Origin of the sequence: Citricoccus sp. SGAir0253 (genome assembly GCF_005877055.1) — a bacterium.
Lineage (GTDB): Bacteria > Actinomycetota > Actinomycetes > Actinomycetales > Micrococcaceae > Citricoccus.
Genome location: NZ_CP039424.1, coordinates 1,131,868 through 1,362,553 on the forward strand (window position 1 = coordinate 1,131,868; position 230,686 = coordinate 1,362,553).

186 protein-coding genes, 2 tRNA genes and 3 rRNA genes (2 of these 191 running past the window's edge) are annotated in these 230,686 nt (G+C 74.7%); 129 read left to right on the top strand and 62 right to left on the bottom strand.

All coding sequences use genetic code 11. From position 1 onward, the window contains the following. A protein-coding gene (locus E7744_RS05200; RefSeq protein ID WP_246858557.1) for a MarR family winged helix-turn-helix transcriptional regulator crosses the window boundary here: on the bottom strand, positions 1–55 show its start. 377 nt of this gene lie to the left of the window's left edge; 55 of the gene's 432 nt are visible here — the first part of the coding sequence; it begins with the start codon at positions 53–55; its stop codon lies beyond the left edge, outside the window. A gap of 71 nt (positions 56–126) precedes the next feature. Here E7744_RS05200 and E7744_RS05205 point away from each other — a divergent pair, with 71 nt between their 5' ends. From E7744_RS05205 to E7744_RS05235, 7 genes are all read left to right on the top strand, one after another. Beyond that, positions 127–780, top strand: coding sequence for a DsbA family protein (locus E7744_RS05205; RefSeq protein ID WP_246858619.1), 654 nt, complete (start codon positions 127–129; stop codon positions 778–780). A 135-nt stretch (positions 781–915) separates the two neighbouring features. Next, entirely contained in the window at positions 916–1,311 is a 396-nt protein-coding gene (locus E7744_RS05210; protein WP_246858558.1) for a helix-turn-helix transcriptional regulator, read from the top strand. Between the two features lie 44 nt (positions 1,312–1,355). Further along, positions 1,356–2,330 (top strand): SRPBCC family protein, encoded by a 975-nt coding sequence (locus E7744_RS05215; RefSeq protein WP_137773204.1) that lies wholly within the window; start codon positions 1,356–1,358, stop codon positions 2,328–2,330. 9 nt (positions 2,331–2,339) lie between these two features. Then, the gene (locus E7744_RS05220) at positions 2,340–3,143 is read left to right on the top strand and encodes an alpha/beta fold hydrolase (RefSeq protein WP_137773205.1); all 804 of its coding nucleotides are present in this window, start codon (positions 2,340–2,342) and stop codon (positions 3,141–3,143) included. Between the two features lie 106 nt (positions 3,144–3,249). Next, positions 3,250–3,594 carry a hypothetical protein gene (locus tag E7744_RS05225; protein ID WP_137773206.1) on the top strand — a complete coding sequence of 115 codons (345 nt, stop codon included), beginning with the start codon at positions 3,250–3,252 and terminating at the stop codon, positions 3,592–3,594. A gap of 130 nt (positions 3,595–3,724) precedes the next feature. Further along, the gene (locus tag E7744_RS05230; protein ID WP_168199767.1) at positions 3,725–4,654 is read left to right on the top strand and encodes an NADP-dependent oxidoreductase; all 930 of its coding nucleotides are present in this window, start codon (positions 3,725–3,727) and stop codon (positions 4,652–4,654) included. 64 nt (positions 4,655–4,718) lie between these two features. Then, positions 4,719–6,401 (top strand): SDR family oxidoreductase, encoded by a 1,683-nt coding sequence (locus E7744_RS05235; RefSeq protein WP_137773207.1) that lies wholly within the window; start codon positions 4,719–4,721, stop codon positions 6,399–6,401. Positions 6,402–6,455: 54 nt separating this feature from the next. On the opposite strand, the gene E7744_RS05240 is transcribed toward E7744_RS05235, so the two are convergent. After that, complete coding sequence (locus E7744_RS05240) at positions 6,456–7,361, bottom strand: patatin-like phospholipase family protein (protein ID WP_246858559.1); 906 nt, start codon at positions 7,359–7,361, stop codon at positions 6,456–6,458. Between the two features lie 196 nt (positions 7,362–7,557). On the opposite strand from E7744_RS05240, the gene E7744_RS05245 reads away from it, so the two are divergent. Continuing rightward, positions 7,558–7,980, top strand: coding sequence for a VOC family protein (locus E7744_RS05245; protein WP_137773208.1), 423 nt, complete (start codon positions 7,558–7,560; stop codon positions 7,978–7,980). A 57-nt stretch (positions 7,981–8,037) separates the two neighbouring features. Here E7744_RS05245 and E7744_RS05250 read toward each other — a convergent pair whose 3' ends face one another. Further along, a complete protein-coding gene (locus tag E7744_RS05250) occupies positions 8,038–9,153 on the bottom strand; it encodes a DUF808 domain-containing protein (protein WP_137773209.1) in 1,116 nt (371 codons plus the stop codon). A 269-nt stretch (positions 9,154–9,422) separates the two neighbouring features. Between E7744_RS05250 and E7744_RS05255 the strand changes: the two genes are divergently transcribed. Next, complete coding sequence (locus E7744_RS05255; protein WP_246858560.1) at positions 9,423–10,037, top strand: PACE efflux transporter; 615 nt, start codon at positions 9,423–9,425, stop codon at positions 10,035–10,037. Between the two features lie 17 nt (positions 10,038–10,054). On the opposite strand, the gene E7744_RS05260 is transcribed toward E7744_RS05255, so the two are convergent. Next, a complete protein-coding gene (locus E7744_RS05260; RefSeq protein ID WP_210417164.1) occupies positions 10,055–10,966 on the bottom strand; it encodes a patatin family protein in 912 nt (303 codons plus the stop codon). 59 nt (positions 10,967–11,025) lie between these two features. On the opposite strand from E7744_RS05260, the gene tpx reads away from it, so the two are divergent. Further along, positions 11,026–11,526 carry a thiol peroxidase gene (gene tpx / locus E7744_RS05265; protein ID WP_137773210.1) on the top strand — a complete coding sequence of 167 codons (501 nt, stop codon included), beginning with the start codon at positions 11,026–11,028 and terminating at the stop codon, positions 11,524–11,526. Between the two features lie 359 nt (positions 11,527–11,885). Continuing rightward, positions 11,886–13,004, top strand: a complete 1,119-nt coding sequence (locus tag E7744_RS05270; RefSeq protein ID WP_137774868.1) for a S1C family serine protease — start codon at positions 11,886–11,888, stop codon at positions 13,002–13,004. Positions 13,005–13,044: 40 nt separating this feature from the next. On the opposite strand, the gene E7744_RS05275 is transcribed toward E7744_RS05270, so the two are convergent. Further along, on the bottom strand, positions 13,045–14,454 hold the full coding sequence (locus E7744_RS05275) for an MFS transporter (RefSeq protein ID WP_246858561.1): 1,410 nt from the start codon (positions 14,452–14,454) through the stop codon (positions 13,045–13,047). A gap of 125 nt (positions 14,455–14,579) precedes the next feature. Continuing rightward, on the bottom strand, positions 14,580–15,389 hold the full coding sequence (gene zupT / locus E7744_RS05280) for a zinc transporter ZupT (protein WP_137773211.1): 810 nt from the start codon (positions 15,387–15,389) through the stop codon (positions 14,580–14,582). A 105-nt stretch (positions 15,390–15,494) separates the two neighbouring features. Between zupT and E7744_RS05285 the strand changes: the two genes are divergently transcribed. From E7744_RS05285 to E7744_RS05365, 17 genes are all read left to right on the top strand, one after another. After that, a complete protein-coding gene (locus E7744_RS05285; protein ID WP_137773212.1) occupies positions 15,495–16,595 on the top strand; it encodes a serine hydrolase domain-containing protein in 1,101 nt (366 codons plus the stop codon). 10 nt (positions 16,596–16,605) lie between these two features. Then, a complete protein-coding gene (locus E7744_RS05290) occupies positions 16,606–19,785 on the top strand; it encodes a DUF4040 family protein (protein WP_138424640.1) in 3,180 nt (1,059 codons plus the stop codon). Between the two features lies 1 nt (position 19,786). Beyond that, positions 19,787–20,119, top strand: a complete 333-nt coding sequence (locus tag E7744_RS05295; RefSeq protein WP_137773214.1) for a sodium:proton antiporter — start codon at positions 19,787–19,789, stop codon at positions 20,117–20,119. Then, positions 20,116–21,726, top strand: a complete 1,611-nt coding sequence (locus E7744_RS05300; RefSeq protein ID WP_137773215.1) for a proton-conducting transporter membrane subunit — start codon at positions 20,116–20,118, stop codon at positions 21,724–21,726. Before E7744_RS05295 ends, E7744_RS05300 begins: the two co-directional genes overlap by 4 nt. Continuing rightward, positions 21,723–22,109 (top strand): Na+/H+ antiporter subunit E, encoded by a 387-nt coding sequence (locus tag E7744_RS05305; RefSeq protein WP_246858562.1) that lies wholly within the window; start codon positions 21,723–21,725, stop codon positions 22,107–22,109. The genes E7744_RS05300 and E7744_RS05305 overlap by 4 nt, the downstream gene beginning before the upstream one ends. Next, positions 22,106–22,384 carry a monovalent cation/H+ antiporter complex subunit F gene (locus E7744_RS05310; RefSeq protein ID WP_137773216.1) on the top strand — a complete coding sequence of 93 codons (279 nt, stop codon included), beginning with the start codon at positions 22,106–22,108 and terminating at the stop codon, positions 22,382–22,384. The genes E7744_RS05305 and E7744_RS05310 overlap by 4 nt, the downstream gene beginning before the upstream one ends. Then, positions 22,384–22,749, top strand: a complete 366-nt coding sequence (locus E7744_RS05315) for a monovalent cation/H(+) antiporter subunit G (protein WP_137773217.1) — start codon at positions 22,384–22,386, stop codon at positions 22,747–22,749. The genes E7744_RS05310 and E7744_RS05315 overlap by 1 nt, the downstream gene beginning before the upstream one ends. An 86-nt stretch (positions 22,750–22,835) precedes the next feature. Beyond that, positions 22,836–24,353, top strand: coding sequence for an NAD(P)/FAD-dependent oxidoreductase (locus E7744_RS05320; protein WP_137773218.1), 1,518 nt, complete (start codon positions 22,836–22,838; stop codon positions 24,351–24,353). 356 nt (positions 24,354–24,709) lie between these two features. Further along, positions 24,710–26,551 carry an ABC transporter family substrate-binding protein gene (locus E7744_RS05325; protein WP_137773219.1) on the top strand — a complete coding sequence of 614 codons (1,842 nt, stop codon included), beginning with the start codon at positions 24,710–24,712 and terminating at the stop codon, positions 26,549–26,551. Between the two features lie 131 nt (positions 26,552–26,682). Further along, positions 26,683–28,200: an ABC transporter permease gene (locus E7744_RS05330; protein WP_137773220.1), complete on the top strand. Its 1,518-nt coding sequence runs from the start codon at positions 26,683–26,685 to the stop codon at positions 28,198–28,200. 32 nt (positions 28,201–28,232) lie between these two features. Then, positions 28,233–29,441 carry an ABC transporter permease gene (locus tag E7744_RS05335; protein ID WP_137773221.1) on the top strand — a complete coding sequence of 403 codons (1,209 nt, stop codon included), beginning with the start codon at positions 28,233–28,235 and terminating at the stop codon, positions 29,439–29,441. A 15-nt stretch (positions 29,442–29,456) separates the two neighbouring features. Then, positions 29,457–31,364: an ABC transporter ATP-binding protein gene (locus E7744_RS05340; RefSeq protein ID WP_137773222.1), complete on the top strand. Its 1,908-nt coding sequence runs from the start codon at positions 29,457–29,459 to the stop codon at positions 31,362–31,364. Positions 31,365–31,643: 279 nt separating this feature from the next. Beyond that, positions 31,644–33,551, top strand: coding sequence for a translational GTPase TypA (gene typA, locus E7744_RS05345; protein WP_137773223.1), 1,908 nt, complete (start codon positions 31,644–31,646; stop codon positions 33,549–33,551). Then, the gene (locus tag E7744_RS05350) at positions 33,538–34,023 is read left to right on the top strand and encodes a hypothetical protein (protein WP_137773224.1); all 486 of its coding nucleotides are present in this window, start codon (positions 33,538–33,540) and stop codon (positions 34,021–34,023) included. The genes typA and E7744_RS05350 overlap by 14 nt, the downstream gene beginning before the upstream one ends. Before the next feature lie 82 nt (positions 34,024–34,105). Next, positions 34,106–34,438, top strand: a complete 333-nt coding sequence (fdxA, locus tag E7744_RS05355; RefSeq protein ID WP_137773225.1) for a ferredoxin — start codon at positions 34,106–34,108, stop codon at positions 34,436–34,438. After that, positions 34,438–35,619 carry a succinyldiaminopimelate transaminase gene (gene dapC / locus E7744_RS05360; RefSeq protein ID WP_137773226.1) on the top strand — a complete coding sequence of 394 codons (1,182 nt, stop codon included), beginning with the start codon at positions 34,438–34,440 and terminating at the stop codon, positions 35,617–35,619. The genes fdxA and dapC overlap by 1 nt, the downstream gene beginning before the upstream one ends. Positions 35,620–35,766: 147 nt before the next feature. Next, positions 35,767–37,050, top strand: a complete 1,284-nt coding sequence (locus tag E7744_RS05365; protein WP_137773227.1) for a citrate synthase — start codon at positions 35,767–35,769, stop codon at positions 37,048–37,050. 146 nt (positions 37,051–37,196) lie between these two features. Here the strand turns inward: E7744_RS05365 and E7744_RS05370 are convergent, their stop codons facing one another. Both E7744_RS05370 and dapD read right to left on the bottom strand, forming a co-directional pair. Further along, positions 37,197–38,051, bottom strand: coding sequence for a hypothetical protein (locus tag E7744_RS05370; protein ID WP_137773228.1), 855 nt, complete (start codon positions 38,049–38,051; stop codon positions 37,197–37,199). 15 nt (positions 38,052–38,066) lie between these two features. Beyond that, positions 38,067–39,071, bottom strand: a complete 1,005-nt coding sequence (dapD, locus tag E7744_RS05375; protein ID WP_137773229.1) for a 2,3,4,5-tetrahydropyridine-2,6-dicarboxylate N-succinyltransferase — start codon at positions 39,069–39,071, stop codon at positions 38,067–38,069. Positions 39,072–39,089: 18 nt separating this feature from the next. Between dapD and dapE the strand changes: the two genes are divergently transcribed. Then, complete coding sequence (gene dapE / locus E7744_RS05380; protein ID WP_137773230.1) at positions 39,090–40,280, top strand: succinyl-diaminopimelate desuccinylase; 1,191 nt, start codon at positions 39,090–39,092, stop codon at positions 40,278–40,280. 15 nt (positions 40,281–40,295) lie between these two features. Here dapE and E7744_RS05385 read toward each other — a convergent pair whose 3' ends face one another. The 4 genes from E7744_RS05385 to E7744_RS05400 form a co-directional block, all read right to left on the bottom strand. Continuing rightward, positions 40,296–41,183 (bottom strand): amino acid ABC transporter permease, encoded by an 888-nt coding sequence (locus E7744_RS05385; RefSeq protein ID WP_137773231.1) that lies wholly within the window; start codon positions 41,181–41,183, stop codon positions 40,296–40,298. Next, a complete protein-coding gene (locus E7744_RS05390) occupies positions 41,180–41,854 on the bottom strand; it encodes an amino acid ABC transporter permease (RefSeq protein WP_137773232.1) in 675 nt (224 codons plus the stop codon). Before E7744_RS05390 ends, E7744_RS05385 begins: the two co-directional genes overlap by 4 nt. Positions 41,855–41,942: 88 nt before the next feature. Then, on the bottom strand, positions 41,943–42,821 hold the full coding sequence (locus tag E7744_RS05395; RefSeq protein WP_137773233.1) for a glutamate ABC transporter substrate-binding protein: 879 nt from the start codon (positions 42,819–42,821) through the stop codon (positions 41,943–41,945). Positions 42,822–42,912: 91 nt separating this feature from the next. Continuing rightward, a complete protein-coding gene (locus E7744_RS05400; RefSeq protein WP_137773234.1) occupies positions 42,913–43,707 on the bottom strand; it encodes an amino acid ABC transporter ATP-binding protein in 795 nt (264 codons plus the stop codon). A gap of 189 nt (positions 43,708–43,896) precedes the next feature. Here E7744_RS05400 and E7744_RS05405 point away from each other — a divergent pair, with 189 nt between their 5' ends. The 3 genes from E7744_RS05405 to E7744_RS05415 all read left to right on the top strand — a co-directional run bounded on the left by E7744_RS05405 (position 43,897) and on the right by E7744_RS05415 (position 45,507). Then, positions 43,897–44,871, top strand: coding sequence for a TIGR00730 family Rossman fold protein (locus E7744_RS05405; protein WP_137773235.1), 975 nt, complete (start codon positions 43,897–43,899; stop codon positions 44,869–44,871). Continuing rightward, positions 44,868–45,233, top strand: coding sequence for a DivIVA domain-containing protein (locus E7744_RS05410; RefSeq protein ID WP_137773236.1), 366 nt, complete (start codon positions 44,868–44,870; stop codon positions 45,231–45,233). The genes E7744_RS05405 and E7744_RS05410 overlap by 4 nt, the downstream gene beginning before the upstream one ends. A 103-nt stretch (positions 45,234–45,336) precedes the next feature. After that, positions 45,337–45,507, top strand: coding sequence for a DUF3117 domain-containing protein (locus E7744_RS05415; protein ID WP_083843390.1), 171 nt, complete (start codon positions 45,337–45,339; stop codon positions 45,505–45,507). 171 nt (positions 45,508–45,678) lie between these two features. Here the strand turns inward: E7744_RS05415 and E7744_RS05420 are convergent, their stop codons facing one another. Continuing rightward, on the bottom strand, positions 45,679–46,329 hold the full coding sequence (locus E7744_RS05420) for an O-methyltransferase (RefSeq protein ID WP_137773237.1): 651 nt from the start codon (positions 46,327–46,329) through the stop codon (positions 45,679–45,681). Positions 46,330–46,580: 251 nt separating this feature from the next. Between E7744_RS05420 and E7744_RS05425 the strand changes: the two genes are divergently transcribed. Next, positions 46,581–47,855, top strand: a complete 1,275-nt coding sequence (locus tag E7744_RS05425; RefSeq protein ID WP_137773238.1) for a zf-HC2 domain-containing protein — start codon at positions 46,581–46,583, stop codon at positions 47,853–47,855. A gap of 55 nt (positions 47,856–47,910) precedes the next feature. Next, the gene (locus E7744_RS15940; protein ID WP_137773239.1) at positions 47,911–48,651 is read left to right on the top strand and encodes a twin-arginine translocase TatA/TatE family subunit; all 741 of its coding nucleotides are present in this window, start codon (positions 47,911–47,913) and stop codon (positions 48,649–48,651) included. A gap of 115 nt (positions 48,652–48,766) precedes the next feature. On the opposite strand, the gene E7744_RS05435 is transcribed toward E7744_RS15940, so the two are convergent. Genes E7744_RS05435 through E7744_RS05445 form a run of 3 tightly spaced genes read right to left on the bottom strand, consistent with a single transcriptional unit; the run spans position 48,767 to position 52,103 of the window. Beyond that, a complete protein-coding gene (locus E7744_RS05435; RefSeq protein WP_137773240.1) occupies positions 48,767–50,002 on the bottom strand; it encodes an Mrp/NBP35 family ATP-binding protein in 1,236 nt (411 codons plus the stop codon). Next, positions 49,999–50,823 carry a DUF1003 domain-containing protein gene (locus E7744_RS05440; RefSeq protein ID WP_137774871.1) on the bottom strand — a complete coding sequence of 275 codons (825 nt, stop codon included), beginning with the start codon at positions 50,821–50,823 and terminating at the stop codon, positions 49,999–50,001. Before E7744_RS05440 ends, E7744_RS05435 begins: the two co-directional genes overlap by 4 nt. After that, a complete protein-coding gene (locus tag E7744_RS05445; RefSeq protein WP_137773241.1) occupies positions 50,823–52,103 on the bottom strand; it encodes a magnesium transporter MgtE N-terminal domain-containing protein in 1,281 nt (426 codons plus the stop codon). The genes E7744_RS05440 and E7744_RS05445 overlap by 1 nt, the downstream gene beginning before the upstream one ends. A gap of 102 nt (positions 52,104–52,205) precedes the next feature. Here E7744_RS05445 and E7744_RS16475 point away from each other — a divergent pair, with 102 nt between their 5' ends. Beyond that, on the top strand, positions 52,206–53,558 hold the full coding sequence (locus E7744_RS16475) for a general stress protein (RefSeq protein ID WP_137773242.1): 1,353 nt from the start codon (positions 52,206–52,208) through the stop codon (positions 53,556–53,558). Positions 53,559–53,612: 54 nt separating this feature from the next. Here the strand turns inward: E7744_RS16475 and E7744_RS05455 are convergent, their stop codons facing one another. Next, positions 53,613–55,172, bottom strand: a complete 1,560-nt coding sequence (locus E7744_RS05455) for an aminopeptidase P family protein (protein ID WP_137773243.1) — start codon at positions 55,170–55,172, stop codon at positions 53,613–53,615. Between the two features lie 95 nt (positions 55,173–55,267). Between E7744_RS05455 and E7744_RS05460 the strand changes: the two genes are divergently transcribed. After that, a complete protein-coding gene (locus E7744_RS05460; RefSeq protein ID WP_137773244.1) occupies positions 55,268–56,116 on the top strand; it encodes a PHP domain-containing protein in 849 nt (282 codons plus the stop codon). Here the strand turns inward: E7744_RS05460 and E7744_RS05465 are convergent. From E7744_RS05465 to E7744_RS05475, 3 genes are all read right to left on the bottom strand, one after another. Further along, a complete protein-coding gene (locus E7744_RS05465; RefSeq protein ID WP_246858564.1) occupies positions 56,103–57,059 on the bottom strand; it encodes a site-specific DNA-methyltransferase in 957 nt (318 codons plus the stop codon). The genes E7744_RS05460 and E7744_RS05465 overlap by 14 nt on opposite strands. A 23-nt stretch (positions 57,060–57,082) precedes the next feature. Next, positions 57,083–58,888 carry a DEAD/DEAH box helicase gene (locus E7744_RS05470; RefSeq protein ID WP_137773245.1) on the bottom strand — a complete coding sequence of 602 codons (1,806 nt, stop codon included), beginning with the start codon at positions 58,886–58,888 and terminating at the stop codon, positions 57,083–57,085. Between the two features lie 282 nt (positions 58,889–59,170). Beyond that, positions 59,171–60,772, bottom strand: a complete 1,602-nt coding sequence (locus E7744_RS05475) for an RNB domain-containing ribonuclease (RefSeq protein WP_137773246.1) — start codon at positions 60,770–60,772, stop codon at positions 59,171–59,173. Positions 60,773–60,917: 145 nt separating this feature from the next. On the opposite strand from E7744_RS05475, the gene E7744_RS05480 reads away from it, so the two are divergent. Next, positions 60,918–61,622, top strand: coding sequence for a 4a-hydroxytetrahydrobiopterin dehydratase (locus E7744_RS05480; protein WP_137773247.1), 705 nt, complete (start codon positions 60,918–60,920; stop codon positions 61,620–61,622). Positions 61,623–61,699: 77 nt separating this feature from the next. Here the strand turns inward: E7744_RS05480 and E7744_RS05485 are convergent, their stop codons facing one another. The 3 genes from E7744_RS05485 to E7744_RS05495 all read right to left on the bottom strand — a co-directional run bounded on the left by E7744_RS05485 (position 61,700) and on the right by E7744_RS05495 (position 64,280). Further along, the gene (locus E7744_RS05485) at positions 61,700–61,933 is read right to left on the bottom strand and encodes a DUF3107 domain-containing protein (RefSeq protein ID WP_137773248.1); all 234 of its coding nucleotides are present in this window, start codon (positions 61,931–61,933) and stop codon (positions 61,700–61,702) included. 141 nt (positions 61,934–62,074) lie between these two features. Then, positions 62,075–62,695: a TetR/AcrR family transcriptional regulator gene (locus E7744_RS05490; protein WP_246858565.1), complete on the bottom strand. Its 621-nt coding sequence runs from the start codon at positions 62,693–62,695 to the stop codon at positions 62,075–62,077. Positions 62,696–62,861: 166 nt separating this feature from the next. Beyond that, positions 62,862–64,280: a glutamyl-tRNA reductase gene (locus E7744_RS05495; protein WP_137773249.1), complete on the bottom strand. Its 1,419-nt coding sequence runs from the start codon at positions 64,278–64,280 to the stop codon at positions 62,862–62,864. A 216-nt stretch (positions 64,281–64,496) separates the two neighbouring features. Between E7744_RS05495 and hemE the strand changes: the two genes are divergently transcribed. The 6 genes from hemE to E7744_RS05525 all read left to right on the top strand — a co-directional run bounded on the left by hemE (position 64,497) and on the right by E7744_RS05525 (position 71,300). Further along, positions 64,497–65,630, top strand: a complete 1,134-nt coding sequence (hemE, locus tag E7744_RS05500; protein ID WP_137773250.1) for a uroporphyrinogen decarboxylase — start codon at positions 64,497–64,499, stop codon at positions 65,628–65,630. Next, positions 65,627–67,162: an NAD(P)/FAD-dependent oxidoreductase gene (locus tag E7744_RS05505; protein WP_246858566.1), complete on the top strand. Its 1,536-nt coding sequence runs from the start codon at positions 65,627–65,629 to the stop codon at positions 67,160–67,162. The genes hemE and E7744_RS05505 overlap by 4 nt, the downstream gene beginning before the upstream one ends. Positions 67,163–67,279: 117 nt before the next feature. Continuing rightward, positions 67,280–68,002: a hydrogen peroxide-dependent heme synthase gene (gene hemQ, locus E7744_RS05510; RefSeq protein ID WP_137773251.1), complete on the top strand. Its 723-nt coding sequence runs from the start codon at positions 67,280–67,282 to the stop codon at positions 68,000–68,002. Next, entirely contained in the window at positions 68,002–69,279 is a 1,278-nt protein-coding gene (locus E7744_RS05515) for a ferrochelatase (protein ID WP_137773252.1), read from the top strand. The genes hemQ and E7744_RS05515 overlap by 1 nt, the downstream gene beginning before the upstream one ends. After that, the gene (gene hemC / locus E7744_RS05520) at positions 69,276–70,367 is read left to right on the top strand and encodes a hydroxymethylbilane synthase (RefSeq protein ID WP_137773253.1); all 1,092 of its coding nucleotides are present in this window, start codon (positions 69,276–69,278) and stop codon (positions 70,365–70,367) included. Before E7744_RS05515 ends, hemC begins: the two co-directional genes overlap by 4 nt. A gap of 12 nt (positions 70,368–70,379) precedes the next feature. Then, complete coding sequence (locus E7744_RS05525) at positions 70,380–71,300, top strand: uroporphyrinogen-III synthase (RefSeq protein ID WP_246858567.1); 921 nt, start codon at positions 70,380–70,382, stop codon at positions 71,298–71,300. A gap of 33 nt (positions 71,301–71,333) precedes the next feature. On the opposite strand, the gene E7744_RS05530 is transcribed toward E7744_RS05525, so the two are convergent. Then, complete coding sequence (locus tag E7744_RS05530; protein ID WP_137773254.1) at positions 71,334–72,308, bottom strand: NYN domain-containing protein; 975 nt, start codon at positions 72,306–72,308, stop codon at positions 71,334–71,336. A gap of 53 nt (positions 72,309–72,361) precedes the next feature. Between E7744_RS05530 and hemB the strand changes: the two genes are divergently transcribed. Both hemB and hemL read left to right on the top strand, forming a co-directional pair. Further along, positions 72,362–73,348 (top strand): porphobilinogen synthase, encoded by a 987-nt coding sequence (hemB, locus tag E7744_RS05535; protein WP_137773255.1) that lies wholly within the window; start codon positions 72,362–72,364, stop codon positions 73,346–73,348. After that, on the top strand, positions 73,348–74,688 hold the full coding sequence (gene hemL, locus E7744_RS05540; RefSeq protein WP_137773256.1) for a glutamate-1-semialdehyde 2,1-aminomutase: 1,341 nt from the start codon (positions 73,348–73,350) through the stop codon (positions 74,686–74,688). Before hemB ends, hemL begins: the two co-directional genes overlap by 1 nt. A 124-nt stretch (positions 74,689–74,812) precedes the next feature. On the opposite strand, the gene E7744_RS05545 is transcribed toward hemL, so the two are convergent. The 4 genes from E7744_RS05545 to E7744_RS05560 all read right to left on the bottom strand — a co-directional run bounded on the left by E7744_RS05545 (position 74,813) and on the right by E7744_RS05560 (position 78,401). Beyond that, positions 74,813–75,682 carry a MetQ/NlpA family ABC transporter substrate-binding protein gene (locus E7744_RS05545; protein WP_137773257.1) on the bottom strand — a complete coding sequence of 290 codons (870 nt, stop codon included), beginning with the start codon at positions 75,680–75,682 and terminating at the stop codon, positions 74,813–74,815. A gap of 59 nt (positions 75,683–75,741) precedes the next feature. Next, positions 75,742–76,422, bottom strand: coding sequence for a methionine ABC transporter permease (locus tag E7744_RS05550; RefSeq protein ID WP_137773258.1), 681 nt, complete (start codon positions 76,420–76,422; stop codon positions 75,742–75,744). Beyond that, entirely contained in the window at positions 76,419–77,468 is a 1,050-nt protein-coding gene (locus tag E7744_RS05555) for a methionine ABC transporter ATP-binding protein (RefSeq protein WP_137773259.1), read from the bottom strand. Before E7744_RS05555 ends, E7744_RS05550 begins: the two co-directional genes overlap by 4 nt. 210 nt (positions 77,469–77,678) lie before the next feature. Continuing rightward, the gene (locus E7744_RS05560; RefSeq protein WP_246858568.1) at positions 77,679–78,401 is read right to left on the bottom strand and encodes a 3'-5' exonuclease; all 723 of its coding nucleotides are present in this window, start codon (positions 78,399–78,401) and stop codon (positions 77,679–77,681) included. A gap of 82 nt (positions 78,402–78,483) precedes the next feature. Here E7744_RS05560 and E7744_RS05565 point away from each other — a divergent pair, with 82 nt between their 5' ends. The 3 genes from E7744_RS05565 to E7744_RS05575 are packed head-to-tail and all read left to right on the top strand — an operon-like array spanning position 78,484 to position 86,126. Further along, entirely contained in the window at positions 78,484–78,975 is a 492-nt protein-coding gene (locus E7744_RS05565) for an MGMT family protein (protein ID WP_246858569.1), read from the top strand. A gap of 30 nt (positions 78,976–79,005) precedes the next feature. After that, positions 79,006–82,533: an ATP-dependent helicase gene (locus E7744_RS05570; protein WP_137773262.1), complete on the top strand. Its 3,528-nt coding sequence runs from the start codon at positions 79,006–79,008 to the stop codon at positions 82,531–82,533. Next, the gene (locus E7744_RS05575; protein ID WP_137773263.1) at positions 82,521–86,126 is read left to right on the top strand and encodes an ATP-dependent DNA helicase; all 3,606 of its coding nucleotides are present in this window, start codon (positions 82,521–82,523) and stop codon (positions 86,124–86,126) included. Before E7744_RS05570 ends, E7744_RS05575 begins: the two co-directional genes overlap by 13 nt. Before the next feature lie 34 nt (positions 86,127–86,160). On the opposite strand, the gene E7744_RS16565 is transcribed toward E7744_RS05575, so the two are convergent. Further along, positions 86,161–87,822 carry a phosphotransferase gene (locus E7744_RS16565; protein WP_371415380.1) on the bottom strand — a complete coding sequence of 554 codons (1,662 nt, stop codon included), beginning with the start codon at positions 87,820–87,822 and terminating at the stop codon, positions 86,161–86,163. A 161-nt stretch (positions 87,823–87,983) separates the two neighbouring features. On the opposite strand from E7744_RS16565, the gene nudC reads away from it, so the two are divergent. Both nudC and E7744_RS05590 read left to right on the top strand, forming a co-directional pair. Further along, positions 87,984–88,997 carry an NAD(+) diphosphatase gene (gene nudC / locus E7744_RS05585; protein WP_137773265.1) on the top strand — a complete coding sequence of 338 codons (1,014 nt, stop codon included), beginning with the start codon at positions 87,984–87,986 and terminating at the stop codon, positions 88,995–88,997. 114 nt (positions 88,998–89,111) lie between these two features. Next, complete coding sequence (locus tag E7744_RS05590; protein ID WP_137773266.1) at positions 89,112–91,310, top strand: ATP-dependent DNA helicase UvrD2; 2,199 nt, start codon at positions 89,112–89,114, stop codon at positions 91,308–91,310. A gap of 54 nt (positions 91,311–91,364) precedes the next feature. Here E7744_RS05590 and E7744_RS05595 read toward each other — a convergent pair whose 3' ends face one another. Continuing rightward, entirely contained in the window at positions 91,365–92,396 is a 1,032-nt protein-coding gene (locus tag E7744_RS05595; protein ID WP_168199768.1) for a ThiF family adenylyltransferase, read from the bottom strand. A 169-nt stretch (positions 92,397–92,565) separates the two neighbouring features. Between E7744_RS05595 and E7744_RS05600 the strand changes: the two genes are divergently transcribed. Further along, positions 92,566–93,195 (top strand): M48 family metallopeptidase, encoded by a 630-nt coding sequence (locus E7744_RS05600; RefSeq protein ID WP_137773268.1) that lies wholly within the window; start codon positions 92,566–92,568, stop codon positions 93,193–93,195. A 47-nt stretch (positions 93,196–93,242) separates the two neighbouring features. Here the strand turns inward: E7744_RS05600 and E7744_RS05605 are convergent, their stop codons facing one another. Next, on the bottom strand, positions 93,243–94,715 hold the full coding sequence (locus E7744_RS05605; RefSeq protein ID WP_137773269.1) for a zinc-dependent metalloprotease: 1,473 nt from the start codon (positions 94,713–94,715) through the stop codon (positions 93,243–93,245). 230 nt (positions 94,716–94,945) lie between these two features. Here E7744_RS05605 and E7744_RS05610 point away from each other — a divergent pair, with 230 nt between their 5' ends. The 3 genes from E7744_RS05610 to E7744_RS05620 all read left to right on the top strand — a co-directional run bounded on the left by E7744_RS05610 (position 94,946) and on the right by E7744_RS05620 (position 99,691). Further along, positions 94,946–96,082, top strand: coding sequence for a PDZ domain-containing protein (locus E7744_RS05610; protein WP_137773270.1), 1,137 nt, complete (start codon positions 94,946–94,948; stop codon positions 96,080–96,082). Positions 96,083–96,179: 97 nt separating this feature from the next. Next, positions 96,180–99,326 (top strand): UPF0182 family protein, encoded by a 3,147-nt coding sequence (locus E7744_RS05615; RefSeq protein ID WP_246858570.1) that lies wholly within the window; start codon positions 96,180–96,182, stop codon positions 99,324–99,326. 288 nt (positions 99,327–99,614) lie between these two features. Next, positions 99,615–99,691 (top strand) — tRNA-Met (locus E7744_RS05620). Positions 99,692–99,828: 137 nt separating this feature from the next. Here the strand turns inward: E7744_RS05620 and E7744_RS05625 are convergent. Both E7744_RS05625 and E7744_RS16480 read right to left on the bottom strand, forming a co-directional pair. After that, the gene (locus tag E7744_RS05625; protein WP_137773271.1) at positions 99,829–100,626 is read right to left on the bottom strand and encodes a PspA/IM30 family protein; all 798 of its coding nucleotides are present in this window, start codon (positions 100,624–100,626) and stop codon (positions 99,829–99,831) included. Positions 100,627–100,772: 146 nt separating this feature from the next. Beyond that, complete coding sequence (locus tag E7744_RS16480) at positions 100,773–102,884, bottom strand: TPM domain-containing protein (RefSeq protein ID WP_137773272.1); 2,112 nt, start codon at positions 102,882–102,884, stop codon at positions 100,773–100,775. Between the two features lie 309 nt (positions 102,885–103,193). On the opposite strand from E7744_RS16480, the gene E7744_RS05635 reads away from it, so the two are divergent. Continuing rightward, on the top strand, positions 103,194–104,780 hold the full coding sequence (locus E7744_RS05635) for a S1C family serine protease (RefSeq protein ID WP_137773273.1): 1,587 nt from the start codon (positions 103,194–103,196) through the stop codon (positions 104,778–104,780). Next, positions 104,777–105,577, top strand: a complete 801-nt coding sequence (locus tag E7744_RS05640; RefSeq protein WP_137773274.1) for a PIG-L deacetylase family protein — start codon at positions 104,777–104,779, stop codon at positions 105,575–105,577. The genes E7744_RS05635 and E7744_RS05640 overlap by 4 nt, the downstream gene beginning before the upstream one ends. A 44-nt stretch (positions 105,578–105,621) precedes the next feature. On the opposite strand, the gene E7744_RS05645 is transcribed toward E7744_RS05640, so the two are convergent. The 3 genes from E7744_RS05645 to E7744_RS05655 form a co-directional block, all read right to left on the bottom strand. After that, complete coding sequence (locus E7744_RS05645) at positions 105,622–107,166, bottom strand: anti-sigma factor domain-containing protein (protein WP_137773275.1); 1,545 nt, start codon at positions 107,164–107,166, stop codon at positions 105,622–105,624. Positions 107,167–107,276: 110 nt separating this feature from the next. Continuing rightward, positions 107,277–107,777: a tRNA (cytidine(34)-2'-O)-methyltransferase gene (locus E7744_RS05650; RefSeq protein ID WP_246858621.1), complete on the bottom strand. Its 501-nt coding sequence runs from the start codon at positions 107,775–107,777 to the stop codon at positions 107,277–107,279. Positions 107,778–107,935: 158 nt separating this feature from the next. Beyond that, a complete protein-coding gene (locus E7744_RS05655) occupies positions 107,936–108,904 on the bottom strand; it encodes a DnaJ domain-containing protein (RefSeq protein WP_137773277.1) in 969 nt (322 codons plus the stop codon). 87 nt (positions 108,905–108,991) lie between these two features. Here E7744_RS05655 and E7744_RS05660 point away from each other — a divergent pair, with 87 nt between their 5' ends. From E7744_RS05660 to E7744_RS05680, 5 genes are all read left to right on the top strand, one after another. Continuing rightward, positions 108,992–110,131 (top strand): diacylglycerol kinase family protein, encoded by a 1,140-nt coding sequence (locus tag E7744_RS05660; protein WP_137773278.1) that lies wholly within the window; start codon positions 108,992–108,994, stop codon positions 110,129–110,131. Beyond that, positions 110,128–111,408, top strand: a complete 1,281-nt coding sequence (locus tag E7744_RS05665; protein ID WP_137773279.1) for a cysteine desulfurase family protein — start codon at positions 110,128–110,130, stop codon at positions 111,406–111,408. Before E7744_RS05660 ends, E7744_RS05665 begins: the two co-directional genes overlap by 4 nt. 28 nt (positions 111,409–111,436) lie before the next feature. Then, entirely contained in the window at positions 111,437–112,585 is a 1,149-nt protein-coding gene (mnmA, locus tag E7744_RS05670; protein WP_137773280.1) for a tRNA 2-thiouridine(34) synthase MnmA, read from the top strand. Positions 112,586–112,677: 92 nt separating this feature from the next. After that, the gene (locus E7744_RS05675) at positions 112,678–113,049 is read left to right on the top strand and encodes a chorismate mutase (protein ID WP_137773281.1); all 372 of its coding nucleotides are present in this window, start codon (positions 112,678–112,680) and stop codon (positions 113,047–113,049) included. 10 nt (positions 113,050–113,059) lie between these two features. Beyond that, complete coding sequence (locus E7744_RS05680) at positions 113,060–114,232, top strand: hypothetical protein (RefSeq protein WP_137773282.1); 1,173 nt, start codon at positions 113,060–113,062, stop codon at positions 114,230–114,232. Between the two features lie 61 nt (positions 114,233–114,293). Here E7744_RS05680 and E7744_RS05685 read toward each other — a convergent pair whose 3' ends face one another. Then, positions 114,294–116,651 carry a glycoside hydrolase family 65 protein gene (locus tag E7744_RS05685; protein WP_137773283.1) on the bottom strand — a complete coding sequence of 786 codons (2,358 nt, stop codon included), beginning with the start codon at positions 116,649–116,651 and terminating at the stop codon, positions 114,294–114,296. 96 nt (positions 116,652–116,747) lie between these two features. Next, complete coding sequence (locus E7744_RS05690) at positions 116,748–118,151, bottom strand: glycerophosphoryl diester phosphodiesterase membrane domain-containing protein (RefSeq protein WP_137773284.1); 1,404 nt, start codon at positions 118,149–118,151, stop codon at positions 116,748–116,750. 246 nt (positions 118,152–118,397) lie between these two features. Here E7744_RS05690 and mtrA point away from each other — a divergent pair, with 246 nt between their 5' ends. From mtrA to secA, 7 genes are all read left to right on the top strand, one after another. Then, the gene (gene mtrA, locus E7744_RS05695) at positions 118,398–119,075 is read left to right on the top strand and encodes an MtrAB system response regulator MtrA (RefSeq protein ID WP_137773285.1); all 678 of its coding nucleotides are present in this window, start codon (positions 118,398–118,400) and stop codon (positions 119,073–119,075) included. Between the two features lie 16 nt (positions 119,076–119,091). Then, positions 119,092–120,843 (top strand): MtrAB system histidine kinase MtrB, encoded by a 1,752-nt coding sequence (gene mtrB, locus E7744_RS05700; protein ID WP_246858571.1) that lies wholly within the window; start codon positions 119,092–119,094, stop codon positions 120,841–120,843. Then, entirely contained in the window at positions 120,840–122,558 is a 1,719-nt protein-coding gene (locus tag E7744_RS05705) for an LpqB family beta-propeller domain-containing protein (RefSeq protein WP_137773286.1), read from the top strand. Before mtrB ends, E7744_RS05705 begins: the two co-directional genes overlap by 4 nt. 132 nt (positions 122,559–122,690) lie before the next feature. Next, positions 122,691–123,683, top strand: coding sequence for a ComF family protein (locus E7744_RS05710; RefSeq protein ID WP_137773287.1), 993 nt, complete (start codon positions 122,691–122,693; stop codon positions 123,681–123,683). Between the two features lie 161 nt (positions 123,684–123,844). Further along, the gene (hpf, locus tag E7744_RS05715) at positions 123,845–124,525 is read left to right on the top strand and encodes a ribosome hibernation-promoting factor, HPF/YfiA family (protein WP_137773288.1); all 681 of its coding nucleotides are present in this window, start codon (positions 123,845–123,847) and stop codon (positions 124,523–124,525) included. A gap of 150 nt (positions 124,526–124,675) precedes the next feature. After that, positions 124,676–125,983, top strand: a complete 1,308-nt coding sequence (locus E7744_RS05720) for a winged helix-turn-helix domain-containing protein (protein ID WP_137773289.1) — start codon at positions 124,676–124,678, stop codon at positions 125,981–125,983. 107 nt (positions 125,984–126,090) lie between these two features. After that, positions 126,091–128,856 (top strand): preprotein translocase subunit SecA, encoded by a 2,766-nt coding sequence (gene secA, locus E7744_RS05725; protein ID WP_137773290.1) that lies wholly within the window; start codon positions 126,091–126,093, stop codon positions 128,854–128,856. 20 nt (positions 128,857–128,876) lie between these two features. Here secA and E7744_RS05730 read toward each other — a convergent pair whose 3' ends face one another. Next, positions 128,877–129,443, bottom strand: a complete 567-nt coding sequence (locus E7744_RS05730; protein WP_246858572.1) for an Rv3235 family protein — start codon at positions 129,441–129,443, stop codon at positions 128,877–128,879. Between the two features lie 66 nt (positions 129,444–129,509). Beyond that, positions 129,510–130,310 carry a LysM peptidoglycan-binding domain-containing protein gene (locus E7744_RS05735; RefSeq protein ID WP_137773291.1) on the bottom strand — a complete coding sequence of 267 codons (801 nt, stop codon included), beginning with the start codon at positions 130,308–130,310 and terminating at the stop codon, positions 129,510–129,512. A 237-nt stretch (positions 130,311–130,547) separates the two neighbouring features. Here E7744_RS05735 and E7744_RS05740 point away from each other — a divergent pair, with 237 nt between their 5' ends. Continuing rightward, complete coding sequence (locus tag E7744_RS05740; RefSeq protein ID WP_137773292.1) at positions 130,548–131,111, top strand: hypothetical protein; 564 nt, start codon at positions 130,548–130,550, stop codon at positions 131,109–131,111. Here E7744_RS05740 and E7744_RS05745 read toward each other — a convergent pair. Further along, on the bottom strand, positions 131,093–131,323 hold the full coding sequence (locus tag E7744_RS05745; RefSeq protein WP_137773293.1) for a helix-turn-helix domain-containing protein: 231 nt from the start codon (positions 131,321–131,323) through the stop codon (positions 131,093–131,095). The genes E7744_RS05740 and E7744_RS05745 overlap by 19 nt on opposite strands. Before the next feature lie 188 nt (positions 131,324–131,511). On the opposite strand from E7744_RS05745, the gene E7744_RS05750 reads away from it, so the two are divergent. Genes E7744_RS05750 through E7744_RS05765 form a run of 4 tightly spaced genes read left to right on the top strand, consistent with a single transcriptional unit; the run spans position 131,512 to position 140,365 of the window. Next, positions 131,512–132,156: a flagellar biosynthesis protein FlgA gene (locus tag E7744_RS05750; protein ID WP_137773294.1), complete on the top strand. Its 645-nt coding sequence runs from the start codon at positions 131,512–131,514 to the stop codon at positions 132,154–132,156. Between the two features lie 8 nt (positions 132,157–132,164). Next, positions 132,165–133,805 carry an ATPase gene (locus E7744_RS05755; protein ID WP_137773295.1) on the top strand — a complete coding sequence of 547 codons (1,641 nt, stop codon included), beginning with the start codon at positions 132,165–132,167 and terminating at the stop codon, positions 133,803–133,805. A gap of 55 nt (positions 133,806–133,860) precedes the next feature. Next, a complete protein-coding gene (locus tag E7744_RS05760; protein ID WP_137773296.1) occupies positions 133,861–138,795 on the top strand; it encodes an NAD-glutamate dehydrogenase in 4,935 nt (1,644 codons plus the stop codon). Positions 138,796–138,802: 7 nt separating this feature from the next. Next, the gene (locus E7744_RS05765) at positions 138,803–140,365 is read left to right on the top strand and encodes a sensor histidine kinase (protein WP_137773297.1); all 1,563 of its coding nucleotides are present in this window, start codon (positions 138,803–138,805) and stop codon (positions 140,363–140,365) included. Between the two features lie 181 nt (positions 140,366–140,546). Here the strand turns inward: E7744_RS05765 and E7744_RS05770 are convergent, their stop codons facing one another. Further along, positions 140,547–140,795: a WhiB family transcriptional regulator gene (locus E7744_RS05770; protein WP_010144519.1), complete on the bottom strand. Its 249-nt coding sequence runs from the start codon at positions 140,793–140,795 to the stop codon at positions 140,547–140,549. Positions 140,796–141,161: 366 nt separating this feature from the next. On the opposite strand from E7744_RS05770, the gene E7744_RS05775 reads away from it, so the two are divergent. Beyond that, positions 141,162–141,578: a hypothetical protein gene (locus E7744_RS05775; protein WP_137773298.1), complete on the top strand. Its 417-nt coding sequence runs from the start codon at positions 141,162–141,164 to the stop codon at positions 141,576–141,578. Positions 141,579–141,689: 111 nt separating this feature from the next. On the opposite strand, the gene E7744_RS05780 is transcribed toward E7744_RS05775, so the two are convergent. Continuing rightward, a complete protein-coding gene (locus tag E7744_RS05780; RefSeq protein ID WP_137773299.1) occupies positions 141,690–142,061 on the bottom strand; it encodes a DUF1844 domain-containing protein in 372 nt (123 codons plus the stop codon). Between the two features lie 351 nt (positions 142,062–142,412). On the opposite strand from E7744_RS05780, the gene infC reads away from it, so the two are divergent. The 4 genes from infC to E7744_RS05800 all read left to right on the top strand — a co-directional run bounded on the left by infC (position 142,413) and on the right by E7744_RS05800 (position 145,232). Next, complete coding sequence (gene infC, locus E7744_RS05785; RefSeq protein WP_246858573.1) at positions 142,413–143,513, top strand: translation initiation factor IF-3; 1,101 nt, start codon at positions 142,413–142,415, stop codon at positions 143,511–143,513. Between the two features lie 118 nt (positions 143,514–143,631). Continuing rightward, a complete protein-coding gene (gene rpmI / locus E7744_RS05790; protein WP_010144525.1) occupies positions 143,632–143,826 on the top strand; it encodes a 50S ribosomal protein L35 in 195 nt (64 codons plus the stop codon). Between the two features lie 85 nt (positions 143,827–143,911). Further along, positions 143,912–144,298, top strand: coding sequence for a 50S ribosomal protein L20 (gene rplT / locus E7744_RS05795; RefSeq protein ID WP_137773301.1), 387 nt, complete (start codon positions 143,912–143,914; stop codon positions 144,296–144,298). A gap of 58 nt (positions 144,299–144,356) precedes the next feature. Further along, a complete protein-coding gene (locus E7744_RS05800; RefSeq protein ID WP_137773302.1) occupies positions 144,357–145,232 on the top strand; it encodes an RNA methyltransferase in 876 nt (291 codons plus the stop codon). Positions 145,233–145,356: 124 nt separating this feature from the next. On the opposite strand, the gene E7744_RS05805 is transcribed toward E7744_RS05800, so the two are convergent. Together E7744_RS05805 and E7744_RS05810 are read right to left on the bottom strand one after the other, a co-directional pair. Next, positions 145,357–145,629: a GlsB/YeaQ/YmgE family stress response membrane protein gene (locus E7744_RS05805; protein WP_137773303.1), complete on the bottom strand. Its 273-nt coding sequence runs from the start codon at positions 145,627–145,629 to the stop codon at positions 145,357–145,359. 156 nt (positions 145,630–145,785) lie between these two features. Next, the gene (locus E7744_RS05810; protein ID WP_246858574.1) at positions 145,786–147,030 is read right to left on the bottom strand and encodes an MFS transporter; all 1,245 of its coding nucleotides are present in this window, start codon (positions 147,028–147,030) and stop codon (positions 145,786–145,788) included. A 175-nt stretch (positions 147,031–147,205) separates the two neighbouring features. On the opposite strand from E7744_RS05810, the gene E7744_RS05815 reads away from it, so the two are divergent. Further along, positions 147,206–147,610 carry a (deoxy)nucleoside triphosphate pyrophosphohydrolase gene (locus tag E7744_RS05815; protein WP_246858623.1) on the top strand — a complete coding sequence of 135 codons (405 nt, stop codon included), beginning with the start codon at positions 147,206–147,208 and terminating at the stop codon, positions 147,608–147,610. A 29-nt stretch (positions 147,611–147,639) separates the two neighbouring features. Here E7744_RS05815 and E7744_RS05820 read toward each other — a convergent pair whose 3' ends face one another. Next, positions 147,640–148,812 (bottom strand): Rv2578c family radical SAM protein, encoded by a 1,173-nt coding sequence (locus tag E7744_RS05820; protein WP_137773305.1) that lies wholly within the window; start codon positions 148,810–148,812, stop codon positions 147,640–147,642. Positions 148,813–149,127: 315 nt separating this feature from the next. After that, on the bottom strand, positions 149,128–149,547 hold the full coding sequence (locus E7744_RS05825) for a DUF4157 domain-containing protein (protein WP_246858575.1): 420 nt from the start codon (positions 149,545–149,547) through the stop codon (positions 149,128–149,130). Between the two features lie 210 nt (positions 149,548–149,757). Here E7744_RS05825 and pheS point away from each other — a divergent pair, with 210 nt between their 5' ends. Genes pheS through E7744_RS05840 form a run of 3 tightly spaced genes read left to right on the top strand, consistent with a single transcriptional unit; the run spans position 149,758 to position 154,128 of the window. Beyond that, complete coding sequence (gene pheS, locus E7744_RS05830) at positions 149,758–150,855, top strand: phenylalanine--tRNA ligase subunit alpha (protein ID WP_246858576.1); 1,098 nt, start codon at positions 149,758–149,760, stop codon at positions 150,853–150,855. Between the two features lie 6 nt (positions 150,856–150,861). Then, entirely contained in the window at positions 150,862–153,453 is a 2,592-nt protein-coding gene (pheT, locus tag E7744_RS05835; RefSeq protein WP_137773307.1) for a phenylalanine--tRNA ligase subunit beta, read from the top strand. Positions 153,454–153,471: 18 nt separating this feature from the next. Further along, positions 153,472–154,128, top strand: coding sequence for a 4'-phosphopantetheinyl transferase superfamily protein (locus E7744_RS05840; protein WP_137773308.1), 657 nt, complete (start codon positions 153,472–153,474; stop codon positions 154,126–154,128). On the opposite strand, the gene E7744_RS05845 is transcribed toward E7744_RS05840, so the two are convergent. The 3 genes from E7744_RS05845 to E7744_RS05855 form a co-directional block, all read right to left on the bottom strand. Beyond that, positions 154,125–155,540 (bottom strand): M1 family metallopeptidase, encoded by a 1,416-nt coding sequence (locus tag E7744_RS05845; protein WP_137773309.1) that lies wholly within the window; start codon positions 155,538–155,540, stop codon positions 154,125–154,127. The genes E7744_RS05840 and E7744_RS05845 overlap by 4 nt on opposite strands. After that, positions 155,537–159,805: a Pls/PosA family non-ribosomal peptide synthetase gene (locus E7744_RS05850; RefSeq protein WP_246858577.1), complete on the bottom strand. Its 4,269-nt coding sequence runs from the start codon at positions 159,803–159,805 to the stop codon at positions 155,537–155,539. The genes E7744_RS05845 and E7744_RS05850 overlap by 4 nt, the downstream gene beginning before the upstream one ends. Positions 159,806–159,951: 146 nt before the next feature. Further along, entirely contained in the window at positions 159,952–160,983 is a 1,032-nt protein-coding gene (locus E7744_RS05855) for a quinone oxidoreductase (RefSeq protein ID WP_137773310.1), read from the bottom strand. A 100-nt stretch (positions 160,984–161,083) separates the two neighbouring features. Here E7744_RS05855 and argC point away from each other — a divergent pair, with 100 nt between their 5' ends. The 6 genes from argC to E7744_RS05885 are packed head-to-tail and all read left to right on the top strand — an operon-like array spanning position 161,084 to position 167,140. Then, positions 161,084–162,124, top strand: coding sequence for an N-acetyl-gamma-glutamyl-phosphate reductase (gene argC / locus E7744_RS05860; RefSeq protein ID WP_137773311.1), 1,041 nt, complete (start codon positions 161,084–161,086; stop codon positions 162,122–162,124). After that, positions 162,121–163,272 (top strand): bifunctional glutamate N-acetyltransferase/amino-acid acetyltransferase ArgJ, encoded by a 1,152-nt coding sequence (gene argJ / locus E7744_RS05865; protein WP_137773312.1) that lies wholly within the window; start codon positions 162,121–162,123, stop codon positions 163,270–163,272. Before argC ends, argJ begins: the two co-directional genes overlap by 4 nt. Before the next feature lie 10 nt (positions 163,273–163,282). After that, positions 163,283–164,314, top strand: a complete 1,032-nt coding sequence (argB, locus tag E7744_RS05870; protein WP_371415381.1) for an acetylglutamate kinase — start codon at positions 163,283–163,285, stop codon at positions 164,312–164,314. Beyond that, positions 164,311–165,684: an acetylornithine transaminase gene (locus tag E7744_RS05875; RefSeq protein WP_137773313.1), complete on the top strand. Its 1,374-nt coding sequence runs from the start codon at positions 164,311–164,313 to the stop codon at positions 165,682–165,684. Before argB ends, E7744_RS05875 begins: the two co-directional genes overlap by 4 nt. Then, entirely contained in the window at positions 165,681–166,646 is a 966-nt protein-coding gene (gene argF, locus E7744_RS05880; RefSeq protein ID WP_137773314.1) for an ornithine carbamoyltransferase, read from the top strand. Before E7744_RS05875 ends, argF begins: the two co-directional genes overlap by 4 nt. Beyond that, positions 166,643–167,140 (top strand): arginine repressor, encoded by a 498-nt coding sequence (locus E7744_RS05885; protein WP_137773315.1) that lies wholly within the window; start codon positions 166,643–166,645, stop codon positions 167,138–167,140. Before argF ends, E7744_RS05885 begins: the two co-directional genes overlap by 4 nt. Before the next feature lie 12 nt (positions 167,141–167,152). Here E7744_RS05885 and E7744_RS05890 read toward each other — a convergent pair whose 3' ends face one another. The 3 genes from E7744_RS05890 to E7744_RS05900 all read right to left on the bottom strand — a co-directional run bounded on the left by E7744_RS05890 (position 167,153) and on the right by E7744_RS05900 (position 169,904). After that, positions 167,153–167,983, bottom strand: a complete 831-nt coding sequence (locus E7744_RS05890; RefSeq protein ID WP_137773316.1) for a hypothetical protein — start codon at positions 167,981–167,983, stop codon at positions 167,153–167,155. Positions 167,984–168,212: 229 nt separating this feature from the next. Next, positions 168,213–169,064 (bottom strand): transglycosylase family protein, encoded by an 852-nt coding sequence (locus tag E7744_RS05895; RefSeq protein WP_137773317.1) that lies wholly within the window; start codon positions 169,062–169,064, stop codon positions 168,213–168,215. 333 nt (positions 169,065–169,397) lie between these two features. Further along, entirely contained in the window at positions 169,398–169,904 is a 507-nt protein-coding gene (locus E7744_RS05900; protein WP_137773318.1) for an ankyrin repeat domain-containing protein, read from the bottom strand. A gap of 183 nt (positions 169,905–170,087) precedes the next feature. Between E7744_RS05900 and E7744_RS05905 the strand changes: the two genes are divergently transcribed. The 20 genes from E7744_RS05905 to E7744_RS05990 all read left to right on the top strand — a co-directional run bounded on the left by E7744_RS05905 (position 170,088) and on the right by E7744_RS05990 (position 197,733). Next, the gene (locus tag E7744_RS05905) at positions 170,088–171,350 is read left to right on the top strand and encodes an argininosuccinate synthase (protein WP_137773319.1); all 1,263 of its coding nucleotides are present in this window, start codon (positions 170,088–170,090) and stop codon (positions 171,348–171,350) included. Between the two features lie 3 nt (positions 171,351–171,353). Further along, positions 171,354–172,820 carry an argininosuccinate lyase gene (gene argH, locus E7744_RS05910; protein ID WP_137773320.1) on the top strand — a complete coding sequence of 489 codons (1,467 nt, stop codon included), beginning with the start codon at positions 171,354–171,356 and terminating at the stop codon, positions 172,818–172,820. A gap of 7 nt (positions 172,821–172,827) precedes the next feature. Then, the gene (locus tag E7744_RS05915) at positions 172,828–173,487 is read left to right on the top strand and encodes a DNA-3-methyladenine glycosylase (RefSeq protein ID WP_137773321.1); all 660 of its coding nucleotides are present in this window, start codon (positions 172,828–172,830) and stop codon (positions 173,485–173,487) included. 150 nt (positions 173,488–173,637) lie between these two features. After that, complete coding sequence (locus tag E7744_RS05920; protein ID WP_137773322.1) at positions 173,638–175,896, top strand: AAA family ATPase; 2,259 nt, start codon at positions 173,638–173,640, stop codon at positions 175,894–175,896. A gap of 105 nt (positions 175,897–176,001) precedes the next feature. Beyond that, positions 176,002–177,327, top strand: coding sequence for a tyrosine--tRNA ligase (tyrS, locus tag E7744_RS05925; RefSeq protein ID WP_210417195.1), 1,326 nt, complete (start codon positions 176,002–176,004; stop codon positions 177,325–177,327). Positions 177,328–177,420: 93 nt separating this feature from the next. Next, the gene (locus tag E7744_RS05930) at positions 177,421–179,529 is read left to right on the top strand and encodes a pyruvate kinase (protein WP_137774882.1); all 2,109 of its coding nucleotides are present in this window, start codon (positions 177,421–177,423) and stop codon (positions 179,527–179,529) included. Positions 179,530–180,123: 594 nt separating this feature from the next. After that, positions 180,124–181,649 (top strand): 16S ribosomal RNA (locus tag E7744_RS05935). Between the two features lie 622 nt (positions 181,650–182,271). After that, positions 182,272–185,362: ribosomal RNA gene (locus tag E7744_RS05940) — 23S ribosomal RNA — on the top strand. 309 nt (positions 185,363–185,671) lie between these two features. Further along, positions 185,672–185,788: ribosomal RNA gene (gene rrf / locus E7744_RS05945) — 5S ribosomal RNA — on the top strand. The 16S, 23S and 5S rRNA genes sit together here, the layout of an rRNA operon. A gap of 372 nt (positions 185,789–186,160) precedes the next feature. After that, a complete protein-coding gene (locus tag E7744_RS15795; RefSeq protein ID WP_168199700.1) occupies positions 186,161–187,036 on the top strand; it encodes a hypothetical protein in 876 nt (291 codons plus the stop codon). Then, complete coding sequence (locus E7744_RS05950; protein WP_246858578.1) at positions 187,033–188,058, top strand: hypothetical protein; 1,026 nt, start codon at positions 187,033–187,035, stop codon at positions 188,056–188,058. The genes E7744_RS15795 and E7744_RS05950 overlap by 4 nt, the downstream gene beginning before the upstream one ends. A gap of 3 nt (positions 188,059–188,061) precedes the next feature. Continuing rightward, positions 188,062–188,892 (top strand): HAD-IIA family hydrolase, encoded by an 831-nt coding sequence (locus E7744_RS05955; RefSeq protein WP_137773323.1) that lies wholly within the window; start codon positions 188,062–188,064, stop codon positions 188,890–188,892. Further along, positions 188,889–189,062 (top strand): hypothetical protein, encoded by a 174-nt coding sequence (locus E7744_RS15800; protein WP_168199769.1) that lies wholly within the window; start codon positions 188,889–188,891, stop codon positions 189,060–189,062. Before E7744_RS05955 ends, E7744_RS15800 begins: the two co-directional genes overlap by 4 nt. Then, entirely contained in the window at positions 189,059–189,913 is an 855-nt protein-coding gene (locus E7744_RS05960; protein ID WP_137773324.1) for a TlyA family RNA methyltransferase, read from the top strand. The genes E7744_RS15800 and E7744_RS05960 overlap by 4 nt, the downstream gene beginning before the upstream one ends. Before the next feature lie 66 nt (positions 189,914–189,979). Beyond that, positions 189,980–191,161, top strand: a complete 1,182-nt coding sequence (locus tag E7744_RS05965; protein WP_137773325.1) for an NAD kinase — start codon at positions 189,980–189,982, stop codon at positions 191,159–191,161. Beyond that, positions 191,158–192,930, top strand: coding sequence for a DNA repair protein RecN (gene recN, locus E7744_RS05970; protein WP_137774884.1), 1,773 nt, complete (start codon positions 191,158–191,160; stop codon positions 192,928–192,930). The genes E7744_RS05965 and recN overlap by 4 nt, the downstream gene beginning before the upstream one ends. Beyond that, positions 192,927–194,666: a CTP synthase gene (locus E7744_RS05975; RefSeq protein ID WP_371415392.1), complete on the top strand. Its 1,740-nt coding sequence runs from the start codon at positions 192,927–192,929 to the stop codon at positions 194,664–194,666. The genes recN and E7744_RS05975 overlap by 4 nt, the downstream gene beginning before the upstream one ends. A 68-nt stretch (positions 194,667–194,734) precedes the next feature. Continuing rightward, complete coding sequence (locus E7744_RS05980) at positions 194,735–195,460, top strand: NUDIX hydrolase (RefSeq protein WP_137773327.1); 726 nt, start codon at positions 194,735–194,737, stop codon at positions 195,458–195,460. A 98-nt stretch (positions 195,461–195,558) separates the two neighbouring features. After that, entirely contained in the window at positions 195,559–196,536 is a 978-nt protein-coding gene (locus E7744_RS05985) for a site-specific tyrosine recombinase XerD (protein WP_246858624.1), read from the top strand. Positions 196,537–196,710: 174 nt separating this feature from the next. Further along, positions 196,711–197,733, top strand: coding sequence for a hypothetical protein (locus E7744_RS05990; RefSeq protein ID WP_137773328.1), 1,023 nt, complete (start codon positions 196,711–196,713; stop codon positions 197,731–197,733). Positions 197,734–197,807: 74 nt separating this feature from the next. Here E7744_RS05990 and E7744_RS05995 read toward each other — a convergent pair whose 3' ends face one another. Genes E7744_RS05995 through E7744_RS06010 form a run of 4 tightly spaced genes read right to left on the bottom strand, consistent with a single transcriptional unit; the run spans position 197,808 to position 202,139 of the window. Continuing rightward, positions 197,808–198,968, bottom strand: a complete 1,161-nt coding sequence (locus tag E7744_RS05995; protein WP_137773329.1) for a bifunctional 2-methylcitrate synthase/citrate synthase — start codon at positions 198,966–198,968, stop codon at positions 197,808–197,810. A gap of 23 nt (positions 198,969–198,991) precedes the next feature. Beyond that, positions 198,992–199,939: a methylisocitrate lyase gene (prpB, locus tag E7744_RS06000; RefSeq protein ID WP_137773330.1), complete on the bottom strand. Its 948-nt coding sequence runs from the start codon at positions 199,937–199,939 to the stop codon at positions 198,992–198,994. Then, positions 199,939–201,456 carry an MmgE/PrpD family protein gene (locus E7744_RS06005; RefSeq protein ID WP_137773331.1) on the bottom strand — a complete coding sequence of 506 codons (1,518 nt, stop codon included), beginning with the start codon at positions 201,454–201,456 and terminating at the stop codon, positions 199,939–199,941. Before E7744_RS06005 ends, prpB begins: the two co-directional genes overlap by 1 nt. Beyond that, positions 201,453–202,139, bottom strand: a complete 687-nt coding sequence (locus tag E7744_RS06010; RefSeq protein ID WP_137773332.1) for a GntR family transcriptional regulator — start codon at positions 202,137–202,139, stop codon at positions 201,453–201,455. The genes E7744_RS06005 and E7744_RS06010 overlap by 4 nt, the downstream gene beginning before the upstream one ends. Before the next feature lie 131 nt (positions 202,140–202,270). Here E7744_RS06010 and E7744_RS06015 point away from each other — a divergent pair, with 131 nt between their 5' ends. Together E7744_RS06015 and E7744_RS06020 are read left to right on the top strand one after the other, a co-directional pair. Next, positions 202,271–204,220, top strand: coding sequence for an AMP-binding protein (locus E7744_RS06015; protein WP_137773333.1), 1,950 nt, complete (start codon positions 202,271–202,273; stop codon positions 204,218–204,220). A gap of 87 nt (positions 204,221–204,307) precedes the next feature. Continuing rightward, on the top strand, positions 204,308–204,994 hold the full coding sequence (locus E7744_RS06020) for an alpha/beta fold hydrolase (RefSeq protein ID WP_137773334.1): 687 nt from the start codon (positions 204,308–204,310) through the stop codon (positions 204,992–204,994). A 58-nt stretch (positions 204,995–205,052) separates the two neighbouring features. On the opposite strand, the gene E7744_RS16140 is transcribed toward E7744_RS06020, so the two are convergent. Then, positions 205,053–207,548 carry a response regulator gene (locus E7744_RS16140; RefSeq protein ID WP_168199770.1) on the bottom strand — a complete coding sequence of 832 codons (2,496 nt, stop codon included), beginning with the start codon at positions 207,546–207,548 and terminating at the stop codon, positions 205,053–205,055. Between the two features lie 209 nt (positions 207,549–207,757). On the opposite strand from E7744_RS16140, the gene E7744_RS06030 reads away from it, so the two are divergent. The 10 genes from E7744_RS06030 (at position 207,758) to E7744_RS06075 (ending at position 217,471) form a co-directional block, all read left to right on the top strand. Then, entirely contained in the window at positions 207,758–209,230 is a 1,473-nt protein-coding gene (locus tag E7744_RS06030; RefSeq protein ID WP_137773336.1) for a cation:dicarboxylate symporter family transporter, read from the top strand. Between the two features lie 305 nt (positions 209,231–209,535). Further along, the gene (locus E7744_RS06035) at positions 209,536–210,393 is read left to right on the top strand and encodes a ParA family protein (RefSeq protein ID WP_137774886.1); all 858 of its coding nucleotides are present in this window, start codon (positions 209,536–209,538) and stop codon (positions 210,391–210,393) included. After that, positions 210,390–211,493, top strand: coding sequence for a ScpA family protein (locus tag E7744_RS06040; protein WP_371415383.1), 1,104 nt, complete (start codon positions 210,390–210,392; stop codon positions 211,491–211,493). The genes E7744_RS06035 and E7744_RS06040 overlap by 4 nt, the downstream gene beginning before the upstream one ends. Further along, positions 211,486–212,106 carry an SMC-Scp complex subunit ScpB gene (scpB, locus tag E7744_RS06045; protein WP_137773337.1) on the top strand — a complete coding sequence of 207 codons (621 nt, stop codon included), beginning with the start codon at positions 211,486–211,488 and terminating at the stop codon, positions 212,104–212,106. Before E7744_RS06040 ends, scpB begins: the two co-directional genes overlap by 8 nt. A 201-nt stretch (positions 212,107–212,307) precedes the next feature. Beyond that, the gene (locus tag E7744_RS06050; RefSeq protein WP_137773338.1) at positions 212,308–213,402 is read left to right on the top strand and encodes a pseudouridine synthase; all 1,095 of its coding nucleotides are present in this window, start codon (positions 212,308–212,310) and stop codon (positions 213,400–213,402) included. Further along, complete coding sequence (locus E7744_RS06055; RefSeq protein ID WP_137773339.1) at positions 213,402–214,511, top strand: prephenate dehydrogenase; 1,110 nt, start codon at positions 213,402–213,404, stop codon at positions 214,509–214,511. The genes E7744_RS06050 and E7744_RS06055 overlap by 1 nt, the downstream gene beginning before the upstream one ends. 3 nt (positions 214,512–214,514) lie before the next feature. After that, a complete protein-coding gene (gene cmk, locus E7744_RS06060; protein ID WP_137773340.1) occupies positions 214,515–215,297 on the top strand; it encodes a (d)CMP kinase in 783 nt (260 codons plus the stop codon). Next, the gene (gene der, locus E7744_RS06065; RefSeq protein WP_137773341.1) at positions 215,294–216,847 is read left to right on the top strand and encodes a ribosome biogenesis GTPase Der; all 1,554 of its coding nucleotides are present in this window, start codon (positions 215,294–215,296) and stop codon (positions 216,845–216,847) included. Before cmk ends, der begins: the two co-directional genes overlap by 4 nt. Next, the gene (locus tag E7744_RS06070) at positions 216,844–217,326 is read left to right on the top strand and encodes a hypothetical protein (protein WP_137773342.1); all 483 of its coding nucleotides are present in this window, start codon (positions 216,844–216,846) and stop codon (positions 217,324–217,326) included. The genes der and E7744_RS06070 overlap by 4 nt, the downstream gene beginning before the upstream one ends. 71 nt (positions 217,327–217,397) lie before the next feature. Beyond that, a tRNA-Pro gene (locus E7744_RS06075) sits at positions 217,398–217,471 on the top strand. Positions 217,472–217,546: 75 nt separating this feature from the next. Here E7744_RS06075 and E7744_RS06080 read toward each other — a convergent pair. Then, positions 217,547–218,434: an SAM-dependent methyltransferase gene (locus E7744_RS06080; RefSeq protein WP_210417165.1), complete on the bottom strand. Its 888-nt coding sequence runs from the start codon at positions 218,432–218,434 to the stop codon at positions 217,547–217,549. 144 nt (positions 218,435–218,578) lie between these two features. On the opposite strand from E7744_RS06080, the gene E7744_RS06085 reads away from it, so the two are divergent. Beyond that, positions 218,579–219,736: an acetyl-CoA C-acetyltransferase gene (locus E7744_RS06085; RefSeq protein WP_137773343.1), complete on the top strand. Its 1,158-nt coding sequence runs from the start codon at positions 218,579–218,581 to the stop codon at positions 219,734–219,736. A gap of 76 nt (positions 219,737–219,812) precedes the next feature. Here the strand turns inward: E7744_RS06085 and E7744_RS06090 are convergent, their stop codons facing one another. After that, the gene (locus tag E7744_RS06090; RefSeq protein ID WP_137773344.1) at positions 219,813–220,349 is read right to left on the bottom strand and encodes a DUF488 family protein; all 537 of its coding nucleotides are present in this window, start codon (positions 220,347–220,349) and stop codon (positions 219,813–219,815) included. 87 nt (positions 220,350–220,436) lie between these two features. Here E7744_RS06090 and E7744_RS06095 point away from each other — a divergent pair, with 87 nt between their 5' ends. After that, positions 220,437–221,912 (top strand): peptide MFS transporter, encoded by a 1,476-nt coding sequence (locus E7744_RS06095; RefSeq protein ID WP_137773345.1) that lies wholly within the window; start codon positions 220,437–220,439, stop codon positions 221,910–221,912. A gap of 105 nt (positions 221,913–222,017) precedes the next feature. On the opposite strand, the gene E7744_RS06100 is transcribed toward E7744_RS06095, so the two are convergent. Then, a complete protein-coding gene (locus E7744_RS06100) occupies positions 222,018–223,151 on the bottom strand; it encodes a hypothetical protein (protein WP_246858579.1) in 1,134 nt (377 codons plus the stop codon). A gap of 153 nt (positions 223,152–223,304) precedes the next feature. Between E7744_RS06100 and E7744_RS06105 the strand changes: the two genes are divergently transcribed. Next, complete coding sequence (locus E7744_RS06105) at positions 223,305–224,651, top strand: MFS transporter (protein WP_137773346.1); 1,347 nt, start codon at positions 223,305–223,307, stop codon at positions 224,649–224,651. Between the two features lie 50 nt (positions 224,652–224,701). After that, positions 224,702–225,211 carry a DinB family protein gene (locus E7744_RS06110; RefSeq protein ID WP_137773347.1) on the top strand — a complete coding sequence of 170 codons (510 nt, stop codon included), beginning with the start codon at positions 224,702–224,704 and terminating at the stop codon, positions 225,209–225,211. Positions 225,212–225,311: 100 nt separating this feature from the next. Here E7744_RS06110 and E7744_RS06115 read toward each other — a convergent pair whose 3' ends face one another. Continuing rightward, positions 225,312–227,273 carry an FAD-dependent monooxygenase gene (locus tag E7744_RS06115; protein ID WP_137773348.1) on the bottom strand — a complete coding sequence of 654 codons (1,962 nt, stop codon included), beginning with the start codon at positions 227,271–227,273 and terminating at the stop codon, positions 225,312–225,314. 279 nt (positions 227,274–227,552) lie between these two features. Here E7744_RS06115 and E7744_RS06120 point away from each other — a divergent pair, with 279 nt between their 5' ends. From E7744_RS06120 to E7744_RS06140, 5 genes are all read left to right on the top strand, one after another. Then, entirely contained in the window at positions 227,553–228,545 is a 993-nt protein-coding gene (locus E7744_RS06120; RefSeq protein WP_137773349.1) for a MarR family winged helix-turn-helix transcriptional regulator, read from the top strand. A gap of 65 nt (positions 228,546–228,610) precedes the next feature. Continuing rightward, positions 228,611–228,997, top strand: coding sequence for a glycine cleavage system protein GcvH (gene gcvH, locus E7744_RS06125; protein WP_137773350.1), 387 nt, complete (start codon positions 228,611–228,613; stop codon positions 228,995–228,997). A gap of 67 nt (positions 228,998–229,064) precedes the next feature. Next, complete coding sequence (locus E7744_RS06130; protein ID WP_137773351.1) at positions 229,065–229,526, top strand: FHA domain-containing protein; 462 nt, start codon at positions 229,065–229,067, stop codon at positions 229,524–229,526. Positions 229,527–229,656: 130 nt separating this feature from the next. Continuing rightward, positions 229,657–230,343 (top strand): MerR family transcriptional regulator, encoded by a 687-nt coding sequence (locus E7744_RS06135; protein WP_137774890.1) that lies wholly within the window; start codon positions 229,657–229,659, stop codon positions 230,341–230,343. 7 nt (positions 230,344–230,350) lie between these two features. Next, positions 230,351–230,686, top strand: the 5' portion of a protein-coding gene (locus tag E7744_RS06140; RefSeq protein ID WP_137773352.1) for a bifunctional nuclease family protein. It continues 228 nt past the right edge of the window; the window shows 336 of its 564 coding nt (coding positions 1–336); its start codon is at positions 230,351–230,353; the stop codon falls past the right edge of the window.

Consider the following 230,686-nt stretch of genomic DNA (forward strand, 5'->3'; position numbering starts at 1 on the left):
TCTCCGCCGACCGCCCGGCGATGAACATCAGCAGTGCCGTGGGCAGTTCCCTCATCGGTCCCCCGTGGATTTAGTCAGATGATCGAAGTAAAATGATGGCACGAGCGTAGCAGGCGGACGAGGGTGATGATCATGGACGGCGCGGTGCGGCGGGTGGACCTGTGGTTCGACCCGGTCTGCCCCTACTCCTGGACGGCCTCACGCTGGCTCGCGGAGGTCGCCTCCCGCGTGCCGCTGGACCTGGGGCTCCACGTCATGAGCCTGCTCATCGCGCACGAGGATCCGGAGGGGCCGGGTGGCGGGACCACGGAATCGGAGGAGTACCTCGAGGTCATCCGGCGCTCGGCCGGGCCCTCCCGGGTGGCCGCCGCGGTCGTCGCGGAGTGTGGCGAGGCGGCCCTGCCGGCGTTCTACGAGGCCTTCGGCCGCGCCATCTTCGACCGCCCCCGCTTCCCCCGCCCGGACGAGTACCGCTCCGCCGCGGTGACGGCCCTCGAACGGGCAGGCCTGCCGGCCGCCCTCGTGGCTGCCGGTGACGGCGGGGCATATGACGAGGCGCTCCGTGCCAGTCACGAGGCGGGCGTGCCGGCCGTCGGAGGTCGGACGGCCGGTACCCCGACGACCCATCTGGCGGGCACCGCGTTCTTCGGCCCGGTGCTGAACGCGATCCCGCGGGGTGAGTCGGCCGTCCGGCTCTTCGAGGGGCTCTGGGCGGTCGCGTCCGTCCCGGGGTTCCATGAGTTCAAGCGGGACCGCCTGGCCCCGCCGGTCTTCGACTGAGGCGGCCGGCCGGAGGGGGGCGGGCGCCGGACCGGTGCGGAGGGGTTCCCGGCGTGGAGCGGCGCCGGGGGATTGACGTGACGGGGGTCGCGACCTAACGTACAACCATCCGGTTGTATAAGAAGCGACCGGCGGATGCCAGGAGCACCGGTGGACGGCATGGCCCAGTCCCTCAGCGAGGACGACGTGGACCGGATCTTCCGGGCCCTCGCCGATGCCACGCGCCGGGACATCGTCCGCCGGACCCTCACGGAGGAGATCACCGTCTCCGCCCTCGCCGCCGCCTACGACATGTCGTTCGCGGCCGTCCAGAAACACGTCTCCGTCCTCGAAGCGGCGGGACTCGTGCACAAGAACCCCCACGGCCGCGAACGCCTCGTCCGCGGCGACCCCGACACCCTGCGCAAGGCCCAGGCGCTGCTGGACCAGTACGAGCAGATCTGGCGCGGGCGGATGGACCGCCTCGACGCCCTGCTGGCCGGGGACCCGGCCGGCGGACCGCCGCCCCCTCCGGCACCGGGCGCCCCCTGACGCCCCCCTCCGGGGACCTGCGCACCCACCCGAAAGGCCTCGCCATGCCCGTCACCACCGTCACCAAGGACCCCGACGCCCTCACCATGACCATCGTGGCCGACTTCCCCGTCCCGGTGCGCCGGCTCTGGGACGCCTACGCCGACCCGCGCCAGCTGGAGCGGTTCTGGGGTCCGGTCGAGTGGCCGGCCACGTTCACGCGTCACGACCTGTTCCCCGGCGGGGAGTCCCACTACTACATGACCGGACCGGCCGGGGAGCGGTCCGGCGGGTACTTCGAGTTCCTCTCCGTGGACCCCGGGCGGTCCTTCGAGGTGCTGGACGGCTTCCGGACGCCCGACGGCGCGCGGGACGCCGCGCAGCCGACCATGCGGATGGCCTTCACCTTCGAGGAGACCGCGTCCGGCTCCCGCGTGACCACCACGACGCACTTCGACTCCGCCGAGGAGCTCGAGACGCTGCTGGGGATGGGCATGGAGGAGGGCACCCTGTCCGCCATGGGCCAGATGGACGAGGTCCTGGCGGACCTGCGGTCCTTCGCCTCCGGGCACGGGGTCCAGACCCAGCTCATCGGGGAGGACCGAGCGCGGATAACTCGTGTCGTCCGCGGCAGCAAGGACCGGGTCTGGCGCGCCCACCACGACCCGGAGCTGCTGCGCCGCTGGCAGCTCGGGCCCGACGGCTGGACCATGCCGGTGTGCGAGGTCGGCACGGCCGTGGGGGACACCTACCGGTTCGAGTGGGAACGGGAGGGCGGCGGGGACCGCTTCGGCTTCACCGGCGAGGTCCTGGAACTCGAGCCCCCGCACCGCGCCGTCACCACCGAGACCATGATCGGGCAGGAGGGGGCGCCCGTGGTCAACGAGCTGACCCTCACCGAGGTCGAGGGCGGCACCCTGGTGACCGTGCTGATGACCTTCCCGGAGGGCCTGCGCGAGACGGTCCTGGGCACCGGCATGGCCGACGGCATGGAGGCCAGCTACGCGCGGCTCGAGACGGAGGTCCTCGCCACCGCCTAGGCTCGGGGGGTGGCCGAGATCCAGACCAGCACCCTGCACACCACCGAGATCGGGGACACCGGCGAGCCGGTCGTGTTCCTGCACGGCCTGTTCGGGCGGGGCAAGAACTTCACCCGCATCGCCAAGGACCTCGTCCCGGGGTACCGCAGCCTGCTGGTGGACCTGCCCAACCACGGGGAGTCCGACTGGACCGACACCGTGGACTACCGCCAGATGGCCGACTCCGTGGCCGAGACCCTGCGCGGCGGCTTCGCCGCGCAGGGCCCGGTGGCCGTCGTCGGGCACTCCCTCGGCGGGAAGGTGGCCATGGTGCTGGCCCTGCGCCACCCCGAGCTGGTCTCCCGGCTCGTCGTGGTGGACATCGCCCCCACGCGGGCCGGGGGCGCGGAGGGCGAGTTCGCGCACCTGCTGGACAGCCTGGCCGCCGTGGACCTCTCCACGGTCCGGCGCCGGCAGGACGCCGAGGACGCCCTGCGCGGGCCCATCCCGTGGGACACCACGCGGCTGTTCCTGCTGCAGAACCTGCGCGGCGGGGCGGACGGCTACTCCTGGGAGCCGAACCTCGAGCTGCTGCGGCGCAGCCTGGACGCCATCGGCGGGTTCCCGGACACCGGCGCCGCCGTCTACGAGGGCCCCGTGCTGTGGGTGGCCGGCGGGCGCTCGGACTACGTCCGGGACGAGTACGTGCCGATCATGCGCGAGCTGTTCCCGCGCACCCACCGCGTCACGATCCGGGAGGCCGGGCACTGGGTGCACTCCCAGGCGCCCGAGAAGTTCACCGCCGTGCTGCGCGGCTTCCTCGAGCACGGCTAGGACCGGGTGCCGGGACCGGGCGTCCGCGGACCCCGCCTATCGTGTCCGTGCCCCCGGCTACGGTGGAGGCGTCCCACAGGAAGAGCACCCATCCGCCGAGGTCGTCATGACCACCACCGTCCACACCCCGTCCGCCGGCCCCCGCGTGCCCGCCCCGCCGGCGGAGTTCACCAGCGGCGGGTCCACGTACGACACGCTCGCCGCCGTCGCCACCCGCCTCGCGATCCTGGCCGTCGAGGACACCCTCAACGACCCGAGCGAGGAGCGCACCACGGAGCGCATCACGCTCGTGGAGCACCTCATGTGGTTCGCCAACGCGCACGGCTCCACCCGGCCCGCCGCCGCCGTCCGGCGGGCCATGGCCGGCATGCTCTCCGCCAACGGCCGGCCGGGCACGCCGGTCCTGTCCGTCCTGGAGGAGCTGCAGATCGCCATGGCCCACACCCAGTGAGGCCCGCGCCCGGCGAGGCCCGCACCCGGTGGGTCCGCCTCCGGCGGGTCCGCCTCCGGTGGGACCCGGACGCGGCCCGGGGGACGGAGCCCGCGGAATAGTCCGCCGGCCGGCCGTCGTTACGCCCGGCATGCGAGCCATCACCTTCGCCGCCTACGGCGACCCCTCCGTCCTCGAGCTCACCGACCGGCCCCGGCCGAAGGTCGGCCCCAGCCAGGTGCTGGTGCGGGTCACCCGGACCTCCGTCAACCCGGTCGACTGGAAGATCGTCTCCGGCGGCCTCGACGCCCTGCTGGAGACCCACCTCCCGGCCGTCCCGGGATGGGACCTGGCCGGGGTGGTCGAGGAGGTCGGACCGGACACCCCCGAGTTCGCCCCCGGCGACCGGGTGGCCGCCTACGCGCGCAAGCCCGAGGTCGGCGGCGGCACGTACGCCGAGTACGCCATGGTGCCGGTCGAGTACCTCGCGCCCATCCCGGACGGCGTGGACGACGACGTCGCCGGGGCCCTGCCGCTGACCGGGCTGACCGCGCGGCGGTGCATCGACGCCCTGGCCCCGTCGGCGGGCGAGACCGTGCTGCTGCACGCCGCCTCCGGCGGCGTCGGGTACGTGGCCGCCCAGCTCGCCGCCGCCACGGGGGCGCGCGTGATCGGCACGACCTCGGAGGCGAACGCCGAGCGCCTGCGCGCGGCCGGCGTCGTCCCGGTCGCGTACGGGGAGGGCCTCGCCGAGCGGGTCGGGGACCTGGCGCCCGACGGCGTGGACGCGGTGGCGGACTTCTCCGGCGCCGAGGGGGTGCTCGGGACGACCCTCGCCGTGCTGCGCCCCGGCGGCCGGCACGTGTCCATCGCGGACCCCGCCGTGCTGGAGCACGGCGGGCGCTGGATCTGGGTCCGCCCGGACGGGCCCGGGCTGGCGCACCTGCTGCGGCTCGTGGACCGGGGCGAGCTGGCGGTGCACGTCGACCGGGTCCTGCCGCTGGCCGAGGCCGCCGAGGGCTTCCGGCTCAGCATGTCCGGGGAGGCCAACGGCAAGGTCGTGCTCGACGTCGAGCGCTGACGCCCGGCGGATCGCCGGGCCCGGGCCGGTATCCGGTCGGGGGCCGGGACGTTAGCGTGGGGGCATGAGCGAGCACCCTGCCGACCAGCCCCCCGCCCCCGACGGCCCGGCGGGCCGGGCCCGTCCCGCCTCGCCCCTGGGCCTGTCCCTGCCCGACGGCGCCGGCCGCCGCGTCCTCGTCACGGGGGCCACCGGCTACGTCGGCGGCCGGCTGGTGCCGGAACTGCTGGCCGCCGGCTTCACCGTGCGGGCCACGGCCCGGCACGTGGAGGACCTGTCCTCGCGCGACTGGTACGACGACGTCGAGCGCGCCGAGGCGGACCTGCAGGACCCCGACGAGGTCCGGGCCGCCATGCGGGACGTGCACACCGTCCTGTACCTCGTGCACTCCATGGGCTCGGGGGAGGACTTCGTGGAGCGGGAGCGATCGATCGCCGAGACGGTGGCCGCGGCGGCCGCCGAGGAGGGCGTGGAGCAGGTCGTGTTCCTCGGCGGCCTCCACCCGGACAAGCCCCTCGAGGAGCTCTCCGAGCACATGCGCTCGCGCGAGCAGGTCGCCCGCGTCCTGCTCGCCGGCCCCGTGCCGGCGCTCGTGTTCGAGGCGGGCATCATCATCGGCTCCGGCTCCGTGTCCTTCGAGATGATCCGTCACCTCGCGGAGCGGCTGCCCCTCATGCCGGGACCGAGGTGGCTCGACAACCGGGTCGAGCCCATCGCGATCCGGGACGTCCTGTACTACCTGGCCCACGCGAGCGCGCTGGCCGAGCCGGTCAACCGGGCCTTCGACATCGGCTGCGGCCGGGCCCAGCCGTTCAAGGAGATGCTCAGCGACTACGCCGAGGTGGCAGGGCTCTCCCAGCGCCGGATCATCACCACCCCGCTGCCCGCGCAGCGGCTCTCCGGCTTCTGGATCAGCATGGTCACGCCCATCCCGCGCGGCATCGCCATGCCGCTGGCCGCCTCAATGGCCGAGGACGCGGTGACCGAGGAGCACGACATCACCGCCCTCGTCCCGGACCCGCCGGGCGGGCTGACCTCGTACCGCGAGGCGTGCCGCCGGGCGATCGCCCGGCAGTTCTCCGGGACCCTCGAGTCCACGTGGGACGACGACGTCCTGGCCGCCCGGGACCCGGCGGACCCGCTGCCCTCGGACCCCGAGTGGGCCGGGCACACCGTCTTCACGGACGTCCGCCAGCGCGACGGCGACGCCTCCCCGGAGGCGGTGTGGCGTGCCATCGAGTCGATCGGCGGCACCACCGGCTGGTACTCGACGCCGGCGCTGTGGCGGATCCGCGGCGTCATGGACCAGGCCCTCGGCGGCTACGGCATGGCCCGCGGCCGGCGGGATCCCGGCCGGCTCCGCGTCAACGACCACGTGGACTGGTGGCGCGTGGAGTCGATCGACCCCGGCCGGCTGCTGACCCTGCGCGCGGAGATGCGCACCGGCGGCCGGGCGTGGCTTCAGCTGGGCGTCTCCCCCCGGGAGGGCGGCGGCTCGTGCTACCGCCAGCGGGCGGTGTTCATCCCCCAGGGCATCCTGGGCCGGATGTACTGGCGGGCGATCCTGCCGTTCCACGCGCTCGTGTTCCCCGAGATGGCCCGCAACATCCTGGCCGCCGCCGAGCGGCTCGAGTCCGGCGCCGCGGGCACCGGCGCCTCCCCGGATGCCTCCCCGGCCGGCACGACCGGGGAGGCGTCCCCGGCGGAGGGGGTGGCCCCCGCCGCGGGGGAGGGCGCCGGCCGCTGAGGACGGCCGGGCCGGTCGAGGGGCCGCCGGCCGGGCGGTCGGCCAGGCGGTCGGCTAGGCGGTCGGCTCGGGGCGCGGCGGCGGGGTGCCGGCCCCGGTGAGGCGGCCCGCGGCCGGCCCGGCGGCCGCCAGCCGGTCGAGCTCGGCGGCCGTGGCCTCGTAGGCGAGGTCCGCCCGCTCGACCGTGTGCTCGAGGGACATCAGCGACTTCAGGCCGCGCCGGGCCCGCAGGGGCCCTCCGGTGGGCAGCACGTGCACCGAGACCCCCGGCGGGACGTGCTCCAGGGCGTGCGTGAAGCTGTGCCGGCGGGAGATGTCCACGGAGACCCGCAGGTTGTCCACCATGGACCTCGGCGCGGCCAGCTCCCGGTTCAGCTGGCCGGCCTGGAGCACGTAGATCCGGGTGGCGCCCCGGCGCACCGCCTGGCCCAGCGGCACGGAGGCGACCAGGCCGCCGTCGAGGTAGTGCTCGCCGTCGATCTCCGCCGCGGGCAGCAGCCCGGGCAGGGTGGAGGAGGCGACGACGGCGGGCACGAGCGGGCCGGAGTCGAACGCCTTCTCCGCGGCGCGCTCGATCGAGGTGGCCACCGTCACGAACGGCAGGGCCAGGTCCTCGATGCGGGCGTCGTCCGGGAAGTGCATCGTAATGAGGTCCACGAGCGGACGGTCCGAGAGGGTGTGGGTCCGGCCGCGGACCACGCGGCCGAGCTGGCTGAGCCACGACTGCCCGAAGACCGCGCGGGCCTCGTCCGTCAGCCACATGCCGAGGATCTCCTCGGCCACGTCCCGGTGGGGGTTGCGGGCCACCACGGCCCCGTTGATGGCGCCCACGGAGGTGCCCACGATCAGGTCCGGCGTGATGCCGCGCTCGTACAGGGCCCGCAACTGTCCCACGTGCACGGCGCCGCGGACCCCGCCGCCGGCGAGGACGAACGCCGTCACCGGTGCTGTGCTCTCCACGCGCCCCATCGTAGTCGGGCCCCGGGAGCCCGCGGCAGTGTTGCGGGCGGCCCCGTGCAGGTCAGCCGTGGGCGAGCCGGGTGCGCAGGATCGGAGATGCGGCCGGACCCGGGGCGCGGCAGGGTGGAGGCATCCCATCGCATGATCCCGACACCACCCCGCGTGCGCAGTACGCGAGACCCCGAGGAGGACCACCATGGGCACGAGCCTGGCCACCTACATCACCCTGCCCGGCACCACCGCCGAGGCCTTCGAGCACTGGCGGGACGTGTTCGGCGGCGAGCTGGACATCACCCGCTACGGGGACATGCCGCCGATGGAGGGGATGCCGTTCACCCCGGATCCCCGGTCGGTGGCCCACGTGACGCTGCGCCTGCCCGGCGGCGAGCTCGCCGGCGGTGACGTCATGGACGGGAAGGACTACCCGGTCCGGGACACCGCCTACTCGCTGCTGTACACCCTGGAGTCGCCGGAGGAGGCCGAGGCGGTCGTCCGGCGCCTCGTGGACGCCGGCGGGACGGAGGCGATGCCCTTCGGGAGGGCACCGTGGGGCGGCTGGTACGGGCAGGTCTTCGACCGGTTCGGCGTGATGTGGGCGCTCAGCGTGGACGGGGACTGACCCCCGCCGGCCCCGTCCGTCCCGGTCGCGCCGGGTCGGACGGCGGGCGGCCCCGGCTCAGGCCGGGTCGCCGCCCGTCCGACCCGGCCCGCGGTCCGTCCGGCCCTCCTCGCGAGGGTCCGCCACGGGGCCGGGACCGGGCCCCGCGGCGCTGCCCGCCCCCCTCGGGGCGTCGTGGTGACCGGCCAGGGCGGCGCGGACGTCGCCCTCCTCGTGCGCACCGTCCCGCGAGGACCGCCCCAGCGGCAGGACCTTCAGCAGGGGATGCACGACCAGCATGACGACCAGGCCCCAGGCCAGGCCGAGGACGGCGGAGCAGGCGGTGTTCACGAGCCAGCCCAGGAGTCCGCCGACGCCCGGCACGGCCGCCGCGGGCTCCTCGAGCAGGTGGACCAGGTCGTAGGGGGCGTGCCAGCCCAGGTCGTAGGCGCCCTGGAGCATGATGTGACCGCCGACCCAGAGCATGGCCACAGTGCCGATGATGGTGATGGCACCGAGCACGGCGGGCATGCCCCTGACGAGCAGGGCGCCGAGCCGCTGGCTGCGGGCGGAGTCCTTCGTGGTGAGGTGCAGGCCGATGTCGTCCATCTTGACGATGAGCCCCACCGCGCCGTAGACGAGCACCGTGATGAGCACGGCCACGACCACGAGGATCAGGGCCCGGACCCACAGGGACTGGTCCGCCACCTCGTTCATGGAGATCACCATGATCTCGCAGGACAGGATGAAGTCGGTCGTGATGGCGCCCTTGATGACCTTGTCCTCGGCGCCCGGGCCCCGCTCGACGGCCGGCGCCTCCTCCTCCGGCTCGTGGTGCCCGCGCACCTTGTGCCAGATCTTCTCGGCGCCCTCGTAGCAGAGGTAGGTGCCGCCGAGCATGAGGATGTACGGGATGAGCCAGGGGACGAAGGCGCTGATGAGCAGCAGGGCCGGCAGGATGACCAGCAGCTTGTTGCGCAGCGAGCCCCAGAAGATCCTCTTGATCATCGGCAGCTCGCGGGAGGGGTCCGCGTCGGAGACGTACTGGGGCGTCACGGCGGCGTCGTCGATGACCACGCCGGCCGCCTTGGCGCCGGCCTTGGTGGCGCCGGCGGCGATGTCGTCCACCGAGGCGGCCGCGATCCGGGCCAGGGCGGCGACGTCGTCCAGCAGGGCGACCAGGCCCCCGCTCACCGGGGGCCCCCGTCCGCCGGGACGGTGCGGGCCGGGGTCAGGGGATGGTGGTGCTCTCGCGGCGTCGGCATGGTCCGAGCATACGACGACGCCGGCCCGGCCGCGGGGACCGGGGCGACGGCCTTGCTAGACTGGGCCCACGGCGCCGTCGAGGCCGTCCCCACCACGGAGGACCGGGAACCCACCCGGGGCCCCGCCGCGGATCGCAGGACGGGACCCCGGCGCCGAGCATCCGACTCCATGGACGCGAAACCGGCCGAGGACTTCCCATGGAACCGACCACGGAGGACCCCGCCATGCACCCCGACGCGCGCCCCGAGACCGGCGCCCCCACCGGCTCCGCCCTGCCCGCTGCCCCCGTGGCCCCGGGCGGCCGACCCGCCCCCGACGACGGCCCCGCCGCCGTGTCCCCGGACGTCCCGGTGGCCCCCGGCGGCCGGCCGGCGCTCGTGGGCCGGCGCGTCTTCCCCTCGCCGGTGCACCGCCGCGTGGTCTACGCCGTCGTCTTCGAGGCCCTGGCCATCGGCTTCACGACCGTGATCCTGGCGGCCCTGGGCAACCCGGCGGGGTCCAGCGCCGTCGTCGGGGTGGTCTCCTCGGTGGTGGCCCTGCTGTGGAACATGCTGTTCAACACCCTGTTCGAGTGGTGGGAGCGCCGCTCCGGGCACACCGGACGGCCGCTGTGGATGCGGCTGCTGCACACCGTGCTGTTCGAGGCCGGCCTCGTGGTGGTCCTGGTCCCCGCGGTGGCGCTGATCCTGCAGGTCACCCTGTGGGAGGCCTTCCTGTACGAGGCCGCCCTGATCGTCTTCTTCCTGCTCTACAACGCCGTCTACGCCTGGGTCTTCGACCGCGTGTTCGGCCTGCCCGACTCCGCGCGGTAGCCGGCGGGTCCGGCGCCTCAGGGGGTGGGGCGCGGCGCGGGCACCGGCAGCCCCAGGAAGTCCCGGATGGCGGGCAGCTCGCGGCGCGCCTGGTCCAGCCCCGCCTCGTGCGCGGCCCGGAGCCGGGCCACGTTGCGCTCGCCGTTGGAGACCGGCATGCGCTCCGGGACGAACAGGTACGCCCGGCCCTGCCGCTCCAGCTCGAACAGCCGCTCGCGCGTCTCGTTGTAGCGGCGCCACCGGGTCACGAGGGCCTCGGCGATCGCCGGGTGGCGCCGGAAGTAGCGCTGGTAGAACCCCGGGAAGCGCTGGGGTGCCTTCACGTAGCCGCGATCCCGGGTGAGCACGGCGAGGAAGCGGTCGTGGCCGGCGTCCTCGGCCACGGACAGCGGGATGCCGCCGTCCGGCCCGAGGGCCCCGTCCACGTAGGTGCGGCCGTCCAGGCGCACGGGGGGCATGAGCACCGGCATGGTGGACGAGGCGCGCACGCGCACCATGAGGTCGTGGATCTCCGGGGTGTCCTCCTTGCCCCACCACACCGCCTCGCCCGACTCGGCGTCGAAGGCCCCGATGCGGACGGTGGCCGGGTTGGCGCGGTAGGCGTCCCAGTCGTAGGGCAGGGCCTGGTCCGGCAGTCCCGTCTCCTCGTAGATGTACCTGGCGTTGAACAGGCCGTCCCCGCGCAGGAAGGTCCGCCAGTCGCCGAACCGCGGGTCCGCGGCGAAGTCCACGAAGGAGTGCCGGGCGCGCCAGGCGTCCCGGGCCAGGTAGTTGGCCGTGTTGGAGGAGCCGGCCGAGATGCCGGCCACGAAGTCCACGTGGATCCCGGCCTCCAGGAGGGCCACGACCATCGCCGAGGTGTACGAGGCCCGCATGCCCCCGCCCTCGAAGAGCAGGGCCGTCGAGGTCACGTTGCTGCGCAGGTCCACCCGGACAGCCTAGGCCCTCGCCGCCCCGCGTGCCGGGGCGATGGGATAGTTTGGAGCGCATGGCAACCACCGCATTCAAGTCCCATCCCGTCAGCACCGTGGGCGAGCTCCCCGCCGTCGGCTCCGCCGCCCCGGCCTTCGAGCTCACCGGCGCCGACCTGTCCCCGGTCACCCTGGACGCGCTCGCGGGCCGTACCGTGATCCTCAACGTCTTCCCCTCCCTGGACACCGGCGTCTGCGCCGCGTCCGTGCGCCGCTTCAACGAGCTGGCCGCCGGCCTGGAGGACACCACCGTGGTCGCCGTGTCCGCCGACCTGCCGTTCGCCGCCGGCCGGTTCTGCGCCGCCGAGGGGATCGACAACGTCGTCACCGGCTCCGTCTTCCGCTCGTCCTTCGGCCACGACTACGGGGTGACCCAGGCGGACGGCCCCATGGCCGGGCTGCTGGCGCGCGCCGTCGTCGTGATCGATCCCCGCGGCACCGTCGTCCACACCGAGGTGGTCCCGGAGATCACCACCGAGCCGGACTACGACGCCGCGCTCGCCGCGGCCCGCGCCTGACCGGCGGCACGGTGAACGGGTCCCGAGATCCCCGGGACCCCGGGCGCGAGGCGGCCGGGGTCCCGCCCTACCCGGTCCGGCCGCCCGCCGTCGGTCCCGACGGCGGCGCGCCCGGCCCCGGGCCGGCGGACTCCGGACCCCCCGGGGCGCCCGACCCGCACGCCCCATGGCCCCACGGCTCCCGCCCGCGGGGCCCCTGGCCCCCGGCTCCCGGTCCCCACGGTCCGGGTCCCCAGGGCCCGGGCCACCGGGGTTCCTGGCCCGCCGAGCCCTGGCCCCCCGCCCCGTGGGCGGGCGGCCCGGGCCGCATCCCGGACGGCTGGCCGCCCCGCCGGCGGCACCGTGGGGCGGTGCAGCGGATGATCGCGGTGGTGGGCGTCCTGGCCGGCGTGGTGCTCGCCACCGGCGTCGGGATGCTCACGTTCCAGGAGATCCGGGACATCGTCGCGGCCCAGGAGGAGGCGCCACCGCTGCCGTCCACGGACGGCGTCCCGCTGGACGAGTCGCTGCGGCGCGCCCACGGGGGCATCCGCGTGGACTGGGCCGCCGGGCCCGCCCCCGACGAGTCCGGCCTGGACCGCGGCCGCGAGGTGACGGACGCGCCCGGCGTGCTGATGGTCGAGACGCTGCTCATGGACGGCCGCGGCACGGGCACCGGGATCGTGCTCTCGGCGGACGGGCTGGCGATCACCAACTACCACGTGGTGGAGGACTCCTCCGAGGTCACGGTGACCATCGCGGACACGGGGGAGTCCCACACCGCCACCGTCCTCGGCCGCGACGCCCGGCACGACGTGGCCGTGCTGCGGATCGACGACGCCCGGGACCTGGAGACCGTCTCGATCGACACGTCCGTGCCCGCCCTGGGCGAGCCGTCCGCGGCGGTCGGCAACGGCCGGGGCCAGGGCTACCTCACGGCGGTGACCGGCGAGGTCACCGCCCTGGGAGAGTCCATCGTCGCCTCCTCCGGCGTCCCGGACGACTACGCGCGGCTGACCGGGCTCATCGAGACGAGCGCCGACGTGGTGCCCGGCTACTCCGGCGGCCCCCTCGTGGACGAGGACGGCCAGGTGGTGGGCATCACCACCGCGGCCTCCCAGGGCGAGGACACCGAGTCGGTGGACGGCTACGCGATCCCGGTGGCCACCGCCCTGGACGTCGTCGCCCAGGTGCTCTCCGGGGAGGAGACGGACACCGTGAGCATCGGGGTGGACGGGGCGCTGGGGGTCGTCGTCGCCACCGAGGAGGGCGCCGCCGTCGTGAAGGAGGTGTCCCCGGACTCCTCCGCCGAGCGCCTCGGCCTGCGCGCCGGGGACACCGTGCGCGCGATCGACGGCCGGGCGGTCTCCTCGGCCGCCGAGCTCTCCGACCTCGTCAACGACCGCAACGTGGGGGACGTGGTCTCCGTGGACTGGACCACCGAGGACGGCCGGGAGCGCTCCGGCGAGGTCGCGCTCCAGGAGGCCGTGGTCAACTGAGGCCGTGGTCACCTGGGGCCGTGGTCACCTGGGGCCGTGGTCACCTGGGGCCGTGGTCACCTGGGGCCGGGGCGGTCGGCGCGGCCCGCCCCGGGCCTCCGGCCGAGAGCTCGTCGTCCACGACGACGCGGCCGGACACCCGCAGTCCGGCGGCGGTCATCACCACGGCCGAGCACGCCAGCAGCACGAGGACGGGCGTCCAGTCGTCCAGCGCCGCGTACAGCAGCCCGACGGCCAGCGGGCCGAGGGCGGCCAGGACGTAGCCGAACGGCTGGACGAACCCGGACAGCCGCGCCGTGACGTGCGGGTCCCGGCTGCGGGCCGGGATGAGCGAGATGGCGGTGGGGAAGGCGAAGCCGCCCACGCCGAGCAGGACCGACCACAGCCACGCCCCGCCCACGGGGGCCAGCAGCAGGCCCGTGTAGCCGGCCGCGGTGAGCACGCCGAAGGCCACCATCCAGGGCGCCAGCGTCCGCGAGCGGTCGATCACCGTGGGCATCACGAGCCCGCCGAGCACGCCCATGGCCGCGATCACCGCCGTCAGCGTGCCGGCCAGGGCGGCGTCGAGCCCGGCATCCCGGTAGACCTGGGGCATCCAGCCGAACTGCACGTAGGCGTTCATGGCCTGCACCCCGAACAGCACCATCAGGGCCACGGCGGAGGGCGAGGACACCAGGCTGCGGTCCGGGTGCTCGCGCGCCGGCGCCGCGGGGAAGTCGTGGCCGGTGCGGGCGGCGATGACCAGCCACAGCACGAGGGGGACGACGGCCAGCACGCCCCAGGCCCCGAGGGAGTGGCGCCAGCCCTCGCCCGGCAGGCCGAGCACGTGCGCGGCCCCGGCCAGCGGAGCCGCCAGGCCGGCGCCGGCCGAGCCGCCCACGGTGAGGAACATGCCGTACAGCGTCATCAGGGCCACCGTGTGCCGGCCGCCGTGGCGCTTGACCCAGGCCGGGACCAGCACGTTGCCCACGGCCATCCCGGCCAGGGCCACCGCGGTCAGCGGCACGAACACCCAGACCGATCCGGACACCGGGCGCAGCAGCAGTCCGGCGACCACGAGCGCGAGGCCCAGCGCGATGCTCAGCGACAGGCCGGCGAACCGGCCCACCCGGACGGCGACCAGTCCCACGACGCCGAACAGCAGTCCCGGCAGCGCGGTGAGCACCCCGGCCGTGCCGCCGCCGATCCCGAGCGCGGCGGAGACCTCGGCCAGCACGGGCCCCAGGGACGTCGCCCCGGGCCGCAGGTTGCCCGCGACGAACAGCACCCCGAGGACCGCCAGGGCCACGCCCACCGTGCCGGGCCGGACCCGGGGGACCCGGGCGCCGGGGGCGGTGGGGACGGGCGCCGGCGGCGCGGCGGCCTCCGGGCCGGGGGTCGACGGGACCGGGGCCTCCGCGGCCGCCGAGGGGCCCGGGGCGCGCGCGCCGTCGTCGGGATCACGGGTCATGACCCAGTTCTACACCGTCGCGTGGACCACCCGCCCGGCCCTCACCGGCAGCCCGGCCTGCTGGCCCCGGCCCGCCGACCCTGGCCCGCCGCCGCCGCGGAAGGGACACGGGGAGCGGGGACCGCTCAGGCCGAGGCGAAGAGGAGCAGGGACACGGCCATGACGGCCATGCCCGCCACGAGGCCGTACATGGCCAGGTGGTGCCGACCGTACTCGCGGGCGGTGGGCAACAGCTCGTCGAGGGAGATGAACACCATGATCCCGGCCACGGCGGCGAAGGTGACTCCCAGCGTGAAGTCGTTCATGAACGGCATCAGCAGGGCGAAGCCGATGAGCGCCCCGGCCGGCTCCGACAGCCCCGAGACGAACGACCAGCGCACCGCCTTGCGCCGGGAGCCGGTCGCCTCCCGGATCGGCACGGCCACCGCGACGCCCTCGGGGATGTTGTGCAGGGCGATCGCCAGCGCGACCGGAAGGGCCACCTGCAGGTCGGTGAGCCCGGCCACGAAGGTCGCGAAGCCCTCGGGGAAGTTGTGGATGCCGATGGCCAGGGCCGTCACGGTCCCGGTCTTGAGCATCTTGCGCCGACGCATCTCCATCCCGGCGTCCGGGTGCAGCACGGCGCCGGGCTCGTGGGGGTTGATGGGCTCGGGGACGAGGCGGTCGATCAGGCCGATCACCAGAATCCCCGCGAAGAACGCCGCCCCCGCCGCCCAGGCCCCCGGGACCTCACCGGCGGCGCCCGTGAGCGCCGCGAGGGCCTTCGGCATGATCTCCATGAAGGAGACGTAGAGCATGACGCCGGCCGAGAACCCGAGGGAGACGGAGAGGAACGGCCCGCTCGCGCGGCGCGGGACCACGGAGGCCAGCCCGCCGATCCCCGTGCACAGGCCGGCGAGCGCCGTCAGTCCCAGCGCCAGCCAGAAGTTCTCCACGGCAGCCGCCCTTCGTGTCGTGGTCGTCGAGCCAGGTCCGGCTCCCGGAGCCGGTCGTTCCCCCGAGTGTAGGGACGCCGGGACGGGCGTCAGTACGCTGGTGCCATGATGACGCCGTCCGGGCCCCGTGGCGGGCCTGCGGGCGGGTCCCCGGACGGGAACCCCGGCGGCGGCTGGAGACGGGTCCTGGAGCTGGCCGGCTCGCGGGGGGCGAGCGTGCAGGTGGCCGTGCTGCACGGCGGGATCCCCGTGCTGGACGGGACGGTCCGGTGCCGGCCGGACGCCCTGGGCTGGCTGTTCTCCGCGTCCAAGCCCTTCACCGCACTGCTCGTCCACCGCCTCGCCCGCCGGGGGGTCCTGGGCCTCGACGACCGGGTGGCCGACCTCTGGCCGGCCTTCGGCACCGGCGGCGGTGGCTCCAAGGCGCGCACCACGGTCCGCGACGTGCTGACCCACCGCACCGCGGTCCCCACGGCCGGGCCCTATCCCGCGGCGGTGCTGGCGATGCACCGGCTCGAGGAGTCCGTCGAGCGGGTGGCCGCGGGGCGGCGCCGGGCGCGCCGGTACGGGCGCGCCTCGGCCTACCAGCCGCTGGACTTCGGCTTCATCCTGGCGGAGGTCGCGCGGCGGGCCACGGGCCGGCAGTGGACCGAGCTGCTGCGCGAACTCGTGCTGGCCCCGGCGGGGCTGGCGGACGTCCACCCGGGGGTGCCGGACGCCGAGCTGCGCCGCGCGCTGCCGATCGACGCCTCGGCGGCCGCGCTGCCGGGCGGGCCCATCGTGGCCGCCGTGCTCAACCGCCGCGCCGTGCGCCAGGCGGTGATCCCGGCGGCCGGGATCTCGACGACGGCCCGCCAGCTCGCCCTGTTCTACCACCACCTGCTCACCGCCCCCGAGCGCCCGGCGCTGTGCGCCCCCAGCTCGGACGGCGCCCGGGACGCGTGGACGCGGCTGCCCACCCGGTGGGGGACCGGGGTGCAGCTCGGGGGCACGGGGCGCTGGTGCCCCCTGGGGGAGTCGAGCACCGTCCGCTCCTTCGGCCACAACGGCTCGGACGTGTGCCTCGGCTGGGCGGACCCGGACCTGGACCTGGCCGTGGGGATCGTGACGGACCGCGCGAGCGGGCACCCGGCGGACAAGCGGCTGCTCGTGCGGGTCTCGGACGCCATCCGGACGTGTGCCGTGGACCACGTTCCCCGTTGCTAGGCTGGCGGCCATGTCCCTCGCCCTGGCGCTCGCGGTGCTCGCCGTCGGGCTCGTGGCCACGCCGCCGGCCTGCCGCCGGTGGGGTCGCGGCGCGGGGTGGCCGCTCGCCGCCGTCTACGTGGCGGCCGCCCTGGCCTACCTTCCGGCGCTCGCCGCGGGCACGGGCGGGGCGTCGCCCGACCCCGGCTCCCCGGCGGCGTGGTCCGTCCAGTGGGTGCCGGTGCCCGGACTGGACGGCGGCATCGACCTCGCCTTCGCCGCCGACCCGCTGGGCAGCCTGTTCACGCTCATCGCCCTGCTCATCGGCGCCGTCGTGCTCGCCTACTCCACCCGGTACCTGGAGCGGGACCAGCACCCGAGCCACTACCTGGGCTTCTACCTCGGCATGGCGATGTTCACCCTCTCCATGGTCGGGCTCGTCACGGCCGACGACCTGGCGGTGCTGTTCCTGTGCTGGGAACTCACCTCGCTCGCGTCCTTCCTGCTCATCGCCCGCTCCGGCCCGTCCGCGGCCGCCCCGTCCATGCGCACCCTGCTGGTGACCTTCCTCGGCGGCCTCGCCCTGCTCGTCGCGGTGGTCCTGGCGGCCGTGCGCGCCGGCACCACGGACCTCGGCGAGGTGCTGGCCTCACCGGTCTGGCGCGAGGACCCGGCGCTTACCACGACGGTGGGCGTGCTCGTCGCGCTGGCGGCGATGACGAAGTCCGCGCAGTTCCCCTTCCACTCCTGGCTGCCGGACGCCATGGCCGCGGCCACCCCGGTCTCGGCCTACCTGCACGCCGCCGCCGTGGTGAAGGCCGGCATCTTCCTGCTGCTGCGCTTCTCCCCGCTGTTCCACCAGGACCTGGCCTGGTCGGTCCTGCTCGTCACCGCCGGTCTCGTCACGAGCGTCATCGGCGGCTGGCGCGCCCTGCAGCAGCACGACCTCAAGCGGCTCATGGCCTACTCCACGGTCAGCCAGCTCGGGCTGGTCGTCGCGGCCATCGGCACGGGCTCGGCGGCCGGGCTGGCCGCGGCCGTGCTCCACACCATCGTCCACGCGCTGTTCAAGTCCGGCCTGTTCATGGTCGTCGGCGTCGTGGACCACGCCGCGGGGACCCGGGACCTGCACCGGCTGCCGGTGCTGTACCGCGCCCTGCCCGTGACGTTCGCCGTGACGGTGCTCGGCGCCGGCGCCATGGCCGGCATCCCCCCGCTGCTGGGGTTCGTCTCGAAGGAGTCCGTCCTCACCGCCCTCGCCGAGTGGGCCGTGCACTGGCCCGGGGACGACGGCGGCGCGGGCGTCCCGGCCACGGCCGGCAGCCTGCCCGGCTGGGCCGGGCCCGTGGCGCTGGCGGTCGCGGCCGTGGGCTCCGTGCTGACCTTCGCCTACTGCGCCAAGCTCGTGGTGGGCGGCTTCCTCGACCCCGGGCGCCACCGCGGGCGGGACGAGCCCGCGGACCGGGACGTCCACGGCCCCGGGGCGGTGCTCGTGACCTCGGCGGCCCTGCCGATCCTCGCCTCGGTCGCCGCCCTGGCCGTGCTGCCGCTGCTGGACGGCGCGGTCGGCGCGGTGGCCACCACGGCCCTGTCCGGCGGCGTTGCCCGGCCGCACTTCGTCCTGTGGCACGGGATCACGCCCGAACTGCTGACCACCCTGGCGGTGTTCGCGCTCGGGCTGGTGACCGTCGCGGTCCGCCACCGCCTGTGGCCCGCCCTCGAGCGGGCGCTGCTGCCCGTCGGCGGGTCCTCGCTGCTCGAGGCGGGCACCCGCGCCCTCGCCCTCGCCGGCGTGCTCACGGCCCGGCTCACCGCGCGGGACGCCGCGGCCTCCCACGCCGGGGCCATGATGGCCGCCCTGGCCGTCGTCGTGGTCCCCGGCGTGCTGCTGCTGCACGCCGGCGGGGCCCTCCCGCCGCTGCAGCCGGGACTGGACCGGCCCGTGGACGTGGTCCTGCTCGTGCTGGTCGTCGTCGCCGTGCTCGGCGTGGCCCTGTCCCGGTCCCGGCTGGGCGCCACCGTGGCGCTGTCCGCCGTCGGGATCCTGGTGACCGTCCAGATCGTCTCCCTGGGCGCCCCGGACGTGGCACTGACCCAGCTGCTCGTGGAGTCGCTGACGATCATCGTCATCATGCTCGTGCTGCAGCGGCTGCCGCGCGCCTTCGGCCGCGTGCGGGCCCGGCGCGCGCTCCCGGCGGCGGTCGTCGCCCTGTCCGCGGGGCTCGCCACCGGGCTGGCCACGTGGGGACTGACGAGCCGGCGGGAGAAGTCGGCGGTCGGCACCTACCTGCTCGAGAACGGCCAGGAGATCACCGGCGGCTTCAACATCGTGAACGTCATCCTCGTGGAGTTCCGCGCCCTGGACACCCTCGGCGAGCTGTCCGTGCTGGGCATGACCGGCGTGGCGATCGCGGCGGTCCTGTCCACCGTGCGCAACCGCTTCATGGACCCCGCGTCCGTCCCCGCGGTGGCGGCAGGGGACGAGGACGGCTCGGACGGGCCGGGCCCGGCCCTGGGCAGCGCGGCCGCGCGCCGGGCCGTGCTCGGCTCCTGGGGCAACACGAGCCAGCTGCAGCTGATGCTGCGGTTCCTGCTCCCGGTCCTGGCCGTGGTCTCCGCGGTGCTGTTCCTGCGCGGGCACAACGCCCCGGGCGGCGGCTTCATCGCCGCCCTCGTGGGCTCCGCCATCGTGGGGCTGCTGTACCTGTCCACCTCCCGCGACCGGCAGATCGGCCCGCCGCGCGCCCCGCTGTACCTCATCGGCGGAGGGGTGGTCGTGGCCGTGGGCACGGGGCTGTGGAACATGGCGTTCACCGGCACCTACATGGAGCCGCAGCACGGGTACCTGCTGGGCCAGAAGGTGACCACGTCCATGGTGTTCGACGCCGGGGTCTACCTGGCCGTGATCGGCCTGATCATGCTCGCGTTCAACGTGCTCGGGACCGCCCGCGCCGTCCAGGAGTCCCCCGGCGGGGAGGGCACGCGCGAGCGCGTGGACGAGGCGGTGCTCGGCGAGCTCTCCGGGCCCTGGGAGCCGTCCGCGGACCGACCCACGGACCGACCCACGGACCGACCCACGGACCGACCCACGGACAACCCCGTCGACGCCATGCTGGCCGCCGGCGGCCGCCCGCCCCGCGGGCAGCGTCCGGTGCGCCCCGGCAGCCGCCACATCGCCGACGGGTCCCGGCCCGGGGAATGGGGGCGCTGACGTGTTCGTCCTGGCCGTGACCGTCGGAGTGCTCACCGCCGCGGGGGTGTGGCTGTTGCTGCAGCGCTCCATGGTGCGCTCCATCTTCGGGCTCACCCTCGTCTCCCACGCCGCGAACCTGCTGCTGCTCGCCACCGGGGTCCCGGGCTGGCGCGCGGAGCCGCTCATGGACGTGTCCACCGCGGCCGAGGCGGCGGACCCGCTGCCCCAGGCCTTCGTGCTCACGGCCATCGTCATCTCCATGGCCACGGGCATCCTCATGCTGGCCCTGGCCGTGGTCGGCCGGGACGACGACCAGGAGCGCCCGCCGGACACGGGGGAGGAGCACGCATGACCGCCCTGGAGCCCGCGTCCTGGCTGCCGATGTTCGTGGCCGTCCCGCTGCTGCTGGCCGGGGTGTCCGTGGTCCTGCGGCGCCGCTCCGTGGACCGGGTCCTCATGGTGGCCGTCCCCGTCCTGGCCCTGGCCGGCGCGGTCGCACTGCTCGCCCACCACCGCCGGGTCCCGGTCCTCGCGGACGCGATCGGCGACTACGAGGGCGGCATCGCGATCCCCTTCGTCTCGGACACCCTGACGGCCCTCATGCTCGCCACCACGGCCCTCGCGACGGCGGCCGCCTGCTGGTTCCTCACCGCCACGGGCGAGGACCGGCTGCGCTTCGTGCCCGCCCTCGCGCTCATGCTGATGGCCGGGGTCAACGGCGCCCTGCTGACGGGGGACCTGTTCAATCTCTTCGTGTTCGTGGAGGTGATGCTGCTGCCGTCCTACGCCCTGCTCGCCGTCACCGGCACGTGGCGGCGCCTCGGGGTCGGCCGGATGTTCGTCATCGTCAGCCTCGTCACCAGCGCGATCCTGCTCATGGGCGTCGGGCTGGTCTACGGCGCGGCCGGGACCGTCAACCTGGCCGTGCTGGCCGGCCGGGCCGGCGAGGACCCGCAGGTGGCCCTGGCCGTCTCCGTGGTGCTGCTCGCCCTGGGCATCAAGGCCGGCGTCGTGCCCGTGCACGGGTGGATGCCGCGCGCCTACGCCGGGACCTCGGCGGGCGTGATGGCCCTGTTCTCCGGGCTGCACACCAAGGTCTCGCTGTACGCCCTGTTCCGGGTCTACTTCACCGTCTTCGCCCCGGGCGCGACGCCGGCCGGCGGCGGGTCCGGTCCGGCGTCCGGGTCCGCGGTGACCGGTCCCGGGACGGCGGCCACCGTGGCCGGGGTGATCGCCGTCGTCGTGCTCGCCACCATGGTGGTCGGCGCCCTCGGCTCCCTCGGGGAGCGCCGGCTGCGCGGGGTGCTCGCCTTCCAGATGGTCGCCGGCGTGGGGCACATCCTCATCGGCGCCGCCGTCGCCTCCCCGGCCGCCGTGGCGGCGGCCCTGTTCTACCTCGTCCACCACGTCGTCACCATGGCGTCCCTGCTGACCACGGCCGGCGCCGTGGAGCACACCTACGGCACCGGCGTGCTCGGGCGGATCTCCGGGCTGCTGCACCGGGACCGGCTGGCCGCCGTGCTCGTGGCGCTCGGGCTGTTGTCCCTCGCCGGCTTCCCGCCCACCTCCGGCCTGTGGGGCAAGCTCGGGCTCGGCCTGGCGGTGGCCGGGGCGGACGGCGCGGTGCCCGGCGGCGGCCGGCTGGTGCCCCTGTTCCTGGCCGGCATCGTGGTGTCCTCGGTCATCACCCTGGTCGCGCTGCAGCGGCTGTGGGGGTCCAGCTTCGCCGGGCCGCCGCTCGCCGTCCACCGCCCCGTCCGGGCCGACGGGACCCGCGGGCCGGAGCAGCCCGTCGGCGAGGCGCCGCGCATCCGCGGGGCCCTGCTGGCCCCCGGGGCCGCCATGATGGCGGTGTCCGTGGCCCTGTTCGTGTTCGCCGGGGTGCTCATGCCGGTCGTGGAGACGGCCGCCGCGGGCCTGTTCGACACCCGGCCCTACGTGGAGGCGGTGCTGCCGTGACGGACACCCGAGAGACCCGCTGGCGCTTCAGCGCCTGGCAGATGCTGCGCTACGTGGCCTGGCTGGTGGGCCAGGTGCTCGCCGGCTCGCTCGCCGTCGCGCGGCGCGCCCTGGCCCCGGGGCCGTTCGCCGAGCCGTCCATCGTGGCCTTCCCGCTGCGCTGCGCGACCGACCTCGAGGTGACCTGGATGGCCTCGTCCATCACCATCACCCCGGGCACCCTCGTGGTGGGCACCGCGCACGGCACCGACACCGAGCCCGTCACCGTGTTCGTCCACTCCGTCTTCGAGGCGGACCGCGCCTCCGTGCACGCCGGGCTGCGCGAGATGGAGGACCGGCTGCTGCGGATGACGCGCGGGCCCCGCTGGGAGGAGGCGGCATGAGCCTGGCCACGCCCTACGACGTCGTGCTGTCCGTGGCCCTCGGCGTCCTGGCCCTCGCGATCCTGCTCGGCCTGTACCGGATCTTCACCGCGCGGTCCGCGGCGGAACGCGCCGTGGTGGGCGACCTCGTGTACTTCGCCGGCATCGGCATCCTCATGATCGTGGGCATCCAGGCGGGCTCCGCGGTCGTCCAGGACGCCGCCATGCTCGCCGGGTTCGTCGGCATCCTGGCCACGATCGCGCTGGCCCGCATCCTCACGAGGGGGGAACGCTGATGGAACCGTACGAGCTGGCTGCCGCGGTCCTGGTCCTGTGCGGGGTGGTGCTGGTGCTGCTCTCGTCCGTGGCCATGGTGCGCTCGCGGGACGCCCTGCAGATGATGAACGTGTTCTCCCCGGCCACCGGGATGGGCCTGCCCCTCGTCACGATCGGCGTCCTGGTACACCTGACCGGGCGCGACGGCTTCGCGTGGTGGACGCTGCTCGTCGGCCTCGTCACCGTGGCCTCGCTCGTGGTGGTCTCCTCGCTGGCGTCCAACACGCTGGCCCGCGCCGTCTACCAGTCCGGGGCGCCGATCGACCCGCGGACCCATCCCCAGGAGCTCGCCGATCCGATAGGTTCGGCACCACGGGACCGCTGACGGGCCCGGCCGCGCCCCCTGGTCCGCGGCCGGCCCGCCCCGGTCCGGAAGGATGCCCACGGGAGCGCCGACGGACGGGAGCAGACATGACCACGCAGCACGAGGCCGGAGCCGGGGACACCCCGCCGCCCGGCGCCGGGGGCGCGGAGGGGCGGCGCGCCGTCGTCGTGGGCTCCGGGCCCAACGGGCTCACCGCCGCCGCGTTCCTCGCGCGGGCCGGCTGGTCGGTCGACGTCTACGAGCGCAACGCCGCGCCCGGCGGCGCCGCCGCCTCCGCCCCGGTGCTCGGCCCGGGCACGATCGTGGACCTCGGGGCGGCGGGGCACCCCTTCGGCATCGCCAGCCCCGCGTTCCGGGAACTGGACCTCGCCGCCCACGGCCTGGAGTGGGCGCACCCCGAGGTCCCCATGGCGCACCCGCTCGAGGGGCGCCCGGCCGCGGTCCTGCACCGGTCCCTCGAGGCCACGGCCGCGGACCTCGGCCGTGACGGCGGGGCGTGGACCCGCCTGCACGCGCCGATCGTGGACCGCGTGGACGAGCACCTGGAGAACATCCTCGGGCCCTCCCTGCTGCGGCTCCCGCGGCACCCGCTGGCCCTGGCCCGCTTCGGGGTGCGGGCCGCGTGGCCCGCCGGCGCCCTCGGCCGGGCCCTGTTCCGGGACGAGGCGGCACGGTCCCTGTTCGCCAGCTCCTCGATCCACGCCATCCTGCCGCCCTCGCACCTGCTCACCTCCGCGTTCGGGCTCGTCTTCGGCGCCCTCGGCATGACCCGCGGGTGGCCCGTGGCCCGAGGCGGCACCGGGGCGATCACCGCCGCCCTGGTCTCCGTGCTCGAGGCGCACGGCGGACGGGTCCACGTGGGCCACGAGGTGCGTGACCTGCGCGAGGTGGGCGTGGCCGAGGCCGTGGTCCTGGACCTCACCCCGCGCCAGGTGCTCGCGCTGCAGGGTACCGGGCTGGGCGGCCGCTACGCCGCCCAGCTGCGGCGCTGGCGGTACGGCACGGGGGTGTCCAAGGTCGACTACCTGCTGGACGGACCCATCCCCTGGACGGACGCCCGGGTGGCCGGGGCCGGCACCGTGCACGTCACCGGGACGCTCGCGGAGCTGGAGCACGCCGAGCGGGAGGCCGCGGCCGGGCGGATGCCGGACCGCCCGTTCGTCATGGTGTGCCAGCAGCAGGCCGCGGATCCCTCCCGCGCCACTGGTCCGGCGGAGGGCCGGACGGTCGTGTGGGCCTACGCCCACGTACCGGGCGGCTACGACGCCCCGGTCGAGCACCTCGTCGCCGACCAGGTGGAGCGCTTCGCGCCCGGCTTCCGGGACCGGATCGTGGACCGCGTGGCCACCACGCCCTCGGCGCTGGAGGCGTGGGACCCCAACCTCGTGGGCGGGGACGTGGCCGGGGGGTCCATGGGCGGGCTGCAGCAGGTGCTGCGGCCCGCGGCCGTGGCGAGCCCCCACCGCACCGGCACGCCCGGGCTGTACCTGGCCTCCTCCTCCACGCCGCCCGGCGGCGGGGTGCACGGCATGGCGGGGCTGCACGCGGCCCGGGCCGTGCTGGCCGACGCCGCCCGGCGCGACGCGCGGCGCCGGCGGGGCTGACCCCGACCCCCTCCCAGGGGCCCGTCGACCCCGGAATTCCACGATGGTGACGGAGGACACGCCCTTCTGGGAGGCCGGAAACACCCTGGACACCCGACTGTCGCGGCCCGGAAACACGGGCATCCCCGCAAGCCAGCGCTAAGTTACGGATGGGTAACGATTGGCCCGCGGCCACTTGTTCAATGGTGCCTTCGGATAGTCCGGCGCTATCCTCGACCACACCTTGTGGTGCTGCTCACACCCGCGGGAGCGCCGTGAATGCGGTTTCCCCGGGCGGCCCGGCCCCGCCCGTCCCCACGACGGGCCCGGACCGTGGGCGGTCCACGCCTCGCACCCGTTGAAATGGAGACGCTTTGATGAGGTACACAAAGCTTTCTGCCGCTGCCGCCCTCCTGGCCGGTTCGGCGCTCGTCCTGTCCGCCTGCGCGCCCGGGGGACCGGCGCAGGACGACGGCGGCTCGTCCCCGGCAGGGTCGGGTTCCGCCAGTGGCGGCGAGATGGTCACCGGCGAGTCCGGCGAGAAGCTGAGCGTCGAGCCGGCCGACACCGGCCTCGCCGACCTGGGCGACGTCCAGACCGAGGACGGCTCGGTCTCCTACTCGGTGGGCGAGGACGAGTTCCTGTCCTACAACAGCCTCACGCCGGAGACCTACTCCACCTACAACTCCGCCGTGACCGAGCGCCTGATGCAGGGCTTCACCTACTTCGGCACGGACGGGAAGATCTACCCCAACAAGGAGCTCGGCTCCTATGAGAAGGTCTCGGACGACCCGCTGACGGTGAAGTACACCATCAACGAGGAGGCCACCTGGTCCGACGGGACCCCAGTCACCGCCGCGGACTTCATCTTCCAGTGGGGATGGTCCAACCCGCGCATCGTCGGAGAGGACGGCGAGACCCCGCTGTTCAACTCGATCTCCCAGACGTTGGGCGAGTACGTCACCGAGGCGCCCGAGGCCGAGGCGGGGGACAAGGAGTTCACGCTCGTCTACGACCGCCCGTACGCGGACTGGGAGATCCTGCTCTACCCGCCGTTGCCCGCGCACGTGGTCGCCGAGCAGTCGGACATGTCCGTCGAGGAGCTCGTCGACGCGGTGAAGAAGGAGGACTCCGCGGCGCTCAAGGATGCCGCCGAGTTCTTCAACACCGGCTGGAACGCCTCGCCGGGTGAGGTCCCGGACGAGTCCATCGCCCCCTCCATGAGCCAGTACAAGCTCAAGAGCTGGGAACCGGGCCAGTCCATCACGCTCGAGGCCAACGACCAGTACTGGGGCACGCCCGCGGCCACCCGGGAACTGGTCATCCGGTTCGCCGCGGCGGACACCCACGTGCAGGCGCTGCAGAACGGTGACCTGGACGTCATCGAGCCCCAGGCGACGGTGGACACGCTCGAACAGCTCGAGGGGCTCGGCGACCAGGTCGTCATCCAGAAGGGCGCTGAGCTGACCTGGGAGCACCTGGACTTCAACTTCCGTGACTCCTCGATCTTCGCGGACAGCAAGGAGCTCCGGGAGGCCTTCGCCCTGTGCGTGCCGCGGCAGGAGATCGTGGACAACCTCATCAAGCCCCTGGACCCCGAGGCCCAGGTGATGAACGCCCGCGAGGTCTTCCCGTTCCAGGAGAACTACCAGGAGGTCGTGGACTCGGCCTATGACGGCCGCTACGACGAGGTGGACCTCGAGAAGGCGAAGCAGCTCGTCGAGGAGTCCGGCAAGGACAACCTGACGGTGCGCATCGGCTACTCGGCCCCCAACCCGCGCCGCACGGACACCGTCGCCATGATCAAGTCGTCCTGTGACCAGGCCGGCTTCACCGTCGAGGACGTGGGCTCCGCGGACTTCTTCGACAAGGCGCTGCCCAACGGTGACTACGAGGTGGCATTGTTCGCCTGGGCCGGCTCGGGCCAGATCGCCTCGGGCCAGGAGATCTATTCCTCGAAGGGCACCCAGAACTACGGCGAGTTCGCCAGCGAGGAGGTGGACCAGGCCTGGGACACCCTGGCCAGTTCGCTGGACCCGGAGGTGCACGCGGAACAGGTGAAGGTCATCGAGAAGGCCCTGTGGGATGAGCTCTTCGGCATCCCGCTCTACGCCCACCCGGGCATCGTGGCCCACTCGGCGGACGTCGCGAACGTCCGCAAGACCGCGGCCCAGAGCGGTGCCGTGTGGAACGCGGAGCAGTGGATGCGGACCGAGTGACGGGCTGAGACGCCCGGCTGGACCCGAGGGGTCCCATCGCCGAGGCCCGGCCGCCCTGGTGGCCGGGCCTCGGCCGATGCGGGCCCCGTCCCCGCCCCTCCCATCTCCCGGTACGGAAGGCACCACCCGCAGTGCTGACATTCATCCTCCGACGTCTCGGCAGCTCCCTCCTCGTGCTCTTCGGCGCCTCGGTGCTGCTGTACGTCCTCGTCGTCAACTCCGGCGACCCCCTCGCGGACCTCCGTGAGTCCAACGCGGACAACCGCGAGTTCCTGATGGAGCAGAGGATCCGCTTCATGGACCTCGACCAGCCGTGGTACCAGCGGTACTGGACCTGGCTCACCGGCGTGGGGCGCTGCGTCATCGGCCAGTGCGACCTGGGCACGAACCGCTCGGGCCAGCAGGTCACGGACCTGCTGGCGCTGGCCGCCAGTTCCACGCTCCGGCTCGTCGTGCTCGCCACGGTGATCGCCATGCTGCTCGGCGTGGCCATCGGCATCCTCACCGCCATCCGCCAGTACTCGGGCATGGACTACGCCGTCACGTTCCTGACCTTCCTCTTCTTCTCCCTGCCGGTGTTCTGGGCGGCCGTGCTGCTCAAGGAGTACCTGGCCATCGGCTTCAACGACTGGATCGCCGATCCGGGGTTCTCGTGGCCCGCCGTCCTCCTGGCGGCCGCGGTCCTGGGCGTCGCCCTGCAGGCGGCGCTCGCGGGATCGGCCCGACGGCGACTGCTCACCTTCGCGGGGACCTTCGCCTTCGTGTGCGCGGTCGTCCCGTACCTGGACTGGCTCGACTTCGCCCGGTACCCGCAGCTCGGGCCGGTCGCGATCACGCTCGTCGGCGCCGCCGCCGCGGTGGGCGCCACGGCGCTGCTGGCGGGCCTGCGGAACCGGCGCGTCCTCTACGCCGGACTCATCACGGTGGCGCTGGGGCTGGCGGCCTACTACGCCACCTACGCCCTGCTGTGGGAGCCCACGTGGTGGATCCTGGTGGGCCTGCTGGTCGTGGCCCTGGCCCTGGCCGTCGGCGTCGGGCGGCTCGTGGGCGGGTACTCCAAGGGCCCCGCGGCCCTGGTCGCCTCCGTCACCGCGCTCGTGATGGGCGGGCTCATGGTCGTCGAGCAGCTGTTCCGCAGCTGGCCCGGCTTCCTCGAGGCCAAGGGCCGGCCGATCTCCACGATCGGCTCGCAGACGCCCAACTTCACGGGCACGTTCTGGGAGGACTTCCTGGACAAGGGCGCGCAGCTGCTGCTGCCCACCATCCTGCTGACGCTGATCTCCCTCGCCACGTACTCCCGGTACACGCGGGCCTCGATGCTGGAGATCAAGCAGCAGGACTACATCCGCACCGCCCGGGCCAAGGGCCTGGGGGAGCGGCAGGTCATCCTCAAGCACGCCTTCCGCAACTCCCTCATCCCGCTGACCACGATCATGGCGTTCGACTTCGCGGCCCTCATCGGCGGCGCCGTCATCACCGAGACCGTCTTCGGCTGGAAGGGGATGGGCGAGCTGTTCCGCACCGGCCTGAACCAGGTGGACCCGGGCCCCGTGATGGCGTTCTTCCTGGTGACCGGCACCGCGGCGGTGCTGTTCAACCTCCTGGCGGACATCCTGTACGCCGTCCTCGACCCCCGGATCCGGGTGTGAGCGGCATGAGCAACGAGATCGAGATTCGCGCGATGGACCAGACCACCACCACCGGCACCCCCGGCGCCCCCACCGCGGACCCGCCCGGCCCCGTGCCGCCGTCGGTCGACCTCGCCAACCTGGCCGAGGTCGAGGACGCGAGGCTGCGGGCCAAGACCGGGAAGTCCTACAGCCAGGGGCAGATGGTCCTGCGGCGGTTCCGCAACCACAAGGCGGCCATGGTCTCCCTGGTCTTCCTAGTGCTGATCTTCGTCCTCGCCTTCAGCTCCATCGGCTTCGCGGGCATCCCCGGCTGGTGGGACAAGGACTACACGCGCGCCGGACAGGTCGTCGAGGGCGGCGTGCCCACCCTGTCGGTGCTGCCGCAGTGGCTCGGGGGCGAGGGGGTGCGCTGGGGGGAGAACCCCTTCGGGCAGGACTCCACCGGCAAGGACTACTTCGCCCTGGTGATGCGCGGGACCCAGCAGTCCCTCATCATCGCCCTCGTCGTCGGGCTGGTGTCCACCGCGGTCGGCTCGGTGGTCGGGGCGGTGGCTGGGTACTTCCGGGGCTGGCTCGACGCCGTGCTGATGCGCCTGACGGACCTGATCATCGTCATCCCGCTGCTCGTGCTGGCCGCCGTGCTCGGCCGGATGTCCAGCGGCCTGGGCGGCGGCATCCTGCCCCTGGCTCTCGTGCTGGGACTGGTCACGTGGACCTCGCTCGCCCGCCTCGTGCGCGGGGAGGTCCTCTCGCTGCGGGAGAAGGAGTTCGTCGCGGCGGCCGTGGCCATGGGGGCGCGCCCGGGCCGCGTCATCGGCCGGCACCTGCTGCCCAACACCATCGGGGTGATCGTGGTCAACGCCACCTTCGCCATCGCCACGGCCATCCTGCTGGAGACCTCCCTGTCCTTCCTCGGGTTCGGCGTCCAGGCGCCCGACTCGTCCCTGGGCTTGCTGATCAGCCAGTACCAGAACGCGTTCACCACCCGTCCCTGGCTGTTCTGGTGGCCCGGCATGCTGATCCTGGCGATCGCCCTGTCCGTGAACTTCCTCGGGGACGGGCTGCGGGACGCCTTCGACCCCCGCCAGGGCGCCCGCGCCGCGCGTCGGCGGCGGCTCTTCGGGACGTTCGGCATCTCCGGGCGCGAGAAGGCGCTCGACCAGACCGCCGTGGATGGCCCGGTGGGGGGCGGCAGGGACGTCCCTGCCCAGCCGGGCAATGCCTCCGGCCTCGGGGACCTCCCAGGCGGCGGGAACTAGGCGGGAGTGAGGACCATGGGAATCTTCGGACGCGGGAAGTACGAGAACCGCGACGCCGGACGGACCGGCGCGCACGCCGCGGACGCCGCGGACGCCGGGGGCGTGGCGGTCCCGGGCGACGGGCCGGTCGGGGCGGAGGCGACGGGCGCCGGGGCCGGGACCCGGCGCGGCCGCCTGGGCCGACGGCCGGCGTCGGGCTCCTCGCCCGCGACCGGCGCACCAGGCGTGGTGCACCGCCATCCCGACCGGGACGGCCGGCCCATCCTGTCCTTCCAGGACGTCTCGGTGACCTTCGGCACCGAGTTCGGGGACGTCGAGGCGGTCAAGGGCGTGAGCTTCGACATCCGCCCGGGCGAGGTCGTGGCGCTCGTGGGGGAGTCGGGGTCCGGCAAGTCCGTCACCTCCGCCACCGCGATGGGCCTGCTGCCGGCCAACGCCGTCGTCTCCGGCACCGTGACCCTCGGGGACCGGGAGGTCACCGCCCTGGACGACGCGGGGCTGCGCCGGATCCGCGGGCGGCACGCCGCCATGGTCTTCCAGGAGCCGATGACCGCGCTGAACCCCGTGCTCACCGTGGGGGACCAGCTGACCGAGGCGCTGAACCTGCACGGCATCGCCTTCGGCACGGAGGCCGAGCGCCGCGCGGCGGAACTGCTGGAGATGGTGGGCATCGCCGACGCCCGGGCGCGCCTGAAGCAGTACCCGCACCAGTTCTCCGGCGGCCAGCGCCAGCGCATCGTCATCGCCATGGCGATCAGCTGCTCGCCCGAGGTGATCATCGCCGACGAGCCGACCACGGCGCTCGACGTCACGGTCCAGGCCGAGATCCTCGAGCTGCTGCGCTCGCTCAAGGACCGGCTCAACACCGGCATCCTGCTCATCACCCACAACATGGGCGTGGTGGCGGACATGGCCGACCGCGTGTGTGTCATGCTGCGCGGCGAGCTCGTGGAGTCCGGCGAGGTCCACCAGGTCATGCAGGACCCGCAGCACCCCTACACGCAGCGGCTGCTCGCCTCGGTGCCCCGGCTCGGGGCCGAGCTCGAGGTGGCCGAGCCGGAGCAGGTGGCGGCGGACCGGCCGACGGCCGACCACGCGATCGAGGCCCGCGGGCTGTGCATCGAGTACGAGCACCGCCGGCGGAAGAACCGCGTGGTCCACGACGTGGACTTCACCGTGTCCCCGGGGGAGATCCTCGGGCTCGTGGGGGAGTCCGGCTCGGGCAAGTCCACCATCGCACGCGCGGTGCTCGGCCTGCTGCCCGTCGCGGAGGGGACCCTGCGCATCCGGGGCGAGGACCTGTCCCGGATGGCGTCCGGGGACCAGCGCCGGCTGCGGCGGAGCATCGGCGTGGTCTTCCAGGACCCCGCCGCCTCCCTGGACCCGCGCTTCCCGATCGGGGACGTCATCACCGAGCCCATGGTCATCCACCGGGTCGGCAACCGCCGGACGCAGCTGGAGCGGGCCTACGAGCTGCTGGACGCCGTGCGGCTGCCGCGGTCCGTGGTCAACCGCTACCCGCACGAGCTCTCCGGCGGCCAGCGCCAGCGCGTCTCGATCGCCCGGGCGCTCACCCTGGACCCCGAGGTGCTGATCGCGGACGAGCCCACCTCCGCGCTCGACGTGTCCGTGCAGGCCGCGGTCCTGGACATGTTCGCCGAGCTGCAGTCGCGGTACGAGTTCGCCTGCCTCTTCGTCTCCCACGACCTGGCCGTGGTGGACATGCTGGCGCACCGGGTGCTCGTGCTCAAGGACGGCCGCGAGGTGGAGCAGGGGCCCACCGCCGAGGTCCTGCACCACCCGGCGCAGGACTACACCCGGCGGCTGCTCGCCGCGGCCCCGGTCCCGGACCCGGACGAGCAGCTGGCCAAGCGCACGGACCGGCGCCGCCTGCTGGAGTCCCTCGGCGAACGGCCCTACTGAGCCGCGGAGGGACCCGGTCCCTCGCCGTCCGGACGCCGCCCGTGCCGGTTCCCGTCCCGGTTCTGGTCCCGGTTCCCGCCGACGCCGGGCGGCGGCGACGGTGGGTGCCGGGGCCGTGGCGGCAGTGGTTGGCCGTGTCCCGTACAATCGAACGGGGCCACTGACGACCCCGCCACGGCACGACCGTGGGCGGCGCCGTGGCGACCTCGGCCGTGACCGGGCCGCTCGTGGCGTGATCGTCCGCCCCAGCACCGCCCCCGCGAACGAACAGGTCCTCATATGACTGAAACCCTCACCCAGCGCTCCGATCTCCGCAACGTCGCCATCGTGGCCCACGTCGACCACGGCAAGACCACCCTGGTGGACGCGATGCTGCGCCAGGCCGGCGCCTTCTCGAGCCACGGTGAGGTGGAGGACCGGGTCATGGACTCCGGCGAGCTGGAGCGCGAGAAGGGCATCACCATCCTCGCCAAGAACACCACGGTGTTCTACTCGGGCCCCTCCGCCCAGGGCCAGACCGTCACCTTCAACGTCATCGACACCCCCGGCCACGCCGACTTCGGCGGCGAGGTGGAGCGCGGGCTGTCCATGGTGGACGGCGTCGTGCTGCTCGTGGACGCCTCCGAGGGCCCGCTGCCGCAGACCCGCTTCGTGCTGCGCAAGGCCCTGGCCGCGAAGCTGCCGGTCATCCTGGTGGTCAACAAGACCGACCGCCCGGACGCGCGCATCGACGGCGTGGTCTCCGACTCCATGGACCTGCTCCTGGGCCTGGCCTCGGACCTGGCCGAGGAGGTCGAGGACCTCGACCTGGACTCGGTGCTGAACCTGCCCATCGTCTACGCCTCCGGCAAGGCCGGCCGTGCCTCCCTCGAGCAGCCCGCCGACGGCGAGCTGCCGGACAGCGAGGACCTCGAGCCGCTGTTCGCCACGATCATGGAGCACATCCCGGCCCCGGGGTACACCGAGGGCGAGGTCCTGCAGGCCCACGTCACCAACCTGGACGCCTCCCCGTTCCTGGGCCGCCTGGCGCTGCTGCGCATCTTCAACGGCACCCTCCAGAAGGGCCAGCAGGTGGCCTGGGCCCGCCAGGACGGGACCCTGAAGACCGTGAAGATCACCGAGCTGCTCGGCACCAAGGGCCTGTCCCGCGAGCCGATCGAGTCCGCGGGCCCCGGCGAGATCGTGGCCGTGGCCGGCATCGAGGACATCATGATCGGCGAGACCCTCACCGACCTGGAGGACCCGAAGCCGCTGCCGCTGATCACCGTGGACGACCCGGCGATCTCCATGACGATCGGCATCAACACCTCCCCGCTCGCCGGCCGCGTCAAGAACGCCAAGGTCACCGCCCGCCAGGTCAAGGACCGCCTCGACGCCGAGCTGGTCGGCAACGTCTCCCTGCGCGTCCTGCCCACCGAGCGCCCGGACGCGTGGGAGGTCCAGGGCCGCGGCGAGCTGGCCCTGGCCATCCTCGTGGAGCAGATGCGCCGCGAGGGCTTCGAGCTGACCGTGGGCAAGCCGCAGGTGGTCACCCGGACCATCGACGGCAAGGTCCACGAGCCGATGGAGCTGATGACCATCGACACCCCCGAGGAGTTCATGGGGCCCATCACCCAGCTCATGGCCGCCCGCAAGGGGCGCATGACGGAGATGTCCAACCACGGCACCGGGTGGATCCGGATGGAGTTCAACGTCCCGGCCCGTGGCCTGATCGGCTTCCGCACCCAGTTCCTCACGGACACCCGCGGCGCCGGCATCGCCTCGTCCATCGCCAACGGCTACGAGCCGTGGGCCGGCCCGATCGAGTACCGCTCCAACGGCTCGCTCATCGCCGACCGCGCCGGGACCGCCACCCCGTTCGCCATGATCAACCTGCAGGAGCGCGGCACCTTCTTCATCCAGCCCGGCGCCGAGGTGTACGAGGGCATGATCGTGGGCGAGAACTCGCGCGCCGACGACATGGACGTGAACATCACCAAGGAGAAGAAGCTCACCAACATGCGCGCCGCCTCCTCGGACTCCTTCGAGGGGCTCACCCCGCCGAAGAAGCTCACCCTCGAGGAGTCCCTCGAGTTCGCCCGCGAGGACGAGTGCGTGGAGATCACCCCCGAGGACATCCGCATCCGCAAGGTGATCCTGGACGCCAACGAGCGGAACAAGGCCAACCGCGCCCGTGCCCGCGCCTGAGGCGCCCCGGCGCGCCACCCCGACGCCGGCCGGTCCCGGACCGGCCGGTGTCGGCCCCCGCGCCCGGCGGCGCTGGGTGACGGTGCTGGCCTCCCTGGGCCTCGGCGCCGCCGCCGGTGTGCTCGGGACGCTGCTGCACGCCCACTTCCTCCGGCTGGGCGAGGCGGTGCTGCCGTGGGGCGCGGTGCTGGCCCTGCTGCTGGTGGCCGCGGTGCAGCTGTGGTGGACCCTGGACTCCGCGGTGCCGTGGACCGGGGGAGTGACGGCGGTGGGCGCCTTCACCGCAGCACTGGCCCTCGGGGCGTGGCCCGGCGCGGACGTGTTCGCGGTCGGGCTGACCGAGTACACGCTGCGCGTGGTCCCCGGGCCGGCGATCGCCGGGGCCGTGTGGCTGTGGGGCCTCCCCGTCGTGGCGGTCCTCACCATGCTCGTGGCCCAGCCGTTCCTCCGCGGCCCCGCGGCGCGGGACTAGACTGGCCCGTGAATCCCCGCCCCGGCGTGCCGCGCGCTCCGGGGGACGACCCGACGAACCGCTGGAAGGTGGACGGTCTGAAGTGACGTACGTCATCGCCCTGCCGTGTGTGGACCTCAAGGACAAGGCCTGCATCGAGGAATGCCCGGTCGACTGCATCTACGAGGGGGAGCGCTCCCTCTACATCCACCCGGACGAGTGCGTCGACTGCGGCGCCTGCGAGCCCGTGTGCCCCGTGGAGGCCATCTACTACGAGGACGACGTCCCGGAGGAGTGGTCGGAGTACTACAAGGCGAACGTCGAGTTCTTCGACGACCTGGGCTCCCCGGGCGGCGCCGCGAAGATGGGCCTGATCACCAAGGACCACCCGATCATCGCCGCCCTGCCGCCGCAGCCCACGCCGGCCGGCCTGTAGTGCTCACGCTCCCCGAGTACCCCTGGGAGTCCCTGGCCCCCTACCGCCGCACGGCCCAGGCCCACCCCGGGGGGATCTGCGACCTGTCCATCGGCACCCCCGTGGACGACACCCCCGAGCTGATCCAGCGTGCCCTGGCCGATGCGGCCAACGCCCACGGCTATCCCACGACGCACGGCACCCCGGCCCTGCGCGAGGCCATCGCCGGCTGGTTCGGCCGCCGCCGCGGCGTGCCCGGGCTGGACCCGCAGGCCGTGATCCCCACGGTGGGCTCCAAGGAGTTCATCGCCTGGCTGCCGCTGCTGCTCGGGATCGGCCCCGGGGACGTGGTGGTGCGGCCCACGGTGGCCTACCCGACGTACGACATCGGCGCCCTGCTCGTGGGCGCCGAGGCCGTGGCCGCGGACTCCCTCGACGAGCTCGACGCGGCCACCCGCGCCCGCGTGCGCCTGGTCTGGACCAACTCCCCGGGCAATCCCACCGGGCGGGTGGCCCCGGCCGCCGAGCTGCGCGCCGTCGTCGACCAGGCCCGCGCGCTGGGCGCCGTGGTCGCCGGGGACGAGTGCTACGCCGAGCTCGGCTGGGAGCAGTGGGACCACCCCGGCTCCGGCACCCCCTGCATCCTGGCCCCCGAGGTCTCCGGCGGGGACCACACCGGGCTGCTGAGCGTGTACTCGCTGTCCAAGCAGTCCAACCTCGCCGGCTACCGCGCCGCTTTCGCCGCGGGCGACCCGGCGATCGTGGCCAACCTCGTGAACTCCCGCAAGCACGCCGGGATGATCGTCCCCGCCCCCGTGCAGGCCGCCATGACGGTGGCCCTGCAGGACGACGCCCACGTGGCGGCGCAGAAGGACCGCTACCGGGCGCGGCGCGCCCTGCTCAAGGACGCCCTGGCGGCCGCCGGGCTCGTGGTGGACCACTCCGAGGCCGGGCTGTACCTGTGGACGCGGGACGGGGACCGCGACGGCGCCCGGGACGGCTCGCCGGCGGGCCCCGGGACCCCTCCGGCTCCCACCCCGGAGGACAGCTGGGCGCTCGTCGGCCGGCTGGCCGAGCAGGGCATCCTCGCCGGTCCGGGCACCTTCTACGGCGCGGCCGGGAACGGCTACGCACGCGTGGCGATCACCGCCACGGATGAGGCCGTGGCCCGCGCCGCGGAGCGCCTGCACGCCCTGCGCTGAGGCCTTCGTCACGGTCGGCGATTCCGTGCTGGTGCCCGGCACTTGGTAGCGTTGACGTGGATTGGGCTCCGCGACCCCACTGTCGGCGCGGCGGCCCGTAGACAGACCACCTGGTCCGCAGACAGACCACCTCATGAGGGAGTACCCATGACCGACAACACTTCAGCCGCGCTGTCCGTCGACGGCACGAGCGTCGACCTGGCCCGCGAACGGGCGACCGCGGGCAACGACGGGCTGAACATCGGACCCCTGCTGAAGAACACCGGTCTGGTCACGTACGACCCCGGCTTCATGAACACCGCGAACACCAAGTCCGCCATCACCTTCATCGACGGCGACGAGGGCGTGCTGCGCTACCGCGGCTACCCGATCGAGCAGCTGGCCGAGAAGTCCTCGTTCCTCGAGGTCGCCTACCTGCTGATCTACGGCGAGCTGCCGACCTCCGACCAGCTCGGCGCGTGGGACGAGAACATCCGCCGCCACACCATGCTGCACGAGGACCTCAAGGGCTTCTTCTCCGGCTTCCCGCGGGACGCGCACCCGATGCCGGTGCTGTCCTCGGCCGTGTCCGCGCTGTCCACGTTCTATCCCGACTCCCTGGACCCCTTCGACGAGGAGCAGGTCCACATCTCGACCATCCGCCTCATGGCGAAGCTGCCGGTCATCGCGTCGTACGCGTTCAAGAAGTCCATGGGCCAGCCCATGCTCTACCCGGACAACTCCCTGAACCTGGTGGAGAACTTCCTGCGCCAGTGCTTCGGCGTCCCGGCCGAGCCGTACGAGCTGGACCCGGACATGGTCAAGGCCCTGGACCTGCTGCTGATGCTGCACGCCGACCACGAGCAGAACTGCTCCACCTCGACCGTGCGCCTCGTGGGCTCCTCCCAGGCCAACATGTTCGCCTCCGTCTCCGCCGGCATCAACGCCCTCTACGGCCCGCTGCACGGCGGGGCCAACGAGGCCGTGCTGAACATGCTGCGCCGCATCCAGGCCGAGGGCATCAGCCCCGAGGACTTCATGGAGAAGGTGAAGAACAAGGAGGCCGGCGTCAAGCTGATGGGCTTCGGGCACCGGGTCTACAAGAACTACGACCCGCGCGCGAAGATCATCAAGAAGACCGCGGAGGAGATCCTCGGCAAGCTCGGCGGCAACGACGAGCTGCTGGAGATCGCCCAGCGCCTCGAGGAGAAGGCCCTCGCGGACGACTACTTCGTGGAGCGCCGCCTGTATCCGAACGTCGACTTCTACACCGGCGTGATCTACAAGGCGATGGGCTTCCCGGAGAAGATGTTCACCGTGCTGTTCGCCCTGGGCCGCCTGCCCGGCTGGATCGCCCAGTGGCGCGAGCTGATGGAGGACAAGTCCACCAAGATCGGCCGTCCGCGCCAGGTGTACACCGGCTACGACCTGCGGGACTACCCGGGCGCCTGAGCCCCGGCCCGGACACCCCGGCGCCCCCCACCACGCGACTGGCGGTCGATTCCGCCCCGGTTCCGGCCCCTTTCGGGGCCATTCCGGGGCGGAATCGACCGCCAGTTCGCGTCTCCGGGGACAGGGGGGCGGCGTCCCGCGGCGGCTCAGCCGGCGAGGGTGATCGTCACGGCGCCGTCGGTGCCCGTGGCGGGCGCCCAGCCGTGGTCGGCCCGCACCCAGCCCTGGCCGCCGAAGGACGCGGCCGTGACCCCGAACCGGTCGGCGTGGGCCACGGCCCACTGCACGAGCGCCCAGCCGCGCGTCCCGGTGGCGGGGATCGTCACGGTGCGCCCGTCGCGGGAGACGGACGGCTCCACGGCGGACAGCTGGTCCTCCAGCGCCGCCACGAGGGCCTCGGCGTCCCCCGGGGCGTCCGGGGCCTTCAGCACGCAGTTCAGGGCGGCGGGGGAGTGGCCGGTCAGGGCGGAGGCGTAGGCCCGGCCCTCCGGCTCGTGGTCGGCATAGGCATCGGGGTAGGCCGAGCGCTGCACCGCCTGGGCGGCCACCGTGATGTCGACCTGCTCGAAGTCCGGCACCAGCCGCTCGAGCTCCTGGTAGAACCGGTTCGCCGCGTAGACGGGGTCCATCACCTGCTCCTCGGAGCCCCAGCCCTGCGTGGGGCGCTGCTGGAACAGGCCCCGGGAGTCGGGACCCGCCTCGTCCCCGTAGTCGATGTTGCGCAGCTTGGACTCCTGCACCGCGGTGGCGATGCCGATCGAGGCCGCGCGCGCGGGCAGGCCCCGGTCCAGGGACACGGCGGCGATCAGGGCGGCGTTGGCGGCCTGGTCGGGGGCCAGGTCGAACGAGTCCGGGCCCACCACGGCGGTGCACCGCTCGCGGACCAGGATCTCCGAGCCGTCGATGAACCGGGACGCCGCCCAGAACCCCCCGGCCACCAGGAGGGCGCAGACGAGCAGCACGCCCAGGGCCCGGCGACGCCGGCGCGTGCGCGGCGTCACCGGGTCACCGGTGCGTCAGTTGGCGTGCAGGGCATCATTGAGCGCCACGGTCTGGCCCGCGCGGGGCAGCGCCTGGACCTGGCCCGTGGAGGAGTCCCGCCGGAACAGCAGGTTCGGCACGCCGGACAGGTCCAGGGCCTTGACCTCGGACTGCGCCCCCGAGTCCTGGCGGACGGTGACGCGCGTGCCGGCGGTGACGTACAGGCCCGCCTCCACCACGCAGTCGTCGCCCACGGAGATGCCCACGCCGGAGTTGGCGCCGAGCAGCACCCGCTCGCCGATGACGATGCGCTGCGTGCCGCCGCCGGACAGGGTGCCCATGATCGAGGCACCGCCGCCCACGTCCGAGCCGTCGCCCACGACCACGCCCGCGGAGATGCGGCCCTCGACCATCGAGGCGCCCAGGGTGCCGGCGTTGAAGTTGACGAAGCCCTCGTGCATCACCGTGGTCCCCTCGGCCAGGTGGGCGCCGAGGCGCACGCGGTCCGCGTCGCCGATGCGCACCCCGGAGGGCACCACGTAGTCGGTCATCCGCGGGAACTTGTCCACGCCGTAGACGGCCAGCGGGCCGCGGGCGCGCAGCCTCAGGCGCGTGGTCTCGAAGCCGGCCACGGCGCAGGGGCCGGCGCTGGTCCACACCACGTTCGCCAGCTTCCCGAAGATGCCGTCCAGGTTCATCGAGTTCGGCTTGGCCAGCCGGTGGGAGAGCAGGTGCAGGCGCAGCCACGCGTCGAGGGCGTCCTTCGGGGCGGCGTCCAGGTCGGCCTCGACCGTCACGACCAGCTGGGTGGTCCCGCGGTCGGCGTCCTCCGCGGCGACGGCGGCCAGCGCCTCGGCGAGGGACTCGTCCAGGGCGGAGGCCGCACCCAGGGCCGGGGCCGGGAACCAGGCGTCGAGGACGGTGCCGTCCGCGGCGAGGGTGGCCAGGCCCAGGCCGGCGGCGGTGCGCGCGGCGGCCTCCTGGCCGGCGGGGCGGTCGGTGGGCAGGGCGGAACCGGGCTGGGAGGGGGTGGAAGTCATGGGGAATATCCTACTGGCATGGACTCCGCGCTCCCCGTCACCACCACGCCCGCCCTGCCCCCGCTCGAGGCCGACGTCGCCGTGCTGACGGCGGCCCTGCTGGACGTGCACTCCGTGTCCGACGCGGAGACCCCGTTGGCCGACGCCGTGGAGGCGGCCCTGCGCGCGCTGCCCCGGCTGCGGGTGGACCGGTTCGGGGACACCGTGGTCGCGCGCACGGAGCTCGGGCTGGACTCGCGGGTGGCGCTGGCCGGGCACCTCGACACCGTCCCGCTGCCGACCACCCCCGGGGCGCGCGGGACGGTGCCCTCGCGCTGGGAGCCGGCGGCCGGCGTCGGCACCGTGGGCGCTGTCCCACAGGACGCGGACGTGCTGTACGGGCGCGGGGCCACGGACATGAAGGGCGGCGTGGCCGTCCAGCTGGCGCTGGCCGGCCTGCTGGGGCGCGACGGCGGCCCGGTCCCCGTGCGCGACGTCACCTGGGTCCTCTACGACCACGAGGAGGTGGAGTCGGAGAAGTCGGGCCTGGGCCGGGTGGCCCGGCAGGCCCCCGGACTGCTGCGGGAGGCCGACTTCGCCGTGCTGCTCGAGCCCACCGACGGCGTGGTGGAGGGCGGCTGCAACGGCACGAGCCGGTACCTCGTCACCGTGCCCGGCGTGGCCGCGCACTCGGGGCGCGCCTGGCGGGGGGTCAACGCCATCCACGCGGCCGCCCCCGTGCTCGCCGCCCTCGCCGCCTACCGGCCGGCCACGGTGACCGTGGAGGGGCTGGACTACCGCGAGGGCCTGAACGCCGTGCGCATCCACGGGGGGACCGCCGGCAACGTCATCCCGGACGCCTGCGCCGTGGAGGTCAACTACCGCTTCGCACCGGACAAGACGCTGGAGCAGGCCCATGCCCACGTGTACGGGGTCCTCGGCGCCGCGGGCATCCCGGCGGAGCAGGTCCGGGTGACCGACGCCTCGCCGGCGGCCCGCCCCGGGCTGGACCACCCGGCCGCCGCGGCGTTCGTCGCCGCCGTGGGCGGCGAGCCGATGCCCAAGTACGGCTGGACCGACGTCGCCCGGTTCTCCGAGCTGGGCGTGCCCGCCGTGAACTTCGGGCCCGGGGACGCGCTGCTGGCCCACACGGACGACGAGCACGTCACCGCGGGCGCCGTCCGCCGCTGCCTCGCGGCGCTCACGCGCTGGCTCGCGCCCGGCGCCTGAGCCCCCGGCCCTCCGCTACTTGACGGTCAGGGCCGGGCCCATGGTCGTGGAGGTCACCGGCGCCGTGTCGCCCCCGGTGCGGGACGACAGCCGGCCGGCGAGCCGGGAGGCCAGCCAGGTGAGGATGAAGTTGATGACGATGAAGATCAGCGCGGCGATCACGAGCGTCTGCAGGATGTTGGAGTAGCCCGAGCCCAGCTGGCGCGAGTACTGCAGCAGCTCGTAGAACCCGATCAGGTAGCCCAGCGCCGAGTCCTTGATGATGACCACGAACTGGCTCAGCAGGGACGGCAGCATGGCCGTGAGCGCCTGCGGGACCTCGACCAGGCGCAGGGACTGGTTGGGGGTCATCCCCACGGCGGCCGCCGCCTCCCGCTGGCCCTTCGGCAGGGACCGCACGCCGGAGCGCACGAGCTCCGCGATCACCGCCCCGTTGTAGACGGTCAGGCCCACGATCACGCCGTAGTAGGCCGCGTCCGTGGAGTCGATGAGCCCGGCCGGGGCCACGATCCGGGAGAAGAAGAAGTACAGGAAGAACATCATCACCAGCACGGGCACGGCGCGGAAGAACTCCACGACCACGCTCGCGGCCACCCGGATGAACGCGACCGGCGCGAGCCGGAGGAACCCGAACACGAGGCCGAACACGAGCGCGGTGATGACCGCGATGCCCGAGGACTGCAGGGTGAACTGCAGTCCCGGCAGGTAGTAGTTGGACCACGCGTTGGCGTTGAGCGCGTTGGCCCACTTGGCGGGGGCGAGCTGGTCCTGGCGGTCCAGCTGCATCAGCACGAGCACCACGAGCACCAGCACGGCGGCCAGCGCCACGGCGTTGGAGATGAGGATGTTCCGCCGGGCCCGCGGACCCGGGGCGTCGAAGAGGACGGTCGACTGCTGCTTCATCGGGCCACCGCCAGCTTGTCGGAGAGCCAGGTCGTCAGCAGGCCCATGGGGATCACGATCACGCAGAACCCGATCGCGATGGTCAGGAAGATGTAGATCATCAGGTCGGGGTTGAACTCGATCATCGTCTTCATCAGCCCCGAGGCCTCGGCCACCGAGGCGGCCGCGGCCACGGTCGTGTTCTTGGTCAGGGCGATCAGCGTGTTGCCCAGCGGGGTGATCGCCCCGCGCAGCGCCTGCGGCAGCACGACCATGCGGGCCGCGGGCAGGAAGCTGAGCCCGATGGCGCGGGCCGCCTCGGCCTGGCCCTGGGGCACGGTGTTGACGCCGGAGCGGATCGCCTCGCACACGAACGCCGCGTGGTAGATCGACAGCGCGATCACGGCGTAGGTGAAGAAGTTCAGGTTGAAGTCCCGGGAGAACTCGATCTTCAGCTGCCCCCACACGGCGAGCACGCCGAGCACCATGATGATCGTCAGCGGGGTGTTGCGCACCACGTTGACGTAGGAGGTGCCGATCGCCCGCAGGGAGCCCACGGGGGAGATGCGGAACACCGCGAGGAGCGTGCCGAGGACGAAGGAGCCGATCGCCGCGAGCACGGTCAGCCGGACGTTCATCCAGAAGGCGCCGAGGATGTCGTACTCGGCCAGGAGTTGAAGAAAACCGTTCATGAGCTTCCCGGGTCGTGGGGGTTCTCGACGGCGGCGGCCGGGCGCGGGGCCCGGACCGCCGCCGTCTCACTGCTCGGCGGGGCGCCGGTCAGTCGTCGCAGGACTCCATCTCGACGTCCTCGTTGCGCTCCTGGTCCGGCTCGTACCCGGTGCCCTCGGTCGCGGAGGCCAGGGCCTCCTCCCAGGCGCCCTCCTCCTTCATCTTCTCGATCGCGTCGTTGACGTCCTCGCACACGTCGGTCGAGCCCTTGGGCAGGCCCACGCCGTAGCGCTCCTCGGTGAAGGGGTTGCCGACCACCTTGAACTTCCCGGAGTTCTCCTGGGTGGCCGCCAGGCCGGCGAGGATGATGTCGTCCGTGGTGACGGCGTCCACCTGGCCGGACTCGAGGTAGGTCGTGCACTCGGCGTACCCGCCCTGCTCCACCAGGTTGACGCCCTGGGCGTACTCGTCCTTGATCTTCTGGGCGGAGGTGGAGCCGGTGACGGAGCACAGGTTCTTGCCGTCGAGGTCCTCCGGGCCCTTGATGCCGTTCTCCTCCTGGCGCACCAGCAGGTCCTGGCCGGCCACGAAGTAGGGGCCGGCGAAGTCCACGCGCTGCTTGCGCTCGTCGGTGATGGAGTAGGTCGCGAAGATCATGTCCACCTCGCCGCCCTCCAGGGCGTTCTCGCGGTTCGCCGAGGGGGTCTGGACCCACTCGATCTGGTCCTCGGAGTAGCCGAGCTCGCCCGCGACGTACTTGGCGACGTCCACGTCGAAGCCGGTGGGCTCGCCGGAGCCCTCGCGGAAGCCGAGGCCGGGCTGGTCGAACTTGATGCCGATGCGGACGGAGTCCCCGCCGCCGCCCGCGGTCTCGCTGGCGCCGCCCTCACCGCCGCCGCCGTTCTCCGAGGAGGACGGGGAGCAGGCGGACAGGGCCAGGGCGGCCGAGGCGGCCAGGGCGGCGATGGACAGGTACTTGGTGCGCATGGTTCCTCCAGTGACGGTGCGGGATGGGTGCGGTTCGGGGCCCGGTCCGGGTCCGGCCGGGATCCTCCGGGCCGGCGACGTGCCGGGCGGGTCAGTGGGTCAGGATCTTCCCCAGGAAGTCCTTGGCGCGGGGGTGCTGGGGACGGGTGAAGAACGTCTCGGGGTCGGTGTCCTCCAGGACGGCGCCGCCGTCCATGAAGATCACCCGGTCGCCGGCCTTGCGGGCGAAGCCCATCTCGTGGGTGACCACGACCATGGTCATGCCCTCGCGGGCGAGCTGCACCATGACGTCGAGCACCTCCTGGACCATCTCGGGGTCCAGGGCCGAGGTGGGCTCGTCGAAGAGGAGCACCTTGGGCCTCATGGCCAGGGCCCGGGCGATCGCCACGCGCTGCTGCTGGCCGCCGGAGAGCTGGGCCGGCATCTTCTTCGCCTGCTGGGCCACGCCCACCCGCTCCAGCAGTTCCATGGCCTCCTTCTCGGCCTGGGCCTTCTTCAGTCCCTTGACCTTGATCGGCCCCAGGGTGACGTTCTCGAGGATCGACTTGTGGGCGAAGAGGTTGAAGGACTGGAAGACCATCCCGACGTCGGCCCGCAGCCGGGCGAGCGCCTTGCCCTCCGCGGGCAGCGGCTTGCCGTCGATGCGGATCGTGCCGCCCTCGTCGATCGTCTCGAGGCGGTTGATCGTGCGGCACAGCGTGGACTTGCCCGATCCCGAGGGACCCAGGACGATCGCCACCTGCCGCTCGGGGATGGTGAGGTTGATGTCCTTGAGCGCCTGGAAGGAGCCGAAGTGCTTGTTGACGTCCTCCAGTTCGACCAGGACCCGCGTGCCGGTGGTGCCGGCCGCGGGGGGGTCCGCTGGGCCGGATGTGCTCTGCGTCATGCCGAAGAGACTATAGGACCGCATCCGTCCACGTCACCAGAGGGCGGCGGACCGCCCACCCTTTACCCGATCGTTGCGTCCCTGAAGCACCTCGTCCGAGGGAACGGGGCGGACCGGCGCCCGCGGGCGCGCCCCGGCCGGGGCGGCCCGCACCGGCCGCCCGCACCGGGGCCGCACTAGGGTGGTGCCATGCCACAGGACAGCACCGACGGGACCGACCGGCACGGCATCCGCCGGGGACCCCAGACGATCCGGGGGACCCGCGCGCGCATCCCCACCTTCGACCAGTTGCTGCTGGACTCCCGGCCGCGCCTGGCCGACCTCGCCGAGCCGCGGCACGTGGACTTCACCTCCACGGACCCGTGGCGGGTCATGCGGATCCAGGGCGAGTTCGTCGAGGGCTTCGGCTCGCTGGCCGGCCTGGGGCCGGCCATCTCGGTCTTCGGGTCCGCCCGGGTCCGCCCGGGCGAGCCCGGCTACGAGCAGGCCCGCGAGGTCGGCCGGCTGCTCGCCCGGGCCGGCTTCGACGTCATCACGGGGGGCGGGCCCGGGGCCATGGAAGCGGCGAACCGCGGCGCCAAGGAGGGCGGCGGGCACTCGGTCGGGCTCGGGATCGAGCTGCCGCACGAGCAGGGCATGAACGAGTGGGTGGACCTCGGGATCGACTTCCGCTACTTCTTCGTCCGCAAGGTGATGTTCCTGAAGTACTCCCAGGGCTTCGTGGTGGTGCCCGGCGGCATGGGCACCCTGGACGAGCTGTTCGAGGCGCTGACCCTGGTGCAGACCGGGAAGGTCACCGCCTTCCCGGTGGTGCTGCTCGGCCGGGAGTTCTGGGCCCCCCTCGTGGACTGGGTGCGGCAGACGCTGGCGGCGCGGGGGATGGTCGACGCCGGCGACGTGGAGCTGCTCCAGCTCGCCGACACCCCCGAGGAGGCCGTGGACCTCGTGCTGCACACGGTGCCGGTGGACCGGTGGCCCGACCGCCACCGCGCCGACGCGGCCCGCCGGCGTCCGGCGGACGAGTTGCTCTCCGGCGCCCCTCCGGCCGAGCGGCCGGCGGACCCGCTCGCCGACCCGCCCGGGCCCGGGGACCCGCCGGCCGACCCGCGCCGCACCGACCGGCGCCGGTCCGACCGCGGCGAGGCGGCGGGGGACCCGCAGTGAGCGTGTTCGTGGTGCTGGTCCTGGTGGCGGCCGTCGTCGTGGTGGGCCTGGCCGCGCTCGCGCTGGCCGGCCGCACCGGTTTCGCGGCGCCGCTCGCCGAGCCGCTGCCCACCCTCCCGCCCGTGCTGCTGCCCGCGGAGCCGGGCCCCGCCGACGTGGCGGCCGTGCGCTTCTCGCCGGGCCTGCGCGGCTACCGGATGGACCAGGTGGACGAGGTCCTGGAGTGCCTGGCGGCCGCGCTCGCCGCCCGGGACGCGGAGATCGAGCGGCTGCGCGGGCGGGAGGACGGCGCGGTCCCGCGGCCCGCTGACCCGGGCGGTCGTGGCGGTGTGATTAGCGGCACCGCCGGGAATCCGGAATAATGAGGATGTCAAGCGCCCAGCGACCGGCGCTGGCCTGGCGTCGGCCGCCGGAACATCCGCGGCCCCGCTGTGACAGGGGAACCGCAGTGAGAAGGGAACACAGATGGCAGCCATGAAGCCTCGTACCGGGGATGGTCCCATGGAAGTGACCAAGGAGGGACGGAGCCTGATCATGCGCGTGCCGATCGACGGCGGCGGTCGCCTGGTCCTCGAGCTCAACAACGAGGAGGCCAACTCGCTGAAGGAGTGCCTCGTCGGGGTCACCGAGGGCTGATGCCCCGCCCGGCCGCCTCGGCCGGGCTCCACGACGGGACCCCCGGACCATCGCCTCGCGGCGGGTCCGGGGGTCCCGTCGTGTCCGGGGTGGTCCGTCCGGCCGCGGTTCGCGCCCGGGACCGGCGGCCGTCGCCGCTCCCCAGCGCAAGGGGCCGGGAGGGGCCGGCGCTCAGCGGCGCACGGCGATGAGGACGCCGGTGCCGGTGGGCACGAGGGCGGAGAACCACTCGTGCTCGTCCCGCAGCAGCTTCCCGGCCTCGCGGGCGGCGACGGTGGAGGCCTCGCGCACCGCCGGCCGGGGCACCCGGTCCTGGTCCAGGGCGTCGTTGACCACGAGCAGCCCGCCCGGCCGCAGCAGCCGCGCGGCCTGCTCCACGTGGAAGACGAGCGAGGCCTTGTCCGCGTCCAGGAACACGAGGTCGTACGAGCGGCTGGTCAGCCGCGGCACCACCGTCCGGGCCCGGCCCGTGATCATCCGGGTGCGGTTGGCGGGGAAGCCGCCGTCGGCGAAGGCCTCGCGGGCCGCCCGCAGCGCCTCGGCGTCCGGGTCGATGGTGGTGAGCATGGCGGACCGGGACAGCCCGCGCATGAGGGCCAGCCCGGAGACGCCCGCGCCCGTGCCGATCTCCACGAGCGTGGCGGGGGAGCGGGTCGCCGCCAGGACCGTCAGCAGGGCCGCGGTGCCCTCGCTCACGGGGGTGATGCCCAGGTCGGCGGAGCGCTCGCGGGCCCGCAGCATGACCTCGTCCTCGTCCGGACGCGACTCGGCGAATGCCCAGCTGGCATGCTTGTCGGTCTGGTGGGGGCTCAGGGCCTTCATGGTGCGGGCTCGATTCTCTCGGGACGGAGGCGGTCCGGGCCGGCGGGGACTCCGCGCGGGTGGCGAACCGGTGTCCCAGTCTACGGCGAGCCCGGTGGGTGTTCAGGCGCCTCCCAGAAAGGGCGGGCAGACTGGGCCGGTGACGGAAAGGAGTCGACGGCAGTGTGCCTGACCGACTGCACCACACCCCTCATGAAGCCCCCCTGCACCCCGGCCCCCGGAATCCCCGCCGGAGGGAAGGACACCGTCTGATGGCGGTGTTCCATCCGCGCGCGCGTCTCGACTCCTATGTCGAGGGCGCCCTGGCCCCCGGCTCCCACCAGCGCGTGAGGGCGCACCTCGCCGACTGCGCGGACTGCCGCCGGGAGGTGGAGCAGCGTCGGCGCATCCTGCGGGCCGCCTCCTCCCTCGGGTCCACGGCGTGGGCGCGCTCCACCGCGGCCCGGCCGTCGGCGTACCCCGGCCGCCCGACGGGTCCCGCGGAACCGCCGCTGCTCGAGCGCCGGGAGGGGATCGCGGGCTGGAAGGTGGTCCTCGGGCTCGGCGCCGCGGGGCTCCTCGCCTCGGGTGCCCTGGCCGGAGCCTGGGTCGCCGGCGACCCGGACGCCTCCCCGCCGGAACACCTCCTGCCCCTCGCCGGTGCCCCCGCCTCCGACGAGGGCGGGGACGCCCGCGTGTCGGCCCCCGGGTCCCCGAGGTCGACCGACGGCGCCGCCACCGACGGCGCCGCGACCGGCGGGCCGGCGGCCGGGACGGGCACCCCGGACGCGGCCGTGCTGGCGCCCGCCGGTGCCGGGCTCCCCGCCGTGGCCGCCCCGTCCCCGGCGACATCGACCGCGTCCCCGGACGCCGCGTCCGTCCCGGCGGTGCCCGGTGGCGAGGGCGGGTTCACCCGGGCCGGCGCCGTGGACCTGACGCCGGCCATGGTCACCGAACTGCGGCAGGCGGGGTGGAACGTGCCCACCCTCCACGGGCTCGGACTGCGGGGGGAGACCACCGGGTGGCAGCACGGGGAGGGTGCCGCCGAGGTGGTCATGACCCTGTCCGGGGACGCCCACTCCCTCGAGCTGCACGAGTGCCGCTCCCTGCGGGACGGGGCGGCGCCGCCGTCGTGCCCCGTGGACTGGACCGCGGCGCCCGCCGCGGGGGGCTCGTCCGGTGCCGCGGGCCCCGCGGCCGCCGCCCGGGAGGCCGGTGCCGCGGCCTCGGCGCTCGCGAGCGTGGTCGCGGAGCCCCTGGCCGACGTCGGCGGTCGGCCCGTGGAGCTGCCGGTGGGCGTGGAGATGACCGTCCGGGAACGGGCGGACGGCTCGTGGACGGCAGCCATGACGACGGACGAGGCGTCCTACGCGGTGGACTCGGACCTGCCCGTGGAGAGCGCGTCCCGCGTGATGTCCATGGTGGTCATCTCGGAGCGCTCCCGGGTGCTCGGGGGGACCGCCCCGGACTCGGCCGCCGAGCGGCTCGCCCGGGGGTTCGACCGGCTGTTGCCGTGGTCCGGGGTGACCCTGGTCGCACCGCGGTGACGGCCGCACGTCGTGCCCGCGGCGGGCACGGGGCGCTCCGGTAGGCTGGGGTCCCGTGACCTTCGGAATCAACGGTGCAGAGCTCATCATCCTGGTGGTGCTCGCCGTCCTGGTGCTCGGCCCCGAGAAGCTGCCGGAGTACACCCGCAAGCTCACCGAGTGGATCCGGAACCTGCGGGCCATGGCCGAGGGGGCCAAGTCCCAGTTCAAGGAGGAGACCGGGACCGACTTCGACGAGATCAACTGGCGGCGCTACGATCCCCGGCAGTACGACCCGCGCCGCATCATCCGCGACGCGCTCTCGGAGCCCGTGGACGGTCCCGACGCCGGCCGGGCCGCCCGGCCCTCGGGCGCCGGCTCCACCGCCGCCCTGGACGACGACACCCGCGAGTCGCTGCGCACGGACCTCGAGGCCGCCCGCTCCGAGCGGGACGCCCTGCGCGACGACCTCAGGGAGATGGACCCCCGTGCCCTGTTCTTCGGCTCCTCGCGGCGCTCCGCCGAGGCTCCGGAGGGGCAGGACCCGCGCCCCGGCGCGGAGGCCGCCGAGTCCGTGGACGTGCCCGTGGACGTGCCCGTGCCGGAGGGTGCCGTGGAGGGCACCGACGGCGCCGAGGGGCCGGGGGGTTCCCGCGCCGCCGCGCCGGTGCCCGCCGTCGCCGCGACGGTCCCGGTCGCCTCGGCCGTGGGGTCCGAGGACGGGCCCGCCGCCTCCCGGCCGCTGCCCGGGACCGGCGCGGAGCCCGGCGCCCCGGCCGGGCGGCGGGCCACGCCCTTCGACCCCGAGGCCACCTGAGCCGAGCCGGGACCCCGCCGGGCCTGCGGCCGGCCGAGTCGCCCCCGTGCCTGTGGTCGGCCGGGCCGCCCCAGGGCCAGCGCCGAGGCCGCCCCGCCGTCGGCCGCGGGCGGGGTCAGTCGCGCGGGCTCACCGGCAGGCGCATCCCCGCCAGCCCGCGCGGCCGCACGGCCAGCGCCCCGGCGATGCGCCGCAGTTCGGCGCCCGCCGCCGAGTCCGGATGGGCCAGCACCACGGGGGTGCCGCCGTCGCCGTCCTGGCGCAGCACCGGGTCCAGCGGGACGGATCCCAGCAGGGGGACCGGCTGGCCGAGCGACTGCGTGAGGCGGTCCGCCACGAGCTGGCCGCCGCCGCTGCCGAACAGGTCCAGCACCGTGCCGTCCGGCAGGGTCATCGCGGCCATGTTCTCCACCACGCCGGCCACCTGCTGCCCGGTCTGCTCGGACAGCTCCCCGGCCCGGGCCGCCACCTGGGCGGCCGCCTGCTGCGGGGTGGTCACCACGAGCAGCTCCGAGGTCGGCAGCAACTGGGCCGCGGAGATCGCGATGTCCCCGGTCCCCGGCGGCAGGTCCACGAGGAGCACGTCCACGTCCCCCCAGTACACGTCCGTCACGAACTGCTCCAGGGCGCGGTGCAGCATGGGCCCGCGCCAGGCCACGGGCCGGTCCGCGTCCAGGAACATGCCGATCGAGATGACCTTCACGCCGTGGGCCACGGGGGGCAGGATCATCTCGTCCACCCGGGTGGGCCGCGCCGTGGTGCCGAGCAGGCCGGGGATGGAGAAGCCGTGGATGTCCGCGTCCACCAGGCCCACGGACAGGCCCCGGGCCGCCAGCGCGGTGGCGAGGTTCGCGGTCACGGTGGACTTGCCCACGCCGCCCTTGCCCGAGGCCACCGCGTAGACCTTGGCCAGGCCCTGGGCACCGAAGGGGTTGGCGGGCCGGCCGGCGGTGAGCCGGTCCTTCAGGGCCGCCCGCTGCTCCGGGGTCATGACGGCCATGACCACCTCGACGCCGCGGCACCCCTCCAGACCGGCCATCGCCCGCTCCACGTCCCCGGTGATGGTGTCCCGCAGGGGGCAGCCGGCGATCGTCAGCCGGATGCCGATCACCAGGTGTCCGGTGGCGCGGTCCTCCGTGACCGCGTCCACCATGCCGAGCTCGGTGACCGGGCGGCGCAGCTCGGGGTCCAGCACGCCGCCGAGGCGCGCCCAGGCGGCCCGCTCCAGGGCCGTGGCGTCCGCGGGCGGTCCCGGCACGCCGGCGGGCGCGTCGGAGCCAGGGGCGTCGGCCCCGGTGACGCGGGATCCCGGGGCGTGCTCGGGCGTCGCGGGGGAGGGGGTGTCCGTCATGCGGTCGGGGTGTCCTTGTCGGTCGTGGGGTCCGTCGTGGGGTCCGTCATGGGGTCCGTCGTGGGCTCCGCCGTGCCGCCGCTCCGGACGGGGAGGCGCTGGCCGCCCGCCGCCTCCTCCGCCGCGATGATCGCGAGCGTGGTGGTCGGCGAGGCCTCGTCGTCGCCCTCGCGGCGCTCGCGCGCCTCGCGGCCGGGCCGGTTCTTCTTCTTGGCCTTCTTCCGGGTGCCGCCCCCGCGGGAGGCCCGGTCGGCGTCGGGCCCGGAGGCCCCCTCCGCGAGCAGCTCCGCGCGGACCTGCTCGCGCAGCTCGGCCCTGAGCTCCTCGGTGATCTCCGCGACGGCGTCGCGCATCTCGGAGCGGACGAAGTCGCGGGTGGCCACGTCCTGCAGGGCGATGCGCAGGCCGGCGAGCTCGCGGGTCAGGTACTCGGTGTCCGCGAGGTTGCGCTCGGCGCGCAGGCGGTCCTCGCGCAGGGACACCTTGTCCCGGTCGTCCTGCCGGTTCTGCGCCAGCAGCAGCAGGGGTGCGGCATAGGAGGCCTGCAGCGAGAGCACGAGGGTCAGCGCGGTGAAGCCCAGGGCGGCGGAGTCGAAGCGCCACGGGTCTGGGGCGAAGGTGTTCCACCCCAGCCACAGCGCGCAGAACACGGTCATGGCCAGCAGGAACTGGGGCGTGCCCATGAACCGGGCGAAGCCCTCCGTGGCCTCCCCGAAGGCGTCCGGGTTGGGGCTCAGCCGGGGCCAGCGCCGGCCCCGGGCCCCGAGCGGGGTGTCCAGGCCGGTCCGGCGCATGCCGGGGTCGCCGATCTTGTCCGCCATCATCCCGCCTTCCGCCGCATCCGGTGCTGGTCGTGCTCGTCGGGATCGTCCATGCTGCGCCAGTCCTGCGGGAGGATGTGGTCCAGCACGTCGTCCACGGTCACCGCCCCCACCACCCGGTGGTGCTCGTTGACCACGGGGATGCAGGTGAGGTTGTACGTGGCCAGCTCGCGGGTCACCGCGGGCAGCGGCGTGAGGTCGGAGACCGGCTCGAGGTCCTTGTCCAGCAGGTTGCCCAGCGGCTCCGGCGGCGGATAGCGCAGCAGCTTCTGGAAGTGCACCACGCCGAGGTAGCGGCCCGTGGGCGTCTCCAGCGGGGGCCGGGCGACGATCACCAGCGAGGCCATCGCGGGGGTGAACTCCTGCTGGCGGATGTTCGCCAGCGCCTCGGCCACCGTGGCCTCCGGCGGCATGATCACCGGCACCGGCGTCATGACGGAGCCGGCGGTGTTCTCCTCGTACTCCATGAGACGGCGGACGTCGTCCGCGTCGGCGGGCTCCATCAGCTCCAGCAGCAGCTCCTGCTGGGAGTCGGGCAGCTCGTGCAGCAGGTCCGCCGCGTCGTCCGGGTCCATCTCCTCGAGGACGTCGGCGGCCCGCTCGATGTCCAGGTGCGAGATGATCTCCACCTGGTCGTCGTCGGGCAGCTCCTGCAGCACGTCCGCCAGCCGCTCGTCCTGGAGCTCGGTGGCCACCTCCACGCGGCGCTTGGCGGTCATCTCGTGCAGCACGTCGGCCAGGTCGGCCGGCTTGAGGTCCTCGTGGGCGGCGACGAAGCTCGTGGCCCCCTGCGGCTCCTCGCGATCGGCCCACCGGGCCTGGCCCCAGTCCAGCAGCAGGTGCTCGCCGCGCACGCGACCGAACGCGGTGCGCCCCGCGTCACGGCGGACGTAGAGGTCGCTGACCAGCCAGTCGCCGTTGCGCTGCTGCTCGAGCCCCACGTCCTCCAGCACGGCCGTGCCGGAGCCGTCCGTGAGCGTCACGCGCCGGTCGAAGAGGTCCCCGGCCACCATCAGCTCGGCCCCGCGGCGCTCGAAGCGGCGCAGGTTGATCAGCCCGGTGGTGATGACCTGGCCGGAGTCCATGGACGTCACCCGGGTCATCGGGACGAACACGCGCTTCTTGCCCGGGACCTCGATGACGAGCCCGACCGCCACGGGGGGCAGTCCCGGCCCGCGGTCGGCCACCACGGCATCGCGCATGCGGCCCAGGCGGTCCCCCAGCGGGTCGAACACGTCGAGGCCCAGCAGGCGGGCGACGAAGATCTTGGGCGCACTCATCCCCCCAGCCTAGTTGGCGTCCGGGGCCCGGGGGCTTACGCCGGTGGCGGAGAACCCGCCGCCCGTGGTGCCCGGCCGCGACCGGGGCGGCAGAATGGGGCCATGTCCATGTTCTTCGGCCCCGCGTCCACCGATCCCACGGGCGGCGGCCTGCCGCGCGGGGAGGTCCTGGGCACGTACGAGACCTACGCGCAGGCGCGCGCCGTCCTGGACCGGCTCTCCGAGGCCGGGTTCGAGGTGCGCACGGTCTCCATCGTCGGGACCGACCTGCGCATGGTCGAGCGCATCCGCAACCGGCTCACCTATGCCTCGGTGGCGCTGCGCTCGGCCCTGCAGGGAGCCTTCTTCGGCCTGATGCTCGGCATCGTCATGTCCCTCGTGGACCCCTCCGGCTCGGGCCTGGACATCCTCTACACGGTCGGGCTCGGCGTCGGGATCTGGGTGCTGCTCGGCGTGGTGGGCCTCGCCGTCCGCAAGGGCCGGGGCTTCGACTCCGTCCAGCAGCTCGTCCCGACCCGCTTCGACGTGGTGTGTGCCTTCGAGACGGCGGCGCGCGCCCGGCAGCTGCTCGGCGGCCCGGCCGGGTCCCCGGCCGGACCGTCCGTCCCGGCGCCGGCCCCGCCGTCCGCCCCCCTGCCCGGCCCGACGCCGGGCCCGCGCTCCGGGGGCGGGGCTCCCGGCGGCCCCGGGGCCGCCGCCCCGGGGTCGGGGGCCGAGGACGGGCCCGCCGGGCCGGTGGGCTCCGGATCCCACGCGGCCGGTCCGTCGCCGTCCGGGGGTCCGGACGCCGGTATGGCCTCCGCAGGGAGCCCCGCCCCCGGCACGGCCGGGCAGGACGGGACCGCCGCCCCGGCCGGGAGCGGACGCACGGCTGCCGGGCAGGCGGCGGCCCCGGAGGCGCCCGTGGCCCCGGCGCGGCCGGGCGGTTCACACGACCTCCCGGACCTGCCGGACGGGCGCCCGCAGTACGGCATCCGGCTGCCCGAGGCCGAGGCCCGGGTGCTGCGGGAGCGCATGCTGCGCGGGCGCGGTACCGGCCACCCCCGGAGCCAGGGCGCGTTCGCCGCGCCCGACTACGGCCACGGCGGGGCCGGCGGTCGCGGCCGGCGGTCGGACCCGCACCGCCCCGTCGACGGTGTCGACGGCGGGGAGGGCCCCGGCGCCGGGGGTCCGCAGGCGGTGGACGGCACGGAGGGACCGGCGCCGTCGTCGGGGGCCGGGGAGGAGGGCTTCCGCCGGCCGCGCTACGGCCGGCGCGCCGCGCGCCCCGGCGAGGGCGCCGCGCGGCCCGGCGGCGCCTCCGCGGGCCAGGGCGACGACGGCCCGGCGGGTGCGCGGAGCACGGCGCCGGAGACCGGCGACGGGCCCGGGACGAGCGCCGGTCCCGACCGGCCCGCCGACCGCCCGGAGCCCGGGCACCCGGCGGGGGACCCGCCCCGCGACGGCTCCGCCTGAACCGGCCGGGCCGGCCGTGCGGGGCCGCCGGATCCTCCGGGCGGGCCCGGAGGATCAGCCCTGCAGCCGGGCCATCCACTCCTCGATCTGCTCGGGCGTGCGCGGCAGCGCGGCGGAGAGGTTCTCGGCGCCCTCGTCCGTGACGAGGATGTCGTCCTCCAGGCGCACCCCGAGGCCGCGGTACTCCTCCGGCACGGCGAGGTCCTCGGCCTTGAAGTACAGGCCCGGCTCGATGGTGAACACCATGCCCGGCTCCAGCACGCCGTCCAGGTAGAGCTCGCGCTTGGCCTGGGCGCAGTCGTGCACGTCCAGGCCCAGGTGGTGGCTGGTGCCGTGCGGCATCCAGCGCCGGTGCTGCTGGCCCGCCGGGGACAGGGCCTCCTCCACGGACACGGGCAGCAGGCCCCACTCGTGCAGGCGCTCGGCCAGCACCCGCATGGCGGTCTCGTGGATGTCCCGGAACCGCACGCCGGGGCGCACGGCTTTGAAGGCCGCGTCCGCCGCGTCCAGCACGGCGGAGTAGACGCGGCGCTGGACGTCCGTGAACGTCCCGTCCACGGGCAGGGTGCGCGTGATGTCCGCCGTATAGAGGGACTCGGCCTCCACGCCGGCGTCCACGAGGATCAGGTCCCCGTCCCGCACGGCGCCGTTGTTGCGGATCCAGTGCAGGACCGTGGCGTTGTTGCCGGAGGCGGCGATCGTGTCGTAGCCCAGGTCGTTGCCCTCCAGCCGGGCGCGGGCGAAGAAGGCGCCCTCCACGATGCGCTCGCCGCGCTCGTGGCCGCGCGCCGTGGGCAGCACGCGCACGATGTCCTCGAAGCCGGCGATCGTGGCGGCCACGGAGCCGCGCAGCTCCTCGACCTCCCAGCCGTCCTTGACCAGGCGGAGCTCGGAGAGGAACTCGGACAGCTCGCCGTCGAGGGCGTCCGAGGCCTCCAGGTCCACGCCCGTGTTGATCCGCGAGGTGTCCACGAGGGCCTCGACGTCCAGGTCGGACCCGCGCAGGAGGCGGATGCGGACCCCACCGAACTCCACGGCGCCGGCGTCCTTGGTGACGGCGACCTCGAGGCCGGACAGGTCCGCGGTCCGGATCCCGGTGCGTGCCTCCAGCTCGCCGAGCGTGGGGCGGGCCCCCACCCAGAACTCGCCCGTGCGGGCGTTGGAGTAGAACTCCTCGGTGTCGCGGCCGGCTAGGGGGCGGAAGTACAGCGTCGCCTCGTGGTCGGAGCCGTGGTCCCCGGCGCCCTCGTCCACGGGCTCGAGCACCAGGACGGCGTCCGGCTCGTGGTCCACGCCCAGGCCGGTCAGGTGGGCGAAGGCGGAGTGGGCGCGGAAGCGGTAGTCGGTGTCGTTGGAGCGGACCTTCAGCGGGCCGGCCGGGACCACGAGGCGCTCACCCGGGTAGCGGGCGGAGAGGGCCTTGCGGCGCTGCGCGGCGAACGGCGAGGAGGCGTCCGGCATGGCCGGGGCCGCGGAGGCCGGAGCCCAGTTGGCCCCCATGAACTCCTTGAACGCCAGGGAGGTCGGCTTCTGGGACCGGTTGTCCACGCGGTCCTGGAGGGGCTGGGGGTCGTGGTCCGGGGTCGCCGGCAACGGGGACTGTGCATCGCTCATGGCGTCCATCATCGCACCCCGGCGGCGGCGTCCCCTGGCCGCTCCGCCGCGGGCCGTGCCACCGGCCGCGCGAGGGGTTGGCTAGGCTGGTGGGCATGCCGTTCGACCTGCACACGCACTCCAATGTCTCGGATGGCACCGAACCGCCCCAGACCGTGGTGCGCGCCGCGGCGATGGCCGGGCTGGCGGGGCTCGCGCTGACCGACCACGACTCCACGGCGGGCTGGGCGCGGGCCGCGGACCAGGCCGTCGCCTCGGGGCTCGTGTTGATCCCGGGCATGGAGGTCTCCTGCGTCTCCTCCACGGGCATCAGCGTCCACCTGCTGTCCTACCTGCACGACCCGCACGACGAGGCCCTGCGCGCGGAGATCGAGCGCGCGCGGAGCTCGCGGTTCTCCCGGGCCCAGCGGATGGTGGAGCGGCTGGCGGAGGACTACCCGATCACGTGGGACGACGTGCTGCGCCACTCCACGCCGGACGCCACCATCGGCCGGCCGCACATCGCCGACGCGCTGGTGGCCCACGGGGTCGTGCGGGACCGCTCGGCGGCGTTCACCTCGATCCTCACCCCGCGCTCGCGGTACTACGTGGGCCACTACGCCCCGGACCCGGTGGACGCCGTCCGGCTCGTGCTGGCGGCCGGCGGCGTGCCGGTGTTCGCCCACCCGGTGGCCTCCATGCGCGGCCGCGTGGTGGGTCCGGAGCTGTTCGAGGAGATGATCGAGGCCGGCCTGGCCGGCGTGGAGGTGGACCACCGGGACAACCCGGACGAGGGACGGCGCTGGCTGCGGCTGCTGGCCCGCCGGCACGGCCTGGTCGTGACCGGCTCCTCCGACTACCACGGCGCGGGCAAGCCCAACCGGATCGGCGAGCACACGACCCCGGACGCGGTGGTCGCGCAGATCATCGAGCGCGGCACCGGCACCGAGGTCATCCGCCCCTGACGTCCCCGGGCTCCGCGGTGTCCGCAGGACCCGCGGCGCCGCCGAGGTCCGGGGTGTCCACCGCGCCGCTGCGGTCCGCGGCCGCGCCGACGGCCAGCCGCGGGCTCAGCGCGGCGAGCCGGCGGCCCATGACCTCGATCGCCTCGGGATTGCGGTCCACGAGGACGAACCGCCGCCCCAGCTCCGCGGCCGCCGCCCCGAGCGTGCCCGAGCCGGCGAAGAAGTCCAGCACCCAGTCCCCGGGCCGGGAGGACGCCGCGACCATCCGGCGCAGCAGGCCCAGCGGCTTCTGGGTGGGGTACCCGGTCTTCTCCCGGCCCGTGGGGGAGACGATGGTGTGCCACCACACGTCCGTGGGCAGCTTGCCGCGCTCGGCCTTCTCCGGGGTGACGAGGCCCGGCGCCATGTACGGCTCGCGGTCCACCTCGGCGGAGTCGAACCAGTACCCCTCCGGGTCCTTCACGTACACCAGGATCGTGTCGTGCTTGGCCGGCCACCGGCGCCGGGACCGGCCGCCGTAGTCATAGGCCCAGATGATCTCGTTGAGGAAGCACTCCCGGCCGAAGATCGCGTCCAGCATGACCTTGGCGTAGTGCACCTCCCGGTAGTCCAGGTGCAGGTACAGCGTCCCGTCGTCAGCCAGCAGCCGCCACGCCTCGCGCAGGCGCGGCTCGAGGAACTCCCAGTAGTCGGCGAACGCGTCGTCGTAGGAGGCCAGGGCGCCCTTGATGGTCTTGTAGCCGCGGCCGCCGAAGCCGATGCGGTCGGCCTCGTCCGCCGCGGCGCGCACCGTGGTGAGCTGCTGACGCCGCTGCGTGCGCCCCGTGTTGAACGGGGGGTCGAGGTACACCAGGGTGAAGGCCCCGTCCGGCAGCGACGGCAGGAACTCGAGGTTCTCCGCCGCCACCACCAGGTCGGGGCCCTCCGGGTCGAATCGCGTCACGTCGCCGCCGGGGACCGGGCTGCTCAGTCGCCGGAGGCCGGGGCCGCGCCGGAGCCGCCGCCCGGTGCCGCCTCGCCGGTGCGGCGGCGCGTGCGGGTGCGGCTGCGCCGGCGCGCCGAGCGCTCGCGGCCCTCGCCGGCACCCTCGGCCGCAGCCCCGTCCCGACGACGGCCCTCGCCCGCGGCGCCCTCGGCGCCGCCCCGGGTGGCGCCCCCGGCCGCGGCGCCCTCGCGCCCGGCACCGTCGCGCCCGGCGTCGCGGCCCCGACCGCGGGAGCGCCCGCGCCCACCCTCGGAGCCCTCGCGGCCGGCGTCGCCGGAGCCCCGGCCGCCACGTCCGCCGTCACGGCCCCCACGGCCGCCCTCGCGTCCGCCGTCCCGGCCCCCGTCGCGTCCGCCGCGGCCGCGCTCGCGCCCGCCGCGCGGGGCGCCGGGGCCGCCGAGGTCCTCGAGGACCTCCGCGTCGAGGCCGGCCTTCGTGCGCCGGACCTTCGGCAGCCGGCCCTTGGTGCCCTTCGGGATGCCGAGGTCGGCGAACAGGTGCTTCGAGGACGAGTAGGTCTCCGCCGGCTCGGGCACGTCCATGCCCAGGGCCTTGTTGATCAGGGTCCAGCGGGGCATGTCCTCCCAGTCCACCAGGGTCACGGCGGTGCCCTTGTTGCCGGCGCGCCCCGTGCGGCCCACGCGGTGCAGGTAGGTCTTCTCGTCCTCGGGGCACTGGAAGTTGATCACGTGGGTCACGTCGTCCACGTCGATGCCGCGGGCGGCCACGTCCGTGGCCACCAGCACGTCGATCTTGTCCCCGCGGAACGCGCGCAGCGCCTGCTCGCGCGCGCCCTGCCCGAGGTCGCCGTGGATGGCGCCGGCGGCGAAGCCGCGCTTCTCCAGCTCGTCCGAGAGGCGGGCGGCGGTGCGCTTGGTGCGGGTGAAGATGATGGTCTTGCCGCGGCCCTCGGCCTGCAGGGCGCGGGCCACCAGCTCGTCCTTGTCCATGTGGTGGGCGCGGTACACCAGCTGGCGGATGTCCTTCTTGGTGATGCCCTCGTCCTCCGGGTCCGCGGCGCGGATGTGGGTCGGCTGGGTCATGTACCGGCGGGCCATGGCGACCACGGGGCCGGGCATGGTGGCGGAGAAGAGCATGGTCTGGCGCACCTCCGGGACGGCGGAGAGCAGCGTCTCCACGTCCGGCAGGAAGCCCAGGTCCAGCATCTCGTCGGCCTCGTCCAGCACCACGATCTTGACCAGCTTGAGGTTCAGGTGGCGCTGGCGCATCAGGTCGATGAGCCGGCCGGGGGTGCCGACCACGACCTCGACGCCGCGCTGGAGCTCCTCGATCTGCGGCTCGTAGGCGCGGCCGCCGTAGATGGTGGCGATGCGCACGGACCGCTTGGAGGCGGCGGCGGTGATGTCCGCGGCCACCTGGTTGGCCAGCTCGCGGGTCGGCGCCACCACGAGCGCCTGCGGGGCGCCGGGGGCGGAGAGCCGGTCGAAGCCCTCCTCGTCCGGGCCGACCACCCGCTGCAGCAGCGGCAGGCCGAAGCCGAGGGTCTTGCCCGTGCCGGTCTTGGCCTGGCCGATGATGTCGTGGCCGGACAGGGCGACCGGCAGCGTCATGGCCTGGATGGGGAAGGGGTGGGTGATGCCCTTCTCGGCCAGCGCCTCGACCATGTCGGCGCGCACGGCGAAGTCCGCGAAGGTCTTCTCGGGCTGGGGCGCGTTGGCCTCGTGGATGTCGATCGAGTCCTCGACGTCCACGGTCTCGATGGCGGCGGTGGAGAGGTCCTCGGTGTCGACGTCGTTGTCCGCGGCGATCTTCTGTTCAGGGGTCATGGGGAGGGTGTCCCGTCGTTCAGGCACGTCGGCCCGGTGCGATGGCACTGTGTCAGTGCGCTCCTGCGGCTCGCCCCTCCGAGCGGGTGGGCGGCGCGGTCCGGCCGGACGCCGTGCGTCCTTGGTGGAGCCGATCGCGGGAGTTGCCGGGCGACCTCCGCGCGGAGGGCCCGGGACCCGGGCCGGCCCGCGCCGTGCTGGCGGGGCCTCCTGCCGGATCCGGTAAGTCAGATCACGAGGGTGAACACAGATGAACAGTGCGACCGGTCATCCCTGGTGGCCTCAGTCTACCGGTTCGGAGGCCGCCTGCCGTGCGGGCTCCGCCGGGGGCTCCTGGCCGGCCACGCGGAACAGCACGGTGCGGGTGGCCATGTCCGCGGTCACCAGGACCACGCGCACGCGGCTTCCCGCCGAGGCGAAGCCCTCGTAGCGGGCCAGCACGGGCGGGTGCTCCACCTGGACCTCCCCCCACGGCAGCCGCCCCTGCTCCCGGGCCCTGGCCTCCTGCTCGGGCCCCGGCGCGGAGACGACCACCGCGTCGAACTCGCGACCCTCCAGGCCGTGCAGGGAGGCCGCCTCCACGAGCTCGAGGGCCGCGTTGGCGGTGCGGGAGGCCAGCAGCGTGGACTCCCGCATGGCCTCGGGCAGCGCGGGCAGCACGCCGCGGACGGCCGCCGGGACCTCCTCGCCCCGGACCAGGGCCAGGCAGGTCACGAGGACGAAGCGGTCCACGAGGCGGCGCAGCGGGGCGGTGGCGTGGGCGTAGGGCGCCGCGATCGCCGACTGCTCCGCCTGTGCGGGCACCTCGCCGTCGAAGGCCGTGTAGCCGGCCCCCCGGAAGAGGGACGTGGCGGCGTGCATGATCGCCAGCTGCTGCGGATCGCGGATGTCCAGCCCGCGCAGGTACTCCCCGTAGGACTGTTCCCGGGGCCAGGGCCGGCCGAGCGCGCGGGTGCGGGCGCGGAACCGGTCCACCGAGTCGTCGTCGGCGGCCGGCATGGTGCGCAGGATGCCCACCCCGCCGTCGAGCATGATCCGGGCCGCGGCCATCCCCGTCAGCAGGGAGACCTGGGCGTTCCAGTCCTCGACCTGCAGTGGGGGAGCGGTGAGCACCGCGTAGCCGCCGTCGGTGGCCGTGATCTCCTGCTCGGGCAGGCGCAGGCTCGCCCCGCCGCGGGCGGCCTCCCGCTGCGTGCGCAGGATCCCCACCCGCCGCAGCAGCGCGAGCGACCGGGCGATCCGCTCCGCCTCCGTCGCCCCGGCGGCGCCGGCGCCCCCGTCGGGCCCGGGGCCGGGTGGTCCGCCGACCGGGCCGGCGTCGATCCTGGCCTGCGCCTGCTCGTAGGTGAGCTGCTCGCGGCTGCGCACCGTGGCCCGCTCCAGGTCGGTGCCCACGAGGGTCCCGGCGGCGTCCAGGGAGAAGGTCCACAGGTACGCGCCGCGGTCCACCCGGGGCAGCAGCGAGCCCTGGCCCTCGCTGATGACCTCGGGGTGCAGGGGCACCCGGCCGTCGGGGAGGTAGACGGTCTGGCCCCGGCGCAGCGTCTCGGCGTCCAGGGCTCCGCCCGGGACGATGAAGGCGGGCACGTCGGCGACCGCGTAGTGGACGGTGAAGCCCTCCGGGTGGCCCTCCGCCCCCGGCTCGATGAACAGCGCCTGGTCCAGGTCCGTGGAGCCCGGGGGGTCGATCGTCACCAGGGGCAGCCCGGTGCGGTCGCGTTCGGGCAACCGGGCGGCGACGGCGGCCGCGGCCCGCTCCGCCTCGGCCAGGACCTCGGGGCTGAACCCCGCGGGCAGGCCGAACTCGTCCCGGAGCGCGGCCATCCGGCGCGCCAGTTCGGTCTGCGCGGCGGAGCGGGCGAGGTCCAGGTGGTAGTAGGACACGGGTCACACCCTACCGGCCGGTCGGTGCCCGCGCCGCCGGTGCGGCCGGGCGGGCGGGGCCGGCGGTCGGCCGCGGCCGCCGGGACCCGCGGCCCCCGGGACCCCGCGGTTGACCACCGCGGGCCGGCACGGCACCGTGGGAGCCATGACGGGAATCCTCACGGGCGCGGACCTCGACGACGCGCTGGCCGGGCTGCCGGACTGGCGCCATCGCAACACCGGGATCTACACGGCGTACCGCTGCCGGGACAGCGCGGCGGCGGTGGAGCTGATGGGCCGGATCGGCGCGGTGTGCGAGGAACTGGACCACCACCCAGACCTGGACTGGCGCTATGACCACCTGTTCCTCGACTCCTCCAGCCACGACGCCGGGGGAGCGGTCACGCGGCGCGACGTCCGGCTGGCCCGGCGGATCTCGGAGCTCGCCGCCGAGTCGGGGGCCGTGCCCGTCCCCGCCGAGAACCGGTCCTACGACCTCGCGCTGGACACCCGTGACCCCGAGGCGCTCGAGGGGTTCTGGGCCACCGCGCTCGGCTACGCGCGCCACGGGCGGACGGGCGACCTGCGGGACCCGCACCGCCGCGGGCCCGGGCTGTGGTTCCAGCGGACCGGCACCCCGGACGCGCGCCCGATGCACGTGGACGTGACCGTCCCGTGGGACGGGCTGGACGCGCTGCGCACCGAGCTGGCCGGACGCTCGCGGGACGGCCGGGAGGACGACGCCTTCGCCCCCCGCTGGTGGATCTACACGGACGCCGACGGCAACCGCGTGTGCCTGTGCAGTGGCGAGCCCGACGAGGACGCCGAGGACGCCGAGGACGCCGGGGACGGCGACGACCCGGCGGCCTGAGGGCCGTCCGGGTCGTCGGGGGTCCGGCGGGACGAGGGGGTCCGGCGGCGGCCGGAGGGGCCGCGGCCCCGGCGGCGTCAGCGGCCGGGGGTGGCCACGAAGCCCACGGGGCGGGCGGACTCGGTGCCGATCTCCACGTAGCCGATGATGTTCGCCGGGACCAGGACCACGCGGCCCTTGGTGTCCTTCAGGCGCAGCGGCCCGCCCTCGGCGAGGGCGTCGGAGACGAGGCGGGCGACGTCCTCGTTGCTGGCGTCCGACTCGATGACGACTTCACGGGCCACGTTCTGCACGCCGATGCGGATCTCCATGGCGGTCTCCTTCGCTCAGGTCATGGACCGGCCCCGGCGCCGGGACCGGACGGTTGTTCCGAACGCCAGACTAGGCGAAAGCACCGCCTGACGGGCCCGGCGGCGCCGGCTTCGGCTCCCGGCGTAACGCGCCGGGACGGCTCAGCCCTCCTTGGGGAAGCGGCTGATGCCGCGCCACGCCAGCCGGAAGGTGAGGTCCGCCGCCGCCTCCAGGTCCGGGCGGCCCTGCCGGCCGGAGTGCGCGGCCCAGTGCCGGGTCGCGGACTGCACGATCCCGGCCAGGCCGTGGCCCAGCAGCAGGGCCTCCTCGCCGGACAGGCGGGTGTCCGCGGCGATGATCTCGGCGATGTCCGTGGCGAAGCGGTGGTCGAGCTCCTCCATCCGCCCGGCGACCGCGGGGTCGTTGTTCAGCCCGGAGTCGAAGAGCAGCCGGTACGCCCGGTCGGGGCGGTCCATGAACTGGAAGTAGGCCCGGATGGTGGCGCGCACCCGCTCCTTGTTGTCCGTGGTGGAGGCCAGCGCCGACGAGGTGGCCTCCTGCAGCAGGCCCAGCTGCGTGTCCATGAGGTCCAGGAACAGCTCGTGCTTGCCCGGGAAGTGCTGGTAGAGCACGGGCTTGGAGACGGCGGCGGCCACGGCGATGTCGTCCATCGAGGTGTCGTGGTAGCCGTTCTCCACGAAGACCTGCTGCGCGGCGTCCAGCAGCTGGCGGCGGCGCTCCTCGCGGGGCAGCCGGGACGGACGCACAGGGGTGGAGCTCACGGTGGGGCCTCTCTCGACGGGCCGGCGGCGGCGCCGGGCGGACGGACCGACCGGTCAGGACGGTGCGGACCAGTCTACCGGCCGGTAGGAGCGGCGCCGAGGCCCGGCGTCACGGGGCGACGCGGGGACCGGACGGGAGGGGCACCGGGAGCGGTGCCGGGCGCCCTCAGGCGATGCGCGCCGAACCGGACGCGTGCGCGGCGCCCGGGGTGCCGGCGTCGGGCCCTGGGACGGTGGCGCCGGCGGCGCCCGCCGGGTCCGCGAGCCCGACGCCGGCCGGGCAGGAGGCCGGGGGCGTGCCGGTCCCGGAGCCGGGGACCTCGAGGCCGAACAGGACGTTCAGCGCGCGCTCGTACTCCTCGAGCCGGCCCTCGGCGGCGAGCTCCTTGGCACGCACGGTGGGCTCGTGGAGGATCTGGCGGACCATGCGCCGCAGCGCGAACTCGACCTCCTCGGCCGCGGCGGTGCAGCCGTGGCGGGCGCGCACGCGCTCCATCTCGGAGTCGAGCACCTGGTGGGTGTGCCGGCGCAGGGCGACGATGGCCTCGTTGGCGCTGCGCGCGCGGCGCTCGTGCAGGTACTCGTCCACCGCGCTGTCCACGAGCCGGGCGGCCGCGGCCATGGCGGCCCGCTGGCCCTCCGGGGCGGCCATCTTGACCGACTCCAGGGTGATCAGGTCCACGCCGGGCAGGTCGGCGATGGCGGGGTCGAAGTCGTGGCTCAGGGCCAGGTCCAGCACGGTGAGGCGGCGGGTGACGCCCTCGCGCAGGCGCTGCAGGGTCTCGGCCTCGAGCCGGCGGTCCCCGCCGGAGCAGCCGATGATGACGTCCGCCTCGGCGATCGCGCCGTGGATCCGCTCGCCGCCCAGGGCCAGGGCCCAGCCGCCGCGGTCGGCCACGAAGGCCTCCGCGCGCCCGGACGCGGAGTGCACGCCCACGTTCAGGGCGCCACGGTCGGCCAGCTGGGCCAGCGTGGTCCCGGCGTAGGCGCCGGTGCCGATGAGCAGGACGTTGGCGTCCTCCCAGAAGCGCTGCGCGCCGACCACGGACGAGCCGGCCCGCATGCTGGTGGCCAGGTCCAGGGCCACGGAGACGATCGAGCGCCCGGCGGCGCCGAGGGCGGTGTGGGTGCCGACGTCCTTGGCGGTGCGGGTGGCCGTCTCGAAGAGCTTGGTCAGGGTGCCGGTGGTGATCCCGGACTCCTGGGCGGCGCCGAGGGCCCGGCGCACCTGCCCGGCGATCTCGCGCTCGCCCACGACGGCGGACTTCAGCCCCGCCCCCACCTCGAAGAGGTGGCGCACGGCCGCGTCCCCGGCCAGGGTGCGGAAGGAGGAGGCCACGGTGGACTCGGCGAGGCCGGAACCGCGGGACACGGCCTGCAGCAGCTCCTCGCGGGCCTGCTCCACGGAGGACTCGTCCGGGGCCTCGGCGTAGATCTCCACGCGGTTGCACGTCGCCAGCACCACGGCCCCGCGGGCGGTCGAGGCAGGGATGACGGAGGCGACCTCGCCGGTGCCGTTGCTCAGCTGCGCCACCGTGTCGAGGTCAAGGTCGGTGTGCGAGGCAACCAGGGAAAACAGAGCCACAATGACCACGATTCTACCGCCTGTGGAGGGCGGGCGGCCACCGGGTCCGGGTGGGACCGGACACAGTGCCCGGGACGGTGCCCGGGACGGTGGCCGGGACGGGGGGATGCCGTGGTGTGCCGCCGTCGCCCGCCCATCGGACGTTCCCGCGCCGGGGGACCGGCGCGGGAACGTCCGATGGGCGGGCACGGGGAGGTTCGATGGAAGAATGGCCCCATGCCCCTCGACTCCGCGATCCACCCCGCGCTGCCCACCGACCACCCGCTGACCACCCGGGACGCCTCTCGCTCCACGGCGGAGTCGCCCCTGGTCACCGCGTACCGGGGCGGCACCCCGTCCCGCACGCCGGTGTGGTTCATGCGCCAGGCCGGCCGCTCGCTGCCGGAGTACCGGGCCGTGCGCGAGGGGATCGGGATGCTCGAGTCCTGCCTCAAGCCGGAGCTGGCCGCCGAGATCACCCTGCAGCCGGTGCGCCGGCACGACGTGGACGCGGCCATCTTCTTCTCGGACATCGTCATCCCCCTGAAGCTGGCCGGCGTGGACGTGGACATCGTCCCCGGCGTGGGCCCCGTGCTGGGCTCGGCCGTGCGCACCGCCGAGGACGTCGCCGCGCTGCCGCAGCTGACCGACGAGGCCCTCGAGCCCATCCGCGAGGCCGTCCGGCTGACCGTGGCCGAGCTCGGCTCCACCCCGCTCATCGGCTTCGCCGGCGCCCCGTTCACCGTGGCCGCGTACATGGTGGAGGGCCGGCCCTCGCGCGACCACCTCGGGCCGCGCACGATGATGCACTCCGACCCGGAGGCCTGGGGCGCGCTGGCGGCGTGGGCCGCCGATGCCGCCGGGAGGTTCCTGCGGGCCCAGATCGAGGCCGGGGCCTCCGCCGGCCAGCTCTTCGACTCCTGGGCCGGCTCCCTGTCCGTGGCCGACTACGTCCGCCACGTCCAGCCGCACTCGGCCCGCGCGCTCGGCCACGTCCGGGACCTCGCCCGGGCCCACGGCGTGCCGCTCGTGCACTTCGGCACCGGCACCTCGGAGCTGCTGCCGGCCATGCGCGACGCCGGCGCGAGCGTCATGGGCGTGGACTACCGCCTGCCGCTGGGCGAGGCCCACCGGCGGCTGGCCGCCGCCCCCGGCCCGGACGGCCGCGGCGCCGTCCCGCTGCAGGGCAACATCGACCCGGCCCTGCTCGCCGCCCCCTGGGACGTCCTCGAGGCCCACGTGCGCGAGGTCGTCGAGGCGGGCCGGGAGGCCCCCGGCCACGTGGTCAACCTCGGCCACGGCGTGCCGCCGACCACGGACCCGGACGTGCTCACGCGGGTCGTGGAGCTGGTCCACTCCCTCCGGCCGTGACCGGGGGACCCGTGGACCCGGCCCGTCCCGTCGTCCCGGCCCCGGCCCCGGACGCCGGGGCGACGGCCGTCGTCATCGGCGGCGGGGTCTCGGGGCTGCTCGCCGGCTGGGAACTGGCCCGCGCGGGGCACCGGGTCACCGTGCTCGAGTCCACCGGCGTCCCCGGCGGCTGCGTCGCGCCGGTGGAGGCGCCGCTGCCGGACGGGCCGTCCCTCGTGCTCGACGCCGGCGCCGAGTCCTTCGCCGTCCGCACCCCCGCCGTGCGGGAGCTCGTGGACGAGCTGGGGCTGTCCGCCGCCGTCGTGCGCCCGGAGCCGACCGGATCGTGGCTGTTCCTGCCGGCGCCGGCCGGGGCCGGGCCGGGCCGGGCCGTGCGCGCCCCGCGCGTCGGGCTCCTCGGGATCCCCGGGGACCTGGACGCGCCCGAGGTGGCCGAGGCGCTGGGTCCGGAGGCCCTGGACCGGGCCCGGCGGGACCTGCGGGCGCCGGTGGACCGGTGGGCGGCCGCCGTGGCCGGGGGCGCCCCCGCCACGGTCGGCGCCGTGGTCGCCGACCGCCTGGGCGAGGGCGTGCTGCAGCGGCTCGTGGCCCCCGTGGTCGCCGGCGTGCACTCCGCCGACCCGGACACCCTGGACCTTCGCACCGTGGCCCCCGGGCTGCTCGAGGCCCTCGTGGAGCACGGTTCGCTGGCCCGCGCCGTGGCCGCCCAGCGGGCGGCCGCCCCGCCCGGGGCCCTCGTGGCCTCGCTGCGCGGGGGGATGAACACGCTGACCGCGGCCCTGGCCGCGGGCCTGCGCGCGGCCGGGGGCACGGTGCGCACGGGCGTGCGGGCCACGGCGCTCGAGCGCTCGGGGACCGGCTGGACGGTGGCCACGGACGGGCCCGGCCCGCTGGCCGCCGCACGCGTCGTCGTCGCCACGGACGGGCCCGCCGCATGGGACCTGCTCGCCCCGCTCGCCGGCCCGGCGCTGTCCGGGGCCGAGCGGCCCGCCGAGGGCGCCGGCGTCGCGCTCGTGACCGTGGTGGCGGACGCCGCCGGGCTGGACGCGGCGCCGCGCGGGACCGGGCTGCTCGTCTCGCCGGGGGTCCCGCCCGCCGCGGTGGGGGCCAAGGCGCTGACGCACGTGACCGCCAAGTGGGCCTGGGCGCGCGAGGCCGCGGCCGGCGGCCCGGACCGGCCGCACCCGCACCGGCACGTGCTCCGGCTGTCCTACGGCCGGAACTCGGACGCGCCGGACTCCACCGCCCCGGGCCACCGGACCCCGGACGCGGAGCTGCTGGCGCGGGCCGTCGCGGACGCCTCGGTGCTGACGGGCGTGGACCTGTCCGGGGCGGTGCGGTCCTCCCTCGTGGTGCGCTGGCGCTCGGCCCTGCCGGCGGCCACCACGGGGCACCGGGCCGCCGTGGGGGCCGTCCGGGGGTGGCTGGACGGGCAGCCGGGACTGGACGCGGTGGGCGCGTGGCTCGCCGGGACCGGGCTGGCGGCGATCGTGGCCGACACCCGCCGGAGGATCGGACGGACGGGGCCGTGAGGGGTAGGCTGGACTCGCCGTTCTACCGGCTGTAGAAGCCGGGTGCGGCACCGACCGTCCACCGCGGCGCACGCCCCGTGCCGGCGCCCGTACCGTGACACCACAGGAGTTGTGACGATGACCGAGACCCAGACCGCCGAGGACACGAGCGCCGACACCACGCCGCACGTCGAGTGGTTCACCACCTACACCGTCTTCGCGCGCAACGGCTCCGGGCAGGGCGGGCACACCGAGGCGGAGCGCCGGCGGGCCGTGGAGCAGTTCGAGGCCACGATCGCCGAACTCGCCGGGCAGGGCGTGACGGTGCGCGGCACCTATGACGTGTCCGGCATGCGGGCCGACGCGGACCTCATGGTCTGGATGTACGGCCACGTCCCGGAGGACCTCCAGGCGGCGATCCGCACCCTGCGCCGCACCGAGCTGCTCTCCGGGACCCGGATCGTGCTCAGCGCGATGGGCTCGGACCGGATGGCCGAGTTCAACAAGGACCACGTGCCGGCCTTCGCGATGGGCCGCCAGCCGCTGAAGTGGCTGTGCTTCTACCCCTTCGTCCGGTCCTACGACTGGTACACCCTCGAGCCGTCCGAGCGTGGCCGGATGCTGCGCGACCACGGCCTGCTCGGCCGCGACTTCCCGATGGTGTGGGCCAACACCACGAGCGCCTTCGCCCTGAACGACTGGGAGTGGCTGCTGGGCCTGGAGGCCCCCGAGCTGAACCACCTGGTGGACATGATGCGCCACCTGCGCAACAACGAGACGCGCCACTACGTGCGCGAGGAGGTGCCCTTCTACACCGGGCGCCTCGTCACCCCCACCGAGATCGCGGAGGTCCTGGCCTGATGAGCGAGCACACCAGCGGAGGGTCGGGCACGCCGTCCGCCGGCGCCTTCGACCCCCGGACCGGCTACGACGAGGACGGCGTGATGGCGCCGAAGCCGTACGACGCCCTGCTGCTGGCCTCCTTCGGCGGTCCCGAGGGGCAGGACGACGTCATCCCGTTCCTGCGCAACGTCACCCGCGGCCGGGGCATCCCGGACGAGCGCCTCGAGGAGGTCGCCACCCACTACCGGGCCAACGGCGGCGTCAGCCCCATCAACGAGCAGAACCGCGCCCTCAAGGCCGCGCTCGAGTCCGAGCTCGCCGCCCGCGGGATCGACCTGCCCGTCTACTGGGGCAACCGCAACTGGGGCCCGTACGTGCCGGAGACGCTGGAGCGGATCCACGCCGACGGGCACCGCCGCGTGCTCACCATCACCACCTCCGCGTACTCGTGCTACTCCTCGTGCCGCCAGTACCGCGAGGACCTCGGCATGGCCCTGCGCTCCACCGGCCTGGAGGGGGTGCTGGAGACGGACAAGGTCCGCCAGTACTTCAACCACCCGGGCTTCGTGGAGCCCTTCGCCGAGGGCCTGCGCGCCGGGCTGGCCGAGATCCGCGCCGAGCTGGCCGCCGCCGGCCGCGAGGGCGGGCGGCTGCACGTCTTCTTCGCGACCCACTCCATCCCCACCGCGGACGCCGCGGCGGCCGGCCCACGGCCGCTGGCCGCCGAGCTGCGGGAGCGGACCGGGCTCGAGCCGGGGGAGGGCAACGGTGCGGACGTCTACTCCGCCCAGCACCTGGACGTGGCCGAGCAGGTCCTGGCCCGCGTCCCCGAGGCCGAGGGCATCGACTGGTCGCTCGTCTACCAGTCGCGCTCCGGAGCACCGCACGTGCCGTGGCTCGAGCCGGACGTCAACGACGCGATCGAGGAGGCCGCGCGCACCACCGGCGAGGGCGCCGAGCCGCTCGCCGGCGTCCTGGTCGTCCCCCTGGGCTTCGTCTCGGACCACATGGAGGTCGTCTGGGACCTCGACACGGAGGCGCGGGAGACCGCCGAGGAGCTCGGCCTGGCCTTCCGCCGGACCCCCACGCCGGGCACGCACCCCGCCTTCGTGCGCGGGCTCGTGGACATCGTCGAGGAGCGCCTGGGCACCCGCGAGGGCCGCGCCGCCGTCGGGTGCCTGGGCGCCTGGTACGACGTGTGCCGCCCGAACTGCTGCGTCAAGGTGATGCGGGACGGCAGCGTCCGCCCGACCGTGGCCGCGGTGGACTCCGAGGTGGGAGTGCCCGCCCCGTGACCGGCGACCACACCGTGTTCACCGTCGGCACGCGCGGCTCGAACCTCGCCCGGACCCAGACCACCACGGTGGCCGAGGCCCTCGCCGGGGCCTCCGGGCTGGGCTACGAGCTGCGCGTCATCCGCACCGAGGGGGACGTGACCACCGGCTCCCTCGCCTCGCTCGGCGGGACGGGCGTCTTCGCCTCCGCCCTGCGCGCCGCCGTGCTGGACGGGGAGGTCGAGCTGGCCGTGCACTCCCTCAAGGACCTGCCCTCCGCCCAGCCCGAGGGCCTGGAGATTGCCGCCGTCCCGGCCCGCGTGGACGTCCGCGACGCCCTGTGTGCGCGCGACGGCCTGACGCTGGCGGAGCTGCCCGAGGGCGCCACGGTGGGCACCGGCTCGCCGCGCCGCGTGGCCCAGCTGCTGGCGGTGCGCCCGGACCTGCGGGTCGTGGACATCCGCGGCAACGTGCAGACCCGGCTCGCCCGCGTGCCCGGCCTCGAGCAGCACGACGACCACGCACCGGCCGCCGCGGGGGCGCCCCGCGGGGACCTGGACGCCGTGGTGCTGGCCTGCGCGGGCCTGGACCGTACCGGGCTGCAGTGGGCCATCACGGAGCGGCTGGCCCCCACCGTGATGCTGCCGGCCCCCGGGCAGGGCGCCCTGGCCGTGGAGTGCCGGCCGGGCACGGCCGCGGGGACCGAGGGGCCCGGGGAGGCGCTCGCGCGCGCCCTGGCCGACTACGACGACCCCGTCACCCGGCTGCAGGTGACCGCCGAGCGCGCCCTGCTGGGCCGGCTCGAGGCCGGCTGCGCCGCGCCGATCGGGGCGCTGGCCCGCGTGGAGCGCGGCGCCGACACCGGCTCGGGCCGCGAGGACGCTGGTCCGGATGCCCCCGCGCGGCTCGTCCTGGACGCCATGGTGGCCGCGCTGGACGGCAGCCGGGTCCTGCGCAGGCACGCCTCGGTGGAGCTGGACGCCGTGCGCGTGCGCCACGCGGACGGCTCGGCCGACACCCGGACGCTGGACACGGCCCGCACCCTCGGGATCGAGGTGGCGGAGGCCCTGCTGGCCGACGGCGCCGACCTGCTGCCGGCCGGCCGCTGACCGGGTCTCGCCGTGGAGGGCACGGGGCAGGGTGCGGGGCAGGGCACGGAGGACCGCGCGGGGGACGGCACCCGGCCCGGCGCTCGGCACCGCGCTCCGGACGCGGACGGCCGGGCGCGGACGGTCGTGCTCACCCGCCAGCCCGCCCAGGCCGGCGCCCTCGAGGCCGGCCTGCGGGCCGCCGGCCATGAGGTCCGGTTCCTGCCGCTGACGGACTTCGAGCTGCCGGAGGACCCCGCGCCCCTGCGCGAGGCCGTGCGCCGCCTCGCCGCCGGGGGATACGCCTGGCTCGTCGTCACGAGCCCCAACACCGTGCGCGCCCTGGTCCGTGCCGGCTGGGACGGGCGCCTGCCGGCCGGGGTCCGCGTGGCCGTGACCGGGCCCGGCACCGCGCGCGTGCTGGCGTCGGCCGGCGGCCCGGCCGCCCCCTGGATGCCCGACGGCGACGCCTCGGCGGCGGGGATCATCGCCGCCTTCCCGGCCCCGGACCTGGCCGGCACGGGCCGGCCGGGGCGCCGGGTGCTGCTGCCGCAGTCCGCGCTGGCCCCGGACGAGGTGGCCGCGGCCCTGGACGCCCGGGGCTGGGCCGTGGAGCGGATCGAGGCCTACCGCACCGTGCCGTACCCCGCGGCGCCGGCACGGCGGCTGCTGGCCGACGGGGGGCACCCCGTCGGCCTGGAGGAGGGCCCGGACGGCGCCGTCGGGCTCGGGGCCCTGGACGGGGCCGCCGTCGTGCTGACGAGCCCGAGCGCCGTGCGCGAGCTGGTCCGCCGGCTCGGCGGGCGACCGGTCGGGGACGCCGCGTTCATCGCCATCGGGCGCCCGACGCAGCGGGCCGCCGCCTCCTGCGGGCTGGCGCTGGCGGGGACGGCCGCCTCGCCGGACGCCCCCGGCGTGCTCGCGGTGCTCGCCGGCCTGCCGGCAACGCACTAGTCCGCTCGCCGCCCCGGGACCCGGCGACCCGGATCAGCGCCGCCCGGCGCGGCGCTTGAGGGCCACCTGCATCCGGCCGCCCTCCGTGCGGTGCTCCAGGTACGGCTGCTCGGCCACGAGGGTGCTGAGCTTGCGGTGGCCGAAGTCGCGCGGGTCGAAGTCCACGTGCGCCCGGCTCAGGTGCTGGCCCACCTGGCTCAGGTGCGCCCACCCGTCGTCCCCGCTCGTGGCGTTGACGGCCTTCATGAGCGCGCTCTGCAGGTTGATCCGCGGGGCCGACGCGTCCTCGGCCGGCTCGCCCGCCAGGCCGGCAGGCTCCACCCCGGCCGGCCCGGCGGCGTCCTCGCTCCCGCCCGTGACGCCGCCCGTCGCCCGCCCCGCGGCGGAGGACGCGGCCGCACCGGCGGCGCCGGCCGCCGCCGAGGACGCGGCCGAGGGGGCTGACACCGCCGCCCCGCCGGCCGCCGCCGAGCCCCGGCGCGCCCGGCTCCGGCCGCCCTCGGACCCGGCCACCGGCGCGGCCACCGGCGCCTCCGTCTCCGCGCCGTCGTCGGGGTCCCCGGCGCCGAGCAGCTCGAGGTAGATGAACTGGTCCACGGCATGGCGCAGGGACACCGGGGTCTTGCGCTCGCCCAGGCCGATGACGCGCTTGCCGGACTCGCGCAGGCGGGTGGCCAGCCGGGTGAAGTCCGAGTCCGAGGACACCAGGGCGAAGGTGTCCACGTGGCCCATCCACAGCAGGTCCATCGCCTCGATGATGAGGGCCGAGTCCGTGGAGTTCTTCCCCGCGGTGTAGGCGAACTGCTGCACGGGCTGGATGGCGAGGTCGTTGAGCGCCTTCTTCCAGCCGCCCAGGTTGGTGGTGGTCCAGTCCCCGTAGGCGCGCTTGACGGTCGCGGTGCCGTAGGTGGCCAGTTCCTCCAGGATGGCCCCGGCGTGGGCGGGCGAGACGTTGTCGCAGTCGATGAGCACGGCGATGCGCGTGGTCGCGCTGGAGGAGTCGGTCATGCCACTCACCCTAGACTGGTACGGCACCACCGCCGCCGAGCCCGGAGGATTCCATGGCCTTCCCCACCCACCGTCCGCGCCGCCTGCGCCAGTCCGCCGCCATGCGCCGGCTGGCCGCCGAGGTGAGGATCCACCCCGCGGACCTCATCCTGCCGGCGTTCATCCGGGAGGGCGCCACCGATCCCGTCCCGCTGCAGTCGATGCCGGGCGTCGTCCAGCACACGCGCGACTCGCTGCGGGCCGCCGCGGCCGAGGCCGCCGAGCTGGGGCTGGGCGGCATCATGCTCTTCGGCGTCCCCGAGACGCGCGACGCCACGGGCTCGGCCTGCCTGGACCCGGACGGCGTGCTCAACGACGCCATCCGCGCGGTCAAGGCGGAGGTGGGCGAGTCCCTCGTGGTCATGTCCGACCTGTGCCTGGACGAGTTCACCGACCACGGCCACTGCGGCGTGCTCACCGCGGACGGCGCCGTGGACAACGACGCCACGCTGGAGGTCTACGGCCGCATGGGCGTGGCGCAGGCCGAGGCCGGGGCGGACATGGTGGGTCCGTCCGGGATGATGGACGGCCAGGTGGCCGTCATCCGGCAGGCGCTGGACGACGCCGGCCACCAGGACACCGCGATCCTCGCCTACGCCGCCAAGTACTCCTCGGCGTTCTACGGCCCCTTCCGCGAGGCCGTGGACTCCCAGCTGACGGGCGACCGGAAGACCTACCAGATGGACCCGTCCAACCGCCGCGAGGCGATGCTCGAGGTCTCCCTGGACCTCGAGGAGGGCGCCGACATGGTGATGGTCAAGCCCGCCATGAGCTACCTGGACATCCTGCGGGACGTGGCCGAGATGTCCGACGTGCCGGTCTCGGCGTACCAGATCTCCGGGGAGTACGCGATGATCGAGGCCGCCGCCGCCAACGGCTGGATCGACCGCGACCAGGCCGTCATCGAGTCCGTGCTCTCCATCCGCCGGGCCGGGGCGGACACCGTGCTGACGTACTGGGCCGGTGAACTGGCCCGCTGGATCAAGGAAGGCAGGCTCTGATGACCGGGACCACCGGCACCACCGCACCCACCACCAACGCCGGGCTCTACGAGGCCGCGCGCACCGTCATCCCGGGGGGCGTGAACTCCCCGGTGCGGGCCTTCGGCTCCGTGGGCGGCACCCCCGTGGCCATGGTGCGCGCCGCCGGGCCCTACCTGACGGACGTCGAGGGCCGCGAGTACGTGGACCTCGTGTGCTCGTGGGGCCCCATGCTGCTGGGCCACAACCACCCGGCGGTCGTGGAGGCCGTGCACCGCGCCGTGGACGCCGGGCTGTCCTTCGGCACCTCCACCCCGGACGAGGCCCGGCTCGCCACGCTCATCGCCTCGCGCGTGCCCGTGGACCGGGTGCGCATGGTCTCCACCGGCACCGAGGCCACCATGACCGCCCTGCGGCTCGCGCGCGGCGCCACGGGCCGCAACCTCGTGGTGAAGTTCGCCGGCTGCTACCACGGGCACTCGGACGGCCTGCTCGCCGCGGCCGGCTCCGGGGTGGCGACCCAGTCCCTGCCCGGCTCCGCCGGTGTCACGGAGGCCCAGGCCGCCGAGACCCTCGTGCTGCCCTACAACGACACGGCCGCCCTCGAGGAGGTGTTCGCCGCCCGCGGCGCGGACGTCGCCGCGGTCATCACGGAGGCCGCCCCCTGCAACATGGGCGTGGTCGCCCCCGCGGAGGGCTTCAACCGCTTCCTGCGCGAGATCACCGGGCGCCACGGCGCCCTGCTGGTCTGGGACGAGGTCCTCACCGGCTTCCGCGCCTCGGACACCGGCTACTGGGGCCTCTCGGGCCGGCCGGAGGGGTGGACCCCGGACCTGTGGACGTTCGGCAAGGTGATCGGCGGCGGGATGCCCACGGCCGCCGTCGCCGGCCGGACCGAGGTCATGGACCTGCTGGCGCCGCTGGGACCGGTCTACCAGGCCGGCACGCTGTCCGGGAACCCGGTGGCCATGGCCTGCGGCCTGGCCACCCTCGGCAACGCGACCGCGGACGTGTACGCCACGATCGACCGGCGCTCGCGCCAGCTCGAGGGGCTGCTGGTGGAGGCGCTCACCACGGCGGGCGTGGACCACTCCATCCAGCGGGCGGGGACCCTGTTCTCGGTCGCGTTCGGCACCTCGGCCCGCGGCGTCCACGACTACGCCGACGCCCAGGCCCAGGAGGCGTTCCGCTACGGGCCGTTCTTCCACGCCATGCTCGAGCACGGGGTGTACCTGCCCCCGAGCGTCTTCGAGGCGTGGTTCGTCTCCGCCGCGCACGACGACGCCGCGATGGAGCGCGTCGCCGCGGCCCTGCCGCACGCCGCGCGCGCAGCGGCCGCGGCCCGGCCGGCGGCCGGCTGACCGGCTCCCGACCGGGGACGACGGCGGCCCGGCACCCGGGCCTGGGAGCTCCAGGCCGGGTGCCGGGCCGCCGTCGGGTGCGGTCCCCCGAGGCCCGGGAGGCCGGGATCCGGGAGGCCGTGGCTCAGAAGGCCGGCGTCACGTCACCGTTGGGCCAGGTCTCGAGGATGTAGTCCTTGACCTCCTGGGAGTGCAGCAGCTCGTCCAGCTTCTGGATGGCCGGGGTCTCCTCGCCGGCGCGCCAGGCCAGGAAGTTGGCGTACGGGTTGTCCTCGACGGACTCGACGATGAGGGCGTCGTCCGTGCTCATCCCGGCCTGGAGGATGAAGTTGCCGTTGATGATCGCCAGGTCCACCTTGGGGTCCTTGACGAGCTGGACGAGGATCTCGGGCTGGTTCTCCTCGAACGCCAGGCCCTTGGGGTTCTGCTCCTCGGTCAGCGTCAGGGCGGCGGAGTCGTCCTCGATGCCCTGCAGCAGCCCCGCGGTCTCGAGCATCTTCAGCGCGCGCGGCTGGTTGCCCGGGTCGTTGGTGATGGCGATGGTGGCGCCGTCCGGGATGGCCTCGACCGAGTCGTGCTTCTCCGAGAAGGCGGCGTAGGGCTCGATGTGGATGCCCTCGCCGTGCTCGAACTCGTAGCCCTTCTCCTCCACCTGCGCGTTGAAGAACGGCTCGTGCATGAAGTAGTTGGCGTCGGAGGAGCCCTCGTCCAGGGAGACGTTGGGCAGCTGGTAGTCGTCGAACTCCTGGATCTCCAGGTCGATGCCGGTGCCCTCGGTGAGGTTCTCGTCCACGTACTCCAGGACCTGGGCGTGCGGGACGGGGTTGGCACCGACCTTGACCGTGACCGGGTTGGCCGGGTCCAGGCTCGCGGCCGCGGACGGCGAGGCGTCGCCGCCGCCACCGGCGCCGCAGCCGGCCAGGGCGGCGGTGAGCAGCAGGCCGCCGGCACCGAGCAGCGAGCGGCGGCGCAGGGGAGAGGTGGTGGGGGTCATGGGGTTCCTTCGGTCGAGGCGGTGGGGGGAGGGGTGGAGCGGGGGAGCGGTGGGTCCGCTCAGCGGTGGTCGACGGCGCGGACGATGCGGTCGCCGATCCACTGGATGAGCTGCACGAGCACCACCATGATGACGATCGTGACGACCATGACGGCGGAGTCGAAGCGCTGGTAGCCGTAGTTGTAGGCCAGCCGGCCCAGGCCGCCGCCGCCGATCAGCCCGGCCATGGCGGAGTAGCCCACCAGCATGACGAGCGTGGTGGTGATGGAGGCCACGAGCCCGGGCATCGCCTCGGGCAGCAGCACCTTGCGCACGACCTGCCCGCGGGTGGAGCCCATGACGCGGGCGGCGTCCACCGTGCCGGCGGGGACCTCGCGCAGCGAGGTCTCCACCAGGCGGGCGAAGAACGGGGCGGTGCCGATGGTCAGGGAGACGGTCGCCGCGATGGGCCCGATCGAGGTGCCCACGAGCCACGCGGTGAACGGGATGAGCGCCACCATGAGGATCGCGTAGGGGATCGACCGGGTGATGTTGACCACCACGGAGGACAGCAGCACGTGCAGCCAGCGCACGGGCCGCAGCCCGCCGGGCGCCGTGACGTGCAGGATGATGCCGAGGGCCAGGCCGATCACGAGGGTGAACACGCCGGCGACGCCCACCATCACGAGGGTCTCGCCGAACGCCTCGGGCAGCGCGTCGGTCAGGGCGGGATTCTCCAGCAGGTCCTGGAACGGGTTCACTGTGCACCTCCGAGGTCCTGTGCGGTGTCCTGGGCCGTCTCCACCTGGGTCCGGGTCCGCTGTTCGGCCCGGTAGCCCGTGGACCGCAGGAACTCCACGACGGCGTCCGCGCCGTCCGGCCCGGTGGCCGCGTCCTCCGGCAGGGCCAGCAGGTGGTGGGCGAAGCGCTGCCCGGCGAGGTCCTCCACGGAGCCGGCCAGCACCCGCACGGGGTGCCCGAACCGCTCGCGGATCACGGCGCTGACGGGGACGTCGGCGTTGGGGCCGTGGCCCAGGACCTCCACGAGGGGCCCGGCCGTGTCCAGCGCGGCCTCCGGCAGCGGCAACAGGGCGGCGGAGAGCCGCGAGCCCAGGCCCGAGGCGACCTCGGCGAGGTCGCCGCCCTCCACGATCCGGCCGCGGTCCAGCAGGGACACCGAGGTGCAGATCTTCTTCACCACGTGCATCTCGTGGGTGATCACCACCACCGTCAGGCCGAGCCGGTCGGACAGGTCCCGGATCAGCTCCAGGATCCCGTCGGTGGTGGCGGGGTCCAGGGCGGAGGTGGGCTCGTCGCACAGCAGCACGCGGGGGTCCGAGGCCAGGGCGCGGGCGATGCCCACGCGCTGGCGCTGGCCGCCCGAGAGCTGGGCCGGGTAGGAGTCCCCGAAGTCCTCGAGCCCCACGAGTGCGAGCAGGTCGCGCGCGCGGGCGGTGCGGGCGGCGCGGTCCTGCCCGGTGATCTCGAGGGGGAACGCGACGTTGGCGAGCACGGTGCGGGAGTCCAGCAGGTTCGCGTGCTGGAACACCATGCCGATCCGGCGCCGGGCCTGCAGCAGGTCCCGGTCCGCCGCGGTCGCCAGGTCGGCGCCGTCGATGGCCACCGAGCCGGAGGTCGGGCGGTCCAGCAGGGTGAGGCAGCGCACGAGCGTCGACTTGCCGGCCCCCGAGTGGCCGATGATGCCGTGCACGGAGCCCGTGGGGACGGTCAGGTCGATGCCGTCCAGGGCGACCACCTCGCGGTCGCCCTGCCGGTAGACCTTGCGCAGGCCACGGATGGAGATCATGGAGTCCCTTCGGTTCGGGGTCGTCGCGGCCACGGTCGGTGCCCGCGACGGGTGCTGCCGCCGTCGGTGGACGGTGACACCCCATTTAATCAAGCATCCCGCCCCGGCGCCGACGCGCGGGGCGGTCCGGGGCTCCCGCAGCGACACACGCGGCCCGTCGGGCGCGCCGCGCCGGGCCCGGGCGGCGAAGATGACGCCGTGTGACGCGCCTCAGCGGCGGGCCACCGGCCAGTCCCCGTTGACGACGGCGGTCGGGTCCTTCCGGCGCAGGTACTCCTGGAAGCTCGCGGCCTGCTCGGCCTTCCACGCGCACTGCTGTCCCTGCAGGGTCTCGAGCGGGACCTGCAGCTGCGGGTAGCGCCGGGCCAGGGCGTCGGCGACGCCGACGGCGGCCAGCGAGTCCGCCGCCGAGGTGTGGGCGTCCCGCAGCGGCACGCGGTACAGGTCGCAGACGTCCGTGAGCGTTCGCTTGCCCCGCCGGTAGCGGTCCACCTGCTTGTCGATGACGTAGGGGTCGATGACCCAGCGGTTCTGCAGCGGCTCCAGTCCCCGCCGGGCCAGCTCCCGGTCCATGACCGTGAAGTCGTAGCAGGCGTTGAACGCGATCACCGGGATGCCGGCGTCGAAGAAGTCCCGCAGGGTGTCCGCGATCTCCACGATGGCGGCGTCCGCGGGCAGGCCCTCGGCCTGCGCGCGCTCCGTGGTGACGCCGTGGACGGCGGCGGCCTCGGCGGGGATGGGCACGCCGGGGTCCACGAGCCACTCGTAGGCCGCCGCGAGGCGGCCGTGCGGGTCCACGACGACGAGGGAGGCCGTGACGACGCGGGCGGTCTCGGGATCACGTCCCGTGGTCTCCAGGTCGAATCCGACCCTGATCTGCTCATGCCACGGCTTGGCCGCGGTCGCGGGGGCACGGGAGGGGGCGTCGCTCACGGGACCACGGTATCGCCCCGGCCGGACGGGATAGCGGGCGCGACCGGTCCGGCGGGGGACGCCCGGTGGCACCATGGGTTCTGTGGAGTCGTCCGACGCTGTCACCGCCGTCACCGCCGTCACCCCGGCCCCGCCGCCCGGTCCGGGGCCGGAGGACGCCGCCCGCGGCGCGTCCGGGCTGTCCGGGGGTCCCTACGAGCTGGCCGAGGCCCTCGTGCTCGCGGCGGGACTCGTCCCGCCCGGCCGGGCCGTCAGCTACGGGGCCCTGGCCGGGCTCCTCGGGGCCGGCGGTCCCCGCCAGGCCGGCCGCGCGATGTCCCGGTGCCCGGACGGCACGCCCTGGTGGCGGGTCGTGCGCGCTGACGGGACGCTGCCGGCGTCGTTGTCCGCGCGGGCCGCGCCGCACTACCGCGACGAGGGCACCCCCCTGCGGGGCCACGGCGCGGCGCCCGACGGCGGCGCCCCGGTGCGCGTGGACCTCGCCGCCGCCCGGTGGGAGCCCGACGCCGGCGCCCGGGCCGCGCTCGCGGGCCTGCGGGCCGCACTGGGGCGGCCGCCGGGCTCGGCCGGCTAACCCGTCCGGCCCGGCTGGTTGAATGAGACCATGCCTTCCCACGCGCCCACCGCCCCCGCGCAGGCCCCCGCCCCGACCGCGGCCCCCGGCCCGCGGCTCACCGCGCCGGCGACGGTCCGGGCGGAGGCGTTCGTGCCGGACGCGGACCAGCAGCGGGTCCTGGACCTCGCCCCCGGCCACGGTCCGGTGCTCGTCCTGGGCGGGCCCGGGACCGGCCGCAGCGCGGTGGCCGTCGAGTACGCCGCCCGGCGGATCGAGCACGGGCTGGACCCGGCCCGGCTGCTCGTGCTCGCCCCCACGCGCCAGGCCGCGGCCCGGCTCCGGGACGCCCTGTCCGTCCGCCTGGACCGCGCGGGCCGGGGCACCCGCGCGGCCACCCCCGTGCGCACCTGGGCCGCCTACGCCTTCGACCTGGTCCGTCGGGCCCGCGTGGGCGGGTACCTGCCGACCGTGCAGCGCACGCCGCGGCTGCTCTCGGGCGCGGAGCAGGACACGGTCATCGCCGAGCTGCTGGAGTCCTACGCCGCGGGGGAGCGGCCGGGCCCGGACTGGCCCCGGGACCTCTCCGAGGCGGTCGCCACGCGCGGCTTCCGCAAGGAGGTGCGCGAGCTGATCGACCGCACGAGCGAGTACGGCGTGGAGCCCGGACGTCTCGAGGAGCTGGGCGAGGAGCACCTCCGGCCCGAGTGGACCGCCGCCGCCGTGCTGCTCCAGGACTACCGCGACCGGCTGGACCTGGGCATGGCCGAGGCCTTCGACCCCGCCGGGCTCATCACCACGGCGTGCCGCCTGCTGGAGGAGAACGAGGACCTGCTGGCCGCCGAGCGCGCCGCACTGCCCGTCCTGGTCGTGGACGACCTGCAGGAGGCCACCCCGGCCGTGCACCGCCTCGTGCGGCTGCTGGGCCGCGGCCAGGACGTCGTCGCCACGGCCAGCCCGGACACGGTGGTCCAGGGCTTCCGCGGGGCCCGGCCGGACCTGGTGGGGGACTACCCGGAGTGCCTCGTGGCGCCCGTCCCGCCCGCAGCGCGCGGGGACCGGCCCGCGGCGGACGGACCGGCGGGCGGCGCCGGCCCCGGGGACGGCGGACTGACCCTGGCCCTGGCCACCAGCCACCGGCTCGGCGACGGGGTGCTCGCCGCCTGGCAGCGGGTGGCCCGGCGCATCCCCGCCCTGCCCGGCCAGGACGCGGTGCGGCAGGGACTGGCGCCGCGGGACGGGGCCGGCACGGGGGACGCGGACGCCGCGCGGGATCCCGCGCCGGACGCGCGGGCACCCGTCCCCGCGGCTGGCCCGGCCGGCGGCGCTCCGGACGCGTCCCCGGCCCCCGGGGCCAGCGTCCACCTCGTCGCCTCGCCGGCCCACGAGCAGCACCTCGTGCTGCAGCAGCTGCTGCACCTGCACCACCGCGAGGGCATCCCGCTGGGCCGGATGGCGGTGATCGCGCGCTCGGGGCCACTGGTCGCCGAGCTCGGCCGCTTCCTCGAGGCGGAGGGCGTGCCCGTCAACCGGTCCCTCGCGGACACCGTCCTGAAGACCGAGCCCGCCGTCACGCCGCTGCTGGCCCTGTTGCGCCTGGCCGCCTCGCCCGGCGGCAGCCCGGACGCGGCACCGGACCTGGACGAGGCCCTGTGGCTCGCGGGGGGCCGCTACGGCGGCGCGACCGCCCTGCACGTGCGCCAGCTGCGCCAGCGGCTGCTGCGGGACGAGCGCGCCCGGGGCGGGACGCGGTCCAGCGCGGACCTGCTGCTGGCCGCCCTCGAGGACCCCGGGTCGCTGGACGGGCACCGCGTCGCCGGGGCGGGGCTCCAGCGGATCGCCCGCATGCTCGCGGCCGGCCGGCAGGCCGCCGCGGATCCCGCCGCCACCGCGGAGACCGTCCTGTGGGCCCTGTGGAGCGCCTCGGACCGCCCCGCGCGCTGGGAGCACGAGGCCGTGGCGGGCACGGGGCCGGACTCCCGGCGCGCGGACCACGACCTGGACGCCGTCGTCGGGCTGTTCCAGGCGGCCGAGCGCTACGTGGACCAGTTCCCCGGCGCGTCCGCGCTGTCCTTCGCGGACTACATGGAGGCCCAGGACGTGCCGATGGACGTGCTGGCCCCGGCCGGCGCCCACGAGGGCTCGGTCTCCGTGCTGACCCCCGCCACCGCCGCCGGCCTGGAGTGGGACGCGGTCATCATCGCCGGCCTGCAGGAGGGCATCTGGCCCAACACGCGGCTGCGGGGCCAGCTGCTGGGGGCCACCGACCTCGCCGACGTGGTCTCGGGCCGGGCGACCGTGGCCGACCGGCGCTCGCGGCTGGCGGAGGTCCGCCAGGACGAGCTGCGCAGCTTCTCCACCGCGGTCTCCCGGGCCCGCCGGCTCGTCGTCGGCATCGCCGTGGCCTCGGACGACGCCCAGCCCAGCGACTTCCTCGACCTGCTCTCGCCCTGGCGGGACCTGGACCACCCGCGTCCGCTCACCGAGGTCCCGCCGCCCATCACGGCCGCGGCGCTCGTGGCGCGGCTGCGCCGCCGGCTGGAGGAGGACGCCGTCGCCGCCGGGGACCACGGCACCGAGGACCCCGGCGCCGATGACGGCCGGGGACCGGGACCCCGCCGGGAGGCCCGCACCGGGGCCGCCGCGGAGGCGGGTGCGCGGCCGGGGACCGCCGTGGCCGCGGCCGCCCTGGCCCGGCTGGCGGAGGAGGGCATCCGCGGGGCGGACCCGGCCGAATGGTGGGGTCTGCTGCCGCTGTCCACGACCGCGCCGCTCGTGGACACCGCGACCACGCCGGTGCCCGTGTCCCCCTCCCGCGTCCAGACCGCGCTCGAGTCCCCGTTGAACTGGTTCCTCTACCAGGCCGGGGCGCAGGCCGGCAGCACGCAGGCGCAGTCCCTCGGCACGCTCATCCACGCCGTGGCCGAGGCCCACCCCGACGGCCCCGCCGAGGCCCTCGTGGCCGAGTTCGAGCGGCGGCTGCCGGACCTGGGCCTGGAGCCCGGCTGGGAGGCGGACCGGCTGCGCGCCGAGGCCGTGCGGATGCTCGAGTACTTCGTGTCCTACCTGCGCCAGATGGAGAAGGCGGGACGGACCCGCGTGCACGTGGAGCACCGCTTCCACCAGGAGCTCGAGCGGGACGGGCTGCGCGTGCGCATCAACGGCAGCATCGACCGGCTCGAGCGGGACGCCGAGGGCCGGCCGGTGGTCATCGACCTCAAGACGGGGCGGAACGAGCCCACGCAGGCGGACCTGCGCGAACTGCCGCAGCTGGGCGTGTACCAGGCCGCGATCGCGGCCGGCGCGCTCGCGGCGGAGGAGTTCGAGCGGCCCACGGAGCCGGGTGGGGCGGCCCTCGTGCAGCTGCGCACCAAGAACAAGTCCGTGAAGGTCCAGGAGCAGCCCGCGCTGTCCGCGGACGAGCAGTGGGCCCTGGACCAGGTGTTCACCGCCGCGGCCAGCATGGTCGGCCCGCGGTTCCTGGCCGTGCACGGCGGACCCGACGGCCCCGGCTGCGCGCTGCCGGCCGTGTGCCCCATCCACAGCGACGGAAGGCAGGCCACCGAATGGCACCGCTGACCCCGGCCGCCGCCACCGCGCGGTACGGCCCCGAGGAGCTCGCCGAGCGGCTGGGGCAGTACGCCCCCACGCCGGAGCAGTCCGCCGTGGTCTCCTCCGGCCTCGAGCCCCGGCTCGTCGTGGCCGGCGCGGGGTCGGGCAAGACCGCGACCATGTCCGACCGCGTGGTCTGGCTGGTGGCCAACGGCCTCGTGGCCCCGGACCAGGTGCTCGGCGTGACCTTCACGCGCAAGGCCGCCGGGGAACTCGCCCACCGCATCAACCGCAAGCTGGACCTGCTGGCCGAGACGGGCCTGGAGATCGAGGGCGCCGAGGAGGCGCCGGCACGGGCCAGCGTGTCCACCTACCACTCGTACGCGCATACGCTCGTGCGGGACCACGGCATGCGGATCGGCCTGGAGCCGGACACCGGGATGATCGGCGAGGCGCAGTCCTACCAGCTCGTCTCCCGGATCGTCCGGGCCTACGAGGGCGACCTCGGGTTCGCCGAGGTCCCGGCCTCGACCCTGGTCCGGGGGGTCATCAAGCTGGCTGCCGACTGCGCCGAGCACCTCGTGGAGCCCGAGGACGTCGAGCACTTCCTCGCCGAGGCCCACGCCCGGGGGGAGTCGCTGCCGTACAGCGCCAAGCAGGTCGAGGGCAGCAACGCGAAGGTCACCTCGGTGTTCACCATGCTCCGGCTGCGGCGGGTCATGTCCGAGCTCGTGGTGGACTACCGCGCCGCCAAGGCCGCGGCCGGCGTCATGGACTACGGCGACCTCGTCCGCCACGCGGCGCGCATCGCCGCCGAGGTGGACGCCGTGGGGGAGATCGAGCGCTCGCGGTTCCGGGTGGTGCTGCTGGACGAGTTCCAGGACACCTCGCACGCCCAGTTGGAGCTGTTCCGGGGCCTCTACGGGGGCGAGGGGCACGCCGTGACGGCGGTGGGCGACCCGAACCAGTCGATCTACGGCTTCCGCGGGGCCTCCGCCGGCCAGCTGTTCGCCTTCCCCGGGACCTTCCCCCGGCGCCTGCCCGACGGCGGCCTGGCGCCCGCGCCCGTGAGCTACCTGACCACGGCGTGGCGGAACTCCCTGAACGTGCTCGCCGCGGCCAACACGGTGGCCGGTCCCCTGCGCAGCGCGCCCGTGGGCGGGATCGAGGTGCGCCCGCTCGAGCCGGCCCCGAGCGCTCCCGAGGGCGAGGTGCGGGTGGCCTGGCTGCCGGACTCGGAGCAGGAGGCCGAGGCCGTCGTGGAGGCGCTGCGGGTCGCCGGCCGGGACGAGCTGCCCCTGGCGGAGCGGCCCACCCGTGCGGTGCTGTGCCGCACGCGCAGCCAGTTCGAGCCGCTCATGGAGGTGATGGACGCGGCCGGCGTGCCCTACGAGGTGCTGGGCCTGTCGGGGCTGCTGTCCGTGCCGGAGGTGGCGGACGTCATCGCCGTGCTGCAGGTCGTCTCGGACCCGAGCCGGTCGGACCACCTGATGCGCATCCTCACCGGCGCCCGGTGGCGCATCGGCCCGGCCGACCTCATGGCCCTGCAGGACCGGGCCCGCGACCTGGCCCGGAACCGGCGGCCGGCCGGGCCGGGCGCCGGGCCCGGGCAGGACGGGGCGGCCGCCGGCGCCGCCCGCGACGCCGGCGACGCGGCTTCTGCCCAGGATCCGGCGCTGCTGGACACCTCGCCGGAGGAGGACGCCGAGTCCTCGTCCCTGGTCGAGGCCCTCGACTGGCTGCCCCCGGCGGGCTGGGTGTCCGCCGCCGGCCGGTCGTTCAGCGACGAGGGACGCCGCCGGCTGGAGCGCCTGGCGGCGGAGTTGCGGTCGCTGTCCGGGCAGACCGGGCTGGAGCTGCCGGCGCTGATCCGGCTCGTGGAGCGGACGCTCGGGCTGGACCTCGAGGTCCAGGCGCGTCCCGGCGTGCCCGGCGTGGCCGCCCGGCGGCACCTGGACGCCTTCCTCGACGCCGCCCGCGACTTCAGCCAGGGCGCGGAGGACGGCTCGGGCAGCGACCTCACCGCCTTCCTGGCCTGGCTGGAGGCGGCGGAGGAACGCGAGAACGGCCTGGGCATCACCGGCATGGAGCCGCGGCACGACGCCGTGCAGCTGCTGACGGCCCACGCCTCGAAGGGGCTCGAGTGGGACGTCGTGGCCGTGCCCGGCATGGTGGACGGCCAGTTTCCCGGCAAGACCTTCGACACGTGGACCGCCGAGCGCAGCGGCCACCTGCCGTGGGACCTGCGGGGGGACCGGGAGAGCCTGCCCCACTGGTCGAGGGACTGGGAGACGCAGCAGGACTGGGCCGGCCACGCCCTCGGCTGGTTCCTCAAGGGCCAGCAGGAGGCCTACCCGGACTCGTACAAGGAGCAGGCCGCGGCGCACCACCTGCAGGAGGAGCGCCGGCTGGCCTACGTCGCCTTCACCCGGGCCCGCACGCTGCTGCTCGTCAGCGGCAGCCACTGGCGCGGGGGGAACAAGACCCCCGCCGAGCCGTCCGTGTTCCTCGCCGAGCTGGCGGGGCAGTCCGACGCCGGGGTGGTCGTCCGCGGGCCGTGGACCGTCCCCGAGGAGGCGGGGGAGACCAACCCGTTCGCCGGACGGATGCTGACGGCGTGGTGGCCCTTCGACCCGCTGGACGGCCCCGAGATCCGGGTGATGGACCCGGCGGCGCCCCACGACGAGGACCGCGCCACGCCGCTGCCCCGCCGTTCCCGACCGCGTCGGGTGGCCCTCGAGGCGGCCGCCGCGTGGGTGCGCTCGGCGGCGCCGCTGGCGCTGGCCGGGGACACCGCCGCGCTCGCGGCCGCGGACGCGGCCTCCGCTGAGGGGGCCGTGCCGGAGGACGGGACCGACGGCGCCGCCCCGGAGGCCGGCCCGGGCGAGTCGGCCCGCGACATCGCCCGGCAGGTCCAGTGGGTCCTGGACCGCGCCGCGCCCGTGAACCACCGGGGCACCACGGTCGAGCTGCCGAGCCACATCAGCGCCTCCACCTTCGTGGAGATGGCGGGCGATCCGGACGCGCTGGCCCGGCAGCTGCGCCGGCCCATGCCGCGGCCGCCCGCGCACGCCGCTCGGCGGGGCACCGCCTTCCACGCCTGGGTGGAGGAGCACTTCGGCAGCACCGGCATGCTGGACTTCGACGACCCCGAGGACTCCGCGGACCACTGGGTGGAGGAGGCCCTCGACCTCGAGCCGATGAAGAGGAGCTTCCTGGCCAGCCGGTGGGCGGACCGGGTGCCGGCCTACGTGGAGCCCCCCGTGGAGACCACCGTCGGCGGCGTCACCCTGCGTGGCCGGATCGACGCCGTGTTCCGCGAGGGCGGCACCACCTCCGCGCCGGACGACCCGGACGCCCGGTGGGAACTCGTCGACTGGAAGACCGGAGCGGTACCCCGCGGCCGCGACCTGGAGGTGAAGTCCCTGCAGTTGGCCGTGTACCGGCTGGCCTGGTCCCGGCTGCACGGCATCCCGCTGGAGAACATCAGCGCCAGCTTCGTCTACGTGGCGCACGGGGTGGAGAAGGCGATGCACGACCTCGCGGGCGAGGCCGAGCTCGAGCGGATCCTGGCCCGGGCCATCCACGGGGACGAGGGCGCCGGGGCATCGGCGCCCTGAGGTGCTGCGGCCCGCCGCCTGGGCCGCCGGGGCCTCAGGCGGACGGGTCCGCGTGGCGCTCGACGTGCAGCTGGCGCACCTCGTCGAGCTCGATGACGGTGGTGGGCTCGCCGGTGACCGTCGGGACCGGCTCGCCGGACGTCCCGCTCCCGGCCGGCTGCTCGTCGCCGGAGGGCTCGCCGCCACCGGCCGTCCCGTCGCCCGCCGTCCCGTCCGTGGTGGCCGGGCCACCGCGGAGACCGGCTGCGGTGGACCCGGTGTGCTCCCGCACGGCGGGACGCTCCGCCACGGTGGCCGTCGCCTCCCCGTCCGCGGTGTCCTCGTCGGCCGCCTCCCGGGCCGCCGCCTCGCCCGGGTCCACGTCGTCCGCGTCGACGTCGCCGGGGTCCACGTCCTCCGGGACCTCGTCGCCGGTCGTGTCGTCGACGGCCCGGACCGCGGCCGGCAGCCGCGCCGACGCCGAGGTGCCGGGCTCCCGGTCCGTGATGACCGCGTCGTCGTCGGACTCGTCCGCCGGCCAGGCGTCGTCGTCCAGCTCCTCGCCGACGCCCTCGTCGGCGGCGTCGCCGGGCACCACGGCGTGGGACCCGGAGCCCACGACGGTCCCGGTGGCACCGGCGGCGTCGGCGGCGCCGCCGAGGGACCCGCCGGCCCGCCCGGGCTCCCGCTCGGGGCGGGGCGGACGGGTCGGCGCGGTCGCGGGGCGGGACGCGGGCGGCGCCGCGGGGGCCTCCGGGGCCGGTGCCGGGACCAGGCGGGGGCCGGGGGGCGTCAGGCTGATCTCCTGGCCGCCGTGGGCCTCGACGTCGTCCTTGAGCTCGAGCAGCATCGTCTCGGCCTCGGCCGCCATGTCCTCGTCCTCCGCCGCGATGCCGCGGACGAGCCACTGGGCCAGGGCGAACTCGGCGGCCAGGGCCGCCCGGCGCAGCAGGTGCTCGTCGGCCACGACGCCGCCGGTGCGGTGCCGCCAGTAGGCGTCCACCACGGCGTCCGTGAACTCCCGGTCCCCACAGGAGGCGAGCCAGGAGAAGTCGTCGGCGGGATCGCCGATGTGCAGGTCGGTCCACCCCGTCACGGACACCACGCGGCCGTGGTCCACCAGCAGGTTGTCCTCGTGCAGGTCGCCGTGCACCACCACGGGGGTGAAGCGCCAGAGCGCCATCTCCTCGAGCGCGTCCTCCCAGCGGCGCAGCAGCAGGGAGGGGATGCGGCCGGTCGTGGCGGCCTGGTCGAGCTCGTTGAGGCGGCGCTGGCGGAACTGGTCGGCGGTGTAGACCGGCAGGTCGGCGTTCTCCACCACCTCGGCGGGCAGCGCGTGCACGGCGGCGATGACGCGGCCGATGTCGTCCACGGCCCGCGGGCCCAGGTCCGTGAGGTCCTCGAGGTCCTTCTCGCGGCCCGGGATGTCGTGGTAGACGAACGTGCGCAGCCCGCCCACCCGGACCGCTCCGGCCACGGAGGGCACCCGGAAGGGCAGCGCGGCGCGCACCGCCGGGGTGAAGCCGGACAGCACCTGCAGCTCCGTCTCGAGCCGCATGGCGGCCTCCTCGTGCCGCGGCGAGCGCACGCGCCACCGGTTGCCCTGCCGGTCGAGCACGACGGCGGCCGAGAAGTCCCGGGGATCGTCCGGTGAGCCGACCACACCGGTCGGGGACAGGTCCGGGACCGCGGCGCTGGCCAAGGCAGCAAGTTCCATGGGCGTACGGTTCACGCACTCCACGGTACTTTCCCGACCGCCGTGGACCGTCCGGGCCCGGCGGCGAGTCGCCAGATGGACGCCGGCGACGGGCCCCTCCGGCCCGTCGCGGGCCCCCGCCCGCCGCCCGCGGTGTCCACGCCGGGCGGTACCGTGGAGGCATGCGCATCCCCGACGAGACCCTGCCCGCCCTGGGCCGCCTGCCGCTGGCCCGGGAGGACGTGGACCGCGGCTGCGAGGTCCGGGCCGAGCCGGGGTGGCTGCAGCGGGCGTGGGCGCGCCCCGAGGCGCGCGTGCTGTGGTTGACCGGGGGACGTGCGCCGGTCCTCGGCGGCCGGCTCGTCCTCGACCGGCCCCAGGGCGAGCTGCCGGGGGACGCGGTGTACCTGGGCCGGTCCGCGGCCGGTGCCGGGACCGGTACCGCCGGCCTCCCCGCGGACGGTGACGCGGCGCGCGCGGAACTGATCCTGCTGACCGCCGAGCGGCACCCGGAGCTGGCCGCCCCCGAGGCCGGGGGCGCCGCCGTCGCCGATCCCGGGCAGGTCGCCTGGGTGGGCCTGCGGGACGTCGCCGCCGCCCTGACCGACCGGGACGCCGGCATCTTCGTGGAGGCCGTGTCCATCGCGAACTGGCACGCCACCCACACGCACTGCCCGCGCTGCGGCGAGCGCACCGTGATGGCGCAGTCCGGCTGGGTGCGGGTGTGCCCGGCGGACTCCTCGGAGCACTTCCCGCGGACGGACCCGGCGATCATCGTGGCCATCACGGACCGCGAGGACCGCATCCTGCTGGGCAACAACACCGCGTGGGGCCCCGGGCGGTTCTCCACGCTGGCGGGCTTCGTCGAGCCGGGGGAGTCGCTCGAGGCCGCGGTGGTGCGGGAGATCCACGAGGAGTCCCAGCTCGTGGTCCACTCCCCGCAGTACCTGGGCTCCCAGCCCTGGCCGTTCCCCCAGTCGCTCATGCTCGGCTTCTCCGCGGTCACGGACGACCCGGACGCCGCGGCGGCCGACGGGGAGGAGCTGGCCGAGGTGCGCTGGTTCACCCGCGAGCAGCTGCGCGCCGCCGTGGCGGAGGGGCACGTCACCATCCCGGGCGCCACGTCCATCTCCCGGGCGCTGATCGAGCACTGGTTCGGCGGAGACCTGCCCGAGCCGCGCACGCTGCACCACTGACCCACCCGCCGTCGCCGCGCGGGACGCCCCGGCACGAGCCGGACGGCCCCGGCGACCGACCGGCGCCGGCCCCGAGGCCGGCGGCCGGACGCACCGACCACGAACCGGAGGACCGTGACCGAGCAGACCGAGCACACCGCGCAGGCCCAGGACCGGCGCGACATCCTGGCCGGGCTGGACGCCGAGCAGCGCCAGGCCGCCACGACCCTGAACGGTCCCGTGTGCATCCTGGCCGGGGCCGGCACGGGCAAGACCCGCGCCATCACCCATCGGATCGCCTACGGGGTGCAGACGGGCGTCTACGACCCGCACCGCACCCTCGCCCTGACGTTCACCGCCCGGGCCGCCGCGGAGATGCGGGCCCGGCTGCGGGACCTGGGCGCCCACGGCGTGCAGGCCCGGACCTTCCATTCCGCCGCGCTGCGCCAGCTGCAGTACTTCTGGCCGCAGGCGGTCGGCGGGACGGTCCCGGAGCTGGTGGAGTACAAGGTCAACCTGCTCGCGGAGGCCGCCCGGCGGCTGCGCACCACCACGGACCGCGCCGCCCTGCGGGACCTGGCGGGGGAGATCGAGTGGGCCAAGGTCTCCATGCACACCCCGGACGGCTACGCGGCCGCCGCCGCCGGGCGCGAGATGCCCGCCGGCTGGGACGCGAACGGCGTCGCCCGGCTGTTCCAGGGCTACGAGGACGTCAAGACGGACCGCAACCTCATCGACTTCGAGGACGTGCTGCTGCTGATGGTCGGCATCCTCGAGTCCGAGCCCCGGATCGCCGCCCAGGTCCGGGAGCAGTACCGCGTGTTCATCGTCGACGAGTACCAGGACGTCTCGCCGCTGCAGCACCGGCTGCTGGACCTGTGGCTGGGCGGGCGGCAGGAGCTGTGCGTCGTCGGCGACGCCTCGCAGACGATCTACTCCTTCACCGGCGCCACGTCCCGGTTCCTGCTGGACTTCCGCGCCCAGTACCCGGACGCCACGATGGTCAAGCTGGTCCGGGACTACCGCTCCACCCCGCAGGTCGTGGACCTGGCCAACCGGCTGCTCGCAGAGCGCACCCGGCAGCGCGTGCCGGTGCCCGGTCCGGACGGCACCCGCGGGCCGATGCCGCGCTGGGCGGAGCCGCTCGAGCTCGTCTCCCAGCGGCCGCACGGGCCGGACCCGGTGTTCGCCGAGTGCACCGACGACGAGGCCGAGGCCGGCTGGGTGGCCGGCCAGGTCCAGGCCCTGCTGCAGGAGGGCGTGCAGGCCGCGGAGATCGCCGTGCTGTTCCGCACCAACGGCCAGTCGGAGGCGTTCGAGCAGGCCTTCGCCGCCGCCGGCATCGGCTACCAGCTGCGGGGCGGCGAGCGGTTCTTCTCCCGCCGCGAGGTGCGCGACGGCATCCTGCAGCTGCGCGCCGCCGCGCGCTCCGCCCAGGACGTGGCCGGAGACCAGGTGCCGGGGCGCGTCCGGGACGTGCTCGCCTCCCTCGGCTACACCGAGACCGCCCCGCAGGCCTCCGGGGCCGTGCGGGAGAAGTGGGAGTCGCTCAACGCCCTCGTGGCGCTGTCCGAGGAGCTGGCGGCCGCCCGCGGGGAGCAGTTCACCCTCGCGGACCTCGTCGCCGAGCTGGACGAGCGGGCCGCCAGCCAGCACGCCCCCACCGTCCAGGGCGTCACCCTCGCCTCCCTGCACTCGGCGAAGGGCCTGGAGTGGGACGCCGTGTTCCTCGTCGGGCTCTCGGAGGGGCTCATGCCCATCAGCTTCGCGGACACGCAGGAGGACATCGACGAGGAGCGCCGGCTGCTGTACGTGGGGATCACCCGTGCCCGGCATCGGCTGTTCCTGACCTGGACGCTGGCCCGGGGCACCGGGGGGCGCTCGACGCGCAAGCCCTCCCGGTTCCTCGAGGCGCTCGACCCCGAGGCGGCCTCGCGGCACGGCGCCTCGTCCCGCCGCCGGACCGGCGCCGCGGGGGGCGACGGCCGCGGAGGACGCGGGACCGGGCGGAAGCGGGCCCAGGCCGCCCACTGCCGCACGTGCGGGACCCTGCTGGAGACGGGGGCCGAGCGGAAGACGGGCCGGTGCGCGGACTGCCCGCCGACCTACGACGAGTCGCTGTTCGAGAGCCTGCGCACGTGGCGGCTGGCCACCTCCCAGGCGGCCTCGTTGCCGGCCTTCGTGGTGTTCACGGACGCCACCCTCGTGGCCATCGCCGAGGCCGCCCCGAAGACCCCGGCCGAGCTGCTGCGCATCCCCGGGGTGGGACGCTCGAAGCTGGAGAAGTACGGGCCGGACGTGCTGGAGCTGGTCAACGGCACGACGTCGGCCTAGGCGGCGTCCGTCGGCGCCGGCCGGGGCGGGGCACGCGGGTCGGCGCCGGCGGGGCTAGCCGGCGGGAGCGCAGGCGCAGCCGGGATGGGCGGGCACGTGCAGGGTGTCCACCCGTCCGGTGCCGGCCTGCAGGTGCAGCACCGTCCCGGCGTCCACCGCCCCGGTGTCCACCCACTGCAGCACCCGGCGGGCGGCCAGGGCACCGGCGGCCAGGGCCAGCGTGAGGTCCTCGCGCCCGGCGCCCGCGGCGAGCAGGGCCTCGGTGCGGGCCGGGCGCAACGGGTCCGTGGCCGCCGCCGCGAGGTCCCAGCACCCCGGGCAGCCGGTCGCGGCGGGGGCGCACCAGGGACCCACGAGCACGTCGTCGTCGCGGACCACCACGGGCAGCAGGGCGTGGTCGGCAGCGCGGGCCAGCGCCAGGGACTCCGGGTCCACGGCCCCGCGCGTGACCACCACCGTCGCGTCCGCCCCCGGGCCGGGCGGGAGCGGGGTGGTGAGGGGAAGCACCACCGGGTCCAGGCCGACGTCGTCGATGCGCCGGGCCAGCGCGACCGGACGGATCCGGCCGAGGTCGCCGGGCAGGTACCCGGTGCCGAGGTCCGCGGTGGCCACCTCGGCGCGGTCCCACAGCACGAGCCGGCCGATCCCGGCGGCCGCGAGGGAGCGGGCGACCGCCGCCCCGGTGCGCCCGAGCCCGAGCACCTGGACCCCGGCCCGCCGGCGCCGGTCCAGGAGGTCGGCGGCCCGCTCGGCGGAGTCCACCGGCCCGGGCTCCACGGCCAGCGCCGCCGCCAGGTCCTGGGCCAGCACGTCGGCGGCGTGCCCGGCGCCGGGGCCCGGCGGCGAGGACTGCCGGTGCAGGAAACCCTCGAGCATGGACACCAGCTCCCGCGCCTCGGCCGGATCCAGCCCGCACGTGCGCACGGCCTCGCGCTCGCCGTCGTCCGGGATGCCCGCGGCCAGGCGGTCGAGGAACGCCATGACCGCCGGCGTGCAGCCGGAGAGCTGGGTCGAGCGTGAGCCGGAGCCGACCTGGACGGTGTCCTCGGCCAGGCGGACGAGGCTGAGTCCGGGGTTCAGGCGCATGGGGTCCTCCCAGGGGTGTCGGACCGGCGGGGGAGGCCGGTGGCGGGGCGCCGGCGTCCGGCCGGCGTCCGACCATCGTGGCACCACATCCGGCGGGGTCGGCCGGGTTGTCCACAGGGACCGGCGGCGGCGCGCCGGGGCCGTCCCCGGCGGCGGCAGAATGGAGGCCATGAGCCCGACGACCGGCCGCCGTGCCGCAGGAACCCCGTCCCGGACCCCGCGCCAGAGCGTCGACCTGGAGGTCGACGGCACGCCGGTGCGCATCGTGCGCTCCGCCCGCCGCACGCGCACGATCTCGGCCGCGTGGCGCGACGGAAGGCTCCAGGTCTCGGTGCCGATGGGCCTGGGCAGCGCCGAGGAGCACGACTGGGCGCGCCGGATGATCCTCAAGGTCGCCTCGCGCCAGCCGTCGGGCCCGTCCTCGGACGCCGACCTGCTGGCCCGGGCACGGGGGCTGGCGCGGCGCTGGCTGGACGGCCGCGTCCAGCCGCGGGAGGTCGTGTGGTCCACCCGCCAGCAGCGCCGCTGGGGCTCCTGCACGCCCGGCACCGGACGGATCCGCCTGTCCTCGGAGCTGGCCGGCATGCCGGACTGGGTGGTCGACGGGGTGCTCGTCCACGAGCTGGCACACCTGGAGCACGCCGACCACTCAGCGGCCTTCCACGCCCTGGCGGACCGGTACCCCCGGCAACGGGAGGCCATGGCGTTCCTGGCGGGCGTCAGCTACGCGACGGGACGGGGCCTGTCCGGTCCCGACGGCGAGCCGGACGCCGGACCGGCCGGGAGCGGGGACGACTGACCCGTGCGGCGGTGGACCGCCCGCCGGCGTCTCCGGGGAGGCTGCCCCTAGCGTCCGCTGCCGGAGTCCGCGGGCCCGCCGTCGCCGCCCTGGTCCTGCTGGTCGTCCTGGCCGTCCTGGTCGTGCGGGCCGTCGAAGCCGCCGGCGAGCAGCTTGCGCAGCTCGTCGTCCAGGCCGGCGGACTCCCGCTCCCGGGTCTCCCGCCGGGAGACGTAGCCGCTCGGGTCGTCGAGGTCCTCGGCGGTGGGCTGCAGGTCCGGGTGGCGCCAGATGCCGTCCCGGTACTCGCGGCCCTTGGCCGCCCCGATGGTCTCCCACAGCGTGGCGGCCTCGCGCAGCCGGCGCGGACGCAGGTCCAGGCCCACGAGGGACCCGAAGGCGTGCTCGGCCGGGCCGCCCGTGGCCCGTCGGCGGTTGATGGTCTCGCGCAGGGCGTGGGCGGCGTCGAGCGGGGCGGCGGCCTCGGTGACCACCACGTCCACCCAGCCCTCGATGAGGGCGAGCGTCGTCTCGAGCCGCTCCAGCGCGGCCTTCTGGGGCCCGGTCGGCTCCGGGATGAAGGACACGCCGGTGAAGGCCTCCTGCATGGACTCCGGATCCGAGGGGTCGATGGACCGGGCGGCCTCCTCGATCCGGGTCATGTCGATGTGCACGCCCGCGGCGTACTGCTCGATCGCGGCGTACAGGTCGCGCTCCAGCCACGGCGAGTGCACGAACAGGCGCATGCGGGCGACCTCGCGCAGCGCGAGGTAGATGCGGATCTGGTCGTCCGGGACCTGTAGTCCGTCGCCGAACTCCTCGATGTTCACCGGGACCATCGCCAGCTGGTGCCCGGCCACGGGGAATCCCGGGTCCGTGCCGGAGAGCACCTCCTGGGCGAGCGCGCCCACGGCCTGGCCGAGCTGGAGGCCGAACAGGGTGCCGCCCAGGTTCTTCAGCATCGGCTGCAGCCCGCCGAGCATGCCCTGCATCTCCTCGGGCACCTGCCCGGGCATCTGGTCCTTCATGGCCCGGCTCATGGCCTCGGACATGGACACCGCGACCGGCTCGGTCAGCCGGCGCCACGTGTCCATGGTCGCCTCGACCCACTCGGCGCGCGACCACGCCTTGCCCAGCAGGCCGGTGGCCTCGAGGTCCGTGGCGCCGTCCAGCCACAGCTCCGCCAGGCGCAGGGCCTCGTCGATCTCCCGGCGGGCGAAGGTGCCCACGGTCGGGTCCTGGCCCGCGGCCGCCTGCCGCGCCGACTGGCGGGCCAGCGTCCAGTTCACCGGGCCGTCCTCGGGGGAGGACTGCATCATGGCCTGGAACTGCTGCATCATCTGGCCCATCATCGCCGGGTCCAGCTGCGAGGGGTCGAACGGCAGTCCGCCGCCCGCACCGCCCGCGCCGCCCAGCCCGCCGAGGGCGCGCCTGAGCTCCTCGGGATCCGGGCCGTCGCCGCCGAACATGCGGCGGAGCATCTCGGACAGCGGGTCATCTCCCTCGGAGGGGGAACCGGGGCCGTTCGGGGGATTCGTCATGGGCACCAGCGTATCGGCGCCGTCGGGCGGTGTCCGCAGCGGGCGCTCTGGTTCACTGTCGGCGCACAGCCGCGGGCGCGCCCCCGGCGCGCACGGCCGTCGCCGGGCCCCGCACCCCCTAGAATGAGGGTCGAGACCAGAGCACCCCGGCTCGTCCGGGGTGCATGCCCTGCCGCCCGGACGGTGGACCCGCCGACCGGTGCAGTATCCGTGAAGACAGGTGCCCAGACGTGCGAGAGACCCGTCGCCCGCCGGAGTCGCCGTCGGACGTGCCCGGAACCGCCGGGGCGGTCTCCATCGCCCCCGCCGCCCGGCGTGCCCGGCTCCTGCGCCGCCGTCGCCGGGCGACCACCCTCGCCGGGGCCGCGGCCGGGCTCCTGACGCTCACCGCGCTCGCGCTGCCGACCCCCTACATCGTCGAGTCGCCGGGGCCGACCTTCAACACGATCGGCGAGCACGACGGCGAGCCCGTCATCACCGTGGACGGTGCCCCCACCTACCCGACCACCGGCAGCCTCGACCTCACCACCGTCTACCTGCACGGCCCGCCGACGGGCTGGACCACGGCCCTGGACGTCCTCGGCGGCTGGGTGGACCCCACGCGGCGGATCGTGCCCGGCGAGCTCGTCTACCCCTCCGGGACCACGGCCGACGAGGTCGACGCCGAGAACAGCCAGGCGATGGCCACCTCGCAGGACTGGGCGGTCGCCGCGGCGCTCGAAGAGCTGGGGATCGACTACGGCCAGGAGCTGTCCGTGGCGGGGTTCGCGCCGGACTCCCGGGCCACGGACGTGCTCCGGGAGCATGACCGGCTCGTCTCGGCGGCCGGGGAGCCGGTCACCGGCCTGGAGGGCCTCAAGGACCGCCTCGCTGCCTCGGGCGGCCGGCCGGTGGAGCTCGGCATCGTCCGGGACGGGCGGCGGCTCACCGTGCAGGCGCCCGTGTACGCGGGCCCCGACGGGAGCTGGCTGCTCGGCATCTACCTGGACTCCGCCTTCCGGTTCCCGGTGGACGTGCGCATCGCCCTGGAGAACGTGGGCGGACCCAGCGCCGGGATGATGTTCGCCCTCGGGATCATCGACGAGATGACGCCCGGGGCGCTGACCGGCGGGCAGCACATCGCCGGCACCGGCACGATCGACCCGGACGGCACGGTGGGGGAGATCGGCGGCATCGTGCAGAAGGTCGCCGGAGCGCGGGAGGCCGGGGCGGAGCACTTCCTCGCCCCCGCCGGCAACTGCGCGGCACTGGCCGGCCACGTCCCGGACGGCATCGACGCGTACTCCGTGGCCACCCTCGACGAGGCCCGCGCGGCGGTGGAGGCCCTCGCGCAGGGCCGGTCCCCCCGCGCGCCGACGTGCGGATGACGGGAGACCCGGTGGGACACAGACCTCGGTGGCGCGCGGCGCCGCCTCAGCAGTGCAGGACACGAAGTGCGCCTCCGGCGCAGAGGGGTAAGGACACGTGAGTTTCGGACAAGGATTCGGCGGTCTCTTCGGCGGACCGGACGACGGACGCGGCGGCGGCCGGGGCCCCGGCGGCCCCGGCGGGCCGTTCGGCAGCGGCCCGGGCGGCCCGGGAGGTCCCCGCCGTCCGGGCGAGCCCGGCCGGCCCGGCAACGACGGCGGCGCCCGCAGCGCCTCCGGCGGGCCCCGGCGGCCCTCGGCCCTGGTGCTCACCGTGGTGGTGGTCGCGGCGCTCGTGGTCCTGTTCATGTTCTTCGCCGGGGTCTACAGCGACGTCCTCTGGTACAACCAGATCGGCTACTCCGAGGTCTTCTGGACCGAGATCCGCACCCGCGGGACGCTGTTCCTGGTCGCCGGCCTCGTCATGGCGGCGGCCGTGTGGCTGTCCATGTGGCTGGCCTGGCGCCGGCGGCCCCGGAACCTGCACAGCCAGACGCGGGACACGCTCGCCCAGTACCAGCGCCAGCTGGAGCCGATGCGCCGGCTGGTGTTCATCGGCATCCCCGTGGTGATCGGCTTCTTCGCCGGCTCCGCCGCCATGAACGCCTGGCAGGACGTGCTGCTGTTCCTGAACCAGCAGGCCTACGGCAAGACCGACCCCGAGTTCGGGCTGGACTACACCTTCTACATGGCCAGCCTGCCGTTCCTCGGCCTGGTCCTCGGGTTCCTCATCTCGGTGGTGCTGATCTCCGGGATCGCCGGGCTGCTGGTGCACTACCTCTACGGGTCGGTGCGGGTCCGGGAGCAGGGCGGGATCGTCGTGGAGCCTCCGGCCCGCGTGCACATCGCCGTGTACGCCGCGCTGTTCCTGCTCCTGCAGGGCGGCAACTACTGGCTCAACCGCTACCGGACCCTGCAGTCGCAGGACGGCAACTGGGCCGGGGCCCTCTACACGGACGTCAACGCCGTCATCCCCACCTCCACGATTCTCGCCGTGGCCGCGGTCCTGGTCGCCATCCTGTTCGTGGTCACCGCGTTCTCCGGCCGGTGGCGGCTGTCCCTCGTGGGCACCGCCGTGCTGCTCGTGGCGGCCATCGTGGCCGGCGCCGCCTACCCGTTCCTGATCCAGGAGTACCAGGTCAAGCCCTCCGAGGTGACCCTCGAGCAGGACTACATCGCCCGGAACATCGAGCACACCCGCGAGGCCTACGGGCTCGCGGACGTGGAGTCGACCCAGTACGCCGGGTCCACCGACGCGGAGAAGGGCAGCCTGGAGGGCGAGGCGGCCAACACGCAGAACGTCCGCCTGATGGACCCGAACCTGCTCTCGCGCACCTTCGGCCAGCTGCAGCAGTTCCGCCCGTACTACGGGTTCCCGGACACCCTGCACGTGGACCGCTACGAGGTCGAGGACAAGGTCCAGGACACCATCATCTCGGTGCGCGACGTCAACGTGGACCCCACGTCCTCCTGGGTGAACCAGCACATCACGTACACCCACGGCTACGGCGTGGTGGCCGCGGACGCCTCCGAGGTCGCCGCGGGCGGCCGGCCCTCGTTCCTGCTCTCCGGCATCCCGACCTCCGGGGAACTGGGCAACGACACGACGTACGAGCCGCGCATCTACTTCGGCATGAACTCGCCCAGCTACTCGATCGTCGGTGCCCCGGAGGGCGCCCCCGAGCGCGAGCGCGACCGTCCGCAGGACGCCAGCAGCGACCAGGACACCACCTACACCTTCGCCGGCGACGGCGGCCCCTCCGTGGGCGGGTTCTTCAACCGGCTGGTGTACGCCATCAAGTTCGGCTCCACCGAGATCCTGCTGTCCTCGGACGTGAACTCTGAGTCGCAGATCCTCTACGACCGCAACCCGATCGAGCGCGTGGAGAAGGTGGCCCCGTACCTGACCGTCGACTCCAACGCCTACCCGGCGATCGTGGACGGACGGGTGCAGTGGATCGTGGAGGGCTACACCACCTCCAACGAGTTCCCGTACTCCACCTCGCAGCAGCTGGACTCGGCCACCCGGGACGCGCTCAACACGGACGCCGCCGCGAACCTCACCGGCCGGGTCAACTACATCCGCAACTCGGTCAAGGCCACCGTGGACGCCTACGACGGGTCCGTCTCCCTGTACGCATGGGACGAGGAGGATCCCCTGCTGAAGGCGTGGCAGCAGGTCTACCCGACCTCCCTCAAGCCGTACTCGGAGATGAGCGCAAGCCTCATGGAGCACGTGCGCTACCCGGAGGACATGTTCAAGGTCCAGCGGGAGCTGCTGGGCCGGTACCACGTGACAAACCCCGTCGACTTCTACGAGAACAACGACGCCTGGTCCGTGCCGACCGACCCGACGCAGGACGATCCGTCCGTCAAGCAGCCGCCGTACTACATGACGCTGCGGATGCCGGGCAAGGACGATCCGGCCTTCTCCCTGACGAGCAACTTCATCCCGCAGATCACCCAGGGCGCCCAGCAGCGCAACGTGCTCTACGGGTTCCTGTCCGCCAACGGGGACGCCGGCACCGGCCGGGACGGGGAGAAGGCGGAGGGCTACGGCCACTTGCAGCTGCTCGAGCTGCCCCGGCAGACCGCCATCCCGGGCCCGGGCCAGGCGCAGGCCAACTTCGACTCCAACGCCCAGGTCTCGCAGGAGCTGAACCTGCTGCGCCAGGGCGCCTCGGAGGTCATCAACGGCAACCTCATCACCCTGCCGGTGGCCGAGGGCATCCTGTACGTGCAGCCCGTCTACATCCAGTCGACCGGGCCGACCTCGTATCCGACCCTGCGCAAGGTGCTCGTCTCCTTCGGTGACGAGGTGGGCTTCGCCAACACCCTGGAGGAGGCGCTGGACCAGGTGTTCGGCGGCGACTCGGGGGCCAGCACGGCCGACGGCCAGGACCCCTCGGCCGAGGAGCCCGGCTCCCAGCCGCAGGTCCCGGAGAACCAGAGCGCGCAGGAGAAGCTCAGCCAGGCGCTCGCGGACGCCAACGAGGCCATCCGGGCCTCGGAGGAGGCCCTGGCCTCGGGCGACTGGACGGCCTACGGCGAGGCCCAGCAGCGCCTCAACGACGCCCTGGCGCGGGCCACCGAGGCCGACGACGCCATCCGCGGCGAGGCCGGCACCTCGTCCGGCGACGCCCAGCAGCCCTCGGACGCCCAGCCGACGGACGGCGCGGGCCAGGACGCCGGCGCCCAGGGCTGAGCCGACGGCGCCCCAGCGCCGCGCGCGGCGGATGCCGCGCCGGCGTCGGGGATCGCCGGGACTGCCCGGGCCGGCTCCGGGCCGGCTCCGGGCCGGTTCCTGGCCGGTGCCTGGCCGGTGCCTGGCCCGGAGGCGGGAGTGACCGGTCACTCCCGCCTCCGGGGCCCCGGGCGGCCCGCGAATGACGGCGGGACGACGCCCGCATGGCGTCCGGATGGCCCCGCGGTGACCGGCCGGGGGCGCGGATTTGGCGTCGGCGCGGAGCCCCTGTATAGTCGATGGAGTCGACGCGGGGTGGAGCAGTTCGGTAGCTCGCCGGGCTCATAACCCGGAGGTCGCAAGTTCAAATCTTGCCCCCGCAACCACGCAGAAGGAACCCGGCCCCTGGGGGCCGGGTTCCGTCGTTTAACCCGGAGGACCCGGGGGCACGCTGCGGGCGGTGCCCGGACGACGTCTGGCCCGGCCTCCGCGCGGAGGCCGGGCCCGACGGGGGCGGGATGGCTCAGCGGCCGCCGGCGCCCTGGGTGTAGTCCAGCTCGGTCTCCCCGGTGCCCGTGCCGGTGCCCGTGCCGCCGGTCAGGGCCGGGTTGCCGCCGGCCTTGAGGGCCGCCAGGCGGGCCTCGACCTCGGTCTGCTCGCCGAGGTCCTCGAGGGACTCGAACTGGGCGTCCAGGGAGGAGGCCGCCAGCTCGTTCTGGCCGCGCACGCGGGCCTCCTCGCGGCGGACCTTCTCCTCGAAGCGGCTGACCTCGGAGGAGGGGTCCAGGATGTCGATCGACTTCACGGCGTCGTGCACGGCAGACTGCGCCTGGGCGGACTTCGCCCGGGCCACGAGCTCGTCGCGCTTGGAGACCAGCTGCTGGCGCTTGGCCTTCATCTGCTCGAGGCCGGTCTTGAGCTTGTCCACGATCTCGGACTGGGAGGCGATGGTCGGCTCGGCGGCCTTGGCCTGGCGCTCGGAGTCCATCTGGCGCTCGATGGCGACCTTGGCCAGGTTGTCGAACTTGTCCGCGGAGGCGGTGTCCCCCGAGGAGCGGAACTGGTCGGCCTTCTGCGAGGCGGCGAGGGCCTTCTGGCCCCAGCTGCGCGCGGCGTCCAGGTCCTCGTTGTAGTCGTCCTGGATCATCCGCAGGTTGCCGATCGTCTGGGCGACGGCGGCCTCGGCCTCGGAGATGCTGTTGGTGTAGTCGCGGACCATCTGGTCCAGCATCCTCTGCGGGTCCTCCGCCTTGTCCAGCATGGCGTTGATGTTGGCCTTGGCCAGGGTGGTGATCCGGCCGAAGATTGACTGCTTTACCACGATGTCGCCTTCCGTTCTGCGTCTGCGGAACCCCGGCCTCTCCGGTGCTCCGTTCCCGTGCCCCGCTGCCGGGTGCTGGGCTCCGGCGCCACGGGCACCGGACAACTGTTCGTCCGCGGGCCGGGCCGCGGATCCGCTCGTCCTGGCTAGAAGCTACCCCCGCCGGCGTCCCCGAAGCCACCGCCGCCGAAGTCCCCGCCGCCCAGCCCGCCGCCGCCGAAGCCGCCGAAGCCCCCGCCGCCCCAGTCGTCGTGGTCGCCGCCCATGATGCCGCCCATGAGGATGCCGCCCAGGATGGCGCCGCCGAGGCCGGCCCCGAAGCTGCCACCCGCGCCGCCGTAGCCGCGCGGCCCGCCATACCCGGCCCCGGCGTAGCCACCGCCCCACTGGCTGAGGTCCCGCTGGGCCAGCTGGCTCGCCCGGTCGGCGAGCGAGCCCGCCTGGTTGGCCAGGTTCAGCGCGGTCACCGGGTCCCGGCCGGAGAGCTGGAGGGCCTGCTGGAGGGTCCGCTCGGCCTCGGCGAGCTTGGTCCGGGCCTGGGACCCGACGGCGCCGCGGCGGGCGGCGATGAAGTCCTGGGTCCCGTCGATCTGGGCCTGAGCCTGGAGGATGGCGGACTGCAGGGCGGAGGCGGCCCGGCGCTCCTGCTCCTGGCGGTCCCGGATCCCGGACAGCGGCGCGTCGAGCTGGCGGTGCGCCTGCTCGAGCTGGCGGAGCAGGTCCAGCGGGTCGGGGCGTCCCGAGCCCAGCCCCGCCTTGACGCTGGCCAGTGCCTGCTCCACGCCGGCGATCGGCCCGGCGAGCTCGCGGTGCTGGCCGGAGTCCACCAGGGCCCGCGCCTGGGCCAGGTCCTGGGTCGTCTGGCGCACGCCGACCTGCAGGTTCTCGCCCGCCTTGTCCAGGTACTGCCCGGCCTTGGCCACCGCCTCCACCAGCGTGACCGTCTGCGCCACGGCCTCCTCGCCGGCGCGGATGGCCAGCACCGCGGTGGACCTGTCCCCGGCGGCCAGCGAGGCGTCCGCCTTCTGGACGGCGGCCTCCACGAAGTCCAGCCGCTCCCGGGCCTGGCTGGCGTTGTCGGTGACCTCCGCGAGCGCGGTCTCGGCGTACCGGGCGTGCAGGCCCACCAGCTGCTGCTCGGCACCGGCGACGGTCCGGGCCACCTCGGCGGCCCGCGTCCGGAGCGCCTCCAGGGCCGCCGGGGCGCTGTCCTCGAGGTGGCGCAGCTCGTTGAACTCCTCCTGGTGCGCGGACAGGGAGGCGCCCACGGCCTCGCAGCGGGCGATGATGTCCTTGAGCCAGGCGCGCTGCTGCTCCTCGGTGTCCGGGATGTGGTCGTCGAGCTGGTTCTGCAGCTTGAAGGACTCCCGCATGTGGTCCTTCGCGATCTCGATGTCCTTGCGGAACGTCGCGACGGCCTCCTCGCCGTAGGACGCCAGGGCGAAGCCGACCTCCTGCTCCGAGGAGCGGATGGCATCGTCCGCGGCCACCAGCAGGGACCCGGCCTTGGTGCGCAGCTCCTCCACGCTCATCGCGTCCAGCGGGTCCGTGGGGCCCTGCGCTCCGGCCGCCGGGCGAGCCTGCGCGGCCTTCCTCTTCCGGTTCCGGCTCGCCAGGGCGATCCCGCCGCCGGCGAGGGCGGCCGCGACGAGGCCGCCGGCGAGCCAGCCACCGCCGCCGCCGTCGCCCGACTGGGCCGAGCCGGACAGGCGGCCGTCGGTGGCGTCCGCGATCCCCTCCACGGTGCTCAGCGCGGGCGCGGCCCAGTCCTCCTGCCCCGGCTGGGGGAGCGCGGGCGTGATGTACTCCTGGATGATGTCGTTCTGCAGCGGCGCGATGCTGTTGGCCTGGTCCGCGTCGAAGCCGTACTGGCGCTGGTCCACGGCGATGGCCAGGATCGAGTCCTGGGAGCCCAGGCCCTTGGCGGCGGCGACGTCGGCGATCCACTCCTGCCGGTCCATCGGCTGCCCGGAGGCGTCCGTGAACTCGTCCACGTAGAGCACGAAGAGGTTCTGCCCGTCCTGGGCGCGCAACTCGGTGATGGCCCGGGTGATCTCGTCCTCCTGCGCGGAGGTCAGCACCCTCGCCTCGTCCACCACGAAGGTGGCGGGCGGGATGTCGACGGGCGCCTCGGCCCGGGCGGCCTCCGCGAGCGCGAGCCCGGCCACCACGGACAGCAGCGAGGCCCCCGTGGCGCCGGCGGCCAGGACGGCAGGGGAGAGGCGGTGCGACGGATGCGGGACGGCGTGGGACTTCATCGATCACCCTTCGTGGCCGTGACCGGCCGTGACTCCCTCGTCCGGTGGCCCGGTCGGGCCCCGGCGGCGGCGACGGCGGGACCGCCGGCGCGAGGACGTGGTTTCCCTCCGCAGTCTAGGGTCGGACGCTCGGGGACCGCCATGCGGCGGGGTGCGCCGAGGGCGAACTGTGGAGCGCACGTCCAGCATCCACCCAGAGAACATGCTCCAATCGGACAGGTGGACGGGGCAGGATGTGTGCTGGCCCCGGCCCGCCCCCGACGTGGGACAGGGCCCGTGGGACCGGGAGACCGGCAGGAAAGGACGACGATGAACGACGCGGAGCAGCACGGACCCCAGCCCGGCGAGGGCCGGCAGGACGGCGGGCCGGTGCCCCCGCGCCCCCGGACGCCACCGCCGTCGTCCTCCCATCCCGCCCCGGGCGAGTCCTCCGTGTCCGCCGCGCGCGATCCGCACCCCCGCTGGGGGGACACCCAGGCCCTCCCGCGGATGGAGGACGGCGGTGCACCCGGACGGGGCGCCGCACCCGCCGCGGACCGCGCGGCCGGCCCCGCCGGGCAGCCCGGCTGGGGCGCCACCCAGGGGGCCGCCGGCGCGGGCCCCGCGACCCCGGACCGGACGCGACCGGGCACCGGGCGCCGCACCGTCGGCGTGGGCACGCTCGTGGCCGGCATGCTGCTGGCCGGCCTGGCCGGCGGCGGCGTGGCCGCCGGCGTGAACGCGGCCGTGGACGACGACGCCCCCGCCGCCGCCCGGCAGGACGCGGGCACCGTGCAGCAGCAGGGCCACGGCCTGGACATCAACCGCTCGGAGGACGCCACCCCGGTGACCGCCGCGGCCGCCAAGGCCGCGCCCTCCGTGGTGACCCTCTCCGTCTCCGACGGCCAGGCCGCCGGCTCCGGTTCCGGGGTGATCCTGGACGACCAGGGCCACATCCTGACCAACACGCACGTGGTGACCCTCGGCGGGCAGTCCGGCAGCACGGACATCACGGTCCAGACCGCGGACGGCAACGTCCACACGGCCACGATGGTCGGCATCGACCCGGAGTCGGACCTGGCCGTCGTGAAGATCGACGCCCCCGGCCTGACGCCGATCGAGCTCGGGAGGTCCGCCGACCTGAACGTGGGGGACACCGCCATCGCGATCGGGGCCCCCCTGGGCCTGTCCGGGACCGTCACGGACGGCATCGTCTCCAAGCTCAACCGCACGATCTCGGTGTCCTCCTCGGCCCCGCCCGAGGCCGGAGGGGACGGCGGCTCGGGGGACGCGCCGCAGTTCCGCATCCCCGGGGTGCCCCAGCAGCAGCAGTCCCGGGGCTCGATCTACATCAACGTCATCCAGACGGACGCGGCGATCAACCCCGGCAACTCCGGCGGCGCGCTGATCGACGCTCAGGGCCGGCTGATCGGCATCAACGTGGCGATCGCCTCGGCGGCCGGGGGGTCGTCCGGCGGCGAGGCCGGGAACATCGGCGTCGGCTTCTCGATCCCCGTGGACCACGCCCAGCGGGTGGCGCAGGACCTGATCGAGAACGGGGAGGCCACCCACGGTTTCCTCGGCGTCCAGGTCACGCCCCAGCCGGCCACGCCGGAGGGAGCGGAGGGCGCCCCCGCCCCGGGCGCGGGCGGGGCCCAGCAGGGCACCGCCTCCGGCGGCTTCAGCGCCGGCGCCCGCGTGGTGGAGGTCGTCCCCGGCTCGCCGGCGGACGAGGCCGGGCTGCGGACGGGGGACGTCATCACCGGCGTGGGCGACCGCCCGGTGACGGACAGCCAGTCCCTGACGGCCGTGGTGCGCGAGTACCCGGAGGGCGGCACCGCCACCGTCCACTTCACGCGGGACGGCAAGGACGAGTCCGCCGAGGTCACCTTCACGGGCGGGCAGGACCAGCAGTGAGCGGCCAGCCCCTGCCCACGCCCGCCGAGGTCGCCGCCACGCACGGCTGGCGCCGCGTGCTGGCCTTCGGCGCGCACCCGGACGACCTGGACTTCGGTGCGGCCGCGACGGTGGCCGGGCTGACGCGGGCGGGCGTCGAGGTCACCTACTGCGTGATGACGGACGGGGATGCCGGCGGCTTCGAGGCCGAAGACCACCACACCATCACCACCCGGCGCCAGCAGGAGCAGCGCGACGCCGCCGCCCTGCTGGGCGTGCGCGACGTCGAGTTCCTGGGGGAGCGGGACGGCTACCTCGAGCCCACCCATGCGGTCATCGAGCAGGTGGTCGCGCGCATGCGGCGCCACCGGCCCGACGCGGTGCTGGCGATGCACCCCGAGCGGGACTGGGACCGGCTCCAGCGCTCGCACCCCGACCACCTGGCCGTGGGCGAGGCGGTGGTGCGGGCGTCCTACCCGGCCGTGGAGAACCCCTTCGCCTACCCCCGGCTCGCCGAGCAGGGCCTGGAGGCCTACCGGTTGCCCTGGCTCGTGCTCTACGGCGGCCCGGCGGCCCGGACCAACCTGGTCGTGGACGTCACGGGCGCCGAGCAGGACAAGCTGCGGGCCCTGCGCCACCACGTCTCCCAGCACCCGGACGTGCCCAGGATGGAGGCCTTCGTGCTCCGGGGCATGGCGGAGCTGCACCGCCGGTGGAGCGGGCCGGGGGCGGCGGCCGGCGAGGACGCCCCGGAGCGCTACGCCGAGGGGTTCCACCTCGTGGCCGTCAACGACGCGAGCACCATCAGCGGCTTCTGAGCCCCGGGCCGGCCCCCCGTCGCCCGGCGGTCACTCGGCGGGGGTCACTCGGCGGGGGCCGGCGGCGGGGTATTGGGACGCCCGCCGTAGACCGGGCCCTGGGTCACCTGGTGGACGAGGTCCACGGAGCCGAGGGGCGCCGACGTCGGGGTCTCGGAGCCGCCCTCCGGCTCCTCGGTGACCACGAGCTCCGCGTACCGCACGACGCCGCGGAAGGTGACGGGATCGGCCAGGTCCGCGGCGTCGTGCGTGCCGAGGCTGCTCGGCGCCGACCCGTCGGAGGGCATCAGCCACAACTGGTACTCCCGGTCCTCGCCCGGCTCCGGCACCCCGGCGAAGGTCACGTACGCCATGTCCCGCTCCTTGGACACGTGGCCCTGCATGGAGCCCCCCTGCGCCAGGGCGACGGGCTGCGTGGTGAACGAGTCCTCGGCCCCGTCCACCCGCGCCACGATGTCCGGGCCCACGACCAGGCGCACGATGAGCCACAGCCCCAGGGCGATCACGAGGGCGCCGGCCGTGGGCAGCGCCCACCCGGGCATCCGGCGCGCCGCGGTCCCCCCGTTGCCACCGGCGGGCCCGGAGGGACCGAGCCCGTCCACGAGCCCCATGCCCACGTCCTGGGCGGGCAGCCGGTGCAGCAGCTCGTCCAGCAGGTACGACGGCGGCTCGTGCGCCAGCCCCCGGAAGGCCCACGTCACGGTGCGGCGGGCGCTCTCCACGCGGGCCCGCCACAGCGTGGTGAACTCCGGGCCCTGGCGGGTCACGAAGCGCTCGAGCTCCTCGCGCTCGGACTCCTCGAGCGCGTCGAGGGCCGCGATGTCCGCCCACTCCCGGGCCAGGCCGTTCTCCAGGTCCTGGCTGAGGTTGAGGGTGAAGTTGCGCGGCGTGCCGGTGCGCGCGGCGATCTCCGGGGTCACGGCGCGCAGCATGACGGGGTCCTCCTCGCCCGCGCGGCCGAGGTACTTCTCCTGGTAGCGCTTGGAGACCCGCTGGACGGCGTCGCGCAGCCGGGACTTCACGGTGGGCACCGCGACCCCCAGCTCCTCGGCCACCTGGCGGTAGGTCCGCCCGCCCGCCCACGCCAGGTCGAGGGCGTCGAACTGGGCGGGGGTCAGGACCGAGAGCACGGTGGAGGGCCTGCGGCGGCGCCCGGTCACCGGCCCGGCGTTCTCGGGCAGCAGCCCGGTCCCGCGGCCGGGCAGGGAGTCGGAGCGCAGCAGCCGCGTCATCGTGCGGTGGGCCAGGGCCTCGAGCCAGCACAGCACGGCCCGGTGCCGGGCGCGGGCGGACTCGTCGTCGAAGCGTTCCTCCGGGGCGGCGTCCCACACCTGCAGGTAGGTCAGCACCGTGGCCTCGGCAGCGTCCTCCTCCGAGGCGAAGACGGCGCGCGCCAGCCCGTGGACCCAGGGGGCGGTCTCGTCGTAGAACGCCGAGAACGAGGCCCGGTCGCCCTCCCCGGCCAGGCGCAGCAGGTCATCGAGCCCGGGCAGCGAGGAGTCCGGCCCGAGGGGCGACGGCGCGGACGGGAGGGTCTCCGCGTCCGGCGTCGACGGGCGGTGGGGCAGTCCGGTGGCGCGCTTTTCCATGATGCCCCCAGCATAGGAAGTCACCCCGGACGCGACGCGCTGCCACGCGGTTCGTGACCGCCCCGCAACACGCGCCGTAACACGGGCCGCACCCGGGGGCCGGGCGGGGCTCAGCCGGCGCCGGCGAACCCGTGCTGGCGCCAGGCCTCGAACACGGCGATGGACGCCGAGTTGGCCAGGTTCAGCGAGCGACGGGACGGCTGCATGGGCAGCCGCACGCGCGCGGTGACGTTCGGGTCGGCCAGCACCCCGTCCGGCAGCCCGGTGGACTCGCGGCCGAACAGCAGCACGTCGCCGGGGGAGTACCGCACGTCGGTGTACAGGGTCTCCCCGCGGGAGGTGAACGCGAACACGCGCGCCGGCAGCAGGGTCGCCCACGCGGCCTCGAGGGTGGGGTGCACGGTGAGCACGGCCAGGTCGTGGTAGTCCAGTCCGGCACGGCGCAGCTTGGCGTCCGAGAAGTCGAAGCCGACCGGCTCCACGAGGTGCAGCTCCGCGCCGGTGATGGCCGCGAGCCGGATCGCGTTGCCGGTGTTGCCGGGGATCTCGGGGGAGTGGAAGAGGATGCGGAAGCCCGGGGTCCCGGGGGCCGGGGCCCGGGAGGCGCCCACGTGCGGGTTGGTCCCGGCGTCGCCGCCCGTCGTCGCCGCGCGCTCGCGGGGCCCACGAGGGCCGGAGGGGTCGGGGGGATCGAGGGGGGAGGCGGGGACCATCCGTCCATCGTAGGGCGCGGCGCCCCGGCGCTCGGTCCTGCGCCCCGGGTGACGGCTCAGTACATGGCACCCAGCAACCGGGCGAGCACCCGGCGGTCCACCCGCCGCGCGTCCGGGCCCGCGCCCAGGAACATCTTGACGTCGCGGCCGAACTGCACGGCGTTGCCCGGCGGGTCCGTGAGGAAGTCCGCGTGGGTGCCCGTGGCGCGGCGGCGGTCCAGCTGGATGACGGGGGCGTGGGGGTTGTCGTCGGGGCCGAGCACGAGGATGAACCCGCCGACGGTGCAGTCGGGGAAGGCCCGCTGGAGGGCGACCATGGCGGGGGCGAGCGAGGGCGGGCTGACGCGCCGGTCACCGAGCAGCAGCTCGGCCCCGTCCCACCGGTAGGCGCCGTCCGGGACCTGGAGCGAGCCGATGACGGCCAACCGCTCCCCGCACAGCACCACGTGGTCGATGGCCCCGGAGTTCATCCGGCCGAACCGCAGGTCCAGCCCCGTCACCAGCCGTGCGGCGGGCAGGGCGGACAGCACGTGGGCCTGCAGGACGCGGATGGTCCGGGCCTCGCGCACGAGGCGGTGGCCGGAGGAGAGCAGCCCCCGCCGCCGGGGCGCCCCGTGCACCTGCTGGGCGCTGCGCAGCGGGTCGAGGACGGCGGCCTGGTCCAGCGGCGGGTCGTAGTCCACGGTGCCCCGGGCGCCGGCCGGTCCCGGCGCGGTGCCGGCGCGCGCCGTCGCCCGCGCGGCCGGACGCGCTCCCGCTGGCGGCCGACCGGTCCCGGGAGCCGCCTCGGCGGGGCTGCGGGCCGCGGCGGCCGCGAAGGACCGGTCGTAGTCCCGCCGGGCCCCGGGGTCTCCCACGAGCTCCCAGGCCAGGCTCACGCGGCGGAACTCGGCGGCGTCCCCGCCGTAGTCTGGGTGCGTGCGCCGCGCGGCCCGGCGCCAGGCCGCCTTGAGCGTGGCGGTGTCGGCGTCGAAGGCCACGCCGAGGATCTCGTAGGCGGAGGGCCCGGACCGGTTCGCGTTCACGGTCACCCAGCGTACCGGCGGCCCGGACCGGTCCGCGGCGCTCCCCCCGTCGCGCTCGACGGGGCGCCCGCCGGGCACAATGGCCGCATGAGCCGACCGCCGCGGACCGGTGCGCCACACCCTGCCGAACGACCCCTCGTGCTGCTGTGCGTGAACCCGGCCTCGGGGCGCGGCCGGGGGGCCGGCGCGGGGGCGGAGGCGGCCGCCCGGCTGCGCAGCGGCGGGGCCGACGTCGAGGTGCTGGCCGTCCCGCGCGCCGGCGGGGGCGTGCCCGCCGAGGGGTACGCGAGGGCGCTGGCGGAGCGGTTGGCCGCGGCCCGGGGGGCCGGGGCGCCGACCGCGGCGCCGGACGCCGTCGTCGTGGTCGGCGGGGACGGCATGGTGCACGTGACGGCGAACGTCCTCGCGGGCACCTCGATCCCGCTCGGGCTCGTGCCGGCCGGGACGGGCAACGACATCGCCCGCTCCCTCGGCTGCGCGGACGGAGACATCGGCGCCGCCGTCGAGCGCGTCCTGCGCTCCTTGCGCCTCCCGCCGCGACGGATCGACCTGGCCCGGGTGGAGCTGGCCCCGCTGCCGGGGGCGGTGCCGACCGGGCCGGAGTTCACGGGCGACGCGGACGGCCCGGGACGGGGCCGCGTCCGCCGCCACGTGGTGGCCGGTGTGGACGTGGCCTTCGACGCCGCGGTGACGGCGCGGGCCAACCGGATGCGCCGGCCCCGCGGCCGCGCCCGGTACGTGCTCGCCGTCCTCGCCGAACTGCCGCGCCACCGCCCCGCCCGGCTGCGCATCACGCTCGAGGGCCCCGACGGACCGGCGCGGCTGGCCGGCCCGGCGTTCCTGTTCGCGGTGATGAACGGGCGCTTCATCGGCGGCGGCATGGAGGTCACCCCGGGGTCCCGGCCGGACGACGGCGTCCTGGAGGCCTTCCTCGTCCGGCCCCTGCCTGCCGCGCGGTTCCTGCGCCTGTTCCCGCGGGTCTTCACCGGGGCCCACGCCGGCCTGCCGGAGGTGGACATCCGCCGGACACGCGCGGTGCGCATCGAGGCGGAGCCGCCCGCGCGTCCGGCCGGGCGCCGGGCGGGGCGCCGCTCGGGGGAGCCGCCGGTCCTGCACGGCGACGGCGAGCCCCTCGGCCGGCTGCCCGCCACCGTCACGGTGGACCCCGGCGCGCTCGCGGTCCTCGACGACGGCGGCGCGGGCCTCGCTCCTACACTGGAGCCATGACCCCCGCTGCCCCCGGTGCCCGCGTCTACCTCGACCACGCCGCCACCACGGCCCTGCGCCCGGCGGCCCTGGAGGCCTTCACGGCGTCCGCCCGCCGCCTCGGCAACCAGTCGTCCCTGCACCAGTCGGGGCGGGCGGCCAAGCTGCGCGTGGAGACGGCCCGCGAGGCGCTCGCGGCCACGCTGGGCGCCGATCCCAGCGAGGTGCTGTTCACCTCGGGGGGGACGGAATCGGACAACCTGGCGCTCAAGGGCCTGTACTGGGCGCGCCGGGACGCCGCGCGGGCGGCAGGGGAGCCGGAGTGCGACCGGATCCTGCTGACCGGCATCGAGCACTCGGCGATCCTGGACACGGCCGAGTGGCTCGAGGCCCACGAGGGGGCGCGGCTCGAGGTGGTCCCCGTGGACCCGGACGGCGTCGTGGACCTGGACGCGTGGGAGCGGGCGCTGTCCCGGGAGCCCGGGACCGCCGCCGTGGCCACCCTGATGTGGGCCAACAACGAGATCGGCACCATCCAGCCGATCGCCCGGGCCGCCGCGCTCGCCGCCGCGCACGGGGTGCCGTTCCACACGGACGCCGTCCAGGCCTTCGGGGCGGTGCCCGTGGACTTCCGGGCCTGCGGGGCCACGACGATGGCCGTCACCGGGCACAAGATCGGCGCCCCCGTGGGGATCGGCGCCCTGCTGGTGCGCCGGGATGCCACGCTCGTGCCCGTGCAGCACGGCGGGGGCCAGGAACGGGACATCCGGTCGGGCACCCTGCCCGTCGCCCTCATCGAGGCCTTCGCCGCCGCCGCCACGGAGGCCCACGCCCACCTGGCCGCCGAGCGCGAGCGGATCGGCGGGCTTCGGGACCGCCTCGTCGCCGGGATCCGGGCACTGGTCCCGGAGGCCCGGCTCACGGGCGCCGAGGACGTGGACCCGGGCACCGGCGAGCGCCTGCCCGCCGGCACCCGGCGGCTGCCCGGCAACGTCCACTTCGTCTTCCCCGGCTGCGAGGGGGACTCCCTGCTCTTCGGGCTGGACATGGCCGGCGTCGAGTCCTCCACCGGCTCGGCCTGTTCGGCCGGGGTGCCCCGGCCCTCGCACGTGCTGACCGCCCTCGGCGTGGACGAGGACGGCGCCCGCTCGGTGCAGCGCTTCAGCCTCGGGCATACATCGGTGCCCGCGGACGTTGACACGGTGCTGGACGTCCTGCCGGGCGTCCATGCCTCCGCGCTCCGGGCCGGGATGGCCGGTCGCGGCCCCGGCCCGCGCACCGCGGGCAGCCACCGCTGACCTCCGCCACCGAAGGGAACGACACCGCATGAAGGTCCTCGCCGCCATGAGCGGGGGAGTCGACTCCGCCGTCGCCGCCGCCCGCGCCGTGGACGCCGGCCACGAGGTCGTCGGCGTCCACCTCGCCCTGTCCCGCATGCCCGGGACGCTGCGCACGGGCTCACGCGGCTGCTGCACCATCGAGGACTCCCGGGACGCCTGGCGCGCGTGCGAGCGGCTCGGCATCCCGTTCTACACGTGGGACTTCTCGGAGCGGTTCAGGGAGGACGTGGTGGAGGACTTCGTGGCCGAGTACGCCGCGGGCCGCACGCCCAATCCGTGCATGCGCTGCAACGAGCGGATCAAGTTCGCCGCCCTGCTGGAGAAGGCCCTGGCCCTGGGCTTCGACGCGGTGTGCACGGGCCACTACGCCAAGGTCGTCCGCACGCCTGCCGGCTCCCTCGAGCTGCACCGCGCCGCGGACTGGGCCAAGGACCAGTCCTACGTGCTCGGCGTGCTCACCGCCGAGCAGCTCGCGCACTCGATGTTCCCGCTCGCCGACACCCCCTCCAAGGACCTCGTGCGCGCCGAGGCGGCCGAGCGCGGGCTGTCCGTGGCGGCCAAGCCCGACTCGCACGACATCTGCTTCATCCCCGACGGGGACACGCGGGGGTGGCTGGCCGAGCGGATCGAGATGACCGAGGGGGACATCGTGGACACCGAGGGCCACCGCCTGGGCACCCACCCGGGCGCGCACGCCTTCACGGTGGGCCAGCGCAAGGGGCTGGCGATCGGCCGCCCCGCCGCGGACGGTCGGCCGCGCTTCGTGCTCGAGGTGCGGCCCCGGGACAACACCGTGGTCGTGGGCCCGCGGGAGCTGCTGGCCGTGGACCGGGTCACCGGCATCCGCCCCTCCTGGGCCGGCGAGCCGTTGCCCGAGGACGCCACGGGCGCGTGGTTCGACTGCCACCTGCAGGTCCGCGCCCACGGCGACCCCGTCCCGGCGCGCGCCCGGGTGGACCGGGCGCCGGCCGCCCCGGGCGCGGAGGCCGGACCCGACGCCGTCACCTGGGTCCTCGAGCTCCGCGAGCCCCTGGCGGGGGTCGCCCCCGGCCAGACCGCCGTGCTCTACCAGGGCACCCGCGTGCTCGGGCAGGCGACGATCGACTCCGCGGTGAACTCGGCCCGCGCCGCCTGACCCGCGCCGCCCGCGTCCGGGGGAGCGGCCTGCCCGCGCCGGCCGGCCGCAACGATCCGACACCACCGCCCGCCCGACCGTAGGCTGGAGCCATGAACGCCGAGCCCGCCCCCGGACCCCGCCCGGAGTCCGCCTTCGACCCGCACGCCACCTCCCTGGACGGCACGGCCGACCCGGCGGTGCTGCAGGAGCTCTTCGAGATCCGCGGCAGCATCGACAACATCGATGCCACGCTCGTCTACCTGCTGGCCGAGCGCTTCAAGTGCACCCAGCGCGTCGGCCGGCTCAAGGCCGAGCACGAGCTCCCGCCCTCGGACCCCGGCCGCGAGGCCGCGCAGATCGCCCGGCTGCGCCGGCTCGCCGAGGACGCCGACCTCGACCCGGCGTTCGCGGAGAAGTTCCTCGCCTTCATCGTCTCCGAGGTGATCCAGCACCACCGGGCCATCGCCGGCCGGCGCGACTGAGGGGCCGGCCGTGACCCGAGCGACCCTGGCCGGGCCGTGGCCCGGTGCCGACCCCGTGGCGGCGGCGCGCGACGTGCTGGCCGGCCTGGCCCGCCCGCACCTGCCCGTCCTGCCGGAGCTGCCGGCCCGCGGCCCGGGCTCGGACCCGGTCGGGCGCACAGCCGCCCTCCTGGACGGACTCGCCGTGGACCTGCAGCCGCACGGCTGGCGCCTGGTGCCGGAGGCCGGCATGGACCACCGCCGGGCCGCCTCCGCGTTGCGCACGGACGTGAACGCCTTCACCGACCTCGCCGGGGAGCGGGGCGAGGCCGTGGAGGAACTCGTGGTCCGGGTGAGCGGCCCGATGTCCCTGGCCGCCGGGCTGTGGCTGCCCGGGGGCGAGCGCTCCCTCTCGGACGCCGGCGCCCGCCGGGACGTGGTGCAGTCGCTGGCCGCCGGACTGGCCGACTGGGTGCGCTCGGTGCGCGCCGCCACGGGCGCCGCCCGGCTGACCGTCGTGGTCGACGAGCCGCGTGCCGCGGCGGTGCTCTCCGGGGCCCTGCCCACCGCGAGCGGGTACCGCACCGTGCGCTCGATCCCGCGGTCCGAGGTGCGCGCCGGCTGGACGCTCGTCACCGAGGCCGTGCTCGACGCCGGCGCCACCGGCGCCGTGCTGGCGCCCGGCCGCGCGGGGGCCGAGGAGCGGTGGGGCTGGCGGGACCTGGCGCTGCTGGCCTCCGAGGCGCTGCCGGCGGTGGCGGACCCGGAGCCGGACGCCCCCGTGGACCTCGGCCTCGCGCTGCCGCTGGCCCCGCTCGAGGGCCCGGGGGCGGACCCGGACCGCTGGGAGGTCACCGCGGGCTGGGCCGAGGCGGGGCGGACGGTGCTGCTGCGCCTGCCCCGCGCGGGGCACGGCGCGCCCACCGCGGCGGCCGGGACGGCGGCCGGGGACCGGGCACGAGCCGGGACGTCCGCGGCGGGTCGCCCGGAGGCGGTCGGCACGGCACGGCCCTACCGGGGCACCGCCGTCGGCATCGCCCGGACCTGGGCGCGGATCGGCCTGGACCCGGACCTGCTGTCCGCCCTCGTCCTCGGCGCCCCGGACCTGTCCGGGGGCACGCGCCACGAGGCCAACCGGACGCTCGAGGGCGCCGTCGCCGCCGCCGAGGACCTGGAGCACATCCGGCAGGACGGCGGGCTGTAGGCCCCGTCCGGACCGCCCCCCGAGGGCACCGCGTCCACGTCCCCCCGGCCGCCGGCCCGGCTCACGCCCTCGGCGCGCGCCCCGGCGGCTGCGCCGGCTCCGGCAGCAGGGGGTCCGGCACCACGAGCGGCACCGTGACCGGCCGCCCCGGCTCCAGGGCCACGGCCGCCCCGTCCACGCGCAGCCGGAGGGGCCCGCCGTCGTCGTCCCGCAGGGCCAGCACCGTCCCGGACGGGGCGACCTCGACGCGCAGCCGGCGGTCCCGCCAGCGCAGGTGGAAGCACACCCGGCCCAGCCGGGCGGGCAGCCGGGGCGCGAGCCGCAGCACGTCCCCGTCCACGTGCAGCCCGCCCACCCCGCAGGCCACGGCCAGCCACGCCCCCGCGAGCGAGGCCAGGTGCAGCCCGCGGTGGGTGTCCCCGGCGAGGTCGCGCAGGTCCACGAGGGCGGCCTCGCGCAGGTAGGCCGCGGCGAGGTCGAGGTGGCCCACCCGCGCGCACGCGACCGACTGGACCGCCGCGGACAGGGACGAGTCCCGCACGGTGCGCCGCTCGTAGTAGTCCACGTCCCGGGCGGCCTGCTCGGCCGTGAACTCCTCGGGGCACCACCAGATCGCCTGCACCAGGTCCGCCTGCTTGACGACCTGGTGGCGGTAGATCGTCAGGTAGTGCGCCCGGTCCTGCACGGCCCCGTCCGCGGGGTCCGCGCCGAAGTCCCACTCCCGGTAGGTGGTGAAGCCCTGGTTGGCCGGGTGGACGCCGAGGATCTCGTCGTAGGGCACGTGCAGGTCCCCGGCGAGCCGCACCCACGCGTCCGGTTCGGCGGCATCCACCCCCAGCCGGCGGGCGTCCCGGGGGTGCGCGGCGCACGCCCGCGCCGCCGCCCGCAGGTTCCAGCGGGCCATGAGCACCGTGAACACGTTGTCGTCCACCACCCCGGTGTACTCGTCCGGCCCGGTCAGGCCGCGCAGGTGGGCGGTCCCCGCGTGGTCGCGGTCGGCCAGCCCCGTCCACAGCCGGGCCGTCTCGACGAGCACGTCCACGCCCCCGGCCCCGGCGAGGTCCCCGCCGGTGGCGTCCGCCCAGAACCCGAAGGACCGGGCGATGTCCGCGTTCAGGTGCATGGCCGCCGTGCTGGCGGGCCAGTACGCCGAGGTCTCCGTGCCGCCGATGGTGCGCCACGGGAACGCCGCCCCGGGCAGGCCCAGCACGCGGGCGCGCTCGCGGGCGTGGTCGAGCCCGGCGGCACGCCAGGCCAGCACCCGCCGTGCGTCCCGGGGGCGCACCAGGGTCAGCACGGGCACCACGAAGCCGTCGATGTCCCAGAAGGTGTGCCCGCTGTACCCGGACCCCGTCAGGCCCTTGGCCCCGAGCGGGGCGTCGTGCACGCACGCGGCGGCCTGGAGCACCTGGAACAGGGCGAACCGCAGCGCCCCCTGCAGCTCCGGGTCGCCGTCGACCTCGACGTCCGCGTCCGCCCAGAAGTCGTCCAGGACCGCCCGCTGGTCCGCCAGCAGCCCGGACCATCCCCGGTCCCGGGCCTCCGCGAGGGCGTCCCGGGCGCGCCCGAGCAGGTCTCCGCCGGGGTCGACGCGGGACCAGGCATGGGCGGAGAGCTTGACCACGGTCAGCGACTGCCCGGCGGCCAGGTCCGTCACCACGGTGGTCACGATCCGGTCCTCGTCCGCGGCGGTGTGCACGGCGCGGTCCGGCAGGGGACGGCCGCCGTCGAGGACCACCGCGTGGTCCACCGCGGCGGCCACGCCGATGCCGCTGCGCCGCGTCCGGTGCACCAGGTGCCCGCCGGTGCGGTGCCGGCCGACGGCCACCGGCTCGAAGGGCCGTTCGAGGGCCTCGGCCACGCGGGGGTCCGGGTTGTCCACCTGCGGGGGGACCCCGTTGGCCGCCAGCTCGGAGGTGACCACCACGCGGGCCGGGCCGTCGACCGCCTCGAGGGTCCAGTGCGTGGCGCCCACGGCCCGGTGGGCGAGCGAGACCAGGCGGGTGGAGCGCAGGCGCATGGCGCGCCCGTCGGGCGTGGTCCACTCCGTGCGGCGCTCCAGGGTGCCCGCCCGCAGGTCGAGTGCGCGCTCGTGCGCGGTGGGCGGGGTCTCGCGCAGGTCCAGCGGGGCGCCGTCCACCTGCACCCGGATCGTGGCCGCGTCGGTCACCCCGACGATCGCCTGGCCGTGCTCCGGGTCGCCGAAGCCGCCCTCCGGGTAGGCCAGCGGGTGGTGCTCGTGGACCCCGGACAGGAAGGTCCCGCGCGAGACGCTGGGCTGGGCCTCCTCGAGCGTGCCGCGCACGCCGAGGTGCCCGTTGCCGAGGGCCAGGACGGACTCCGTGGCCCCGAGGGCCTCCGGCTCGAGGGCGGTCTCGCGGATTCGCCACGGTCCGATCTCCAGGGGCGGTCTCACCATGGGGACACGGTACGCGACCGCGTGGTGGACCCCCGACGCCCCCTCGCGGTCGCGGGGGGGGCCACGCCGGGAGGGCCTGCCGGAGGGGCGGCGGGCTCAGCCGGCCGCGGGTCCGCGCCGGCCCGGCACGAGGTCCGCGGTGTCCGCCGTGGGCGGGAGCGCGGGCGGGGCGCCGGGCCGGTCAACGGTCCCGACGCCGGCACGCTCGGCCGCCGCGCCGAGCTCGAGGTCGAGCCGCTCGTGGCGGATCCGGTAGTCGACGTACAGCAGGGCCGCCACGCAGCAGGTGTACGCGCGGGCCACCGCGTTGACGAGGGCCGAGATCCCCACGCCCAGGACCAGCCACGTCCGGTCCGCGGCGAGGAACTGGTCGGTGGACACGGGATCGAGGACGCCCGTGGGCAGGCCACCGGCCATCGAGAGGGGAGTGGTGACGACGGAGGAGACGACGCCCACGACCACGCTGACCAGCAGGACGACGCCCAGGGTGCGCCACCAGTGCCCGCGGGTGAGGGACCAGGACCGGCCGATCGCCCGGAACGGCCCGTGCTGCTCCACGGCCGCCGCGGAGGGGGCCAGCAGGAGACGGACGGCCAGCCAGAGGCCGAGCGCGCCCAGGGCCATCGCCACGAGGGTCGTCAGCACCCACAGCTGCCCCGGGGCCGTCGCGTCGGGATCGGCGAACGCGCTCACCACGGCCACCACGCTGACGACCAGCACGGCCAGGAGCATGGCCACGGCCACCAGGACGACGACCCCGTAGAGCGCGCCCAGCCCGGCCAGCGACCAGGCCTGCCGCCCCGTGAGTCGCCAGGCCTGCCCCAGGGAGGTGCGCAACCCGGCGGCGGCGCGGAGCGCCACGACCGACAGCACGCCCTGCGTGAGGACCGTCGTGATCCCGCCGGCCAGGCCCGCCAGGAGCAGCAGGCCCAGTGAGCCGACCAGGCGGCCGAGGAGGGCCTGTGCCGCCGGGCCGCCGGCGACGGGATCGATCCCGGACCGCTCGAGCGCGGCGAGCCCCAGGGTGGCGTCGAGGAAGCCCGTCATGGCGAGGACCACGAGGGCGACCTCCAGCACGGCGACGAGCACGGACGTGCCGAGCGTGGCGGCCGCGCTGCGCCGGATGGTGGCGAAGGACCCGCCCAGGAGGTCCGCGAGGGTGAGCGGGACGAGCGGGATGGTCCCGGGGCGGGGCATGGGCGCGCCGCCGGACCCGGAGGGGTACGGGACGGCCCCGGAGGGTGACGGCTGGGCCGGGACGCCGTAGGGGCCGTACGGAGAGCCGGCGCCGTATCCCCCGGGGGTTCCGTAGGGCGAGCCGGCCTCGTACCCCGCAGGGGGGCCGTAGGGGGGCCCGGCCTCGAACCCTGCGGTGGGGCCGTACGGCGACGGCCGGTCGCCCGGGGCGTGGGGCGGGAGCGGCGGCGGTGCCGCGTGGCCGTCCCCCGGGGTGCCGGGCTCGCCGGGTCGGTCGTCGTGCGGTTGCTGGTCCCTGTCCATCGGTCGGTCCATCGGCTGGCCCCCTCGGCTCTCCGGCATCGTGGTCCCGGGCACGCCGGGCCGGCGGGCCCGGAACCGCCGGAGCACCCCCGTGGGACCGACTATATCGGCCGTGTACCCACGGGTCGGATAGGGTGGTACAGATGGCCGCTCGGGCCGGTCCGGACGGGCCGCCGGGCGGGCGCGACGGCCGGCGCGGGCCCGCCGTCGGTGCGAGAGACCTGACGGACGGGGAGGAAGTATCCGGTGAAGGCCAGAATCCTGGTGGTCGACGACGACGAGGCACTGTCGGAGATGATCGGCATCGTGCTGCGCAACGACGGCTTCGAGCCGACGTTCTGCGCGGACGGCGCCCAGGCGCTGGACATGTTCCGCTCCTCACGCCCCGACCTGGTCCTGCTGGACCTCATGCTGCCCGGCATGGACGGGATCGAGGTCTGCCAGGCCATCCGCGCCGAGTCGGACACGCCCATCGTCATGCTCACCGCGAAGTCGGACACCTCCGACGTCGTGCGCGGGCTCGAGGCCGGCGCCGACGACTACGTGCCCAAGCCCTTCAAGCCCGCCGAGCTGGTGGCCCGCGTCCGGGCGCGGCTCCGCGAGGGCGAGCAGCGCGCGCCGGAGACGCTGAAGATCTCCGACCTCACGATCGACGTGGCCGGGCACCAGGTGACCCGGGGGGACGGGGTCATCCAGCTCACCCCGCTGGAGTTCGACCTGCTCGTGGCCCTGGCCCGCAAGCCGTGGCAGGTGTTCACCCGGGAGATGCTCCTGGAGGAGGTCTGGGGCTACCGCCACCAGGCGGACACCCGCCTCGTCAACGTGCACGTCCAGCGGCTCCGGTCCAAGGTCGAGAAGGACCCGGAGAAGCCGGAGGTCGTCCTGACCGTCCGCGGCGTCGGGTACAAGGCGGGCCAGAGCTGAGGTGACCACGGGCCCCGTGACCGCCCCCGAGCAGGCGGACGCCGTCAGCTCCGGCCGCGGGTCTCGGGTCCGTACCGCGGCGGGGGCGTCGTGGCGCGCCGTGCACCGGCGGTGGTCGGCGTCCCTGCAGCTGCGCACCGTGGTCATCACGGCCGTGCTGACCATGGTCTCGGCCGCCGTGCTGGCGCTCTTCCTCACCCAGCAGATCACCTCCGGGCTCTTCCAGTCGCGCTTCGACCAGGTCGAGGCCGAGTCCACGCGCGGGCTCAGCCAGGCGCGGTCGATCTTCGACAACAGCGTGTCCTCGGACCCCGAGGACACCGTCCAGCTCGTCGAGGACACGCTGAACTCCCTCGCGGGGCAGACCGGGGCCACCGTCAACCGCGACCTGCTGCTCGTCCCGCTGGAGGAGTCGCAGAACCTCTACGTGGGCACGCGCTACACCGGCAACCTCGGCGCCGAGGTGATCCCGCCGGAGCTGGTGCAGGCCGTGCAGGACGGCACCGGCACCTACTGGCAGTCCATCGCGCTGCCGGACCCCGACGGCGGCACCTCGCCCGGCCTCGCCTTCGGCAGCCGCGTGACCCTGCCGCCCGGCAACGTCTACGCCCTGTACATGGTCTACGACCTCTCCAGCGTGCAGGAGACCCTGGACTACCTGATGCGGGTGCTCGTGGTGGCCGGGGTGATGCTGGTGATGATGAACTCCCTCATCGCCGTGTACGTCACCCGCTCCGTGGTCCGCCCCGTCAGCCAGGCCGCGTCCACCGCCGAGTCCCTGTCCTCCGGCGACCTCACGGTGCGCATGCCCGTGCACGGCGAGGACGAGATGGCCCGGCTGGGGACCTCGTTCAACGCCATGGCGGACAACATCCAGGACCAGATCACCCAGCTGGCCGAGCTGTCCCAGATGCAGCAGCGCTTCGTCTCCGACGTCTCCCACGAGCTGCGCACGCCCCTGACCACGGTGCGCATGGCGGCGGAGGTGCTCTACGAGTCCCGGGACGAGTTCGACGCCATCAACCGGCGCTCCACGGAGCTGCTGTACCACCAGGTCGAGCGCTTCCAGGCCCTGCTGGCCGACCTGCTGGAGATCACCCGCTTCGACGCCGGCGCCGCCACCATGGCCGCCGAGCGGACGGACCTGCTGCACCTGGCGGCCGACGTGGTGCTCACGGCGCAGCCGCTCGCGAACAAGGCGAACACGGAGGTGTACCTGGTGCCCCTGGCCAGCGACGTCACCGCGGACGTGGACCCGCGGCGGATCGAGCGCATCGTCCGCAACCTCGTGAACAACGCCATCGAGCACGGCGAGGGCCGCCCGGTGGACGTGCTCGTGGGCTCGGACGAGGACACGGTCGCCGTGGTGGTGCGGGACCACGGCATCGGCATGTCCGAGGAGCAGGCCTCGCGCGTGTTCGACCGGTTCTGGCGCGCCGATCCCGCCCGGGCCCGCACCACGGGAGGGTCGGGGCTCGGCCTGTCGATCGCCACCGAGGACACCCGGCTGCACAACGGCCGGCTCGACGCGTGGGGCGTGCTCGGGGACGGGTCCGCCTTCCGGCTGACCCTCCCGCGGCACCGCGGCGGGACGGTGGGGGAGTCCTCCCCGCTCGCCCTGCCGCCGGCGTACACGGAGGACCAGCGGCGCCTGCCCTCCGAGATCGAGCCGGCGGAGGCGGCGGCCCCGGCCCTGCCGGACCGCGTGCACGAGCAGTCCCTGCGGCACCCCCGGCCCGAGGGCGGCGCGGCGGAGGACCGGCCGTGAGGCGGGCGACGGCGGCGCGCGGGGCGGGTGCCCGGTGGCGGTGGGTCGCGGCCCTGGTCGCCGCCCTGCTCGTGCTCGGCGGCTGCGCCCGCCTGCCCCAGGACGGGCCGGTGGGCACCTCGGAACCGCTGCCCGGCGACGAGAACCAGGTCAACTACACGTTCACCCCGGCCGGCCCCGCCCCGGGCGCCAGCCCCGACGAGATCATCCGCGGCTTCCTCACGGCCGGCACCGGCGTCCAGGACGACTACGCCACGGCACGCGAGTTCCTCACCGAGGACGCCGCGGCGTCCTGGGACCCGGGCGCCCGGACGCTCGTCTACACCTCGGAGCCCACGCTCGTGCCCTCGGCCTCGGACACCGTGTACACCGTCCAGATGGAGGTGGAGTCGGTGGTGGACGACCGCGGCATCATGAACCGGATGCCGGCCAACACCACGGAGGCCGCGGAGTTCGAGGTGGTCGAGCAGGACGGCGAGTGGCGCATCTCCCGCGCCCCCGCCGGCACCGTGCTCGAGTCGACCCAGTTCCGCGCGCTGTTCGGTTCCCACGAGCTGTACTTCTACGACCAGTCCTACCGGTACGCCGTCCCGGACCTGCGCTGGTTCCTGAACCGTCCCGGCACCGCCGCGGACGTCGTCGAGGCCCTGCTCGACGGCCCGGCCCCGTACCTGGAGGGCGCCGTGCGCTCCGCGTTCCCGGCCGGCTCGGAGCTGACCCGCCCCTCGGTGCCGATCAACTCGGGCGCGGCCAAGGTGGACCTGACGCGGCAGACGCTGGAGGGCGCCGACCAGCTGGCCCGCCACCGGATGGAGCAGCAGCTGGACCTGACCCTGGGCGGGCTGAGCAGCGTCTCGTCCGTGGACCTGTCCATGGACCTGGACCCGCTCGACCTGGGCCCCGCCCCCGAGCAGTTCACCCCCGCCACGGTGAACCCCGGCGTGGGGTCCACCCAGGTGGCCGTGGCCGACGGCCAGCTCGTCTACTACGAGGGTGACGCGGCGGTGCCCGTCGGGGGACTGCGCCTCGACCCGGCCGAGCCGCCCGTGCTGCCGGCCATGTCCCTCGACGGCACGCGCTTCTCCTTCCTCGACCGCGACCGGAGCGTGCTGCGCTCGGCGGGGACGGACGGGTCGAGCCGGGTCGACCTCGAGGGCAGGGACCTGACGCGGCCGAGCTACGACCTCGCGGGGTGGACCTGGACGGTGGACCACGCCCAGGGCACCCGCGTCATGGCCATGGACTCGGAGTCCGGCTCGGAGGCCACCGAGATCAGTGCCGAGTGGATCGGGGACCGGAGGGTCACCTCGCTGCGGATCTCCCGCGACGGAACCCGGGCGGCGATCGTGGCCGGCGAGGGCTCGTCCTCGCACCTGTACCTCTCGGGCGTCATCCGGGACTCCTCGGGCGTGCCGCGGGGCCTGGGCACCCCGGTGCGCCTGGAGCCGACCGTCCCGGTGCGGGAGGTCACGTGGCTCTCCGACGAGGAGCTGGTCGTGGCGGCGACGAGCGCCAACCAGCCCGTCGAGGCGCAGATCGTGGGCCTGGACGGCTCGCTCGTGACCCTGAAGCCCCTGCTGGGCATGACCGGGTTCTCCACGGGCCCGGGGGACAACCCCATCTACGCGGAGACCTCCGAGGCGGTCCACGCCCTGGCGGGCTCGACCTGGCGCTCCCAGGCCGGGGTGGCCCACGACCTGGCCTTCCCCGGCTGATCCGGGGCGGCCGGCCCGGCCCCGTGGGGACCGCCACCCGCCCGGAACTGCACCGGCGCCCGGACCGGCGTGTCGCGCCCCCGAGCGGGCGGCGGGCGCCGGGGCCCGCGGGGCGGCGGGGAGCATGGGGGCATGAGCCCGTTGCCGCCGCGCCTGGCCGCCCTGCTGGACCGTGCCTCCCATGAGCCGGCGGTCCGTGCCCTGGGCGCCGCCGCCGCGGAGCTGACCGGCGTGCTGCTGCCGGCCCACTGCGCGGTGTGCGGCGTGCGCGACGGCACGGTGTGCCCGGGGTGCGCCCCGGAGCTCACAGCGTCCCTGCTGCACCCCTACCGCGCCGAGGGCGAGGCCGCCGCCCTGCCCCTCCTCGCCGGGGAAGCGGACCGGGACCCGGTGCCGCTGCCCGTCGTGGCCGCCGGGCGCTACGGCGGCGCCCTGGCCCGGGCGGTCCTGGCCTTCAAGGACCATGGCCGGACGCCCGTGGGCGCTGCCCTGCGGCCCGCGGTCCACCGGGCGCTGGCGGCGGCGCCGGGCCTGGGGCTCCTCGCTCCGGGGGGCGCTCCGGAGGCGGATGCCCCGCGCGGTCCGCTCGACGCGGGCCCTCCCCGATCCGCCGGGCGGGGGTTCCCCGGCGTCCGGAGTGGCCCCGCGGCCGGGCCGTTGCTCCTCGTGCCCGTGCCCGCGAGCGCGGCGGGCTTCCGCCGCCGCGGCTACGACCCCGTGGCGGAGCTGCTGGCCGGACCGCTCCCGCCCGGTTGGCGCCTCGCGCCCGGCCTGCTCCGCGGTGCCCCGCCGACCCGGAGGCCACCGGGGCCGTGGACGGGTGGCGCCCGGGCGGACGGGACGGCGGCCCGGACGGGGTCACCCGCGGCCGGGGCCAGCCACGCCGGGGCGGCCGCCCACCACCGGCGGCGGCGCAGCACCGGGCGGTTCCGCGCGACCGCCCGGTCCGGTCCGGCGCGGGGCGCCGGGGTGGTCCTCTTCGACGACGTCATGACCACCGGCGCGACGCTCGCGGCGGCCTGGCGCGCCCTCGACGCCGTCGGCCTCGCTCCCTGTGGGGCGGTGGTCCTGGCGGCGGTGACGGCCCCCGGGACCCCGGCCGACAGGGGTCTTAACTCCGGATGACGAACGTACTAGGCTGGCGTCACGGACCCCGAGAGGGACCGTCGCCGGCGGCAGGAAGGAGGAGTTCTTCCCGCCGCCGATGTGCATTAAGGAGCCGGCTCCCATCCGCGGTTCCCGGTGCAGCACATGTTCAACGGCCGCCTGGCCCTGAGGAGGACATCATGACCATGGACGTCAGCTACGTTGCCCGCAACGTGTCCCTCCCGGATCGCTTCCGGGACTACGCCCAGGAGAAGTTCAGCAAGATCGAGCAGCTGTCGCAGCGTGCCCAGAGGCTGGAGATCAAGGTCACCAAGCAGGCGAACCACCGCCACTCGGATGGGAACCTCACCGTCGAGCTCACCGTCCAGGGCAAGGGCAAGGTGATCCGGGCCGAGGCGCAGGCCGACGACAAGTTCGCCGCCTTCGACCTCGCGTTCGGCAAGCTCCTGGAGCGGTTGCGGCGTCTCCGCGACCGGCAGAAGGACCGGCTGCACCAGCGCGTCTCCGTCGCTGATGCCACGGCCGCCCTGCCGGTCATCGACCCCGGCAGGTCCCTCGTGGACCAGGTGGTCGAGGAGCAGGCGGCGCAGGACGGCGTCACCGCGGAGTCGGACGGGCAGGCCCCCGTCAAGATCCGCAAGAAGGTCTTCCCCGCCCGCCCCGTGAGCGTCCACGACGCGGTCGACGCCATGGAGATGGTGGGCCACGACTTCTACCTCTTCATCGACGAGGACACCGGACAGCCCTCCGCGGTCTACCGGCGCAAGGGCTGGTCGTACGGCGTCATCACCCTCGACGCCGAGCACCCGGACGCCGAGCCCCAGGAGGAGGAGATCGGCTACCGGGCCGCCACCGTCTGAGGCCCGCCGTACCCGCTCGGCAGTGCCCGTCCCGCCCGGGGCGGGCACTGCCCGTGTCCGGGGCGGCTCCCGGCGGTGCGCGGCCGAGCCGCCGCACCCGCCCCCGGGCGTCCCCGTCCCGCCGCAGCCCTCGACCGAGAGACCCTTCCCATGCCCGCCACGCCACCACCGTCCTCGCCGCCGCTGCTGGGCCCCTCCGAGGTGCGCCGCACGGTCCTCGCCGCCCAGGTGCTGGACCGGGCCCGTCCGACCGGGCCGGCCGGCGCGCGCCGGCTCCGGTCGGTGCTCGAGCAGCTCAGCGTGCTCCAGGTCGACTCGGTCAACGTGCTGGCCCGGGCCCACTACGTCCCCCTGTACAGCCGGCTCGGTCCCTACGACACCGCCGCCCTGGACCGGCTCTCGCACCGCGCGCCGCGTCAGTGGACCGAGTACTGGGCGCACGAGGCCTCGCTCGTGCCCGTCCGCCTGCGCCCGGCCCTCGTGGCGGTGCAGCGCCGGACGTGGATGACGGCGCGGGACCTGGACCCGCAGCTGCGGGAGGAGCTGTCCCGGCGGATCCTCGAGGTGCTCTCCGGCCCCCGGCCGCTGACCGCGCGCCAGGTGGAGGTCCGCCTGGGCGGCCACGGCCGCGCCGAGGGGCACTGGGGCTGGAACTGGTCGGTGGTCAAGCGAGTCCTGGAGGACCTGTTCGCCGCCGGCCTGGTGGCCAGCGCCGGGCGCACCGCCCAGTTCGAGCGCCGCTTCCTCGCGGCGGACCGCCTGCTGCCGGCCGCCGAGCTCCCCGAGCCGGGAGCGGCGGCCGTCGAGCTGGTCCGCGCCGCGTCCCGCGCGCTGGGGGTCGCCACGACCGCCTCCCTCGCGGACTACTACCGGATCACGGTCGCCCAGGCGCGCGACGCCGTCGGGCACCTCCGGGGCGGCGGCGAACTCGAGCCGGTCCTCATGCCCGGCCCCCGCGGGACGGCCGTCCCGGGCTGGCGCCACCGCGAGGCGCGCACGCCGCGGCGCGCCACCGGCCGGGCCCTCGTCAGCCCCTTCGACCCCCTCGTCTTCCACCGTCCCCGCGTCGAGGCGCTGTTCGGGGTGCGCTACCGGATCGGCATCTACACCCCGGCGGCGCGGCGCACCCGCGGGTACTACCCGCTGCTGTTCCTGCTCGGCGAGCGACTGGCCGCCCAGGTGGACCTCAAGGCCGACCGGTCCGCCGGCGTCCTGCGCGTGCAGGGCGCCTGGCCCGAGGACCCCGACGGCGTGCCCGGGGCCGCCCCAGGCCCCGCCACCGCGGCCCCCGGCCGCACCCGCGCCGCCGGGACCGGCCACGTCGCCGCGGAGCTCGCCGCCGAGCTGCGCGAGCTGGCCGGGTGGCTGGGACTGGGCGACGTCGTCGTCCCCCCGGACGCGCCCGGCCGGCTGGCGCCGGAACTGGCCCGGGCCTTGAGGAAGCTCCCAGCCAATTGACCGTAGACTGGGCGGGTAGCCGGGACCGGGCCCACGGTCCCGCCCGGCCACGCGAGCGCAACGCATACCGACGACCCCGGGCGCCGGGGAACAGGGAGTCCAGACACGTGGCATCTTTCATCGAGCGGATCCTCAAGACCGGGGACAAGAAGGTCCTCAAGCGCCTGAGGGGCTTCGCCGACGCGATCAACGTCCTCGAGGACGAGTTCCGCGGGATGAGCGACGCCGAGCTGCGCGGCGAGACCGAGAGGCTCCGCGCCCGGGTCGCCGAGGGGGAGTCCCTCGACGCGCTCCTGCCGGAGGCGTTCGCCGCGGTGCGCGAGGCCGCCGGCCGCACCCTGGGCCAGCGCCACTACGACGTGCAGCTCATGGGCGGGGCGGCCCTGCACCTGGGCAACATCGCCGAGATGAAGACCGGTGAGGGCAAGACGCTCGTGGCCACCGCCCCCGCTTACCTCAACGCGCTGGCCGGCAAGGGCGTGCACGTGGTCACCGTCAACGACTACCTCGCCTCGTACCAGTCCGAGCTGATGGGCCGCGTGTTCCGCTTCCTCGGGATGGAGACGGGCTGCATCGTGGCCAACCAGGACCCGGCCACGCGCCGCGCCCAGTACGCGGCGGACATCACCTACGGCACGAACAACGAGTTCGGCTTCGACTACCTGCGGGACAACATGGCCTGGTCCCGCGAGGAACTGGTCCAGCGCGGGCACCACTTCGCCATCGTCGACGAGGTCGACTCGATCCTCATCGACGAGGCGCGCACCCCGCTCATCATCTCGGGCCCGGCCCAGGGCGACGCCAGCCGCTGGTACACCGAGTTCGCCAAGCTCGTCACGCGGCTCACCCTCGACGAGGACTACGAGGTGGACGAGAAGAAGAAGACGGTCGGCGTGCTGGAGCCGGGCATCGAGAAGGTCGAGGACTGGCTCGGCATCTCGAACCTGTACGAGTCGGCGAACACCCCGCTCATCCAGTACCTGAACAACGCCATCAAGGCCAAGGAGCTGTTCAAGCGGGACAAGGACTACGTCGTGATGCACGGCGAGGTCAACATCGTGGACGAACACACCGGGCGCGTGCTGTCCGGGCGCCGCTACAACGAGGGCATGCACCAGGCCATCGAGGCCAAGGAGGGCGTGCAGATCAAGGCGGAGAACCAGACGCTGGCCACCGTCACCCTGCAGAACTACTTCCGGCTCTACGACAAGCTGTCCGGCATGACCGGCACGGCCGAGACCGAGGCCGGGGAGTTCATGTCCACGTACAAGCTCGGCGTCGTCCCGATCCCGCCGAACAAGCCGATCCAGCGCCAGGACAAGACGGACCTCATCTACAAGAACGAGGTCGCGAAGTTCGACGCCGTGGTCCAGGACATCGCCGAGCGGCACGAGACCGGACAGCCCGTGCTCGTGGGCACCACCTCCGTGGAGAAGTCCGAGTACCTGTCCAAGCTGCTGGCCAAGGCCGGCATCCGGCACGAGGTGCTCAACGCCAAGAACCACGCCCGGGAGGCGGCCATCGTCGCCCAGGCCGGCCGCAGGGGCGCGGTCACCGTGGCCACCAACATGGCCGGACGCGGCACGGACATCATGCTCGGCGGCAACGCCGAGTTCAACGCCGTGGCCGAGATGCAGCGGCGCGGGCTGGACCCGGAGGAGAACGCCGAGGAGTACGAGCGCGTCTGGGACGAGGTGCTCGCCGCCGCCCAGGAGGCGGTCCGCAAGGAGCACGAGGAGGTGCTCGCCCTCGGCGGCCTCTACGTGCTCGGCACCGAGCGCCACGAGTCCCGGCGCATCGACAACCAGCTGCGCGGCCGCTCCGGCCGCCAGGGCGATCCCGGCGAGTCCCGGTTCTACCTCTCGCTGACGGACGACCTGATGCGCCTGTTCAACCCGGCCGCCGCCTCCCGGATCATGAACAGCTCCTCCGTGCCGGACGACATGGCCCTGGAGTCCAAGATGGTGTCCTCCGCGATCGCCAACGCCCAGCAGCAGGTGGAGGCCCGGAACACGGAGCAGCGCAAGAACGTGCTGAAGTACGACGACGTGATGAACCGCCAGCGCGAGGCGATCTACACCGACCGCCGGCAGATCCTCGAGGGGGAGGACCTGCGGGAGAAGGTCCAGCACTTCCTGGAGGACGCCATCTCCGCCATGGTCGACGAGGCGACGGCCGTGGGCCACGCCGGGGAGTGGGACCTCGAGCAGCTCTGGACGGACCTGCGCCAGATGTACCCCGTGGGCGTCACCCCGGAGGAAGTCCTCGAGGAGGCGGGCGGCACGACCAAGCTCAAGGCCGCGGACCTCAAGCGCGAACTCGTCTCGGACGCCAAGCTCGCGTACGAGGACCGGGAGGCCTCGGTCGGCGCGGAGACGCTGCGGGAGCTCGAGCGCCGGGTGGTGCTGTCCGTCATCGGGCGCAAGTGGCAGGACCACCTCTACGAGATGGACTACCTCAAGGAGGGCATCGGCCTGCGCTCGATGGCCCAGCGCGATCCCCTCGTGGAGTACCAGCGGGAGGGCTACATCATGTTCCAGTCCATGATGGAGGCCATCCGCGAGGAGTCCGTGGGCTACCTGTTCAACCTCGAGGTGCAGACCGCCCCGGCGCCGACGTCCCTGCCGGGCGTGCAGGACGCCCGGTCCGCGACCATGACGCCCGTGCTGAACATCAAGGGCCTGGAGGCCCCGCAGCAGCCGGCGACCCTGCGGTTCTCCGCGCCGTCCGACTCGGGCGAGGTCACCACCCAGGTCCGCCGCACCGGGTCCGACGGGGCGGACGGCCAGCGGCGCGGCGCCGCCCAGGCGGCCGGCGCCGGCGGCGGCGGGCGCGGTGGGTCCTCGAAGAAGGGGCGCACGGGCCGGCGCTGAGTCCCGGGCCGCGTGCGGGCTCACCCGAGCTCCAGCGCGGTCACCTTCCACCGCTCGCGGCGGCGCTCGATGCGCAGGGCCACGGCCCGGACCCGGTCCGGCAGCCTGACCGTGGCGCTGGCCTCGTAGACGCCCTCGGCGGCCGCGCAGCACCGCGCGCCGAGGGCCTGGGGTGCCCCGGCGGCCCCGCGGTCCGGCCGCGTCCGGCCGGCCAGGTCCGCCCGGCGGACCATCTTGCCGTAGGTGGGCAGGTCCAGCCAGGCGGAGAGCTGCCGGGCCGGGCGCAGGCCCAGTTCCGCCTCCACGCAGGCCAGGGCCACGATGCGCGCGAGCGCCCGCACGTGGCGCTCCTCCTCGCGGCGCGTCTCGTCCCGCGCACGGCAGCGGGGGACCGGTGCGCCGTCCGCCGGTGGACGCGGCGCCCACGCGGCAAGCGCCGGCCGCGGGGCGCCCCGTTCGAGGGGCCGGGCCGACGCCGGTGAGCCCGCGGGCTGTCCCGGCGCCCGGGGCGGCAGCGCGCCGGGCACGGAGGAGGCGGTCGGTGCGGCGGACGGTCGGTGGTCGATGGTCGGGCCGGCGATGGTCATGGTTCCTCCGGTGGTTCGGTGGGTGCGTGTCGGCCGCGGCACCACAGTGCCGCGTCCCGGGCGGGATCAGGAGACGGGAGGCGCGGCCAGGATCGTCCCGGGGACCAGCAGGCCGGCGTCGGGACCGATGACCGCCCGGTTCTGCCCGTACCACTGGCGCCACCGGCGGTCGATCTCCAGGTCCGTGGCGTACGGGCCGAGCTCCTCGGCGGCGATGTCCCACAGGCAGTCCCCGGCCCGGACGGTCACGGACCGCGGAGCCGCGGCGTCCCCGCGAGCGGTCAGCGTCGCCCCCGGGACGGGGGGCGGTGGCGGCGCCGGCCGCCACCCCGGATGCGGCGGGTCCGTCACCTCGCGGGGGGCCTCGGGCAGGTCGACGGCGGCCGCGGCCCAGGTGGGCGGGGGGCCCCCGGGAGGGAGTGCGGCGGGCGGCCGGGCCGCTGACACGCGCGGCCCCGGGCCGTGGAGCCCGACCGCGGCCGGGGGAGCGGGCTCGGCCTCGCCGGCCCAGGCGCCCGGTGCCAGCACCAGGTTCACCCCCAGCACGGACGCGGCGACCCGGCGCAGGAACGCCGGGGACAGGCCCCGGCCCCACCGCGCCAGGCGCACGGAGTGCACGCGGTGGCCCACGGAGGCCAGCAGGGCACCGGCCAGCGCCAGCAGCCACCACGTCGCCACCAGGACCCCCGCCCCGGCACACGCCGAGGCCACCGCGTTCTCCACGAGCTGCAGTCCGCCCCGCGCCCCCGGTCGGAGGCCGGCGGAGCCGATCCACCACAGGACGGGTCCGGCCGCGGTGCACAGCAGGGCCAGGACCAGGTCCTCGCCCGCGAGGGGTGGGCGGTGGCGGGGGGAGGAGGCGCTCACGGGGACGTCCCTTCGGCGGGTGCGGCGGGGGAGCCGGCACGGATGGGTGTGATGCGCCCAGCCAACAGGTCGTGCACTATGATGTCAATGGCTATCTTCCACCCCATTCAGGTCGTCTTGGGTGTCGTTTGATGTCATTTGATGCCATTCCGGCGTCCGGTGCTCCCCCGAGGGGCCCTCGCGGGGTGCCGAGGACGACGGCGCGCGACGGTCCCGCCGGCCCCCTAGGCTGGCCCCATGAGATGGGACGGACTCTTCGCGGACCTCGAGGCCCAGCTGGCCCAGGGGCGGTGGCAGGACACGGAGGCCGAGGCGGCGGAGATGACGCGCGGGGAACGGGCGGGCATCGCGCTGGCGGACCGGATCCGGGGCGCCGTGGGCACCGCCGTGCACCTGCACCTGCCGGAGGGCGAACGCCTGGTGGTCACCGTGTCCTCCGTGGGGCCGTCCTGGCTCGGCGGCACCGACGACGTGGGCGGGGTGCTCGTGAACCTGGGGGAGGTGCTCGCGGTGGAGGGACCGTTGGCCGGCGTGGCGCCCGAGCCGTCCGCCGGACGCCGGAGGCTGGGCATCGGGGCGGCCTACCGCGCCCTGTCCCGGGCGCGGGCCGGCGTCGTGGTCCTGGGCCGGGACGGGCGCTCCCTCGGCGAGGGCACCATCGACCGGGTGGGCCAGGACCACTTCGACCTGGCCGTGCACCCGCGGGACGAGCACCGACGCCCGGCGAGCGTGCGCGCCGTGCGGGTCATCCCCTTCGGCGCCGTGCGGCTGGTGCGGTCGGCTCAGGCGTCCTCGGTCTGAGGCGACACCGCCCGCCGGGCCTCGGCCTTGGCGGCCTGTTCGGCGTACAGGCCCTGGATGTACTCGTCCAGCTTGACCTGCTCCACGCGCCACTGTCCGCGCCCGCCGATCTGGATGGCGGGCAGCTCGCCGCTACGCACGATCGCCCGGGCCTGGGCCATGGAGATCTGCAACTCCTCGGCGACGTCGGTCAGGGTGAGGAAGCGCGGCATCGGTCCTCCGGGTCGTGGTGGCGGGTGTCCTGGCGCCATTGTCCCACGTCCCCTCCGCCGCGCCGCCGACCGTCCACAGGACCGGACCGTCCGCGACACCGTCCACAGGCGGACCGCCCGGCCGTGGCCACCTGACTAGGCTGGCGGCAGCAGCCGGTGGGGACGGGCCCGCCGGGAGGACGGGAGGGGTGCGCGTGGAGGGGACGAACACTGCAGGGGCTCCGCGGCTGCGGCGGCCGGGCTGGAGGGATCCGCGGCTGCTGGCCGGGATCCTCCTCGTGCTGTTGTCCGTGGCCGGTGTCGTGGCGCTGGTCCGGTCACTGGACCGGTCCGAGGGGTACTGGGCCGCCGGGCGGGACCTGGTGCCCGGCGCCCTGGTGCAGCCGGGCGACCTGGCCGTCGTCGAGGCCCGGCTGGGGGACGCTGCCGACGACTACCTGCCAGCGGACGGGCCGGCGCCGCAGGACGTGTCCGTGGTCGGCACCGTCCGGCGGGGCGAGCTCCTGCCGGCCCGGGCCGTGGCCGCCGTGGACCCCGCGTCCCGGCAGGCCGTGGCCCTCACCCTGGACGACGCCCTGCCCGCCGGCACGGGTCCCGGGGCGCGCGTGGACGTGTGGATCGCGACCCCGGACGGCCGCCAGGGCTTCGCGGAGCCGGAGCTGGTCGCGCGCGACGCCGAGCTCGCCGAGGTCTCGGAGGCCACGGGCTCCTTCGGCACCACCGGGGACGTCTCCGTGCAGGTGCTGCTGGGACCGGACGAGCTGCCGGAGGTCCTGGACGCCAAGGGCAACGGTGCCCGCATCAGCGTCGTGCCCTCGCTCGGCGGACGGTAGGGCCGGACGTGCGCCAGGTCTCGGTCGCCACCACCATCCTGCCCGGGCACGACCACGTCTCCGGGCTCGAGAGGCTGCGCGGGCCCGTGACGGTGGTCCGCCGGTGCGAGAGCCTCGCCGAGCTCATCTCCGTCGGCCGCTCCGGTCTCGCCGACGTGTTGCTCGTCGCGGGCGACACCGAGCAGCTGACCCTCACGTTCCTGGAGGCCGTCGCCGCCGGATCCGCCGGCCGGGCGCCCGCGGTGGCGGCGCTGAGCGAGGTGGCCACCGAGCGCGAGCGGCTCGACCGCCTCGGGGTGCCCTCGCTCGCGGTCGGCGGCGACCCCGCCGCCCTCGCGGCATTGCTGCAGGACGCCGCGACGACGGTGCGCGAGCCCCTCGCCGGCTCCGGTGCGGGCGCACGGGGCGGGACGGGCCGGGATCCCGAGGGCGTCCGCCGCGGGCGTCGGGCGGCGCCCGGTCCGGAGCAGGTCCTCCTGGCCCCGGACTCCGGCGGTACCGCGGGGGGAGGGGATGCCGCGGATGGCCGCACCGCGGCGCCGGCCCCCGGGCGGGCGGATCCCGCGCCGGCCGGTCCCGCGGCGCCCGCGGGCGCCGGGCCGGAGGCACCCGGCGCCGCCGTCGGCCCGGACGCCGGGCTCGGGGACGTCACCGCGGCCGCCCCGGGAGCGGGGACAGACCCGGGGTACGGGCCGGTGGACGGCCCCGGGACGGCGGCCGCCCCACCGCGGACGACGGCCGTCTGGGGGCCGGCGGGCAGCCCCGGGCGGACGACGGTCGCCGTCAACCTGGCCGTGGAACTCGCCCTCGCGGGCCGGCGCACCCTGCTCGTGGACCTGGACACCTACGCCGCCTCGGCCGGGGTGCTGCTGGGCCTGCTCGACGAGTCCGCCGGCATCGCCCAGGCCTGCCGGCGGGCGGACCAGGGCGGCATCGACCCCGAGGGGGTGGCGCGGTGCGCCCTCACGGCCCGCGTCGCCGGGGCCACGCTCCAGGTGCTCACCGGCCTGACGCGCGCGGACCGGTGGCCCGAACTGCGCCGGGGCGCCCTGGACGCCGTGCTCGAGGCGGGGTCCGCGGGCTGGGACGAGGTGGTGCTCGACTGCGGCTTCAGCCTCGAGCAGGACGAGGAGCTCAGCTTCGACGTGCCCGCCCCCCAGCGCAACGCCGCCACCCTGGCCGGGCTGTCCGCCGCCGACCGCGTCCTGGCCGTCGGCACGGGGGACCCCGTGGGCCTGCCGCGGCTGCTGCGCGCCCTGGACGAACTGGACCGCACCGGGGTGGCCGCCGCGGCGCACGTGGAGCTCGTCGTCAACCAGGTCCGGGCGGAGGCCTCGGGCGTGGCCCCGCAGGCGCAGGTCCGCAGCGTGCTCGAGCGGTTCGCGGGGGACCGGGAGGTCTCCGCGTTCCTGCCCTGGGATCGCCGGTCCCTCGACCGGGCCGTGCTCGGCGGCCAGGTCCTGGCCGAGGCGGCCCCGTCCTCGGCGCTGCGGCGGGCCGTGGCGGGACTGGCCGGTGCCCCGCACCCGGTCGAGGCCCGCTCTGGCTGGCGGCGGTGGGTGCCCCGCGGCGGGCCGGGCGCGGCCGGTTCACGCCGTGAGACGTGGGCCACTAGGCTCGGGAGGAGTGGACCAAGGACGTTCCACTGATCCGGTCGCCCCGGTGCACCGGAACCGTTGCCGCGATGGAAGAGGACACCACCAGATGTCATCGTCGACCCCCCTGTGGACCGACCAGCACGACTCCACCACCCCGGAGGAGCAGGTCGATCCCGCCTCCCTGGAGAGCGCCTACTTCGAGCACGTCTCGGAGGCGGACGTCGCCGAACTGGACCCGGGAACGCGCCGGGCGCTCGTGACCACGCACGTGGAGCTGGCCGCCGCGAAGGGCCGCCGGGAGGCCGTCGTCCGGGTCACCCCGGCCGGCCCCCACGCGCTCGTCCAGGTCGTCCAGGACGACATGCCCTACCTGGTCGACTCCGTGACGGCCGAGTTGACCCGACTGGGCCACGCCATCCAGCTCGTGGCCCACCCCACGTTCATCACCCACCGGGACGAGGAGACCGGCCGCCTGCTCTCCGTCCACCGCGTGCTGGCCCAGAACGGCACCGCCAGCGGGGACACCACCGCGGCACTGTCCAGCCTCGGCTCGCTCGTGTCCGGGGACGGCGCCCGGGCGGAGGTCGAGTCCTGGATCGGGATCCAGACCCTCGGGCCCATGACGGACGAGCAGGCCGCCGAGCTCGAGGAGGGACTGGCCGTGGTCCTGGCGGACGTGCGCGCCGCCGTCGCCGACTCCGACCGCATGCGCTCGGCCGCCTTCACCGCCGCCCGCACCCTCGCCCACGATGCGCCGGCGACCGTCAACGGGGTCCGCCAGAGCACGGAGCTGCTGAACTGGATGGAGGACGGGCACTTCACCTTCATGGGCTACCGCGAGTACCTCCTGCGCAGTGGGGACAACGGCCAGGTGCTCGTGCCCGTGGAGGACACGGGCCTGGGCGTGCTGCGCGAACGGCCCAGCGCGCCGCCGTCCCCGCTGTCCCTGGCCGGGCGCAACCAGATCGAGCAGCCCATCCCGCTGATCATCACCAAGGCGAACTCGCGCTCGCGCGTGCAGCGCGCCGCGTACCTGGACTACGTGGCCGTCAAGACCTACGCCCGGGACGGACGGGTCGTGGGCGAGCGGCGCTTCATCGGCCTCTGGGACCCCTCGGTCTACACGGTCTCCGTGGCGGACATCCCCCTGGTGCGGGACAAGGTGGCCGCCGTGCTGGCCCTGTCCGGCTTCCCGCAGGACTCCCACTCGGGCGCCGAGCTGGAGCAGATCCTCGAGACCTACCCCCGCGACGAGCTGTTCCAGGTGGGCGTCGAGGAGCTCTGGGACACCTGCCGGCAGATCCTCCAGCTGCAGGAGCGCCGCCGGACCCGGCTCTTCCTGCGCCCGGACACGTACGGCCGCTTCATCAACGCCCTGATCTACCTGCCCCGGGACCGGTACAACACCACGGTGCGCGGCCGGATCCAGGACGTGCTGCTCGAGGCCCTGGGCGGGGAGTCGCTCGACTTCCAGGTCCGCCTCACCGAGTCCGTCCTCGCCCGGCTCTACTTCCGGATCCGGTTGCCGCGGGAGCTCGAGCGCGCCGCCCCGGTGGACGCGCAGGAGCTCGAGCGGCGCCTGGTCCAGGCCGTGCGGTCGTGGAAGGAGGGCGTGGACGAGAAGGCCGTCGAGGCCTTCGGCCAGGACGGCGGGGTGGACACCGCCCGGTTGTGGGACGAGGCCTTCCCGCAGGCCTACCGCGTGGCGTACGAGGTCGACGACGCGCTGGAGGACATCGGCCGCTTCACCGGCCTGCCCGGGGACGGCACGCCGGGGGTGCACGTCGTGCCGCCCGTCGCGGACGAGCGCTCGCGGGAGGCCGGGGAACTGGTCGGGGGCCGCACGGTGGGGCGGATGAAGGTCTACTCGGACCGTCCGCGCACGCTCACCGAGGTGCTGCCCGTGCTGCAGAACCTGGGCCTGTCCGTCATCGACGAGCGGCCCTTCGAGGTGGAGCCGACCGACGGGCGGAAGTTCTACCTCTACGACTTCGGCCTCGGCTACCCGGAGGGCACCGATCCGCGCGAGTCGGCACGGCTGCTCGAGGACGCCGTGGTGGCGGCGGCCACGGGCGCCACCGAGTCGGACGCGATGGACCGCCTCGTGCTGGCCCAGGGCCTGGACCACCGCACGGTCGCCATGCTCCGGGCGTACGCGAAGTACCTGCGCCAGCTCGGGCTTCCGTACACGCTGACGTTCATGGCCGACTCGCTGCTGGCCCACCCGGAGGTGTCCCGGGCCCTCGTGGACTACTTCTACGCCCGGTTCGACCCGGCGCTGCCGGCCGCCACGGACGACGACGGCGCCACCGCCGGCCCGGCCCGGCGCCGAGAGGCCGAGCGCCTGCGCGAGCTGGTCGAGGAGGCGATCGACGCCGTGCCCACGCTGGATGCCGAGCGCGTCCTGCAGGGCGTGCTGACCGTCATGCAGGCCACCCAGCGCACGAGCTTCTTCCAGGACCACCGCCGGATCAGCTTCAAGGTCGCCACCGAGGAGGTCCCGTTCGCCCCGCGGCCCCGGCCCGCCCGCGAGATCTGGGTGTACGCCCCGGACGTCGAGGGCGTGCACCTGCGCTTCGGGCCGGTCGCCCGCGGCGGGCTGCGCTGGTCCGACCGCCGGGAGGACTTCCGCACCGAGGTGCTCGGCCTGGTCAAGGCCCAGCAGGTGAAGAACGCCGTCATCGTCCCCAGCGGCGCCAAGGGCGGGTTCTACGCCAAGCGCCTGCCGGACCCGGCGGCGGACCGGGGGGCCTGGATGGCCGCCGGCCAGGAGGCCTACCGCACCTTCATCCGCGGCCTGCTGGACCTCACGGACCGCCAGGAGCGCACCGCGGAGGGGGCCCGGTTCTCCGTGCGCGAGGACATAGTGCGCTACGACGGCGACGACGCCTACCTCGTGGTCGCGGCCGACAAGGGCACCGCCTCGTTCTCGGACACGGCCAACGAGATCTCCGCCGAGTACGGGCACTGGCTGGGCGACGCCTTCGCCTCCGGGGGGTCCGTGGGCTACGACCACAAGGCCATGGGCATCACGGCGCGCGGCGCCTGGGAGTCCGTCAAGAGCCACTTCGCCTCGATCGGCGTGGACACCCAGTCCGAGGACTTCACGGTGGTCGGCATCGGGGACATGTCCGGGGACGTGTTCGGCAACGGGATGCTCCTGTCCGAGCACGTCCGTCTCGTGGCGGCGTTCAACCACCTGCACGTCTTCCTGGACCCGGACCCGGACGCGGCGGCCTCCTTCGCCGAGCGCCGCCGGCTGTTCGAGCTGCCCCGGTCCTCGTGGTCCGACTACGACCGGTCGCTCATCAGCGAGGGTGGCGGGGTCTTCGACCGCTCCGCCAAGTCGGTCCCCGTCTCCGAGCCGGTGCGCCGGCGGCTGGGCCTGCCCGAGGGCACCGCGGAGCTCACCCCGGCCGAGCTGATCCGTGCCATCCTCCAGGCGCCGGTCGACCTGCTCTACAACGGCGGCATCGGCACCTACGTCAAGGCCTCGGACGAGGACCACGCGGAGGTCGGCGACCGCGCGAACAACGCCATCCGCGTCAACGGGGCCGAGCTGCGCACCCGCGTGGTGGCCGAGGGCGGCAACCTCGGCCTCACCCAGCGCGGCCGGATCGAGGCGTCCCTGAAGGGCGTCCTGCTGAACACGGACGCCATCGACAACTCCGCCGGCGTCGACTGCTCCGACCACGAGGTCAACATCAAGATCCTCGTGGACCAGCTGGTCGCGGCCGGCGCCCTGGACGCCCCCGAGCGCCCCGCGCTGCTGGAGTCGATGACCGAGGACGTGGCCCGGCTGGTGCTGCGCACCAACGTGGAGCAGAACACGCTGCTGCGCAACGACTCGCAGAAGGTGGCCGAGTGGCTGCCGAGCTTCGCCCGGCACCTGCGCTGGCTCGAGGCCAACGCCGACCTGGACCGGGACCTGGAGTCCCTGCCGGACGACGCCGAGCTGGAGCGCCGGGAGCGCGAGGGCGCCTCGCTGACCACGCCCGAGCTGGCGGTCATGTCCGCCTACGCCAAGATCCACCTCTCGGCGGCGCTGCTCGACTCGTCCCTGCCCGACGACCCGTGGTTCGAGTCCACCCTGGAGCAGTACTTCCCCGAGGCGCTGCGCGAGCGCTTCGCCGACCAGGTCCGGCTGCACCCGCTGCGCCGGGAGATCATCGCCACGATGGTCGCCAACGACGTGGTCAACACCGGCGGCACCACCTTCGTCTTCCGGGCCATGGAGGAGACCGGCGCGGAGCCCGCCGCGGTGGTGCACGCCTACGTGGCCATCAAGGAGATCTTCGCCTTCGGCCCCTTCCTGGACCGCATCGCCTCCCTGCCCGCGTCCGTCCCGGGCGAGGCGAAGGCGCGCGTGTACCTCGACGCCCGGCGGGTCCTGGACCGCTCCGTGCGCTGGTTCATCAACCACCGGACCCGTGCGGCCAGCGGCGTCGGCGACGGCGTCGCGTACTTCCGCGACCACGTCCAGGCGCTCGCCGCCGAGCTGCCGGAGATCCTGCGCGGCCAGGACGAGGAGCGCTACCGGCAGTGGCGGGACGAGGCCCTCGAGCAGGGACTGCCCGAGGACCTGGCCAGCCGCCGGGCCTACCAGTTCGAGTCCTACGGCCTGCTCGACGTCGTGCACCTGGCACGGCAGACCGGCCGGGACCCGCGGGCGGTCGCGGACGTCTACTACCGGCTCTACGACCGGTTCGACGTGGACCCGGTGCTGAACCGGATCACCGGGCTGCCGCGCGACGGCCGGTGGCGGGCCCTCGCGCGGGCGGCCCTGCGCGACGACCTCTACGGACTGCTCGTGAGCTTCACCGACGACGTCCTGTCCGGCGAGGCCGACGAGGACGGCGAGGCCGGCGGGGCCGGCGAGGCGGGCGGCACGGACGCGCTCGTCGAGCGCTGGACGCAGGAGCGGGCCGGCAGCCTGCGCCGGGCCGAGCAGTTCCTGGCGGAGGTCCAGGAGGGCGGCACGGACGACCTGGCCTCCCTGTCCGTGGCGCTGCGCCAGCTGCGCGCCGTGACGGCCCACTAGGGGCGCGATGGCACTGCTGACCTCCCCGCTGGGGGACGACCCGCGGCTGGTCCCGGGCGACGTCGACTGGCTCCAGCTGGTCGTGGGCGACTGGCAGCTGCTGGCCGACCTCTCCTTCGCCGACCTGGTCCTGTGGTACCCGGTGGCCGTGCCGGAGGAGCCGGAGCGCCGGTTCGTCGCCCTGGCCCAGGCGCGGCCGTTCACCTCGCAGACCTCCCTGCACCGGGACATCGTGGGCAGCCGGGTGCGCGCGGACCTGCGCTCGCTCGTGGACGAGGCCTGGCGGACCGGCCGGCCGACCGTCACGGCCCCCTCGGCCTACGCCCCGGACAGCTCCATGCGCGTGACGGTGTGGCCGGTGGTGCGCGAGGGCCGGACCATCGGCGTGCTCACGGTGCACCAGAACCTGACCGGCCAGCGCATCCCCTCCCGGCTGGAACTGGTCTACCGGGAGAGCGCCACCCAGTTGCTCACCATGGTCTCCCGCGGGCAGTGGCCGGACCCGGACGACCCGATCGGCGGCCCGCACCGCGGCTCCCCGCGGGTGGGGGACGGGCTGCTGCGGCTCACGGCCGAGGGCCGGGTGGACTTCGCGACCCCCAACGCCGTCTCCGCCTTCCGGCGTCTGGGGGAGGCCGACCCCCTCGAGGGCCGCTCGCTCGCGCGGATCGTCACCGACCTGCAGGACGAGCGCCGGCCGATCGACGAGTCGCTGCCGCTCGTGCTCACCGGCAAGGCCTCCGCGCGGGCCGAGCTGGAGGTGCGCTCGGTGAGCCTGACGCTGCGGACGGTGCCGCTGCGGGACGACACCGGCCGCATCGGCGCCCTGGTCCTGCTGCGGGACGTCACCGAGGTGCGCCGGCGGGAGCAGCAGCTCGTCGGCAAGGACGCGACGATCCGGGAGATCCACCACCGGGTCAAGAACAACCTGCAGACGGTCGGGTCGCTGCTGCGCATGCAGTCCCGGCGGATGTCCTCCCCGGAGGCGCGCCGCGGCCTCGAACAGGCGATGCGGCGCGTGGACACGATCGCCCTCGTCCACGAGACCCTCTCCCACGGGCTCGACGAGCACGTGGACATGGACGCGCTGCTGGGCCGGCAGTTCCGGCTGGCCGTGGAGGTCGCCGGCGACGGCCGCCCGGTCCAGACGGAGTACGGCGGCGGCTTCGGCCAGCTGCCGAGCGAGCTCGCGACGCCGCTGGCGCTCGTCATCAACGAGCTGGCCACGAACGCGGTCGAGCACGGGACCGGGCCGGAGGGCGGGCGCGTGGGCCTGTCCGCGCGGCGCACGCGCACCGCGGCGGGGGAGTGGCTGGAGGTCCGGCTGTGGGACAGCGGCGCCCCCGCCGCCGGGCACCCGGAGGCGCCGGCGGGGACGGCCGGGGAGCCCGACGCCGGCCCGCAACCGGCCGCTGCCGGCGCCGTGCCGGGGGCCGGCCAGGACGCCGGGCTGGGCCTGCGGATCGTGCGCACCCTCGTGGCGGGCGACCTGCGCGGGACCATCGACTGGTCACCCCGCGCGGGGGGCGGCACCGACGTCGTGATCCGCGCGCCGGTGCCGGAACGCTGACCTCCCCGGCCCGCGTCCCCCCGGACGCCGGGGCCCGGGACGCCGACACCCCGGTCCGCAGGAGCGGACCGGGGTGTCGGTCGGGGCCGGCCCCGGGGGCCGGCCCGGGGCCGGCCCCGGGGACCGGCCCCGGGGACCGGCCCCGGGGACCGGCGGTCGCGCCCGGACGGGCGCGGGGATGTCAGGAGGCCCGGCGGGCGCGGGCCGCGCGGCGCTTCAGGGCGCGGCGCTCGTCCTCGCTCATGCCGCCCCACACTCCCGAGTCCTGGCCGGACTCGATGGCCCACTGCAGGCACGTGTCGACCACTTCGCAGGTGCGGCAGACAGCCTTGGCTTCCTCGATCTGGAGCAGGGCCGGACCCGTGTTCCCGACCGGGAAGAACAGTTCCGGATCCTTGTCCAAGCACGCTGCCCGGCTACGCCAATCCATGCTGATCGATCACTCCTCGTCAGCCGGGCACAGGGGTGGCCCGGCAAGTCCTTCGTTCGGTATCGGACGGTCGTCCATCGGCGGGGCAGAACGTGGCCATCGATCCGACGGCAACAAAAAAGGGCCGTCGCCACGACCCCCGCTGAACTTCGTCAAATAGTGTTTCATGTAGATTGCACCTAAACAAGGGGTCCTGCGGAGCGATCTGCGGATATCCTGAGGTGTTGATCACAGTCCGGTCCGGACGCCTCAGACTATTCCCGCCCCCGCTCCCCGCTGTCAAGGACGCCGGTCTCCGGCGCCGCCGCGGTGGACCCCCACGCGCGCCGGACCCGCGGGCCGGCCCCCGAGAGGACGGCACGAGACGTGAGCACCCCCAGCGCCCCCCGCACCCCTGGCACCCCGCTGACCCGCCCCCCGGCGGTCGTCGCGGTGACCGCGCTGCTGGCGCTCCAGTGCCTCGCCGTCCTGGCCGCGGCCGGCGGCTTCGCCCTGCAGGTGGGTCGCGGCAGCCTGGGGATGGGCGCCCAGGTGTTCCTCGTGGTGCTGGTCGCCGGGGCCGGGGCATGGATCGGGGCGGTGGCGCTGGGCATGTGGCGGGGCCGGCCATGGGTCCGCGCCGCCACGGTGGTGATCGAGCTCTTCGCCGTGATCCTCTCGATCAGCTTCCTCTCCGGGGGCAACCTCCCGCTCGCGGCCGCCTTCCTGGTGCCGGCCGCCGCCGCGCTGGTGCTGATGTTCTCCCGCCAGGTGGCCCTGCACCTCGCGGGCCGCGCCTCCTGACCGGACCGGCCTCCCGCCCGCTTCGCCCCGACGGCCACGGGCCCGGCACCTCCGGGGAGGCGCCGGGCCCGTGGCCGTCGGGGCCGGTCGTGGGACCGGCGGGGCGGGACGTCAGTTCACCGCGCCGGTGAACTTCTCGCCCGGGCCCTTGCCCGGGGCGTCCGGGAACGGGGAGGCCTCGCGGAAGGCCAGCTGCAGGGAGCGCAGGCCGTCGCGCAACGGCCCCGCGTGCTGGCTGCCGATCTCCGGGGCGGCGGCGGTGACCAGGCCGGCGAGGGCGGTGATCAGCTTGCGGGCCTCGTCCAGGTCGATGAGCTCCTTGGCGTCGGGCCCCTCGGCCAGCCCCACCTTGACGGCCGCGGCCGTCATGAAGTGGACGGCCGTGGTGTTGATGATCTCCACGGCCGGGACCTCGTGGATCTCCCGGACCCGGTCCTCCACCGGATCACCGGACGGGGTGGGATTCTGCTGTGCGTCGTTCATGCTGGTAAGCTTGTCACAGACCAGCTGGTCCCGAGGCCACGTCACGCGTGACGAGGCGCACGGTTCCAGCCATCGAAGTGGAGGCCATCTCCCACCCGCGTCAGCAGGATGCCCGGTTCGCCGGGCCGAGTTGCCGGGTCACCGGTCGGGCGGTCCCGCAAGGGGGCGCCGGGCCGATGGGTCCGCGGATTCCTCCGCTGGCCAGGGCCTCCGTCTGCGTCGAGCACGGGGGCCTTTTCCGTTCCCGGGCCCGGCGCAGGGGACCGTGCCGGGACGGCGGCCCCGAACCCGAGGAATCCAGACCACAGGAGTTGCAAGATTAGCGAGCCGAGAATCAACGAACGGATCCGCGTGCCCGAGGTGCGCCTGGTCGGCCCCCAGGGCGAGCAGGTGGGGATCGTGCGCATCGAGGATGCGCTGCGTCTGGCCACCGAGGCCGACCTGGACCTGGTTGAGGTGGCCCCGACGGCGAAGCCGCCGGTCTGCAAGCTCATGGACTTCGGCAAGTGGAAGTACGAGGCTGCCGTCAAGGCCCGTGAGGCCCGGAAGAACCAGACCAACACGGTCCTGAAGGAAGTCCGCTTCCGCCTCAAGATCGACACCCACGACTACGAGACGAAGACGGGCCACGCCCGCAAGTTCCTCACCGCCGGGGACAAGGTCAAGGCCATGATCCAGTTCCGCGGCCGCGAGCAGCAGCGTCCCGAGCTGGGCATCCGGCTGCTGGAGAAGTTCGCCGCGGACGTGGCGGACGTCGGCTCCGTGGAGTCGAGCCCGCGCCAGGACGGCCGCAACATGGTCATGGTCATCGGCCCGCTGAAGAACAAGGCCGAGGCCCGTGCCGAGGCGCGGCGGACGCAGCAGGAGACCCCCAAGCCGGAGCGCACCGGGTCCCGCCGCGAGGTGGCGGCCCGGGAGGCGAAGGAGAAGGTCTCGAAGGACACCTCCTCCGCACCGCTCTCCAGCTCGATGGCCGACGCGATGCCGGAGCAGCTGCGGCAGATGGCCCAGGGCGGCTCGTCCGCCCCGGAGGGTGCGCAGGCCCCCGCCGCGGCTGCCGCCGCCCCCGAGGCCGCCCCGGCCCGGCCGGCGTCGTCCGCCCAGCCGGCGTCCCCCGCTCGCCCGGCGGCCGCCGGGCCGGCAGCGGCGAGGCCCGCTGCCTCGGCCCCGGCCGCACCGCGGCAGTCGGCCGCCCGGCCCGCGGCCCGGCCGGCGTCGTCCGGGGCCACCCCGGCGAAGCCGGTGGCGGCGAAGCCCGCGGCCGCCAAGCCGGCGGCCGCGAAGCCCGCCTCGGCGCCCCGCCCCGCCCCGCGTCCGGCGGCCGCCACCCCGGCGCCGGGCACCGGCGGCACGCCGACCCCCAAGCCGGGGGCCCCGAAGCCCGGCGCCCCGAAGCCGGCGCCCCGGCCCGGTGCCCCGAAGCCCGGCCCCAAGCCGGGCGCCGGCAAGTAGGGCGGCACCACCGTCCCGGGCCGGTGCCGCCGGCCCGGCCAGACCGGCCCTGCCCACAGCAGGGTCCATGCAGCACTGCCCGCCCCGCGGGCAGCCGACACGAAGGAGGACGGCAGCCATGCCGAAGATGAAGACCCACAGCGGAGCCAAGAAGCGCTTCCGCGTGACCGGTTCCGGCAAGCTGATGCGTCAGCAGGCCAACCGCCGCCACTACCTGGAGCACAAGCCCTCCACGCTGACCCGCCGCCTGGCGAGCGACCAGCTGGTCTCCAAGTCCAGCGTCAAGACCATCAAGCGGATGCTCGGCATCTGACATCCCCGTGGCCTGACGGCCGCAATCCAGCCAGCCGCCGCGCGGACACCCCGCGTGGCCGGCATCGATTCGAAGGAGTACGCACGTGGCACGTGTGAAGCGGGCTCTCAACGCCCACAAGAAGCGCCGGGTGGTCCTCGACCGCGCCTCCGGCTACCGCGGTCAGCGTTCCCGCCTCTACCGCAAGGCCAAGGAACAGCTGCTGCACTCGTACGTCTACAACTACCAGCACCGCCGCAAGCGCAAGGGCGACTTCCGCCGGCTGTGGATCACCCGCATCAACGCCGCCGCCCGCGCCAACGGCATGACGTACAACCGCTTCATGCAGGGCCTGAAGCTGGCCGGCATCCAGGTGGACCGCCGTATGCTCGCCGAGCTGGCCGTCTCCGACTCCGCCGCCTTCGCCACCCTGGTGACCGCCGCCCGCCAGGCGCTGCCGGCGGACGTCAACGCGCCGGTTGCCGCGAAGTAGGCACGCCGCGCAGCCCCCGCGGGGTGCCGGCACGCCGGCACGGCCGCGGGAGGACGCCATGGACGAGCGCCCCGACCAGGACGTGATGACCAACCCCCGGGCCGACCGGGTGCGGAGGGTCGCGCGCCTGGCGGGGCGCTCGTCGCGTCAGCGGGAGGGACTGTTCCTCGCCGAGGGGCCCCAGCCGGCCCGGGAGGCGCTGCGCGCCCATCTCGGGATCGTCGGAGCCCCCCAGTGGCGGCCCGGGGCCGTCGTGGAGCAGCTGTATGTCTCCGAGCGGGTCGGGGACCGGGACGCGGAGCTGGCCGGGCTCGTGGAGCGGGCGGCGGGGGCGGGCGTTCCGGTGCGCCGCGCCACGGACGAGGTGCTCGCGGCGATGAGCGACGCCGTCACCGGCCAAGGCATCCTGGCGGTGTGCCGCATCCCGGACACGGCGGCGGAGGCCGTCCTGCCCGGGCTGGGGGACCCCCGGCTGGTCGCGGTCCTGTGCCGCGTCCAGGACCCCGGCAACGCCGGGACGATCCTGCGCGCCGCGGACGCCGCCGGGGCCGCCGGGGTGGTGCTCGCCGCCGGTTCCGTGGACCCCTTCAATCCGAAGGTGGTGCGCTCCACCGCCGGGTCGCTGTTCCACGTCCCCCTGGTCACCGGGGCGGACCTGGCGGCCACCACCCGGATGCTGGCTGACTGCGGGCTGCAGGTGCTCGCGGCCGACGGGCAGGGGCCCGTGCGGCTGGACCGGCCGCCGTCGGGACTGCTCGCCCGTCCCACGGCGTGGCTGTTCGGCAACGAGGCCCAGGGGCTGTCCGCGGCCGAGCTGGCCCTGGCGGGCGAGCGGGTCGCGGTGCCGCTGTACGGCCAGGCCGAGTCGCTCAACGTGGCCACCGCCGCCACGGTGTGCCTGTACGCCTCCGCGATGGCCCAGCGCGGCGCCTGAGCCGCCCCTGCCCCCGGGGCCCGCGGCTCCGTGCGGCGCCGCGCCGGGCCCGCGCACGACGAAGGGCGCCCCGCGGGGCGCCCTTCGCGTTCCGTGCACGGTGGGGCGGGATCCGCCCCCCGGGTCACACCCGGCTGCCGCGGCGGCGGGTGATGGCCTGCCAGATGAAGGCGACGATCACGCCGCCGATGATCGCGAAGACCCACGTCCAGAAGCTGAAGAAGCTCTCGTTGAGGTCCAGGCCGAACAGCGCCCCGCCGATCCAGCCGCCGAGGATGGCGCCCAGGATGCCGGTGATGAGGGCGCCGAGCCAGCCTCCGCCCTGGTCGCCGGGGAGGATGAGCCGGGCGATGGCGCCGGCGACGAGGCCCATGATGATCCAGCTGATGATGCTCATGATTGGTTCCCCTTCGTGCTCCTTGACTGCGTACGGACAGGAACAGTGTCGACCCTGCCCCGGGGGACCGTCCACGGTTGGCGTGCGTGGTCACTCGAGGCCCCCCGACCTCAACGTAACAGGTCGGCGCGGGGTTCGCGTCCCGGAACGGGGTGGTCAGGCGCCGGCGCGGGCGCGTCCGGGACGCAGCAGGACGAGGGACAGGACGAGCCCGACGGCGGCCAGCCCGGCCCCGGCGCCGGCCGGCACCTGGAGCCCGGCACCGGCCGAGATGACGGCGGCGCCCACCCACGCGCCCATGGCGTTGGCCAGGTTGAGCGCCGAGTGGTTGAGGGCCCCGGAGAGCTGCGGGGCGTGCGGGGCCGCGTCCACGAGGAGCACCTGCAGGGCCGGAACGAGGGCCGAGGCGGCGACGGCGGCGGCCAGCAGCGGGACCAGCGCCAGGACCCACCACGGGGCGGCCAGGCTGAACCCGGCGAGGGCCACGGCGACGACGCCGAGCATGGCCTGCAGGGTCCGCGTGGCCGAGCGATCGGACCACGCGCCGCCGAGCAGGGTGCCCACCACCATGCCCACCCCGTAGAGGGCCATGATGAGCGGCACGAGTGCCTCCGGCATGCCGCCGACCCGGACGAACACGGGGGCGATGTACGTGTAGAGGGCGAACATCCCGGCGAAGCCGATGATGCCCACCACCACGGCCCGCCACAGGGCGGGGGAGCGCAGCGCGGTGAGCTCCCCGCGCACGGAGGCGCCGGCGGGGGCGGGGATCGACGGCACGAGCCATGCCACGGCGGCGATCGTGGCCGCGCCGAACAGGCCCGTGACCACGAACATCCACCGCCAGCCGGCCACCTGGCCGAGCCACGTGGCCAGGGGCACGCCCACGAGGTTGGCCACGGAGAGCCCGGCCATGACCCACGCCGTCGCCTGGCCACGGCGCGCTGGGCCGGCCAGGTGGGCGGCCGCCAGCGCGGCCGCGGAGAAGTACGCCCCGTGGGGCAGGCCGGAGAGGAAGCGGGCCAGCATCATGGTGCCGAAGTCCGGGGCGAGCAGGCTGCCGGCGTGGCCGGCGACGAACAGCCCCATCAGCCACAGGGCCGAGGTCCTCCGGTCCACGCGGGCCAGGCCGGCCGCGAGCAACGGCGCGCCGACGACCACGCCCAGGGCGTACGTGGAGATGAGGATGCCGCCCGCGGGCAGGTCGACGCCGAGGTCCTCGACCGCCTGGGGCAGCAGCCCCATGATCGCGAACTCGGTGGTGCCGATGGCGAAGCCGCCCAGGGCGAGCGCCAGGATGCCGGGCAGCATGCGCCGGGGCCGGGGGGCCGGCCCGGCCGGCGGGGCGGGAGTGCCCGGGGTGGAGGAGGCGGCGGGGCGGGAGGCGGGGGAATCGGGCACCGGTCCAGACTACGGCCGTGGCCGGGGTGCGGCCCGCCTAGGATCGGGGACCATGAGCGAGATCACGGACCCCACCACGCCGCCCCTCCCGGCCACGGCGCCCCGGCCCGCCCCGGGCCCCTCGGCCGACGGGCTCCCGACGGAGTCCGGGCCGGCCGGGGGACGGCGACCGGTGGTGGGGGCGGCCCTGCTGGACCGGCTGGAGGGACCCTCCCGCCTGCTGGTCGCGCGGCGCAGCTCCCCGGAGTCCCTCGCGGGCCTGTGGGAGTTCCCCGGGGGCAAGGTCGAGCCGGGCGAGGACCACCGGGCGGCCCTGCGGCGCGAGGTCCGCGAGGAGCTCGGGGTGGGCATCCGGCTGGACCGGGAGGTGTCCGCCGACCACCCCGAGGGCTGGCTGCTCGGCAACGGTGCGCGCATGCGGGTGTTCACCGCCGTCATCGAGGACGGTGAGCCCCGACCCCTGCAGGACCACGATGTGCTGGAGTGGCGGGGCCTCGAGCGCGGGACGCTCCAGGACCTCGAGTGGATCCCGGCGGACCGGCCCATCGTGGACGCCCTCGTGCGCCTGCTCCGCGGCTGAGGACGCGACGGCCGGGAACGCGCGGCCGCTCAGAACAGGGCCGCCTGCGCCTGTCCGTCGGGGTGTGTCCGGCCCGCCGGACCGGCCCGTCCCGGGCGCCCGGGGCGGTCGCCGACGGCGGACGATCCGGCCGGTGATCCGGTCCGGGGGGCGGCCGGCGTTCCCGGCGGCCGCTCGGGAGCCGGACGACCGGGGCCGTCCGGCCGGGTGAGCCGGTGCGCGCCGCCGTGGTCCAGCCCGTGGCGTCGGGCGGCCGCGCCGGCCCGCCGTCCCAGGGCACTGCGGTAGGAGGGGGCCGCGTAGGCGCCCCGGGCGTAGAGGCTGCGGTAGCCCTCGAGCAGCTCCGGGTGCTCGGCGGCGATCCAGTCCAGGTACCACTGCCGCGCGCCGGGGCGCAGGTGCAGGGCCCCGGCCAGCACGGACCGGGCCCCAGCGCCGGCGAGGACCGCCATCAACTCCTCCAGCTGCCGCTCGGAGTCCGTGAGCCACGGCAGCAGGGGCATGGCCATCACGGTCACCGCGGCACCGGCGGCGGCCAGCCTCTCGATCAGCCGCAGCCGGGCGGCCGGGGCGGGGGTGCCGGGCTCCACCCGCTCGGCCAGGCGCCCGTCGAGCATCGCCAGGGACACGGAGACGTGGACGGGCACGTGGCGCGAGGCCTCGGCCAGCAGCTCCAGGTCCCGCCCCAGCAGGGTGCCCTTGGTCAGGATGGAGAACGGGGTGCCCGTGTCCGCGAGGGCCCGGATGATGCCCGGCATCAGCCGGTACCGGCCCTCCGCCCGCTGGTACGGGTCCGTGTTGGTGCCCAGGGCCACCGGCTCGTGCGCCCACGAGGGCCGGGACAGTTCGCGGCGCAGCACCTCGGCGACGTTGACCTTCACCACGATCTGCCGGTCGAAGTCCACTCCCGCGTCCAGGTCCAGGTACTCGTGGGTGCCGCGGGCGTAGCAGTACCGGCAGGCGTGGGTGCACCCGCGGTAGGGGTTGACGGTCCAGCGGAACGGCATGGACGAGGAGTCCGGGACGCGGTTCAGCGCGGACTTGGCCACGACCTCGTGGAAGGTGATCCCGGCGAACTCCGGGGTCGTGATGGAACGCTGCAGGCCGGAGAGCGGCAGCAGGGCGGCGGGTGCGGCTGGAGTGCCGCCGCCGTCCTGGCCGGTCCCGTCCCCGGCCTGCAGTGCCTGCGCTTCCCATCGCATGGCGTTGATTAGAACACATGTACGAATACGGCTGCAAGGTGCCACCCTGTCCTCGGTCCCGTCGCCACCCCAGCGGCCGACCCGCGGCGGACCGGCGCCCGTCGGCGTCGCCCACCGGACTCCCGCACCCGCCCGACGCCGTCCGGGGCCCCGGTCGCCGTCGCCGTCCCGGGCCTAGGGTGGGGGCATGGTCCCCTCCCGCGACCCCGCAGCGGCCCCCTCCCGCGACCCCGCGGCGGCCCCCGCCCGCCGCACCGGGCGCCCCGCGCCTCCCGTCCCGCTCGGCGCCGGACCCGCGCGGTCCTGCGGAGGGGCTCAGGCGGCGCGGCGCGGCCAGCGCACCGGGCGCTCGCGGTAGCCACCGGCCGCCAGCCCCGCGTGCCGCTCGAAGGGATTGCGCGAGGCGGCGTCGCCCGTGCGCAGTACCGACCAGCCCACCCCCAGCAGGTACAGCGGCAGGAAGGGCACCCCGGCGCACCACGCGTACTGGGTCGCGTGCCGGGACTCGTGCGCCAGCAGCCGCGCCGTGGGCGCGGTGCCCGGCCGCAGCAGGACCGTGTTGCCCACGGTGAAGGCCCCGCCGTCCGGGAAGGCCCACCGGTAGCCGGAGGCCAGCAGCAGCCCGTCCGGGCCCCGGCGGACCGTGCAGCCGGCGGCGCGGGCCAGGGCCAGGCCCAGCGGGGTGGACAGGTTGGCCGCGTTCCACGCCCGGCGCAGCGCCAGCGCGGCCGGCAACCGGTCCGGCGACCGGCTCGACCTGCGGGCCGACCGACGCGCCGGCCGACGGCCCCGCGGGCGGGACGGGGACCGAGGCGGTGGGGGCGGCGGAACGCTCATGACAGGAGCCTAGGCGCCGGGACCGGTCCACTAGACTGGCCGGGGCCTCCCGCGCGGACGGCCCCTCCCGTGTCCCCATCCACCGCAGCATGAAGGTCGTTGCCCGCCATGACGGAAACCCCCCAGGACCTGGCCGAACGCCCGGTCGATCAGCCGGACGGCACCGCCCCGGAGATCTCCCCGGCCGACGAGGCGGCGGTGAACGCCGCCGTCGAGAGCGCCCTGCGCGCGTTCGAGGCCGCCACCGACCTGGACGGGCTCAAGGCCGCCCGGCTGGCCCACACGGGGGAGAGGGCCCCGCTGACCCTGGCGAACCGCGCCATCGGCAAGCTGCCCAAGGAGCAGAAGTCGGTGGCCGGCAGGCTCATGGGCTCCGCCCGCAAGGCCATGGAGTCGGCGCTCGCCGCCCGCACCGCCGTGCTCGAGGAGGAGCGCGCCGCGCGGCTGCTCGTGGAGGAGACGGTGGACGTCACGGCGGCCGTGCGCCGCCGGCGCGTCGGCGCCCGGCACCCGCTGTCCGTGCTGCAGGAGCGCGTGTGCGACATCTTCGTCGGCATGGGCTGGGAGATCGCCGAGGGCCCCGAGGTCGAGTCCGAGTGGTACAACTTCGACGCGCTGAACTTCGAGCCGGACCACCCGGCCCGGGAGATGCAGGACACCTTCTTCGTGGACCCGCCGGAGTCCCACCTCGTGCTGCGCACCCACACCTCCCCGGTGCAGATGCGCGCCATGCTCGAGCGGGGCACGCCGACCTACGTGCTGTGCCCGGGCCGGACCTTCCGCACCGACGAGCTCGACGCCACGCACACCCCCGTGTTCCACCAGTTCGAGGGACTCGCGGTGGACGAGGGCCTGACCATGGCGGACCTGCGCGGCACCCTGGAGTACTTCGCCCGGCAGATGTTCGGCCCCGAGGCCCGGATCCGGCTGCGCCCGAACTACTTCCCCTTCACGGAGCCCAGCGCCGAGATGGACATCTGGCACCCCGGCGCCAAGGGCGGTCCCCAGTGGATCGAATGGGGCGGCTGCGGCATGGTGCACCCCAACGAGCTGCGCGCCGCCGGCATCGACCCGGAAGTCTACTCCGGCTTCGCCTTCGGCATGGGCGTCGAGCGCACCCTGATGTTCCGCAACGAGGTCCCGGACATGCACGACATGATCGAGGGCGACGTCCGCTTCTCCCAGCACTTCGGAATGGAGATCTGATCACCCATGCGCATCCCGCTGTCATGGCTCCGTGAATACGCGCAGGTCCCGGCGGACGCCACCGCCGAGGACGTCATGGCCGACCTGGTGAGGGTCGGGCTCGAGGAGGAGGACGTCCACCGTCCGCTGGACGGGCTCTCCGGGCCGATCGTCGTCGGCGAGGTCCTGGAGATGGTCCCCGAGCCGCAGTCCAACGGCAAGACCATCAACTGGTGCCAGGTCCGGGTGGCCCCCGAGGGCGCCCCCCAGCCGCTCACCGGGGAGGGCATCGACCCCTCCGGCGTCCAGGGCATCGTGTGCGGCGCCCACAACTTCCAGGTGGGGGACAAGGTCATCGTGACCCTGCCCGGTGCCGTGCTGCCCGGGGACTTCCGGATCTCCCCGCGCAGCACCTACGGCCACGTCTCGGCCGGCATGATCGCCTCCGCGCGTGAGCTCGGCCTCGGCGAGGACCACGACGGCATCATCGTGCTCTCGCGCCTGGGCTTCTCCCCGGAGAACGGCAACGACCCCGAGCCGGGCACCGACGTGGTCGAGCTGCTGCACCTGGACGACGAGGCCGCCGAGATCAACGTCACCCCGGACCGCGGCTACGCCTTCTCCATCCGTGGGGTGGCCCGCGAGTACGCCCACGCCACGGGCACCGCGTTCACCGACCCGGCCTCCCTCGTCACCGTCCCCGAGGCCGACGGCGCCGGGTACCCGGTGCGGCTCGAGGACGGGTCCCCGATCTACGGCGTGCCCGGCTGCGACCGCTTCGTGGCCCGCACGGTCACCGGGATCGACCCCACCCGCCCCACCCCGCCGTGGATGAGCGCGCGGCTGCGCCTGGCCGGCATGCGCTCGATCTCGCTCGTGGTGGACATCTCCAACTACGTCATGTGGGAGCTCGGCCAGCCGCTGCACTTCTACGACGCGGACACCCTGCGCGGGGACATCGTGGTGCGCCGTGCCCGCGAGGGCGAGCGGCTGACCACGCTGGACGGCAAGGACCGCGCCCTGTCCGGCGAGGACCTGCTCATCACCGACGACCGCGGGCCCATCGGCCTGGCCGGCGTGATGGGCGGTGGCGAGACCGAGGTCTCGGACACCACCACCACCGTGCTGATCGAGTCGGCCCACTTCGACCCGGTGTCCATGGGCCGCACCCGGCGCCGCCACCGGCTGCCCTCCGAGGCCTCGAAGCGCAACGAGCGGGGCGTGGACTGGGAGGTCGCCGACGAGGCCGCCGAGCGCGCCGTGCAGCTGCTCGTCGAGCTCGCCGGGGGCACCCCGGCGCCCGGCATCACGGACGTCGGCACGCGGCCGGCGCCGACCGTCGTCGAGCTGCCCGCCTCCTTCCCCTCCGCCCTCATGGGCGTGGAGTACACCGAGGAGCAGGTCGAGCGCACCCTCACCGACCTCGGCGCCACCGTGGAGAAGGGGACCGACGCCGGCTCCGGCGGGACGGTCTTCACCGTCACCGCCCCGTCCTGGCGCACGGACCTGCGGATCCGCGAGGACCTCGTCGAGGAGGTCGGCCGGCTCGTCGGCTACGAGCACATCCCCTCCACCGTCCCGGTGGCCCCGGCCGGCCGCGGCCTGACCCGCTCCCAGGCGGCCCGCCGCCGGGTGTCCCAGGGCCTGGCGGACGCCGGGCTCACCGAGGTGCTGGCCTACCCGTTCGTCTCCGCCGCGCAGAACCGCCTCTTCGGCTCGGCCACCGCCGAGGAGGCCGGGGACCAGCGCATGGTGCACCTGGCCAACCCGATCTCCGCGGAGTTCGGCTACCTGCGCACCTCGCTGCTGCCGGGGCTGCTGGAGATCGCCCGGCGCAACCACTCCCGCGGCTTCCGCGACCTGGCCCTGTACGAGACCGGCCTCGTGTTCCTGCCCGGCCAGACGCTGGGCAGCGCGACGATCCCGCCGCTGGGCGTGCGGCCCTCGGACGAGGTGCTGGCCGAGCTCGGCGCCGGCATCCCGGACCAGCCGCGCCACGTGGCCGCCGTCCTGACCGGCCACGACTCCGCGCCCGGGCCGGGCCACGCGCCGCGCGCGTGGGACTGGCAGGACGCCCTGGGCGCCGCCCTGGACGTGGCGGACCTCCTGGGCGTGGAGCTGGAGGTCGCCCAGGGGCGGCACCAGGCCTTCCACCCGGGCCGCACTGCCGAGCTGCGGCTGGCCGGTGGGGCGAGGACCGTGGTCGGGTACGCCGGCGAGCTGCTGCCGAAGTGGCTCGAGGAGCACGACCTGCCGGCCCGCACCGTGGCCGCCGAGCTGGACCTGGACGCGCTGATCGCCGCGGCCCCCGAGGTGGTCGTCGCCGCGCCGCTGTCCACCTTCCCGCCCACCAGCCAGGACGTGGCCCTCGTGGTGGACGCCGACGTGGTGGCCGGGGACGTGCTGGACACCCTGCGCGAGGGCGCCGGGGAGCTGCTGGAGGACATCGCCCTGTTCGACGTCTATGCGGGCCAGGGGGTGCCGGAGGGGCGGAAGTCGCTCGCGTTCTCCCTGCGCTTCCGCGCCCCGGACCGGACGCTCACCGCGGACGAGGCCTCCGAGGCGCGCGGCGCGGCGACCGCGCTGGCCGCCGAGCGCCACGGCGCGGTCCGGCGCTGAGCCGGCGGGGCCGACGTCGTGGACCAGCCGGGGTGGCACGTGGTGGTCACCGGCCCGCGGGCCGGTGACCAGCGCCGCGAGGCCCTGGACTTCCTGGCGGTGGCCCTCGGCCACCGGCCCGGCACCTTCGAGGTGACCCACCGCTGCCCGCGGTGCGGCTCCGCCGAGCACGGCGTCCCGGCGCTGGAGTACAGCCGGCTGGCCCGACGGCGGCGCGGCCCGGACGCCGTGGACCCGGACCGGGTGCTGCCGGCCGTGAGCTTCAGCCGGTGCCGCGGGTGGCTCGCCACCGCGTGGGCGGACGAGGCCGCGACGGCCGCCGGCTGGCACGTGGGGGTGGACCTCGAGGACGCCGCCGCCCCGGCCTTCGCCGAGGGCGAGGGGATGCCGGGCGTCGGGTACTCCGCGGAGGAGGAGGCGCTGGTCGGCGCCCTGGAGGAGCACGAGCGCCCCGGCGTGCGCTGCCTGCTGTGGTGCGCCAAGGAGGCCCTCGTCAAGGCCCGGGGGACCGGCTTCACCGCCGACCCGGCCGACGTGGCCGTCACCGTCCCCGGGCGGTTGCGGCTCGCCGTGCCCGGGGCGCCGGGGGCCGTCGTCGTGACGGACCGGGACTGGCCCGGGGGGCCCGCGCCCGAGCACCTGCTCGGCGCCGTCGTCCTGCTGCCCCCGGCCTAGCGGGGCGCGACGGCGGCCCGCCGGGCGGCGGGGAGGGCCGGCAGGGCCGTCTCGAACAGCCACGGGTGCAGGACGCGCGTGGCGTGGCCGGCCGCCAGGCCCGCGGCCTCCGCGTGCCGGTCGGCGTGGGCCAGGAACGTGCCGGTGTCCACGGTGCCGTGCCGGTGGGCCGCGACCCAGTCCCGCAGCAGGCCGCCGAAGGCCTCCGCCCCCAGCTCCTGGCGCAGGGCGAACAGCGCGAGCGCGCCGCGCTTGTAGATCCGGTCGTCGAACATCAGCTCCGGTCCGGGGTCCGCCACCAGGAGGTCCTGGTCCTGGGCGGCCAGCCCGCGCCACGCGGTGCGGGCGTAGGACTCCAGTGCGGCCCGGCCGGACTCGGCACCCCACAGCCACTCGCTGTAGCAGGCGAAGCCCTCGTGCAGCCAGATGTCCCGCCACCGGCGCAGGGTCAGCGCGTTGCCGAACCACTGGTGGGCCAGCTCGTGGGCCACCAGCCGTTCGGCGGGCCACGACCCGGTGAGGTGGTTGGAGCCGAAGATGGACAGCGAGGCGGCCTCGAGCGGGATCTCCAGGGCGTCGTCCGTGACCACGGCCGTGTACCGGGCGAAGGGGTAGGGGCCGAAGGCGCGGCTGAAGCACGCCATCATCGCCGTCTGCACGCCGAGGACCTCCTGGGCGCGGTCCTGCAGGGCGCGGGAGACCGCCAGGAACACGGGTGCGGTGCCCTCCGCCGCCGGGTGCGCGGGGGAGGGGTGCCCCTGCGGGGCGTCGTCCGGCACGGCGACGAGCTGGTAGCGGCCGATCTGCAGGGTGACGAGGTAGCTGGGGGCCGGGTCGCGCAGCTCCCAGCTCCACTCCTCGCGGGAGGACCGCCGCCGGTGGCCCGTGGGCAGCCCGTTGCACACGGGCAGGTAGCCGGCGTCCGTGGTGACGGTGAGGTGGTAGGTCGACTTCACCGAGGGATGGTCCACGCACGGGAACCACGTGGAGGCCCCGTGGGGCTGGCCGGCCACCAGCACGCCGTCGGCCAGCTCCTCCCAGCCGATCTCTCCCCACGCCCCCTGCCGCAGGGACGGGACCCCCGCGTAGGTGACGTCCAGGACCAGGTCCGCGCCGGCGTCGAGCGTCACCGCGAGGTCCACGACGAGCCGCCCGCGGCGGGCCGAGGACCGGGCGACCTTCACGGGGCGCCCGGCGCCGGTGGCCGTGACCTTGGAGACGGAGAGCCCGTGCAGGTCCAGCGTGATGCGCCGGGTCCGGTGCAGCACGGTGCCCTCCAGCCGGGCCCGGCCGGCCACCCGGTTGGCGGCCAGCTTCACCTCCAGCTGCAAGTCGTAGTGGGCCACGGTGAAGTCGGGCGTCCCCGTCTCCGGGAGGTAGGGGTCCGGGATGGCCGGTCGGTCGTCGCTCACGCTCGGTCCTGCTCCTTCTCCGCCGTGGTGGCGGGTGTGCCGGGGGTCGCCCGGATGGCGGTGGCGGCCGGGGCCGCGGGGTTCGCGGGGGTCGCCGGGGCCTGCCGAGCGGACTCCCGGGCCTCCCGGTCCGCCGCCTCCCGGTCCGCCGCCTCCCGTGCCGATGCCTCCCGGGCCGATGCCTCCCGGGCAGCCGCCCGCTGGGCCTCCTCGGCCTCCCGGGCCTCCTGCGCGGCCTGCGCCGCCTTGGCCTCCCGCCGCTCCAGGCGGGCGATCGCCGCGGCGCGGCCCTTGACCTTCGGACCCTTCCACGGGGCCACGGGGTTGCCGATCCACCACGTGTGGCCCGGCACCGTCTCGCCGCGCATCACGAGCGACCCGGCGCCCACCGTGCCCCCCTCGCCGATCGAGGCGGCGGGCAGGATCACGGAGTTGGGGCCGAGCGTGGCCCCGGCACCGAGCTCCACGGCATCGATCGACATGACGCGGTCGTGGAACAGGTGCGTCTGCACCACGCAGCCGCGGTTCACCGTGGCGGAGTCCCCGAGGGTGACGAGGTCCGCCTCGGGCAGCCAGTAGGACTCGCACCACACGCCGTGCCCGATCCGCGCGCCCAGGGCGCGCAGCCACCACACGAGGGAGGGCGTGCCGGAGGCCAGCCGGCCGAACCACGGGGCCGAGACCATCTCCACGAAGGTGTCCACCACCTCGTTGCGCCAGATGAACGAGCTCCACAGCGGGTGCTCGCCGGCCTCGATGCGCCCGACGAGGGCCTTCTTGGCCAGCACGGAGGACCCGGCCGCGAGGGCCCCGGCGGCCAGGAGCACGGCGCCGCCGAGCAGCGCGGCGAGCCACCAGCCGCCCGGGCCGGCGCCCTCGGCCGCGCCGCCGCCGAGGTGGGCCAGCGCCTCCAGGGCCACGGCCACGAGCAGCGCGATCACCGTGGAGACCCACACGGGGACGGCGCGCAGCAGCTCCCACGCCGTGCGGGCGCGCTTGAGCGCCCTGGACGGGGCGTAGGTCACGGCGTCCGCGGACTCCACCTCGGTGCGGCGCAGGCGCACCGGCGGGGAGCCCAGCCAGGAGGAGCCGGCCTTGGTCCGGCGCGGGCTCGAGGAGAGCACGGCCACGAGGGAGTTCTTGGACAGCTTGCGGCCGGCGGCCACCATGCCGGAGTTGCCCACGAAGGACTTCCGGCCCACCTTGGCCGGTGCCACGTACATCCAGCCGCGCTGCAGCTCGTAGGAGCCCACCATGGTGTCGTCGGCCAGGAAGGCGTCGTCGCCCACCTGGGTCAGGGCCGGCTGCAGGATGACGGTGGAGGCCTCGACGTTCCTGCCGACCTCGGCGCCGAGCCAGCGCAGCCACGTGGGCGTGAACCGGGAGGCGTAGAGCGGGAAGAGCAGGTCCCGCGCGGTGTCCAGCACGCGCTCGGTGGCCCACAGCTGCCAGCCGATGCGCGAGCGCACGGCGTGGTGCCCCTCGCGCACGCCCACGGACATCAGGCGCACGGCGACGACCGTGGAGAGCATGTTCAGCCCGAACCACGCGGCGGCCACGAGGGGGCTGGCCGCCAGCAGCCGCCAGGCCGAGCCCACGAGGGACTGCGGGGCGGAGCCGGCGCCGCCCGGCTGCCAGTCCGGCCACCACGTCAGGGACCACAGGCCGAGCAGGGCGGCGAGGGCGGCCGAGGCGAAGGGCAGCAGGGCCAGCACCCCGGAGCCGAGGGCGGACAGGGCGAGCCAGCCCGTGGCCCGCGGCGGGCGGATGTTCGGCCCCGTGTCCTTGGCCTTGCCGAGGCGCTCGGCCGGGGAGCCGGCGTACTCGAGGCCGTCCTTGGCGCGCCCGGTCACGGTGGAGCCGGGCTGGACCCGGGTGCCGGCGCCCACCGAGGCACCCGGCATGAGGGTGGACCGCGAGCCGACCACGGCTCCCGGCCCCACGGCGAGCCGTCCGACGTGCACCACGTCCCCGTCGATCCAGTAGCCGGACAGGTCGACCTCCGGTTCCACGGAGGCCCCGTCGCCGAGCTCGAGGAAGCCCGTCACGGGCGGCACGGAGTGCAGGTCCACGTCCCGGCCGATCCGGGCCCCGAGCAGCCGCGCGTAGGTGGGCACCCACAGGGCCCCGCCGAGCGAGACGGGATCCACGAGGTCGGCCACGTGCTGGGCCAGCCACAGCCGCAGGTGGACCCGGCCCGAGCGCGGGTAGGACCCCGGGGCGACCTCGCGCAGCAGCAGCCGGGCCGCCGCCACGGACAGGAGCATCCTCCCCGGCGGGGAGACGAAGACGAGCCAGGCCGCCGCCACCCACCACCAGGACACCGTCGGGGCGGCCGGCAGGATGCCCCAGGCGGCGGCGACGTTGGACCCGGCGGCCAGGTAGACCACCCAGCGCATCGCCACGAGGATGAACAACGGGAGGCCCATGAGCGTCTGGAAGACCTGGGCCTTGCGGGTGGTGCGGGCCACGGGGCGCGGCTCGACCGGCTCGGCCGGGCGCACCGGCCGGCCGTCGTTCCCGGTGACCGCCTCGACGAGGGCACCGGCCCGCGGGTGGGCGTAGACGTCCCGGACGGTCACGGTGGGGTAGCGGGTGCGCAGGCGCGAGACGAGCTGGGCGGCCGCGAGCGAGCCGCCGCCGGAGGCGAAGAAGTCGCTGTCCAGGTCCTCGGGCGCCGCGCCCAGCACGTCCGCCCACTGGGCCAGCACCCAGGCGCCGGGCGCGTCCGGGTCCACCGGCAGCCCGGCACCCGGGCCCCCGCCGGCGGGTCCGGCCTGGCCCGGCAGCGGCCAGGGCAGGGCCGCGCGGTCGACCTTGCCCGAGGTCTTCGTCGGCAGGTCCTCGACGGTCACGAGCCGGGGCACGAGCGCCGCGGGCAGCTCCGCCTCGAGGCGGGAGCGCAGGTCCTCCAGGTCCGGTGCCGGTCCCGACGGCGGCACCGCCAGGTACCCGATGAGCAGCTGGGTCCCGGCCGGGGTCGTCTTCACGGCCGCGGCACCCCCGGCCACGCCGGGCAGGGACTGCAGGGCGGCGTCGACCTCGCCGAGCTCGATCCGGCGCCCGCCGAGCTTGACCTGCTCGTCGGCCCGGCCGACGAACAGCAGCCCCTCGGGGTCCCACACCACGAGGTCACCGGAGCGGTAGGCCCGGTCCCAGCCCAGGGACGGCAGGGGGGCGTACTTCTCGGCGTCCTTGGCCGGGTCCAGGTAGCGGGCCAGGCCCACGCCGCCGATGATCAGCTCCCCGGTCTCGCCCTCGGCCACCGGGACGCCGGTGGCCGAGTCCACGACGGCGAGGTCCCACCCGTCCAGGGGCAGGCCGATCCGGACCGGGCCGGTCCCGTCCATCCGTGCCGCGCAGGCCACCACGGTGGCCTCCGTGGGGCCGTAGGTGTTCCACAGCTCGCGGTCGTCCTCGGCCAGGCGGGCCGCCAGCTCCGGCGGGCAGGCCTCGCCGCCGAAGATCAGCAGCCGCACGTTCTCGAGGGCCTCCGGCGGCCAGAGGGCCGCGAGCGTGGGCACGGTGGAGACCACGTTGACGGACCGGGAGACGAGCCACGGGCCCAGGTCCATGCCGGAGCGGACGAGGGACCGGGGGGCCGGGACCAGGCACGCCCCGGAGCGCCAGGCCAGCCACATCTCCTCGCACGAGGCGTCGAAGGCCACGGAGAGCCCGGCCAGCACGCGGTCCCCCGGCCCGAGCGGGTCGTCCTGGAGGAACAGCCGGGCCTCGGCGTCCACGAACGCGGCGGCGTTGCGGTGGGTGACGGCCACGCCCTTGGGGGTTCCCGTGGACCCGGAGGTGAAGATGATCCACGCGTCGTCCCCGGGGGCGGCCGGGCGCGGTGCCGGGAACGGCTTGGGCCGGCGCGAGGAGGTCCGCAGCTGCCCCGATCCGCCGAGGATCCCGGCCACGCGCGCCTCCGAGAACACCAGCCGGGCGCGCTCGTCCGGGTCGTCGGCGTCCACGGGCACGTACGCCGCCCCGATGTAGAGGGTGGCGAGGATGGAGACGTAGAGCTCCACCGTGCCCGAGGGGATGCGGATGCCGATGCGGTCACCGGCGCCGAGCCCGGCCGCGTGCAGCGCCCGGCCGACGGCCTTCACCTCGTCCAGCAGCTCGGCGTAGGACAGGACGGTCTCGCCGTCGTCCAGGGCGGGGGCCTCGGGATGCCGCCCGGCGGTCGCCTCGAGGATGTCCACGAGGGTGCGCACGGGCGGGGCCTGGTGGGCGGCGGGCAGCTGGGGTGGGTGGGGGGACACGGTGGGGCGGGCCTACTTCCCTGTCTCGGCGGGCACGGGGACGCGACGGCAGCGGGCACCGCGAGGCGGGCCGGGACTGCCGGGAATGCGAAAAAGAATGCCTGTCATCCTATCCCGTTTCCCGCCCCGGCCCCGCGTGGCGACGCTCACGCCGGGACGAGCAGCGACTTGCCGGTCGTCCGGCGGCCCTCCAGGTCACGGTGGGCCTCGGCGGCGTCCTGCAGCGGGTAGCGGGCGCCCACCCGGAAGGTGAGCGTGCCCGCCTCCAGCGCCGCGAACAGCTCCCCGGCGCGCCACCGGGTCTCCTCGGCCGTGCGGGTGTAGTCCCGCAGCGTGGGCCGGGTGACGAACAGGGACCCGGCGGCGTTCAGCCGCTGCAGGTCGAACGGCGGCACCTGGCCGGAGGACCCGCCGAACAGCACGAGCATGCCCCGCACCCGCAGCGAGCGCAGCGACTCGTCGAAGGTGTCCTTCCCGACCCCGTCGAAGACCACGTGCGCGCCCTCGCCGCCGGTGAGCTCCCGCACCCGGTCCGCGAAGCCCTCGTAGTCGAGCACCTCGTGTGCCCCGGCCGCCCGGGACAGCTCCTTCTTCTCCTCGGTGGAGGCGGTGGTGATGACCGTGGCCCCGCGCGCGGTGCACAGCTGGGTCAGCAGCAGGCCCACGCCGCCGGCGCCGGCGTGCACGAGGACCGTCTGCCCGGCCTCGACCGGGAACGTGGAGCGGCAGAGGTAGTGGGCGGTCATGCCCTGCAGCGGGATGGCCGCCGCCGTCACGGGGTCCACGCCCGCGGGCACCGGCAGCAACTGGGCCACGGGGGCCGTGAAGTACTCGGCGTAGGTGCCGGAGCCGGCGGCCGTGGCGACCACGTCGCCCACCGCGACCGTCCCGCCGGGGGTGCCGGGGCCGGCGTCGGGCCCTGCACCGGGGGCCGGGCCGCCCACGGCCACGACCGTCCCGGCGCCCTCGCTGCCGGGGACGAACGGGTGGGGCATCCGGTAGACCCCGGAGCGCTGGTAGGTCTCGATGAAGTTCAGGCCGGCGGCGGCGGTGCGCACGAGGACCTCTCCGGGCCCGGGGGCGGGGACCGGGACCTCGGTCCACTGCAGGGCCGCGGGGCCCCCGGGGGCGTGGACGCGGATGGCGTGCTGGGTGCGGGGCAGGGCGGTGTCCGTCATGGTGCCCACCGTAGTCCCGTCCCCCGCGCCGCGGCACCGCGGGGCCGGCGATCACTGCATAAATATTGGCATGACTGCATATTGCACCTATCATGGGCGCATGAGCCTGAGAGTCGCCGTGTCGGGAGCCAGTGGATATGCCGGGGGAGAGGTCCTGCGCCTGTTGCTGGGCCACCCGGAGGTCGAGATCGGGGCCATCACGGCCCACTCCAACGCCGGGGAGCGCCTGGGCGCCCTGCAGCCGCACCTGCACGCGCTCGCCGACCGGGTGCTCCAGGACACCACCGCCGAGGTCCTGGCCGGCCACGACGTCGTCTTCCTGGCCTTGCCGCACGGGGCGAGCGCGGGCATCGCGGCGGAGGTGGAGCAGCGCTCCCCGGGCACCCTCGTGGTGGACGCCGGGGCGGACCACCGGCTCGAGTCGGCGGAGGCGTGGGAGCGGTTCTACGGCTCCGACCACGCCGGCACCTGGCCGTACGGGCTGCCCGAGCTGCCCGGGCAGCGCGAGCGGCTGGCGGGGGTCTCGCGCATCGCGGTGCCGGGGTGCTACCCCACCACCTCGCTGCTCGCCCTCGCCCCCGGATTCACCGCGGGCCTGCTCGAGCCGCAGGACGTGGTGATCGTGGCCGCCTCCGGGACCTCGGGGGCCGGCAAGTCCCTCAAGCCCCACCTGCTGGGCAGCGAGGCCATGGGCTCGATGAGCCCGTACGGGGTCGGCGGCGGCCACCGGCACACCCCGGAGATCGAGCAGGGCCTGTCCCGGGCGGCCGGAGAGCCGGTCACCATCTCCTTCACGCCCACCCTGGCGCCCATGCCGCGCGGCATCCTGGCCACGGCCACCGCGCGGTTCCGCCCCGGCACCGGCGCCGCCGAGCTGCGCGCGGCCTGGGAGCGCGCCTACGCCGGCGAGCCGTTCGTCCACCTGCTGCCCGAGGGCCAGTGGCCCACCACCCAGTCCGTGCTCGGGTCCAACCACGTGGTGATGCAGCTGGCCGTGGACGCCCACGCCGGCCGCGTCATCGTCACGGCGGCCCTCGACAACCTCGCCAAGGGCACCGCCGGCGGCGCCATCCAGTCCATGAACATCGCCCTCGGCCTCCCCGAGGCCACGGGCCTGACCCAGCAGGGGGTCGCACCATGACCGTCACCACCGCCCGGGGGTTCCGCTCCGCCGGAGTCGCCGCCGGACTGAAGTCCACCGGGAAGCCGGACGTCGCCGTCGTGGTCAACGACGGGCCGGACCGCCACGCCGCCGCCGTGTTCACCCGCAACCGGGTGGCCGCCGCCCCGGTCCAGTGGTCGCGGCAGGCCGTGTCCGACGGCCGGGCGGACGCCGTGGTGCTCAACTCCGGCGGCGCCAATGCCTGCACCGGGGCGCCGGGGTTCCAGGACACCCACGCGACCGCCGAGCACGCGGCGGAGCTGCTCGGGGTCTCGGCGGGTGACGTGCTCGTGTGCTCCACGGGGCTGATCGGCGAGCGGCTGCCGATGGACCGCCTGCTCGACGGCGTCCGGGACGCCGTGGGCGCCCTGTCCGCCGAGGGCGGCGGCGCCGCGGCGCAGGCCATCATGACCACCGACACCGTGCCCAAGACGCACGCGATCACGGAGGGCGGCTACACGATCGGCGGCATGGCCAAGGGGGCCGGGATGCTCGCCCCCGGGTTGGCCACGATGCTCGTCGTGCTCACCACGGACGCGGTGCTGGCCCCGGACGCCCTCGACGGCTTCCTGCGCGAGGCCGTGCGCACCACCTTCGACCGCGCCGACTCGGACGGGTGCATGTCCACCAACGACACCGTCGTCCTGCTCTCCTCCGGCGCCTCGGGCACCACGCCGGAGCCGGGGGAGTTCCAGGAGCGGCTCCGGGCGGTGTGCGCCGACCTGGCGCGCAAGCTCATCGGCGACGCCGAGGGCGCGGCCCACGACATCGCGATCGAGGTGGTCGGGGCGGCCTCCGAGCAGGACGCCGAGGAGGTCGGCCGCGCCGTGGCCCGGTCCAACCTGTTCAAGACCGCGATCTTCGGCCGGGACCCCAACTGGGGCCGCGTGCTCTCGGCCGTGGGCACCACGCAGGCGGCCTTCGAGCCGGACCGGCTGGACGTGAGCATGAACGGCGTGCAGATCTGCCGCGCCGGGGGGATCGGCGAGCCGCGGGACCTCGTGGACCTGGGCCCGCGCGAGGTGCACGTGCTGGTCGACCTGCACGCTGGTCCGCACGCGGCCACCATCTGGACCAACGACCTCACGCACGAGTACGTGCATGAGAACTCCGCCTACTCGAGCTGAGGGAGCGACCGTGACCGCACAGGACCCCGCCGGGACCCCCGCCCCGGCTCCCGCCGGCCCCGCCGCGCCCCCGGCGCCCGCCTCCCCGGCCGGCCCCCGGGACCGGGCCCGCGCCGCGGCCAAGGCCGCCGTGCTGCTCGAGGCGCTGCCGTGGATCCAGCGCTTCGCCGGCACCACGATGGTCATCAAGTACGGCGGGAACGCCATGGTCTCCGAGCCGCTGCGGCGCGCCTTCGCCGAGGACATCGTGTTCCTGCACCACTGCGGCATCCACCCCGTGGTGGTGCACGGCGGCGGCCCGCAGATCAACACCATGCTGGACCGCCTGGGCATCGACTCCGAGTTCCGGGGCGGGCTGCGCGTGACCACGGCCGAGGCCATGGACGTGGTGCGGATGGTGCTCACCGGGCAGGTCGGCCGCGAGCTGGTGGGCCTGGTCAACGGCCACGGCCCGTACGCCGTCGGGATGTCCGGTGAGGACGCCGCGCTGTTCCGGGCCGTGCGCACGGGGACCGTGGTGGACGGCGAGCCCGTCGACCTCGGCCTAGTCGGTGAGGTCACCGGGGTCAACCCCGCCGCGATCCGCGACCTCATCGACAACGGCCGCATCCCCGTGGTGTCCTCCGTGGCACCCGAGACCGGCCCGGACGGCACCGCCACCGGCGAGGTGCTCAACGTCAACGCAGACACCGCCGCCGCGGCCCTGGCCATCGCGCTGGGGGCGGCCAAGCTCGTGGTGCTCACGGACGTCGAGGGCCTGTACTCGGACTGGCCGGACCGGGACTCGCTCGTGTCCTCCCTGACGGCCGGCGAGCTGCGCGCCCTCCTGCCGCGCCTGGAGTCGGGCATGATCCCCAAGATGTCCGCGTGCCTCACCGCCGTCGACGGCGGGGTGCCCCAGGCCCACATCGTGGACGGGCGCGAACCGCACTCGATGCTGCTGGAGATCTTCACCGCCGACGGGGTGGGCACCCAGGTGCTGCCCGACGCGGCGGACCCGGGCGCGTCCCGGGCCGAGACCACGACGACAGGAACCCCATGACCAGCCCCAGCACGCCCGCCACCCCGGGCACGCCCGCCACCGCCGGCACGCCCGCCGGCCCCGCGTCCAACGCCGACCTCCTGGACCGCTACCGGCACTCCCTGACCGGGGTCTTCGGCGCCCCGAGCCGGGTGCTCGTGCGCGGAGAGGGCGCCCTCGTGTGGGACGCCGACGGCCGGCGGTACACGGACTTCCTCGCCGGGATCGCCGTGAACGCCCTGGGCCACGCGCACCCCGCGCTCGTCTCCGCGGTGGCCGGGCAGCTCGGCACCCTCGGGCACATCTCCAACCTGTTCACCTCCGTGCCCCAGGTGCGCCTGGCCGAGCGGCTGCTCCGCCTCGCCGACGCCCCCGAGGGCTCCACCGTGTTCTTCGCCAACTCCGGCTCGGAGGCCAACGAGGCCGCCCTCAAGCTCGCCCGTCGCCACGGCGCCCAGGACCCCTCGGGCCGGCGCCACCGCGTGCTGGCCCTGCGGGACGCCTTCCACGGGCGCACCATGGGCGCGCTGTCCATGACGTACAAGGCCGCCTACCGCGAGCCGTTCGAGCCGCTGCCCGCGGGCGTGGAGTTCATCCCGGGCGGGGACGTCGAGGCCCTGCGCGCGGCGCTGGACGAGACGGTCGCCGCCCTGGTCGTGGAGCCGGTCCAGGGAGAGTCCGGCGTTCACGGCTGGCCCGCGGGCTACCTGCAGGCCGCCCGCGACCTCACCCGCGAGCACGGCGCGCTGCTCGTGTTCGACGAGGTCCAGTCCGGCGTGGGCCGCACGGGGCACTGGTTCGCCCACCAGTCGCCCGAGGTCACCGGCCAGGACACCCCCGTGGTGCCGGACGCGATGACCCTCGCCAAGGGCCTGGGCGGCGGCATCCCGATCGGCGCCATGGTGAGCTTCGGCGCCCGCGCCTCGGGGCTGCTGACCGCGGGCCAGCACGGGACCACCTTCGGCGGCAACCCCGTGGCCACGGCCGCCGGGCTGGCCGTGCTGGACGCCATCGAGGACGAGGGCCTGCTCGAACACGCCCGCCGGGTGGGCGCCCGCCTGGCGGAGGGCCTGCGCGGCCTCGGCTTCGTGACCGAGGTGCGCCAGTACGGGTTGCTGGTCGGCCTGGACGTCGCGGCTCCCGCGGGGACCCCCGGGCCCGACGGCGGCCTGGCCCCGGCCATGGTCCGCGCCGGCCTCGAGGCCGGGTACCTGCTCAACGCCACGGGGCCCGACACCCTGCGGCTGGCCCCGCCGCTGGTCCTGCGGCCGGAGCAGGCGGACGCCCTGGTGGCGGACCTGCCGGCCCTGCACGCCGCGGCCCTGGCCGGGGCGGCCGGCGCAACGACGGACGAGACGACGGCCCAGACCTCCGAGGAGACGAACGCATGACGACCACCCCGGCCCTCCGCCACTTCCTGGTGGACACGGACCTCACGCCCGCGGAGCAGGCCGAGGTCCTCGACCTGGCCCGCGAGATGAAGGCGGACCGCTTCCGGCACCGGCCGCTCGCCGGGCCGCAGACGGGGATCGTGTTCTTCGACAAGACCTCCACCCGCACGCGCGTGTCCTTCGCCGCGGGCATCGCCGACCTCGGCGGCCAGCCGCTCATCGTGAACCCCGGCGAGGCCCAGCTCGGGCACAAGGAGTCGATCGCGGACACCGCGGCCGTGCTCTCCCGCATGGTCTCCGTCATCGTGTGGCGCACCTACGCCCAGGCCGGGCTGGAGGAGATGGCCGCGCACGCCACGGTGCCCGTCATCAACGCGCTCTCGGACGACTACCACCCGTGCCAGCTGCTCGCGGACCTGCTGACCGTGCGCGAGCACAAGGGGCGCACCGAGGGGCTCGTGATGGCCTACCTCGGCGACGCGGCCAACAACATGGCCAACTCCTACCTCCTGGCGGGGGTGACCGCGGGGATGCACGTGCGCGTGGCCGGTCCGGAGGGGCACCTGCCCGCCGCGTCGGTGGTGGCCGCCGCCGAGGAGCGCGCGGCGCAGGCCGGCGGGTCCGTGCTCGTCACGACCGACGCCGCGCAGGCGCTGGCCGGGGCCGACGTCGTGGTCACCGACACGTGGACCTCCATGGGCCAGGAGGCCGAGAAGGAGCAGCGCCAGCGGCTGTTCCGCGACTACGCGGTGGACGCCGCGGCGATGGCCCAGGCCGCGCCGGACGCCATCTTCCTGCACTGCCTGCCCGCCTATCGCGGCTACGAGGTCTCGGCGGAGGTGATCGACGGCCCGCAGTCGGTGGTCTTCGACGAGGCGGAGAACCGCCTGCACGCGCAGAAGGCGCTCATGGCCTGGCTGCTGTACCGCTCGGGGCTCGCCACCCCGCCGGCGGACCGATGAGCGCCCCGGCCACCAAGACCGCACGGCAGGCGGCCATCAAGGAGGTGCTGGCGTCCACCCCGGTGCACAGCCAGGCCGAGCTCCTGGACCAGCTGCGCTCCCGGGGCGTGAGCGTGACGCAGGGGACGCTGTCCCGGGACCTCGTGGAGCTGGGCGCCTACCGGGTCCGCAGCGACGCCGGCCAGCTCGCGTACACGGTGCCGCCCGAGGGACCGCTGGGCGCGGAGGTGCCCTCCCGCCGGGGACCGGAGGCCATGGAGCAGCGGCTGGCCGGCCTCTGCCGGGACCTGCTGGTCTCCGCGGAGTCCAGCGCCAACCTCGTCATCCTGCGCACGCCGCCCGGGGCGGCCCAGTTCCTGGCCTCCGTGGTCGACCAGGCCCGCCTGCCGGAGGTCCTCGGCACGATCGCCGGCGACGACACGATCATGGTGGTCACGCGCGCCCCGGACGGTGGAGTGGCGGTGGCCGGCCGGTTCCTGGCCTACGCCGGCTGAGCCGGCCGGCGCTCACGCCCCGGGGACGGTGAAGACCTCGTCCTGCGCGGGCATCTCGACCGGCTCCACGGCGTCCCAGTCCGAGAACTCCACGGTGCCGGAGCCGCCGTCGAGGTCCGCGGCGTCCGGGTCCACGGCGCCCGCGGACGGCGACGCGGAGCCGGAGGACGGCGACGCGGAACCGGAGGACGGGGCCGAGGGGTCCGTCCCCTCCACCTCGACGCGCAGCAGGCGGTGGTCCCGGGAGACGTAGAGGGTGACCGGATCGCCGTCGCGGGCATCCATCCCGGTGTACCGGTAGACGTCCTCGCCGTCGTGCCGCACCACCTCGGAGGTGTAGTCGGACTCCCCGAACTCGGCCGCGTCCGGCAGGTCCTCGCTGAAGCCGGAGTAGAACGTGGACATCGTGAACCCGCCCTCGTCGGCCGGGACCCGGAGCCACCGGTCGCCCACGGCCTCCCCGACCTCGGCGCCGCCGCCGAGGGCCTCGTAGAAGGCGGCATTGGGCTTGAGGTAGGTGTGCTCGGCGTCCCCGACCACGCGGACGCGGGCCTCGCCGACGGACAGCGACCCGGAGTAGGAGGAGTCGTCCACCTGGCCGGCGATGTCCACCGTCATCTCCTCCCCGTCCCGGCGGATGGTCCCGTCGATGGCCACGGACCCGGCGTCCCGGATGGAGGCGCTGACCTCCGGCCAGACCTCCTCCAGCGGCGGGACGCGGGTGCTGCACCCGCCCAGGGCCAGCCCGGCCGCGGCGAGGACGGCGACGATGGCGCCCCGGGTCGGGACCGCCCCCCGGGTCCGGCGGGGCGCGGCGGCGCGGCGGGTCGTGGTCTGCGGCATGGCATTCCCCCTCGATGACTGCGGGCCGGGTGCGTGGCCCCCCGGGCGCGGCGTGGGGCCACGGCCCGGGTGATGACGCGTCCCACCCTAGCCGCGTACAGGCGCCGAGACGGAACGCGCCGGAGGGGACGGGTCCCCTCCGGCGCGTTCGCGGAGCACGGTGTGGCGGCGGTGGCCGCCACGGATGCTGTTCGGTTGTGCCCGGCGCGGTGGCCGGGAAGCCCGTGGATCAGGCCGGCAGGTGCAGGGTCTGGCCGACGAAGATCAGGTTCGGGTTGTCCACGGTGTCCGCGTTGGCGGCGTGGAGGGCCTTCCAGCCGCCTTCGATGCCGTGGGCGTCGGCCAGCTTGGAGAGGGTGTCGCCCGGCTTCACGGTGATGGTCTCGGCGGACTGCTCGACCGGGGTGACGGAGGAGGCACGCTCGACCTCGACGGCGGCGCGCTCCTGGGCGGCGGCGGCGCGCTCGGCGGCGGCGGCCTGGTTGGCGGCGGCACGCTCGGCGGCGGCGGCACGGTTGGCCTGTGCCTGCTCGGCGGCACGCTCGGCGGCGCGCTCCTGGGCGGCGGCGCGCTCGGCGGCGCGCTCGGCGGCGCGCTCGGCGGCGCGCTCCTGGGCGGCGGCGCGCTCGGCGGCGCGCTCCTCGGCCGCGGCCTGCTCGGCGGCGCGGTCGCTGTCCACCGACTGGGTGGTGACCTGGGTGTCGGACGGGGTGCCGTACAGGCCGAGCTTGGCGGAGCAGGCGGGCCAGGCACCCCAGCCCTGGGTGGCCAGGACGTTCTCGGCCACGCGGATCTGCTCGGCCTTCGAGGCCTGGTGCGGCATGCCGGAGCCGCCGAAGCCCTGCCAGGTCTGCAGGGAGAACTGCAGGCCACCGTAGTAGCCGTTGCCGGTGTTGATGGACCAGTCGCCGGAGGACTCGCACTGGGCCAGGGCGTCCCAGGTGGAGACCGGGGCGGCGTTGGCGGGGGCGGAGAGGGCGGTCAGCCCGGCGCCGGCGATGGCGACGCCGGCGAGGCCGGCGGCCGAGCGGCGCACGAGGGAGCGGCGGGAGGTCTGTGCGGCAGTGTTGGTGTTCTGCATGATGTGTCGTAGATGTCGGCCCACCCTGCTCGGACCGTCCCCGGCCGTCTCAGCAGCACCGTCCGCCGTCCGTGATGGAATACACGGCGCAGGACTCCCGGGGGACGGTGCAGGTGGGGGAGCCCCGCTGTTCTCCTGCCAGATCACGGAAAGATCACGAAGCAGGTCTGGAACCCAGTGAAAGGCATCAGGACGATAACGTCAAATCCGTCCCGCGTGTCGTCCCCTCCCTGCGCCCGCGCCCGCGCGGGCGGCCGCTCGTCGGGGGCGCGTCCGCGCACCGTCGCGTCCCCGGTCAGCCGGGAGGCGCGAGGGTGCGCGTCCGGGGGGCGCTCAGGGCTGCGAGACGGTCCCGTGACCTTGGTCACGGGAGGCCTCGTCCAGCAGTCGACGCATCGCGTCCAGGCCGAACATCTCCACGGCCGCGCGGGCGCTCACGGGCCCGGCGTCCGGGTCTGCGCCGGCCGCGAGCAGGGCTCGCACGGACTCCTCGTTCTGGACGAACACGGCGCAGGCCAGGGCGCTCTGGCCGCGGGCGTTGAGCCGGTGCACGTCGGCGCCGCGCTCGAGCAGCGCGCGGACGAGCGCGGGGTGGTTGTTGTAGGTGGCGAGGATCAGCAGGGTGTCGCCGTTGTGGTTGGCCAGGTTGACCGGCACCCCCTGGTCCACCGCCGAGAGCAGGGCCTCGGCCTCGCCGGCGCGGGCCAGGTCGAACAGCGAGTTGAGGAACTCGAGCTGCTCGTCGGTCAGCTCGGGGGTCGCGCCCGGGGCGGCGGGGGCCTCGGGGGAGCGGGGGGCGTCGTGGTGCGGGCTCGGCGCGCCGGGGGTGTCGCTGGTCATGGCTCCACACTACGGTGAGGTCGACGCCGGCGCCGCGTTCCTCCCTGCCCGGCCGTGGGCACCGCCGCACGGGGTGCGGCTCCCTGCATAAATATGTAGACTTCTGCATAGAGCAGATCCTGGCCGGGACCCGCGCGCGGGCGAGTGGCCGATCCGAGGCAGCAGCAACCTGAGGAGAACGCAATGACTGAACGCATCGTCCTGGCCTATTCGGGCGGGCTGGACACGTCCGTGGCCATCGGCTGGATCGGCGAGGCCACCGGCGCCGAGGTGATCGCCGTGGCCGTGGACGTGGGCCAGGGCGGCGAGGACCTGGAGACCGTTCGCCAGCGCGCCCTGGACTGCGGTGCGGTGGAGGCCTACGTGGCGGATGCCCGCGACGAGTTCGCGGAGCAGTACTGCATGCCCACGCTCAAGGCCAACGGCCTCTACATGGACGCCTACCCGCTCGTCTCGGCCATCTCCCGTCCCGTGATCGTCCGCCACCTGGTGGCCGCGGCCCGCCAGTTCGGCGCCTCCACTGTGGCGCACGGCTGCACCGGCAAGGGCAACGACCAGGTCCGCTTCGAGGTCGGCATCCAGACCCTGGGCCCCGACCTGAAGTGCATCGCGCCCGTGCGCGACCTCGCCCTCACCCGGGACAAGGCCATCGAGTACGCCGAGCGCAACGAGCTGCCGATCGTCACCACGAAGAAGAACCCCTTCTCGATCGACCAGAACGTGTGGGGCCGCGCCGTGGAGACGGGCTTCCTCGAGGACATCTGGAACGGGCCCACCAAGGACGTCTACGACTACACGGACGACCCGGCCTTCCCGCCGGCCCCGGACGTGGTCACCGTGACCTTCGAGCAGGGCGTGCCGGTGGCCCTGGACGGCCGGTCCCTGTCCCCGCTGCAGGTCATCGAGGAGATGAACCGCCGGGCCGGGGCCCAGGGCATCGGGCGCATCGACATCGTGGAGGACCGCCTCGTGGGCATCAAGTCCCGCGAGATCTACGAGGCCCCCGGGGCGATGGCCCTGATGACCGCGCACCGCGAACTGGAGAACGTGGCCCTGGAGCGCGAGCAGGCCCGCTTCAAGAAGACGGTGGACCAGCGCTGGACCGAGCTGGTGTACGACGGCCAGTGGTTCTCCCCGCTGAAGAAGAACCTGGACGTCTTCGTGGACGAGACCCAGAAGTACGTCTCCGGGGACATCCGGATGGAGATGCACGGCGGTCGCGCGACCGTCCAGGGCCGCCGCTCGGAGACCGGCCTGTACGACTTCAGCCTGGCCACGTACGACGAGGGCGACGCCTTCGACCAGTCCTCGGCCCGGGGCTTCATCGACATCTTCGGCCTGTCCTCCAAGGTCGCCACGGAGCGCGACCAGCGCGTGCAGGGCGCCGGCTCGGTCGACTCCCTCGAGGACGTCGCCAAGCTCTCGAACGAGAACGCCGGGGCCTGAGCCGTGGCGGACCAGGGCACCCATCCGGCGCCGGGAGCGGACCGGCACGGCACCAACGAGGGCTCCCTGTGGGGCGGCCGGTTCGCCGGCGGCCCCGCGGACGCCCTCGCGGCGCTGAGCAAGTCGACCGACTTCGACTGGCGGCTGGCCCGCTATGACATCGCCGGCTCCCGGGCCCACGCCCGGGTCCTGCACGCGGCGGGCCTGCTGGACGAAGCCGAGCTGGCCGGGATGCTCGACGCGCTCGACCGGCTCGAGGCCGACGTCGTCTCCGGGGCCTACACGGCCGCGGAGTCCGACGAGGACGTGCACGGCTCGCTCGAGCGCGGGCTGATCGAGCGGGCCGGCCCGGCCCTCGGCGGCAAGCTGCGGGCCGGGCGGTCCCGCAACGACCAGATCGCCACCCTCGGCCGGATGTTCCTGCGCGACCACGCCCGGCTCATCGCGAGCCGGCTGCTGGAGACGATCGACGCGCTGATCGCCCAGGCCGAGGCGCACCCCTACGCGCCCATGCCGGGGCGGACCCACCTGCAGCACGCGCAGCCGGTGCTGCTGAGCCACCACCTGCTGGCCCACGCCTGGGCGATGGCCCGGGACGTCCAGCGGCTGGTCGACTGGGACCGCCGCGCCGCGGTGTCCCCGTACGGCTCGGGCGCCCTCGCCGGGTCCTCGCTGGGGCTGGACCCCTCCGCCGTCGCGGAGGAGCTCGGCTTCGACTCGGCCGCCTGGAACTCGATCGACGGCACCGCCGCGCGGGACGTCTTCGCGGAGTTCGCCTGGGTGTGCGCCATGATCGGCGTCGACCTCTCCCGCGTCAGCGAGGAGGTCATCTTCTGGGCCACCAAGGAGGCCGGGTTCGTCACGCTCGACGACGCCTACTCCACCGGGTCGTCGATCATGCCGCAGAAGAAGAACCCGGACGTGGCCGAGCTCGCCCGGGGCAAGTCGGGGCGGCTCATCGGCGACCTGACGGGCCTGCTGGCCACGCTCAAGGGCCTGCCGTTGGCCTACAACCGGGACCTGCAGGAGGACAAGGAGCCGGTGTTCGACGCCGCGGACACCCTCGAGCTGCTGCTGCCGGCCGTGTCCGGGATGATCGCCACGCTGACGTTCCACACCGACCGGATGGCGGAGCTGGCCCCGCAGGGGTTCGCGCTGGCCACGGACATCGCCGAGTGGCTCGTCCGCCAGGGGGTGCCCTTCCGCGAGGCCCACGAGCTCTCCGGCGCCGCCGTGCAGCTCGCCGAGTCCCGCGGCGTGGAGCTGTGGGACCTCAGCGACGAGGACTACGCCGGCATCTCCCCGGCCCTCACGCCCGAGGTCCGCACCGTGCTCTCCACCGAGGGATCACTGGCCTCGCGCAGCGCCCAGGGCGGCACCGCCCCGGATGCGGTGGCGGCCCAGCTGGCGGAGCTCAGGCGCCAGCTCGGCCCGCTGCGCGCCTACGGGGCCTCGGGCCCGCTGGCCTGAGGCGCCGGTGACCGGGGACTGGCCGGTGCTGGAGCGGGGCGGCCTGCGGGCCGCCCCCCTGCTGCTCGGCTCGACCCTGACCGTCGCGCGCGGCGGCGCGGTGGTCAGCGTGCGGCTGACCGAGGTGGAGGCCTACGAGGGCGAGGGCGACCCCGGCTCGCACGCCTACCGCGGACGGACCGCGCGCAATGCCACCATGTTCGGCCCCGCCGGGTTCGTCTACGTCTACTTCACCTACGGCATGCACTGGTGCATGAACATCGTCTGCGGCCCGGAGGGCGCCAGCTCGGCCGTGCTGCTGCGCGCCGGGGAGGTCACCGCGGGCCTCGAGACCGCCGTCGCCCGCCGCGGCGCCCCGGCCGGACCGCGGCTGGCCTCCGGGCCGGCCCGCCTGGCCCAGGCCCTCGGCATCGGCGCCGGGGACGACGGCTCGGCCCTGCTGCCCGGCCCGGCCCCGCGCGAGGCGCTGGCGCCCGCCGGCACCGTGCCGGACGGCATCTGGCTCTCCGGGGTCCGGTCCCGACGCCGGCCCGGCACCCTGGCCGGGCCGCGCACCGGCGTCTCCGGTCCCGGCGGCGGGGAGGCGCATCCGTGGCGGTTCTGGCTCCCCGACGAGCCCTCGGTGTCGCCGTACCGGGCGGCGGCCCCCCGGCGCCGAACGCGATGACGCCGCTTGACGTGGCTTAACGTGACGTTCACCGCGGCGGCTGTACCATGGATGGTCACTCGTTCCGAGGTGCCCAGGGGGGGCGTGGCGGGCCTGTCGGACCGCCCTCTCCCCGCGGTGCACCGTCGATAGCCCTAAGGTGTGCAAGGCATGACTGATGTGGTTCCGGTCCACCAGACCGAACTGGAGCACGAGCGGCACTACGTCGCCCGCCTCTACGACCGCCTGGACGAGCTGCGGGCCGAGAAGGAGCGCCAGCTCGCCCGCGTCCGCAAGGAGGGGCCGCAGGGGTCCGTGCAGAACGTCTCGGAGCGGGACGCCTTCGCCACCCTCTACGAGGACCGCCTCGCCCAGCTCTACGCCGTGGACGACCGGCTGGTGTTCGGCCGGCTGGACATGGACGGCGGGGACGAGCGGTACATCGGGCGCATCGGCCTGACGGACGAGGACCAGCAGCGGCTCATGGTCGACTGGCGGGCCCCGGAGGCCGGGGCCTTCTACCAGGCCACGGCCCACCAGCGGCTCGGGGTGCGCCGGCGACGGCACCTCATGCTGCGCGGGCGCACCGTGGTGGACCTCGAGGACGACGTGCTGGACGCCTCCATGCTGGACGGCGAGGCCGCCCACCACGGGGCCGGGGCCCTGCTGGCGGCCGTGACGGCGCGGCGCACGGGGCAGATGGGGGACATCGTCGCCACCATCCAGGCCGAGCAGGACGCGATCATCCGCGCCCCGCTCAAGGGCGTGCTGGTGGTCCAGGGCGGCCCCGGCACCGGCAAGACGGCGGTGGCCCTGCACCGCGCGGCCTACCTGCTCTACACCCACCGCGAGCGGCTCAAGACGGCCGGCGTGCTGCTGGTGGGGCCCTCGCAGTCGTTCATGCGCTACATCGACCGGGTGCTGCCCTCCCTGGGCGAGACCGGCGTGGTGATGTCCTCCCTCGGGCGGCTGATGCCCGGGACCAAGGCCGTGCCGGAGACCGACCGGCGGGTCGCGCGGATCAAGGGCCGGCTGTTCATGGCGGACGTCGTGGCCAATGCCGTGGCCAACCGCCAGCGGATCCCGGCCGCGCCGCGCAAGGTGGACGTCGGCGGCACCACGCTGACCATCCGGCCCAAGCAGGTCGCCCGCGCCCGCGACCGGGCCCGGGCCACCGGCAAGCCGCACAACGAGGCCCGCACCACCTTCGTGAAGATCATGGTGCGCGAGCTGGCCGACCAGCTCAAGGACAAGCTGGAGAAGTCCTCCGGGGCCGGCACCACCATCGACCGCGCCTACCTCGCGGAGGACGTGCGCACCTCGCGGGACGTGCGCATCGCGCTGAACCTGTGCTGGATGCCGCTGACGCCCGAGCGGCTGCTCGCCGACCTGTTCTCCAAGCCCGAGCACCTCGAGGCGGCCGCGCCCTTCCTCAAGCCCAAGCACCGGCGCCGGCTGCTGCGGGAGGCGGATGCCCCGTGGACGGAGGCGGACGTGCCCCTGCTGGACGAGGCCGCCGAGCTGCTCGGCGAGCTGGACGCGAGCGCCGGCCGGAGCCAGGCCGGCCAGGAGGCCGAGCGCAAGCGCAACGTGGCCAACGCCGAGGCGTCGCTGCGCAACGTCAACGCCATGCTGGAGGACCTGGGCGTGGACGGCGTCGTGTCCGCCGAGGCGCTGGCGGACGCCAACGAGGCGGGGGACCGGTACGTCTCGGCGGCCGAGCGCGCCTCCACGGACCGCTCCTGGACGTACGGCCACGTGGTGGTGGACGAGGCCCAGGAGCTCTCGCCCATGCAGTGGCGGCTGCTGATGCGGCGCTGCCCCATGAAGTCGTTCACCATCGTGGGGGACATCGCCCAGGCGTCCTCCGCGGCCGGCGTGGGCTCGTGGGCCGAGGCGCTGGAGCCCTTCGTCGAGGACCGCTGGCGGCTCGAGGAGCTGACGGTGAACTACCGCACCCCGGCCCGCATCACCCGGCTGGCGGCCCGCGTGGCCCAGCAGGCGGGACTGCCCGTGTCCAGCCCCCGGGCCGTGCGCGAGGGCGACTGGGAGCCCACCGTGCAGCGCGTGCCGGCGGACGGGGCGCGGGACGCGCTGCTCGCCGGCGTCGCGGAGGACCTGGAGCGGATCGACGGCGGCCTGCTCGCGGTGATCTCGCCGGCGTCCCTGGAACCGCGGGTCGCCGCCCTGCTGCGCGAGTGCTACGGCGAGCGGGTCGGCAGCGGCGGGGGCGGGCTCGGCCAGGACGTCGTGTCCACCACGCCGGGGGAGGCCAAGGGCCTGGAGTTCGACGCGGTCGTGCTCGTGGAGCCGGCCCGGATCGTGGCCGAGGCCGGCGGCGTCGTCGGTGACCTGTACGTGGCCATGACCCGCTCCACCCAGACCCTGCGCGTCCTGTCCACCGAGGACCTGCCTGCAGGGCTGGCGTAGCACCGCGCACCCGACGCACCACCCCCCATCGACCACAGCACCCGAGAGGCCCCACCCGTGACCACCACCTCCACCCCGCAGCAGGACCGCCGGCAGGAGGGCGTCGTGCCGGCGCCGGCGAGCCCCGCCCTGGCCGCGCAGTCCAACGACCCCTCGTTCCCGAACGTGTGGCAGGAGCTGAAGTGGCGGGGACTCATCCACGTCTCCACGGACGAGACGGCCCTGGAGGAGGCCCTGTCCGGGGACCCGATCACCTACTACTGCGGCTTCGACCCCACGGCCCCGTCGCTGCATCTGGGCAACCTCGTGCAGATCCTCGTGCTGCGCCGGCTGCAGCTGGCCGGCCACCGGCCGCTCGGGCTGGTCGGGGGGTCCACGGGCCTGATCGGCGACCCGCGCCAGACGGCCGAGCGCGTGCTCAACGACCGCGAGACGGTGGGGGAGTGGGTGGGGTACCTGCGCGGCCAGATCGAGCGGTTCCTGTCCTTCGAGGGGGACAACGCGGCGCGCATGGTCAACAACCTCGACTGGACCGGCAACCTCAGCGCCCTGGACTTCCTGCGGGACATCGGCAAGCACTTCCGCGTGGGCACCATGGTCAAGAAGGAGACCGTGGCCAAGCGCCTGCACTCGGACGAGGGCATCTCCTACACGGAGTTCTCCTACCAGGTCCTGCAGGGCATGGACTACCTGAACCTGTACCGCGAGTACGGGTGCATGCTGCAGACCGGCGGCTCGGACCAGTGGGGCAACCTCACCTCGGGCACGGACCTGATCCGCAAGGTCGAGGGTGTCCACGCGCACGCCTTCGGCACCCCGCTGATCACCAACGCGGACGGCACCAAGTTCGGCAAGTCCGAGGGCAACGCGATCTGGTTGGACGGGCACATGTGCTCGCCGTACGCCTTCTACCAGTTCTGGCTCAACACCGCGGACGCGGACGTCGTGGACCGGCTCAAGGTGTTCACCTTCCTGCACCGCGGGCAGATCGAGGCCCTCGAGGAGAAGGTGCGGACCGAGCCGTTCCGGCGCGAGGCGCAGAAGACCCTCGCCTGGGAGGTCACCTCGCTCGTGCACGGGGAGGAGGCCACGCGCAAGGTGATCGCCGCGTCCGCGGCCCTCTTCGGGCAGGGCGACCTCGCCGCCGTCGACGAGGCCACCCTGGCGGCCGCCACCGCCGAGCTCCCGACGGCGGCCCCGGGCCTGGGCGCCGGCGGCCCGGTGGGCATCGTGGACCTGCTGGTGTCCACGGGCCTGTCCGGCTCGAACTCGGAGGCCCGGCGCACGGTCGCCGAGGGCGGGGCCTCGGTGAACAACGTCAAGGTCACCGACGCCGAGGCGGCCTTCGGCGCCGAGGACGCACTGCACGGACGGTACCTGATCGTGCGCCGGGGCAAGAGGAACATGGCGATGGTGGACCTCTCCGCCTGAGCCGCGCCGGTGCCGGCCACGTCGGTGGATCCGGCCGACGCCGTGCGCCGGGCGCGACGCCGGCGGGCCCGCGGTGGCAGAGTGGGAACCGTGATGGATCCCGTGCCCGCGGCCTCGCCGGTCCGCGCCGATCCCCGCGCGCCGACGCGTGCGGAGCTGGCCGCGCTGCGGGAGCGGGTGCGGGAGCTCGTCGACGGGGCCCGGGCGGCCGAGGCGGCCCAGGCCGACCGCATCGCCCGGGTGCACCCGCGGCACCGGGCCAGCGCGGCGAACCTCGTGCACTACGTCTGGCTGCGCGGCCGGGACATCCGCGACCTGCAGGGCCGGCTGGCGGACCTGGGGCTGTCCTCCCTGGGCCGGCTCGAGTCGCGCGTGCTGCCCACCCTGGAGTCGATCGCCACGATCCTGGACTGCCTCGGCGAGGCCGTGGCCCCGGGAGAACCGGCCGGACCGGGCGGACCTGCGCCGGGGTCCGCCGGGCGGGAGGCCGCAGGGCCGGGGTCCGCGGGACCCTCGCCCGGCCGACCCGCCGGTCCGGCCACGCCGCCTGCCGACGCGCCGCGCCCGGGGCGGGCGGTGCCCTCCTGGGCGGACATGCACGCCGGTCCCGAGCGTCTGGAGCGCAACGCCGAGCACCTGCTCGGTCCCCGGCCGGCGGAGCGGGCGTCCCGCATCATGGTGACCTTCCCGTCCGCCGCGGCCGATGACCCCGGCCTCGTCGCGCGGATGCTCGAGGCCGGCATGGACGTGGCCCGCATCAACTGCGCCCACGACGGGCGGCGGGAGTGGGCGGCCATGATCACCCACCTGCGCCGGGCGGAGGGGTTGCCGGAGGACGGGCGCACCGCTGCCACCGCCGGGCCCGGCGGAGGGGCCGCCCCCGGGCGCTGCCTCGTGGCCATGGACCTGGCCGGGCCGAAGCTGCGCACCGGCCCGATCGCCCCGGGGCCGCGGGTGCTGAAGATCCGGCCCCAGCGCTCCGCCACCGGACGGGTCCTCCGGCCCGCCGCCGTCGTGCTCGTCGCCCTGGACTCCGACGGCGCCGCCGCCCGCCCGCCCCGTCCTCCCGCCGAGCGCGGTGCGGCCGTGTCGGTGCGGGACGCCGCCTGGCTGGCGGGACGCTCGCCGGGTGAGCGCATCCGGTGCACCGACGCCCGGGGCGCCCGGCGCACCCTCGTGGTCACCGGCACGGAGCCGGACCGGGTCACGTGCGAGCTGGCGGGCACGGCCTATCTCACGCCCGGGACGGTGCTGACCGCGGAGGACGGGACGGCCAGTTCGCTGAGCGGACTGCCGCCGCGGCCGCAGCACCTCTTCGTCCGGGCCGGCGAGACGATCGTGCTCACGCGGTCCCTTGCCCCGGCCCGGCCCGTCCCGGGCGGTCCCCACCGCATCGGCTGCACGCTGGCGCAGGTGTTCGAGGACGCGCGAGCCGGTCACCGCATCCTCTTCGACGATGGCAGGATCGGCGGGGTGATCACCGCCGTGACCCCGGACGAGATCACGGTCCACGTCGAGGCCGCCGGCGTGGACGGCGTCCCGCTGAAGGAGCAGAAGGGCATCAACCTGCCGGACACCCGGCTGGGCATCCCCGCCCTCACCGGGGAGGACGTGGAGGCGCTGCCGTTCGTCGCCCAGCACGCGGACATGGTCAGCCTGTCCTTCGTCCGCTCGGCCCGGGACGTGGCGGAGCTGCTCGAACGGGTCCGCGGCCTGGGCCGGGAGGACCTGGACGTGGTGCTCAAGGTCGAGACCGTGGAGGCGTTCGAGAACCTGCCGCAGGTCCTGCTGGAGGCCATGCGCTGGCCGGACATCGGCGTGATGATCGCGCGTGGTGACCTCGCCGTGGAGGCCGGCTTCGAACGCTTGGCGGAGGTGCAGGAGGAGATCCTCTGGCTGTGCGAGTCCGGCCACGTCCCGGTCATCTGGGCCACCCAGGTGCTGGACTCGCTGGCGCGCACGGGCCTGCCCAGCCGGGCGGAGGTCACGGATGCCGCCATGGCCGAGCGCGCCGAGTGCGTGATGCTCAACAAGGGGCCGTTCGTCATCGAGGCGATCGAGTTCCTCTCGGGGGTGCTCGGGCGCATGGAGGGCCACGTGTCGAAGAAGCGGACGCTGCTGCGCCGGCTCCGCTCCTGGGACCTCCCCAGCGACCCGGCGTCGGGGGAGGGCCGGCCCCGCCGCGACCGCCTCGCGGACTGACGGCACCGATCGGCGTCCCGCCGCCCGGGCGGGGAGACGTGCCTCACATCAGGGGGCGGTCCGCGAGCTCTGGGTCCCAGGATCCGCGGAATCCCGCGGATCCGAGGGGTGTCGACGGCGTCCCGGGCCGATTTGGCGGCCTCCCGGGGAGGTGTGTATAGTTCTTCAGGTCGCCAGCCGCGAAAGCGGGAAATCGGCGGCCAACCCCAGATGGAATGCAGGCCTAGACGGTCGCGCCGTGAAGGTGTAACGTCGGTGGCCCGCAGGACGTATGGACGTGGGACTTCGGTCCGGGTGCGGTGAGCGCGGCGGGAACGCCGGTTTGACGGGCCGGGGAAGAGGGACTACGCTTTGAAAGCCGCGGATGAGGAAAGCGAAGAAACGGCCGGGTGAAACCGGTTTCCTTCGCCGGTACTGATCACGTGCCTGTTGTTTGAGAACTCAATAGTGTGCCAAGTTTGTTGATGCCAATTGTTTGAAATTGGTGGATGGCCTGACCGCCGCACCCCCGTGTGGTGGAGGGCCTCTTGCCAGGGATTGAATGATGCCGTGCCGGGTTTTCCGCCGGGCGTGGTGTTGTTTCTTCTGTAGTTTTTTACGGAGAGTTTGATCCTGGCTCAGGATGAACGCTGGCGGCGTGCTTAACACATGCAAGTCGAACGCTGAAGCCCCAGCTTGCTGGGGTGGATGAGTGGCGAACGGGTGAGTAACACGTGAGTAACCTTCCCTTGACTCTGGGATAAGCCTGGGAAACCGGGTCTAATACCGGATACGACCCTCCATCGCATGGTGTGGGGGTGGAAAGATTCATCGGTCTTGGATGGACTCGCGGCCTATCAGCTGGTTGGTGGGGTAATGGCCCACCAAGGCGACGACGGGTAGCCGGCCTGAGAGGGTGACCGGCCACACTGGGACTGAGACACGGCCCAGACTCCTACGGGAGGCAGCAGTGGGGAATATTGCACAATGGGCGCAAGCCTGATGCAGCGACGCCGCGTGAGGGATGACGGCCTTCGGGTTGTAAACCTCTTTCAGTAGGGAAGAAGCGCAAGTGACGGTACCTGCAGAAGAAGCGCCGGCTAACTACGTGCCAGCAGCCGCGGTAATACGTAGGGCGCGAGCGTTATCCGGAATTATTGGGCGTAAAGAGCTCGTAGGCGGTTTGTCGCGTCTGCCGTGAAAGTCCGGGGCTTAACCCCGGATCTGCGGTGGGTACGGGCAGACTGGAGTGCAGTAGGGGAGACTGGAATTCCTGGTGTAGCGGTGAAATGCGCAGATATCAGGAGGAACACCGATGGCGAAGGCAGGTCTCTGGGCTGTTACTGACGCTGAGGAGCGAAAGCATGGGGAGCGAACAGGATTAGATACCCTGGTAGTCCATGCCGTAAACGTTGGGCACTAGGTGTGGGGGCCATTCCACGGTTTCCGCGCCGCAGCTAACGCATTAAGTGCCCCGCCTGGGGAGTACGGCCGCAAGGCTAAAACTCAAAGGAATTGACGGGGGCCCGCACAAGCGGCGGAGCATGCGGATTAATTCGATGCAACGCGAAGAACCTTACCAAGGCTTGACATGTTCCCGACCGGGCCAGAGATGGTCCTTCCCCTCTGGGGCGGGTTCACAGGTGGTGCATGGTTGTCGTCAGCTCGTGTCGTGAGATGTTGGGTTAAGTCCCGCAACGAGCGCAACCCTCGTTCCATGTTGCCAGCGGGTCGTGCCGGGGACTCATGGGAGACTGCCGGGGTCAACTCGGAGGAAGGTGGGGACGACGTCAAATCATCATGCCCCTTATGTCTTGGGCTTCACGCATGCTACAATGGCCGGTACAATGGGTTGCGATACTGTGAGGTGGAGCTAATCCCAAAAAGCCGGTCTCAGTTCGGATTGGGGTCTGCAACTCGACCCCATGAAGTCGGAGTCGCTAGTAATCGCAGATCAGCAACGCTGCGGTGAATACGTTCCCGGGCCTTGTACACACCGCCCGTCAAGTCACGAAAGTCGGTAACACCCGAAGCCGGTGGCCCAACCCTCGTGGGGGGAGCCGTCGAAGGTGGGACTGGCGATTGGGACTAAGTCGTAACAAGGTAGCCGTACCGGAAGGTGCGGCTGGATCACCTCCTTTCTAAGGAGCGCATGGCCATCTCGTCCCGCACCAGGTGCGGGGGTTACCGGGGTGGTCCATTTGGTGCCCGTGTCGGTCCCGCGTGTGGACCGGCGGGTTGCTCATGGGTGGAACATCAACGAATGGTGCCCCTGGCCGTACCGGCCGGTGGTCCTTGCAGTACTGCGCCTGGAATGGGCGCCCCGGGGGTTGTCCTGGGGTGTCGCGCCGGCGTGTGGAAGGAGGACCCCGGGTGGATGGGCGTGGGGGTGTTGGCACACTGTTGGGTCCTGGGACAACAGGACCGGCCGCCGATCCCGGTGGCGCCCTGCCCGTCGTGGTGGGGTGGCCGGGGGGTGGTTGTTCCGGGCCTGTGGTCTGGTTCCGGCTGCACCGAGACACCGTGGTGCGTGGGTTCTCCTCCTCGTGGGGGGTGCCGGCGCGGGTGGGGGCGTGTGGCGCGGGTTGTTGTTTGGGAACTGCATAGTGGACGCGAGCATCTTATTTGCCGTCATGCCCACGCCCCCTGGCGTGGTGTGGCGGCGCCGAGAATGTAGTCATCTTTCGATGCCCGCCCGTGGTGTCCCCTCGGGGGTGCCGGCGTGGTGGGTGTCTTATGCTCATCGAGGCTTGGCCGTTGTGTGGCTAAGTTTTCAAGGGCGCATGGTGGATGCCTTGGCAACAGGAGCCGATGAAGGACGTGGGAATCTGCGATAAGCCTGGGGGAGTCGATAACCGGACGTTGAGCCCAGGATCTCCGAATGGGGGAACCCCGCACGCCGACGAGCGTGTGACCGCCGGTTGAACACATAGGCCGGTTGGAGGGAACGCAGGGAAGTGAAACATCTCAGTACCTGCAGGAAGAGAAAACAACATGTGATTCCGTCAGTAGTGGCGAGCGAACGCGGATGGGGCTAAACCGTGCACGTGTGATACCCGGCAGGGGTTGCGTGTTCGGGGTTGTGGGCCTTTGCGTCCCAGGTCTGCCGGCCTGGGGTGGTGAGGTGCGGGCGTATAGGCGAACAGGTTTGGATGCCTGACCGTAGGGGGTGAGAGTCCCGTAGCCGTAATGCGTTCCGCCGCCTAGTGAGTGTGCCCGAGTAGCACGGGGCCCGAGAAATCCCGTGTGAATCTGCCAGGACCACCTGGTAAGCCTGAATACTACCTGTTGACCGATAGCGGATCAGTACCGTGAGGGAATGGTGAAAAGCACCCCGGGAGGGGAGTGAAATAGTACCTGAAACCATGTGCCTACAATCCGTCGGAGCCCTGCGGGGTGACGGCGTGCCTTTTGAAGAATGAGCCTGCGAGTTAGTGCTGTGTCGCGAGGTTAACCCGTGGGGGGAAGCCGTAGCGAAAGCGAGTCTGAATAGGGCGATCTTAGTGGCACGGTCTAGACCCGAAGCGGAGTGATCTACCCATGGCCAGGTTGAAGCGCGTGTAAGAGCGCGTGGAGGACCGAACCCACTTCAGTTGAAAATGGAGGGGATGAGCTGTGGGTAGGGGTGAAAGGCCAATCAAACTCCGTGATAGCTGGTTCTCCCCGAAATGCATTTAGGTGCAGCGTCACGTGTTTCTTCCCGGAGGTAGAGCTACTGGATGGCTGATGGGCCCTACAAGGTTACTGACGTCAGCCAAACTCCGAATGCCGGGAAGTCAGAGCGTGGCAGTGAGACCGTGGGGGATAAGCTTCATGGTCGAGAGGGAAACAGCCCAGACCACCGGTTAAGGCCCCCAAGCGTGTGCTAAGTGGGAAAGGATGTGGAGTTGCTGTGACAACCAGGAGGTTGGCTTAGAAGCAGCCACCCTTGAAAGAGTGCGTAATAGCTCACTGGTCAAGTGATTCCGCGCCGACAATGTAGCGGGGCTCAAGCACACCGCCGAAACCGTGGCATTCAGCATCTGCTGGATGGGTAGGGGAGCGTCGTGCACGAGGTGAAGCCGGGGCGGAAGCGTCGGTGGATTGTGCACGAGTGAGAATGCAGGCATGAGTAGCGAAAGACGGGTGGGAAACCCGTCCGCCGGATGACCAAGGGTTCCAGGGTCAAGCTAATCTGCCCTGGGTAAGTCGGGACCTAAGGCGAGGCCGACAGGCGTAGTCGATGGACAACGGGTTGATATTCCCGTACCGGCGAAGAACCGCCCCTGCCGAGCCGGTGATACTAACCGCCCGAACCCGCCTGGACGCCCCTTCGGGGGCGCGTGGCGGGCAAGCGCGGGACCTGAACCGGGGAGGCAAGCGCATTAACAGGTGTGACGCAGGAAGGTAGCCGGGCCAGGCAATGGAAATGACCTGGTCCAAGGGCGTAGGGTGTCCGGTTGGCAAATCCGCCGGACGTGAGCCTGAGACCCGATAGGCCCCCACCAGGTGGGGGATCCGGTGATCCTATGCTGCCAAGAAAAGCATCGGCGCGAGGTTCCAGCCGCCCGTACCCCAAACCGACACAGGTGGTCAGGTAGAGAATACCAAGGCGATCGAGAGAATCATGGTTAAGGAACTCGGCAAAATGCCCCCGTAACTTCGGGAGAAGGGGGGCCCCAACCCTGACATCCACGCGCTGGATGGAGGGGATCGGGGCCGCAGAGACCAGGGGGAAGCGACTGTTTATCAAAAACACAGGTCCGTGCGAAGTCGCAAGACGATGTATACGGACTGACTCCTGCCCGGTGCTGGAAGGTTAAGAGGACCTGTTAGCCGCAAGGCGAAGCGGAGAATTTAAGCCCCAGTAAACGGCGGTGGTAACTATAACCATCCTAAGGTAGCGAAATTCCTTGTCGGGTAAGTTCCGACCTGCACGAATGGAGTAACGACTTCCCCGCTGTCTCAACCGTGAACTCGGCGAAATTGCACTACGAGTAAAGATGCTCGTTACGCGCAGAAGGACGGAAAGACCCCGAGACCTTTACTATAGTTTGGTATTGGTGTTCGGTGTGGCTTGTGTAGGATAGGTGGGAGACTGTGAAGCGGGCACGCCAGTGCTCGTGGAGTCATCGTTGAAATACCACTCTGGTCACATTGGACATCTAACTTCGGCCCGTGATCCGGGTCAGGGACAGTGCCTGATGGGTAGTTTAACTGGGGCGGTTGCCTCCCAAAATGTAACGGAGGCGCCCAAAGGTCCCCTCAGCCTGGTTGGCAATCAGGTGTCGAGTGCAAGTGCACAAGGGGGCTTGACTGTGAGAGAGGCATCTCGAGCAGGGACGAAAGTCGGGACTAGTGATCCGGCGGCCCGTTGTGGAACGGCCGTCGCTCAACGGATAAAAGGTACCTCGGGGATAACAGGCTGATCTTGCCCAAGAGTCCATATCGACGGCATGGTTTGGCACCTCGATGTCGGCTCGTCGCATCCTGGGGCTGGAGTAGGTCCCAAGGGTTGGGCTGTTCGCCCATTAAAGCGGTACGCGAGCTGGGTTCAGAACGTCGTGAGACAGTTCGGTCCCTATCCTCTGCGCGCGCAGGAAATTTGAGAAGGTCTGTCCTTAGTACGAGAGGACCGGGACGGACGAACCTCTGGTATGTCAGTTGTACCGCCAGGTGCACCGCTGATTGGCTACGTTCGGAACGGATAACCGCTGAAAGCATCTAAGCGGGAAGCCAGCTTCGAGATGAGATTTCCACACCCCTCGTGGGTGGGAGGCCCCCAGCAGACCACTGGGTTGATAGGCCGGACGTGGAAGCAAGGACCAACGACTTGTGAAGCCGACCGGTACTAATAGGCCGACAACTTAAACACACAACACCACCCGGTGTCCCCGCTTCAGGGGCGCCCACCGGGATGGCCAGGTGCGCAGCGTCCACTATGCGGTTGCGGAACAACAACCCGACCGAACCACCACCCCCCGCGGGGGCGGCCGGCCCGGGGCACCACCCCGGGCACCCCACCAGCCCCCCGGCACGCCGGGCCTGGCCGGGGCCCAGTATGGGTACAATTGAACAGTGCAACCACAGTGTTGTAACCACCAAGCCACCCCCGACACGGCGGCCCACCCCACCCCCACCCGGGGAGTGCGGGGCACGGGCCCGGACAGGGCGGTCACAGGGTTACGGCGGTCATAGCGTGGGGGAAACGCCCGGTCCCATTCCGAACCCGGAAGCTAAGGCCCACAGCGCCGATGGTACTGCATCCGGGAGGATGTGGGAGAGTAGGACGCCGCCGGACAACCATTCCAGGAAGGGCCCCGCACACCCGTGCGGGGCCCTTCCTGCTGTAACACCAAGAATACGGTCGGCTACGCTGGTGTGGCCGACCCGCGGTGCGGGACGTCTCCCGGCGCCGTGGTCGACCCTGCTGACGAGAGGATCCCCTGGATGTCCGAGAACGAGGAACGCTCCGGCCCGTTCGGCCGAGACAGGCGCCAGGGCGGCGCCCGGTCCGGCGGCTGGTCCCGCCCCGGCGGCGGCCGAGCCGCAGGCCGCGGTGGCCGTGACCGGGATGCCGATCAGCGAGGCTCGGGCAGGTCCGGCGCCGGTTCCCACGGCCGCCGGGACGAGGAGGGCGGCGCCCGGCCGTTCCGTCGTGACGACAGGCGTAATGAGCGTCGTGGTGACGGCGAAGGGCGTCGCGAGGACCGTTCCTCCCGTGAGGGCCAGTGGAACGACCGGCCCCGGCGGGACGAGGGTTCCCGGCGCGATGACCGTCGTGGGGGCGGCCAGCGCGTGGAGCGTGGCTTCCGCGATGGCGGTGGTCCGGATCGCGGCGAGGGCTATCGCTCCCGTCGGGATGACCGGGGCCAGGACGGCGGCCGCGGCGACGACCGTCGCCCGCGCGACGATCGCGAGGGGCGCGGCGGCTGGCGTGGCGATCGGGGTGCCGGCGGATTCCGCCGGGACGATCGCCGTGATGAGCGTGCCCGTCGGGATGACCGCGCTGGGAGCGGATTCGCCCGCGAGGATCGTCGGGATGAGCGTGCCCGTCGGGATGACCGTGGCGGCGGTTTCCGTCGCGATGACCGTGGCGGCGGTTTCCGTCGCGATGACCGCGGCGGGGATCGGCCGCGCCGCGATGAGCGTGCAGGGGATCGTCCCCGTCGTGAGGACCGTGGCGCCGGTGACTTCCGTCGTGGCGATCGCCGTGATGAGCGTCCCCGTCGGGATGACCGCGCCGGGAGCGGATTCCGTCGTGACGACCGCGGTGGGGACCGGCCTGGGCGTGACGACCGACGTGAGGGGCGCTACGGCGACGACCGCGGGGGACGCCGGAACGAGGGGCGCGGCGGTGGCGGCTGGCGCCGCGATGACCGGCCGCGCCAGTTTGACCGGCGAGGCGGTGGCTTCCGTCCCGAGGACCGTCCGGGCTCGGGGCCGGGCGATGACCGGAACGAGGCGACCCGCGCGCACAACCCGGCGGACCTGCGCAGCGCGAACCGGCCGGAGCGGGCGAAGTCCCCGGAGATCGACGAGGACGTGACCGGCAAGGAGCTCGATCGTGCGACCTCCCGGGAACTGGACACGCTCGACGACCGCAACCGACCGTGGGTGGCCCGGCACCTCGTCATGGCGGGGCGGCTGCTGGCCATCGATCCCGAGCTGTCCTTCGAGCACGCGCTGGCGGCGAGCCGCCGCGGCGGGCGTCTCGGCTGCGTCCGCGAGGCCGTGGGCCTGACCGCCTACGCGGCCGGCCACTACGCCGAGGCCCTGCGCGAGTTCCGCACCTACCGGCGGATCTCGGGAGACAACTCGCACCTGCCGGAGATGGTGGACAGCGAGCGGGCCCTGGGCCGCCACGCCAAGGCGCTCGAGCTGGCCGCCGAGGTCGACCACGCGACGCTGGACAAGGCGATCCGCGCCGAACTCGTGATGGTGCTGTCCGGGGTCCACCGCGATCTCGGCGAGACGGACGCCGCGCTGGCGGTCCTCCAGGTGCCGGAGCTGGACCGCAACCGCGGGTTCTCCTTCAGCCCGCGCCTGTTCCGCGCCTATGCCGATGCGCTCGAGGAGGCCGGCCGGGGCACGGAGGCCCAGGAGTGGCGGCGCCAGGCGGGCGTCGCCGAGCGCGCGCTGGGCATCGGCGACTTCGCCGAGCCGGAGATCGTGGACTTCGGCCTCGACGAGGAGGAACGGCCGGAGCGTCGGCCCCGGGCGCGCGACCTCGTGCCGCCGGGTGCGACGGCCGCGGACCCGGACGCCGCCGCCGAGGGGGCGGCCCCGGACGCCCCGGCCCGCGCCGAGGGCGACCTGCTGCCCACCGACCCGGACGCGCCGTCCGCGGCCGACGAGGGGGCGGCCCCGGATGCGGACGCCGCCGACGAGGAGCCGTCTGGCGCGCCACTCGCCGACCCGGACGCCCCCTCCTCGGCCGGCGAGTCGGACGCCGTCGGGCAGGCCGGGGAGGCCGAGACCGAGGCGCCCCTCCGCTCCGGCCAGGACGCCGAGGCCGAGGGCGGCGAGCAGGCCGACCGCCGCACCGAGCGCACCGCCGAGGGCGACTGACCTGTGGCGCCGCGGTTCTTCGACGGCCACGACGCCGTCCTCTGCGACCTGGACGGCGTGGTCTACGCCGGCGACCACGCGGTCGCCGGCGCGGTGGAGACGTTGCGCGAGCTGGGGGGCCGGGGCGTCCCGGTGGCCTACGTGACCAACAACGCCTCGCGGGCCCCCGAGGCCGTGGCCGCGCACCTCAACGCCTTCGGGCTGGAGGTCACGGGGGACCGGGTCTTCGGGTCCGCCGCCGCCGGCGTGGCCCTGCTGGACGAGGTGCTCGGGGGGCGGGCCGCCCGCGTGCTCGTCGTCGGCTCGGATCACCTGCGCTCCCTCGTGGGCGCCGCCGGCCATCGCGTGGTGGGCTCCGCGGCCGAGGCGCCCGACGCCGTCATCCAGGGCTTCGACCCCTCGGTGTGCTGGGCCGACCTGGCGGAGGCGTCGTACGCCGTGCGCGCCGGTGCCCGGTGGGTGGCGACCAACACGGACCTCACCATCCCGCGCGCCGAGGGCATCGCCCCGGGGAACGGGGCGCTAGTGGAGGCGGTCGCCCGGGCGACCGGGACGCGGCCGGTCGCCGCCGGCAAGCCCGAGCCCGTGCTGTTCCGCATGGCCGCCCGGGCCGTGGGCGCCCGTCGTCCGCTCGTCGTCGGGGACCGCCTGGACACGGACATCCTCGGGGGCAACCGCTCCGGCTTCGACACCGCCCTCGTCCTCACGGGCGTGGACGATCGGGAGTCGGCCGCCGCGGCCCCCGCCGAGCAGCAGCCCACGTGGCTGCTCGCCGGGCTGCCGGACCTGCTGGGCCGGCCCCCGCAGCGCTGGGCGCCGGGGGAGCGGCCGTGACGGACGGACGCACGGTGCCCACCGGGGATACCGCCGTCGATGCCGTGCTCTCCGGGCTGGAGGGGGCCGGCGACCTCGGCCCGGCGGAGGAGATCGAGGCCTACCGCGCGGCGCTGGACGGGCTCGGCCGGCTCCTCGAGGAGCAGCCCCGGATGCCGGGCGCCGGATGACCCCGCCGCAGGTCGCGGGCGCACGCCCGGGCGGGACGGAGCGCCTCGACGTCGCCCTCGCCCGGCGCGGGCTGGCTCGGTCCCGCAGCGAGGCGGCCGGCCTCATCGCGGCCGGGGAGGTGACGGTCAACGGCACGGTCGCCACGCGCCCCGCGCTGCGGTGCTCGGAGCAGGACGAGGTCGCCCTGGTCGCGCGGGGGCCACGCTACGTCTCGCGCGCCGGGCACAAGCTGGCCGGGGCGCTCGAGGCGTTCGCCGCCGTCGTGCCGGCGGGGCGACGCTGCCTGGACGCGGGGGCCTCCACGGGCGGGTTCACCGACGTGCTGCTGCGTGCCGGGGCCGAGCGCGTGGTGGCGGTGGACGTCGGCCACGGCCAGCTCGTGGACTCCCTGCGCTCGGACCCGCGCGTCAACGTCCACGAGGGCCTGAACGTCCGCGACCTGGACGTGGCGGAGATCGGCGGGCCCGTGGACCTCGTGGTGTCCGACCTGTCGTTCATCTCCCTGCGGCTCGTGATGGACCCGCTCGCCCGGGCCTGCCGCGAGGGCGCGGACCTGGTGCTCATGGTCAAGCCCCAGTTCGAGGTGGGCCGGCAGGCCCTGCCGCGCACCGGCGTCGTGGTGGACCCCGGGGCCCGACGGCGGGCGGTCGCCGGCGTGCTCGAGGCGGCGGGCCGCGCGGGCCTGGTCCCGCGCGGCCTGGCGCGCTCCCCGCTGCCCGGGCAGGACGGCAACCTCGAGTTCTTCCTGTGGCTCTCCCGGCCGGAGGCCGACGGCGGCCGGTCCGGTGCCGGTCCGGTGCCGGTCCCGGGGGACGCCTGGCTGGACGGCCAGGCCGTGGACTGGGACTGAGGGCTGCCGTCCACACCCCGGCGGGGCCCCGAGGGGGCCGTGGGCCACGTGGGTATCCTTGTGCCCATGGCTCGCAGAATCCTCGTCCTCGCCCATACCGGCCGTGAGGACGCCATCCGGGCGGCCATCCACACGTGCGCCAAGCTGCAGGAGGCGGGGCTCGTCCCCGTCCTGCTGTCCGCCGACGCCCACGCGATCCGGGAGGCGATCGGCACCGGGGTGGTGCCGGCCCTGGACAGCGCCCCCGAGACCCTGGACCTCGACTGCACCCTGGCGGACATCGCCCTGGGCGTGGTGCTCGGCGGTGACGGGTCCGTGCTGCGCGCCGCCGAGCTCGTCCGCGAGGGCGGGGTGCCGCTGCTGGCGGTCAACCTGGGCCACGTGGGCTTCCTGGCCGAGTCCGAGCGCACCGACCTGGGCCGCACCGTCGAGGCGGTGGTCGCCGAGGACTACTCGGTCGAGGAGCGCATGGCGATCGACGTCCGGGTGTACGACGACGACACCCTCGTCGCCAGGACGTGGGCGCTGAACGAGGCCAGCGTGGAGAAGTCCAACCGCGAACGCATGCTCGAGGTCATCACCGCGGTGGACGGCCGGCCGATCTCCACCTACGGTTGCGACGGCATCGTCATGGCCACCCCCACCGGTTCCACCGCCTACGCCTTCTCCGCGGGCGGCCCGGTCGTCTGGCCGGAGGTCCAGGCCATGCTGATGGTGCCGATCAGCGCCCACGCCCTCTTCGTCCGCCCGCTCGTGGTGTCCCCGGACTCCGTGCTCACCGTCGAGGTGCTGCCGCGGACCAACGAGCCCGGGGTGCTGTGGTGCGACGGGCGGCGCACCGTGGACCTGCCGCTCGGCGCCCGCATCGAGGTGACCCGGTCCGCGCAGCCGGTGCGGATCGCCCGGCTCTCCCGCACGCCCTTCTCCGAGCGGCTGGTCCGCAAGTTCAACCTCCCCACCAAGGGCTGGCGGGGCCCCGTGACGGAACAGGACCGGGCCGAGGTGGCCGCGCGGGAGGCCCGCTACGCCGCGTTGCAGGCCGAGCGCGGCTCCTCCGACTCGCCCGGCGTCTCGGTCGTGGAGCCGCACCACCTGGCGCCCCGGCCGGGGGTCGTGCCGCCGGCCACCGCCGCCGTGCCCGTGGTGGTCCGGAAGGACGAGCGGCTGCCCCTGGCCCGCTCCAGCGCCACCCCCGCGGAACCCGACCCGTGGCACGCTCCCGGGCCGGCGGACGGGGCGGGCGCATGATCGAGTACCTGTCCATCAACGGGCTGGGCGTCATCGGGGACGCCTCCGTGGAACTGGACCCCGGGTTCACCGTGGTCACCGGCGAGACCGGCGCGGGCAAGACCATGGTGGTGACCGCGCTGAACCTGCTGCTCGGCGCGCGGGCCGATGCCGGGGCCGTGCGCCACGGCGCCTCGCACGCCACCGTGGAGGCCGGCTTCCGGCTCCCCGCCTCGAACGCGGCCGTGGGGCTCGCGGAGCAGGCGGGCGCGGTGCTCGATGACGAGGGAGACGGTGACGAGGGAGACGGTGACGGGGGAGACGGTGACGGGGCCGCCGGGATGCGGTCCCTCGTCGTCACCCGGTCCGTGGGCGCCTCCGGCAGCTCCTCGCGCTCCCGCGCCTCGGCCGGCGGGCGCGGCGTGCCGGTGGCCCTGCTGGGCGAGCTGGGGGAGCACCTCGTGGCCGTGCACGGCCAGGCGGACCAGCTCCGGCTGCGCTCGGCCGCCGCCCAGCGCCATGCCCTCGACGCCTTCGCCGGCACCCCGCTGGCCGCGGCCCTCGAGGGCTACCGCCGGGACTACGCGGCCTGGCGCGCCGCGCGGGCCGAGCTGGACGAGATCACCACCCACGAGCAGGACCGTGCCCGGGAGGCCGAGAACCTGCAGCGCTCCCTCGAGGAGATCGACGAGGCCGCGGTCACCGCGGGCGAGGACGAGGAGGTCCGGGCCCGGATCCAGCGGCTGGAGAACGTCGAGGAGCTGCGCGCCGCCTCCCTGGGCGCCCACGCCCACCTCGCCGGGGCCGACGCCGCGGAGGCCGTGGACGTCCCGGCCGCCGAGGCGCTCGTGGAGGCCGCCCGCCAGGCCCTCCTCCAGGCCCCGGGCAACGACGCGGAGCTGACCGCGCTCGTCGCCCGGCTGGCCGAGGTGGGGATCGTGCTGGCCGACATCTCGGCCGACCTGGCCGGGTACGCGGCCCGGCTGGACGACGATGCCGCCGCAGACCTGGACACCGCCCAGTCGCGGCTGGCGGAGCTGACCCGGCTGATGCGGCTGTACGGTCCCGAGCTGACGGACGTGCTGGACTGGGCCGAGCGCCACCGGGCGCGGCTGGACGAGCTGCAGGGCGACTCCGGGCGCATCCAGGAGCTCACGGCGGAGGTCGAGCGCCTCGAGACCGCCGTCCTGCGGGGGGCCTCGGAACTCACCGCGCTGCGGACGGCCGCCGCCGAGGAGCTCTCCGCACGGGTCACCGAGGAACTGCACGCCCTGTCCATGCCGGATGCGAGCTTCCACGCCTCGGTGACCACGGGCGGGGAGCCGGGCCCGCACGGCGCGGACGAGGTCGCGCTGCTGCTGCAGCCCCACGCCGGCTCCGAACCCCGGCCGCTGGGCAAGGGCGCCTCCGGCGGTGAGCTCTCCCGCGTCATGCTGGCCCTCGAGGTCGTCCTGGCGGCCACCGACCCCGTGCCCACGTTCGTGTTCGACGAGGTGGACGCGGGAGTGGGCGGCGAGGCGGCGGTGCAGATCGGCCGGCGCCTGGCCCTGCTGGCCCGCCACGTGCAGGTCATCGTGGTCACGCACCTGCCCCAGGTCGCGGCGTTCGCGGACCGGCACCTGCGGGTGACCAAGGACTCGGACTCCGACGCGGGCTTCACCACCTCGGACGTCCGGCGCCTCGAGGGCGAGGACCGGGTGGCGGAACTGGCCCGGATGCTCGCCGGCCGCTCGGGCTCCGGCTCGGCCCGGGACCACGCGCGGGAACTCCTGGCGGCCTCCCGCGCCTGATACGATCGGAACCCGTGGTGCAACGATCCTCTCGATTCCAGAAGACCCCCAACGCGACCCGCCAGATCTTCGTCACCGGCGGCGTCGCCTCATCCCTCGGGAAGGGCCTGACGGCATCGTCGCTCGGGCACCTGCTCCGGGCCCGTGGCCTCTCGGTCACCATGCAGAAGCTGGACCCGTACCTCAACGTGGACCCGGGGACCATGAACCCGTTCCAGCACGGCGAGGTGTTCGTCACGGAGGACGGGGCCGAGACCGACCTGGACATCGGCCACTACGAGCGGTTCCTCGACGAGGACCTCGACGGGCTGAACAACGTCACGACCGGCCAGGTCTACTCGACCGTCATCGAGAAGGAGCGCCGCGGCGACTACCTCGGGGACACGGTCCAGGTCATCCCCCACATCACGGACGAGATCAAGCGGCGCATGCGCCTGCCGTCCACGTGGGGCGGCGAGGAGGACCGGCGTGACCCCCGCACGGCCGGCCGCCGCGCGCCGGACGTGATCATCACCGAGATCGGCGGCACCGTCGGGGACATCGAGTCGCAGCCGTTCCTCGAGGCCGCCCGCCAGGTGCGCCAGGACATCGGCCGGGACAACGTGTTCTTCGTGCACGTCTCCCTCGTCCCCTACATCGGGCCGTCGCAGGAGCTCAAGACCAAGCCCACGCAGCACTCGGTGGCCGAGCTGCGCTCGATCGGCATCCAGCCGGACGCGATCGTCATCCGCTCGGACCGCGAGGTCCCGCAGGACGTGCGGGACAAGATCGCCCGGATGTGCGACGTGGACAACGACGCCGTGATCAACTGCGCCGACGCCCCGTCCATCTACGACATCCCCAAGATCATCCACGCCCAGGGCCTGGACGCCTACGTGGTGCAGTCGCTGGACCTGAAGTTCAAGGACGTGGACTGGTCCCGCTGGGACAGCCTCATCGAGGTGGTCCACCACCCGAAGCACGAGCTCGAGGTGGCCCTGGTCGGCAAGTACATCGACCTGCCCGACTCCTACCTCTCCGTCACCGAGGCGCTGCGCGCCGGGGGCTTCGGCAACGACGCCCGCGTGCGGATCCGCTGGGTGCCCTCCGACGAGTGCTCCACGGAGTCCGGCGCCGCGAAGGCCCTGGACGGCGTGGACGCGATCTGCGTGCCCGGGGGCTTCGGCGTGCGCGGCCTCGACGGCAAGATCGGCGCCCTGCGCTACGCCCGGGAACGCGGCGTGCCGGCGCTGGGGCTGTGCCTGGGGCTGCAGACCATGGTCATGGAGTACGCCCGCACGGTCCTCGGCATGGAGGGCGCCTCCTCCACCGAGTTCGAGCCGGACACCGACTACCCGGTGATCGCCACGATGGCGGAGCAGGAGCACATCGTCGCCGGCGCCGGGGACCTCGGCGGCACCATGCGCCTGGGTTCCTACCCGGCGGCATTGAAGGAGGGCTCCGTGGTCGCCGAGGCCTACGGGTCCACGGAGGTCACGGAGCGCCACCGCCACCGCTACGAGGTCAACAACGCCTACCGCGAGCAGCTCGAGGAGGCCGGCCTCGTCGTGTCCGGGACCTCCCCGGACGGGACGCTCGTGGAGTTCGTCGAGCTGCCCCGCGAGGTCCACCCGTTCTACGTGTCCACGCAGGCGCACCCGGAGTTCAAGTCCCGGCCCACCGACCCGCACCCGCTGTTCCGCGGGCTCGTGGCCGCGGGGCTCGAGCACCAGCGGGCGGCCCGGTCCCGCGGCTGAGCCCGCGGGGCGCGGCCCCCGACGTCGTCCAGGAGCACCCACCCCCCACCGAGGAGCAACCGACCACCATGGCCTATGACCCCCACGACGGCGGACCCGTCGCCGACCGGCCCGCGGCCCGTCCCGTGGAGCGCTCCGGGACGGCGTTCCAGGGCGCGGTCTGGGACGTGGCGCGCGAGTCGTTCCGGATGCACGCCGGCGGGGAGGTCCTGGACCGGGAGTTCATCCGCCACCCGGGGGCGGTGGCCGTGGTGGCCCTCGACGACCGCGACCGCGTCCGCATGATCCGCCAGTACCGCCACCCGGTCGGCCGGGAGCTCTGGGAGGTCCCCGCCGGGCTGCTCGACGTCGAGGGCGAACCGATGCTGGACGCCGCCCGGCGCGAGCTGGCCGAGGAGGCCGACCTGGTGGCCGCGCGGTGGGACGTGCTCGTGGACTTCTACACCACGCCGGGCTCCTCGTCCGAGCGGATCCGCGTGTACCTCGCCCGCGACCTCGCCGAGGTCCCGGTGGACGAGCGGCACCACCGGACGGGGGAGGAGGCCGGCATGCCCCTGGCCTGGGTCCCGGTGGCGGAGGCCGTGGAGGCGGTGCTCTCCGGCCGGATGCGCAACCCCTCCACCGCGCTGGGCATCCTCGCGCTGCACGCCCACGCCGCCCGCGGCTTCGCCGGGCTGCGGCCCGCGGACGCGCCCTGGGAGCCCGCGGAGGAGATGGCGGGGGCGACGCCGGCCGGGGACCCGTCGGCCCCGGGGGCGGCGACGGGCGCCCCCGGACGGCCCGCCGCCCCGTGAGCGCCCAGGCCCACCCGGCCGTGGTCCCGGAGGAGGTGCCGCGGTCCCTCACGCGCCCGGCCGAGGCCTACCTGGACCACCTCGCCGTGGAGCGCGGCATGTCCCCCAACACGCTCGCGGCCTACCGCCGGGACGTGACGCGCTACCTGGCGTGGCTGCACGCCGCGGGCGTCGCCACGCCGGGCGAGGTCGCCCGCCGGCACGTCACCGGCTTCCTCCAGGCCCTCGGCACGGGCGCCGACGGCGGCCACCCGCTGGCGCCGCGCTCGGCGGCGCGCACGATCGTCGCGGTGCGGGGCCTGCACCGGTTCTGGATGCTCGAGCAGCTGACCGAGACCGACCCGGCCAGGGACGTCACCCCGCCCCGGCCGGTGCAGGAGCTGCCCAAGGCCATCCCGGTCGACCAGGTCACCGCCCTGCTGGAGGCCGTGCCGGTGGACACGCCCGCCGGGCTGCGGGATCGCGCCCTGCTGGAGTTCCTCTACGCCACGGGGGCCCGCATCTCGGAGGCGGTCGGCCTGGACGTCGACGACGTCATCGGCGCCGTGCGCGACGGCGTGGCCGGTGCCGCGCGGGGTCCCGGCGAGGCCGCCGGGGACGCGAGCCGGGAGGCCGACGGACAGGCCACGGGCGGTGCCGCCGGTGCGGGAGACGCGGGCCCCGCCGTCGTGCGCCTGTTCGGCAAGGGCTCCAAGGAGCGGATCGTGCCGCTCGGCTCCTTCGCCACGGCCGCCGTCGAGGCGTGGCTGGTGCGCGGGCGTCCCGCCCTGGCCGCCCACGGCGGCGCCGGGGGACCGGCCCTGTTCCTGAACCAGCGCGGCGGCCGGCTGTCCCGCCAGTCCGCGTGGACCATCCTCAAGAAGGCCGCCGAGCGGGCCGGGCTCGAGACCGAGGTCTCCCCGCACACGCTGCGCCACTCCTTCGCCACGCACCTGCTGGAGGGCGGGGCGGACGTGCGGGTGGTGCAGGAACTGCTCGGCCACGCCTCGGTGACCACCACGCAGGTCTACACCCTCGTCACGGCGGACACCCTGCGGGAGGTCTATGCCGCCGCACACCCCCGCGCCTTGGGCTGAGCCGCGAGTCCCCGCAGGTCACGAACCGGTGAGGCCGGGCCGCCGGCCGTTCCGCCCCACGGGGGACCCTGCTGGGATGGAGGTTCGTGACATCCCAGCCGCGGGAGGCCGCTGCCCGGTCGCGGGGGACAGGATCCCCGCGCCGGGTCGGCGCCCCGGCCCGAAGGAGGACCCGTGCCCATCCATCACCCGCCATCCATCCCCGACCACCGCACCGTACCGCCCGGCCGCTCCGGGGAGCACCGTCCCGACGGGGCGGCGGCCGTCCCCGCGCCGGCCCGCCGTCCCGGCGCCCCCCGAGGTGCAGCCGGGGTGCTGGCCCTCGGGGCCGTGGCCTCGCTGCTGCTGTCCGCCTGCGCGGCGGGGGACGCGGGCACGCCGGCCGAGGAATCGGCCGGCCCCGCCGGATCATCGGCGGCGGCCGCACCGGGGTCCTCGGGAGCGACGTCGGCCACGGCCTCGGCATCCTCGGGTCCTGCCTCGTCCACCCCTGCCTCGTCCACCCCTGCCTCGTCCACCCCTGCCTCGTCGAGCCCGGCCGCGGCCCCCGGTTCGGCCTCCGGCCGCACCCACACGAGCGAGTCGGGGTACTTCACCTGGAGGGTCCCGGCCGGCTGGGACGTGGAGCAGACGGAGTTGGACGACTCCCAGGAGGACGCCACGGGGGTGCCCTACGAGACCCTGCGGTTCCGGAACGGGGAGGAGACCGCCGAGTTCCGTGCGACCACGGGACTGGGACCCACGGACAACGACGGGCCCAGGCCGGACCTCGTGGCGGTCCTCGAGGTGGAGCCGCTGCCGGACGTACCCGTCAACCGCGGCGGTGAGGGGCCGACCGGCGAGATCTGGTACCGGGCGTCGCTGTTGCGCGCGAACGAGGCGGTCGCGGGACTGCCGCCGTACTTCGACGGCGGCGACGAGTACGTCCTGGCCGTCCAGGTGGTGAACGTCCCGGCGGGCGTCGACCCGGAGCCGAGGGACGAGGCCGACTACTGGGCGGCCTGGACCTACTTCCTCCCCGCCGTCGAGGGGCACCAGGAGGGCACCGCCAACATCCTGGCCGGCGAGATCACGCAGGACGAGGCCGAGGAGCTCACCGGCGAGCGGGGCGAGGAGGCGATGCGCGCGGTCCTGGACAGCCCCGACTACGCGCAGCTGCGGGACCTCGCCACCTCCATGGAGGTCCGCCGGCCCTGAGCGTCCCGGGACCGACGACGGCCGGTCGCCTCCCGCGGGAGGCGACCGGCCGTCGTCGGGGGAGCGGGACCGGCTCAGGCGGTCGGCAGGTGCCGCTCGTCGGGTCCGTCGTAGGCGGCCAGGGGCCGGATGAGCGAGTTGTCGGCCCGCTGCTCCATGACGTGGGCGGTCCAGCCGGTCACGCGCGCGGCGATGAACAGCGGCGTGAACAGCTCGGTGTCGAAGCCCATGAGGTGGTAGGTGGGTCCAGCGGGGTAGTCGAGGTTGGGCTTGATCGCCTTGGCCTCGTCCATCGCCTGCTCCAGGCCGTTGTACAGCCCCAGGATCTCGTGCCGGCCGAAGTACTCGATCATCGCGTCGAGGGCCTTCTTCATGGTGGGCACCCGGGAGTCGCCGTGCTTGTAGACGCGGTGCCCGAAGCCCATGACCTTCCTCTTCTGGGCCAGGGCCTGTTCCATCCAGGCCTTGGCGCGGGCCTTGGCCTCCTCCTGCGACTCCTCCGGGCGGATCCCGATCTCGTCGAAGGTGTGCATGACGGCCTCGTTGGCCCCGCCGTGCAGGGGCCCCTTGAGCGCCCCGATGGCCCCGGTCACGGCCGAGTGCAGGTCGGACAGGGTGGAGGTGATGACCCGCGCCGTGAAGGTCGAGGCGTTGAAGGAGTGCTCGGCGTAGAGGATCATCGAGACCCGGAACGCGTCCACGACCTCCTCGGCGGCCTCCTCGCCGAAGGTCATCCACAGGAAGTTGTGCGAGTAGTCCAGGTCGTCCCGCGGGGCGACGGGCTCGGTGGGCCCGCCGGCCGTGCGGCGGCGCTGCTCGTAGGCGACGACGGCGGGCAGCTGGGCGAACAGGGTCGTCGCCTTCTCCATCTCGGCCTCCGGTGAGGAGTCCTCCGCCAGCGGGTGCTGGGCGCCGAGGATGGACACGGCCGTGCGGACGGAGTCCATGGGGTGGCACGTGACCGGCAGGGCGTCGAGGGCGGCCTTGACGTGGGGGTCCAGCGCGCGGTTCGCCCGCTCGTGCGCGGTGAACGCGGCCAGCTGCTCGTCGGTGGGCAGCTCGCCGTTCCACAGCAGGTGGGCCACGGCCTCGAAGGGCTGCGCGGCGGCGAGTTCCTGGACCGGGTAACCCCGGTAGAGCAGCGAGTTGGTCTCCGGGTTGACCTTCGAGATGGCGGTGTAGTCGGCCACCACCCCGGCCAGCCCCTTCTTGATGTCGTTCTGCGTCTCGGTCATGACGGGTCCTTTCGGGGACGGGTTCATCCGGCGTCCGTGCCGCCGGCGGTGCGGTGGTCCTCGAGCCCGGGCACCTGGAAGTCGAAGACGCCCGCGTCGAAGCCGTTGTACCCCTCGTAGTCGACGAGGTCGTAGAGCCGTGCCCTCGTGAGCATATGCCCCACGGACGACTGTTGGGTGCCCTCGGCGCGGATCGTCGCCAGCACCCGCTCCATGGCCCCGAGGGCGGTGCGCAGCAGCGTGACCGGGTAGATCACGAGTGCCACGCCGGCCGAGGCGAGCTGGTCCCGGGTGAACAGCTCGGACTTGCCGAACTCGGTCATGTTGGCCAGCACGGGCACGTCCACGGCGGAGCACACGGCCTCGAACTCGGACAGGTCCTTCAGGGCCTCGGGGAAGACGGCGTCCGCCCCGGCGTCCACGAGGGCCTTGGCCCGGTCCACGGCGGCCCGCAGCCCGCCGGCGCCCTCGACCCCGCGCACGTCCGTGCGGGCCATGATGAGGAAGTCCCCGTCCCGGCGGGCCCGGGCGGCGGCGGCGATCCGCTGGGTGGCGGTGGACAGGTCCACCACCGACTTGTTGTCCAGGTGGCCGCACCGCTTGGGGTTGACCTGGTCCTCGAGGTGGCAGCCGGCCACCCCCGCGTTCTCCAGCTCCTGCACGGTGCGGGCCACGTTCATCGGCTCGCCGAAGCCGGTGTCCGCGTCCACGATGGCCGGCAGGTCGGTGACCCGGGCGATCTGCCCGGCCCGCTGGGCGACCTCCGTCAGCGTGGTCAGGCCGATGTCCGGCAGGGCCAGCTCGTTGGCCAGCACGGCGCCGGAGACGTAGAGGCCGGAGAAGCCCTGTTCCTCCACGAGCCGGGCTGAGATGGGGGTGTAGGCGCCGGGGAACTGAACGGCCGCCCCGGGCTGGAGCAGCTCCCGGAGCCGGCGGCGCTTCTGGGCCGCGGTGAGCGAGGAGTACAGCATCAGAACAGTCCCTCCGGCGCGGCGGCGAGGTCGACGACGCCGTCGGCGGCGGTGATGTTGAGCTGGTCCAGCTCCCCGGCGCCGAGCGAGGCGGTGCGCTGGGCGGCGTCGAGGAACCGCTCGATCTCGGCGGGTGCCACCAGGCCCTCGGCCAGGGTGCGGAACTTGCCGATGTACTGCTCGCGGCCGAACGGGCGGGCGCCCAACGGGTGGGCGTCGGCCACGGCGATCTCGTCGCGGACCACGGTGCCGTCCGCCAGGGTGATCTCCACGGCGCCGCCGAAGGCCTTCTCGGCCAGGTCCAGCGAGTGGTAGCGGCGCGTCCACTCGGGGTCCTCGGTGGTGGTCACCTTGTGCCACAGCTCCACGGTGTCCGGGCGCGCCGCGCGCTCGGGGGCGTAGGAGTCCACGTGGTGCCACGCGCCGTCCTGCAGGGCGACGGTGAAGATGTACGGGATCGAGTGGTCCAGCGTCTCGCGCGAGGCCCGCGGGTCGTACTTCTGCGGGTCGTTCGCCCCGGAGCCGATGACGTAGTGCGTGTGGTGGGAGGTCCGGATCAGCACCGACTCCACGTTCGCCGGGTCCGTGGTCTCGGGGTGCTCGCGGTGCAGCCGGCGGGCCAGGTCGATCCAGGCCTGCGCCTGGTACTCGGCCGAGTGCTCCTTGGTGTAGGTGTCCAGGATGGCGCGCTTGGGCTCCCCGGGGGCCGGCAGCGGCACCGCGTAGCGGGCCTCGGGCCCGTCGAGCAGCCAGGCGATGACCCCGTCCTCGCCCTCGTAGATCGGCACGGGAGAGGTCTGGCCGCGCATCGCGCGGTCGGCGGCCTCGACGGCCATCTTGCCGGCGAAGGCCGGGGCGTGGGCCTTCCACGTGGAGATCTCGCCCTTGCGGGACTGCCGGGTGGCCGTCGTCGTGTGGAGGCCCTGGCCGATCGCCTGGAAGATGGTCTCGGTGTCCAGGCCGAGCAGCGTGCCGATGCCGGCCGCCGCGGAGGGACCGAGGTGGGCCACGTGGTCGATCTTGTGCTTGTGCAGGCAGATGGCCTTGACCAGGTCCACCTGCAGCTCGTAGCCGGTGGCGATGCCGCGCACCAGGTCCGCGCCGGTGGAGCCGCGGTGCTGGGCCACGGCGAGGATGGCCGGGATGTTGTCCCCCGGGTGGGAGTACTCCGCGGCCAGGAACGTGTCGTGGTAGTCCAGCTCGCGCACCGCCACGCCGTTGGCCCACGCCGCCCACTCGGGCGAGACCCTCTCGGTGATGCCGAAGACGGAGGCGCCCGCGCCGCCGCGGGACGGGGCATGGGCCAGCGCCTGGGCGCGGGCGGCGATGATCGGGCCGCGGTTGAGCGAGGCCACGGCCACGGAGGCGTTGTCGATGATCCGGTTGATGACCATCTCCTCGACCTCGGGCTCGACGGCGACCGGGTCGGTGGCGACCTCGGCCATCCTCCAGGCCAGCTGCTCCTGCCGGGGCAGGTTCTCCTCGGAACGGTAGACGCGGACGTCGTGGGTGATCATGGGGTCCTCTCGGGGGTTGGGCTCGGGGGTGTCGCGGTGGTCGGCGCCGGGTGGTCCCGGTGGGACTGCAGGTGGGCCAGGGCGTGCTGCAGGTGCACGGTGGTGGCGGCGCCGGCGAGCTCGGGGTTGCCGGCGGCCACCGCGCGGGCGATCTCCGCGTGCTCGGTGGCGGAGGCGGCGAGCCGGTCGGGGTCGTTGCGCGAGAACCGGCGCAGCCGGGCCAGGTGCACGCGCAGTCCCCGCAGGTTCTGCGCCAGGTAGGGGTTGACGCAGGCCTGGTCGACGGCGGCGTCCAGCTCCGCCGTCAGCCCGTAGTACCCGGCGGGGTCCTCGCCCGCACGCAGCGGGGCGACGGCGGCCTCGAAGCGCTCCGCCAGGACGGAGAACTCCCCGGCCTCGGCGTGCTCCGCCGCCCGCCGGACGGCCAGGCCCTCCAGGACGGTCCGCAGGTCGAAGAGCTGGCCGGCCTCCGCGAGGGAGACCTCGGTGACGACCACGCCGCGGCCCTGGGCCGGCGCGGCCAGTCCCTCCGCGACGAGCCGGCCGATGGCCTCGCGCAGCGGCGTGCGCGAGAGCCCGAGGCGCTCGGACTGCTCCACCTCGCCGAGCACGGCTCCCGGCGGCAGGTCGCCGTCGACGATGTCCTGCCGCAGGGAACGGTAGGCACGTTCGCTGGCTCGCACCCCCTCAGCGTATACACAAATCGCCCGGAACGGCCAGAGTGCCTCGCTCTCGGCGCGAGATCCGGCGCGCTGGGGCCATTTCCGTATACAAACACTGGACGCCGGTGTGATCCACGTCCTACCGTGGCCCCATGACGCCAGACGCCGACGCTCCCCCCGCGACCCCGACCGGTTACGAGGCGGTCTACCGCCAGTCCCTCGAGGACCCCGAGGCCTTCTGGCTCCGGGCCGCCGGGGCCGTGGAGTGGACCGCGGCGCCCACCCGCGCCCTGGACGACTCCGCCGCCCCGCTGTACCGCTGGTTCCCCGACGGCCGGCTCAACACCGCGGTGAACTGCCTGGACCGGCACGTGGCCGCCGGCCACGGCGGGCGCACCGCGATCGTCTACGACTCCGCGGTGCTCGGGACCGTGGAGCACATCAGCTACGCCGAGCTGACCGACCGCGTGGCCCGCTTCGCCGGGGTGCTGCGGGACCTCGGGGTCGGCGCGGGGGACCGCGTGGTGGTCTACCTGCCCATGACCCCCGACGCGCCCGTGGCCATGCTGGCCTGCGCCCGGCTGGGCGCGGTGCACTCCGTGGTCTTCGGCGGCTTCGCCCCGCGGGAGCTGGCCGCGCGCATCGACGATGCCCGGCCGAAGGTGGTCGTCACCTCCTCGGGCGGCATCGAGCCCAGCCGCCGGGTCGAGTACCTGCCCGCCGTGGCCGAGGCCCTGGGACTGGCCCGGCACCGGGTGGACGCCGTCGTCGCCCGCCACCGGGACGGCTTCGCGACCACGCTGGCGGACGTCGCGCCCGCCGCGGGGGACGGCACGGGGCCGCGCTGGCTGGACTGGGACGAGGCGGTGGCCGACGCCGCGCCGGCGGCGCCCGTCGACGTGGCGGCGACCGACCCGCTGTACATCCTCTACACCTCCGGGACCACGGGCTCGCCCAAGGGCGTGGTGCGGGACCACGGCGGCCACGCGGTCGCCCTGGCCTGGACCATGGCGAACGTCTACGACGTCGGCCCCGGCCAGGTGATGTTCACGGCCTCGGACGTGGGCTGGGTCGTGGGGCACTCCTACATCGTGTACGCGCCCCTGCTGGTGGGGGCCACCACCGTGCTCTACGAGGGCAAGCCCGTGGGCACGCCGGACGCCGGCGCGTTCTGGCGGGTGGCCGCCCAGCACGGCGTGCGGTCCCTGTTCACCGCCCCGACCGCCCTGCGCGCCATCCGCAAGGTGGACCCGGACGGCGAGCTGGCCCGCCGGCACGACCTCTCCGGGCTCCGGGCGCTGTTCGCCGCCGGCGAGCGCCTGGACCCGGAGACCCAGCGCTGGATCGGGGAGCTGCTCGGGGTGCCCGTCATCGACAACTGGTGGCAGACCGAGACGGGCTGGCCGATCGGGGCCAACCCGGTGGGCCTGGAGCCGTTGCCCGTGAAGACCGGGTCCTGCACGCGGCCCTCGCCCGGCTACGACGTGCGGATCCTGGACGGCTCGGGCCGACCGGTGCCCGCGGGCACCGAGGGCAACATCTGCCTGCGCCTGCCGCTGCCGCCGGGCACGCTGGCCACGCTGTGGGGGGACGACCAGCGGTTCATCGACTCCTACCTCCGGGCCTTCGAGGGCCACTACGCCACCGGGGACTCCGGGCTGGTGGACGAGGACGGCTACCTGTTCGTCATGGGGCGGACGGACGACGTCATCAACGTGGCCGGGCACCGGCTCTCCACTGGCGCGCTCGAGCAGGCGCTCGCGGCTCACCCGGCGGTGGCCGAGTGCGCCGTGATCGGGCTGGCGGACCCGCTCAAGGGCCAGCGGGCCGCCGGCTACGTCGTGCTGAAGTCCGGAGTGGGGCTGCCCGCCGGCGGGGAGGAGGCCCTGCTCGACGAGTTGCGCGCCACCGTGCGGCGCACGATCGGCCCGGTCGCGGACTTCCGGCAGGTGGCCGTCGTCGAGGCGCTGCCGAAGACCCGCTCCGGGAAGATCCTGCGCAAGACCATGCGGCAGATCGCCGACGGCGAGGACTACGTGGTGCCCTCCACGATCGAGGACCGCTCGGTGCTGGAGCGGATCGCGGAGCAGCTGCGGGGCTGAGGCCGGCCGGGGGACGCCGGCAGGGCGCCGGCGGACCGCCGGGGCCCGGGCATGGCCGCTCCCCGGCGGCCGTGCCACACTGCGGGGATGACGAGGACGCAGATCGTGCTGGTGCCCGGGTTCTGGCTCGGCCCGTGGGCCTGGGACGAGGTGGTCCCGCGGCTGGCGGGGCCGGGGGTCGAGGTGCTCACGCCCGAGCTGCCGGGCCACCCCGCCCCGGCCGGCCCCCAGGACCGGGCCGATGCCCTCCACGCCGCGCTGGACCCGGACGCCGACCGCCGCGTGCTGGTGCTGCACAGCGGGGCGGCGGTGTCCGGCACCCTGCTGATCGACCAGCACCCCCTCCTGGTGGACCACGTGGTCTGGGTGGACACCGCGCCGGTGGCGGACGGGCACGCCCTGGACGCCGACTTCAGCGGGGAGTGGTACCGGCTCGAGGACGCGTGGGAGGAGGAACGGCAGATGGGCTCGTTCCGGGACCTCACGGACGAGCAGCTGGCCACCTTCCGCGAGCGCGCGATCCCCGAGCCGGGGGCCGTGGTCGCCACGCCGGTGCGGCTGCGGGACGACCGCCGGCACGAGGTGCCCTCCACGCTGGTCTGCTGCCAGTTCGGGGCCCAGGACTACCGGGCGTACGCCGAGCGGGGCGCCCCCTTCCTGGCGGCCCTGCCGGACTACCGCCACCTGCGGCTCGTGGACCTGCCGACGGGCCACTGGCCGATGTGGTCCCGGCCGGCCGAGCTGGCGCGGCTCATCGCCGCGGCCGTCGGCTGAGCGTGCCGGGGGACCAGGCCGCCGGCCGAGCGGGCGGCCCGGCGGGTCCGACCGTGCCTCAGGCGCCGGCGCCCCCGGTCCATCGGTACTCGTTCTCCGGCCGTCCGGGGGTGCCGTAGCGCGGGGAGCGCTCGACCATGCCCACCCGGTACAGGTGCTCCAGGTACCGGCGGGCGGTCACCCGCGAGGTCCCGACGGCGGCCCCCACCTCCCCGGCGCTGAGGGCCGGGCCCACCGGCCCCGGTGCGCCGTCCGCGCCCGCCCCGGGACCGGCGCCGTGGGCCGTGCGGCGCAGCAGGTCCACGACCGCGTCGAGGGTGCCCTCGGTCAGGCCCTTGGGCAGCTCCGGGGGGCCGGTGGGCCGGGACCGGGGGAAGGCGCGGTCCACGACGTCCTGGCCGGGCGCCGAGCCGGCACCGGCGAACTCGGCGGCCAGCTCCCGGAAGGCCCGGACGCGCTCGGCGAACTGGGCGTAGCCGAAGGGCTTGACGAGGTACTGGACCACGCCGAGCGCGACGGCCCGGCGGATGGTGGCCAGCTCGGTGGAGGCGGTCAGGGCCAGCACCCCGCCGGTGAACCCGGCCGCGCGCATCTGCCGCAGCACGTCCAGGCCGTGCCCGTCCGGCAGGTTCATGTCCAGCAGGACCATGTCCACGCCGAAGGAACCGGTGCGGCGCAGCCCCTCCGCGAGGAAGCCCAGGGCGTCCCGGGCCGTGGGGGAGACGTGGACGACCTCGAACCCGCCGGTGCGGGCCAGGTACTCCCCGTAGGTCTCCGCGGTGACCTGCTCGTCCTCGATCACCAGCACGCGGTACTCACGCACGGTCGCCCCCCTCCCGGCTGGTCGCCGGGCCGGGGCGCAGGGGCAGTTCGACGGTGAACACGGTCCCCGAGTCCTGGACCAGTTCCACGTCCCCCCCAGCCGGCGCGCGGTCTGGCGCACCAGGGCCAGGCCCACGCCCCGGCCGGCCGGGCCCGCGGGCTTCGTGGACCAGCCGAGCTCGAAGATCCGCTCCCGGTCCTCCCGCGAGGGGCCGGGCCCGCCGTCGGCCACCTGCAGGACGAGCCAGCCGTCCTCGAGCCGCGCCTCGGCGTCCACCCAGCGGTCCGCGGGGTCCAGCGCGGGGTCGGCGGCGGCGTCGAGGGCGTTGTCCAGCAGGTTGCCCAGGAGGGTGACGAGGTCGGGGGCGGGGATGCCGGTGGGGGCGTCCACCTCGTTGCGGTGCGCCATGGCCACGCCGCGCTCGCGGGCCTGGGCGGCCTTGGCCAGCAACAGCGCCTCGAGGGCCGGCTCGGCCTCGGCCGCCGCGGCAGTGCCGGCCCCCGTGCCGGCGGCGTCGAGCGAGGCCGCGAGCAGCTCGCGCGCCTGCTCGGGCCGGCCGAGCTCCAGCAGGGAGTACAAGGTGTGCAGCCGGTTGGCGTGCTCGTGGGTCTGGGCGCGCAGGGCGTCCGTCAGGGACCGGGTGGACTCCAGCTCCCGGTTCATCTGCTGGACCTCCGTGCGGTCGTAGAGGGTGACCACGGTGCCGTTGCCGGTGCTGCCCGTGTTGCCGGTGCTGCCTTCGGTCTCGCGGGTGGCCTGCCCGGTCTCCGGACCGGGTGCCCTCCGGAGGATCCGGCGGCGCCCCGGCCGCGTGGTGCCGGGGCGGGCGGGGCGCTGGTTGACCACGAGGATCCGCTCGCCGACCGCGTACAGCTCGTCCCGGGCCCGGCGCCCCGAGCGCAGCAGGGCCGTGAGCGGTCCGGGCAGGCCCAGGGCCGCCACGTGCGGCGGTCGCTCGGGGGCGGCCCCGGCCTCCCCGCCCGGTGGCAGGCCCAGCAGCTCGGCGGCGCGGTCGTTGTACAGGACGAGGTGGCCCGTGGGGGAGAGCAGGACCATGCCCTCGGAGACGTTGTGCAGGGCCGTGTCCAGCACGGCGAACCGGGCGGCCAGTTCCTCCGGGCCCAGCCCGTGCGTGGTCCGGGAGATGTAGCGGCCCAGCAGGGCCGCGCCGAGCAGCGCGAGGGCGGCCAGCAGCCCGGTGAGCAGGAGGATGCGCGGCACCTGGGCGGCCACCGCGATGTCCAGCTCGGGCACGCGCCGCCCCACGCCCACGACGCCGACCACCCGCCCGTCCTCCTCCGGGGACAGCACGGGCGCGAGCGCGCGCAGCGACAGCCCGGCCGGCCCCGTGGCCACGGTGTCCACGCTCACCCGCCCGGAGAGCACCTCGGTGAGGTCCCCCGGGAAGCGGGTGCCCTCCAGCGCGGGGTCGCGGTGGGCCACGCGCGTGGCGTCGGTGCCGAAGAAGGTGACCCAGTCGACGTCGGCCTGCACCGGCAGCTCCAGGGTGAGCGGCTGCAGGGCGGCCGAGGGGTCCTCGGCGACGAAGGCGGCCCGGATGCGGTCCTCGTCCGCGATCAACCGGGCGCCGGCCACCACGTGCTCGCGCTCCAGGGCGTAGACGGTCTGGCGGGTCTGCAGGTAGCTGACGCCGGTCGCCAGCACGGAGAGGACGAGCAGCCCGGCCAGCTGGGCGACGGCGAGCCGCCGGGCGATGCTCCACCGGCGCATGCTGACTCCTGCCTCGTCCCTCGTCCCTCGTCCCTCGTCCGGTCCCATCGTGTGAGCCGGGTCATGAACTTTATGACCGCAACCGTGACGGTCCCCACAGTACGCGGCGAGGATCGTCGGTGACCGCTGGCCCGGGGTGTCCCGCCGGACCCCCGCGCGGCCCGCCTCCATCCTCACATCCCGATCCATCCCTTTCGGCAAGGACCATCATGGCTCAGACCACCACCGCCCCGCGCGGCCGGCGCCCCGAGGCGCAGAAGACCAAGGACCGGACCCACTGGCTGTACATCTCCGTGATCGCCTCGGTGGTCCTCGGAGCGGCCGTGGGACTGCTGTTCCCGGAGTTCGGCAAGTCCCTCAAGCCGCTGGGCGACGGCTTCGTCTCCCTCATCAAGATGATGATCGGCCCCGTCATCTTCTGCACGATCGTGCTCGGCGTCGGGTCCATCGCCAAGGCGGCCACCGTCGGGAAGGTCGGCGGCATGGCCCTGCTGTACTTCACCGTGATGTCCACCTTCGCGCTGGGCCTCGGCCTCGTGGTGGGCAACATCGTCCACCCCGGCGAGGGCCTGGCCCTGACCCCCTACGACCCGGCGAAGAAGGCCGAGCTGGACCCGACGGTGGCGTTCGTGCTGGACATCATCCCGGACTCCGTGCCGGTGCTGCCGGTGCTGTTCGTGGCTCTGCTGGTCGGCTTCGCCCTGCAGAAGATGGGCCCGGCCGGCCAGCCGCTGCTGAACCTGCTCTCCCTCGTCCAGGGCGTGGTCTTCCGCATCCTGATGATGATCATGTGGGTCGCCCCCCTCGGCGCCTTCGGGGCCATCGCCGCCGTCGTCGGCTCCACGGGCTGGTCCGCCATCGGCGCCATGGCCCTGCTGATGGGCGCGTTCTACGCCACGTGCGTGCTGTTCATCGTGCTCGTGCTCGGCACCCTGCTGAAGGTCGTCACCGGGGTGAACATCTTCTCGCTCATGAAGTACCTGGGCCGGGAGTACCTGCTGATCTTCGCCACCTCGTCCTCCGAGTCCGCGCTGCCGCGGCTGATCGCCAAGATGGAGTTCGCCGGGGTGTCCAAGCCCGTCGTGGGCGTGACGGTGCCCACCGGCTACTCCTTCAACCTGGACGGCACGGCCATCTACCTCACCATGGCCGCCCTGTTCGTCTCCAACGCCATGGGCTTCGAGATGAACGTGGGGGAGCAGGTCGGCCTGCTCGTGTTCATGATCATCGCCTCCAAGGGCGCCGCCGGCGTCACCGGCGCCGGCCTGGCCACGCTCGCCGCGGGCCTGCAGGCCCACCGGCCCGACCTCCTCGGTGGCATGGGCGTGATCGTGGGCATCGACAAGTTCATGTCCGAGGCCCGCGCCCTGACCAACTTCACCGGCAATGCCGTGGCGACCCTGCTCATCGGCCGGTGGGTCGGCGAGTTCGACGCCGAGCGCGCCCGCGCCGTGCTCTCCGGCCAGGTCGCCTTCGACGAGGCCCTCGTGGCCGGCCACGGCGCCGGCCAGTCCGCCGAGGACGCCGAGGGCGCCGAGGCGACGGCGGGATCGCCGCGCGCCGCCGGCGACGGGTTCGACCCGTACGAGTCGCCGACCGCCGCCGAGCAGGCGGTGGAGGGCCACCCGGAGTCGAGCCTCAACGTCACCCCGGGCCTCGAGGCCGCCGGCACCCGCCGGTGACCTGAGCCGGCCGGGCCCGCGCCCGGCACCGTGCCACGGCGGCCCGCCCCATCCCGGGGCGGGCCGCCGTCGCGCAGGCAGCGACCGGGGCCGGAGCCCCCTACACCTTCAGCCTGCGGTTGAACGTCAAGGCTCGCCGTCGCACGCCGGGATCTTTCCGGGCGGGCCGTCATCCGGACTAGGGTGTATCCATGCCGCGGCCGCCGGCGTCCCCCGGCGCCGGCGAGCACCCAGAACCGCGGACAGACGGACAGATGGCAGGAGTCGGCAGGAACGTGAACCAGGTAGAGCCCACGCCCGTCCTCATGGTCACCGGTGACCCGGTGATCGGACCCACGGGACGGCCGAAGCACGAGTTCCCGGAGCCGCCGGCCCTGACCTCGCACGGTCCCGCGCGCGTCATCGCGATGGTGAACCAGAAGGGCGGGGTCGGCAAGACCACCTCCACCATCAACCTCGGGGCCGCGCTCGCCGGCTACGGCCGCAAGGTGCTCATGGTCGACTTCGACCCGCAGGGCGCCCTGTCCGCCGGCCTCGGCGTGAGCCCGCACGAGCTGGACACCACCGTCTACAACGTGATGATGGAGCGCTCGGTCACGGCCCGGGACGCGATCGTGGAGACCGGGTTCGAGAACATCGACCTGCTGCCGGCGAACATCGACCTCTCCGCCGCGGAGGTCCAGCTCGTCAACGAGGTGGCCCGCGAGCAGGTGCTGGAGCGGGCGCTGCGGCAGGTGCGGGACGACTACGACGTCATCCTCATCGACTGCCAGCCCTCCCTGGGCCTGCTCACCGTGAACGCCCTGACCGCGGCGCACGGGGTGATCATCCCGCTGACCGCCGAGTTCTTCGCCCTGCGCGCGGTGGCCCTGCTGGTGGAGACGATCGAGAAGATCCAGGACCGGATCAACCCCGACCTGGTGATCGACGGCGTGCTCGCCACCATGTTCGACGCCCGCACGCTCCACTCCAAGGAGGTCGTCGGCCGGCTGGTCGAGGCCTTCGGGGACCGCGTCTTCGAGACGGTCATCAAGCGCACCATCAAGTTCGCCGACGCCACCGTCGCCGCCGAGCCGATCACCTCCTTCGCCGAGAACCACGCCGGCGCCAAGGCCTACCGCACGCTGGCCCGCGAGCTCATCTGGCGCGGCGGGGCGCCGTGACCCCACCGTCCGGCGCGCCGGCCCCCGGGCGGGCGGCACCGGACGGCACGGCGGCGGACGGCACGGCGGCGGACGGCACGGCGGCGGACGGGGCCCTCGCGGACACCTCCGCCCTCGACGGGACGGGACTGGACGGGACGCCGTCGGGGTTCTCCGTCACGCTGCGGAACTTCTCCGGTCCCTTCGACCTGCTGCTGTCCCTCATCGCCCGGCGCCGCCTGGACATCACCGACGTGGCCCTGGCCGAGGTGACGGACGAGTTCATCGCCTACATCGGCACGCTGCGCGAGGGCGGGACGGAACCGGACGCGCCCGGGACGGGGGAGGGCCGCCGGCCGGACCTGGCCGCGCTGGACGAGTCCAGTGCCTTCCTCGTGGTGGCCGCCACCCTGCTGGACCTCAAGACCGCCCGCCTGCTGCCGGCCGGGACCACGGACGCCGAGGAGGACGTGGCCCTGCTCGAGGCCCGCGACCTGCTGTTCGCCCGCCTGCTGCAGTACAAGGCCTTCCGGGACGTCTCGGCGATCCTGCGCGCTCGCATGGAGGCGGAGTCGCGGCGCGTCCCGCGCCAGACGACCCTCGACCCGCGGTTCGCCTCCGTGCTGCCCGGGCTCGTGTGGACGCTGAGCCCCGAGCAGTTCGGCGCGCTGGCCGAGCACGTGCTGTCCCGCACCCCGGCCGAGCCCGAGTCCGTGGGCCTGGGCCACCTGCACGCCCCGCCGGTCTCGGTGCGCGAGCAGAGCGCGATCCTGGCGGCGCGCCTGCGGCAGGCCGGGCGGCTCTCGTTCCGCGAGCTGGTGCACGACGCCGGCACGACCCTCGTGGTGGTGGCCCGCTTCCTCGCCCTGCTGGAGATGTTCCGGGACCGCGTCGTCACGTTCAGCCAGGAGGCCCCGCTCGGGGACCTGGTGGTGCAGTGGGATCCCGACGCGCCGGACGAGCTGCCGGACCTGGGGGCGGAGTGGGACGAGGTTCCCGGGACCGGCACCGGGGGGGAACCCGACGGCGGCGCCGGCCAGGACACGAGCACCGACGAGGACCCGGACGCCGACTTGGACACGGACACCGACGAGGACACGGAGGAGACCCCCGATGACTGAGCCCACACCAGGCCCCGCCCCGGACCCCGGGGACCGCGGGCCGGGCGGGCTGCGCGAGCAGCTCGAGGCCGTCCTGATGGTGGTGGACGAGCCGGTGACGGCCGCCCAGCTGGCCGAGGCCACCGGGGCGGACGTCGAGCGCGTGGCGCGCGAGCTCGCCTCCCTCGTCCGCGACTACGACGGGACGGCCGGCGGGCCCCGGCGCGGCTTCGAGCTGCGCGAGCTGGCCGGTGGCTGGCGGGTCTACTCCCGGCCGGCGCACGCCGACGTGGTGGAGCGGTTCATCGTGGAGGGCCAGACGGCGCGGCTGACGCAGGCCGCCCTCGAGACGCTCGCGGTGGTGGCGTACCTGCAGCCCGTCACCCGCTCGCGGGTCGCCGGCATCCGCGGGGTCAACTCCGACTCGGTGATGCGCACCCTCGTCAGCCGCGGCCTCGTGGACGAGGCGGGGGCCGACCCGCAGACCGGCGCCGTGCTGTACCGCACCACCGGCTACCTGCTGGAGACCCTCGGCGTGGACAGCCTGGACGAGCTGCCCCGCCTCTCCGAGCACCTGCCGGGGCTGGGCGACCTCGACGGGCTGGCCGAGGCGGGGGAGCGCTACCCCGGCTGATCCCGGCCGCTCCCCGTGCCGGTGGAAGGAGGCGCGGGCCGGCGTGGCCCGGCTCACGCCGCAGCCGCGGCCTCGGCAGGCCGGACTGGACTATGATGGAGTGTTCGGTGGGACCCGGTCACCGCGCCCTGGTGCGCGGCCGGGCCGAGATCGCCACCGCCCCCGACCCCTGCACATGCCGTGAGGCACTGAAAGGACATCATGTCTCCTCGTACCCCCGGACGCCCGTCCTCCTCGTCCTCCTCCTCGTCCTCCTCCGGCGGCCACGGCGCCGGCGGCCGCGGCCACCAGGGCGGTTCCCGCCCCGGACGCCCCGGCGGCCCGGCCGGCAAGGGTTCCGGATCCCCCGCCCGCAAGGGCGGCGGCAAGGCCGGGGCCGGCCGGTCCGGAGCCGGCAAGGGCGCCCCCTCGGGCCAGCGCGCCGGCGGCCGCACGCCGCAGCCCGGCCAGAAGGGCGGCCCCTTCCGTGGCGATGCCCGCGGCGGCTACGACCGCAACCTGGGCGCGGCGAGGACGCCGAACCGGCCCAGCCGCGCCACGCGCGAGCAGAACTTCTCCGAGGTCCACGATCCCGCGGGCGTGCGCCTGCAGAAGGTCATGGCCTCGGCCGGCGTCGCCTCCCGGCGCGTCTGCGAGGACCTCATCGCCGAGGGCCGCGTGGAGGTGGACGGCAAGGTCGTCACCGAGACCGGCGTGCGCGTGGACCCGGACACCGCGGTGATCCACGTGGACGGCATGCGCCTGCAGCTGGACACCACGCTGCGCTACTTCGCCTTCAACAAGCCCCGCGGCGTCGTCTCGACCATGGACGACCCGGAGGGCCGGCCCTGCATCTCCGACTACCTCAAGAAGGGCCAGGAGCGGCTGTTCCACGTCGGGCGCCTGGACACCGAGACCGAGGGCCTGCTGCTGCTGACCAACGACGGCGAGCTCGCCAACCGGCTCACCCACCCCAGCTACGAGGTGCCCAAGACCTACCTCGTGCAGGTGGCCGGGCCGATGGCCAAGGGCATCGGCGCGCAGCTCAAGGAGGGCATCCACCTCGAGGACGGCTTCGCCCAGGTGGACTCGTTCAAGCTCGTGGACTCCACCCCCGGCCACGTGCTCGTGGAGATCGTCCTGCACTCGGGCAAGAACCGGATCGTGCGCCGCATGTTCAAGGAGGTCGGCTACCCGGTGGAGCGGCTCGTGCGCGTGAAGTTCGGCCCGATCGCGCTCGGCGACCAGAAGCAGGGCACCGTGCGGCAGATGGGCCGCCAGGAGCAGGGCCACCTGATGGCCGCGGTGGGCCTGTGATGGCCCCACGGGCGCTGCCCGAGCCCGTGCTCGTCCGGGGGACCGGACTGCTGGGCACCTCGATCGGCCTCGGCCTGCGCGCGGCGGGAGCCGACGTGCTGCTCACCGACCCCTCGCCCTCCGCCCAGGCGGTCGCGGTGGACATCGGTGCCGGCACCGCCCTCGAGGAGGCCCCCGGTGCGCGGCCGGGCACGGTCGTCGTGGCGGCCCCGCCGGACGTCACCGGGCAGGTCGTCGTCGACTCGCTGCGGGCCTACCCCGGCGCCGTGGTCCTGGACATCGCCTCGGTCAAGGCCGCCATCGCCGCCGAGGTGGCCGCCGCCGTCGAGTCCGGGGCCATCACCCCCGGGGACGCGGCGCGGTACGTCGGCACGCACCCCATGGCCGGTTCGGAGCGCTCCGGGCCGGTGGCCGCGCGCGGCCAGCTGTTCACGGCCGCGCCCTGGGTGGTCTGCGCCACCGCCGGGACGGACCCGGCCGCCGTCGGCACGGCCGAGGAGCTCGCCCGCACCCTGGGGGCCACCGTGCACCGCATGAGCGCCGCGGACCACGACGCCTCGGTGGCGCTCATCTCCCACCTGCCGCAGATCGCCGCCTCGCTCGTGTCCTCCCGGCTGCAGGAGACGCCGGCCGCGTCCCTCGCCCTGGCCGGCAACGGCCTGCGGGACACCACCCGCATCGCCGCCTCGGACCCCCAATTGTGGGTGCAGATCCTCGCGGCCAACGCGCCGGAGATCCTCGGCATCCTCTACGGCGTGCGCGAGGACCTGGACCGGCTGATCGCCACCATGGAGGACCCGACGGCGCCCGGGGCCCGGCTGGACATCGCCCAGCTGATCGCCGAGGGCAACGCGGGCCACGCCCGCATCCCGGGCAAGCACGGCGGCCCGCCGCAGTCCTTCGCCCTGGTCACCGTGATCGTGGACGACACGCCGGGCCAGATCTCGGCGGTGCTGCACGACGTGGGGGCCGCCGGCATCAACGTGGAGGACCTGCGGATGGACCACTCGGCCGGGTACGAGGTGGGCATGCTCGAGATCTCCGTGCTGCCCGGACGCAAGCAGGAACTGGCCGATGCGCTCAGCGCGCACGGATGGAAGGTGGTCTGAACCGTGACCGAGCACAACGGAACCCCCGCACGCCGCCTCGTGGTGGCGGTGGACGGGCCCTCGGGGTCCGGCAAGTCCTCCGTGTCCCGCGAGGTGGCCCGCCGGCTGGACGCCGCCTACCTCGACACCGGGGCCATGTACCGCGCCGTGGCCTGGCACTGCCGCGAGGCGGGGGTCCTCGGGGACCCCGAGGCCGTCGTGGCCGCCGTCCAGGACCTCGACCTGGCGCTGTCCGTGGACCCGGACCTGGACCGCGTGGTCGTGGGCACCCAGGACGTCACCGAGGCCATCCGCGAGCCCGGCATCTCCGCCGTGGTGTCCGTGGTGGCCACCAACCGCGCCGTGCGCGAGCTGCTGGTGGCCCGCCAGCGGGAGACGATCGAGTCCCATCGGCGCATCGTCGCCGAGGGCCGGGACATCACCACCGTGGTGGCCCCGGACGCCGACGCCCGGATCCTGCTGACCGCCTCGCCCGAGGCCCGGCTGGCCCGCCGCGGCGCCCAGCTCGGCGGCGGGGTGGACCGCCGCGACCTCGCCGACCAGGTGGTGGCCCGGGACGCCCGGGACTCCGCCGTGGTGGACTTCATGACGCCCGCCCCCGGCGTGGGCCTGGTGGACTCCACGGAGCTCGGCGTGGAGGAGACCGTCCGGGCCGTGCTCGCCGAGATCGCCACCCAGTCCGGGCAGGACGTCCCGGGCGCGCCGGGCCGGTCCCCGGCCGACCCCGACGGCGCCGCCGTCACCGACACCGCAGCACCGACCATCCCGGGAGGGAACCGCCCATGAGCACCGAGAACACCGCCGGCCACGGCCTGCAGGAGGCGGACGGCGCGGAGTACGTGCCCGCCCGCGAGGACGACATCGCCGAGCGCCTCGCCGCGCTGTCGGACGAGGAGGCCCGCCAGAGGGCCGAGGCGCTGCGCGCCGGGCTGGAGGACTACGAGCTCGACGAGGAGGACGCCGCGCTGCTGGACCGCTGGGAGGAGGGCGGTCCCGAGGCCGAGGACGAGCCCGTCCCCCCGGTGCTGGCCGTCGTCGGACGCCCCAACGTGGGCAAGTCCACGCTCGTCAACCGCATCATCGGCCGCCGCGAGGCCGTCGTCGAGGACGTCCCGGGGGTCACCCGGGACCGCGTGAGCTACGAGGCCGAGTGGAACGGCACGGTGTTCACCGTGGTGGACACGGGCGGCTGGGAGCACGATGCCAAGGGCATCCACCAGCGCGTGGCCGAGCAGGCAGAGCTGGCCGTGGACGTGGCCGACGCCGTGCTGTTCGTGGTGGACGCCACCGTGGGCGCCACCTCCACCGACGAGGCCGTGGTCCGGTTGCTGCGCCGCAAGGGCAAGCCCGTGATCCTCGTGGCCAACAAGGTGGACGACATCACCCAGGAGGCGGACGCCGCCGCCCTGTGGGGCCTCGGACTGGGCCAGCCCTACCCCGTCTCGGCCGTCCACGGCCGCGGCACCGGAGACCTGCTGGACGCCGCCGTCGAGCTGCTGCCGGAGGAGTCGGCGCACGGCGGGCTCATCCCGCGGGGCGGCCCGCGGCGCGTGGCCCTGCTGGGCCGGCCCAACGTGGGCAAGTCCTCGCTGCTGAACAAGCTGGCCGGCTCCGACCGCGTGGTGGTGGACGACACCGCCGGCACCACGCGCGACCCGGTGGACGAGCTGATCGAGCTCGGCGGGCGCCTGTGGCGCTTCGTGGACACCGCCGGCATCCGCCGCCGCCAGCACATGGCCCACGGGGCGGACTACTACGCCTCGCTGCGCACCCAGTCGGCGCTGGACAAGGCCGAGGTGGCCGTGGTGCTGCTGGAGGCCTCCGAGGTGCTCTCGGAGCAGGACGTGCGCATCCTGCAGACCGTCCTGGACTCCGGCCGGGCCCTCGTGCTGGCCTTCAACAAGTGGGACCTCATGGACGAGGACCGCCGCTACTACCTGGAGCGGGAGATCGACAAGGACCTGGCGCACGTGGCGTGGGCCCCGCGCGTGAACCTCTCGGCGAAGACCGGCTGGCACAAGGACCGCCTGGTGCCGGCCCTGGACACCGCCCTGGAGTCCTGGGACCGCCGCATCCCCACCGGCAAGCTCAACGCCTTCCTCGGCGAGCTCGTCGCGGCCCACCCGCACCCGGTGCGCGGCGGCAAGCAGCCGCGGATCCTGTTCGCCACCCAGCCCTCCACGCGGCCCCCGCGCATCGTGCTGTTCACCACGGGGTTCCTGGAGCCGGGCTACCGCCGGTTCATCATCCGCCGCCTCCGGGAGACCTTCGGCTTCGAGGGCACGCCGATCGAACTCGGCATGCGCGTGCGGGAGAAGCGGAGCCGCAAGCGGTGACGGCCCGGACCGGTCTCCGGGCCGCCGGGGTGGCACTCGCGCTCGGCGTGGCCCTCGGCGGCTGCGCCGAGGCGGAGGGGCTGCGGGGCCAGGCCGAGCAGGTGCAGGGCCAGGCCGAGCAGTTGCGGGACCAGGCCGGCGCGGCGCTCGCGGAGGCCCGGAGCCTCGGCGAGCTGACCACGGAGCAGCTCCGCGGCTTCGACTGGTCCGCCCTGGACCGGTACGAGGGCGTGTTCCTCGGGGACAACTCGCGGGTCACGGAACTGCTGCGCTCCATGCCCTCCGGACCGGACATGGAGTCCTTCGCGATCCGCGGGGACGAGGGAACCCTCGTGGTCGAGTACGGGGACCAGGCCGCCGAGGTGGACCCCGCCGTGCTGCGGGAGACGATGTCCGAGGTCGCCGCGCAGGCCAAGGACCGGGTCCGGAACCTCGAGACCGTGGAGTTCCACGTGGGCGACGAGGTGTACACGTTCTGAGGGTGTCCGGAACCGGTCCCAACATGCTGTACAGTTGACTGGTGGATCGGGACGGGAACGGAACGGTCCGACGGGCTATGGCGCAGCTTGGTAGCGCGCCTGACTGGGGGTCAGGAGGTCGTGGGTTCGAATCCCGCTAGCCCGACCGGTTGATCTCGACGGAGATCACGCACAGGCCGGATCCGCACCGCGGATCCGGCCTGTGGCGTTCCGGGGCCGGCTACCCGGCGCGGATCACGTCCAGCACCACGGTCCGCCCGTCCTCGCCCGGCACGATCCGCGCGCGGTGGCCCGGCGGCAGGTGCCGGTCGCGGACCTCGGCGGCCTGGTCGGCGCCCGACTCCAGCAGCAGGCGACCGGCGGGGCGGAGCCACCCGGGTGCCTCCGCCAGCAGGGCGCGCACGTGCTCCAGGCCGTCCGGCCCCCCGAACAGCGCCCGCGCCGGCTCGTACCGGCGGGCCTCGCGCGGCAGCAGGGCCGCCGCCCCGTCCGGCACGTAGGGCGGCACCGCGGCGATCACGTCCAACCGCCCGCGCAGGGCCCGGGGAAGGCCGGACAGCACCGCGCCCCGGTACAGGGGGACGTCCGGGCCCAGGTTGGCCCGGGCGTGCCGCAGGGCGAGGCCGTCGAGGTCCGTGGCGTGCACGCTGGCCCCCGGTGCGCCGGCGCGCACGACGGCGGCCAGGGGCGCCACCCCGGCGAAGGCCTCCAGGAAGACGGGGGGCCGTCCGGTCGCGTGCGCCGCCGCCCGGACGGCGGCCAGGGCCACGTCCGCGAGCAGGGAGCTGCGCTGCCGCGGCACGAAGACGCCGGGGCCCACGGCCAGCCGCAGGCCGTGGAAGCCGACCCGGCCCACCACGTGCTCGAGCGGCTCCCCGTCCAGCCGCCGGCGCACCAGCCCCTCCAGCCGGCGCGGGTCCGGGGCCGCGCGGCGCAGCTCGGCCGCCTCCTCCTCGGCGAAGACGCACCCCGCCGCACGCAGGACGGCCACCAGCCGGTCCTCGTCCGGTCCCGGCGGGTCGCCCGGCCCGGACACGTCGTCCCGTCCGTGGGCCGCGCCCGGGGCCCGGGCGGCCGCCCGCGCGGCCGGCTGCTCGGCTCGACCCATCGTCGCCCCCGTCCTCCGGCCTCCGGCCCCCTGCCGCGTGCCGCTGGAGGCGATGGTGCCCCACCGGGTGGTCCGAGTCCATGCGCCGGGCGCGCGGCACCCCGTAGGATGACGCCCACCACGCAGGTCCGGGAGGGACGACCGATGGCCGAGGCCTACATCATCGACGCGGTGCGCACGCCCGTGGGGCGGCGCGGCAAGGGACTGGCGGGGGTGCACCCGCTGGACCTGGCCGCCGCCCCGCTGGCCGAGATCGTCCGCCGTGCCGGCCTCGACTCGGCGGAGTACGACGAGGTGATCCTCGGCTGCATCGACCAGCTCGGTCCGCAGGCGATGGACATCGCCCGCAATGCCTGGCTCGCCGCGGGAGGCTCCGAGGAGGTGCCCGGCACCACCGTGGAGCGCCAGTGCGGCTCGGGCCAGCAGGCGGTCCACTACGCCGCCCAGGCCGTCATGTCCGGCACGTCCGACCTGGTCCTGGCCGGGGGAGTGCAGTCCATGTCCGCGATCCCTCTCTCGTCCGCCAACCGGGCGGCCGCGGAGTTCGGCCACCCGGACCCCTTCACGGGGTCGGCGGGCTGGTCGAACCGGTACGGGAAGGCGGAGATCTCCCAGTTCCGCGGCGCCGAGATGATGGCCGAGCGCTGGGGGATCACCCGTGAGGCGCTCGAGGAGTTCGCCGTCACCTCGCACGAGCGGGCGCTGGCGGCGCGGGCCGCCGGACGCTTCGAGAGGGAGACCGTGCCGGTGCCGCAGGCGCCGGGGGTCACCGCGGACGAGGGCCCGCGGACGCCGGACCGGGAGAGGATGGCCGCGCTCGCACCGATCGTCCCGGGCGGACTGCACACCGCCGCCACGGCCTCGCAGGTGTCCGACGGGGCCGCGGTCCTGCTCATCGCCTCCGCGGCGGCAGTGGACCGGCACGGGCTGGTCCCGCGGGCCCGGATCCACCACCTCTCGGCACGCGGGGACGACCCGGTGATGATGCTCTCGGCGCCCATCCGTGCCACGCGGCACGCGCTGGAGCGCACGGGGATGGGACTGGAGGACCTGGACGTCATCGAGGTCAACGAGGCGTTCGCGGCCGTGGTCCTGGCCTGGCAGGCCGAGCTGGGGGCGGACCCGTCCAGGGTCAACGTCAACGGCGGGGCGATCGCCCTGGGCCACCCCATCGGGGCGACCGGGGCCCGGCTCATGACCTCGCTGCTGCACGAGCTCGAGCGCACGGGCGGCCGCTACGGGCTGCAGACCATGTGCGAGGGCGGCGGCCAGGCCAACGTCACCATCATCGAGCGGCTCTGACCCCGCGACCCCGGCCCCGCAGGCCGGGCCCCAGGGCTCCCGGCCCCGCCCGGGCCGGCCGGCCCGGCAGGCCGGGTCAGGCCGCCGGGTAGGTGACGCGGCCGCCGTCGGGATCCACCACGGCGCCGGGGGTGAGCTGCGCCGGCGGGGCCGTGCCGACGTCCATGAGGTGCAGTACCTGCTCCCCGGCGGCCAGCAGGTGGTCCGCGATGATCCGCCGATGGCACCGCCACCAGACGGCCTCCGAGCACATCACGGCGAGGCGCCGCTCGGCGCCCCACGACCGCAGCTCGGCGAGCCCGTCCCGGAACTCCGCGGACAGGGCGTGGTCGGCGTAGTTGTGGAAGCTGCGGTTCCGCCAGAGGCCGTTGACCTCGTCCGGGACGTCCCGGTCCCGGGACCGGCGCCCCGCGAGGGCCGGGAGCCGCCGGTAGTCGATGCCCGCCCCGGGCAGGGACTCCCGCAGCGCCTCCTCGTCGAAGTGCGGGTGGCGGCGGGAGCCGGGCAGGCGGCGCACGTCCACCACCAGCCCGACGTCGGCCGAGTCCAGGAGCGCGAGGAACTCCGCCAGGGTGCGGGTCGAGTGACCCACGGTGAGGAAGGGCTGCGTCATGGTCCCGACCCTAGTCCGCGGCCCCTCACGGCGGCGGTGTCCACCTGCTGATTTGCACTTGCGGGTAATGAGGAGCAGGGTATATGGGTGATTTCTCCCACCGCCACCGAGCCCGCCGTCGACGCACGCCGGCCCGCGGGCCCCACCTTCCTCGGCCAGCCCCGGCCGCTCGCCAACCTCTTCAGCGTCGAGCTGTGGGAGCGGTTCTCGTTCTACGGCATGCAGGCGATGCTCGTGTTCTACATGAGCTGGACCGCGGCCCAGGGCGGCCTGGGGATCGACCCCGCCGTGGCCACGGGCGTGGTGGGCGCCTACGGCGGCATGGTCTACGTCTTCAGCATCGTCGGCGGCTGGGTGGCCGACCGCCTCACCGGCTCGGAGCGCGCGATGTTCGGCTCGGCCGTGCTGATCATGCTCGGGCACGTCGCCCTGGCGCTCGTCCCGGCCGTCCCGGGCCTCGTCCTGGGGCTGCTGCTCGTGGCCGTGGGCTCCGGCGGCCTCAAGGCCAACGCCGCGAACCTCGTGGGGCACCTGTACTCCCGCACGGACCCGCGCCGGGACGCCGGGTTCTCGATCTTCTACATGGGCGTGAACATCGGCGCGCTCCTCGGGCCCCTGCTCACCGGCTGGGCCCGGGACACCTGGGGCTTCCACGTGGGCTTCGGCCTGGCCGCCGTGGGCATGGCCATCGGCCTCGCCCAGTACGCGCTGACCCGCCGCAGCCTACCCGCGGACGTCCACGCCGTGCCGGACCCGTTGCCGCGCCAGCAGTACGGGCGCTGGGCCGGGCTCGTGGTCGCCGCGCTCGCGGTCGTCGGCGTCCTGCTGGCCACCGGCTGGGTGAACCCCGGCAACCTCGCGGACGCCGTCGTGCTGCTCTCCGCGGCCGCCGCCGTGGCGATCTTCGCGGTGCTGCTGACCTCGGCCAAGGTCACGGCGGAGGAGCGCAGCCGGGTGCGGGCGTTCATCCCCCTGTTCATCGGCTCCGCCGTGTTCTTCGCCCTGTTCCAGCAGCAGTTCACCGTGATCGCGCTGTACTCGGAGAGCCGGCTGGACCGGAGCCTGTTCGGCTGGGAGATGCCGATGGAGTGGGTCAACTCCATCAACCCGGTCTACATCATCCTCTTCGCCCCGCTCTTCGCCGTGCTGTGGACCCGGCTGGGCCGCCGCCAGCCCACGACCCCCGTGAAGTTCGGCCTCGGCATCGCGGCCATCGGGGCGGCCTTCCTGCTGTTCATCCCGGCCGCCGACGTCGCCTCCGTCCCGCTGTCGTGGCTGGCCCTGATCCTGCTCGTGGCGACCGTGGGCGAGCTGCTCGTCTCCCCGGTCGGGCTGTCCCTGTCCACGAAGCTCGCGCCCACCGCGTTCCCCGTGCTCATGGTGGCCCTGTACAACCTCTCCGTGGCCCTGGGCTCCGCCCTGGCCGGCAGCCTCGCCGGCTCCTACACGCAGGACAACGAGGCCGGGTACTTCGGCGTCCTCGGCGCGGCGACCGTCGGGATCGGCGTCGTGATGCTGCTCATCGCCCGCCCGGTGCACCGGGCCATGCGCGGGGTGCGCTGACCGCCACCGCCACCCGCCCGGCCGGTCCGGGAACGGCGCAGGGGCCCGGGACGATCGTCCCGGGCCCCTGCGCGTGGACGGAGCGGAGAGCACCGCCGGGGAGGGCTACGCCGGCGAGCGGAACGTCGCCGCGATCCGGGCGCCGTCGGGCAGGTCCCCCGAGCGGACGGCCTTGACCGTCCCGCCGGTGCGCAGCACCCGGGCGGCGACCTCGTCCGCCAGCCCGTAGGTCTCGGCGCTGGGCTCGTCCGCCACCGTCACCTCGCCGAACTCGTCGATCGTGCCCTCGCGCTCGGCGGCCAGGTCGAACAGCAGCACGTCCACCTGCCCGGCCGTGGCCGCCTTGGCGATCTCGTGCAGCTTGGCGCTGGCCCGGCCGTGCGCGCGCTGGGTGCCGAAGCGTTCCCGCCACGCGGCCAGCTGGGCGGCGTAGTGGCGATCGAGGACCTCCCGGCCGCGCGCCGCCAGGTCCCTGAGGGACATCGACGCCGGGTTGACGCCCAGGGACTCGTCCACGAGCCGCCGGTACGTGTTGACCTCCCGGTAGGCCGGCTCGAGGTCCGGGCTCGCCGCCAGCACGAGGGGGTGGGCCGAGCCGTTGATGCGCCGCAGCACGGAGTCCTGCACCCGCGAGCAGTAGTCGCGCCGCTGGGCCTTGGGCCGCTGCGCGCCGTCCGCCCGCTGGCGGTCCATCCGTCCCTCGTTGTCCGCCACCTCCAGTTCGAGGCCGAGGTCCTCCGGCAGGTCCGGCAGCTCGATCTCGTGGCACGAGTCGTCCGCCTCGAGGGCGAGCAGGCGCACCGAGCCCTTGGTGAGGGCCAGCACGAAGCCGCTGTGGGCGAAGGTGGTGGACCGGATCAGCGGCCCCGTGTCGAAGCGGTCGCCCACGCTGGCGTGGTCCCTCAGGTGGTTCAGCAGCCGGAAGGCGCGCAATCCCCCGGGCGAGACGAACACGGCGACCGACCGGGCCGGCGTCGACCAGAATCCGCGGTCCTCCTCCAGGGCGGCCACCTCGGCCATGATCCGCTCGCGGTCCTCCGCGGGGACGGTGTCCGGCAGGCGCCCGACCGCGTCGCGGGCGGCCGCGCGCAGGGCCAGCTGGACCTGTTCGGGGTTGCGCCCGATCGGCGCGCGGGCGTCATCGGCCCCGGACGACGCAGCGTACAGCGACACGCTCGCGGCGTGGCGGTGCTGCGTGAGCTCGGCGAAGTCTTCTGCAGTGGGAATGTCGATGCTCATGCGGACACGGTACCCACGCGTGACGGAAATCACACCTGCTGTCCAGCGCCTCGCTCGTGTGGACCGGCCGCCGGTCCCGCCCGCGCGCCTCCCCGCCCGCCGCGGCGACGCCCGCCCGTGCCCTCCCGGACGCGGGAGGCGTACGCTTCCGGCATGGACGCGCGCCCCGTGCGCCCGGCGGCGCAGCGGCACCGCACGTTCGCCGGCATCCTGGCCAACACGCTCCTGGCCAACCTCACGACCAGCTACCTGTGGTTCGCCATCACCTTCTGGATCTACCTCGAGACCCGCAACGTGATCGCCACGGGCGTGGTGGGCGGCGTCTACATGCTGCTGCTGGCCGTCACCGGGATCGGCTTCGGCACCCTCGTGGACCGGTACCGCAAGCTGGCCGTCATGCGCTGGGCCGGCGCCGCCACCCTGGTGATGTTCACCGCGGCCTGGCTGGTGTACCTCTCGGTCCCGGAGCGGTCGCTCAGCGCCCTGGGGCGGCCGTGGTTCTGGGTCCTGGCGCTCGTCGTGCTCCTCGGCGCCACCGTCGAGAACCTGCGCAACATCGCCCTGTCCACCACGGTCACGCTGCTCATCGACCCGGAGCTGCGGGACCGGGCGAACGGCTACGTGGGCATGGTCCAGGGCCTGGCCTTCCTCGTCACCTCCGTCCTGTCCGGGCTGTCGATCGGGCTGCTCGGCCTGGGGCCCACGCTGCTCATCGCCGTCGGGCTCTCGGCCCTCGCCCTCGGCCACCTGGCCGTGCTCCGCATGCCGGAGGAGACGCGCCCTGCGGCCACGGACGCCCACGGCGGGTTCGACCTGCGCGGTGCGTGGACCGCCGTCGCCGCCGTCCCGGGGCTGGCGGCCCTGGTCCTGTTCGCGACCTTCAACAACCTCATCGGCGGCGTGTACCTCGCGCTGATGGACCCGTACGGGCTCGAGCTGTTCCCGGTGGAGCAGTGGGGCCTGTGGCTCGCGCTGGGCTCCACCGGCTTCCTCGTCGGCGGGGCGGTCGTGGGCCGGTTGGGCCTGGGCCCGCGCCCGGTGCGGACCCTGCTCGGCGGGGTGGCCGCCATGGGCGTGGTCGGCGCGCTGTTCACGATCCGCGAGTGGGGCTGGCTGTACGTCCTCGGCATCTGGCTGTACATGGCCCTGGTCCCCGCGGTCGAGGCGGCGGAGCAGACCGTCATCCAGGCGGTCGTGCCCCTGGCGCGGCAGGGCCGCGTCTTCGGCCTCGCCGCCGCCGTGGAGGCTGCGGCGGCCCCCGTGACGGCGTTCATGGTGGCCCCGGCCGCCGAGGCGTGGATCATCCCGTTCGCCCGCAGCCCCGCGGGGGCGGCGGCGCTCGGGCCGCTGCTGGGGCAGGGCAGCGCCCGGGGCATCGCGCTGGTCTTCCTCATCGCGGGGACCGTCATGGCGCTGGCCGCCGTGGCGGCGTGGCGCTCGCCGGCGTACCGCCGGATCTCCACGGCCTGGGCGGTCGCCGGGCCGGTGGCGACCACGTGACGCGGCCGGGAGGCAGACGACCGCCGGCCCCGGGGTCCACACTGGGCACCATGGACGCGCTCGAGATCCTCGCCGACCTGGCCCGGCGGCCCCTGGACCAGCTGGAGGCCTTCCTGGACGGCGTGGGCGAGGACCGGCTCAACGCCCACCCCGGGGGCCACCCGAACTCGATCGGCTGGCTGCTGTGGCACGCGGGCCGGGAGGTCGACGCCCAGGTGGCCGAGCTCGCCGGCGCGGAGGAGACGTGGACGGCGCAGGGCTGGGACCGGCGCTTCGGGCCGGCCCTGGCGGGCGCGGGCTACGGCTACGGCCACTCGGACGCCCAGGCCCGGGCCGTCGTCGTGCGGGACCGGGAGCTCCTCCGCGGGTACCTCGCGGCCGTCACCCGGGCGTCGACGGACTACCTGGCCACGCTCACCGCGGCCGACCTCGCCGAGGTGGTGGACCGGCGCTGGGACCCGCCGGTCACGCGCGGCGTCCGGCTCGTGAGCGTGTTCGCAGACGCCCTGCAGCACATCGGCCAGGCGGCCTACGTGGCCGGGATGCCCGACGCCGGCTGACGGGCGGCCGCACCCCGGTCACCGGCGCCGGTCCCGGAGACGCCGCGGGCCGGCCCGACCCCGAGGGCGGACCGGCCCGGACCGGACGACGGCGGGCGGCTCAGGCCTGCTCGACCATGAACGCGGCGAAGAACGCCGCCAGCTGCTCGTGGGCGTCCAGCGGCATGACCTGGGCGATGTACTGGTCCGGCCGGACCACCACGAGGGCGCCCCGGGTGCGGTCCACCCCGCGCAGGTCGTAGACGTCGGCCGTGGCGTCCAGGCCGGGGACGTTCCCCAGCAGGCGCCCGTTGGTCCGCTCGGCGGAGAAGGCCTTCTCGTAGTCGCGCAGGCCGAACCGGCCCTTGGCCGGGAACAGGAACGGCGGGAGGGCGTTGAGGTCCACCTCGCCGTGCGGCTGCTGCAGCACCACGCGGACGTCGAACACGGCGTCGTCGGGGGCCCCCGCCGGGGTGAAGCGGCGCACGGGGGACTGCGCCGAGTCGTCGAGGAAGGCGAGCAGCCCGCCGAGCGCGGAGCCCTCCGAGGCCCCCGCGGCGTCGGCGAAGGCGTAGAGGCGCCAGCGGCCGTCGGCCTCGTGGACGTGGCCGAGCTGCACCGGCCTGGCGTCGGAGACGCGCACGACCGGGGCGGAGTGGAAGCGCATGCCCACCTCGAAGCCCGGGGCCAGGTCCTGGTGCTCGGTGCCCCCCGTGAGCAGGGACGGGCGGTACACCGTGGACAGGCCCGCGGTGAACCTCCCGCCCGCCACGAAGTGGGCCTCCACGTCCGTGGCGGCCACGCCGCCGGCCTCCGGGCGGTCCGGGTCCGCGACCTTGGAGCCCATCATCCGCGACCAGCGCTTGTCGAAGTCGATGAGGTCCTGGGCGATCGCCTGGCGCTCCTCGGAGTAGGTCGCCAGCAGGGACCGCGGCGAGCGGCCCTGCAGCACGGCGGCCAGCTTCCAGCCGAGGTTGTAGGTGTCCTGCATGGACACGTTCATGCCCTGGCCGGCCTTGGCCGAGTGGGTGTGGCACGCGTCGCCGGCGATGAACACGCGCGGGTCGCGGTCCCCGGCGAGCCCGGCCGGGACGTCGTCGAAGCCGTCCGTGACGCGCTGGCCCACCTCGTACACGCTCCACCAGGCCACGTCCCGGGCGTCCAGGGTGTACGGGTGCAGGGCCTTCTGGGCGGCGGCGAGGATGTCCTCGTAGGTGGTGCGCTCGCGGATGCTGCGGTCGCCCTCGGGGATGTCGCCGAGGTCCACGTAGTAGCGGACCAGGTGGCCGCCCTCGCGCGGGATCTGCAGCAGGGACCCCGTGGCGGACTGGATGACGGCCTTCTTGCGGACGTCCGGGAAGTCGGTCACGGGCAGGATGTCCATGACGCCCCACGCGTGGTTCTGCGCGTCACCGTGCAGGGACCGGCCGATCGAGGTGCGGATGGCCGAGCGGGCGCCGTCGCAGCCCACCACGTAGCGGGCGCGCACGGTGCGGGTGGTCCCGGTGCCCCGGCCGTCCTGGTCCGTCTCCTCGAGGGTCACGGTCACGAGGGCCTCCGGGTCCTCCGGGACCTCGACGCCGAGCGCCTTGTAGCCGTAGTCGACCTCCAGCCGCGAGGCGGACCTGGCGGCCTTCTCCAGGAGCATCTCCTGCATGCGCGCCTGGTTCACGATCACGTGGGGGTACTCGCTCAGGCCGTCGGCCACGTCCTGGACCGTGCCGGTGCGGGCGATGCCGTGGCGGTCCTCGGCCGAGGGCGACCAGAAGGTGGTCTCGTTTACCCAGTAGGCCTCGTCGACCAGGGTGGAGGCCAGGCCGAAGGCATCGAACATCTCCACGGTGCGGCAGGACACGCCGTCCGCCTGGCCGACGGGCAGCGGGCCCTGGCGGCGTTCCACGACGCGGGTGGTGATCTCCGGGAACTCGGCCAGCTGGGCCGCCAGCACGGTCCCCGCGGGGCCGGTGCCCACCACGAGGACGTCCACCTCCTCGGGGAGCGGACCCTGGCCGCCCTCCCGGCCGGGCGCGGCGGGGGAGATGGTCGGGTCGCCGTAGCGGTAGCCGTCGAGGTGGTATTGCATGGGGCTCCTTGTCGGTGGGCCGGCGCGGGGGCACGCGCGCGGTGGACGGTGGGGCGGGGGCGCCCGAGGCATCGTCCGTGTACTGAGTAGTTCGACGGCGATCATAACGCACTCGCGTGACTGGAGCCACAGTATGCTGGGACTCGGCGCGGACGGACCCCGGCATCCCGCGGTCCAGCGGACCGGTCCCGCCGGGCCCTCCGGAGGGGGCGGGGTCTTCCGCGTACGCATCAGGATCGAGAGCAGGCCGAGGGCCGACGGAGAGCAGGAGGACCCGCCATGGAGGGACGGCACGACGCCGGCGACGCGCCGGGCGCCGCGACCGCGGCTCCGGCCGGCGGCCGCGCCCCCGGGCCGACCGCCGGCGCGGCGCCGGCCCCGGCCTCCGCTCCGGCTCCCGGCCCGGGGGTGGCGACGCGGCCCCTCGTCGGGCACCTGCTGCGCCGCTGCCACCAGGTGCACAACGTCCTGTGGGCGCAGGAGGTGGGCGGGGTGCTCACCTCGCCGCAGTTCTCGGTGCTCTCCGCGCTCGCCGGCGCCGAGGAGGGACTGGACCAGCACGCGCTCGGCGCGCTCGCCGGACTGGACCGGTCCACCACGGCCGGGGTGGTGCGGCGGCTGCAGGCCCAGGGCTGGCTGCGCCGCGACCGCGACCCGCGGGACGGCCGGCGCCAGGTGATCACGATCACCACCGCCTCGCGCGTCGCCCTGTCCGGGCTGGCCGGCGCCGTGGGGCGGGTCCAGGAGCGGTTCCTGGCCCCCCTGACCGCCGCGGAGCGGGGGTGGTTCACGGACCGGCTCGCCCTGCTCGCCGACCCCACCCGCGCCGACCCGGACCGCCGGCCCGGGCACCTGGTCCGCCGGGCCCAGCAGCGGCACGCGGCGCTGTGGGCGGAGGAACTGGGCGGCGTGCTCACGGGACCCCAGTTCGCGGTGCTGGACGTGCTGCGCCGGGACGGGGCGCAGGGGCAGGGTCCGCTCGCGGAGGCCTCGGCCGTGGACCGCTCCAGCGCCTCGGACGTGCTGGCCCGCCTCGAGGCCCGAGGGTGGACGCGGCGGACCCCGGACCCGGCGGACCGGCGCACCCGGCGCGTGGCCCTCACCCCGGCCGGGGAGGACCTCCTGCGGGAGGTGGGCCCCGGCGTGCTGCGGGTCCAGCGCCGGATCCTCGAGCCGGTCGACGCGGCCGACCGGGACCGGCTCGAGGGGCTGCTGGCCACCGTGTCTGAAGGGGTCCGGGTCACATTGGCGCACGGCACCGGCGGCCAGTAGTGTCGTCCGTGTACCGCATGGACCCCGCCAGGGAGGTCCGGCACCCCGACCGTCTGGAGGAGATCATGAGCAACATTCCCGAGGGACTTCGCTACAGCGCCGAGCACGAGTGGGTGTCCGGTCCTGACGCGGAGGGCGTCGTGCGCGTGGGCATCACCGACTTCGCCCAGGACGCCCTCGGCGACGTCGTCTACGTGGACCTGCCCGAGGTCGGCACCGAGGTCGAGGCCGAGACCACCGTGGGCGAGGTCGAGTCCACCAAGTCGGTCAGCGACCTGTTCGCCCCCGTCACCGGCACCGTCACGGCCCGCAACGAGGAGCTCGACGCCGACCCCGCCAAGGTCAACGCCGATCCCTACGGCGACGGCTGGCTCATGGAGATCTCCCTCAAGGACGCCGCCCAGGTGGAGTCCCTGCTCGATGCGGACGGCTACCGCCAGCAGGTAGGCTAGTCAGGTCACGGATCACCACGACCGTCCGGCACCTCCGGTGCCGGACGGGCATATCCCCGGAGGAGCAATGGCACAGGACGGTACCCAGCATCCGGACGCCCGGCACCGGGGGACCGAGCCCGAGGCGCAGACCACCAGCATCGGCCTGCCCGACCTGGGCGGACCCACGCACCGCTCCCTGGACGACGACGACCGCGCGGCGATCAACGCCCTGCCGGCCGGCTCGGCCCTGCTCGTGGCGCACGCGGGCCCGAACCAGGGGGCGCGGTTCCTCCTCGACGAGGACGTGACCACGGTCGGGCGGCACCCGAACGCGGACATCTTCCTCGACGACGTGACCGTCTCGCGCAAGCACGCCGAGTTCCGCCGCTCGGGCGAGGGCTTCGTGGTGGTCGACTCGGGGTCCCTGAACGGGACCTACGTCAACCACGACCGGGTCGACTCCGTGGCCCTGCGCTCGGGGATGGAAGTGCAGATCGGCAAGTTCCGGCTCACCTTCTACGCCGGGACCCGCCAGCCGGCCGGCTGATCCGGTCCCGTCGTGCCCCGAGGCCCGGCCGCTCGACCATAGCCATGAAGGAAGACCCGAGGAACCCGTGACAGCTGCAGCATCCCGCCGCACCCTCTCCGCCGCACCGTCCCGCTCCAGCCGGGCGGTGATGAACATCGGCGAGGTGCTCGGTGAGCTCAAGGGCGACTTCCCACAGGTCAGTGCCTCGAAGATCCGCTTCCTCGAGGAGAAGGGCCTGGTCACGCCCCGCCGCACCGCGGCCGGCTACCGCAAGTACACGGACGCGGACGTGGACCGCCTGCGGTTCATCCTGGCCCTGCAGCGCGACCAGTACCTGCCGCTGAAGGTCATCAAGGACTACCTGGACGCGGTGGACCGCGGCGAGCACCCCGAGTCCCTGCCGGGCGGGCTCACCCTGGCCCCGCGCTCGGTGTCCGACCAGCTCGCGCAGGAACTCGCGGGGCACACCCGCGCGCTGACGCGGGCCGAGCTGCAGGGCGTGTCGGGTGCGGGGGCGGAGCTGCTGGACTCCCTCGAGCAGTACGGGATGATCGCCGCCGACGAGGACGGGCGCTACGACGAGTACTCGCTCAAGGCCGCCCGCTCCGCCGTCGTCCTGGCCTCCCACGGCCTCGAGCCCCGGCACCTGCGCCCGTTCCGCGCCGCGGCCGACCGGGAGCTGGGCCTCATTGAACGGGTCACCGCCCCGCTGTCCAGCCGGCGGGACGCGGCGGCGGGCGCCCGCGCGGCCGAGACCGCCCGCGAGATCAGCGAGGCCTGCCTGGGCCTGCACAGCGCCCTCGTGGGCGCCGGCGTGGCGGAGATGGACACGTGAGGCGGCCATGAGCCTTCCGGACGTGGAGATGACCGTGCTGGGCGTCCGGGTGGAGCTGCCCGGAAACCAGCCGCTGGTCCTGCTGCAGGACCCCGGGACCGGGACGCTCGTGCCCATCTGGGTCGGGGCCCCGGAGGCCAGTGCGATCGCCCTGTGGCAACAGGGCATCACCCCGCCGCGCCCCATGACCCACGACCTCCTGGTGGAGGTCATCGCGGCCGTGGGCACCACCCTCGAGGCGGTGCGCATCAGCTCGGTGGAGGATGCCGTGTTCCATGCCGAGCTGGTGCTGGGCAACGGCGCCCGGGTGGACTCCCGGGCCTCGGACGCGATCGCCTGCGCG

Coding starts and splice junctions, on each gene's coding strand:
- der (WP_137773341.1), top strand. CDS start 215,294: ATGAGCACCGAGAACACCGCCGGCCACGGCCTGCAGGAGGCGGACGGC.
- E7744_RS05245 (WP_137773208.1), top strand. CDS start 7,558: ATGGGCACGAGCCTGGCCACCTACATCACCCTGCCCGGCACCACCGCC.
- E7744_RS05300 (WP_137773215.1), top strand. CDS start 20,116: ATGACCGCCCTGGAGCCCGCGTCCTGGCTGCCGATGTTCGTGGCCGTC.
- hemE (WP_137773250.1), top strand. CDS start 64,497: ATGCCCCTCGACTCCGCGATCCACCCCGCGCTGCCCACCGACCACCCG.
- hemQ (WP_137773251.1), top strand. CDS start 67,280: ATGACCGAGACCCAGACCGCCGAGGACACGAGCGCCGACACCACGCCG.
- E7744_RS06100 (WP_246858579.1), bottom strand. CDS start 223,151: ATGAGCATCGACATTCCCACTGCAGAAGACTTCGCCGAGCTCACGCAG.
- tpx (WP_137773210.1), top strand. CDS start 11,026: ATGGCAACCACCGCATTCAAGTCCCATCCCGTCAGCACCGTGGGCGAG.
- E7744_RS05455 (WP_137773243.1), bottom strand. CDS start 55,172: ATGAGCGATGCACAGTCCCCGTTGCCGGCGACCCCGGACCACGACCCC.
- E7744_RS06005 (WP_137773331.1), bottom strand. CDS start 201,456: ATGATCACCCACGACGTCCGCGTCTACCGTTCCGAGGAGAACCTGCCC.
- E7744_RS05900 (WP_137773318.1), bottom strand. CDS start 169,904: ATGACCAGCGACACCCCCGGCGCGCCGAGCCCGCACCACGACGCCCCC.
- hpf (WP_137773288.1), top strand. CDS start 123,845: ATGACCATGGACGTCAGCTACGTTGCCCGCAACGTGTCCCTCCCGGAT.
- E7744_RS06110 (WP_137773347.1), top strand. CDS start 224,702: ATGGACGCGCTCGAGATCCTCGCCGACCTGGCCCGGCGGCCCCTGGAC.
- E7744_RS05390 (WP_137773232.1), bottom strand. CDS start 41,854: ATGAACGGTTTTCTTCAACTCCTGGCCGAGTACGACATCCTCGGCGCC.
- E7744_RS05720 (WP_137773289.1), top strand. CDS start 124,676: ATGCCCGCCACGCCACCACCGTCCTCGCCGCCGCTGCTGGGCCCCTCC.
- E7744_RS05600 (WP_137773268.1), top strand. CDS start 92,566: ATGAGCCCGACGACCGGCCGCCGTGCCGCAGGAACCCCGTCCCGGACC.
- E7744_RS05890 (WP_137773316.1), bottom strand. CDS start 167,983: ATGCCGCAGACCACGACCCGCCGCGCCGCCGCGCCCCGCCGGACCCGG.
- E7744_RS05400 (WP_137773234.1), bottom strand. CDS start 43,707: ATGACGCAGAGCACATCCGGCCCAGCGGACCCCCCCGCGGCCGGCACC.
- E7744_RS06030 (WP_137773336.1), top strand. CDS start 207,758: ATGGCTCAGACCACCACCGCCCCGCGCGGCCGGCGCCCCGAGGCGCAG.
- E7744_RS05645 (WP_137773275.1), bottom strand. CDS start 107,166: ATGGAAAAGCGCGCCACCGGACTGCCCCACCGCCCGTCGACGCCGGAC.
- E7744_RS05800 (WP_137773302.1), top strand. CDS start 144,357: ATGGACGAGCGCCCCGACCAGGACGTGATGACCAACCCCCGGGCCGAC.
- E7744_RS06085 (WP_137773343.1), top strand. CDS start 218,579: ATGGCCGAGGCCTACATCATCGACGCGGTGCGCACGCCCGTGGGGCGG.
- E7744_RS05805 (WP_137773303.1), bottom strand. CDS start 145,629: ATGAGCATCATCAGCTGGATCATCATGGGCCTCGTCGCCGGCGCCATC.
- E7744_RS06035 (WP_137774886.1), top strand. CDS start 209,536: ATGGTCACCGGTGACCCGGTGATCGGACCCACGGGACGGCCGAAGCAC.
- E7744_RS05895 (WP_137773317.1), bottom strand. CDS start 169,064: ATGCAGAACACCAACACTGCCGCACAGACCTCCCGCCGCTCCCTCGTG.
- pheS (WP_246858576.1), top strand. CDS start 149,758: ATGACGGAAACCCCCCAGGACCTGGCCGAACGCCCGGTCGATCAGCCG.
- E7744_RS05225 (WP_137773206.1), top strand. CDS start 3,250: ATGACCACCACCGTCCACACCCCGTCCGCCGGCCCCCGCGTGCCCGCC.
- nudC (WP_137773265.1), top strand. CDS start 87,984: ATGCGCATCCCCGACGAGACCCTGCCCGCCCTGGGCCGCCTGCCGCTG.
- E7744_RS05435 (WP_137773240.1), bottom strand. CDS start 50,002: ATGACGGACACCCCCTCCCCCGCGACGCCCGAGCACGCCCCGGGATCC.
- E7744_RS05335 (WP_137773221.1), top strand. CDS start 28,233: ATGGACCAGACCACCACCACCGGCACCCCCGGCGCCCCCACCGCGGAC.
- typA (WP_137773223.1), top strand. CDS start 31,644: ATGACTGAAACCCTCACCCAGCGCTCCGATCTCCGCAACGTCGCCATC.
- E7744_RS05285 (WP_137773212.1), top strand. CDS start 15,495: ATGATGACGCCGTCCGGGCCCCGTGGCGGGCCTGCGGGCGGGTCCCCG.
- argF (WP_137773314.1), top strand. CDS start 165,681: ATGACGACCACCCCGGCCCTCCGCCACTTCCTGGTGGACACGGACCTC.
- E7744_RS06120 (WP_137773349.1), top strand. CDS start 227,553: ATGGAGGGACGGCACGACGCCGGCGACGCGCCGGGCGCCGCGACCGCG.
- scpB (WP_137773337.1), top strand. CDS start 211,486: ATGACTGAGCCCACACCAGGCCCCGCCCCGGACCCCGGGGACCGCGGG.
- E7744_RS05440 (WP_137774871.1), bottom strand. CDS start 50,823: ATGGCGGACAAGATCGGCGACCCCGGCATGCGCCGGACCGGCCTGGAC.
- E7744_RS05210 (WP_246858558.1), top strand. CDS start 916: ATGCCAGGAGCACCGGTGGACGGCATGGCCCAGTCCCTCAGCGAGGAC.
- argJ (WP_137773312.1), top strand. CDS start 162,121: ATGACCGTCACCACCGCCCGGGGGTTCCGCTCCGCCGGAGTCGCCGCC.
- dapE (WP_137773230.1), top strand. CDS start 39,090: ATGGACTCCGCGCTCCCCGTCACCACCACGCCCGCCCTGCCCCCGCTC.
- E7744_RS05885 (WP_137773315.1), top strand. CDS start 166,643: ATGAGCGCCCCGGCCACCAAGACCGCACGGCAGGCGGCCATCAAGGAG.
- prpB (WP_137773330.1), bottom strand. CDS start 199,939: ATGCTGTACTCCTCGCTCACCGCGGCCCAGAAGCGCCGCCGGCTCCGG.
- pheT (WP_137773307.1), top strand. CDS start 150,862: ATGCGCATCCCGCTGTCATGGCTCCGTGAATACGCGCAGGTCCCGGCG.
- E7744_RS05275 (WP_246858561.1), bottom strand. CDS start 14,454: ATGACCCGTGATCCCGACGACGGCGCGCGCGCCCCGGGCCCCTCGGCG.
- E7744_RS05205 (WP_246858619.1), top strand. CDS start 127: ATGATCATGGACGGCGCGGTGCGGCGGGTGGACCTGTGGTTCGACCCG.
- E7744_RS05820 (WP_137773305.1), bottom strand. CDS start 148,812: ATGCGATGGGAAGCGCAGGCACTGCAGGCCGGGGACGGGACCGGCCAG.
- E7744_RS16480 (WP_137773272.1), bottom strand. CDS start 102,884: ATGAAGTCCCACGCCGTCCCGCATCCGTCGCACCGCCTCTCCCCTGCC.
- E7744_RS05340 (WP_137773222.1), top strand. CDS start 29,457: ATGGGAATCTTCGGACGCGGGAAGTACGAGAACCGCGACGCCGGACGG.
- E7744_RS05480 (WP_137773247.1), top strand. CDS start 60,918: ATGACGGGAATCCTCACGGGCGCGGACCTCGACGACGCGCTGGCCGGG.
- E7744_RS05920 (WP_137773322.1), top strand. CDS start 173,638: ATGACTGATGTGGTTCCGGTCCACCAGACCGAACTGGAGCACGAGCGG.
- E7744_RS05855 (WP_137773310.1), bottom strand. CDS start 160,983: ATGACGGACACCGCCCTGCCCCGCACCCAGCACGCCATCCGCGTCCAC.
- E7744_RS05690 (WP_137773284.1), bottom strand. CDS start 118,151: ATGGACAGGGACCAGCAACCGCACGACGACCGACCCGGCGAGCCCGGC.
- E7744_RS05595 (WP_168199768.1), bottom strand. CDS start 92,396: ATGCGCCTGAACCCCGGACTCAGCCTCGTCCGCCTGGCCGAGGACACC.
- E7744_RS05415 (WP_083843390.1), top strand. CDS start 45,337: ATGGCAGCCATGAAGCCTCGTACCGGGGATGGTCCCATGGAAGTGACC.
- gcvH (WP_137773350.1), top strand. CDS start 228,611: ATGAGCAACATTCCCGAGGGACTTCGCTACAGCGCCGAGCACGAGTGG.
- E7744_RS05965 (WP_137773325.1), top strand. CDS start 189,980: ATGGCTCGCAGAATCCTCGTCCTCGCCCATACCGGCCGTGAGGACGCC.
- E7744_RS06050 (WP_137773338.1), top strand. CDS start 212,308: ATGTCTCCTCGTACCCCCGGACGCCCGTCCTCCTCGTCCTCCTCCTCG.
- E7744_RS05485 (WP_137773248.1), bottom strand. CDS start 61,933: ATGGAGATCCGCATCGGCGTGCAGAACGTGGCCCGTGAAGTCGTCATC.
- E7744_RS05995 (WP_137773329.1), bottom strand. CDS start 198,968: ATGACCGAGACGCAGAACGACATCAAGAAGGGGCTGGCCGGGGTGGTG.
- E7744_RS05635 (WP_137773273.1), top strand. CDS start 103,194: ATGAACGACGCGGAGCAGCACGGACCCCAGCCCGGCGAGGGCCGGCAG.
- E7744_RS05730 (WP_246858572.1), bottom strand. CDS start 129,443: ATGACCATCGCCGGCCCGACCATCGACCACCGACCGTCCGCCGCACCG.
- recN (WP_137774884.1), top strand. CDS start 191,158: ATGATCGAGTACCTGTCCATCAACGGGCTGGGCGTCATCGGGGACGCC.
- E7744_RS06115 (WP_137773348.1), bottom strand. CDS start 227,273: ATGCAATACCACCTCGACGGCTACCGCTACGGCGACCCGACCATCTCC.
- E7744_RS05425 (WP_137773238.1), top strand. CDS start 46,581: ATGGCGGTGTTCCATCCGCGCGCGCGTCTCGACTCCTATGTCGAGGGC.
- E7744_RS05315 (WP_137773217.1), top strand. CDS start 22,384: ATGGAACCGTACGAGCTGGCTGCCGCGGTCCTGGTCCTGTGCGGGGTG.
- E7744_RS16140 (WP_168199770.1), bottom strand. CDS start 207,548: ATGCGCCGGTGGAGCATCGCCCGGCGGCTCGCCGTCGCCCAGCTGGCC.
- E7744_RS05930 (WP_137774882.1), top strand. CDS start 177,421: ATGGATCCCGTGCCCGCGGCCTCGCCGGTCCGCGCCGATCCCCGCGCG.
- E7744_RS05605 (WP_137773269.1), bottom strand. CDS start 94,715: ATGACGAATCCCCCGAACGGCCCCGGTTCCCCCTCCGAGGGAGATGAC.
- E7744_RS05770 (WP_010144519.1), bottom strand. CDS start 140,795: ATGGATTGGCGTAGCCGGGCAGCGTGCTTGGACAAGGATCCGGAACTG.
- E7744_RS05875 (WP_137773313.1), top strand. CDS start 164,311: ATGACCAGCCCCAGCACGCCCGCCACCCCGGGCACGCCCGCCACCGCC.
- E7744_RS05985 (WP_246858624.1), top strand. CDS start 195,559: ATGTCCCCCAACACGCTCGCGGCCTACCGCCGGGACGTGACGCGCTAC.
- E7744_RS06015 (WP_137773333.1), top strand. CDS start 202,271: ATGACGCCAGACGCCGACGCTCCCCCCGCGACCCCGACCGGTTACGAG.
- E7744_RS16475 (WP_137773242.1), top strand. CDS start 52,206: ATGTCCATGTTCTTCGGCCCCGCGTCCACCGATCCCACGGGCGGCGGC.
- E7744_RS06020 (WP_137773334.1), top strand. CDS start 204,308: ATGACGAGGACGCAGATCGTGCTGGTGCCCGGGTTCTGGCTCGGCCCG.
- E7744_RS15795 (WP_168199700.1), top strand. CDS start 186,161: ATGAGCGTCGTGGTGACGGCGAAGGGCGTCGCGAGGACCGTTCCTCCC.
- E7744_RS05760 (WP_137773296.1), top strand. CDS start 133,861: ATGTCATCGTCGACCCCCCTGTGGACCGACCAGCACGACTCCACCACC.
- E7744_RS05685 (WP_137773283.1), bottom strand. CDS start 116,651: ATGGTGAGACCGCCCCTGGAGATCGGACCGTGGCGAATCCGCGAGACC.
- hemL (WP_137773256.1), top strand. CDS start 73,348: ATGACCGGGACCACCGGCACCACCGCACCCACCACCAACGCCGGGCTC.
- E7744_RS05420 (WP_137773237.1), bottom strand. CDS start 46,329: ATGAAGGCCCTGAGCCCCCACCAGACCGACAAGCATGCCAGCTGGGCA.
- E7744_RS05575 (WP_137773263.1), top strand. CDS start 82,521: ATGGCACCGCTGACCCCGGCCGCCGCCACCGCGCGGTACGGCCCCGAG.
- hemB (WP_137773255.1), top strand. CDS start 72,362: ATGGCCTTCCCCACCCACCGTCCGCGCCGCCTGCGCCAGTCCGCCGCC.
- dapD (WP_137773229.1), bottom strand. CDS start 39,071: ATGACTTCCACCCCCTCCCAGCCCGGTTCCGCCCTGCCCACCGACCGC.
- E7744_RS05570 (WP_137773262.1), top strand. CDS start 79,006: ATGCCTTCCCACGCGCCCACCGCCCCCGCGCAGGCCCCCGCCCCGACC.
- E7744_RS05230 (WP_168199767.1), top strand. CDS start 3,725: ATGCGAGCCATCACCTTCGCCGCCTACGGCGACCCCTCCGTCCTCGAG.
- E7744_RS05445 (WP_137773241.1), bottom strand. CDS start 52,103: ATGAGTGCGCCCAAGATCTTCGTCGCCCGCCTGCTGGGCCTCGACGTG.
- E7744_RS05310 (WP_137773216.1), top strand. CDS start 22,106: ATGAGCCTGGCCACGCCCTACGACGTCGTGCTGTCCGTGGCCCTCGGC.
- E7744_RS05545 (WP_137773257.1), bottom strand. CDS start 75,682: ATGACCCCCACCACCTCTCCCCTGCGCCGCCGCTCGCTGCTCGGTGCC.
- E7744_RS05530 (WP_137773254.1), bottom strand. CDS start 72,308: ATGACCGACTCCTCCAGCGCGACCACGCGCATCGCCGTGCTCATCGAC.
- E7744_RS05290 (WP_138424640.1), top strand. CDS start 16,606: ATGTCCCTCGCCCTGGCGCTCGCGGTGCTCGCCGTCGGGCTCGTGGCC.
- E7744_RS05665 (WP_137773279.1), top strand. CDS start 110,128: ATGACCCCCGCTGCCCCCGGTGCCCGCGTCTACCTCGACCACGCCGCC.
- E7744_RS05515 (WP_137773252.1), top strand. CDS start 68,002: ATGAGCGAGCACACCAGCGGAGGGTCGGGCACGCCGTCCGCCGGCGCC.
- E7744_RS05905 (WP_137773319.1), top strand. CDS start 170,088: ATGACTGAACGCATCGTCCTGGCCTATTCGGGCGGGCTGGACACGTCC.
- E7744_RS06080 (WP_210417165.1), bottom strand. CDS start 218,434: ATGGGTCGAGCCGAGCAGCCGGCCGCGCGGGCGGCCGCCCGGGCCCCG.
- E7744_RS05780 (WP_137773299.1), bottom strand. CDS start 142,061: ATGAACGACGCACAGCAGAATCCCACCCCGTCCGGTGATCCGGTGGAG.
- E7744_RS05405 (WP_137773235.1), top strand. CDS start 43,897: ATGCCACAGGACAGCACCGACGGGACCGACCGGCACGGCATCCGCCGG.
- E7744_RS05740 (WP_137773292.1), top strand. CDS start 130,548: ATGAGATGGGACGGACTCTTCGCGGACCTCGAGGCCCAGCTGGCCCAG.
- E7744_RS05395 (WP_137773233.1), bottom strand. CDS start 42,821: ATGCGCACCAAGTACCTGTCCATCGCCGCCCTGGCCGCCTCGGCCGCC.
- E7744_RS05660 (WP_137773278.1), top strand. CDS start 108,992: ATGAGCCGACCGCCGCGGACCGGTGCGCCACACCCTGCCGAACGACCC.
- E7744_RS05980 (WP_137773327.1), top strand. CDS start 194,735: ATGGCCTATGACCCCCACGACGGCGGACCCGTCGCCGACCGGCCCGCG.
- E7744_RS05365 (WP_137773227.1), top strand. CDS start 35,767: ATGACCGACAACACTTCAGCCGCGCTGTCCGTCGACGGCACGAGCGTC.
- E7744_RS06135 (WP_137774890.1), top strand. CDS start 229,657: ATGAACATCGGCGAGGTGCTCGGTGAGCTCAAGGGCGACTTCCCACAG.
- E7744_RS05555 (WP_137773259.1), bottom strand. CDS start 77,468: ATGATCTCCATCCGTGGCCTGCGCAAGGTCTACCGGCAGGGCGACCGC.
- E7744_RS05765 (WP_137773297.1), top strand. CDS start 138,803: ATGGCACTGCTGACCTCCCCGCTGGGGGACGACCCGCGGCTGGTCCCG.
- E7744_RS05710 (WP_137773287.1), top strand. CDS start 122,691: ATGAGCCCGTTGCCGCCGCGCCTGGCCGCCCTGCTGGACCGTGCCTCC.
- E7744_RS05255 (WP_246858560.1), top strand. CDS start 9,423: ATGGAACCGACCACGGAGGACCCCGCCATGCACCCCGACGCGCGCCCC.
- E7744_RS05745 (WP_137773293.1), bottom strand. CDS start 131,323: ATGCCGCGCTTCCTCACCCTGACCGACGTCGCCGAGGAGTTGCAGATC.
- E7744_RS05470 (WP_137773245.1), bottom strand. CDS start 58,888: ATGACCCCTGAACAGAAGATCGCCGCGGACAACGACGTCGACACCGAG.
- mnmA (WP_137773280.1), top strand. CDS start 111,437: ATGAAGGTCCTCGCCGCCATGAGCGGGGGAGTCGACTCCGCCGTCGCC.
- E7744_RS05320 (WP_137773218.1), top strand. CDS start 22,836: ATGACCACGCAGCACGAGGCCGGAGCCGGGGACACCCCGCCGCCCGGC.
- E7744_RS05675 (WP_137773281.1), top strand. CDS start 112,678: ATGAACGCCGAGCCCGCCCCCGGACCCCGCCCGGAGTCCGCCTTCGAC.
- E7744_RS16565 (WP_371415380.1), bottom strand. CDS start 87,822: ATGGAACTTGCTGCCTTGGCCAGCGCCGCGGTCCCGGACCTGTCCCCG.
- E7744_RS06105 (WP_137773346.1), top strand. CDS start 223,305: ATGGACGCGCGCCCCGTGCGCCCGGCGGCGCAGCGGCACCGCACGTTC.
- E7744_RS05385 (WP_137773231.1), bottom strand. CDS start 41,183: ATGAAGCAGCAGTCGACCGTCCTCTTCGACGCCCCGGGTCCGCGGGCC.
- E7744_RS05215 (WP_137773204.1), top strand. CDS start 1,356: ATGCCCGTCACCACCGTCACCAAGGACCCCGACGCCCTCACCATGACC.
- E7744_RS06090 (WP_137773344.1), bottom strand. CDS start 220,349: ATGACGCAGCCCTTCCTCACCGTGGGTCACTCGACCCGCACCCTGGCG.
- argC (WP_137773311.1), top strand. CDS start 161,084: ATGAGCCTGAGAGTCGCCGTGTCGGGAGCCAGTGGATATGCCGGGGGA.
- E7744_RS05270 (WP_137774868.1), top strand. CDS start 11,886: ATGATCGCGGTGGTGGGCGTCCTGGCCGGCGTGGTGCTCGCCACCGGC.
- E7744_RS05325 (WP_137773219.1), top strand. CDS start 24,710: ATGAGGTACACAAAGCTTTCTGCCGCTGCCGCCCTCCTGGCCGGTTCG.
- E7744_RS06055 (WP_137773339.1), top strand. CDS start 213,402: ATGGCCCCACGGGCGCTGCCCGAGCCCGTGCTCGTCCGGGGGACCGGA.
- rpmI (WP_010144525.1), top strand. CDS start 143,632: ATGCCGAAGATGAAGACCCACAGCGGAGCCAAGAAGCGCTTCCGCGTG.
- E7744_RS06130 (WP_137773351.1), top strand. CDS start 229,065: ATGGCACAGGACGGTACCCAGCATCCGGACGCCCGGCACCGGGGGACC.
- E7744_RS05460 (WP_137773244.1), top strand. CDS start 55,268: ATGCCGTTCGACCTGCACACGCACTCCAATGTCTCGGATGGCACCGAA.
- E7744_RS05235 (WP_137773207.1), top strand. CDS start 4,719: ATGAGCGAGCACCCTGCCGACCAGCCCCCCGCCCCCGACGGCCCGGCG.
- E7744_RS05960 (WP_137773324.1), top strand. CDS start 189,059: ATGACCCCGCCGCAGGTCGCGGGCGCACGCCCGGGCGGGACGGAGCGC.